This is a genomic window from Pseudomonas sp. WC2401 (genome assembly GCF_041200115.1).
Taxonomy (GTDB): domain Bacteria; phylum Pseudomonadota; class Gammaproteobacteria; order Pseudomonadales; family Pseudomonadaceae; genus Aquipseudomonas; species Aquipseudomonas fragi.
This window is the reverse complement of the sequence record NZ_CP165623.1, coordinates 2,202,617-2,433,302: the sequence shown is the minus strand read 5'-3', so window position 1 is coordinate 2,433,302 and position 230,686 is coordinate 2,202,617. Positions and strand designations below refer to the sequence as shown.

The 230,686-nt window shown below is 58.5% G+C and carries 196 protein-coding genes and 1 pseudogene (2 of these 197 cut by a window edge); 91 read left to right on the top strand and 106 right to left on the bottom strand.

Features of this window, described 5'->3' with window-relative positions; all coding sequences use genetic code 11:
- The 4 genes in view from xdhA to guaD are tightly spaced (at most 8 nt apart) and all read left to right on the top strand, a layout consistent with a single transcriptional unit that may run on beyond the window.
- Window positions 1–445 carry the end of a xanthine dehydrogenase small subunit gene (gene xdhA, locus AB3G35_RS11085; protein ID WP_106116312.1) on the top strand. Its footprint begins 1,013 nt before the window's first position, so only the last 445 of its 1,458 coding nucleotides appear in the window; the start codon falls outside the window, past its left edge; the stop codon is at window positions 443–445.
- Window positions 438–2,813 (top strand): xanthine dehydrogenase molybdopterin binding subunit, encoded by a 2,376-nt coding sequence (xdhB, locus tag AB3G35_RS11080; protein WP_369782665.1) that lies wholly within the window; start codon window positions 438–440, stop codon window positions 2,811–2,813. The genes xdhA and xdhB overlap by 8 nt, the downstream gene beginning before the upstream one ends.
- Entirely contained in the window at window positions 2,806–3,663 is an 858-nt protein-coding gene (xdhC, locus tag AB3G35_RS11075) for a xanthine dehydrogenase accessory protein XdhC (protein ID WP_369782664.1), read from the top strand. The genes xdhB and xdhC overlap by 8 nt, the downstream gene beginning before the upstream one ends.
- A gap of 8 nt (window positions 3,664–3,671) precedes the next feature.
- Complete coding sequence (gene guaD / locus AB3G35_RS11070; protein WP_166672960.1) at window positions 3,672–4,970, top strand: guanine deaminase; 1,299 nt, start codon at window positions 3,672–3,674, stop codon at window positions 4,968–4,970.
- Window positions 4,971–5,081: 111 nt separating this feature from the next.
- On the opposite strand, the gene AB3G35_RS11065 is transcribed toward guaD, so the two are convergent.
- Window positions 5,082–5,849, bottom strand: a complete 768-nt coding sequence (locus AB3G35_RS11065; RefSeq protein WP_016780271.1) for a GntR family transcriptional regulator — start codon at window positions 5,847–5,849, stop codon at window positions 5,082–5,084.
- Window positions 5,850–6,076: 227 nt separating this feature from the next.
- Between AB3G35_RS11065 and AB3G35_RS11060 the strand changes: the two genes are divergently transcribed.
- Window positions 6,077–7,267, top strand: coding sequence for a benzoate/H(+) symporter BenE family transporter (locus tag AB3G35_RS11060; RefSeq protein WP_169908860.1), 1,191 nt, complete (start codon window positions 6,077–6,079; stop codon window positions 7,265–7,267).
- A 4-nt stretch (window positions 7,268–7,271) separates the two neighbouring features.
- Here AB3G35_RS11060 and AB3G35_RS11055 read toward each other — a convergent pair whose 3' ends face one another.
- The gene (locus AB3G35_RS11055; protein ID WP_016780269.1) at window positions 7,272–8,033 is read right to left on the bottom strand and encodes an SDR family oxidoreductase; all 762 of its coding nucleotides are present in this window, start codon (window positions 8,031–8,033) and stop codon (window positions 7,272–7,274) included.
- A 195-nt stretch (window positions 8,034–8,228) separates the two neighbouring features.
- Between AB3G35_RS11055 and AB3G35_RS11050 the strand changes: the two genes are divergently transcribed.
- Window positions 8,229–9,233: an NADP-dependent oxidoreductase gene (locus tag AB3G35_RS11050; RefSeq protein WP_169908858.1), complete on the top strand. Its 1,005-nt coding sequence runs from the start codon at window positions 8,229–8,231 to the stop codon at window positions 9,231–9,233.
- Window positions 9,234–9,317: 84 nt separating this feature from the next.
- On the opposite strand, the gene pyrF is transcribed toward AB3G35_RS11050, so the two are convergent.
- Entirely contained in the window at window positions 9,318–10,016 is a 699-nt protein-coding gene (pyrF, locus tag AB3G35_RS11045) for an orotidine-5'-phosphate decarboxylase (RefSeq protein WP_029611337.1), read from the bottom strand.
- Window positions 10,017–10,243: 227 nt separating this feature from the next.
- Here pyrF and AB3G35_RS11040 point away from each other — a divergent pair, with 227 nt between their 5' ends.
- Together AB3G35_RS11040 and AB3G35_RS11035 are read left to right on the top strand one after the other, a co-directional pair.
- Window positions 10,244–10,411, top strand: coding sequence for a DUF2897 family protein (locus AB3G35_RS11040; protein WP_016780266.1), 168 nt, complete (start codon window positions 10,244–10,246; stop codon window positions 10,409–10,411).
- 136 nt (window positions 10,412–10,547) lie between these two features.
- Complete coding sequence (locus AB3G35_RS11035) at window positions 10,548–11,111, top strand: TetR/AcrR family transcriptional regulator (RefSeq protein ID WP_016780265.1); 564 nt, start codon at window positions 10,548–10,550, stop codon at window positions 11,109–11,111.
- 65 nt (window positions 11,112–11,176) lie between these two features.
- Here AB3G35_RS11035 and AB3G35_RS11030 read toward each other — a convergent pair whose 3' ends face one another.
- The 34 genes from AB3G35_RS11030 to mtnA form a co-directional block, all read right to left on the bottom strand.
- Window positions 11,177–11,506: a helix-hairpin-helix domain-containing protein gene (locus AB3G35_RS11030; protein WP_134050458.1), complete on the bottom strand. Its 330-nt coding sequence runs from the start codon at window positions 11,504–11,506 to the stop codon at window positions 11,177–11,179.
- Between the two features lie 110 nt (window positions 11,507–11,616).
- Window positions 11,617–13,614 (bottom strand): polysaccharide biosynthesis protein, encoded by a 1,998-nt coding sequence (locus AB3G35_RS11025; RefSeq protein WP_369782662.1) that lies wholly within the window; start codon window positions 13,612–13,614, stop codon window positions 11,617–11,619.
- 85 nt (window positions 13,615–13,699) lie between these two features.
- Entirely contained in the window at window positions 13,700–14,878 is a 1,179-nt protein-coding gene (locus tag AB3G35_RS11020; RefSeq protein WP_369782661.1) for a DegT/DnrJ/EryC1/StrS family aminotransferase, read from the bottom strand.
- Between the two features lie 47 nt (window positions 14,879–14,925).
- A complete protein-coding gene (locus AB3G35_RS11015; RefSeq protein WP_106116303.1) occupies window positions 14,926–15,942 on the bottom strand; it encodes a ketoacyl-ACP synthase III in 1,017 nt (338 codons plus the stop codon).
- 4 nt (window positions 15,943–15,946) lie between these two features.
- Entirely contained in the window at window positions 15,947–16,612 is a 666-nt protein-coding gene (locus AB3G35_RS11010; protein WP_106116302.1) for an acetyltransferase, read from the bottom strand.
- Window positions 16,609–17,370 (bottom strand): SDR family NAD(P)-dependent oxidoreductase, encoded by a 762-nt coding sequence (locus AB3G35_RS11005; protein ID WP_106116301.1) that lies wholly within the window; start codon window positions 17,368–17,370, stop codon window positions 16,609–16,611. Before AB3G35_RS11005 ends, AB3G35_RS11010 begins: the two co-directional genes overlap by 4 nt.
- Window positions 17,367–18,449: a 3-oxoacyl-ACP synthase III family protein gene (locus AB3G35_RS11000; protein ID WP_106116300.1), complete on the bottom strand. Its 1,083-nt coding sequence runs from the start codon at window positions 18,447–18,449 to the stop codon at window positions 17,367–17,369. Before AB3G35_RS11000 ends, AB3G35_RS11005 begins: the two co-directional genes overlap by 4 nt.
- 49 nt (window positions 18,450–18,498) lie before the next feature.
- Entirely contained in the window at window positions 18,499–19,530 is a 1,032-nt protein-coding gene (locus tag AB3G35_RS10995) for a Rieske 2Fe-2S domain-containing protein (protein ID WP_106116327.1), read from the bottom strand.
- 148 nt (window positions 19,531–19,678) lie between these two features.
- Window positions 19,679–19,885, bottom strand: a complete 207-nt coding sequence (locus tag AB3G35_RS10990; RefSeq protein WP_095002790.1) for a phosphopantetheine-binding protein — start codon at window positions 19,883–19,885, stop codon at window positions 19,679–19,681.
- Window positions 19,885–20,547, bottom strand: a complete 663-nt coding sequence (locus tag AB3G35_RS10985; protein ID WP_315247862.1) for a sugar transferase — start codon at window positions 20,545–20,547, stop codon at window positions 19,885–19,887. Before AB3G35_RS10985 ends, AB3G35_RS10990 begins: the two co-directional genes overlap by 1 nt.
- A 158-nt stretch (window positions 20,548–20,705) precedes the next feature.
- Window positions 20,706–21,926 carry a glycosyltransferase family 4 protein gene (locus AB3G35_RS10980; RefSeq protein ID WP_134050733.1) on the bottom strand — a complete coding sequence of 407 codons (1,221 nt, stop codon included), beginning with the start codon at window positions 21,924–21,926 and terminating at the stop codon, window positions 20,706–20,708.
- Window positions 21,927–21,931: 5 nt separating this feature from the next.
- Entirely contained in the window at window positions 21,932–23,062 is a 1,131-nt protein-coding gene (wecB, locus tag AB3G35_RS10975; protein ID WP_369782660.1) for a non-hydrolyzing UDP-N-acetylglucosamine 2-epimerase, read from the bottom strand.
- Between the two features lie 27 nt (window positions 23,063–23,089).
- Entirely contained in the window at window positions 23,090–24,202 is a 1,113-nt protein-coding gene (locus tag AB3G35_RS10970) for an NAD-dependent epimerase/dehydratase family protein (protein WP_169904257.1), read from the bottom strand.
- A gap of 2 nt (window positions 24,203–24,204) precedes the next feature.
- On the bottom strand, window positions 24,205–25,239 hold the full coding sequence (locus tag AB3G35_RS10965) for a polysaccharide biosynthesis protein (protein ID WP_106116295.1): 1,035 nt from the start codon (window positions 25,237–25,239) through the stop codon (window positions 24,205–24,207).
- A gap of 50 nt (window positions 25,240–25,289) precedes the next feature.
- Window positions 25,290–26,429: a glycosyltransferase gene (locus AB3G35_RS10960; protein WP_369782659.1), complete on the bottom strand. Its 1,140-nt coding sequence runs from the start codon at window positions 26,427–26,429 to the stop codon at window positions 25,290–25,292.
- Entirely contained in the window at window positions 26,426–27,103 is a 678-nt protein-coding gene (locus AB3G35_RS10955; protein WP_166672959.1) for an NAD(P)-dependent oxidoreductase, read from the bottom strand. Before AB3G35_RS10955 ends, AB3G35_RS10960 begins: the two co-directional genes overlap by 4 nt.
- A gap of 96 nt (window positions 27,104–27,199) precedes the next feature.
- The gene (locus AB3G35_RS10950) at window positions 27,200–28,129 is read right to left on the bottom strand and encodes a glycosyltransferase (RefSeq protein ID WP_369782658.1); all 930 of its coding nucleotides are present in this window, start codon (window positions 28,127–28,129) and stop codon (window positions 27,200–27,202) included.
- On the bottom strand, window positions 28,122–29,408 hold the full coding sequence (locus AB3G35_RS10945) for an O-antigen polymerase (RefSeq protein ID WP_134050448.1): 1,287 nt from the start codon (window positions 29,406–29,408) through the stop codon (window positions 28,122–28,124). Before AB3G35_RS10945 ends, AB3G35_RS10950 begins: the two co-directional genes overlap by 8 nt.
- Window positions 29,405–30,913: an oligosaccharide flippase family protein gene (locus tag AB3G35_RS10940; RefSeq protein ID WP_369782656.1), complete on the bottom strand. Its 1,509-nt coding sequence runs from the start codon at window positions 30,911–30,913 to the stop codon at window positions 29,405–29,407. Before AB3G35_RS10940 ends, AB3G35_RS10945 begins: the two co-directional genes overlap by 4 nt.
- A 4-nt stretch (window positions 30,914–30,917) precedes the next feature.
- Complete coding sequence (locus tag AB3G35_RS10935; RefSeq protein ID WP_169872710.1) at window positions 30,918–32,045, bottom strand: DegT/DnrJ/EryC1/StrS aminotransferase family protein; 1,128 nt, start codon at window positions 32,043–32,045, stop codon at window positions 30,918–30,920.
- A 161-nt stretch (window positions 32,046–32,206) separates the two neighbouring features.
- Entirely contained in the window at window positions 32,207–32,773 is a 567-nt protein-coding gene (gene rfbC / locus AB3G35_RS10930) for a dTDP-4-dehydrorhamnose 3,5-epimerase (RefSeq protein ID WP_315247851.1), read from the bottom strand.
- A complete protein-coding gene (gene rfbA / locus AB3G35_RS10925; protein ID WP_106116287.1) occupies window positions 32,770–33,663 on the bottom strand; it encodes a glucose-1-phosphate thymidylyltransferase RfbA in 894 nt (297 codons plus the stop codon). Before rfbA ends, rfbC begins: the two co-directional genes overlap by 4 nt.
- Window positions 33,664–33,823: 160 nt before the next feature.
- Complete coding sequence (gene rfaH / locus AB3G35_RS10920; RefSeq protein ID WP_177413512.1) at window positions 33,824–34,351, bottom strand: transcription/translation regulatory transformer protein RfaH; 528 nt, start codon at window positions 34,349–34,351, stop codon at window positions 33,824–33,826.
- A gap of 396 nt (window positions 34,352–34,747) precedes the next feature.
- Complete coding sequence (locus tag AB3G35_RS10915; RefSeq protein WP_134050446.1) at window positions 34,748–36,049, bottom strand: Wzz/FepE/Etk N-terminal domain-containing protein; 1,302 nt, start codon at window positions 36,047–36,049, stop codon at window positions 34,748–34,750.
- Between the two features lie 307 nt (window positions 36,050–36,356).
- The gene (locus AB3G35_RS10910; RefSeq protein WP_134050444.1) at window positions 36,357–36,608 is read right to left on the bottom strand and encodes a lipopolysaccharide assembly protein LapA domain-containing protein; all 252 of its coding nucleotides are present in this window, start codon (window positions 36,606–36,608) and stop codon (window positions 36,357–36,359) included.
- A 23-nt stretch (window positions 36,609–36,631) separates the two neighbouring features.
- Window positions 36,632–36,928, bottom strand: a complete 297-nt coding sequence (gene ihfB / locus AB3G35_RS10905) for an integration host factor subunit beta (RefSeq protein ID WP_003447108.1) — start codon at window positions 36,926–36,928, stop codon at window positions 36,632–36,634.
- Window positions 36,929–37,257: 329 nt separating this feature from the next.
- A complete protein-coding gene (rpsA, locus tag AB3G35_RS10900) occupies window positions 37,258–38,952 on the bottom strand; it encodes a 30S ribosomal protein S1 (RefSeq protein WP_016780248.1) in 1,695 nt (564 codons plus the stop codon).
- A gap of 123 nt (window positions 38,953–39,075) precedes the next feature.
- Entirely contained in the window at window positions 39,076–39,762 is a 687-nt protein-coding gene (gene cmk / locus AB3G35_RS10895) for a (d)CMP kinase (protein WP_083369851.1), read from the bottom strand.
- Window positions 39,762–41,993 carry a bifunctional prephenate dehydrogenase/3-phosphoshikimate 1-carboxyvinyltransferase gene (locus AB3G35_RS10890; protein ID WP_106116283.1) on the bottom strand — a complete coding sequence of 744 codons (2,232 nt, stop codon included), beginning with the start codon at window positions 41,991–41,993 and terminating at the stop codon, window positions 39,762–39,764. The genes cmk and AB3G35_RS10890 overlap by 1 nt, the downstream gene beginning before the upstream one ends.
- A gap of 4 nt (window positions 41,994–41,997) precedes the next feature.
- Window positions 41,998–43,110 carry a histidinol-phosphate transaminase gene (hisC, locus tag AB3G35_RS10885; RefSeq protein ID WP_369782653.1) on the bottom strand — a complete coding sequence of 371 codons (1,113 nt, stop codon included), beginning with the start codon at window positions 43,108–43,110 and terminating at the stop codon, window positions 41,998–42,000.
- An 11-nt stretch (window positions 43,111–43,121) separates the two neighbouring features.
- Window positions 43,122–44,216: a prephenate dehydratase gene (gene pheA, locus AB3G35_RS10880; RefSeq protein ID WP_016780245.1), complete on the bottom strand. Its 1,095-nt coding sequence runs from the start codon at window positions 44,214–44,216 to the stop codon at window positions 43,122–43,124.
- Window positions 44,216–45,301 carry a 3-phosphoserine/phosphohydroxythreonine transaminase gene (serC, locus tag AB3G35_RS10875; protein WP_106116325.1) on the bottom strand — a complete coding sequence of 362 codons (1,086 nt, stop codon included), beginning with the start codon at window positions 45,299–45,301 and terminating at the stop codon, window positions 44,216–44,218. The genes pheA and serC overlap by 1 nt, the downstream gene beginning before the upstream one ends.
- 151 nt (window positions 45,302–45,452) lie before the next feature.
- Window positions 45,453–48,113 (bottom strand): DNA gyrase subunit A, encoded by a 2,661-nt coding sequence (gene gyrA / locus AB3G35_RS10870; RefSeq protein ID WP_016780243.1) that lies wholly within the window; start codon window positions 48,111–48,113, stop codon window positions 45,453–45,455.
- Between the two features lie 338 nt (window positions 48,114–48,451).
- The gene (mtnA, locus tag AB3G35_RS10865) at window positions 48,452–49,528 is read right to left on the bottom strand and encodes an S-methyl-5-thioribose-1-phosphate isomerase (RefSeq protein WP_016780242.1); all 1,077 of its coding nucleotides are present in this window, start codon (window positions 49,526–49,528) and stop codon (window positions 48,452–48,454) included.
- Window positions 49,529–49,635: 107 nt separating this feature from the next.
- Here mtnA and AB3G35_RS10860 point away from each other — a divergent pair, with 107 nt between their 5' ends.
- The 4 genes from AB3G35_RS10860 to AB3G35_RS10845 all read left to right on the top strand — a co-directional run bounded on the left by AB3G35_RS10860 (window position 49,636) and on the right by AB3G35_RS10845 (window position 53,179).
- Window positions 49,636–50,967, top strand: coding sequence for a TRZ/ATZ family hydrolase (locus tag AB3G35_RS10860; RefSeq protein ID WP_086796196.1), 1,332 nt, complete (start codon window positions 49,636–49,638; stop codon window positions 50,965–50,967).
- A gap of 63 nt (window positions 50,968–51,030) precedes the next feature.
- Window positions 51,031–51,729, top strand: a complete 699-nt coding sequence (ubiG, locus tag AB3G35_RS10855) for a bifunctional 2-polyprenyl-6-hydroxyphenol methylase/3-demethylubiquinol 3-O-methyltransferase UbiG (RefSeq protein WP_016780240.1) — start codon at window positions 51,031–51,033, stop codon at window positions 51,727–51,729.
- 3 nt (window positions 51,730–51,732) lie between these two features.
- Window positions 51,733–52,404, top strand: a complete 672-nt coding sequence (gene mupP, locus AB3G35_RS10850) for an N-acetylmuramic acid 6-phosphate phosphatase MupP (protein ID WP_029611332.1) — start codon at window positions 51,733–51,735, stop codon at window positions 52,402–52,404.
- A 34-nt stretch (window positions 52,405–52,438) separates the two neighbouring features.
- Entirely contained in the window at window positions 52,439–53,179 is a 741-nt protein-coding gene (locus AB3G35_RS10845; protein ID WP_095004135.1) for a YciK family oxidoreductase, read from the top strand.
- Between the two features lie 73 nt (window positions 53,180–53,252).
- On the opposite strand, the gene AB3G35_RS10840 is transcribed toward AB3G35_RS10845, so the two are convergent.
- The 7 genes from AB3G35_RS10840 to AB3G35_RS10810 all read right to left on the bottom strand — a co-directional run bounded on the left by AB3G35_RS10840 (window position 53,253) and on the right by AB3G35_RS10810 (window position 61,006).
- The gene (locus AB3G35_RS10840) at window positions 53,253–54,038 is read right to left on the bottom strand and encodes a TenA family transcriptional regulator (RefSeq protein WP_029611331.1); all 786 of its coding nucleotides are present in this window, start codon (window positions 54,036–54,038) and stop codon (window positions 53,253–53,255) included.
- A gap of 45 nt (window positions 54,039–54,083) precedes the next feature.
- Complete coding sequence (locus AB3G35_RS10835) at window positions 54,084–56,543, bottom strand: EAL domain-containing protein (RefSeq protein WP_086796194.1); 2,460 nt, start codon at window positions 56,541–56,543, stop codon at window positions 54,084–54,086.
- A 139-nt stretch (window positions 56,544–56,682) separates the two neighbouring features.
- Window positions 56,683–58,464, bottom strand: coding sequence for an ABC transporter ATP-binding protein (locus AB3G35_RS10830; protein ID WP_369782737.1), 1,782 nt, complete (start codon window positions 58,462–58,464; stop codon window positions 56,683–56,685).
- 28 nt (window positions 58,465–58,492) lie between these two features.
- A complete protein-coding gene (locus AB3G35_RS10825) occupies window positions 58,493–59,128 on the bottom strand; it encodes a DsbA family protein (RefSeq protein WP_086796192.1) in 636 nt (211 codons plus the stop codon).
- A 1-nt stretch (window position 59,129) separates the two neighbouring features.
- The gene (locus tag AB3G35_RS10820; RefSeq protein WP_016780233.1) at window positions 59,130–60,068 is read right to left on the bottom strand and encodes a rhodanese-related sulfurtransferase; all 939 of its coding nucleotides are present in this window, start codon (window positions 60,066–60,068) and stop codon (window positions 59,130–59,132) included.
- Between the two features lie 114 nt (window positions 60,069–60,182).
- A complete protein-coding gene (locus AB3G35_RS10815) occupies window positions 60,183–60,479 on the bottom strand; it encodes a BolA family protein (protein WP_369782651.1) in 297 nt (98 codons plus the stop codon).
- A gap of 11 nt (window positions 60,480–60,490) precedes the next feature.
- A complete protein-coding gene (locus AB3G35_RS10810) occupies window positions 60,491–61,006 on the bottom strand; it encodes a DUF2059 domain-containing protein (protein ID WP_016780231.1) in 516 nt (171 codons plus the stop codon).
- A 192-nt stretch (window positions 61,007–61,198) separates the two neighbouring features.
- Between AB3G35_RS10810 and AB3G35_RS10805 the strand changes: the two genes are divergently transcribed.
- Window positions 61,199–62,593, top strand: a complete 1,395-nt coding sequence (locus AB3G35_RS10805; protein WP_016780230.1) for a class II fumarate hydratase — start codon at window positions 61,199–61,201, stop codon at window positions 62,591–62,593.
- Here the strand turns inward: AB3G35_RS10805 and AB3G35_RS10800 are convergent.
- Both AB3G35_RS10800 and pap read right to left on the bottom strand, forming a co-directional pair.
- Complete coding sequence (locus AB3G35_RS10800) at window positions 62,590–66,789, bottom strand: dermonecrotic toxin domain-containing protein (RefSeq protein WP_369782650.1); 4,200 nt, start codon at window positions 66,787–66,789, stop codon at window positions 62,590–62,592. The genes AB3G35_RS10805 and AB3G35_RS10800 overlap by 4 nt on opposite strands.
- A 90-nt stretch (window positions 66,790–66,879) precedes the next feature.
- Window positions 66,880–68,415 (bottom strand): polyphosphate:AMP phosphotransferase, encoded by a 1,536-nt coding sequence (gene pap, locus AB3G35_RS10795; protein ID WP_088379426.1) that lies wholly within the window; start codon window positions 68,413–68,415, stop codon window positions 66,880–66,882.
- A gap of 139 nt (window positions 68,416–68,554) precedes the next feature.
- Between pap and mnmC the strand changes: the two genes are divergently transcribed.
- Window positions 68,555–70,534 carry a bifunctional tRNA (5-methylaminomethyl-2-thiouridine)(34)-methyltransferase MnmD/FAD-dependent 5-carboxymethylaminomethyl-2-thiouridine(34) oxidoreductase MnmC gene (gene mnmC, locus AB3G35_RS10790; RefSeq protein WP_369782649.1) on the top strand — a complete coding sequence of 660 codons (1,980 nt, stop codon included), beginning with the start codon at window positions 68,555–68,557 and terminating at the stop codon, window positions 70,532–70,534.
- Here the strand turns inward: mnmC and AB3G35_RS10785 are convergent.
- The gene (locus tag AB3G35_RS10785) at window positions 70,521–75,335 is read right to left on the bottom strand and encodes an NEL-type E3 ubiquitin ligase domain-containing protein (protein WP_369782648.1); all 4,815 of its coding nucleotides are present in this window, start codon (window positions 75,333–75,335) and stop codon (window positions 70,521–70,523) included. The two genes, mnmC and AB3G35_RS10785, sit on opposite strands and share 14 nt — an antisense overlap.
- A gap of 334 nt (window positions 75,336–75,669) precedes the next feature.
- Here AB3G35_RS10785 and AB3G35_RS10780 point away from each other — a divergent pair, with 334 nt between their 5' ends.
- The 3 genes from AB3G35_RS10780 to AB3G35_RS10770 are packed head-to-tail and all read left to right on the top strand — an operon-like array spanning window position 75,670 to window position 80,402.
- A complete protein-coding gene (locus AB3G35_RS10780; RefSeq protein WP_086796186.1) occupies window positions 75,670–77,442 on the top strand; it encodes an N-acetylglutaminylglutamine amidotransferase in 1,773 nt (590 codons plus the stop codon).
- 3 nt (window positions 77,443–77,445) lie between these two features.
- A complete protein-coding gene (ngg, locus tag AB3G35_RS10775) occupies window positions 77,446–79,191 on the top strand; it encodes an N-acetylglutaminylglutamine synthetase (protein WP_016780224.1) in 1,746 nt (581 codons plus the stop codon).
- Between the two features lie 23 nt (window positions 79,192–79,214).
- Window positions 79,215–80,402 (top strand): osmoprotectant NAGGN system M42 family peptidase, encoded by a 1,188-nt coding sequence (locus AB3G35_RS10770; RefSeq protein WP_369782646.1) that lies wholly within the window; start codon window positions 79,215–79,217, stop codon window positions 80,400–80,402.
- 132 nt (window positions 80,403–80,534) lie between these two features.
- On the opposite strand, the gene cysG is transcribed toward AB3G35_RS10770, so the two are convergent.
- The 6 genes from cysG to ftsK are packed head-to-tail and all read right to left on the bottom strand — an operon-like array spanning window position 80,535 to window position 88,013.
- Complete coding sequence (gene cysG / locus AB3G35_RS10765) at window positions 80,535–81,929, bottom strand: siroheme synthase CysG (protein ID WP_016780222.1); 1,395 nt, start codon at window positions 81,927–81,929, stop codon at window positions 80,535–80,537.
- A complete protein-coding gene (gene serS / locus AB3G35_RS10760) occupies window positions 81,930–83,210 on the bottom strand; it encodes a serine--tRNA ligase (protein WP_134050428.1) in 1,281 nt (426 codons plus the stop codon).
- A gap of 16 nt (window positions 83,211–83,226) precedes the next feature.
- Entirely contained in the window at window positions 83,227–83,601 is a 375-nt protein-coding gene (crcB, locus tag AB3G35_RS10755) for a fluoride efflux transporter CrcB (RefSeq protein WP_016780221.1), read from the bottom strand.
- Complete coding sequence (locus AB3G35_RS10750; RefSeq protein WP_016780220.1) at window positions 83,598–84,923, bottom strand: replication-associated recombination protein A; 1,326 nt, start codon at window positions 84,921–84,923, stop codon at window positions 83,598–83,600. Before AB3G35_RS10750 ends, crcB begins: the two co-directional genes overlap by 4 nt.
- A 28-nt stretch (window positions 84,924–84,951) precedes the next feature.
- Window positions 84,952–85,572 (bottom strand): outer membrane lipoprotein chaperone LolA, encoded by a 621-nt coding sequence (lolA, locus tag AB3G35_RS10745; RefSeq protein WP_016780219.1) that lies wholly within the window; start codon window positions 85,570–85,572, stop codon window positions 84,952–84,954.
- 38 nt (window positions 85,573–85,610) lie between these two features.
- A complete protein-coding gene (gene ftsK, locus AB3G35_RS10740) occupies window positions 85,611–88,013 on the bottom strand; it encodes a DNA translocase FtsK (protein ID WP_029611327.1) in 2,403 nt (800 codons plus the stop codon).
- 368 nt (window positions 88,014–88,381) lie between these two features.
- Here ftsK and aat point away from each other — a divergent pair, with 368 nt between their 5' ends.
- From aat to AB3G35_RS10710, 6 genes are all read left to right on the top strand, one after another.
- Window positions 88,382–89,059, top strand: a complete 678-nt coding sequence (aat, locus tag AB3G35_RS10735; RefSeq protein WP_369782645.1) for a leucyl/phenylalanyl-tRNA--protein transferase — start codon at window positions 88,382–88,384, stop codon at window positions 89,057–89,059.
- A gap of 57 nt (window positions 89,060–89,116) precedes the next feature.
- The gene (locus AB3G35_RS10730; RefSeq protein WP_016780216.1) at window positions 89,117–89,824 is read left to right on the top strand and encodes an arginyltransferase; all 708 of its coding nucleotides are present in this window, start codon (window positions 89,117–89,119) and stop codon (window positions 89,822–89,824) included.
- 98 nt (window positions 89,825–89,922) lie between these two features.
- Window positions 89,923–90,141, top strand: coding sequence for a translation initiation factor IF-1 (infA, locus tag AB3G35_RS10725; RefSeq protein ID WP_002553999.1), 219 nt, complete (start codon window positions 89,923–89,925; stop codon window positions 90,139–90,141).
- Between the two features lie 572 nt (window positions 90,142–90,713).
- Window positions 90,714–90,953 (top strand): hypothetical protein, encoded by a 240-nt coding sequence (locus AB3G35_RS10720; RefSeq protein WP_369782644.1) that lies wholly within the window; start codon window positions 90,714–90,716, stop codon window positions 90,951–90,953.
- A 227-nt stretch (window positions 90,954–91,180) separates the two neighbouring features.
- Window positions 91,181–93,895: a magnesium-translocating P-type ATPase gene (gene mgtA / locus AB3G35_RS10715; RefSeq protein WP_369782643.1), complete on the top strand. Its 2,715-nt coding sequence runs from the start codon at window positions 91,181–91,183 to the stop codon at window positions 93,893–93,895.
- Between the two features lie 67 nt (window positions 93,896–93,962).
- A complete protein-coding gene (locus AB3G35_RS10710) occupies window positions 93,963–95,585 on the top strand; it encodes a Na/Pi cotransporter family protein (protein ID WP_369782642.1) in 1,623 nt (540 codons plus the stop codon).
- A gap of 205 nt (window positions 95,586–95,790) precedes the next feature.
- On the opposite strand, the gene clpA is transcribed toward AB3G35_RS10710, so the two are convergent.
- Together clpA and clpS are read right to left on the bottom strand one after the other, a co-directional pair.
- Entirely contained in the window at window positions 95,791–98,061 is a 2,271-nt protein-coding gene (gene clpA / locus AB3G35_RS10705) for an ATP-dependent Clp protease ATP-binding subunit ClpA (protein ID WP_016780212.1), read from the bottom strand.
- Between the two features lie 29 nt (window positions 98,062–98,090).
- Window positions 98,091–98,453, bottom strand: a complete 363-nt coding sequence (gene clpS, locus AB3G35_RS10700) for an ATP-dependent Clp protease adapter ClpS (protein WP_016780211.1) — start codon at window positions 98,451–98,453, stop codon at window positions 98,091–98,093.
- 229 nt (window positions 98,454–98,682) lie between these two features.
- Here clpS and AB3G35_RS10695 point away from each other — a divergent pair, with 229 nt between their 5' ends.
- The 24 genes from AB3G35_RS10695 to AB3G35_RS10580 all read left to right on the top strand — a co-directional run bounded on the left by AB3G35_RS10695 (window position 98,683) and on the right by AB3G35_RS10580 (window position 128,610).
- Window positions 98,683–98,961: a cold shock domain-containing protein gene (locus AB3G35_RS10695; RefSeq protein WP_086796180.1), complete on the top strand. Its 279-nt coding sequence runs from the start codon at window positions 98,683–98,685 to the stop codon at window positions 98,959–98,961.
- Between the two features lie 440 nt (window positions 98,962–99,401).
- Window positions 99,402–101,624: an NADP-dependent isocitrate dehydrogenase gene (locus tag AB3G35_RS10690; protein WP_095004150.1), complete on the top strand. Its 2,223-nt coding sequence runs from the start codon at window positions 99,402–99,404 to the stop codon at window positions 101,622–101,624.
- 193 nt (window positions 101,625–101,817) lie between these two features.
- Window positions 101,818–102,264, top strand: coding sequence for an NUDIX hydrolase (locus AB3G35_RS10685; protein ID WP_086796179.1), 447 nt, complete (start codon window positions 101,818–101,820; stop codon window positions 102,262–102,264).
- A gap of 59 nt (window positions 102,265–102,323) precedes the next feature.
- The gene (gene mnmA, locus AB3G35_RS10680; protein WP_016780207.1) at window positions 102,324–103,457 is read left to right on the top strand and encodes a tRNA 2-thiouridine(34) synthase MnmA; all 1,134 of its coding nucleotides are present in this window, start codon (window positions 102,324–102,326) and stop codon (window positions 103,455–103,457) included.
- Window positions 103,454–104,077, top strand: coding sequence for a high frequency lysogenization protein HflD (gene hflD, locus AB3G35_RS10675; RefSeq protein ID WP_016780206.1), 624 nt, complete (start codon window positions 103,454–103,456; stop codon window positions 104,075–104,077). Before mnmA ends, hflD begins: the two co-directional genes overlap by 4 nt.
- A 127-nt stretch (window positions 104,078–104,204) precedes the next feature.
- Window positions 104,205–105,575 (top strand): adenylosuccinate lyase, encoded by a 1,371-nt coding sequence (gene purB, locus AB3G35_RS10670; RefSeq protein ID WP_016780205.1) that lies wholly within the window; start codon window positions 104,205–104,207, stop codon window positions 105,573–105,575.
- 83 nt (window positions 105,576–105,658) lie between these two features.
- A complete protein-coding gene (locus AB3G35_RS10665; RefSeq protein WP_016780204.1) occupies window positions 105,659–106,825 on the top strand; it encodes a cupin domain-containing protein in 1,167 nt (388 codons plus the stop codon).
- Window positions 106,818–107,240: a GNAT family N-acetyltransferase gene (locus AB3G35_RS10660; protein ID WP_016780203.1), complete on the top strand. Its 423-nt coding sequence runs from the start codon at window positions 106,818–106,820 to the stop codon at window positions 107,238–107,240. Before AB3G35_RS10665 ends, AB3G35_RS10660 begins: the two co-directional genes overlap by 8 nt.
- Before the next feature lie 213 nt (window positions 107,241–107,453).
- Complete coding sequence (locus AB3G35_RS10655) at window positions 107,454–108,197, top strand: secretin N-terminal domain-containing protein (protein WP_340079347.1); 744 nt, start codon at window positions 107,454–107,456, stop codon at window positions 108,195–108,197.
- 242 nt (window positions 108,198–108,439) lie between these two features.
- Complete coding sequence (aceA, locus tag AB3G35_RS10650; RefSeq protein ID WP_016780201.1) at window positions 108,440–109,765, top strand: isocitrate lyase; 1,326 nt, start codon at window positions 108,440–108,442, stop codon at window positions 109,763–109,765.
- A gap of 711 nt (window positions 109,766–110,476) precedes the next feature.
- The gene (locus AB3G35_RS10645) at window positions 110,477–110,890 is read left to right on the top strand and encodes an NADH-quinone oxidoreductase subunit A (protein WP_003446990.1); all 414 of its coding nucleotides are present in this window, start codon (window positions 110,477–110,479) and stop codon (window positions 110,888–110,890) included.
- Window positions 110,891–110,900: 10 nt separating this feature from the next.
- Window positions 110,901–111,575: an NADH-quinone oxidoreductase subunit B family protein gene (locus AB3G35_RS10640; protein WP_016780200.1), complete on the top strand. Its 675-nt coding sequence runs from the start codon at window positions 110,901–110,903 to the stop codon at window positions 111,573–111,575.
- Between the two features lie 74 nt (window positions 111,576–111,649).
- Window positions 111,650–113,434 carry an NADH-quinone oxidoreductase subunit C/D gene (gene nuoC, locus AB3G35_RS10635; RefSeq protein WP_016780199.1) on the top strand — a complete coding sequence of 595 codons (1,785 nt, stop codon included), beginning with the start codon at window positions 111,650–111,652 and terminating at the stop codon, window positions 113,432–113,434.
- A gap of 2 nt (window positions 113,435–113,436) precedes the next feature.
- Window positions 113,437–113,934, top strand: a complete 498-nt coding sequence (gene nuoE / locus AB3G35_RS10630) for an NADH-quinone oxidoreductase subunit NuoE (RefSeq protein ID WP_088379405.1) — start codon at window positions 113,437–113,439, stop codon at window positions 113,932–113,934.
- Window positions 113,931–115,286, top strand: a complete 1,356-nt coding sequence (gene nuoF / locus AB3G35_RS10625) for an NADH-quinone oxidoreductase subunit NuoF (protein ID WP_086796175.1) — start codon at window positions 113,931–113,933, stop codon at window positions 115,284–115,286. The genes nuoE and nuoF overlap by 4 nt, the downstream gene beginning before the upstream one ends.
- A gap of 132 nt (window positions 115,287–115,418) precedes the next feature.
- A complete protein-coding gene (nuoG, locus tag AB3G35_RS10620) occupies window positions 115,419–118,133 on the top strand; it encodes an NADH-quinone oxidoreductase subunit NuoG (RefSeq protein ID WP_169869857.1) in 2,715 nt (904 codons plus the stop codon).
- Window positions 118,130–119,137: an NADH-quinone oxidoreductase subunit NuoH gene (nuoH, locus tag AB3G35_RS10615; protein WP_016780195.1), complete on the top strand. Its 1,008-nt coding sequence runs from the start codon at window positions 118,130–118,132 to the stop codon at window positions 119,135–119,137. The genes nuoG and nuoH overlap by 4 nt, the downstream gene beginning before the upstream one ends.
- A 12-nt stretch (window positions 119,138–119,149) precedes the next feature.
- Complete coding sequence (nuoI, locus tag AB3G35_RS10610) at window positions 119,150–119,698, top strand: NADH-quinone oxidoreductase subunit NuoI (RefSeq protein ID WP_016780194.1); 549 nt, start codon at window positions 119,150–119,152, stop codon at window positions 119,696–119,698.
- A gap of 9 nt (window positions 119,699–119,707) precedes the next feature.
- A complete protein-coding gene (gene nuoJ, locus AB3G35_RS10605; protein ID WP_016780193.1) occupies window positions 119,708–120,211 on the top strand; it encodes an NADH-quinone oxidoreductase subunit J in 504 nt (167 codons plus the stop codon).
- 1 nt (window position 120,212) lies between these two features.
- On the top strand, window positions 120,213–120,521 hold the full coding sequence (gene nuoK / locus AB3G35_RS10600) for an NADH-quinone oxidoreductase subunit NuoK (RefSeq protein ID WP_019412103.1): 309 nt from the start codon (window positions 120,213–120,215) through the stop codon (window positions 120,519–120,521).
- The gene (nuoL, locus tag AB3G35_RS10595; RefSeq protein ID WP_016780191.1) at window positions 120,518–122,371 is read left to right on the top strand and encodes an NADH-quinone oxidoreductase subunit L; all 1,854 of its coding nucleotides are present in this window, start codon (window positions 120,518–120,520) and stop codon (window positions 122,369–122,371) included. The genes nuoK and nuoL overlap by 4 nt, the downstream gene beginning before the upstream one ends.
- Before the next feature lie 38 nt (window positions 122,372–122,409).
- Window positions 122,410–123,942: an NADH-quinone oxidoreductase subunit M gene (gene nuoM, locus AB3G35_RS10590; protein ID WP_016780190.1), complete on the top strand. Its 1,533-nt coding sequence runs from the start codon at window positions 122,410–122,412 to the stop codon at window positions 123,940–123,942.
- A 7-nt stretch (window positions 123,943–123,949) separates the two neighbouring features.
- A complete protein-coding gene (nuoN, locus tag AB3G35_RS10585; protein ID WP_083369846.1) occupies window positions 123,950–125,419 on the top strand; it encodes an NADH-quinone oxidoreductase subunit NuoN in 1,470 nt (489 codons plus the stop codon).
- A 1,073-nt stretch (window positions 125,420–126,492) separates the two neighbouring features.
- Complete coding sequence (locus tag AB3G35_RS10580; protein WP_369782637.1) at window positions 126,493–128,610, top strand: TonB-dependent receptor family protein; 2,118 nt, start codon at window positions 126,493–126,495, stop codon at window positions 128,608–128,610.
- Here the strand turns inward: AB3G35_RS10580 and AB3G35_RS10575 are convergent.
- Window positions 128,607–129,689 (bottom strand): AI-2E family transporter, encoded by a 1,083-nt coding sequence (locus tag AB3G35_RS10575; protein WP_016780187.1) that lies wholly within the window; start codon window positions 129,687–129,689, stop codon window positions 128,607–128,609. The genes AB3G35_RS10580 and AB3G35_RS10575 overlap by 4 nt on opposite strands.
- 146 nt (window positions 129,690–129,835) lie before the next feature.
- On the opposite strand from AB3G35_RS10575, the gene AB3G35_RS10570 reads away from it, so the two are divergent.
- The 8 genes from AB3G35_RS10570 to yegQ all read left to right on the top strand — a co-directional run bounded on the left by AB3G35_RS10570 (window position 129,836) and on the right by yegQ (window position 138,542).
- The gene (locus AB3G35_RS10570) at window positions 129,836–131,131 is read left to right on the top strand and encodes an OprD family porin (protein WP_369782635.1); all 1,296 of its coding nucleotides are present in this window, start codon (window positions 129,836–129,838) and stop codon (window positions 131,129–131,131) included.
- Between the two features lie 263 nt (window positions 131,132–131,394).
- Window positions 131,395–132,222 carry an NAD(P)-dependent oxidoreductase gene (locus tag AB3G35_RS10565; RefSeq protein ID WP_095040135.1) on the top strand — a complete coding sequence of 276 codons (828 nt, stop codon included), beginning with the start codon at window positions 131,395–131,397 and terminating at the stop codon, window positions 132,220–132,222.
- Window positions 132,223–132,266: 44 nt separating this feature from the next.
- The gene (locus tag AB3G35_RS10560) at window positions 132,267–133,154 is read left to right on the top strand and encodes an SMP-30/gluconolactonase/LRE family protein (RefSeq protein WP_369782633.1); all 888 of its coding nucleotides are present in this window, start codon (window positions 132,267–132,269) and stop codon (window positions 133,152–133,154) included.
- A gap of 50 nt (window positions 133,155–133,204) precedes the next feature.
- Entirely contained in the window at window positions 133,205–134,188 is a 984-nt protein-coding gene (locus AB3G35_RS10555; protein WP_086796171.1) for a TRAP transporter substrate-binding protein, read from the top strand.
- Between the two features lie 61 nt (window positions 134,189–134,249).
- A complete protein-coding gene (locus AB3G35_RS10550) occupies window positions 134,250–134,777 on the top strand; it encodes a TRAP transporter small permease (protein ID WP_369782632.1) in 528 nt (175 codons plus the stop codon).
- The gene (locus tag AB3G35_RS10545) at window positions 134,778–136,058 is read left to right on the top strand and encodes a TRAP transporter large permease (protein WP_369782630.1); all 1,281 of its coding nucleotides are present in this window, start codon (window positions 134,778–134,780) and stop codon (window positions 136,056–136,058) included.
- A gap of 146 nt (window positions 136,059–136,204) precedes the next feature.
- Window positions 136,205–137,128, top strand: coding sequence for a DMT family transporter (locus AB3G35_RS10540; RefSeq protein ID WP_086796170.1), 924 nt, complete (start codon window positions 136,205–136,207; stop codon window positions 137,126–137,128).
- 73 nt (window positions 137,129–137,201) lie between these two features.
- Window positions 137,202–138,542, top strand: a complete 1,341-nt coding sequence (gene yegQ / locus AB3G35_RS10535; RefSeq protein ID WP_134051007.1) for a tRNA 5-hydroxyuridine modification protein YegQ — start codon at window positions 137,202–137,204, stop codon at window positions 138,540–138,542.
- 108 nt (window positions 138,543–138,650) lie between these two features.
- Here yegQ and AB3G35_RS10530 read toward each other — a convergent pair whose 3' ends face one another.
- A complete protein-coding gene (locus AB3G35_RS10530) occupies window positions 138,651–139,379 on the bottom strand; it encodes a dienelactone hydrolase family protein (RefSeq protein ID WP_016780178.1) in 729 nt (242 codons plus the stop codon).
- Window positions 139,380–139,437: 58 nt separating this feature from the next.
- Window positions 139,438–141,342, bottom strand: coding sequence for a molecular chaperone HtpG (gene htpG, locus AB3G35_RS10525; protein ID WP_016780177.1), 1,905 nt, complete (start codon window positions 141,340–141,342; stop codon window positions 139,438–139,440).
- 232 nt (window positions 141,343–141,574) lie between these two features.
- On the opposite strand from htpG, the gene AB3G35_RS10520 reads away from it, so the two are divergent.
- Window positions 141,575–141,844 carry a hypothetical protein gene (locus AB3G35_RS10520; protein ID WP_016780176.1) on the top strand — a complete coding sequence of 90 codons (270 nt, stop codon included), beginning with the start codon at window positions 141,575–141,577 and terminating at the stop codon, window positions 141,842–141,844.
- Between the two features lie 171 nt (window positions 141,845–142,015).
- On the opposite strand, the gene brnQ is transcribed toward AB3G35_RS10520, so the two are convergent.
- The 11 genes from brnQ to sdhC form a co-directional block, all read right to left on the bottom strand.
- Window positions 142,016–143,329, bottom strand: a complete 1,314-nt coding sequence (brnQ, locus tag AB3G35_RS10515) for a branched-chain amino acid transport system II carrier protein (RefSeq protein WP_016780175.1) — start codon at window positions 143,327–143,329, stop codon at window positions 142,016–142,018.
- A gap of 488 nt (window positions 143,330–143,817) precedes the next feature.
- Complete coding sequence (locus AB3G35_RS10510; protein WP_369782628.1) at window positions 143,818–144,717, bottom strand: zeta toxin family protein; 900 nt, start codon at window positions 144,715–144,717, stop codon at window positions 143,818–143,820.
- A gap of 278 nt (window positions 144,718–144,995) precedes the next feature.
- A complete protein-coding gene (sucD, locus tag AB3G35_RS10505; RefSeq protein ID WP_016780174.1) occupies window positions 144,996–145,877 on the bottom strand; it encodes a succinate--CoA ligase subunit alpha in 882 nt (293 codons plus the stop codon).
- The gene (gene sucC / locus AB3G35_RS10500) at window positions 145,877–147,043 is read right to left on the bottom strand and encodes an ADP-forming succinate--CoA ligase subunit beta (protein WP_016780173.1); all 1,167 of its coding nucleotides are present in this window, start codon (window positions 147,041–147,043) and stop codon (window positions 145,877–145,879) included. The genes sucD and sucC overlap by 1 nt, the downstream gene beginning before the upstream one ends.
- A gap of 226 nt (window positions 147,044–147,269) precedes the next feature.
- Window positions 147,270–148,706: a dihydrolipoyl dehydrogenase gene (gene lpdA / locus AB3G35_RS10495; protein WP_016780172.1), complete on the bottom strand. Its 1,437-nt coding sequence runs from the start codon at window positions 148,704–148,706 to the stop codon at window positions 147,270–147,272.
- Between the two features lie 103 nt (window positions 148,707–148,809).
- Window positions 148,810–150,030, bottom strand: a complete 1,221-nt coding sequence (odhB, locus tag AB3G35_RS10490; protein WP_083369842.1) for a 2-oxoglutarate dehydrogenase complex dihydrolipoyllysine-residue succinyltransferase — start codon at window positions 150,028–150,030, stop codon at window positions 148,810–148,812.
- A gap of 41 nt (window positions 150,031–150,071) precedes the next feature.
- Complete coding sequence (locus AB3G35_RS10485; RefSeq protein WP_020467780.1) at window positions 150,072–152,903, bottom strand: 2-oxoglutarate dehydrogenase E1 component; 2,832 nt, start codon at window positions 152,901–152,903, stop codon at window positions 150,072–150,074.
- 260 nt (window positions 152,904–153,163) lie between these two features.
- Window positions 153,164–153,868, bottom strand: a complete 705-nt coding sequence (locus AB3G35_RS10480) for a succinate dehydrogenase iron-sulfur subunit (RefSeq protein WP_088379389.1) — start codon at window positions 153,866–153,868, stop codon at window positions 153,164–153,166.
- An 11-nt stretch (window positions 153,869–153,879) separates the two neighbouring features.
- The gene (sdhA, locus tag AB3G35_RS10475; RefSeq protein ID WP_016780168.1) at window positions 153,880–155,655 is read right to left on the bottom strand and encodes a succinate dehydrogenase flavoprotein subunit; all 1,776 of its coding nucleotides are present in this window, start codon (window positions 155,653–155,655) and stop codon (window positions 153,880–153,882) included.
- Window positions 155,656–155,658: 3 nt separating this feature from the next.
- Window positions 155,659–156,027, bottom strand: coding sequence for a succinate dehydrogenase, hydrophobic membrane anchor protein (gene sdhD / locus AB3G35_RS10470; RefSeq protein ID WP_003446906.1), 369 nt, complete (start codon window positions 156,025–156,027; stop codon window positions 155,659–155,661).
- Window positions 156,021–156,407, bottom strand: a complete 387-nt coding sequence (gene sdhC / locus AB3G35_RS10465; protein WP_019828563.1) for a succinate dehydrogenase, cytochrome b556 subunit — start codon at window positions 156,405–156,407, stop codon at window positions 156,021–156,023. The genes sdhD and sdhC overlap by 7 nt, the downstream gene beginning before the upstream one ends.
- Before the next feature lie 351 nt (window positions 156,408–156,758).
- On the opposite strand from sdhC, the gene gltA reads away from it, so the two are divergent.
- On the top strand, window positions 156,759–158,048 hold the full coding sequence (gene gltA, locus AB3G35_RS10460; protein ID WP_016780166.1) for a citrate synthase: 1,290 nt from the start codon (window positions 156,759–156,761) through the stop codon (window positions 158,046–158,048).
- A gap of 515 nt (window positions 158,049–158,563) precedes the next feature.
- Here the strand turns inward: gltA and AB3G35_RS10455 are convergent.
- From AB3G35_RS10455 to AB3G35_RS10445, 3 genes are all read right to left on the bottom strand, one after another.
- Entirely contained in the window at window positions 158,564–160,222 is a 1,659-nt protein-coding gene (locus AB3G35_RS10455) for a cation acetate symporter (RefSeq protein ID WP_016780165.1), read from the bottom strand.
- Window positions 160,219–160,530 carry a DUF485 domain-containing protein gene (locus AB3G35_RS10450; protein WP_016780164.1) on the bottom strand — a complete coding sequence of 104 codons (312 nt, stop codon included), beginning with the start codon at window positions 160,528–160,530 and terminating at the stop codon, window positions 160,219–160,221. Before AB3G35_RS10450 ends, AB3G35_RS10455 begins: the two co-directional genes overlap by 4 nt.
- Before the next feature lie 223 nt (window positions 160,531–160,753).
- On the bottom strand, window positions 160,754–161,611 hold the full coding sequence (locus tag AB3G35_RS10445; RefSeq protein ID WP_106117114.1) for a glycine betaine ABC transporter substrate-binding protein: 858 nt from the start codon (window positions 161,609–161,611) through the stop codon (window positions 160,754–160,756).
- A 289-nt stretch (window positions 161,612–161,900) separates the two neighbouring features.
- Here AB3G35_RS10445 and AB3G35_RS10440 point away from each other — a divergent pair, with 289 nt between their 5' ends.
- Complete coding sequence (locus tag AB3G35_RS10440) at window positions 161,901–163,451, top strand: glycosyl hydrolase family 17 protein (RefSeq protein ID WP_369782627.1); 1,551 nt, start codon at window positions 161,901–161,903, stop codon at window positions 163,449–163,451.
- Between the two features lie 128 nt (window positions 163,452–163,579).
- Here AB3G35_RS10440 and AB3G35_RS10435 read toward each other — a convergent pair whose 3' ends face one another.
- Window positions 163,580–163,942 carry a hypothetical protein gene (locus tag AB3G35_RS10435; RefSeq protein WP_369782626.1) on the bottom strand — a complete coding sequence of 121 codons (363 nt, stop codon included), beginning with the start codon at window positions 163,940–163,942 and terminating at the stop codon, window positions 163,580–163,582.
- 230 nt (window positions 163,943–164,172) lie between these two features.
- On the opposite strand from AB3G35_RS10435, the gene AB3G35_RS10430 reads away from it, so the two are divergent.
- Both AB3G35_RS10430 and AB3G35_RS10425 read left to right on the top strand, forming a co-directional pair.
- Window positions 164,173–165,471: a serine/threonine protein kinase gene (locus AB3G35_RS10430; protein WP_369782625.1), complete on the top strand. Its 1,299-nt coding sequence runs from the start codon at window positions 164,173–164,175 to the stop codon at window positions 165,469–165,471.
- Window positions 165,464–166,252 carry a VacJ family lipoprotein gene (locus tag AB3G35_RS10425; protein ID WP_016780159.1) on the top strand — a complete coding sequence of 263 codons (789 nt, stop codon included), beginning with the start codon at window positions 165,464–165,466 and terminating at the stop codon, window positions 166,250–166,252. The genes AB3G35_RS10430 and AB3G35_RS10425 overlap by 8 nt, the downstream gene beginning before the upstream one ends.
- Window positions 166,253–166,411: 159 nt before the next feature.
- Here AB3G35_RS10425 and AB3G35_RS10420 read toward each other — a convergent pair whose 3' ends face one another.
- Window positions 166,412–167,566 (bottom strand): patatin-like phospholipase family protein, encoded by a 1,155-nt coding sequence (locus AB3G35_RS10420; protein ID WP_037001011.1) that lies wholly within the window; start codon window positions 167,564–167,566, stop codon window positions 166,412–166,414.
- A 15-nt stretch (window positions 167,567–167,581) separates the two neighbouring features.
- Window positions 167,582–168,514, bottom strand: coding sequence for a lipid A biosynthesis lauroyl acyltransferase (locus AB3G35_RS10415; RefSeq protein ID WP_016780157.1), 933 nt, complete (start codon window positions 168,512–168,514; stop codon window positions 167,582–167,584).
- Between the two features lie 119 nt (window positions 168,515–168,633).
- On the opposite strand from AB3G35_RS10415, the gene minC reads away from it, so the two are divergent.
- From minC to AB3G35_RS10380, 7 genes are all read left to right on the top strand, one after another.
- On the top strand, window positions 168,634–169,374 hold the full coding sequence (gene minC, locus AB3G35_RS10410) for a septum site-determining protein MinC (protein WP_016780156.1): 741 nt from the start codon (window positions 168,634–168,636) through the stop codon (window positions 169,372–169,374).
- 155 nt (window positions 169,375–169,529) lie between these two features.
- Complete coding sequence (gene minD, locus AB3G35_RS10405; protein WP_029611321.1) at window positions 169,530–170,342, top strand: septum site-determining protein MinD; 813 nt, start codon at window positions 169,530–169,532, stop codon at window positions 170,340–170,342.
- Between the two features lie 3 nt (window positions 170,343–170,345).
- Window positions 170,346–170,600 (top strand): cell division topological specificity factor MinE, encoded by a 255-nt coding sequence (minE, locus tag AB3G35_RS10400; RefSeq protein ID WP_016780154.1) that lies wholly within the window; start codon window positions 170,346–170,348, stop codon window positions 170,598–170,600.
- 90 nt (window positions 170,601–170,690) lie between these two features.
- On the top strand, window positions 170,691–171,326 hold the full coding sequence (locus AB3G35_RS10395; RefSeq protein ID WP_016780153.1) for an RluA family pseudouridine synthase: 636 nt from the start codon (window positions 170,691–170,693) through the stop codon (window positions 171,324–171,326).
- Between the two features lie 173 nt (window positions 171,327–171,499).
- Window positions 171,500–172,789, top strand: coding sequence for a M18 family aminopeptidase (locus AB3G35_RS10390; protein WP_369782623.1), 1,290 nt, complete (start codon window positions 171,500–171,502; stop codon window positions 172,787–172,789).
- 205 nt (window positions 172,790–172,994) lie between these two features.
- A complete protein-coding gene (locus AB3G35_RS10385) occupies window positions 172,995–173,177 on the top strand; it encodes a hypothetical protein (protein ID WP_016780151.1) in 183 nt (60 codons plus the stop codon).
- 115 nt (window positions 173,178–173,292) lie between these two features.
- A complete protein-coding gene (locus AB3G35_RS10380) occupies window positions 173,293–175,452 on the top strand; it encodes a mechanosensitive ion channel domain-containing protein (RefSeq protein ID WP_016780150.1) in 2,160 nt (719 codons plus the stop codon).
- A 142-nt stretch (window positions 175,453–175,594) separates the two neighbouring features.
- Here AB3G35_RS10380 and AB3G35_RS10375 read toward each other — a convergent pair whose 3' ends face one another.
- Entirely contained in the window at window positions 175,595–176,314 is a 720-nt protein-coding gene (locus AB3G35_RS10375) for a UTRA domain-containing protein (protein ID WP_086796161.1), read from the bottom strand.
- A 346-nt stretch (window positions 176,315–176,660) separates the two neighbouring features.
- Here AB3G35_RS10375 and AB3G35_RS10370 point away from each other — a divergent pair, with 346 nt between their 5' ends.
- From AB3G35_RS10370 to AB3G35_RS10345, 6 genes are all read left to right on the top strand, one after another.
- The gene (locus tag AB3G35_RS10370) at window positions 176,661–177,728 is read left to right on the top strand and encodes an ABC transporter substrate-binding protein (protein ID WP_106117117.1); all 1,068 of its coding nucleotides are present in this window, start codon (window positions 176,661–176,663) and stop codon (window positions 177,726–177,728) included.
- Window positions 177,729–177,864: 136 nt separating this feature from the next.
- Window positions 177,865–178,680: an alkaline phosphatase family protein gene (locus AB3G35_RS10365; protein ID WP_016780147.1), complete on the top strand. Its 816-nt coding sequence runs from the start codon at window positions 177,865–177,867 to the stop codon at window positions 178,678–178,680.
- Window positions 178,677–179,513, top strand: coding sequence for an ABC transporter permease subunit (locus AB3G35_RS10360; protein ID WP_016780146.1), 837 nt, complete (start codon window positions 178,677–178,679; stop codon window positions 179,511–179,513). The genes AB3G35_RS10365 and AB3G35_RS10360 overlap by 4 nt, the downstream gene beginning before the upstream one ends.
- On the top strand, window positions 179,500–180,300 hold the full coding sequence (locus AB3G35_RS10355; RefSeq protein ID WP_369782621.1) for an ABC transporter permease: 801 nt from the start codon (window positions 179,500–179,502) through the stop codon (window positions 180,298–180,300). The genes AB3G35_RS10360 and AB3G35_RS10355 overlap by 14 nt, the downstream gene beginning before the upstream one ends.
- Window positions 180,297–181,286: an ABC transporter ATP-binding protein gene (locus AB3G35_RS10350; protein WP_016780144.1), complete on the top strand. Its 990-nt coding sequence runs from the start codon at window positions 180,297–180,299 to the stop codon at window positions 181,284–181,286. The genes AB3G35_RS10355 and AB3G35_RS10350 overlap by 4 nt, the downstream gene beginning before the upstream one ends.
- 34 nt (window positions 181,287–181,320) lie before the next feature.
- A complete protein-coding gene (locus AB3G35_RS10345) occupies window positions 181,321–181,974 on the top strand; it encodes an HAD family phosphatase (RefSeq protein WP_016780143.1) in 654 nt (217 codons plus the stop codon).
- A 104-nt stretch (window positions 181,975–182,078) separates the two neighbouring features.
- Here the strand turns inward: AB3G35_RS10345 and AB3G35_RS10340 are convergent, their stop codons facing one another.
- Window positions 182,079–183,041, bottom strand: a complete 963-nt coding sequence (locus tag AB3G35_RS10340; protein ID WP_106117119.1) for an NAD(P)H-quinone oxidoreductase — start codon at window positions 183,039–183,041, stop codon at window positions 182,079–182,081.
- A 139-nt stretch (window positions 183,042–183,180) separates the two neighbouring features.
- Between AB3G35_RS10340 and AB3G35_RS10335 the strand changes: the two genes are divergently transcribed.
- Window positions 183,181–185,262 carry a carboxy terminal-processing peptidase gene (locus AB3G35_RS10335; protein ID WP_369782619.1) on the top strand — a complete coding sequence of 694 codons (2,082 nt, stop codon included), beginning with the start codon at window positions 183,181–183,183 and terminating at the stop codon, window positions 185,260–185,262.
- 55 nt (window positions 185,263–185,317) lie between these two features.
- On the opposite strand, the gene AB3G35_RS10330 is transcribed toward AB3G35_RS10335, so the two are convergent.
- The 4 genes from AB3G35_RS10330 to AB3G35_RS10315 all read right to left on the bottom strand — a co-directional run bounded on the left by AB3G35_RS10330 (window position 185,318) and on the right by AB3G35_RS10315 (window position 187,601).
- Window positions 185,318–185,761 (bottom strand): tetratricopeptide repeat protein, encoded by a 444-nt coding sequence (locus tag AB3G35_RS10330; protein ID WP_016780140.1) that lies wholly within the window; start codon window positions 185,759–185,761, stop codon window positions 185,318–185,320.
- The gene (locus tag AB3G35_RS10325) at window positions 185,762–186,130 is read right to left on the bottom strand and encodes a hypothetical protein (RefSeq protein ID WP_016780139.1); all 369 of its coding nucleotides are present in this window, start codon (window positions 186,128–186,130) and stop codon (window positions 185,762–185,764) included.
- Window positions 186,127–186,468 carry a helix-turn-helix transcriptional regulator gene (locus tag AB3G35_RS10320; protein WP_016780138.1) on the bottom strand — a complete coding sequence of 114 codons (342 nt, stop codon included), beginning with the start codon at window positions 186,466–186,468 and terminating at the stop codon, window positions 186,127–186,129. The genes AB3G35_RS10325 and AB3G35_RS10320 overlap by 4 nt, the downstream gene beginning before the upstream one ends.
- Before the next feature lie 413 nt (window positions 186,469–186,881).
- The gene (locus AB3G35_RS10315) at window positions 186,882–187,601 is read right to left on the bottom strand and encodes an FKBP-type peptidyl-prolyl cis-trans isomerase (protein ID WP_016780136.1); all 720 of its coding nucleotides are present in this window, start codon (window positions 187,599–187,601) and stop codon (window positions 186,882–186,884) included.
- A gap of 247 nt (window positions 187,602–187,848) precedes the next feature.
- On the opposite strand from AB3G35_RS10315, the gene AB3G35_RS10310 reads away from it, so the two are divergent.
- Window positions 187,849–189,663, top strand: a complete 1,815-nt coding sequence (locus tag AB3G35_RS10310; protein WP_095040140.1) for a di-heme-cytochrome C peroxidase — start codon at window positions 187,849–187,851, stop codon at window positions 189,661–189,663.
- 43 nt (window positions 189,664–189,706) lie between these two features.
- Window positions 189,707–190,846: a catalase family protein gene (locus tag AB3G35_RS10305; RefSeq protein WP_083369840.1), complete on the top strand. Its 1,140-nt coding sequence runs from the start codon at window positions 189,707–189,709 to the stop codon at window positions 190,844–190,846.
- Between the two features lie 5 nt (window positions 190,847–190,851).
- On the opposite strand, the gene AB3G35_RS10300 is transcribed toward AB3G35_RS10305, so the two are convergent.
- The 5 genes from AB3G35_RS10300 to AB3G35_RS10280 all read right to left on the bottom strand — a co-directional run bounded on the left by AB3G35_RS10300 (window position 190,852) and on the right by AB3G35_RS10280 (window position 195,374).
- Window positions 190,852–192,192, bottom strand: a complete 1,341-nt coding sequence (locus tag AB3G35_RS10300) for a hypothetical protein (protein ID WP_369782617.1) — start codon at window positions 192,190–192,192, stop codon at window positions 190,852–190,854.
- Window positions 192,193–192,409: 217 nt separating this feature from the next.
- A complete protein-coding gene (gene cysB / locus AB3G35_RS10295; RefSeq protein ID WP_016780131.1) occupies window positions 192,410–193,384 on the bottom strand; it encodes an HTH-type transcriptional regulator CysB in 975 nt (324 codons plus the stop codon).
- A 106-nt stretch (window positions 193,385–193,490) separates the two neighbouring features.
- Window positions 193,491–193,997, bottom strand: coding sequence for a universal stress protein (locus AB3G35_RS10290; protein ID WP_016780130.1), 507 nt, complete (start codon window positions 193,995–193,997; stop codon window positions 193,491–193,493).
- A 94-nt stretch (window positions 193,998–194,091) separates the two neighbouring features.
- On the bottom strand, window positions 194,092–195,009 hold the full coding sequence (locus tag AB3G35_RS10285; RefSeq protein WP_016780129.1) for a 5'-nucleotidase: 918 nt from the start codon (window positions 195,007–195,009) through the stop codon (window positions 194,092–194,094).
- Between the two features lie 38 nt (window positions 195,010–195,047).
- Window positions 195,048–195,374: a co-chaperone YbbN gene (locus AB3G35_RS10280; RefSeq protein WP_016780128.1), complete on the bottom strand. Its 327-nt coding sequence runs from the start codon at window positions 195,372–195,374 to the stop codon at window positions 195,048–195,050.
- 57 nt (window positions 195,375–195,431) lie between these two features.
- Between AB3G35_RS10280 and AB3G35_RS10275 the strand changes: the two genes are divergently transcribed.
- Window positions 195,432–195,878 carry a PilZ domain-containing protein gene (locus AB3G35_RS10275; RefSeq protein WP_106117123.1) on the top strand — a complete coding sequence of 149 codons (447 nt, stop codon included), beginning with the start codon at window positions 195,432–195,434 and terminating at the stop codon, window positions 195,876–195,878.
- A gap of 131 nt (window positions 195,879–196,009) precedes the next feature.
- On the top strand, window positions 196,010–197,086 hold the full coding sequence (locus AB3G35_RS10270; RefSeq protein ID WP_029611320.1) for a 3-deoxy-7-phosphoheptulonate synthase: 1,077 nt from the start codon (window positions 196,010–196,012) through the stop codon (window positions 197,084–197,086).
- Window positions 197,087–197,259: 173 nt separating this feature from the next.
- Here the strand turns inward: AB3G35_RS10270 and AB3G35_RS10265 are convergent, their stop codons facing one another.
- On the bottom strand, window positions 197,260–197,541 hold the full coding sequence (locus tag AB3G35_RS10265) for a GNAT family N-acetyltransferase (protein ID WP_016780125.1): 282 nt from the start codon (window positions 197,539–197,541) through the stop codon (window positions 197,260–197,262).
- Between the two features lie 494 nt (window positions 197,542–198,035).
- Between AB3G35_RS10265 and oprI the strand changes: the two genes are divergently transcribed.
- Window positions 198,036–198,287 (top strand): outer membrane lipoprotei OprI, encoded by a 252-nt coding sequence (gene oprI / locus AB3G35_RS10260; protein WP_003172710.1) that lies wholly within the window; start codon window positions 198,036–198,038, stop codon window positions 198,285–198,287.
- 138 nt (window positions 198,288–198,425) lie between these two features.
- Here oprI and AB3G35_RS10255 read toward each other — a convergent pair whose 3' ends face one another.
- From AB3G35_RS10255 to AB3G35_RS10245, 3 genes are all read right to left on the bottom strand, one after another.
- The gene (locus tag AB3G35_RS10255) at window positions 198,426–199,454 is read right to left on the bottom strand and encodes a L,D-transpeptidase family protein (protein ID WP_016780124.1); all 1,029 of its coding nucleotides are present in this window, start codon (window positions 199,452–199,454) and stop codon (window positions 198,426–198,428) included.
- Between the two features lie 97 nt (window positions 199,455–199,551).
- Entirely contained in the window at window positions 199,552–199,845 is a 294-nt protein-coding gene (locus AB3G35_RS10250) for a hypothetical protein (protein WP_003446817.1), read from the bottom strand.
- 58 nt (window positions 199,846–199,903) lie between these two features.
- Window positions 199,904–200,509, bottom strand: coding sequence for an arylesterase (locus AB3G35_RS10245; protein WP_016780123.1), 606 nt, complete (start codon window positions 200,507–200,509; stop codon window positions 199,904–199,906).
- A gap of 10 nt (window positions 200,510–200,519) precedes the next feature.
- Between AB3G35_RS10245 and AB3G35_RS10240 the strand changes: the two genes are divergently transcribed.
- Both AB3G35_RS10240 and AB3G35_RS10235 read left to right on the top strand, forming a co-directional pair.
- Window positions 200,520–201,203, top strand: coding sequence for an ABC transporter ATP-binding protein (locus AB3G35_RS10240; protein WP_016780122.1), 684 nt, complete (start codon window positions 200,520–200,522; stop codon window positions 201,201–201,203).
- Window positions 201,203–203,707, top strand: coding sequence for an ABC transporter permease (locus AB3G35_RS10235; RefSeq protein ID WP_369782612.1), 2,505 nt, complete (start codon window positions 201,203–201,205; stop codon window positions 203,705–203,707). Before AB3G35_RS10240 ends, AB3G35_RS10235 begins: the two co-directional genes overlap by 1 nt.
- A 521-nt stretch (window positions 203,708–204,228) precedes the next feature.
- Here the strand turns inward: AB3G35_RS10235 and greB are convergent.
- Complete coding sequence (gene greB / locus AB3G35_RS10230) at window positions 204,229–204,717, bottom strand: transcription elongation factor GreB (RefSeq protein WP_134051031.1); 489 nt, start codon at window positions 204,715–204,717, stop codon at window positions 204,229–204,231.
- A 211-nt stretch (window positions 204,718–204,928) separates the two neighbouring features.
- A pseudogene (locus tag AB3G35_RS10225) lies at window positions 204,929–205,107 on the bottom strand (LysR family transcriptional regulator); the annotation flags it as partial.
- Between the two features lie 176 nt (window positions 205,108–205,283).
- Between AB3G35_RS10225 and AB3G35_RS10220 the strand changes: the two are divergent.
- The gene (locus AB3G35_RS10220; protein WP_086796149.1) at window positions 205,284–205,625 is read left to right on the top strand and encodes a carboxymuconolactone decarboxylase family protein; all 342 of its coding nucleotides are present in this window, start codon (window positions 205,284–205,286) and stop codon (window positions 205,623–205,625) included.
- A 34-nt stretch (window positions 205,626–205,659) separates the two neighbouring features.
- On the opposite strand, the gene AB3G35_RS10215 is transcribed toward AB3G35_RS10220, so the two are convergent.
- Window positions 205,660–206,433: an AraC family transcriptional regulator gene (locus AB3G35_RS10215; RefSeq protein ID WP_159259433.1), complete on the bottom strand. Its 774-nt coding sequence runs from the start codon at window positions 206,431–206,433 to the stop codon at window positions 205,660–205,662.
- Window positions 206,434–206,635: 202 nt separating this feature from the next.
- Here AB3G35_RS10215 and AB3G35_RS10210 point away from each other — a divergent pair, with 202 nt between their 5' ends.
- From AB3G35_RS10210 to AB3G35_RS10190, 5 genes are all read left to right on the top strand, one after another.
- On the top strand, window positions 206,636–208,279 hold the full coding sequence (locus tag AB3G35_RS10210; protein WP_340056724.1) for an APC family permease: 1,644 nt from the start codon (window positions 206,636–206,638) through the stop codon (window positions 208,277–208,279).
- Between the two features lie 54 nt (window positions 208,280–208,333).
- Window positions 208,334–209,260: a 4-hydroxyproline epimerase gene (locus AB3G35_RS10205; protein WP_159259432.1), complete on the top strand. Its 927-nt coding sequence runs from the start codon at window positions 208,334–208,336 to the stop codon at window positions 209,258–209,260.
- Between the two features lie 49 nt (window positions 209,261–209,309).
- On the top strand, window positions 209,310–210,257 hold the full coding sequence (locus tag AB3G35_RS10200; RefSeq protein WP_016780117.1) for a dihydrodipicolinate synthase family protein: 948 nt from the start codon (window positions 209,310–209,312) through the stop codon (window positions 210,255–210,257).
- Between the two features lie 84 nt (window positions 210,258–210,341).
- Window positions 210,342–211,931, top strand: a complete 1,590-nt coding sequence (locus AB3G35_RS10195) for an aldehyde dehydrogenase (NADP(+)) (RefSeq protein WP_369782610.1) — start codon at window positions 210,342–210,344, stop codon at window positions 211,929–211,931.
- Window positions 211,924–213,174, top strand: coding sequence for an FAD-dependent oxidoreductase (locus AB3G35_RS10190; protein ID WP_369782608.1), 1,251 nt, complete (start codon window positions 211,924–211,926; stop codon window positions 213,172–213,174). The genes AB3G35_RS10195 and AB3G35_RS10190 overlap by 8 nt, the downstream gene beginning before the upstream one ends.
- 566 nt (window positions 213,175–213,740) lie before the next feature.
- On the opposite strand, the gene AB3G35_RS10185 is transcribed toward AB3G35_RS10190, so the two are convergent.
- From AB3G35_RS10185 to AB3G35_RS10175, 3 genes are all read right to left on the bottom strand, one after another.
- Entirely contained in the window at window positions 213,741–214,049 is a 309-nt protein-coding gene (locus tag AB3G35_RS10185) for a hypothetical protein (protein WP_083369837.1), read from the bottom strand.
- Window positions 214,050–214,291: 242 nt separating this feature from the next.
- Entirely contained in the window at window positions 214,292–214,726 is a 435-nt protein-coding gene (locus tag AB3G35_RS10180; protein WP_134051039.1) for a DoxX family protein, read from the bottom strand.
- Between the two features lie 103 nt (window positions 214,727–214,829).
- A complete protein-coding gene (locus tag AB3G35_RS10175; protein ID WP_086796143.1) occupies window positions 214,830–216,248 on the bottom strand; it encodes a transglycosylase SLT domain-containing protein in 1,419 nt (472 codons plus the stop codon).
- A 236-nt stretch (window positions 216,249–216,484) separates the two neighbouring features.
- Between AB3G35_RS10175 and AB3G35_RS10170 the strand changes: the two genes are divergently transcribed.
- The 3 genes from AB3G35_RS10170 to AB3G35_RS10160 all read left to right on the top strand — a co-directional run bounded on the left by AB3G35_RS10170 (window position 216,485) and on the right by AB3G35_RS10160 (window position 219,333).
- A complete protein-coding gene (locus AB3G35_RS10170; protein ID WP_016780110.1) occupies window positions 216,485–217,294 on the top strand; it encodes a TatD family hydrolase in 810 nt (269 codons plus the stop codon).
- Between the two features lie 200 nt (window positions 217,295–217,494).
- The gene (locus tag AB3G35_RS10165) at window positions 217,495–218,976 is read left to right on the top strand and encodes a methyl-accepting chemotaxis protein (RefSeq protein ID WP_095040149.1); all 1,482 of its coding nucleotides are present in this window, start codon (window positions 217,495–217,497) and stop codon (window positions 218,974–218,976) included.
- Between the two features lie 99 nt (window positions 218,977–219,075).
- Complete coding sequence (locus AB3G35_RS10160) at window positions 219,076–219,333, top strand: hypothetical protein (RefSeq protein ID WP_016780108.1); 258 nt, start codon at window positions 219,076–219,078, stop codon at window positions 219,331–219,333.
- Here the strand turns inward: AB3G35_RS10160 and AB3G35_RS10155 are convergent, their stop codons facing one another.
- From AB3G35_RS10155 to AB3G35_RS10145, 3 genes are all read right to left on the bottom strand, one after another.
- Window positions 219,334–220,131 (bottom strand): acyl-CoA thioesterase II, encoded by a 798-nt coding sequence (locus tag AB3G35_RS10155; protein WP_086796140.1) that lies wholly within the window; start codon window positions 220,129–220,131, stop codon window positions 219,334–219,336.
- Between the two features lie 77 nt (window positions 220,132–220,208).
- A complete protein-coding gene (locus tag AB3G35_RS10150) occupies window positions 220,209–220,976 on the bottom strand; it encodes a CHAD domain-containing protein (protein WP_088379354.1) in 768 nt (255 codons plus the stop codon).
- A 28-nt stretch (window positions 220,977–221,004) separates the two neighbouring features.
- Window positions 221,005–221,283 (bottom strand): hypothetical protein, encoded by a 279-nt coding sequence (locus tag AB3G35_RS10145; protein ID WP_016780105.1) that lies wholly within the window; start codon window positions 221,281–221,283, stop codon window positions 221,005–221,007.
- A 193-nt stretch (window positions 221,284–221,476) separates the two neighbouring features.
- Between AB3G35_RS10145 and AB3G35_RS10140 the strand changes: the two genes are divergently transcribed.
- Window positions 221,477–222,514, top strand: coding sequence for a patatin-like phospholipase family protein (locus AB3G35_RS10140; protein ID WP_106117362.1), 1,038 nt, complete (start codon window positions 221,477–221,479; stop codon window positions 222,512–222,514).
- On the opposite strand, the gene AB3G35_RS10135 is transcribed toward AB3G35_RS10140, so the two are convergent.
- The 7 genes from AB3G35_RS10135 to AB3G35_RS10105 form a co-directional block, all read right to left on the bottom strand.
- The gene (locus tag AB3G35_RS10135; protein ID WP_369782607.1) at window positions 222,481–223,182 is read right to left on the bottom strand and encodes a response regulator; all 702 of its coding nucleotides are present in this window, start codon (window positions 223,180–223,182) and stop codon (window positions 222,481–222,483) included. The genes AB3G35_RS10140 and AB3G35_RS10135 overlap by 34 nt on opposite strands.
- A gap of 36 nt (window positions 223,183–223,218) precedes the next feature.
- Window positions 223,219–225,885: a sensor histidine kinase KdpD gene (locus tag AB3G35_RS10130; RefSeq protein ID WP_134051045.1), complete on the bottom strand. Its 2,667-nt coding sequence runs from the start codon at window positions 225,883–225,885 to the stop codon at window positions 223,219–223,221.
- Between the two features lie 122 nt (window positions 225,886–226,007).
- Window positions 226,008–226,559: a potassium-transporting ATPase subunit KdpC gene (gene kdpC, locus AB3G35_RS10125; protein ID WP_203304159.1), complete on the bottom strand. Its 552-nt coding sequence runs from the start codon at window positions 226,557–226,559 to the stop codon at window positions 226,008–226,010.
- Window positions 226,560–226,577: 18 nt separating this feature from the next.
- A complete protein-coding gene (kdpB, locus tag AB3G35_RS10120) occupies window positions 226,578–228,641 on the bottom strand; it encodes a potassium-transporting ATPase subunit KdpB (protein WP_369782606.1) in 2,064 nt (687 codons plus the stop codon).
- A gap of 10 nt (window positions 228,642–228,651) precedes the next feature.
- Window positions 228,652–230,346 (bottom strand): potassium-transporting ATPase subunit KdpA, encoded by a 1,695-nt coding sequence (kdpA, locus tag AB3G35_RS10115; protein ID WP_369782604.1) that lies wholly within the window; start codon window positions 230,344–230,346, stop codon window positions 228,652–228,654.
- Window positions 230,347–230,354: 8 nt separating this feature from the next.
- On the bottom strand, window positions 230,355–230,444 hold the full coding sequence (gene kdpF, locus AB3G35_RS10110; RefSeq protein WP_016780098.1) for a K(+)-transporting ATPase subunit F: 90 nt from the start codon (window positions 230,442–230,444) through the stop codon (window positions 230,355–230,357).
- Window positions 230,445–230,666: 222 nt separating this feature from the next.
- Window positions 230,667–230,686, bottom strand: the 3' portion of a protein-coding gene (locus tag AB3G35_RS10105) for a hypothetical protein (RefSeq protein ID WP_369782603.1). 1,213 nt of this gene lie beyond the right edge of the window; 20 of the gene's 1,233 nt are visible here — the last part of the coding sequence; its start codon lies off the right edge, out of view; its stop codon occupies window positions 230,667–230,669.

Genomic DNA, 230,686 nt, shown 5'->3' with positions numbered 1-230,686 from the left:
TGAAGACTACTTCATTGATTACCGGGTTACCGCGCGCCAGGAGGGTGAATTTATCGAAAAGATCATCATCCCCCGTGCCGATCCCAGCCAGACATTTCGTGCCTACAAAATTTCCAAGCGCCTGGACGACGACATCAGCGCCGTTTGCGCAGCATTCAACCTGCACATCGACAATGGCGTGGTCACTGGGGCCCGCGTGGCATTCGGCGGCATGGCGGCCATCGCCAAACGCGCCGCCGCCTGCGAAGCAGCATTGCTCGGCGCCGACTGGAACAGCGCCAGCATCGAACGGGCCTGCGCTGCACTGGCAAACGACTTCACCCCGCTCTCGGACTTTCGCGCCAGCAAGGAATACCGCCTGCTGAGTGCACAAAACCTGCTGCGCAAATACTTTATCGAACAGCAAACGCCACATCTCGAGACGCGGGTAACAGCTTATGTCTAACCATCACAAGGTTGCCCCGACCCAGGCCGAGCTGACCGCCCTCTTCCAGCAGGATTTGAAAACCGGCGTAGGGCGCAGCGTCAAGCATGACAGCGCCGAAAAGCATGTCAGCGGCGAAGCGCAGTACATTGATGACCGGCTGGAATTCCCCAACCAGCTGCACCTTTTCGCACGCCTGTCCGACCGTGCCCACGCCAGAATCCTGCGTGTCGACACCACGCCCTGCTACGCCTTCGAAGGCGTGCGCCTGGTCATCACCCACGAAGATATCCCCGGCCTCAAGGACATCGGCCCGTTGCTGCCCGGCGACCCGCTGCTGGCCATCGACAAGGTGGAGTTTGTCGGCCAGCCGGTCCTGGCTGTGGCTGCCAGCAACCTGGACACAGCACGCAGGGCGGCAATGGCCGCCATTATCGAATACGAAGACCTGGAACCCGTGCTGGACGTGGTGCAGGCCCTGCGCCAAAAACACTTTGTGCTCGACACCCACACCCATCAACGCGGCGACTCAAGCACCGCACTGGCTGCGGCCGAACATCGCCTGCAAGGTAACCTGCATATCGGCGGGCAGGAGCATTTCTACCTCGAAACGCAGATTTCATCGGTCATGCCCACCGAAGATGGCGGGATGATCGTGTACTGCTCCACGCAAAACCCCACCGAAGTGCAGAAGCTGGTGGCAGAAGTCCTTGATGTTTCAATGAACAAGATCGTCGTCGACATGCGCCGTATGGGCGGTGGCTTCGGTGGCAAGGAGACCCAGGCCGCCAGCCCCGCCTGCCTGTGCGCCGTGGTGGCACGCCTCACCGGGCAACCGACCAAGATGCGCCTGCCACGGGTCGAAGACATGCTGATGACCGGCAAGCGCCACCCGTTTTATATCGAATATGACGTCGGTTTCGACGCCAGCGGCCGCTTGCAGGGCATCGTGCTGAACCTGGCGGGCAACTGCGGCTGCTCACCGGACTTGTCCAACTCCATCGTCGACCGCGCCATGTTCCATGCCGACAACGCCTACTACCTGGGCGATGCAACGATCAATGGCTATCGCTGTAAAACCAATACGGCTTCAAATACCGCCTACCGCGGTTTCGGCGGTCCGCAAGGGATGGTCGCCATCGAAGAAGTCATGGACCGCATCGCCCGCCACCTGGGCCTCGATCCGCTGGCCGTGCGCAAGGCCAACTACTACGGCAAGACCGAACGCAACGTGACCCACTACTACCAAACCGTGGAACACAACCTGCTGCAAGAAATGACCGCCGACCTGGAGGCCAGCAGCCAGTACGCCGAACGCCGCGAAGCGATCAAGGCGTTCAATGCCGCCAGCCCGATCCTGAAAAAAGGCCTGGCGCTGACCCCGGTCAAGTTCGGCATTTCCTTTACCGCCAGCTTTCTCAACCAGGCCGGTGCGCTGATCCACATCTACACCGATGGCAGCATCCACCTCAACCACGGTGGCACCGAGATGGGCCAGGGCTTGAATATCAAGGTCGCGCAGGTGGTGGCCGAGGTGTTCCAGGTGGATATCAGCCGTGTGCAGATCACCGCCACCAATACTGACAAAGTGCCCAACACCTCACCTACAGCAGCGTCCAGTGGCGCCGATCTCAATGGCAAGGCCGCGCAAAACGCAGCCGAAACCATCAAGCAGCGGCTGATCGAGTTTGCAGCCGGCAAGTATCAGGTCGACGAACAGGCGGTGATCTTTCACAACGGCCAGGTGCGCATTGGCGAGCAGATCATCAGTTTTGAAAGCCTGATCCAGCAGGCCTACTTCGGCCAGGTGTCGCTCTCAAGCACCGGGTACTACAAAACCCCGAAAATTTTCTATGACCGCAGCCAGGCACGCGGCCGACCGTTTTACTACTTTGCCTTTGGCGCCGCCTGCGCCGAGGTCATCGTCGACACCCTGACCGGCGAATACAAGATGTTGCGTACCGACATCCTCCACGATGTTGGTGCTTCGCTGAACCCGGCCATTGATATCGGCCAGATCGAAGGCGGCTATATCCAGGGCGCGGGCTGGCTGACCATGGAAGAACTGGTGTGGAACGCCAAGGGCAAGCTGATGACCAACGGCCCGGCCAGCTACAAGATCCCGGCGGTGGCAGACATGCCGCTGGATTTGCGCGTCACCCTGGTAGAAAACCGCAAGAACCCCGAAGACACCGTGTTCCACTCCAAGGCTGTCGGTGAGCCGCCATTTATGCTCGGCATCGCCGCCTGGTGCGCGCTCAAGGACGCCGTGGCAAGCCTGGCCGACTATCGCGTGCAACCTGCGATTGATGCCCCGGCCACCCCGGAGCGGGTGCTGTGGGGGTGTGAGCAAATGCGCAAAATCCTGTCGGGAGATCAGCATGAATAACTGGATCAGCGCCCTGGCCGAGCTGCAGCAGCAAGGCGAACCTTGCGTGCTGGTGACAATCATCGAAGAGCAAGGCTCTACCCCGCGCAATACCGGTTCAAAGATGGTGATTTGCGCTGATAAAATCTTCGATACCATCGGTGGCGGTCATCTGGAGTACAAGGCAATGGAAATTGCCCGCCAGATGCTCGACAGCGGCAAGCACGATACCCATCTACAACGTTTCAGCCTCGGCGCCAGCCTTGGCCAGTGTTGCGGAGGGGTGGCGGTGTTGCTGTTCGAGCCGATGGGCCAGGTCCAGGCGCAGATCGCCGTGTTTGGCGCAGGGCATGTGGCCCGCGCTCTGGTACCCCTGCTCGCCAGTCTGCCGTGCCGGGTGCGCTGGATCGACTCTCGGGAGCAGGAATTCCCGTCAGTCATGCCCCCGGGCGTGGAAAAAATCGTCACCGATGAGCCAGTTGACGAGGTCGATACACTGCCAGCGGGTTGCTACTGCATCGTCATGACGCATAATCACGCCCTGGACCTGGAACTCAGCGCTGCCCTGCTTAAACGCAACGACTTTACCTACTTCGGCTTGATTGGTTCCAAAACCAAGCGCGTGAAGTTTGAGCATCGCTTGCGTGAGCGCGGTATCGCTGCCTCACCTTTGCAGCGCATGCGCTGCCCGATGGGCCTGAGCGAAGTCAAAGGTAAACTGCCTGTTGAAATTGCCATTTCCATCGCCGGCGAAATCATCGCCACCTACAACACCCATTTCGGCCAGCACACTGTGAGCGCCGACAGCGCGTCATCTGAATCCATTAAACAATTGCTGCCATCTTCACGACGCAGCCATGCCACACACTGAGAATTGCCATGACCTGTAAAGCCTATCGCGCCGCCATTTTGCACAGCATCGCCGACCCTGCCGAAGTCGGGATCGAGGCCTCCTACGAATATTTTGAAGACGGCTTGCTGGTGGTCGACAACGGCCGGATCAAAGCCGTGGGGCCGGCCAGCGAACTGCTCGGCACACTGAGCGCCGACATTGCAGTCACCGAGTACAAGGATGCGCTGATCACCCCCGGCTTTATCGATACCCATATCCATTTCCCGCAAACCGGAATGATCGGCGCCTACGGCGAGCAACTGCTTGATTGGCTCAACACCTACACCTTCCCATGCGAAAACCAGTTCGCCGACAAGGCCCATGCTGACGAAGTGGCCGATGTTTTCCTCAAGGAACTGCTACGCAATGGCACCACCACGGCCTTGGTGTTCGGCAGCGTACACCCGCAATCGGTGGATGCTTTGTTCGAGGCTGCACAGCGTCTGGACCTGCGCCTGATCGCCGGTAAGGTAATGATGGACCGCAACGCCCCGGACTATCTGACCGACACCGCCGAAACCGGCTACAGCGAGAGCAAGGCGCTGATCGAACGCTGGCATGGCAAGGGCCGCCTGCACTATGCCGTCACCCCGCGCTTCGCGCCGACCAGCACCCCGGAGCAACTGACCCTGGCGGGCAAGCTGCTGGGCGAATACCCGGATGTGTATCTGCACACCCATATCAGCGAGAACCTGCAGGAAATCGAGTGGGTGAAGTCGCTGTTCCCGGAGCGCAAAGGTTATCTGGACGTGTACGACCACTACCAGTTGCTGGGTGAACGCTCGGTATTTGCCCACGGTGTGCATCTGTGTGACGAGGAATGTGCGCGACTGGCCGAGACCGGTTCGGCAGTGGCGTTCTGCCCTACTTCCAACCTGTTTTTGGGCAGCGGTTTGTTCAACCTGCCGATGGCCGAGAAACACAAACTCAATGTGGGCCTGGGCACGGATGTTGGCGCGGGGACCAGCTTCTCGCTGCTCAACACCCTGAACGAAGCCTACAAGGTCATGCAACTGCAGGGTGCACGCCTCAATCCGTTCAAGTCGTTGTATCTGGCTACGTTGGGCGGGGCGCGGGCACTGCGCCTGGAAGACAAGATCGGCAATCTGCAACCGGGCAGCGACGCTGACTTCCTGGTACTGGACTACAACGCTACGCCGCTGATGAGCTATCGCCTGAAGCAGTCAAAAAACATCGCCGAAACGCTGTTTGTATTGATGACCCTGGGCGACGACCGCACCGTGCAGCAAACCTACGCAGCAGGTAATCTGGTACATCAACGCTGATAATCTCCCTGGTGGGAGCGGGCTTGCTCGCGAGGGTATCGGCGCGGTTTAACTAAAGCACCGCGTCGCCTACATCGCGGGCAAGCCCGCTCCCACAAGAGCAGCCGAGGCTTAAAGCTTGGCAGCAGGCCGGGGGCTTTTGCCCTTGGTTTGCAGCAAGTGCGAAAACACTGCGTGCAAGTCATCCGAGGCGCTTTCCTCGTCAAGGTTGAGCTTGCTGTCGATATGATCCATATGGTGCATCATCAGGTGCACGGCCTGATCGGCATCCCGGGCTTCAATGGCATCAATCAGCTGCATGTGTTCGTCATACGAACAGTGCGAGCGGTTACCGCTCTCGTACTGGGCAATAATCAACGACGTTTGCGATACCAGGCTGCGCTGAAAGCTGATCAGCGGCGCATTCTTGGCCGCTTCGGCCAGCTTCAGGTGAAACTCGCCCGACAGGCGAATCCCGGCACCGCGATCGCCCCGCGAAAAACTGTCGCGCTCGTCCTGCACCATCTTGCGCAATTGCGCCAGGTCATCTGCCGTGGCATGCACCACCGCCAATTCGGTGATCGCCTTTTCAACCAGTCGCCGGGCCAGAAACACCTGGCGCGCTTCATCCACGCTCGGGCTCGCCACCACTGCACCGCGATTGGGCCGCAGCAAAACAACCCCTTCATGGGCCAGACGCGACAAGGCGCGACGGATAATGGTGCGGCTCACGCCAAAGATTTCGCCCAGAGCCTCTTCACTCAACTTGGTGCCAGGCGCCAGACGCTGTTCAAGGATCGCCTCGAAAATATGCGCGTAGACGATATCGTCCTGGGTTCCACTGCGGCCAGCCTTGCCAGCGCGGGGTTGTTTCTTGAGAGGCTGCAACTGTTCGTTCATGGGCACTCGTGTGGGAAGCGGCGGCGATGAAGGGGTTACGTTAGTACGTAAACGGGTGTCGCCGACCAGAAATTAATGCAAAAAACAGGACGCATTGTACACAAAGCACAGTGCCAGTACGACTGTACGGTCGTTTACGAACCCTGCTGTATTGCAACTGAATACAACCTTTACGTTTAGGCTTGTTGCCTGTCCGAACTCCTATAGCACACAAGGAAGACCGTTCCATGACTGACGCCACGCAGCCGCGCTTGCATCCACTGGCAGACACCTCGCCCTCGGCGGTGGTCGCAGGCTTTATCGCCATGATGACCGGCTACACCAGCTCCCTGGTCCTGATGTTTCAGGCGGGGCAGGCAGCGGGACTTACCAGCGGGCAGATTTCATCATGGATCTGGGCACTGTCGATCGGCATGGCTGTTTGCAGCATAGGCTTGTCTTTGCGTTATCGCACACCGATCACCATCGCCTGGTCCACCCCGGGGGCGGCGCTGTTGATCACCAGCCTGGGCGGTGTCAGTTACGGTGAAGCCATCGGGGCCTATATCACCTGCGCGGTACTGGTGATCATCTGTGGCATCACCGGCAGTTTTGAGCGCCTGGTCAAGCGCATCCCCTCATCCCTGGCCGCCGCGTTGCTGGCGGGCATCCTGTTCAAGATCGGCAGCGAAATCTTCGTCGCCGCGCAACACCGCACCGGCCTGGTAATCGGCATGTTTTTTACCTACCTGATCGTCAAGCGCCTGTCGCCGCGCTACGCCGTGCTGGCGGCGCTGCTGATCGGCACACTGCTCTCGGGCATGCTCGGGCTGCTGGACTTCAGCGGTTTTACCCTTGAAGTGGCCGTACCGGTGTGGACCACACCGTCATTCTCACTGGCGGCAACCATCAGCATCGGCATCCCCCTGTTTGTGGTGGCCATGACCTCGCAAAACATGCCGGGTATCGCCGTGCTGCGGGCTGATGGCTATGACGTACCTGCCTCGCCGCTGATCACCACCACCGGCGTGGCCTCGCTGCTGCTGGCACCTTTCGGCTCCCACGGCATCAACCTGGCGGCGATCAGTGCCGCCATCTGCACCGGCCCCCATGCCCACGAAGATCCGAAAAAACGCTATACCGCAGCCGTGTGGTGCGGGATTTTCTATGGCATTGCCGGCATATTCGGCGCCACCTTGGCCGCCCTGTTCGCCTCACTGCCCAAGGAACTGGTGCTGTCGATTGCCGCCCTGGCACTGTTCGGTTCGATCATGAACGGCCTGAGCATTGCCATGGGCGAAGCCAGGGAGCGTGAAGCGGCCTTGGTCACCTTTATGGTCACGGCATCGGGCATGACCCTGTTTTCAATCGGCTCGGCATTCTGGGGCATTGTCGCGGGTGTGCTGACCCTAATGATCCTGAACGTCAAGGCACGCTAAGCGATCAGATCGCCAGTGCCCCGCCATCCACCGCCAGCGCATGGCCGGTGGTAAACGCCGCGCCGTCCGAGCACAGATACAGCACGGCGCTGGCCACCTCTTCGACTTTACCGATACGGCCCACCGGGTGCATGGCGGCGGCGAACTCGGCCTTGCGCGGGTCGGCCTCATAAGCGCGGCGAAACATATCGGTATCGATTACCCCAGGGCAAACGGCGTTAACCCGAATATGTTTTTTCGCATACTCGATGGCCGCCGATTTGGTCAGCCCGATCACCGCATGCTTGGACGCCGAGTAGATGCTCATTTTCGGTGCAGCGCCCAGCCCGGCCACCGAGGCGGTATTGACGATCGCCCCGCCACCCTGGGCCAGCATCAATGGCAACTGATATTTCATGCACAGCCACACGCCCTTGACGTTCACTCCCATGATCGCGTCGAACTCGTCCAGGGTGCCGTCGGCCAGACGCCCTTGCTCGATCTCGATCCCGGCATTGTTAAAGGCATAGTCCAGACGACCGTAGGTGCTGATCACCTTTTCCATCAGATTTTTGACCTGAGCTTCGACAGTTACATCGCAGCTTGCGAAAACCGCACTGCCACCCGCCGCCTTTATCCGGGCCACCGTATCTTCGCCGCCAGCCACATCCCGATCAGCCACCACCACCTTCAGGCCTTCGGCGGCAAACGCCAGGGCCGTGGCCCGGCCAATGCCTGCTCCGGCGCCCGTTACCACAGCCACTTGCCCGGTAAACGTCATGCCCATTGGTGTAATCCTCAGCAGAGTGCATCGGTGCCCCGAAACATTCAGGCACGGTCATCCGCTTATTTATCCGAGTGATAAAAGCCTGCCTACCACCATCACCGCCACTGATAAAAACCTATTCGTAAACGCGCATTCACTTGCCCTGTGGCTTGAGAAGGTCTATCAACAGTGATCAATCTCCAATGAGTTATAGCAATGACTGACCAGACAAACCGCCAATTCCTGCTCTCCAAACGTCCAGTCGGTGCAGCAACCCGCGACACCTTCACCTTCCAGCGAGTGCCCGTGGTACAGCCCGAGGAGGGGCAGATCCTGGTCAAGAACGAATACCTGTCCCTTGACCCGGCCATGCGTGGCTGGATGAACGAGGGCAAGTCCTATATCCCGCCTGTTGCGCTGGGCGATGTGATGCGCGCCCTCGGTGTGGGCAAGGTCATCGCTTCGGCACACCCGGGCTTTGCTGTAGGGGACTACGTCAACGGTGCCCTGGGCGTGCAGGATTACTTCACAGGCGAACCACGGGGTTTCTACAAGGTCGACCCGAAACTGGTACCGCTGCCGGTGTATTTGTCCGCACTGGGCATGACCGGCATGACCGCCTACTTCGCATTGCTGGATGTCGGCGCACCCAAAGCAGGAGACACCGTGGTGATCTCCGGCGCAGCGGGGGCTGTTGGCAGCATTGCCGGGCAAATTGCCAAGTTGAAGGGCTGCCGCGTAGTGGGCATCGCCGGAGGCGAGGAAAAATGCGCGCGACTGGTCGATGAGTTTGGCTTCGACGGCACCATCGACTACAAGAGCGAAGATGTACTAGCAGGCCTCAAGCGCGAATGCCCTAAAGGCGTTGATGTGTTTTTCGACAATGTGGGCGGCGATATTCTCGACGCAGTCCTCAGCCGCCTGAATTTCAAGGCGCGGGTCATCATCTGCGGCGCCATCAGCCAGTACAACAACAAGGAAGCCGTGAAAGGCCCGGCCAACTACTTGTCACTGCTGGTCAATCGCGCGCGTATGGAAGGCTTTGTGGTGATGGACTACGCCGATCGCTATGCAGCGGCCGGGCAGGAGATGGCGGGCTGGCTGCTCAAGGGCCAGTTGAAAAGCAAGGAGCATATTGTTGAAGGCCTGGAAAGCTTCCCGGAGAGCCTGGCGAAGCTGTTCAGCGGGGAAAATCACGGCAAGCTGGTGTTGAAGGTCTGACACGCCACATAAGGGTGGGAGCGGGCTTGCTCGCGATACAGGCGCAAGCCCGCTCCCCCAGCATCAGACCGGTCGTAAACAGCCTTAAGCCAGTTCAGCAACCACAGCAGCGAGTGCCTTGGCCGGGTCGGCTGCCTGACTGATCGGGCGACCGATCACCAGATAGTCAGAACCGGCATCCAGTGCCTGGCGAGGGGTCAGGATACGGCGCTGATCATCCTGCGCACTGCCCGCAGGACGAATCCCCGGTGTCACCAACTGCAGGCTCGGGTGCGCAGCCTTCAGCGCTTGCGCTTCCAGAGCCGAACACACCAGGCCGTCCATTCCGGCCTTTTCGGCCAAGGCTGCCAGGCGCAGCACCTGCTCCTGAGGCTCGATATCCAGACCGATACCGGCCAGGTCTTCGCGCTCCATGCTGGTCAGCACGGTCACGCCAATCAACAACGGCTGCGGGCCGGTACGCTTGTCGAGCACTTCACGGCAAGCGGCCATCATGCGCAAGCCGCCGGAACAGTGAACGTTCACCATCCATACGCCCATTTCGGCAGCGGCCTTGACCGCCATTGCCGTGGTATTGGGGATATCGTGGAACTTCAGGTCCAGGAACACTTCAAAACCCTTGTCACGCAAAGTGCCGACAATTTCCGAAGCACAGCTGGTGAACAGCTCTTTGCCCACCTTGACGCGGCACAGCTTGGGGTCCAATTGATCAGCCAGTTTCAATGCGGCGTCACGCGTTGGGAAATCCAGGGCGACGATAATAGGAGTCTGGCAGTCGGACATTAGCGGGTTCTCAGGCTGGTCGAAATCGGCGCGCATTGTAGCGGAACCAGCCGCTAACCGGCACCCGATGATCGCAAATTCACGTTTTTAGTCATTCCCAAGGTTATCCCGCACACGCGCGAATAACCGGCCTACACTGAAAGCATCGAACACTTACTCACTTAACAGGATAAATCGTCGCACACTGCAACCCAGCCCTGTGCGGCATTAAACACGGAGAACACTCTATGCCTTGGTATGCCTGGTTAATTATCGTCGTCGCCATTGGTGCCATCCTCGGCGCCCTGATGACCCTGCGTGACACCGCCAACAAAGTTGAACTGACCGATGAGCAACGCAAACGCGTTGCCGAACGCAATGCCGAAATGGACGCCAAAGAATCAAAGGACGGGTAACCAGATAAACGGTCAGGGCCTGCATTTCAAGGAATCAGCATCAGTGGGAAAAACCTACAAGCAGTTGCACGATTTACCACTGCATCTGCTTGAAAGTCGACGCTATGATGGTCCATTGCATAAAGAGACACCTGCCATGCGCTACTCACACGATCATAAAGCCCAAACCCATCAGCGCATCGTTAGAGAAGCATCCGGACTCTTTCGACGAGACGGTATTGGTGCAACAGGCCTGCAGCCCCTGATGAAATCACTGGGCCTTACTCACGGGGGGTTCTATGCCCACTTTTCATCCAAAAACGATCTGGTAGAAAAAGCCCTGCAGCACGCCGCCAGCCAGGTTGACGGTATCTGCGCCGAACTGTTCAGCCAGCCCCAGCCGCTGCATGCCTTTATCGATGCTTACTTGTCTGAATGGCACCTGACCTCACCCCATGAAGGCTGCCCGTTGCCGACCATGTCCGTGGAGATGGCCCAGCAGGGCCAGGCCAGTGCTACCACCGACCATGTCATCGACGCCAGGCTCAAACAGATACAAGCCACCCTGCAAGGGGCTGACAGCGAAGACAAGAGCATCGTGATCTTCGCCACCCTGGTCGGCGCATTGGTTCTCGCCCGCGGCGCAGAGAGTGACGCGCTGAAACACAAGATTTTCGACGTCACACGCAGCGCCTTGAAGCAGTCAGTGCCACCTGCCTGAGCACTTACAGCCTGGCACAAAAAAGCCAGTCATTGACTGGCTTTTTCCGTTCAGTAGCCCGGCGTTCAGTTGACCGCAATCTTGTCGCGATTTCTGTCGAAAATAACCTTGCCTATGCCTTTGACCTCAAGCAACTCATCGATTGAAGCAAAGTCACCATTGGCCTCGCGGTAAGCCACGATCGCCCGGGCTTTAACAGGGCCTACGCCAGAGAGTTCACGCTGCAGGGTGGCCTCATCCGCGGTGTTGATGTTTATCGTTACCACTTTGGCATCCGACATTACTTGCATAGCAACCACCGGTTCAACAGCACCTGCCGCCGGCGTGGCATGGGCCACACCGGTAATACCCACCATCAAGGCAAAAAACATCGAAGAGAGAAAAGCGGTACGCATAATTGACACTCCATAACATCGTTAAGTTGAAAACAGCTTTCCTGAGCTGTATTTCAAACTTAGGCGATGGTTAAAGAGTGTCAAAAACCAGAGCATTGCAGGGTATGTAATCAGGATGGCTCGACACGGCGCTGCTGGTGAATCCAGTCAACAATCTCACCCTCGGGGGCATAACCGCTGACCGTCTCACGCAACAACTGGCGCACGCGCACATAGTCATCCTGATCAACCGCTTCAAGCAATTGCGACAATCGCTGCTTGAGTTCATCCCAAGGCAACATGTCCTCGTTGGCACACATGATCATGGGGTGTCGGGTCGCGACTACGTTGTCGCCAATCAGCAACTCTTCGTAAAGCTTTTCGCCAGGGCGCAAGCCGGTGAACTCGATCTCAATATCGCCATGCAGATTCTTGTCCGAGCGCACGCTAAAGCCAGACAGATGGATCATTTTCTCGGCCAGCTCGACAATGCGCACCGGCTCACCCATATCAAGAACAAATACATCGCCCCCCTGCCCCATTGAACCGGCCTGAATCACCAGTTGAGCGGCTTCCGGGATGGTCATGAAGTAGCGGGTAATCTTCGGGTGAGTCACGGTCAGCGGGCCGCCGGCCTTGATCTGCTTGTGAAACAGCGGGATCACCGACCCGGAAGAGCCCAGCACATTGCCAAAACGCACCATAGTAAAACGGGTTTTATTCACCCGTGACACATTGGCCGAATCACCGAACAGCACAGGCGCCACTTCACGACTGAGTGCTTGCAGGGTCATTTCGGCAAGGCGCTTGGTACTGCCCATCACATTAGTCGGGCGCACAGCCTTGTCAGTGGAGATCAAAACGAAGTTCGATACACCCGACTGCAGCGCCGCCTGAGCGGTGTTTAGCGTACCGATAACGTTGTTCAGTACACCTTCGGCAATATTGTGCTCAACCATTGGCACATGTTTATAGGCTGCAGCGTGATACACCGTATCGACATGCCAGGTCTTCATCACATCCAGCAACTTGTGCGGGTAACGCACAGAACCCAGGATCGGCAGTACTTTCACCGACAGCGATTCCAGGCTGACCCGCCGCTCCAGCTCGCCAAAGATGCTGTACAGGTTGAACTCGCTGTGCTCGAACAGCAGCAGGGTGGTTGGCTTCAACGCCAGGATCTGCCGGCACAACTCCGAACCGATCGAGCCGCCAGCCCCTGTGACCATGACACATTGACCCTTGATGCAACGCTCCTGCAGCTCACCTTGCGCAGGTACCGGGTCGCGGCCCAGCAAATCGGCGATATCCACTTCCTGGATATCGTCAACCTTGACCCGGCCACTGGCCAGATCCATAAAACCGGGAACACTGCGCACATGCAGAGGGAACCCCTCGAGCAAGCCCAGAATCTCGCGGCGACGGGCCCGGGACGAAGAAGGGACGGCCAGCAGCAGTTCCTGGGCGCCCGTGCTTTCGATCATTTGCTGAATATGTTCAGGCTTGTAAACCTGCAAGCCAGAGATGATGCGATCTGCAATACTTTCATCATCGTCGATAAATGCCACGGGCCGCATGGCGCGCCCCATGCGCAAGGCGGCTACCAGCTGGTTGCCTGCGGCACCGGCACCGTAGATGGCCACGCGCGGCAGGCCGTCATCGCGATTGGTAAACGGTACATGCTGGACAGCCGCAAACCAGTCGCCAAGGAAGTATTGACGCATGGCCAGGCGCAAGCCACCGAGCAGGATCAGGCTCAGCCACCAGTAGTTGAAGATTATCGAGCGCGGCACGGCATTTTCAGGGGTGCTGTACCAATACATCACCACGGCCAGGACCAGCGACGACAGACTGACCGCCTTGATGATGGCAATCAGCGCATCGTTGCCGAAATAGCGCATGACGGCGCGGTACATGCCGAAACGGATAAAAAAAGGAATGGCGACAACCGGGGCAGCGACAAACAGCCAAAAATGCAATTTGACGGGATTGACCATTTCGTCAATCCCCAGGCGCACAACGAAGGCAAGCCACAACGCTATCCAGACGAGCACTACATCGGTGCTGACCTGTATAACGCGTTTTTGTCGCCGCGAAAGGTTGAGTAAGTACGCTCGAATTTTATCCATAAACCCCTGAACACCTTTACTGCCCTAAAAAACCATCAACGCACTGCAACAGCCATGCCCCTTCCCTTTGCCGCAAGGTTACACCTCACGACAACGAAGCTTGCTGAACAACATCACTGATCACCCTGCAGGTCAAGCCGATCTCTTCCCCGGTCAAAGTTGGGTGAACCATAAACATCATACTCGTCTCACCCAGCTCCCTGGCATTGGCCAGGCGTTGCGCCGGGCGCCAGTCGGTGTTGTCGAACGCCTTCTCCAGATAAACCTCGGAACAAGAGCCAGAAAAAGCTGGCACGCCCCGGGCGATGATCTCATTGAGAATGCGGTCGCGGGACCAATCCGGTTTCAAGCATTGCGGGCGAACAAAAACATAGCACTTGTAGGCTGCATGTACTTCATCGTCTGGCAAGTCGGGAACACGTAGCGCAGGCAGTAGCCGGGCAGCAGTCCAGATGGCCAGGGCATTGTCGAGACGCGCACGATGCCAGTCCTGCATGCGACGCAGCTGAATCCGGCCGATCACCGCCTGCACTTCAAGCATCCGCCAGTTGGTCCCGAAGCTTTCATGCAGCCAGCGAAAACCAGGTGCGTGTTCACGCTCGTAAACCGCTTCCCAGCTTTTGCCATGATCCTTGTAAGCCCACATATCTGCCCATAGCTGGCGATCATTGGTGGTGACCATGCCGCCTTCACCGCCAGTGGTCATGATCTTGTCCTGGCAGAACGACCAGGCGCCGATATGACCAATGGAGCCAACCGGGCGACCTTTGTAATAAGCGCCGTGAGCCTGGGCGCAATCCTCGATCACTTTCAGGCCATGTTCATTGACCAGGGCCATGATCGGGTCCATGTCACAGGGCCAGCCTGCCAAATGAACACAGATCAAAGCTTTGGTGCGGGGCGTCAAAACCGACCGGATGGTGTCTGCCGTGAAATTCTGCGAATCAAGATCGACATCGGCGAAAACCGGGATCGCACCCGCATTGACAATACTGGAGACGGACGCCAGAAAGGTGCGTGACGTAACAATCACTTCATCCCCGGCACCAATGCCAAGTGCTTTCAATGCCAAATCCAGCGCCACCGTGCCATTGGCCAGAGCTACGGCATATTCGGTACCCGACCAAGCGGCGAACTCCTTTTCAAAAGAGCGCGTCTCCTGGCCTGTCCAGTAATTGACCTTGTTCGACAAAATGACATCGCGTGCAGCATTGGCTTCTTCTTCGGTGAAGGAGGGCCAGGGAGAAAACTTAGTGTTCAGCACAAAACCACCCCTACAGAAACGCTGATAAAAAGATTAGCGAAGCACTTTTACCACTTGATTACACAACCGGCCCAAGAATAACCAACGCCAAAGCCAACACCGACCACGGTTTTACCGGCCGATAAAACACCGTTGTTCAACGACTCTTTCAAGGCAACCGGAATGCTCGAAGAGACCGTATTGCCACAGTGCTCAAATTCACAGATAAACTTTTCAGCCGGTAATTTGATCCGGCGACGCAAAGAATCAAGCATAAATTTGTTGGCCTGATGAAATGCAAACAAATCGACATCGTCAACCGTAAACGCGTCGTCAAAAATTGAACCCAGAAGTTCTGGAATTCGCGTCATGGAAAACTCGAAGATGGCCGCCCCGTTCATGTACAGGTTGGCGTCGGTTCGAACGTTGCCGCTGTCATCCGTGTAAAGCTCAGGCGCCGGGTTGAGCGCTGAAGGGTTACGCGCCCCGCCAATCGGCACGATCAGATTTTTGGCACCGGCACCGTCAGTTCCGTAACGGAAGCGATCAATAAAAGGCCCCCCCGCCACAGCCTGGATCAAGGTAGCCGCCGCCGCATCGCCAAACAGGGTGCGCACACTCTTGTCTGCCGGATGAATATATTTACTGTAAGTGTCTGCAGTGACCAGCAATACATTTTTGGCTTGCCCGGTTTCGATCAAACCTTTAGCCAGGCCCAGGCCATAAATAAAGCCGGAGCACCCCTGATTGAAATCAAAAGCTCCACAGTGTGTAGACAGCCCCAGGCGATCCTGGAGAATACAGGCAGTGGCCGGCAAAAAATAATCCGGACTCTGCGTACACAAAATAATGAAGTCAATATCGGAACGTTCAATATTTACTGCATGGATGAGCTTTTCACACGCCTGAAAAGCCAGGTCGGAAGCACACTCATCAACACCGACAACCTGACGTTTGTTGATGCCGGTTTTACCGAAAATCTTGTCTACGTTCCATTCAGGAAAATCACGCGCCAAATCTTCGTTCGAGAGGGTTTGAGCAGGCAACACATATTCGATAGCCGTAATTTTGGCGGACTGATTCATATATTTATCCCGAAATACGTTTGGCAGGAACACCAAAGACTGTAACACCCGGTGCGACTTTTCTGATAACTACGCTACCCGCCCCCACGACCGCATACTCGCCGACCACAACTTTGGGCACAATAACCGCGTGCGAACCAAGGAATGCACCCTCCAGCAATGTCACGCCACCGGTTACATCGCAATGCCCACTGAGTGTGCAGTAGTCCGCGGTGCGAGTGTCATGCCCCATCGTACAGGCTGAGTTGATGGTCACAAAGTCGCCCACCACAAGGTCGGTAGACAATACGGTAAAGGGACAAATAACGGTGCCCTTGCCAATCACGACATTAGTGCCAATGACGACAGTCGGGTGAATCAACGTAAAAAATTCGGCCCCTTTGTCCAGCAACTTTGCAGTCAGCAGCTTCTTCGCTGCAGGGTTGGCAATAGCGCACACAACATAGGTGTCTGGCTCAGGAACATACTCATCAATTTTTGACAAGATCGGCGGCAAGCCTGCAAAAATATCGGGCGCATTGCTGACGTCGTCAATGAATCCGGCAATTTCCCAAACAGTATCACTGGTTGCCTTGCACTCACCCTTGCTGATCAAATCCAGGAGCCAGGCATGAACTTCACGGCCAAAGCCCCCTGCTCCCATGATCACAAGCTTTTTGGTTGTTCTCATGCCAGGTAGCCCCCATCAACTACCATAGTGGTACCCGTCACCCAGCCAGCAGCAGGAGACAAAAGATAGTTTGCCGCATAAGCGACATCCAGAGGCTTGCCAAAGCCCAGTGGATGACGTTGCTCGATAGCTTTCATTGAATCAGAACCCACCAGGGACTCCAGGGTTTCGACCAGCTCGGTCTGGACAACCCCGGGTGCAATTGCGTTGACTCGAATGCCTTCGCGCGCCAGTTCTACAGCTGCGGCCCGTACCATGGCCTCAACAGCGCCTTTGCTCGCACAGTAGCCGAGCAAGGCAGGCTCACCGGCTTGTGCCATTACTGAGGAAACGAGAACGATACTCGAGCCCGGGTTGCAAACACCCTTCTGGCGAAACGCCTTGATCAATGAAAACCCGGAAGTCACATTGGTGGACATTATCTTTTCCCAGTGATCAATGCTGGTTGCACGAATGGGCATTGGCATTTGCACACCAGCAGCATGCACCAGGCCATCAAAGGGTGATGATACCTTGGCAACAGACTTGAGCCATTGAGGCACATCAGCCCCCCCAAGAAAATCAATGACCTCAAGGTTATGGCCGGAACCCTGCATACGCTCAAGAGTGGACTCAAGGCGACTCGTATCCCGTGCCGCCAGGGTAATGATCGCGCCTTGCTGGCTAAGCCATATGGCAACTTCACGGCCAATGCCGGACGAAGCGCCGGTGACGAGGATATGCTTGCCTGACAAGGAGAAAGGGTTGAACTGCGTCATGACGCGCTCCCTGCGCTATTGCCCGAAGTGACAGTCAAAGGACTGATCCACACATTATCAAATTCGGCCACACAACCGGCCCATGAATAACCGACACCAAAGCCTGCAAGCATGAAACGCCCCGAAACATGCCCGCCCGTTTTACCTTGATGCAGGCTTATGGCCAATGGGATGGAGGCACAACTGGTGTTCCCCACGTCCTTGACGTCAAGCACAACTTTTTCGCGCTCCAGCTTCATCCTTTTTACCAGATGATCCAGCATGAAACGGTTCGCCTGATGGAATACATACTTGTCGATAGCCTGCTCTCCAGCTGCATTAGCCTCGTGCAAGGCACTGACCAAAGCGGGCACTCGCGCAAGCGTGAAGGCGAAAATCTCTGCCCCGTTCATGTACAGATCATATGGCCCACGGACGCCTTCTTCGCTCGTGTGCACAGAGTTTCCGCTACGATCTCTGTAACCTCCCGCCGGAACAACCAGATTCTGCGCACCGCGCCCGTCTGTGCCCATGACAAAAGACATATCAGGTGCTTGCGGATCATGCTCAAGCAAAGTCGCAGTCCCCGCATCCCCAAACAATGCGGCCACTGCCCGGTCAGCCGGGGAAACAATTTTGCTGATGGTGTCACCTACCAGCAGAAGCGCACGTTTACTGCCACCGCCAGACAACAGTGATGCGGCCGTCCACAGCCCGTATACATAACCAGAACATCCCATGGCCACGTCAAACGCCGCCGTATGCATCGGCAGACCCAAGCGCTCCTGCAGTACACAGGCGGTTGCCGGCAGCGTGTAATCGTGGGTTTGTGAAACGAAAATCAAGGTGTCAATAGAGCTTCTATCGATGCCCAAGTCTGCAATAAGTTGTTCAGCTGCAGCGAAACACAGATCAGAAGAGCATTCGTCCGTGACGACGTGGCGACGTTCAACCCCTGTGCTACCAATAATTTTAGCAACGCTGTCGGTGCCAAAAACTTCGCCCAGGCAAGCGACCTCCTCTACCTTTTCGGGTAAAGAGCAGGCCAGGCCTTTAATTCGAACATTCTTGACCCATCGAACATGATTATTGGACGTCATTGCACTCTCCTATCCCACATACTGCAGATTCAAAATAAATCAAAGATGACTATTTATTCCATTGTGCACAAGACGCACGGAAATGAAGCAGTTTTTGCTCAAGCGTGCTGGTAAATTTGGGCGGTGAAGTTGACCACGATTTGCTTGGAATGCGCCTGCAAATCTGATGATCTTCATCAAATATCTTCCGGTTGATATCAGCACTTGACTGCACGAAACCTGACGTCATGTCCTTATAGCGCGGCTCACTGTTTTTGGCGGGATAGAGGCGACTGGTAAAAAAAGTGCTCTGTGTCGAGGGAGACGGGAAGAAGTTTTGAACCGAGTAAGAGTAGCCGAACGTTGAAGAGATCATGGAGAACGGAAATAAAAATATGCTCATGTAGCCTTGAAAAGGATCCGTTGTCGCATAAAAACGGTTCAGGCTTTTGAGTCGCTTTGCAACCTTCTCATTTTCAACAGGCGAATACCAAATGGAATTCTCGGCGAAAAAATCATTCACACCAACCCCTAGCTGCAGGGTTGCCAGGGTTTCGGTATGAATCAATGGAATATGGTAAGGCTCCAGGGCATTTTCCAAAGCGATCGTCCAGTCACATTGGAAGGGGTATCGATTGAAATCAGCGCACGAATCAATATCCCCACTGACTCTTTGCAGTATAGAAAACACTTCCTGACCCAATTGCTCTTTCAAGCTGCTCCTGGGCTCTATTGCAAAAAACAAAAAATCGCCACACGCTTCGAGACGAAACTCGTTCAACGCAGCATGTTCAATGCCGCAGCCCTGAAAATTTTTGACCCCGGCGACATTCACCTTTCCGCGTGAATAACTCCAGCCGTGATAGAGACACTTAACAAACTGGTTGCCAAAATCTTCTGTAAAAAAACGTGCCCCCCGGTGTGGGCACAGATTGTCAAATGCAACGAAATTACCTTTATCGTTGATGACAACAACTTCAAAATCCTTGATCTCAAAGCGAATGAAATCCCTGTCACAGGCGAGTTCGGACTTGTGACCTATTGGATGCCAGTACGACCTGATCAAGTCATCCGCTATTTTTACAGAATCCAAAACCTTCATCTCCAACACGCCCTCCTAGCACAGCACGGTCATTGAAACCATCGCCGAGCACGCCGCACATGCTCACTCGTCAGCCAGAAATAAAAATACTCAACTGAAACCTCCAGTTGAGCACTCATACCTCAAATCACCCAAACGGGATCTATATTCAAGCCGCCAACAATTCTACGACCTGGTCCACCGTTTCACACTTGTTCAGGCGATCAGCAGACACAGTCTTGTTAAGACGCTCGTCAACCAACGCCATAAAGGTAACGACCGCAATGGAATCCCAATCCAGAGGCTGCCCCAGGGCAATCGTATTCTCGTCGGCTTCCATCGACTCTTCAATCAAACGCAAAATTGTATCGCTCATTACCGTTCCTTATCACTTGAGATTTTTCGTTGCGAAACCATGGTTCCGGTGAAAGCTTCCATCGTTACATTATTATCTTGCGATATGCCTTCTCTCACGAGCACTTTTTTAACCGTGAGAAAGAGTATCTTGATATCCAATAGCAGCGACTGATTGTCTACATACCAAGTGTCGAGTTTGAATTTTTCATCCCAGCTGAGCGCATTTCGGCCATTGATCTGAGCCCATCCCGTGATCCCCGGCCTGACCGCATGACGACGATTTTGCTCTGCTGAATACAAAGGCAGGTATTGCATCAACAAGGGCCGCGGGCCAACCAGGCTCATGTCGCCTTTCAGAACGTTCAAGAGTTCCGGGAGCTCATCCAGGCTGGTGGACCTCAAGACCCGGCCAAAATCAGTCATTCGGTCAGCATCGGGAAGCGTATTTCCATTCTGGTCGACAGCGTCTCTCATCGTCCGGAACTTGATCATTTTGAAGGGCTTACCATTCAAGCCGGGCCGTATCTGAGTAAAAAAAACGGGGCCTCCCAGCTTCACTCGAATCAAAACCGACACGACAATAAAAACAGGCATTAACACAATCAGACCAACAAGTGCAAGGACCATATCAAATACACGTTTCAATGCACCATTCCTCATTACCAGGTTCACGAACGACATGCTAAAACTATCATTCCCAGCGGCTTTTGGCTCTCCTGAAAATTCCAGACCTTGATCATGACCCTGTTTATTCCAAATTTGAATAAACAGTGATTTTATAATTAAATAAAATCACCTGCAAATTCTGCTAACAGCCGCTACAAAGCATGAACTTTAGGCTATTGGCGAGCAAGCGACTTGAAAATCAAACCAAATCGTTCAACTCCCCGAGACAAAGAGAGATTGGCCTTGTAAAACGCCTTGCCGTTCTCGGCCATTGCCTGACGCTCGCCTTCGGTTGCCTTGAGCAATTTGATCGCAGCATCCGCTATCGACTGTGCGTCGCCAGATCTGGCGACAACACCACAGTGACTGTTGCTCACCAGGTCAGCAGCATCACCATCCACGGCCATCAGTATCGGCCGGCCTGCAGCCATATAAGCCTGGGTTTTCGAAGGGATGGTGATCTTGAACAGCTCATCCTTTTTAAGATGAACCAGCAATGCATCAGCAGAATTCAAATAAGCACCGACCTCGGCCATTGACACAGGAGGCAGAAAAACAACGTTCTGAAGCTCTAGTTTCTGCGCTAACTGCTTGAGATTGTTGACCTCAAGTCCCCCACCGAGGAAAACAAACTCGATTTGCGGCGCGGCCGTCGACAACAAGACTGCAGCGTCCAGCACAACGTCCAGCGCCTGGGCAAGGCCCATATTGCCTGCGAACAAGATGCGAAATTTAGCGTCCGGCTTGAAAACAGAACCTTTCTCGCCCGGTGCCTGAGCGATGGCATCTTCAGCACACCAGTTATAAATGACTTCTATTTTTTCGGGGGGTACACCACGCTCGACCAAAAGCGTTCTGAACCCTGGGGACAACACCACTATTTTGGTGGAGCGCTTGTACACCCAATCACACACTTTACCGACGAGCGTAATGACACGCTTGTTAGAGATCATCCCCGTCGAACTCAGGGTGTCCGGCCACATGTCCTGAATGTCATTGACCACCGGCACGCGGCGGAAAAAACCAACGATCGACGCAGCAATACCGACCGTCAAAGGAGGATGATAAGCGTAAATCACATCCGCCTTTTTCGAGAACAGGCCATAGATCATCAGCGAGCAGGCAAAACTCACATAGTTGAGTATCCGGCCGATCTTGCTCTTGTCATGGCTGGGGTACAGAGGCACCCGGGTAACGTTGACGCCCTCTATCTGCTCTTTCTGCACAAGCCTGATTTTATAGCCAGGGTAAATCTTCCCCCCGGGATAATTGGGAAAGCCGGTAATGACTTCGACCTCAAAACCTTGCCGAACCAGTTCTCGAGCGAACACGATACCCTTGAAAGTGGGTTCGGGATCGAACCATTGAGTCATCAATAAAACCCGGACCGTCATATCACTCAATACCTTTTCCAAACGGTGCGCATCACATAGTCTCGGTAACTATGGATGATGCGCACAACTTTTTCAGATACGTTGGGCACACTGTAGTCTTCGACAAGACATAATGTTCGCGTGGCACCGCGGGCCTGGGTATCGAGAATATCCAGGGCCTGGAGGACACGCTCAACCTCCAGCCCAACCATCATGACCGCAGCCTCCTCCATGCCTTCTGGGCGTTCATGCGCTTCGCGAAGGTTAAGCGCCGGGAAGTTCAAGATAGACGATTCTTCATTGATAGTGCCACTGTCCGACAAAACAGCTTTCGCTTCAAGTTGAAGCTTGTTGTAATCCATAAAGCCCAACGGCTTGAGTAGTTGCACATTCGGGTGAAACTTGACCCCCATTGCATCAACCCTTTTTTGGGTTCGCGGATGGGTAGAGACAATCACCGGAAGGTTGAATTTCTCTGCCACCGTATTCAGCACTTCAACAAGCTTGATAAAATTGTTGTCCGAGTCGATATTCTCTTCGCGATGGGCACTCACCGTAAAAAACTGTCCGGACTTCAATTGCAGCCGATCCAAAATATCAGAGTCTTCTATCGCTGCGCGATAATGGTTCAAGACTTCAAACATTGGACTGCCGGTTTTAATCACCATGTCCGCAGAGAGCCCTTCTCTTAGCAAATAATTACGGGCAATGGTGCTGTACGTCAGATTGACATCCGCCGTGTGGTCTACAATGCGGCGGTTAATTTCCTCTGGCACGCGCATGTCAAAGCAACGATTACCCGCCTCCATATGGAAGATGGGGATTTTTCGCCGTTTTGCCGGAATGACTGCCATGCAGCTGTTCGTGTCCCCAAGCACTAAAAGTGCTTCGGGTTCGGTCTGCGCAAGCATACGATCAACAGCGATAATCACATTACCAATGGTCTCGGCACCGCTTTGACCAGCCGCGTTCAAGAAGTGATCGGGTTTGCGAATACCCAAATCATCAAAGAAAATCTGGTTCAGTTCGTAGTCATAGTTTTGACCTGTATGCACCAACAGGTGTTCACAGTGCTCATCAAGACGGGCAATGACACGTGACAGACGAATGATTTCGGGGCGCGTACCGACAACAGTAACGACTTTTAATTTTTTCATGAGTGCCTTATGACTACCCTAACGGACTTAGATAATGGTCTTTGATGCGAAAGTATCAGGCCGTGAGCGATCAAAAATCTCATTGGCCCAGAGCATGACCAGCATCTCTTCGGGGCCTATGTTGACGATATCGTGCGTCCACCCCGGCACCGTTTCAACAATCTGTGGAACCGCCCCGTCAGTGAACAGTTCATAATATTCATTGGTCACTATATGACGAAACCTGAAACAGGCCTGGCCCCTGACAACCAGAAACTTTTCGGTTTTGCTGTGATGATAATGACCGCCACGAACGATGCCAGGATGAGCCGTAAAATATGAAAACTGCCCCGAATCTTTGGTTTTGAGGACTTCAACAAAAGCACCCCGAGGATCCTCATGTTTTGGCACACCATAAGAAAATTTATCTGTCGGGATAAAGCTCAAATACGTTGAATACAGCGCGCGGCACAGGCCAGTACCTACTTTCTCTGTGATCAAGTTTTCACGCGAGTCCTTGAAGGCATGGATTTGCTCGGCAACGGCACCCACGGTGGTCTTGTAGCGGGTATCAATACTTAACTGATGAAGGCCCTTCACAGTGGACCTCATCACCCCTACAAACGCTTCAACCACATCATCGATATAAACAAGATCAAGCGTCGCGCCCGGGTCATTGACAGTGATTGGTAAATCCCGGGCTATATTATGGCAAAAAGTTGCTATCGCAGAGTTGTAATTTGGCCGTGACCATTTACCGAAGACATTGGGCAGACGGTAGATAAATACCGTTGATTGAGTCTCGCGCGCATGCGTCGCCAAAACTTCTTCTGCTTTATTCTTGCTGATGCCATAGGCATTATCCAAACAAGCTTGGGTAGAAGAGGTATAAAGAATAGGTATATCACGCTTTACCGTGGAGACAGCCTCGCACAACGAAGCCGTTAAATCGACATTCCCTGCGGTGAAGTCACTTTGGCACAAAGGGCGATTGACACCCGCCAGGTGAAAAATGAAATCCAGTTGCGGCAATTGTGTGTGCAGAGATGAAACATCATCTCCTCTGCCGAACTTGACAACTTCAATATCGGGCATTTCATTCAGATGAGCGACCAGGTTTCGACCTACAAAACCATCAGCGCCCGTGATCAGGACTTTCATGCTCATTCCTCTGGCGTCACATGCTCACCCTTTTGAATGGCCTGCATAAAGCTGAGTTTTAGCAGTAGCGCTTTCATGCCTTCGACATCCAGACGCATCGTATTATGAGAGTTGTAATCCTCCGTATGAGAAATCTTCTCTTCGCCCTCTTCAACAAACTTGCTGTAGTTCAGATCACGAAGATCGGGAGGGATACGGTAGTAATCGCCCATGTCTTGCGCACATGCCATTTCCTCACGACTTAGCAGGGCCTCATAGAGCTTTTCACCATGCCGCGTGCCGATAACCTGAATGGGATGATCGGGAACGCCCAGCAAATCGGTCAAGGCAAGCGCGAGTGTCTCAACTGTTGCGGCAGGTGCCTTCTGTACAAACAAATCTCCGTTATTACCGTGTTCAAAGGCATACAAGACAAGATCAACGGCATCCGCGAGGGTCATCATGAAGCGCGTCATGTTGGGATCGGTAATGGACAAAGGCTTGCCAGCACGAACCTGGTCGATAAACAGCGGGATCACAGACCCTCGTGAAGCCATCACATTACCGTAACGAGTGCCACAAATGACCGTCTTCGATTTATCAACCGTGCGCGCCTTGGCAACCATGACCTTTTCCATCATGGCCTTGGAAATACCCATGGCATTGATCGGATACACGGCCTTGTCAGTACTTAAACAAACCACTCGCGTTATATTATTCAGAATGGCCGCTTCGAGGACATTATCGGTTCCGATAACATTCGTTTTAACCGCCTCCATTGGATGAAATTCGCAAGAAGGTACCTGTTTAAGGGCGGCGGCATGAAACACATAATCAACCCCCCTCATGGCATTCGTTACACTTTGCAAGTCACGGACATCGCCAATGTAGAACTTCAACTTTTCGTTGTTGAACTTTTTGCGCATGTCGTCTTGCTTTTTTTCATCACGACTGAATATTCTGATCTCTGAAATATCAGTTTTCAGGAAGCGATTCAAAACGGCATTGCCAAACGAGCCTGTACCGCCTGTCAACATCAACACTTTATCTTGAAACATAAAACACCTTGGCTAAATTATTCAGGGACGGCATTATTACGCTGTCAACATCAGCCGTTTAATTCAAGTCTTATCAACGTGAGGTATGAGTCAGCCCTGTCTGCAGCTGAAGGATAAGAACTCACGTAACGCTGCGCATCGCTCACAAAACTTTCTTGCTCAGCCAGTGGCCTACTATAGTAATCTGCAATGACTGCGGCAGCAGAGTCCGCATCCTCTGGCGTAAAATAGTTAGCGTAGGTTTTACAACAATCTCTGATGAATGGAAGATCCGAAGCAAATAAAGGTTTGCCTATCAACATGCTTTCTATAGGGACCGCAGAAAAGCACTCCAGCAAACTCGGGAAAATCACGCCATCCAATGAAGCATAAAACGTTGGGCACTGCGCAAGCGTCAAGGGCCCCACATTATTTATATTTTCTTTGAAAAAATCAGAACAGGTGTCCCACTCTTCTGGCACGAAGGTCACGAAGAGGTCTGCCTCGATGGCATGCTTTTCTTTCAATGTTTGTTTGATATAAGGCAACAGATCAAGGTTTTTGTGCGCATAGTTCCTTGAGATCAGACCCAGTTTTATTCTGCGATCAGAGCCCATGGGGGTGTCTATGGCCAGCCATCGATCGGGCTCGGAAAAAACCGAGTCGACTGCGCTATTCACCACATAAATTTTTTTATTGCGGAAAGCTGGTATTTTTTGCAAACCTGTTTTGACATGCTCCAACTCAACCACCAGGGCATCCGCTTGTGCAAAAAAAAACTCTTGCAACTTGAATCTCAACCGCTCAACTTTTCGCTGACGCACAGGTATCTTTAAAAACGCCCGGCTGTCAGGGTAAATGATAGAGGGCTGTGCAAAACCAACGATATGTCTGGTTGGCTTTCGCAGCGTATAAGCGGGTCCAAATACAGTAAATACCAAATCGTAGCCGGACAGTTCTTTGCTTAAACCGCTCCACAGTGCCTTGATTCCAACATAGTCAATGGATTTCACAGACCTGAATACGGAAAAATCTGTATCAAGATCCTTCAGATTCTTCATGATTTTGGTTGATACAAGGAGGGATATATCAAATTCCAGATTTTTTTTCTGGCTCAGGGATTTAATATATGAAGTCGCGACCGCGACTCCGCCTCCCACATGAAGATTAGAACCATTTATCAAGACATGCTGTCTTTGTCTATTCGTCATACACTACCTTGGGTCGAAACATTTCTCAACAGCGGGATATATTTATCGAGAACAGTACGCCAATAATCTTCAGTAAAGATGAGATCTTCCGTACCTATAAAGCCTACCAATGGCTGTATATCAATCTCATATGACTCGCCTGCATCAACACAGTCATACCTGGGTTCTTTACCAAGTCCGTACGCAATGCGTTCAACTATTTGCACCACCGACGCAGAGTGACCAGGGGCTATATTTTGAACTGTGTTGACACCCTGGTTTGCATTCAGCAATCGCCCACACACACGCACAACATCGTCAATATCAATTAAACGCCGTTGCGCATTCAATTGAACCTTGAGCGTGATATTCTGCAGTATGGACCTGACGATGTAACTGATGAGCGTCGAATTATTGACAACACCCACCACTTGAGGGAGACGATAAATACACCACTCTGCCGCGAGTGAAGAGACTATTTTTTCCATCGCACATTTATGATCAATATACGGTGTGCGAACCGCTTGACTCACACTGCATGTAGAAAAATATACAATGCGTAGTTCACTGTGCTGTTGTATTGCAGTCGTGACCAGGTCTATTTCCCGTTGAAACTCGGCAAGCCGGGTTTCACTCGAGTTTGACACCCCCGCACCAATGATTAGGCAATCCCTCTCAGCCTTCAAATTGGCCATGTTTCTGGCGAGCAGTCCATTACCTATTATCTTAATCATTGAATAATACTTTTCGGAATGTATCAGCTAAAAATAAATAAACCGGCACTGCGCATTTCACCACCGGTGAACCAGCGTCTGCATCTGTCGCTTTACTACTGCTAATGCTTGAGCCGCGAAATACCTATCACAGCGCACATGTTGTGCTGCTGCTTTGAATTGTCGTTTTTTCAGAAAATAAATAAACAGGTTGTGAGCATAGGCGGACTTCAACTCATTTTTTTTGACAATACTGCCAAAATATTTATTGAAATACACAGCCACTTTATAGGCATTTTTTTCAAACCTGATTTTTCCGGTGTGCGAGGAAAAGTGCGAAGCACTTTGTAGCAATACTCTGTACGTGGCCATGCTTTCATTCAAGTAACCAATTTTATAGTTACTGGCAACGTGTAGCCATAAAATATAATCCAGCATTTTGACTTTCAAGAAATCGGCGTGCTGATGATAGCCCTTCAACGCATCGGCCTTGAGTAAGACGCTACATGATTTATACGGATTACCTCTCACCAAGTCTGCCTTGACATCGCCTGCCGGAGGCTGGAAACCTCTGGAAGCGTCATGATTCAAAGCGGTTGACTGAGTTGATTGGTCCAATACATTGGTGTCCGTAAACACCGCGCCATAATCAGCATGTTCTTTCAGGAACGCGAGCTGCTTTTCCAGCTTCAACGGTTCGCACCAAAAATCGTCTCCTTCGCAAGGCGCAATATATTCTCCCCTTGCATGACACACTGCCAAATCAAACACTCGCTGTCCGGTCGAATATTTATTTGATTGCTGCTGAATAACTTTGATTACGTCGGGATAGCGCTCCGCATACCCCTTTAATATCTCAGGCGTACTGTCCGTGGAGGCATCATCATGAATGATGATTTCATAGGGCACGGATAAGCGCTGGGCCAAAAAGGAATCCACAGCCTGGCCAATAAACGCCTCTTGGTTATACGTAGTACACACAACACTCACAACAATTGACTTACTCACTCAGGCGATCCACCTTACTCAGTATTACCTTGCTGCTACTACCCGAACATTTGAAAAGCGTCATCAGGGCGATGAGACTCAACAGATAAAAAAAGGCCGAGTACTGCCTGTAGTAGAACACCCCCCACGAAACAACCTGGAAAAGTAAAATAAACAAGAGCAAATCAGAGAACTTTATGAAGCCATGCTTATTTACATCTCGTGAGGCACAATACGCCAGGACGCTGAGTACGGTAAGCGCAATCAAGCCGCCCACCCTACCAAAGTCATACATGAAAGAACCAACCAGAGTGGTAAACACCCAGGGCATCACACCATTGTCTAAAAACACCTGATTCCAGGCTTCTTTGTCAAACATCGCGGGGAGGGAGCCAAGAACGTATGATTCGAAATTCACCACGGGGGCAAATGATATGGCGCCCAGGGCAAGTGGTGGATCAACCAGATAATGATCATTGAAGTTTAACGCTTGCTGACCGGCATAATCCATTAACGCCAGTACTAGATCACCCGCACCACCACCACCAAAACGTTTTACGGAAATCATCATGAACACGAAAATAGCGGGTACCGCCAATATCAACGCTGCTCGCTTCAGAAACTTTAACTTCTGCTCAGTCACAAAATCCTTGAACAAGAGATAGAAAAAAATCAGCGACATCCCCCAAAATACAACACCGTCTCTCCCCACGTAAGCCATGATGTAAAAAATATACACCGTGCTCAGGATCAAATGCATAAAGGCTTTGCTCGACCTGGCTCCAGGGTAGGCATCCGTCAGGTTCAAAAAGGCGTACAACATATTTAAAAGGAATAAATTGGCGACCAACGAAAATATAGAGTTGACTATACCCGCGCTGCCCAAATAGTTTGCCTCACCTGCAGCGACTGCATTTCGGTTGGCTTCAATATCTCCACTGAGCACTGTCAATGCGTGCCATAAGAAAAAAACTATGGCCCCGAAGGTGAAGGGCACTATGGCTTTTTCAACAAACTTTATGAACCTGATATTATTCAGCACTATATGTTGCAAGCGGTGATCTCGAAAACGGAAAAACCCGATAAAGACCACACACAAACCCAGTGAAAAATAAATCATGGGCTCTAACTGAATATTATATTTTTCATCATATGAGAAGAATAAATACAAAATCAGCGAGCATATCAAAGATGAGAAATAAATAAACACCAGGTAACTGACAACACCAAACCTGAAGCCATTGAGCACCTGATACATTAAAAACAAAAAACCCACTACCAGCACAGGAATAAAAATCATCTATGCCTCTTAAGCTCATCGAAAAGTGATAACTTCAATTGATAATAGGCGACCAGAATCATGGTCATAAAAATTGCCAACCCAGCGCCAATCACAAACAACAAATTATTGATTACACCTGCAGGCTGCACATCCAATGCACTTATCAACAAGGCAACAACAACCCCTGGAGCAAGCACCTTCAACACATCGCCAAGCAACCAGTCCAGGTGAATTCCGGGTATTAATTTTCGATGCACATAGGCGACCCAGAACATTACAAACAGCAAGTTAGTCAGCAGCCACACACACCCTGCACCCACCGCTCCATAATGACTCGCCGCAAAATAAGTGGCCGGCAGAATCGTTGCTATCATTATCACGTTACCCTTCAAATGATAATGCAAATTGCCCCTTGCATACTGCATATAGTAAGGAAAAGCACCAATCGCTAAAAATCCGTTCCCCAAGGCATAGAGCTTCAGTATCAACGCTGTGTTTTCTTGAAGTTGAGCACCGCCGGTCCAGGCATATAATAACTGACCGCCTGCACACATCAGCGTTAGGGTCACAACACCTGCCAGCAGACTCACCAATTGTGTTGATTTACGATAGACGTCAATTACTTGGTCCGTTTTACCTTGTGAATGCAGGTTGGCCATTCGCGGCATGATTGCGGAGCTTATAGGCCCGCTGATGACCATCACAACGCTTGCCACCAATACAGCCAGGGTAAAAAAACCATATTCATTCAATGGCAATAACTTAGACAATAACAACTTGTCCGTCTGAGTTGCGAACACCCAGACAGACGATGTAAATGCAATCGTCATGGAAAATTGCAACACGGCTTTTACAGGTTTTATTGACCAGCCAACAGGCTGACTATCATATTTATAATCACTTATTATCTGGCATGACTTGTACCACAAACCCAGGATTTCCAGGGTCGCCACGCCCAGCTGATAAAAGAAAAACGTCTGCGCCGTATACCCAAAATACCACATGACAGGGAACACAAGAACAAACCGAAAGGTTGTAATGATGACATTGAACACACCCAACCAGACTTGCTGCTCCACCCCGCTTATCACACCCCGGTACAGCCCTCCCATCCAGCGCAGAGCCACGCAGGCACCCATTATTTGAATGGCCAACGCTACTTGACCATGGGAAAGGACCTCAGCCTTCAGCCAGTGATTAGCGATATAAGGTGACAGTAAAAATATACTCCCGCCTCCCACAATGGCCAGTACCATAAAAATGACGCTCAGGCCTCTGAAGAGTTGCTTGAACTCCAGAGTGCTCAACACACCCGCCTTCAAGCGAGCAGCTTCGCGACTAATGGTTGGGGTCAACCCAAGGTCCAATAAATTGAACCAGGCCTGCAACATGGTGAAAAAGCCCAGAAGCCCGTAAGTCTCTGCCCCCATATAACGAAGATACAGAGGCAGCATGGCTATGCCAGCCAGGGTTATATATATCTGGCTTGCGTAATTCGCGACCACATTTTTCTTTATTGACACTTACTCACCTGCACATCGACGAGCAAGCTTTAATAACCGTCACAACTCTCAACAAATCTTCTCCAGTCAGCTCAGCATGTATCGGCAGGCACAGGACCTGTTCCGCCATATGCTTCGCAACTGGCAAATTGGCATCAGCTGAAGACCTCAAATGCTTGTACATTGGAAAGTCGCTGATCAGAGGATAAAAATAGCGGCGACTGAAAATATTGGCTTCTTTAAACTGCTCATATAACCCATCGCGAGAAACAGGGAACTCCTCCGTCACCAGAATCGGGAAATATGAATTATTGGAACGTTCGAAATCATCGCCTCCCGCCAATTTTATTCCGGGTATGGCTGCAAGCTCCGCCCGGTAGTACTCCGAAACCTGTTTCCTCCTGGCCAACACAGCGTCAATTGTTTTGAGCTGAAGCAGGCCGAAAGCCGCATTCACTTCACTCATTTTTCCATTAATACCCGGCGCCACGACTGTCACTTCATCGACAAAACCGAAGTTCTTCAACTGGTCTATTTTTTTCTTCATGGCGGCACTTTGACAAACAATCGCACCACCTTCGAACGTATTAAATACTTTTGTGGCATGAAAGCTCAGCACACTTAAATCGCCATAATTCAAGAGACTGCTACCCTCATGATCATTTACGGCAAACGCGTGCGCAGCATCATAAATTACTTTCAAGTCATGTTTTTTTGCAATTCTATCAATGCCTGCAACATCGCAGGCATTTCCATAACAATGCACAGGCATAATAGCCGTGGTTGCCGGTGTAATCGCAGCCTCGATGTTGGCCGGATTCATGTTCATGCTACTGGAATCTATATCTACAAAAACGGGTGTAATCCCATTCCAGAGCAAAGAATGTGCGGTGGCCACAAACGAGTAAGGTGTTGTAATCACCTCACCTTTGACATCGAGTGCCTGCAGAGCAGTTAAAAGCGCGATGGTACCGTTATTGAACAGCGAGATATACTCCACCCCCAAGTACTCACACAACTCTTTCTCTAACGCCTGGTGCATCTCACCGCAGTTGGTGAGAATTTTATTTCCCCAGATTTTTTCCAGGTATACATTGAACTCGGAGAGTTGAGGCAGCGAAGGCTGCGTTACGTATATTGGCTTACTGTTCACAACGCACCTTACTATAAATGTATTAAGATGGAGGTTGAAAAATCAAGACTTCAACTCGTCCAGAGAGCTATACAAATCAAGCAGAATGAGACGAATTAAATACCAACTCTTCCCTGCTCGACATCAAGCGCAACACATAAGCTATCGCCAACCGGTTCAAATTAAATGTGCAACAAATCAGCATCTCTTAAGAGCGGTGCACGCTGATCTTTTTCACTAATCAGATAACCCTCCATTGCAGGCCACTCAATCCCCAGCGCCGGATCATTCCAGAGCAGACTCCGCTCTGAGTCCTTGTTGTAATAATTGGTAGTCTTATAATTGAAACAAGTATCATCTTCCAACGCAAGAAAACCATGGGCAAACCCCTCAGGAATCCACAGCATTTTCTTGTTCATTGCAGACAATTCAACACCGTACCACTTACCAAACGTTGGCGAACCCACTCTGATGTCGACTGCAACATCGAATGCAGCCCCCTGAGTGACGCATACCAACTTGCCTTGCGTATGCGGTCCAAGTTGATAATGCAGCCCCCTCAGTACACCTTTCTTCGAGCTGGACTGATTGTCTTGAACAAACGCTTTTGGAACAGGCAGCCCCAATCCCGAAAGTCCTTCCTGAAAGCATCGTTCATTGAAGCTTTCCATAAACCAGCCACGTTCATCTACAAATACTTTTGGCTCAATGATAACTACGCCATCAAGTGCCGCCGAAGTGAATTTCACACACCACTCCATTCGTTCAACAATTTAGTCAAGTATTGGCCATACCCTGTTTTTTTAAAACGTTCCGCCTGCTCACTCAATTTTTCAGGTGTTATCCAGCCGCGACTGAAGGCGATTTCTTCCAGGCACGCTATTTTCAGGCCTTGCCTGTGCTCAATGGTATGAACAAAGTGACTCGCTTCAAGCAAAGACTCATGCGTACCGGTATCCAGCCAGGCAAACCCTCTTCCCAGCATCTGGACATTCAGGCTTTTCTGCTGCAGGTAAGATTGATTGACATCTGTAATTTCAAGCTCGCCTCGCGATGAGGGCTTGATTCTTTTTGCGATATCCACGACCTGATTATCGTAAAAATACAACCCCGTGACCGCATAGTTGGATTTTGGCCGAGCAGGCTTCTCCTCGATGCTGAGCGCACAACCGGCATCATCAAACTCGACGACTCCAAAGCGTTCCGGGTCAGAGACATGGTAACCAAAGACGGTAGCGCCAGACGTCTGTGACATGGCGGAACGCAAGTTCTCAGAAAAGTTCTGCCCATAAAAAATGTTATCGCCAAGGATCAAACAAACTGGATCCTGGCCAATAAACTCTTCACCAATGATAAAGGCCTGCGCCAATCCATCGGGGCTGGGTTGTTCGGCGTAGCTCAGTTCTATTCCGTACTGACTGCCGTCGCCCAGCAGTTTTTTAAAGCAGGGTAAATCCTCGGGGGTTGAGATGATCAGTATTTCGCGCATGCCGGCCAGCATCAATACTGACAACGGATAAAAAATCATGGGTTTGTCGTAGATAGGCAACATCTGCTTGGAAACACCCAATGTGAGTGGATGCAAGCGTGTTCCCGAACCACCGGCGAGGATGATGCCTTTACGTTTTAGGGGGGTCATGTCTCAAGCACTTCCTTAACTATTCGGTGCAGCACCTGCCGCACGGACAGACGGTGACTGAAATCTTTTTTGGATAAAACACGCTACCGCCCCAGGATTCATCGTCAATTCCCTGAGAACGCGTTATGTGATGATTGACTCGGCAGCGCCAGAGTTCCGGTTAGTGGTTGGTAATACTCGCCATCGGCAAACTGATCTGTTGCTGACGGTTCATTAAATTGATAAGCAGGATCACCCGTTCTTCGCCGTCCATCGCCATAAAAATGGACTCAATACCTGCAAAGCCTTGATCGAGGATGGTGACTTTGTCACCCGGGTTAAACGTCGTAATGATGTGAGTCTCTGCACGATTCTGCAGTTGGGAAACCAGTTCGCAGCTGACGGCAAGCGGACGCCCACCAAAGGCGACAACCCGTGCCACACCACGTGTGGAGCGCAATGGAGCCCAATTGGCGCCTTGCGGCATATGGATAAACAGATAACCCGGGAACAAGGACTCTTGTACGTATTGCCGCTGACCGCGCAGCAGCCGCTCGCGGCGGCATGCCGGGCGTGAGCATTCATAGCCCTGGCGCTGGAGGTTTTCCTCGGCGCGCTCGTCTTGTCTAGGCTTGCACTGCACCAGATACCAATCACCAGTTCTGGATTCAGCGGGTTCCTGAGTAACGGTGTTACTTGTTATGTGCATGAGGAATTCATAAATAGGTTCTTCCGTGTTTTACCATTGTGCAGTGCATGTGCCAATGGCAAGCAGTTGGTTCTTGCCCGGCCGTGATATTTAAACGCACCACAGCATTCGTTCATAGGAGCCAGTACATCGACAGTTTTATTATGTGACTGATGCAAGTCCTACCGCATTTTTTGATACTTGTTTGCCACTATTTAGCCATGCACCAAAGATAAAAGGCCATATCGGGAGGGTCTGCTCCAATTGAACCTGCATCTGCAGACAATTAATGGCACGAACTCGAGGCACCAGCAACAGAATCGCTGTGCGTGGCGTGGTGCGCGGACTGTACAACTCCATGAAGAGGCCATGCCCCCCCCTAGAGCTGGGCAGGAAACCACGCTCTCCAAGGAGGGATCAGTGACAATCCTTTTCCAAGCCTTTTGCGCTGCCGAGCGAGCCTGTCAATACTCCCGTCGGCACTGGATAATGTGTTTGTGCTCGACGCAGCAGCACAAAGTGCCTCAGCAGAGCAATGAGGATGCCTGCCAGACCACCGAGCACCACTCCCAACGCTACAATCAAAGTCTTCCTGGGCTTGACTCGGCCCAGAGGCTCCACAGCCTCACGATCAACAGAAACCAGCTTCAAATTGCTGAAATCCAGATTGGCCACGCCACCGAGACGCACAATTTCAGCGCGCAATGGCTCAACCCCACTCAAGAACAGATCTTCATTTTTGCGCTGTTTGAGCACCTCAACTTCACGGTTGCTCTGCAACAACTGCAGCTCACGCGCAATCTCGGCAATGCGTTCGGCGGTAAAATCATCCGTCTTGCGCTGCTGCAAGACCGCACGTTCGGCACCAAGTGCCTCTACACCCATGAAATACAGGGGTATCTGCTGGTTGTTGATTTCGGTGCGCATCACACTCGTTTCGCCAGGATGCGCCGTGTCTCCCAGGTTTGAAGGAGTTGTCGGCTTGCTAATGCCCAATGCCCTGGCGATGCCAATAGCTTCATCCAGCTGCGCCATTCGATCCTGGCGTCCGGTCTTGAGTTGCTGGCGAAGTGCCTTGACCTCGTCTTGCAACTGCGCGCGCTTGAGGTTATCAGCCTCCAGCAAGGTCGCGATCCGTACGTCTTTATCGGTTTCATAACTGGCACGCGCTGCGTCGAGCTTGCCCTTGAGCTCAGCCAGCCGATTAGTGACGATAACCTTCAGGTCTGCGGCAATTTGCTCGCGCTCGGCGGCAATGGCGTAATTTACAAAGCCATTGAGAATTTGTACGCCATCAACCCCTTGCGGATAGTTCAGTTCAAGCCCTATGAAGGCACCCAGGGAACCCGGTTTCTGGGAATCAGGCAGTTTGAGTTTCAGCGAACTGCGATCGAACTCCTCGAAGCTTTGCTCAAGTGTGCGCCCGGGTTGTTTGAATTGATTGAATAAGGCCTGGTGACTTTTGAAAAAGCCCAGTCGAGTGTCATAGGACTCAAGGGCTGAACCAACCTTCAACAAGGCTTCACTGGGAGGCAGGGTATAGACACCTGAGCGGTTGAGGGCATCCAGCTCATTGATCGCCGCCGGGCGCAGAGTGCTGCTGACTTGATATTCAGGCGTTGCCAGAAGTGCATAGCTCATGGCAATCAGAGTACAGAGCAACGTCGTAGCAATGACGATCGTTTTTTGCTGCCACACAGCCTGGAACAAGGCAAACAAGTCAGCCTCATTAGACAGCGGCCCAACGGGAACAGGGGTATTGCTACTCACAAACAAGGCCTGCCTTCATTATGAATCTGCGGGCTCGTCATGCAGAAATTTTTAAGTACGAGAGTTATCGTGGCTTTGACAATCAGGTTAACCATCACTGTAGACCTGACGAAGCATAAAAATTTCTGGCAATCGAGAACAGTGCGCATTCTGCCAACATTACCAAACAATACAACCCACCAGGCCTGTTGGGAATTGCCTAATCAAAGCACCTGATTGACCGGAAGGTGGCAGCCTTCCCACACTGCACACCGCCTTATACCTGAGCCTGCAATCGGCGCTTGAGCTTGCTCGCCTTGCGCTGGTAAGCAATAAAGCCCATTAACGGCCCAACCGCCATCCCCACCAGCAAGGCGCCAATAAAGAAAAACGATTGCGGCAGTTCAGGGGAGCGCCAACCCAAAAACATCAGTGCCGTGGGCTGCTGGTTTTCGAGGGTGAAAATCACGACCCCGAACATGATCAGCAGAGAAAACACCGCCAGCACTGCTCGTTTGACGTTACGCATCGGCAACTCCTGTTCCCTGAAGGTTAAATGTCGTCTTCCTCATCCTCGTTCACCCGGTCTCGCAGCTCTTTGCCCGGTTTGAAATGAGGCACAAATTTGCCATCCAGGCTGACCGACTGGCCAGTCTTTGGGTTACGGCCTACACGTGGGGCGCGGTAATGCAGGGAGAAGCTGCCAAAACCACGGATTTCGATACGATCCCCGGTCGCGAGGCATTGAGACATTTGTTCAAGCATGGTCTTGATGGCCAACTCCACATCCTTGGATGAGAGTAGCCCTTGATGGGTGACAATTCGTTCGATCAACTCCGACTTCGTCATATTTTTCCCTTCTTTTTCAAGCAGCTAGATCAGCGCTCCCAAGGTTTTAGCATGATCGAAAGAATTTGAACAGCCCAGGGATTGACTTATCTTCACAAGCCGCATAAGCACTGCAAATAACCGGCTCCACCACAAACAACCACAGCCATCAGGCCCATACCACCCCAGGCAGCGCACAGGCTACGCAGCGTCAGCGCCCGCCCTCACCCACAGCTAACTCCAGAACGAGCAACACGCACGCTTTTACAAGAGCTTGATAACCTCATACTCAAATCGCAGGCACAAAAAAGGGCGACCTAAGTCGCCCTTTTTCTATGGTCAATCAGAACTTAGTTCTGTTTTTCCATTTGTGCACGCAGCAGGTCGCCCAAAGTGGTCGGACCAGCAGCAATGTCAGAGGTAGCTGGCTTGTCGCGCAGGCTCTGGATTGCTTCTTTCTCTTCAGCATCATCTTTCGACTTGATGGAGAGTTGGATTACGCGGCTCTTGCGATCAACGCTGATGATCTTGGCTTCTACTTCTTCGCCTTCTTTCAGAACGTTGCGCGCGTCTTCAACGCGGTCACGGCTGATTTCGGAGGCTTTCAGAGTCGCTTCGATATCGTTGGCCAGAGTGATGATGGCGCCTTTAGCGTCAACTTCTTTCACGATGCCCTTAACGATTGCGCCTTTGTCGTTCTCTTGAACGTACTCGGAGAACGGATCGCTTTCCAGCTGCTTGATACCCAGGGAGATGCGCTCGCGCTCTGGATCAACAGACAGGATAACGGTGTCCAGCTCGTCGCCCTTCTTGAAACGACGTACGGCTTCTTCGCCCACTTCGTTCCAGGAGATGTCGGACAGGTGAACCAGGCCGTCGATGCCGCCGTCCAGACCAATGAAGATACCGAAATCGGTGATCGACTTGATGGTGCCGGAGATTTTATCGCCCTTGTTGAACTGGCCAGAGAAATCTTCCCATGGGTTAGATTTGCACTGCTTGATGCCCAGGGAGATACGACGACGCTCTTCGTCGATGTCCAGAACCATAACTTCCACTTCGTCGCCGACTTGTACGACTTTCGAAGGGTGGATGTTTTTGTTGGTCCAGTCCATTTCCGAAACGTGTACCAGACCTTCAACGCCTTCTTCCAGCTCTGCGAAGCAGCCGTAGTCAGTCAGGTTGGTTACACGCGCGGTAACGCGAGTGCTTTCTGGGTAACGAGCTTTGATAGCAACCCATGGATCTTCACCCAGTTGCTTCAGGCCCAGGGAAACACGGTTGCGTTCGCGATCGTATTTCAGAACCTTGACATCGATCTCGTCGCCAACGTTGACGATTTCGGAAGGATGCTTGATACGCTTCCAAGCCATGTCAGTGATGTGCAGCAGGCCGTCAACGCCACCCAGATCGACGAATGCGCCGTAATCCGTGAGGTTTTTAACGATACCTTTAACTTGCTGACCTTCTTGCAGCGATTCCAGCAGAGCTTCACGCTCGGCGGAGTTCTCTGCTTCAAGCACGCTGCGACGCGAAACAACAACGTTGTTGCGCTTCTGGTCCAGCTTGATGACCTTGAATTCCAGCTCTTTGCCTTCCAGGTGCGTAGTATCGCGCACTGGACGAACGTCAACCAGAGAACCTGGCAGGAACGCACGGATGCCGTTAACGTCGACAGTGAAGCCGCCTTTAACCTTACCGTTGATAACGCCCTTGACCACTTCTTCTGCTGCGAAGGCTGCTTCCAGAACGATCCAGCATTCAGCGCGCTTGGCTTTTTCACGGGACAGTTTGGTTTCGCCAAAGCCGTCTTCGACCGCGTCCAGCGCAACGTGAACTTCATCACCGATGTTGATGTTCAGTTCGCCAGCGTCGTTGTGGAACTGCTCCAGCGGGATGAGGCCTTCCGACTTCAAACCAGCGTGAACGGTAACCCAACCAGCTTGGTAATCGATATCAACGATGATAGCGGTGATGATCGAGCCAGCCTGAAGATTCAGGGTTTTTAGGCTTTCTTCAAAGAGTTCTGCAAAGCTTTCGCTCATTTTAATTCCTGTTGATCAAGGGCGAAGGAATACGCCCATCTGCCACATTCCAGACAATGTGGGTTACGTTCATATAAAAGAAGGCATGCAGGACTATTTCTGGTCTCCTGCACGCTTTCTTGGTCATCCAGCGATATCGCGAAGTGCGATTTCACTCATGATGCGTTCCAGCACCTGCTCGATTGACAACTCCGTGGAGTCCAGCTGTATGGCATCAGCCGCCGGTTTGAGCGGGGCTATTGCACGCTGCGTGTCACGCTCGTCGCGGGCACGAATCTCATCTAGCAGACCCGAGAGACTAACATCATCGCCCTTGGCCTTCAACTGCAAGTAACGGCGACGGGCCCGCTCCTCGGCGCTGGCGGTCAGAAAAACCTTCAATGGCGCATCAGGAAACACCACCGTACCCATATCCCGACCATCTGCAACCAGGCCCGGGAACTCCAGAAAGGCACGCTGACGCTGCAGCAATGCATCGCGAACAGCCGGCAAGGCCGCGACTTTCGAGGCTCCAGCCGCTACGGTCTCGCTGCGGATGGCGTGGGTCACGTCATCACCTTCCAGAATGATCCGTGCCGGCTTACCGTCCGTCGCGCCGATGAACTGAACATCAAGATGCGCCGCCAGTTTTTCCAGCAACGCCTCGTTATCCAGAGCAACGCCGTGATTACCTGCGGCAAATGCCAACAGGCGGTACAGAGCACCGGAGTCGAGCAAATTCCACCCCAGGCGCTTGGCCAGGATGCCAGCAACCGTGCCTTTGCCTGAACCGCTCGGGCCGTCGATGGTGATAACCGGTGCCGAAACCATCACGAGTTTGCCTCTTGAGCTACACGCATGCCCACTTGCTTGCACAGGGCAAGGAAGTTGGGGAACGAAGTCGCAACGTTGGCGCAATCATGGATACGGATTGGAGCGGTTGCGCGCAACGAAGCCACACTGAAGGCCATCGCGATACGGTGGTCGCCATGCCCATGAACCTCACCACCGCCGATGGAACCACCCTCAATAATGATGCCATCCGGGGTTGGCTCGCACTTCACACCCAGGCTCAGCAAGCCATCTGCCATTACCTGAATGCGGTCGGATTCCTTGACCCGCAACTCCTCTGCACCGCGCAGGATCGTGCGACCCTCGGCGACAGCGGCGGCCACGAACAGGACCGGGAATTCGTCGATTGCCAACGGCACCAGCTCTTCAGGAATCTCGATACCCTTGAGTTTAGCTGCGCGTACGCGCAAGTCAGCCACTGGCTCGCCGCCCACTTCGCGCTGGTTCTCAAGCGTGATGTCAGCCCCCATCAGGCGCAGGATATCGATAACGCCAGTACGGGTCGGATTGATACCGACATGCTCAAGCAGCAGGTCCGAACCTTCAGCAATGGAGGCGGCAACCAGGAAGAACGCCGAAGAGGAAATATCCCCCGGCACTTCAATATGGGTCGCTGTCAGCTTGTGGCCCGATTCAACCGAAGCCGTAGGACCATTAACCGTAACCGGGTAGCCGAAGCCTTGCAGCATGCGCTCGGTATGGTCGCGGGTTGGCGCTGGCTCGGTGACCGAAGTCTTGCCCTCAGCATACAGCCCTGCCAGCAACAGGCAGGATTTAACCTGGGCACTGGCCATCGGCAAGGTGTAGTCCATGCCCTTGAGCGCATGACCGCCGCGAATGGTCATCGGTGGACGACCTTCGGCAGCGGTTTCAATCACGGCACCCATTTCGCGCAACGGGTTGGCCACACGATTCATCGGGCGCTTGGTCAGGGATGCATCGCCGGTCAGGGTAGTATCGAAACTCTGCGCGGCCAGCAGGCCGGACAACAGGCGCATGGAGGTGCCCGAGTTACCCAGGTAGATCGGGCCCGGCGGCGCTTTCAAGCCGTGCAGGCCGACACCATGAATGGTCACGCGACCATGATGCGGCCCTTCAATCACGACGCCCATGTCACGGAACGCCTGCAGCGTGGCCAGGGCATCTTCACCCTCAAGGAAACCTTCCACCTCGGTCGTGCCTTCAGCCAATGAGCCGAGCATGATCGAGCGGTGGGAAATGGATTTGTCGCCTGGTACGCGGATCCGGCCAGTTACTTGACCACCAGGATTTGCCAAAAAAATCAGATCGTTGGAATTCATAGCGTCCACATATGCCCGGCGGGCCAGGATTTTACTGAAATGCTCGCGGGCAACCCGGGCGCGCGTAAAGACGCCCAGCAATTGATGCCCATCCCCTGCATCGACCGCGTCGCGCAAGGCGTCGAGATCACTGCGAAATGTATCCAATGTGCGCAGCACTGCCTCGCGGTTCGCGAGAAAAATGTCATGCCACATTACCGGGTCGCTGCCGGCGATTCTTGTGAAATCACGGAAGCCACCCGCTGCGTAACGGAAGATATCCAGATTCTCGTTGCGCTTGGCAAGAGAATCCACCAGCCCGAAGGCCAGCAAATGAGGCAAATGGCTGGTTGCCGCCAGCACCTCGTCATGTCGCTCGACCTGCATATGCTCGACGTCCGCACCCAGGGCGCGCCACATCGTATCGACCAGGGCCAGCGCAGCGGCATCGGTCTGAGCCACAGGTGTCAAGATCACCTTGTGGCGCTGGAACAGGCTGGCATTCGAGGCTTCGACGCCACTTTGCTCGGACCCGGCAATCGGATGGCCGGGCACGAAACGCGGCGGCATGCCACCAAAAGCCTGTGCCGCAGCGCGCACGACATTGCCCTTGGCGCTGCCTACATCCGTCAGCACCGCCCGGCCAAGGTCCATGCCCGCCAGAAGGCCGAGCATTTTTTCCATGGCCAGGATCGGTACAGCCAACTGGATCACATCAGCCCCCACACAGGCGGTCGCCAGGTCCGCTTCACAGCGGTCGACAACCCCCAGCTCTACAGCCAGGGCACAGGACTGAGGGTCGAGATCGACCCCGACCACCTCGGCACACAAACCGCTTTCACGCAGACCTTTGGCGAAGGAGCCGCCAATCAGGCCCAGCCCGACCACGACCAGACGCCCTATTACAGGCTTTACAGATTGCACAGACATTACATCAACCACGGGCAAGAACCTTGGACAGCGCCTCAAGCAGACGGATGTTTTCCGCCGGCAAACCAATTGTGATACGTAAATGGTTGGGCATGCCGTAGTTGGCCACCGGGCGCACGATCACACCTTCGCGCAGCAGCCCCTGATAGACGGGACCCGCCACCTGACCAAGATCCACCGCGATAAAGTTGCCCCGGGACGGAATCCAGCCCAGGCCCAACTGACGAAAACCATCCTGCAGCTGCTGCATGCCGGCTTCGTTCAGGCGACGGCTTTGCGCCAGGTAATCGATATCCTGCAGGGCCGCACAAGCCGCCGCCAGCGCCAGGCTGTTGACGTTGAATGGCTGGCGGACCCGGTTGAGCACATCGGCCACCACCGCCGTCGACAGCCCATAACCCACGCGCAACGCAGCCAGGCCATAGGCCTTGGAGAAGGTACGGGAAACCAGCAGGTTTGGATAAGCCGACAGGAACTCCAGGCCATCAGGCAGATCACCGCCCTCTGCGTACTCGATATAGGCTTCGTCCAGCACCACAAGCACATGCTCGGGCACGTCCTGCAAAAATTCGTTCAGCGCATCGACGCCAAACCAGGTGCCGGTCGGGTTGTTCGGGTTGGCAATAAAGACCACCCGGGTATCAGCATCGATGGCTGCCAGCATGGCAGGCAGGTCATGCCCCCAATCCCTGGCCGGCACGACGCGGGCCTGGGCACCTGCCGCCTGGGTCACGATCGGATACACGGCAAATGCATGCTCACTGAACACTGCATTCAGGCCAGGCGCCAGGTAGGCACGCGCCACCAGCTCCAGGATGTCGTTGGAGCCATTACCCAGGGTGACCTGGTCTAGCTCAACACCGCACTGCCCGGCCAACAGGCTTTTCAAGGCAAAACCATTGCCATCCGGGTAACGCGTCAATTCGGCCAGCTCGGCACGAATGGCTTCCAGCGCCTTGGGGCTGGCACCCAAAGGGTTTTCATTGCTGGCCAGCTTGACGATGGTCGCCGGATCCAGATCCAGCTCACGCGCCAGTTCGTCCACAGGCTTGCCCGGGACATAAGGCGAAAGTTGTTGCACGCCCGGCTGCGCCAGGGCGAGGAAATCACCGCTCATGTTTTATCGCCTCAGAGAACCGCTTTCGGGTAGGAACCCAATACTTTAAGCGCTACGGCTTCTTGACTGATCTGTTCAAGGACACTTTTGACCAACGGGTCGCGGTGATGGCCAGCAAAGTCGATGAAAAACACATAGGTCCATTTACCGCTACGCGAAGGACGCGTCTCAATGCGCGTCAGATCGATCCCGTTTTCATGGAACGGCACCAGCAGCTCATGCAGAGCGCCCGGACGGTTGCTCATCGATACAATGATCGAAGTCTTGTCATCGCCAGTTGGCGGCACTTCCTGACTGCCAATCATCAAGAACCGCGTGGAGTTGTCCGGGCGGTCTTCAATTTTTTCGGCCAGGCGCGTCAGACCATACAGGCCCGCAGCCATATCACCGGCAATGGCGGCAGAGTTCCACTCACCCTTGACCCGCTTGGCCGCTTCGGCATTACTCGACACCGCAATGCGCTCGACATTCGGGTAATGCGCATCCAGCCATTTGCGGCACTGGGCCAGCGACTGGGCGTGGGAGTAGATGCGGCTGATGCTGTCTGTCTTGGTGTTTTCGCCGACCAGCAGGTGATGGTGGATGCGCAGCTCAACTTCGCCGCAAATCACCATGTCATGCTCAAGGAAGCTGTCGAGGGTGTGGTTGACTGCGCCTTCGGTGGAGTTTTCCACCGGCACCACGCCAAAATTCACCGCACCGGCAGCCACTTCACGGAACACTTCGTCAATCGCAGCCATAGGCTTGCTGATGACCGCATGGCCAAAGTGCTTCATGGCCGCCGCCTGGGTAAAGGTGCCTTCCGGGCCCAGATAAGCCACTTTCAGCGGCTGCTCCAGCGCCAGGCAAGAAGACATGATTTCGCGGAACAACCGCGCCATTTCTTCATTACCCAACGGGCCCTTGTTGCGCTCCATGACGCGCTTGAGCACCTGAGCCTCACGCTCAGGCCGGTAAAAGACCGGCACTTCGCCCTCAGCCAGCGAGGCCATCTTGACCCGCGCCACTTCCTGGGCACAACGTGCCCGCTCGCTGATCAGCTCCAGGACTTTCTCGTCCAGGCTGTCGATACGCAGGCGCAGGGCCTTGAGTTCTTGCTCGGACATTAGCCGTGTTCCTTTTCGAACTCTGCCATGTAAGCCACCAGCGCATTGACTGCATTGATGTCCACGGCGTTATAGATCGAAGCGCGCATGCCACCCACGGAGCGATGCCCCTTGAGGTTGAGCAGCCCGCGTGCTTCAGCGCCTGCCAGGAATGGCTTATCGAGACGATCGTCCGCCAGACGGAACGGTACGTTCATCCACGAGCGATCAGAGAGGTTGATCGGGTTGCTGTACAGCCCGCTGGCATCGATGAAGTCGTACAAGGTACGTTTTTTCACTTCATTGAGCTTGCCGATCGCCTCGACACCGCCCTGCTCTTTCAGCCATTCGAACACCAGGCCGGACAGGTACCAGGCCAGGGTTGGCGGCGTGTTGTACATCGAGCCGTTGTCGGCCGCGACCTTGTAGTCGAGCATGGTCGGGCAGATCGAACGCGCACGGCCCAGCAGGTCTTCACGAATGATGTTGACCACGATGCCGCTTGGCCCGATGTTTTTCTGGGCGCCGGCGTAAATCATGCCGAAGCGGGATACATCGACCGGACGCGACAGGATGTCCGAAGACATGTCAGCAACCAACGGCACATCGCCGGTTTCCGGGATCCAGTTGAACTCCAGACCACCGATGGTTTCGTTTGGCGCGTAATGAACGTAGGCCGCGTCCTTGGACAGGTTCCACTCATTCTGACCAGGAATCGCGAAGTAATCGTAAGGCTTGGCCGTGGCTGCCACATTGACGTGACCGAAGCGCGAAGCCTCTTCAATAGCCTTCTGCGACCAGATACCGGTATCGATGTAATCCGCCGAGCCATTTTCAGGCAGCAGATTCAGTGGAATCTGGGCAAATTGCTGGCTGGCACCGCCTTGCAGAAACAGGACTTTGTAGTTCGAGGGAATAGACAGCAGGTCGCGCAGATCCTGCTCAGCCTTGGTCGCAATGGACACGAACTCATCGCTGCGATGGCTCATTTCCATGACCGAGAGGCCCTTGCCATGCCAGTCGAGCAACTCGGACTGGGCACGCAACAGGACAGCTTCAGGTAGCGCAGCAGGACCTGCGCAGAAGTTATAGGCTCGTTTGCTCACTTCCACTCTCACTCTGATTTGGTGATCACGCAATAAATCAACTCTCGACACTGTGTTCTTTACAGGAGCAGACATGCCCCTCAGTGTCGCAAACTTTCATACCGGACATACAACAAGGGGGCGAATTCTCATCCGCCCCCTGTGTGTCCGCTTATTCCTGCGGTTCTTCGTCAGCGCCAGCCTCTAGCGGCTGCTCGTCGTCGGCGCCATCGTGGATGGCCTCACCGTCGAACTCTGCACCGCCTTCGCCCTCACCTTCGAGCTCATCGCCTTCCACTTCCGAAGGCTCCTGAACCCGCTCAAGCCCTACCAGCGTTTCATCGCTGGCCAGCTTGATCAAGGTGACGCCCTGGGTGTTTCGACCCAGGCTCGACACTTCGTCGACCCGCGTACGCACCAGGGTGCCCTGATCCGAAATCAACATGATTTCTTCACCGTCCTGCACCTGAACCGCACCGACCAGACGACCGTTACGCTCGTTGCTGACCATGGCTATAACGCCCTGACCGCCACGCTTGTACTCAGGGAACTCGCTGATCGCCGTACGCTTGCCATAACCACGCGCCGAAGCGGTGAGGATCTGGCTGCCTTCTTCAGGGATCAACATCGAAATCAGCTTCTGTCCTTCAGGCAGACGCATGCCGCGCACACCGCGGGCAGTACGACCCATGGCACGGACATCGGACTCCTTGAAGCGAGTCACCTTGCCACCATCGGAGAACAGCATGACTTCACGCTCGCCATCGGTGATCGCGGCGCTGATCAGCACATCGCCTTCGTCCAGCTCCAGCGCGATCAAGCCTACGCTGCGCTGACGGCTGAAGGCTTCCAGCGGGGTCTTCTTCACGGTGCCGTTGGCGGTCGCCATAAAGATGAAGTGACCTTCGGTGTATTCCTCGACCGGCAGCATGGTGGTGATGTATTCACCCTCATCCAGCGGCAGCAGGTTCACCAGCGGACGACCACGGGCCGCACGCGACGCTTCAGGGATTTCATAGGTCTTGAGCCAGTACACCTTGCCCTTGCTGGAGAACAGCAGCAGCGTGGTGTGGCTGTTGGCAACCAGCAGGTGAGCGATGTAGTCCTCATCCTTGACGCCAGTAGCCGATTTACCTTTACCGCCACGACGCTGAGCCTGGTACGCAGCCAATGGCTGGGTCTTGGCATAGCCACCGTGGGAAATGGTCACGACGCGCTCTTCTTCCGGGATCATGTCGCCCAGAGTCAGGTCAAGACGGTGATCAAGGATTTCGGTGCGGCGCACATCGCCGTATTCGGCACGAATGACTTCCAGCTCCTCACGGATCACTTCCATCAGGCGCACAGCGCTGTTGAGGATGCGGATCAGCTCACCGATCTGGTTGAGGATTTCCTGGTACTCGGCCAGCAGCTTCTCATGCTCAAGACCGGTCAAACGGTGCAGACGCAACTCAAGGATGGCCTGGGCCTGTTCTGGCGACAGGAAGTACTTGCCGTCACGCAGACCGTATTGCGGATCGAGGTTTTCCGGGCGGCACGAATCGGCACCGGCGCGCTCAACCATTGCCACTACCGCAGTCGACTCCCAAGGGGTGCTGATCAGCGCTTCCTTGGCTTCGGACGGGGTTGGCGAGGCCTTGATCAACGCGATCACCGGATCGATGTTGGACAGGGCAACGGCCTGGCCTTCAAGGATGTGGCCACGCTCACGGGCTTTGCGCAGTTCAAAAACGGTACGACGGGTAACCACTTCGCGACGGTGACGCACGAAGGCTTCCAGCAGATCCTTGAGGTTCAGGATGCGTGGGCGACCATCGATCAACGCAACGATGTTGATACCGAAAACACTTTGCAGCTGGGTCTGGGCGTAAAGGTTATTGAGAATAACCTCCGGCACTTCACCGCGGCGCAGCTCGATCACTACGCGCATGCCGTCCTTGTCGGACTCGTCGCGCAGCTCGGTGATGCCTTCGAGCTTCTTCTCTTTAACCAGCTCGGCGATCTTTTCGATCAAACGCGCCTTGTTCAGCTGGTACGGCAGCTCGGTGATAACGATTTGCTGACGGCCACCAACCTTGTCGATGTCTTCGATCATCGAGCGGGCACGCATGTAAATGCGGCCACGACCGGTGCGATAGGCTTCGATAATGCCGGCACGACCGTTGATGATGGCTGCGGTCGGGAAGTCCGGGCCCGGGATGAACTGCATCAGCTCATCGATGCTCAGTTCCGGGTTGTCGATCAGCGCCAGGCAGCCGTCGATGACTTCGCCCAGGTTGTGCGGCGGAATATTGGTGGCCATGCCCACGGCGATGCCGCTGGAACCGTTGACCAGCAAGTTGGGAATGCGTGTCGGCATGACGGCCGGGATCATTTCCGTGCCGTCGTAGTTCGGCACCCAGTCCACGGTCTCTTTGTGCAAGTCGGCCAGCAGCTCGTGGGCCAACTTGGTCATGCGCACTTCGGTGTATCGCATGGCCGCAGCGTTGTCGCCGTCGACCGAACCGAAGTTGCCCTGACCGTCTACCAGCAGGTAGCGCAGGGAGAATGGCTGAGCCATTCGAACGATGGTGTCGTAAACAGCAGTGTCACCGTGCGGGTGATACTTACCGATAACGTCACCGACCACACGGGCAGATTTCTTGTACGGCTTGTTCCAGTCGTTGTTCAGTTCGCTCATCGCAAACAGCACACGCCTGTGCACGGGCTTCAAGCCATCGCGCGCATCAGGCAGTGCCCGCCCGACAATTACGCTCATTGCGTAGTCGAGGTAGGACTGTTTCAGCTCGTCTTCGATATTGACCGGGAGGATTTCTTTGGCCAGTTCGCCCATGAGAAGCCTGATTCCTTTTTCGGGTGAAACTTCGCCACATCCATTCGGGACGAACGAAGCTCGCCGCCGCTGGCCACGTGCCACGCAACGACTTACGACAAATCAACAAGTTATGTCACGGATTTGCGCAGTAAGGGCAACCCTTGCGGGCCACCCTGGAAACCGCCGAATGTTATCACAATCGCCGCCACGCACCTATCCCTCAGATGCGCATGGAGCGTAGTAATTGCGACGCTTGTCGGCGTGAAGGGGCTCAGAGGGACTCTGAAGGCAATTTGAAGGCTCGGCAACCAATCCTGCGGGGCGCTACGAGAGCAACACCTTGCGTAGCAGCTGTTTCAGTGCAACCGCTTGCGACACATCAATTGCGCCATTTTGGCCGCGTCGGGACGTTCGATCACACCCTTCTCGGTAACAATAACGTCAATCAGGTCGGCCGGGGTCACGTCAAACACCGGGTTGAACGCCTGCACATCAGCACCCACGCGCTTGCCACCCACTTCCAGCAGCTCACGGCCGTCACGTTCTTCAATCGGGATGTCATCGCCCGTGGCCAGCTCCATGTCGATAGTCGAGCTCGGAGCCACCACCATAAAGCGCACACCGTGATGCATGGCGTTGACCGCCAGCTGGTAGGTACCGATCTTGTTCGCCACATCGCCATTGGCAGTGATGCGGTCAGCCCCGACGATCACCCAGGTCACGCCCTTGGTTTTCATGATGTGCGCCGCTGCCGAATCAACATTGAGCACCACCGGGATGCCCTCGTTGGCCAGTTCCCACGCGGTCAGGCGCGAACCCTGCAGCCAGGGCCGGGTTTCGTCGGCATAGACCTGCTCGATCATGCCTTCAAGCCAGGCCGCACGAATCACCCCCAGCGCCGTGCCAAACCCGCCTGTCGCCAGCGCACCGGTGTTGCAGTGGGTCAGCACGGCCTGGGCATTACCCTGGTGACGGCGAATCACATCAACGCCCAGCTGGGCCATGGTCAAATTGGCTTCACGATCACTTTCATGGATGGCCACCGCTTCGGCCTCAAGCACCTGCAGCACATCGGCGCGGGTCCGGGAACGGGCCAGCCGGTCTCGCATGCGGTTCAACGCCCAGAACAGATTGACCGCCGTGGGGCGCGAGTCCGCCAGCAGGGTAAAATCCTCTTCCAGCGCAGCCAGCCAGTCACCGCCCGCCGCCTTGCGTGCACGCGCCGCCAGCACCACACCGTAGGCCGCCGCGATACCAATCGCAGGCGCGCCACGCACGACCATGTCGCGAATGGCCTGCGCAACACCGTCTACCCCGGTGTACGCCAGCCAGTTCTCTTCAAAGGGCAAAATGCGTTGATCCAGCAGATACAGGGCGTCGTCCCGCCAATCGATGGCCTTAACCTTTTCCGCAGCCAACAGTCGATCGCGCATGCCTTCCCCCATTACCCGGTAACAAAGCGGCCGATTATAGCGAGCCCACCCTCAAGACGCTCGGGTATACTTCGCCTCCTTTTATAACGCACTGGAATCAGTTTTCGATGCCGACCCCGACCACGACCCTGGACTTACTGCTGCTACCCACCTGGCTGGTGCCTGTCGAGCCGGCCGGTGTCGTACTCAAGGATCACGGCGTTGGCATCCGCGACGGGCGCATTGTGTTTATCGGCCCGCGGGCTCAAGCGCTCAAGCTGGTTGCCACGCAAACCCGCGAACTGCCCGACATGCTGCTCAGCCCCGGGCTGATCAATGCCCACGGCCACGCCGCCATGACCCTGTTTCGCGGCATGGCCGACGACCTGCCACTGATGACCTGGCTGGAGCAGCATATCTGGCCGGCCGAGGCCAAGTGGGTTGATGAAGACTTCGTGCGCGACGGCACCAACCTGGCGATCGCCGAGCAAATCAAGGGCGGCATCACCTGCTTCAGCGACATGTATTTCTACCCGAAAGTCGCCAGTGAGTGCGTACACAACAGCGGCATTCGCGCCCAGATCGCCATTCCGATTCTCGATTTTCCGATTCCCGGCGCCAGCAACGCGGACGAATCCTTGCGTCAGGCCGTCGAAATGTTCGCCGACCTCAAGTTTCACCCGCGGATCAAAATTGCTTTCGGCCCCCATGCGCCCTACACCGTAGGCGACGAAAACCTGGAAAAAATCCGGGTCATTGCCGACGAACTGGACGCCGCGATTCACATGCACGTTCATGAAACCGCTTTCGAGGTCCACCAGGCTGTCGAGCAGAACGCCGAACGCCCTGTGGCCCGCCTCGCCCGCCTGGGCTTGCTCGGCCCGCGCTTTCAGGCCGTGCATATGACCCAGATCAGCGATGACGACCTGGCAATGCTGGTAGAAAGCAACTCCAGCGTGATTCATTGCCCCGAATCCAACCTTAAACTGGCCAGCGGCTTCTGCCCGGTGGAGCGCCTGTGGCAGGCCGGGGTCAATGTGGCGGTGGGCACCGACGGCGCCGCCAGCAACAATGACCTCGACCTGCTTGGCGAAACCCGTACCGCCGCCTTGCTGGCCAAGGCCGTTGCAGGCTCGGCCACCGCGCTGGATGCCCACCGCGCACTGCGCATGGCCACCCTCAATGGCGCGCGCGCCCTGGGCATTGAAAGCGACACCGGCTCGATCGAAATCGGCAAGGCCGCCGACCTGGTAGCCTTTGACCTCAGCGGCTTGGCCCAGCAACCGGTCTACGATCCGGTTTCACAACTGATCTACGCCACAGGCCGCGATTGCGTGAAACACCTGTGGGTGGGCGGCAAGCAACTGCTTGATGATCGCCGCCTGACCCGCCTGGACGAGCAGCAACTGTGCGCCACAGCCAGGGCCTGGGGCGAACGCATAAGCAGCCATACTCATTGATTCAGTACCTTCGGGCCTGCGCCCGAAGCTTTACCAGATTATTCAGCTTTAGAGGACTTACCCATGAGCAACGTTGACCACGCCGAGATCGCCAAATTCGAAGCGCTAGCCCATCGCTGGTGGGACCGTGAAAGCGAGTTCAAGCCGCTGCACGACATCAACCCGCTGCGCGTCAACTGGATTGACGAGCGCGTACAACTGGCCGGCAAAAAAGTGCTCGATGTAGGGTGTGGCGGCGGCATTCTCAGCGAGTCGATGGCTCAGCGCGGTGCAACCGTCATGGGCATCGACATGGGCGAAGCCCCGCTGGCCGTGGCGCAACTGCACCAGCTTGAGTCTGGCGTCAGTGTTGAATACCGCCAGATCACCGCCGAAGAACTGGCAGAAGAAATGCCCGGTCAGTTCGATGTGGTCACCTGCCTGGAAATGCTCGAGCACGTGCCTGACCCGTCGTCGGTGATTCGCGCCTGCTACAAGATGGTCAAGCCAGGTGGCCAGGTGTTCTTCTCGACCATCAACCGCAACCCCAAGTCCTACCTGTTCGCGATCATCGGCGCGGAATACATCATGAAGCTGATCCCACGCGGGACCCACGACTTCAAGAAGTTCATCCGCCCTTCCGAACTGGGTGCCTGGAGCCGCCAGGCCGGCCTGAGCGTCAAGGACATCATCGGCCTGACCTACAACCCGCTGACCAAGCACTACAAGCTGGCTGCCGATGTTGACGTCAATTACATGATCCAGACCCTTCGCGAGGAGTAATACATGCGTTTAAGAGCAGTTCTTTTTGACATGGACGGCACCCTGCTCGACACCGCGCCGGACTTTATCGCCATCTGCCAGGCCATGCGCGCCGATCGTGGCCTGCCACCTGTCGCCGATAAACTGATCCGCGACGAAATTTCCGGCGGTGCACGCGCAATGGTCGCCGCGACCTTCAGCATGGACCCAGAGGCACCTGGCTTCGAAGAACTGCGCCAGGAGTTTCTGGAACGCTATCAGCGTGATTGCGCGGTACACACCAAGTTGTTTGACGGCATGGAAGAGCTGCTGGCCGATATCGAGAAAGCGCATCTGGTATGGGGCGTGGTCACCAACAAGCCGGTGCGTTTTGCCCAGCCGATCATGGAGCGCCTGGGCCTGGCCGAGCGTTCGGCGCTGCTGATCTGCCCCGACCACGTCAAAAACAGCAAACCGGACCCTGAGCCGCTGATCCTGGCCTGCAAAATGCTCGACCTGGACCCGGCCAGCGTGCTGTTTGTGGGCGACGACCTGCGCGATATCGAATCCGGGCGCGATGCCGGGACCAAAACCGCCGCCGTGCGCTTTGGCTATATCCACCCTGACGACAACCCTGATCATTGGGGGGCCGACGTAGTAGTCGACCACCCGGGCGAATTGCGCAAGGTGCTGGATAACGCGATGTGCAGTTGCTGAGTCGCGCACGATCACCGATTTTGTAGAGGTTTTTATGTTTGATTATTCCGCCCGCCCCAACCTGCTTGAGGGCCGGGTCATCCTGGTCACCGGTGCCGGTCGCGGCATCGGCGCCGCAGCCGCCAAAACCTACGCCGCACACGGTGCAACCGTGCTGCTGCTGGGCAAGACCGAAGCCAACCTGAGCCAGGTCTACGACGATATCGAGGCCGCGGGCCACCCGCAGCCTGTGGTCATTCCGTTCAACCTCGAAACCGCCCAGCCCCATCAGTACGACGAGCTGGCCGCGATGATCGAGACCGAATTCGGCCATCTGGACGGGCTGCTGCACAATGCCTCGATCATTGGCCCGCGCACGCCGCTGGAACAGCTGTCGGGCGAGAACTTCATGCGCGTAATGCACATCAACGTCAACGCCACGTTCATGCTCACCAGCACCCTGCTGCCGCTGCTCAAGCTGTCGCAGGACGCCTCGGTGATCTTCACGTCCAGCAGTGTCGGGCGCAAAGGCCGGGCCTACTGGGGTGCCTATGGGGTCTCCAAGTTCGCCACCGAAGGCTTGATGCAAACCCTGGCCGACGAGGTCGAAGGCGTGGCCCCGGTGCGCGCCAACAGCCTCAACCCCGGCGCTACCCGCACCAGCATGCGCGCCTTGGCGTATCCGGGCGAAAACCCCGAGAACAACCCACAGCCACACGAGATCATGCCGGTCTATCTGTACTTGATGGGCCCGGACAGCACCGGCATCAACGGCCAGGCGTTCAACGCGCAGTAACAGGGCCGCAAACAAAAAACCGCAGGCTGCCAGTGAGGCCGTCCGCGGTTTTTTTATGCCCTCAAAACGCTGTTCAGCTCTCAACCAGCTCCCGATGCTCACGCACCACGGCGGCCTTGTCGAACAACAGGCAACTCTGCAGAAACAGGTACATATAGTCATAGCTCTTGCAGATGGCCTTGCGCAGCTCAGTGATCTGCGCCTGGCTGGGGTTCATGCCGACCAGGGTGCATACAATCTCCAGCGCCTCCCAGGGATGCTCGTCATCATACTGGGCATGCATCTTCAACCATTTCATCGCACGCTTGCGCTCATCAACCGCAAACGATTCCTCATAGATATCGGTTGAGCAGACAATCGCCGCCCACTCACCCACGGCGCCCTCGATGGCGTAGTTGGTGGCCGCCATTGCCACGGCCAGCGAATCCTTGGAGCAACTGTGCCAGCACCAGTCATTCAGCGCCTGAAACTCGGCAGGCAGGTCCTGGGCATTGAGGTCTTCAAGGCTCACCCCGTGCGCCCGCGCCCAGTTGACCCAGTAATCGGCATGGTTGAGCTCGACCCGGATGTTACGAATCAACCAGCGGCGGGCCATGTCTTCGCCCGGGTGACGGCCGTAGCGGGTCTTGCCCAGGTTATGTCCCATATACAGCGAAAACTGCTCGACCACCGGCCAGCCGCCCACAAGAAACATGCGCATGGCCCGGGGACTCAAGGTGTTGTCACGCATGCGCTTGTAGATCTCGTGCTTGACTGCACGCCGCTTGCTTTCGCTACAGTCCCGAATCAACTGCTGGGCCCACTGGGGGTAACTGGTTTCCTCCATAAGAGGCCCTGTTCGGTCGAAGACTTCACTCACAATCCAAATCCTTTTTGATAATAGACTTTAGAAATGTAGAACAGATCAACGCAATGTGCCCGGGGACTTCAATGTCAACGCCCGGGCGCGCTGGGGGCGCTGCAGCAAACTGTCAAAGGTGAACAACTGTGGGCGTTGCACAATATAGCCCTGGGCATAATCAACGCCAATTTCAATCAAGGCCTGTTCAATTTGCGTGCTTTCAACAAATTCGGCAATGGTGCGTTTGCCCATGACATGGCCAATATGATTAATCACTTCAACCATCGCCCGGTTGATAGGGTCGTCCAGCATGTCCTTGACGAAACTGCCGTCGATCTTCAAAAAGTCGACGGGCAGATGTTTCAAATAGGCAAATGAGGACATCCCCGCGCAAAAATCATCCAGCGAAAAGTGACAACCCAAGGTTTTCAGTTCATTGATAAAGCGGATGGCATTGCCCAGGTTGGCAATGGCGCTGGTTTCGGTAATTTCAAAACAAATCAGTTTTGGCGACACACCGTAACAGTCAAATTGTTCATGCAAAAACGCCAGAAAGTCATCATCGCCAATGGTGGAACCAGACAGATTGATGGCACACATAGCCATTGGCCGCCCACCCGCCTGGGCTGAACACTCAGCAATGATCTTGAATACATTTTCCACCACCCAGCGGTCTATCGAACTCATCAGGCCATAGCGTTCTGCCGCAGGAATAAAACTGTCAGGGAACACGATACGGCCGTTTTCATCCTGCAGGCGCAACAGAATCTCGATATGCCCGCCCCCATCCTGCACCGGCCCCAGGGGAGTGATTTCCTGGGCATACAAGCTGAAGCGGTTTTCTTCCAGGGCGACATGCAAGCGCTGCACCCAAGCCATTTCACCAAAGCGCAGTGACAGCTCGGTGTCATCCACATGGTAAACCTGCACCCGGTTACGGCCCTTTTCCTTGGCCATATAGCAGGCCATGTCTGCCGCCCGCATCAGGGATTCAAGAGTGACCGGGGCTTGATGGATATGCACCAGGCCAATGCTGATGGTGCTCATGAACGGGCGCCCCTTCCAGGCAAAATGCAGGCTTTGCACCGCCTGGCGCAGGCCGCCGGCGATTTTTTCCGCCATCTCCACCGGGCAGTTTTCCAGCAGGATGCCGAACTCATCGCCCCCCAGCCGGGCCAGGGTATCGCCTTCACGCAAGCCGGTGCGCAGCAGTACGCAAATATGCCGTAACAGCTCATCACCTGCCGCATGTCCGCAGGTGTCATTGACCAGCTTGAACTGGTCCAGATCAAGAAACATCAGGGCATGCCGGCCCTGCTGGCGACCCAGGTTCTTGAGCACCAGTTCCAGGCGGTATTCGAACTCACGACGATTGGCCAGCCCGGTCAGCGCATCATGGGTCGCCTGCCAGGACAGATTGGCGATGTACTGGCGCTCCTGGGTCATGTCATGCAGCACCAGTACTGCGCCGCTCACTTCCCCGGCGTGAAGGATCGGTGCGCCCACCAGGGTAACCGCGACCGTACTGCCATCCATGCGCTGGATCTGCCTGGAGTGCTCGCGATTGTTGTTCAACTGGCCGTCGAGGATGCGCTCAACCAGCCCGGGGCCTTCGTCCTGATCATTGTCGTCGAGCAGTTTGAACAACGCCGCCAGGGTCACGCCCTGCGCCTGCTCGGCCTTCCACTGGGTCAATTGCTCGGCCGCGGGGTTCATGTAGGCAATCGCGCCTTTGACGTCGGTGGTGATAACGCCATCGCCAATCGACGCCAGGGTGACTTGCGCCCGCTCCTTCTCCAGTTGCAGCGCCTCGGCAAAGGCACGACTCTGCTTGAGCACTTTATGCGTACGCTTGAGCACCAGCAGGATCAGCGCCAGCGCCGTGGCCAGGTTGATGACCACCAGCAACCGCCAGATAAAGCGCGAGCCTTCACCCAGGGCATCGCTGAAGGCCTTGGCGGAAGGTGCAATGCCCTCATTGATGGCGAAAATTTTGTCTTCCCAGCGCTGGGAATCCGTCGCTGTGGCCTTTCCGGAAATAATGGCCCGATGCATCTCCTCGGCCAGATTGTCGAGCTTGACCAAGTAGGCATCACCTATTGCCCACTTCTCAATGGCAGTTTCCATATAACTGACATGACGGAAGTAGCGATAGAACCAGATAATGCTTGAGGCATCCTCGGCACTGTTGCCGCCCTGCAGGATGCCTTCGCGGGCTGCAACTTCATTGGGCGGTGATTCATCCATCGCCAGGCGCAACTTGTGGTCACCCCGGGGGACACTGATGGCCTGTTTATATTTTTCGTAATACACCGGGTCATGGGTATCGGAATACAGGTAGAGAAAGTAGATGGCGTCCTTCTGACCCTTGGACCATAAACTCTCGCCGCCCACATAACTGCGCACGGCTGAAAGCATATACAAACTCACACACCCCAATAACGCCTGGAACAGCACGACCGCAATAAAAGGCCAAACAATGCCCAATAAGCGTGGTGTACCAAGGGGGCGTTTAGATTTCATGAGTTCCCTTTGCTTCATGGAGTCAAATGAAAACCAGAGAGAAAATCTCACTACAGCTCAGCCTAGGCCAATTTTCAAAGATTTGAGCAATGCGTATTGCCCAAAATTTCCAAAAAGCCCGCAAAGACAACTCCCCACCTCAGGTTTGTTGCAAGTGCCCGTAGAGCCTTGCGTATAGCCCGCCCTCTGCAATCAACTGCTGGTGATCGCCGTCTTCGGCAATACGGCCACCATCAAACACCAGCACCCGGTCTGCCTGTTTTACCGCAGACAAGCGATGGGCAATGATTAAAGTTGTTCGCCCGCTCAAGAATTTACCCAAAGCGTGATGCAGGTTGTATTCGGTGGCGGCATCCAGGGCACTGGTGGCCTCGTCGAGGATCACGACCTTGGGTTCGGCCAGGACCATGCGCGCAATCGCCAGGCGCTGACGCTGACCACCGGACAAGCGCACCCCCGAGCGCCCCACGATGCTGTCCAGGCCCTGGGGCAGCGCCGCGATGGTGCCATCGAGCTGGGCGATTTGCAGGGCCTGCCAGCACGCGTCATCGGTTCGCTCACGGCCCATGGTCAGATTGGCACGCACGGTGTCGTTGAACAGCGCCGGGTGCTGCAACACCACTGCCACATGCTCGCGGATGGTTTGCAGGCCGATCTCGGGCTGGCTCGCGCCGGCAAAATGGATGCTGCCCGACTGCGGCGTGTACAAGCCCAGCAGCAATTGCACCAGGGTGCTTTTGCCGCCGCCGCTGGTGCCGACTATGGCCACCTTCTCGCCAGGAGCAATGGTCAGGTTGAGGTGATCGAGCACCTTTTCATCACCATAGCTGAAGCTCAGGTCGCGAACTTCGATACCGACCGTCTGTCGCCCCGTAAACGGGTTGGCACCACCGGGGTATTGCGGCTCGTCGCTGCGTGCCAGCAGTTGGTTGATGCGGGTAACCGCACCATCGGCGGCATAGTAGGCATATTGCAAATTGAGCAATTGCTCGACCGGGCCGATCATGAACCACAGGTAACTGAACACGGCGAGCATCTGCCCGATCGAAAGGTCCGAAAACAACACCGTCAACATCGCCGCAGCGCGAAAGATGTCGATACCGAACTGGAACAACAAGCCGCTGGCACGATTGGAAGCATCGCTCTTCCACTGCGACGCCACGGCAAAGTCCCGCACTTCCCGCGCCCGCAACCCCAGGCGCCCGAGGAAAAAGCCCTGGCGGTTGCCGGCACGCACTTCCTGGATCGAGTCCAGGGTCTCGGTCAGGGTCTGGGTAAAGCGCGCCGTGCTGTCATTTTCAAGTTTTTTCAGGTGTTTGACCCGCTTGCCCAACTGCACCGTGGCGTAGATCACCAGCGGGTTGAACAGCAAAATCAACAGTGCCAGTTGCCAGTGCATCCACAGCAAGATTGCCGAGGTGCCCACCAGCGTCAGCATCGCCACCAGGAACCGGCTCAGGGTTTCGCCAACAAACTTGTCGAGCGTATCGAGGTCGGTCACCAGATGGGTAGTCACCGTGCCACTCCCCAGGCTCTCGTACTCGGACAGTGAAATGCGCTTGAGGCGTTCGATCAGGCGCAGGCGGATACGAAACACGATGTCCTTGGCCAGACGCGAAAACAACCGCGCCTGCAGCACGTTGAACAGCAACGCGCCGCAGCGCAGCAACAAGGTCACCACCAGCATCAGGCCGATATAGCCAGCAGCACTGTGCCAGGCGGTCGGTAGCCAGTGGTTCATGACTTTCAGCGCCGCATCACCGTTGCCCAGCAGCACCTCATCCACCAGCAAGGGCAGCAGCAAGGGGATGGGCACGCTGCACAGGGTCGCCAGCACGGCCACGCCGTTGGCGATCCACAGGGCTTTTTTATGGCGCAGGGCCAGGCGACGGATCTCAGCCCAGGTCAGGCGATCGGGCACCGGGGATACAGGCGGCACAGCCGAAGGATCAAACACGCGCAGCGCGTTCAAGCCAGCGGGCGAGCAAGTCAGACAGGGGTGCAAGGGGCTGATAGCCGTTGGTCAGCAGCGCCAGCTGGCCATTGCGCTCGGCGAGCAAGGTCGGGAAGCCGGCAATGCCCAGATCCTGCACCCAGGTAATATCCGCCGCTGTCGCCGCATGCTGCTCGGCCGAGTCAAAAGCGGCAGCAAATTCGATACGCGGCACACCAGCAGTTTCGGCCAGCTCAACCAGCACACTGGCTTGGGTCACATCGCGGCCTTGCACATAAAACGCCTGCTGTATCAGCTTGACCAGTTTCCAGGCGCAATCCGGAGCAAGGCTACGGGCGGCGACAACGGCCCGGCAGGCAGGCTCGGTGTCATACACAAAACCTTCGGGCAAGGCCCCTTCGAAGGTGAAGGGTTGCCCGGTGGCCTCGGTGACCGCCTGCCAGTGCTCAAGAATATAGCGCCGCGTCGCCGGCTCAAGCGCCGAACCACTGCCGGTACGCAAACCGCCCACCACCAGGTGCAGCTCAACGCCTGCGGCCTGCGCCTGCTCAACCAGCGCCTCGGCGATGGGCGAAAAGCCCCAGCACCAGGAGCACATAGGGTCCATCACATAGAGCAGGCGCGCTGTCATATCAGGCCTCGGCAGCTTTACGGTAATTGTGGCCAATCGGGTGCGGCTGGTTACGCTCCTTGGCAAGATCGATCTGCTTTTGCCGGTCGATGGCGCTGCGACGGGTTTTTTCGCTCAGCGTGTCCCAGCAATGCGGGCAGCTAATGCCGGGCTGATAATGCTCGGACTCACGGTCAGCGATGCTGATTGGCGTGCGGCAGGCATGGCACTGGTCGTACTCGCCAGCAGTCAGGTCATGGCGCACGGTGACACGGTTATCGAACACAAAGCAGTCGCCCTGCCACTTTGTCTCTTCCTGTGGCACCTCTTCGAGGTACTTCAGGATCCCGCCTTTAAGGTGGTAAACCTCGTCGAAACCCTGGCTGAGCATATAGCTCGACGCTTTCTCGCAACGAATGCCGCCGGTGCAGAACATCGCGACTTTCTTGTGCTTGGCCGGGTCGAAATTGGCTTTGATGTAGTCAGGAAATTCGCGAAAGCTGGTGGTTTTCGGGTCAATGGCGCCTTCAAAGGTACCGATCGACACTTCGTAATCGTTGCGGGTATCGATCAACAACACCTCTGGATCGCTGATCAGCGCGTTCCAGTTCTCGGGGTCGACATAGGTCCCGACTTTCTTGTTCGGGTCTACGCCTTCAACGCCGAGGGTCACGATTTCTTTCTTGAGCTTGACCTTGGTCCGATAGAACGGCTGGTCATCGCAGTAGGATTCTTTATGGTCGATATCGACCATGCGCGGATCGGTCTTGAGCCAGGCCATCAGCCCGTCAATACCTTCGCGACTACCGGAAACCGTGCCATTGATGCCTTCTTCGGCAATCAGCAGGGTGCCCTTGATACCGTTGTCGACCATGGCCTTGAGCAGCGGCTCGCGCAGCTCGACGTAATCTTCAAGGGTGACGAATTTGTACAGTGCAGCAACAACAATTGGTGCGGTCATCGTGTTTCTCTCCAGGTGGCTACCCTCGTAAAGGGTGAACCGGGCACAAAAAAAAACGCGCTGACTGATCAGCGCGCTGCAGATTCTAACAAAAAGCCAGCTGACTGCGCTAACTCAGTGCCCACCGCCAGCACAGGTCGGCGATGCCGGGGCCGTGCCGATTTTCGCCCATTCCTCAGGCGTATAGGTATGCAACGCCAGCGCATGGAACTCGCCCATCAGGTCACCCAGGGTGGCGTAGACCTTCTGATGGCGCTTGACGCTGTTGAGCCCGGCGAACTGCTCGCTGACCACCACTGCCTTGAAGTGGGTCTGCGACCCGCGACTGTGCATGTGGCTTTCATCCAGCACACTCAGGTGCTCGGGTTGCAATGCGCCCAGGGCCGTTTCAATACGCTGCTGCATGCTCATTCAGGCTCCGCTTACTTCTTTTTGGCCGGGGCCGCTTTTGGCTCCAGCTCGGCAGTCATGTCAGCCAACAGCTTGTTGACGACCGGCACTGCGCTTTCCAGCTTGGCCTGGGTCATTTGCGCCGATTGCTGGGTCAGCTGGGGCATTTTTTCCAGCACTTTCTTGCCCAGTGGCGACTGGTAGAACGCTACCAGGTCCTTGAGTTCGGATTCGCTGAAGTTGGTGGTGTAGAGCTTGACCATGTCCGGCTTGAGCTTGTCCCAGCCGATAGCCTGGTCCAGAGCGGTGTTGGCCTTGGCCTGGTAGGTTTCCAGCAGCGCTTTCTTGGCAGCTGGTGCTTTGGTTTGCTCAAAACGCTGAGCGAACATTTGCTGCACTTGCATATACACCGGGGTACCCAGCTTATCGGCATGTGCCAGTTTCAGGAACGTTTCAGCACTGGCAGCGTGGCTGGCTGCATCGGCGAAAACCTGGCCGCTGGCGCAAACCAGAGCAACCGCTGTACAGATGGCGCGAAGACGGGTCATCGAGTTTCCTTTTCTAGCAAGCGAGGTTCAACCCCAAGGGCGGCCATTCTGCGCCTAATAAAGTCTGTCACTCAACCCCGAGACTGATAGACGTTCTCATCAGCCGACCAAAAGCGACCAAAACACAAGATTGAACCCCTGCCCCCAATCAGCGCCTAAGCTGTCTGGTCAGACCTTGAGGAGAAAGAGACGATGAGCCGTATCGAAACCGACAGCCTGGGTGAAGTGAGCGTGGCCGATGAGGCCTATTGGGGGGCGCAGACACAGCGTTCACTGATCAACTTTGCCATCGGCAACGAAAAAATGCCGCTGGCGGTCCTGCATGCCCTGGTCTTGATCAAAAAAGCCGCCGCGCGGGTCAATGACCGCAACGGTGACTTGCCTGCCGATATCGCCCGTTTGATCGAACAGGCCGCCGATGAAGTGCTCGACGGCGAACACGACGACCAGTTCCCCCTGGTGGTATGGCAAACCGGCAGCGGCACGCAGAGCAACATGAACGCCAACGAAGTGATCGCCGGCCGCGCCAACGAACTGGCGGGCAAGGGCCGCGGCGGCAAATCGCCGGTCCACCCCAATGACCATGTCAACCGTTCGCAAAGCTCCAACGACTGCTTCCCCACCGCCATGCATATCGCCGCCGCGAAGGCCGTGCACAATCATTTGCTGCCTGCCATCAGCGAGTTGGCCGGTGGCCTGGCCGAGCTGTCGGCCCGGCACATGAAACTGGTCAAGACCGGGCGCACCCATATGATGGATGCCACACCGATCACCTTCGGCCAGGAACTGTCGGCGTATATCGCGCAACTGGACTACGCCGAACGGGCCATTCGCTCGTCCTTGCCGGCAGTTTGCGAGCTGGCCCAGGGCGGCACTGCAGTGGGCACCGGGCTCAATGCACCCCACGGCTTTGCCGAAGCGATTGCCGCGGAGCTGGCGGCGCTGTCGGGTTTGCCATTTGTGACCGCGCCGAACAAGTTTGCCGCACTGGCCGGCCACGAACCCCTCACCACCTTGTCGGGCGCCCTCAAGACCCTGGCCGTGACCCTGATGAAACTGGCCAATGACTTTCGCCTGCTGGGCTCCGGCCCTCGCGCCGGGCTCGCGGAAATCAAACTGCCCGCCAATGAACCGGGCAGCTCGATCATGCCGGGCAAGGTCAACCCGACCCAGTGCGAAGCATTGTCCATGCTGGCATGCCAGGTCATGGGCAATGATGTCGCCATCGGTTTTGCCGCCAGCCAGGGGCATCTGCAACTGAACGTCTACAAACCGGTGATCATTCACAACCTGTTGCAGTCGATCCAGTTGCTGGGGGACGGCTGCAGCAACTTCCAGAAACACTGCGTGACCGGCCTTGAGGTGGACGCCGCCAAAATGGCCGAGCACCTGGAGCGCGGCCTGATGCTGGTGACCGCACTCAACCCGCATATCGGCTATGACAAGTCTGCCGAAATCGCCAAGAAGGCCTACGCAGAAGGTTTGACCCTGCGTGAGGCGGCCCTGGATCTGGGCTACCTGACCGATGCGGAGTTTGACCAGTGGGTACGGCCCGAAAACATGCTGGGCACCGGCAAACACGGCTAAAGGGCCTGCGCGACCGGGCTTGGAACGCCGGCAGGGCCTGCAATCTTGAATACCATCACGCCCCTGTCAGGCGTGATGGTACCAATCAGCTTGAACAACCGACCATCGGCCTTGGCTTGAAGAACCGCAACGGCGGCGGGGTTGAAAGGCACCTCCGTGATTGAGCGTTGGGCTACGATTTCCACCCAGTCATCAGACATCATTATCGAGCTGCCCGACGAGCTGCGCTCAAAGGTTATTTTGCCCCACGAACTGCCTGTGGGCTGCAAATGCCTGATTTCCATCAGGTACACATCGCCATTAGGGCCCCTGAAAACCATACCTAAACCGATGGTGCCGCGCCTGTACCTGCCACCCTCAAGGCGCGTATACCCACGATTTCTCATGACCAATTGCAAGATCTTTTTCGACAGCGTGGTTCGCATGGCATGGGTCGCGATAACACCACTGCGCAATGCTGCGTAACTGTCCAGCAGAGCCATGACCTCGACATCCATTGTACGAATCAACATATGTTTGTTCAGTTGCCGCGCCACCTCCATATTGTAAATTCTCCCCGATGGCGTCGGCAGTACCGTGCGCAAACCCTGGAGCTCATCATATACAGGCGCCCAGATCGGCAGGGGCTGCTTGTTTGCCATGCTCGTCAGAGCTTCATCCAGTCGTCCTATGGGAAACTGCTGCCTGTGCAAACTCTGCTCGCACAGTCGTTCCAGCTCGAGCACATCAGGTGCACGCATGACATGGGAATCCACTGACTTGACGATCTGGCGCGTGTAGTTGCGCAAGAAGGTATGTACTTCATACTCATGACCGCTTGCAGGCAAATCAAAGGCCTGGCGCACAAGCGTCTCCAGACGGGGGTGATCACCCAGTTGAGGGGTCAGGTGCCAGTTGCCGATGACCACCCGCTGAGTGACAGGGTCGAACACGCCGTCAGCTTCGATAAATAACGCGCTTCTTCCATCGCCTGCCTTGCCCACGACCTTCCAGGACAACTGATCGGTGTCGAGCCGGACCCGATAAAACTTGTTGTCCATCAGGACAAAGTCTTCAGCAACTTCTTCAAATATTCCGCCAACTGCAGAGCCGGGCTGGTCAACGAGCCGGTAGACGCCTTCTGCAGTCAGAGTGCCCTGGGCTTGCAATCTGGCCGGATCAGCAGGATCTATGCGGAAAATCCCATAGCCGCCCGCTTCGTCCAGTTCCCGTGAGATGAACAAATCGCGCTGGCCAATCACCACCCGGTCCATCGACTCAACGCCCTGCGGCCGCACGGCAGGAAGCGGTGCCGGGGCAATCTTCGGCGGCACATCGTAACCGGCCGGGACCTTGCGCGAGGGGGTGACCGGCGTCGAATCGACAATCACCTCGTCCAGCTCAGGGAAGGGTGAACCGCCCTTACCCCCCACGTCGAGATGATATTCCCACTCCCCCCGGGCATTTTGCCGAACGGGAGGCTCATAGTTTTTCGGCGGGCGGGCCTTCAGGCGCAAGGTCTGCTCACCCGCACGACGGTACACCTCATACACCTTGTCATTGACCTGGATATACATGCGCTGGTTGAGCAAGAAGACATTTTCGTTTTTGCCCGTAAGCCGTACAGCATCGTAAAGCCGGACATTGACCTCATAGCCCTCGAACGCCTTGCTCTGCCAGGGCTTGCCCGTACTGATCGAAGGCAACCAGTCGCCCAGGCGTTTTTTCTGCAAGGCCTTGCTGGCTCGCCGCCCCACGTCATACAGGGTGGATCCGGCCTGGCCAAGCACCTGCTCCACACGGCCAATTACTGTACCCACACCTCCCGGCTTGACCACCAGTGGTGCCAGCGTGAGGATCACTTCGCCCAGATTGAGCGTGGCAGAAAACAAAAGGCTGGCGCCAGCCTTGTAATCTCCCCGGGCAAAGGCGTTCACCGCCGCATTGGCGTCATGCCAGCCGTCATAGGCAGCGATGGCCGTTCCAATCCCCGGAAGTACCGACAAGCCGAGTTTCACATAGCCCAGCTCACGCTCCGCACTGCGCTCCAGCTGACGGCGCTGGATTTCCAGGGCGGTTCTGGACGCGATGTCGACCTGCTCCCTGAGCTTGCCCATGCGGGCCATGTACTGCATGTCCGTCAGGGTCAGGTGCGGCGCCCTGACCGGGTCAATAAGCAGGAACCCGTGGTCTGCGCTACGCAAGATGGCATTGATGTTCTGCACATTGCGCGCCGGGTCAGAACCTGCGCTGGCGCTACGCGCCAGATAGTCGAGCAGGCTTCGGTCAAGCAGCACAAGGTTGGCCAGCCGCGACCTGAGCCCTTGCAGGCTGATGTCCTCAACAAATTTCTGATTACCCGGTGCACCCGGTAAATACATCAGCGACAGTTCCGACGTTTTGTCATGCACCACCGACAAGCCTGTCAGCCCTTGCTCAGTGTAGGAACCATCACCGCGGATCGGTGAACGCAACAAGGTATAGCGATACTCAATGTCGAATTCGCCGCTGGTTGGTTGTTTGCCATTGCTGGCGCTGGTGGCGGCCTGCAGCAGCCTTAGCCCCGCTTCAGACAGGTGGCCCTGCTGTCGGGCAGCCCAGGCCTCAAGGTTGATGGCCTGCCGGAACACCGCCAGGCGCCTGGCAATATCGGGTGCTCCTGGCTGGCTGCCCGCCGGCGTGCGGCCTAAAAAAGCGTCGGTGATCCTGACGTTGTAGTGCGTTGCCACATCCAGCTCAGGAAGGGTCTTGAGCAGGTACTCAAGGTCGATGCCCAGTGCCTGGGTGTCAACGCCATCGAGCGTGAAATGGCTGTGCTTGAGGCGCAGCATCTGCTGCTCATCTTCGACATCGATATTGTGTCGGGCCAGGGCCGAGAGGCTGATGGTGTGGCGGCTGAGGCTGACGTCATCGCGCGTCGAAAAATCGGTGATCGCGATGCTTTCCGAGATATCCCCCGCCAGATGCGGGCGCTCGGGCCTGTCCCCGGTCTGCACCACCTCAACAGTCACGCTATCAGGCATGTCGACCTTGACTGCGTCAGGATTGATGGTGCGTTTGAGGTCGGCCTTGAGGCGGTCGGCCAGGGTATCGCGGGTAAACACTTCGAATGAAGGCAGGCTGTGGGCCAGGTCCTGTTCCAGCCAGGCGGCATTGCGCGCGTAGGTCATCAAGCCCCTGGCATATCCGTTACGGGCTTCGGCCGGCAGCTGCAGCAACCAGTCTGGCAATTGCCGGGTGGCCCGAGCCGTGCGCAATTGTTCTGCCACCTGATCAATGGCTTGCACACGAGCCTCATTGTCAGGCGCCATCAGGTTGTGCGCGGTTTCCAGGCGCAAGCGCTCAAGGGACTGCTCTGGCGTCGACAGGTCATACAACCATTGACCCCCTGCCATAAGTGCGGCGATTTCCTGATAGCTGGCGATCTGATCTTCAACTCCCAGATTGAACGCGTGGCCATCCAGAACACGCAGAATCACCGGGTTGTCGTCAGCCTCAGCGCTGATCGCGGCCCGCGCGCCGGCACGGCTTTTGAGCGACACATGGCCAAGCCAGAACCCGTCCGGGTCGGCCCGCACGCTGCGGGCCAACGCGACCTTGAGTTGGGCCACCGAACCAAAGGCGTGCAAACCGCCCGCCAGCCCCGGGACAAACAGGTACACCAGCTCATCAGCCTGATGATCGTCAAGCGCCAGCTGGCGGGTCATCACCATCGCCCCCAGCAGCAGGTAGGAACGCTGCGTATTGCCCAGCGATACATCGCACACGCGCACTGTGCTGTCACCGCGAAGCGCGGACCAGGGCTCACTGACCACTTCCTTGAGCAGCTCGTAACTCTGCACGGACAAACGGCCTTCATGGACTTGCAATTGCGCTTCGGCCAAAAGCGCTCCCGATCTGCTCGCCGACAAGCGCTGCAACAGGCTCAGGCCCTCGGCGTCCAGCCGTGTCCAGAAGTCGGCGGTCAAAACCCGTGGCCCGGCGACCAGGGCATCCGTTGCTTTCAGGCTGCCCGCCAGATGGCTTTGCAGCTGCTCATGGGCCTCCCGGTAAACGCTCAATCGGCCCGGCAGCTGCGTTTCATCGCCAAGGAAAGCCAAAAGGCTCGCCTCATAACGCGCGACTTTTCGTTCGCGCAGCGTGCCTGGCAAATGGGGGGACAGGCTGCCGAATGAGACATAGTCGTCAGCTTCAAGGGTATGCGAGGTTGCAGTCATAAGCGCGTTCATCCCAGGTGACCTTAAGTCACCTGATCTGAACAGAAACGCGGCAGGCATCTGCGGTAGATATATACCGCGCGCTGGGCGCTATTTTTTCTTGGGCTTTTTGTCGTTCTTGAGCTTCTTGTCGTGCTTGTCGCGCTTGGCAAAGGCCGCTTCCAGGGCCTCGTTGATGGTGCGCAGTACCTTGACCCGCGCCCAGCGCTTGTCGTTGGCTTCCACCAGGGTCCAGGGCGAGATTTCGGTGCTTGTGCGGTCAACCATGTCGCAAACCGCCGTGCGATAAAGGTCCCATTTTTCGCGATTGCGCCAATCTTCCTCGGTAATTTTAAAGCGTTTGAACGGGATTTCTTCACGCTCCTGGAAGCGTTCAAGCTGGGTGTCCTTGTCGATGGCCAACCAGAACTTGACCACAATTGCGCCAGCCGCCGTGAGCTGTTCTTCGAAATCATTGATCTCGCCGTAGGCGCGCATCCAGTCCGCCGGGGTGCAAAACCCCTCGACCCGCTCTACCAGCACCCGGCCGTACCAGGAACGGTCAAAAATGGTGAACTTGCCCCGTGCCGGCACCTGACGCCAGAAACGCCACAGATAGGGTTGCGCCCGCTCATCTTCCGAAGGCGCGGCAATCGGCACGATGCTGTACTGGCGCGGGTCGAGCGCAGCGGCCACGCGGCGGATCGAGCCGCCCTTGCCGGCCGCATCGTTGCCCTCAAACACGGCAATCAGCGAGTGGCGGCGCATGCGTTTGTCACGCATCAACCCCGACAAGCGCGCTTGCTCGGTTATCAACTGTTCCTGGTAGTCGTCCTTTTCAAGGTGCTGGGTCATGTCCAGGCAGTCGAGCAGGGTCAGCTCGCCCTGTTTGTCCGGCAAGGGCGGCACGCCGGCCGGCCGGGCAGCGACCTTGGCGGTTTGCAACGCGGCCTGCAGACCGTCGAGCAGAATCCTGCCGACGGTCAGGCTACGGTAATGCGGATCCATGCCCTCGACGATATTCCACGGCGCATAATCGCGACTGGTACGGCGGATGGCCCGCTCGCCGTAGCGCACGAATTTGTCGTAGGTTTTCGATTGCTGCCAGTCCAGCGGGCTGATGCGCCAGCTGTGCAGCGGATCGTCCTTGAGGGTTTGCAGGCGTTCCTTCATTTGTTTTTTGGACAGATGAAACCAGAACTTGAAGATCACCGCGCCTTCATTGCAGAGCATTTTTTCCAGGCGCTCCGCACCGGCGATTGCCTGGTCCAGGACGGCATTCTTGAACAGGCCGTGAACCCGGCCCTGGAGCATCTGGCTGTACCAATTGCCAAAAAACACGCCCATGCGCCCCTTGGCCGGCAGCTGGCGCCAGTAGCGCCAGGCAGGCGGGTGGGCCAGTTCCTCATCGGTCTGGCTGTCAAAAGTGCGTACCTCGATCAGCCGCGGGTCCATCCACTCACTGAGTAACTTGACCGTCTCGCCCTTGCCGGCACCTTCTATACCATTGATCAGCACAATGACCGCAGAGCGCTTTTGCTGCTGCAGTTCGTACTGGGCTTCAAGCAAGGCTTCACGCAGGGCGGGAGCTTCTCTGTCGTAGGTTTCTTTATCGATGACATGACCGATTTCTGCGGATTCGAACATGGAAAGCTCCCTGGCAAGATGTCACAAGCCTAGCGGATTGCTCTGTTTTATGTAGCAAGAAACCACGCAAACCTGTCATGGATCAGTCCCGGCCTGAGCGATCGGCTAGAATGGCGGCCTTGCCGTTGCCGAGCCGCACATGATTACTGAAACTGCCAATGCCCAGATTGACTGGGATGACCAGGGCCGCCCCCATTCGCGGGTGTTTGACGACGTATACTTTTCAGACAAGTCGGGCCTTGATGAAACCCGTTATGTTTTTATTCAACAGAACGCCCTCGCAGAGCGCTTCGCCGCGTTGGTGGCCAATACCCAACTGGTGATTGGCGAAACCGGCTTCGGCACCGGCTTGAATTTTTTATGCGCCTGGCAGTTGTTCGAACAACACGCACACCCCGAGGCCCGCCTGCACTTCATCAGTGTCGAGAAATACCCGCTCACCCGTGATGACCTGCAGCGCGCGTTGGCGCTGTGGCCAGAACTGGCGCCGCTCAGCGAGCAATTGCTGGCCGCCTATTTTGCAATCCACCCGGGTTTCCAGACCCTGACCCTGGCCGATGGCCGAGTCACGCTCACGTTGTTGATCGGGGATGCCCTGGAGCAATTGCCGCAGCTCGACGGCAAAATCGATGCCTGGTTTCTCGACGGTTTTGCCCCGGCGAAAAACCCCGACATGTGGACCCCCGAACTGTTCGCGCAGCTGGCGCGCCTTGCCGCGCCTGGGTCGACGATCAGCACCTTCACCAGTACCGGCTGGGTGCGCCGGGCGTTGAACGAGGCCGGGTTCAAGATGCGCCGCACGCCGGGCATCGGCCACAAGTGGGAGATCCTGCGCGGCACCTTTGTCGGCTTGCCGGCAAACCAGCCAGTACCCCCCACGGTCAAACCCTGGTTTGCCCGCCCGCCCCGGGTCGAAGGCAAGCGCAAGGCTCTGGTGATCGGCGGCGGCCTGTCGGGTTGCGCCAGCGCCAACAGCCTGGCCCGGCGCGGCTGGCAGGTAGTATTACTGGAGCGCCATGAGCGGCTGGCCAAAGAGGCTTCAGGCAACCCCCAGGGCATTCTCTATCTCAAACTCTCTGCCCACGGTACGACCTTGTCGCAGATGATTGTCAGTGGCTTCGGCTATACCCGTCGCCTGCTGGAACACCTGCAACGCGGGCGCGACTGGGATGATTGCGGCGTGCTGCAACTGGGTTTCGATGCCAAGGAAGCTCAGCGTCAGGCGCAACTGGCGGCGGCATTTCCCCCGGCACTGGTGCATCTGCTCGACCAGCACCAGGCACAAGCCCAGGCCGGGATCGAACTGGCCCATGGCGGGCTGTTCTACCCCGAAGGCGGTTGGGTACACCCTCCTGCGCTATGCCACTACCAGACCCTGCACCCCAATGTTCAGGTCCTGACCCACAGTGATGTGGTGCAACTGCACAAGGTCGACGACCAGTGGCAGGCATGCCACGAGGATCGGCTACTGGCCAGCGCGCCGGTGGTGATCCTGGCGGGTGCAGCCGAGGTCAAACGCTTCCCGGCCAGCAGCGGCTTGCCGCTCAAGCGCATTCGCGGGCAAATCACCCAGCTGGCGCAAACACCAAACAGCGCCGTGCTGAAAACAGTGGTCTGTGCCGAAGGCTATGTTGCCCCCGGTCGATTGGGGGAACATACCCTGGGCGCCAGCTTCGACTTCAATAACGAAGACCTGACCACCACCCCCGAAGGCCATCAGGGCAACCTTGATCTGCTGCAGGAAATATCCCCGGATCTGGCCCATCGCCTCGGTGACGAGCAGCTCGACCCGCACACCCTCCAGGGCTGGGCCGCGTTCCGTTGCACCAGCCCGGATTACTTGCCCATCGTCGGCCCGCTGGCGGACCCGGAACAATTCGCCAGCGCCTATAGCGTGTTGCGCAAGGATGCCCGGCAAGTCCCCGACACGGCCTGCCCGTGGCTCGACGGTTTGTACGTCAACAGCGGCCATGGCTCCCGCGGTTTGATTACCGCGCCACTGTCCGGCGAGCTGCTGGCCGCCTGGATCAACGATGAGCCCCTGCCCGTGCCCAGAGCTGTCGCCGAAGCCTGCCTGCCCAACCGGTTTGCCCTGCGCGCACTGATCAAAGGGCTGTAGTGGGGGAATCATGGGATGCCCTGGGTGCCAGCAGTGACTCGGTCATTTGCAGGCTCCAGACATCGACCGCAGCGTCCATGCGCTGACGGAGTTCACCGACCTCACGCAGGTAGCGCTCGCTGTTCATTTCCGGCGAGCGCTTCAACAACTCGCTGAGGGCCTCGAAGTACGGCTCGGTCAAGGCGCTGTATTGCGGCCTGTTAGTGCGAATCAGGTATTCGCGCCAAAACTGGCGGGTGCTGATAAAGATATTCAGGGCCGCGGTTTTCTCGGCCCGCTCGACCTCAAGCCGGGCGATATCCAGGTCCTCCCGGGTGACCCCGGCCAGGGATTTGAACACCATGCTTTCAGGTTGCCCCGGCAGCTCCAGGGCCCGCGCCAGGCCAATCCGGTAAGCCAGGTGTATTTCCAGCTCATCAGGCAGCGGGCCGGCCTGTGCCAGGCGCAACAGATAGTGTTCATGGGCAATCCTGGCGACCTTGTCGAGCCTGAACAGCCCCTTGCCCAGCCCCAGCAACTGGTGCTTTTGCGGCGAGCCCTCCTGGGAGAGGCCCGCCAGCTCCATTTGCACCTCCATCTCACTGAACGTGAAGGCCACACTGTCGGTACAGCTGCGCGGTGAAGCGGCTATGTCCAGCACATCACGGCGTAATACCGAGCTGTCATTGGCCGCCTCGATCATCTCCCAGACCCGCCGGCTCAGGTCCTGACGCACTTCGCGGGCATCTGCCGTGGCAGTGAGACGACTGAGCACGGTGAAAAAGTCTTCCGAGGCCGCATCCGCCCGTAAGCTGTTCCACAGTAGCTCCCTTCGACGCAGCTCCTGGGTGGTGATACCCGCTGTCCAGAACTCGAACGCTGCCGCTTCACTCATCAATTCTTCGCTGTTGATGCCCATGCTGCTGCCACCTTGCATGGCATTGCGTGCCAGGCGCAGGCGGCTGGCGGCCGACAACGGGTTGCCGGTCAGGGAGATATTGCGGGTCACGGCAAGGGGGGCCTGATAGACATGCTCCGGAATCTCGACGATGCGGTTTTCCCTGAGGTCCGCAGACTCCAGGAACGGTCTGGAGATCAAGTCCTGTGGCCAGTGGTCGATCCAGGTCCGGCGCAGATAGACCCGGCGCAGGAAACCCAGATTGCTTAATGCAAGGTTGGGGCCCAACAGATTGTCATTGAGGTTGAGCACCTGCAGCTTGCTCAGGGTATTGAGCACGGCAACATTGCCGGGGTTCAGGTACAGCAGGTTGCGCGCCAGGGACAAACGCCGCAGGTTGGGCATGCGCTCAAGCTGTGCAGGCAAATGAACCATGCGGTTATTGTCCATTTCCAGCAACACCAGCCCGCTGAAATGCTCCAGGAACCTGCTGGCCGTGTCCCGGCAGTTCATATTATTGAGTTTCAACTCCCGCACATGGCTGAAGTCGGCCACCGCGGGCAGCTCAGGAAAGTTGCCCAGGCGAAAACCATCCAGGCTCAGGCTGTGCATGTCCTCGTTGTGTGCCCAGGGGATATGGGTCGGGCTCTTGCGCCAGCAGCGCTCGATCAGCCCGGCTGCCTGGTAGCGGTTTTCGGCGTAATCGTGCATGGCGTCCGCCAACGGCACATCACTGGGCGTGGCATCGATCCACGCTTGCAGGCTTGTCAGCAGCGCCCTTCTCTCGCGCTTGCGTTCACGCAGGATATGCAGCGGCTCGACTCCCCGCTCCACCAGACCGTCAAGGTATTCAATGACCTGCTCATCATCGAAGTCGGAGTAGATCATGCGCACACGGCGCTGCAGCTCCCAGGAGTGGGTACCCGACGTCATCCCGCACAAGGGATAGCCCATTTGCCCGTCAGCCAGGACAACCGGGGCCTTGAAACCCGGTTTGATCGGCTGCATGCCCAGCACCTGAGCTGACTCCTGCCGGGCATTGCTGGCCAGTTTGGCCAGGGCCGCGTTGAAGGACGACGCATCCCGACTTGAACCAAAGCCCATTGCATTGCGCTCAAAGTCGCTCAAAGTCTCGAAAAGCGCCGTCGACAGCGGTACAGGCGCACCTGGCTCAAGAATGTATCCAGCGCCACGCGGCCTGTAGCGCATATAACCCCGGGGCGTCTTGACCAGCACTCGCGGCGGCGTCGTCAGCACGCCGTCCCACAGATGAATCAAGGTGCCGGACAGCGTGTCTTCGCGAATCTCCAGCGCTTTGTCGGCAGGCCAACCGGGCAGTTGCTCGAAGTAATGCAGGGCCAGTCGTTCGGCATCATCATTGGCCTGCGAGCCCAGATAAAACCCCTCGATAGCGCGATTCAACCGCGCTTCGCGCAGATGCACCCGCACCCGCTCGGCCAGGGCCAGGGGCACCTTGCCTGCACGCAAGCCTTCCAGTTGCGGGTTGCTGGCCGACTCGACCAAAGCCTGCGCCACCGTGCGCGGCAATCCCGGAAAATCCCGTTCGATGACCTTGGCTTCAGGTGCCAGGGACTGGTTGAAACGCGCATACAGTTGCTCGAATACCTGACGCTTGTGCTCCCGCGCATAGTTGCCCAGCTCTCGGGCCAAGGCGCGCGCCGATGCTGGCGCTCCCGCCAGCTCGTTGCCCAGCAACGCTTTGGCCTGGGCTTCGGGCAAGGCGGTCAGTACGGCATCCAGCAGTTGGCCTTGCTCAAGCACGGATGCCGTCAGGTTGATATGCGAGGAACTCGGCCACCCTGTACTGCCGTATTGCGCCAGGCTATTGCCCATCTCGTCGACCACGGCCAGCCCCTTGCCCTCAGGCCAGCCCGGCAACCCGGGCAACAGCTGCAACTGCAGATCGGTCCAACGCCGGGAGGCGTATTGACCACTGCTCATCTGCTCGACAAATGTATCGAGCTGGTGGTCGATCACAAAGCGCTTGAGGGTGACGTTCAACAAGGGTGGTGCTGGCAGATTGTCCAGATGGACACGGCGCATGATATCCGGGTGGGTGCCGGTCAGCTCACGCACCTGCTCCAGGGTTTGCTCGTCAAGGGCTGCGGCTTCAGGCCCCAGGCGCCCCAGTAAGGTGGCGCTGTCGGCCCACTCCAGCGGCCGCTCATGCGCATGTTGCCAGGCGCCTTCGTTGTTGTGCAGCAATGCCGGTTTGAACGCCTGGGGCCGGTGAGGATGAGGTATGCGCCACTGTCGGTGCACGGCATCTAACTCGACGGGATAGTGCTTGCCGTTCACTTCCACATGTTGCCTGCCGTTGATACGGAAAAACCCCTGACCGTCGACGGTAAAACGGTGCTCACCCACTGCACCGTGCTCATAGTGCTCAAGGTTTTTGTTCCATAACCGGGCCGTGCCGTCATCGCGGCTAATGGGTTCAAAACCTTCAAAGTGCGCCAGGGTGGCCGCACTCAGGCGCCTGGCTGCAGCCCGCACGGCAGCCACCCCGGCTACAACGGCAGTGTTCACGGCCAGATCCCTGGCGACATTGAGCAGGTGCTCGCGGGCATGGTCGATATCGCCCTGGGTCCAGTCCTCAACCCCCTCATAGACTTCCTTGAGCATGTCGCCGATTGCCACCGCCAGCATCAGGTCGCCCAGAACCGGTACAAACAGGGCCGCGACATTTATCAGCAGCAGCCCTGCCGTTTTGTACAGCTGCCAGCGCTGTTCGCGCTCGCGTTCGTCGAGTACATGGGTCGGTACAGCCAGCAGCTGCGCATCGGCAAACATGTTGCGCAACTGCACGGTACATAGGTAGTGCGCCGCACTCATGGCCTGGGTGCTTGCGGTCAGGCTCAAGTATTCGGGGCGGGCCTGGAGCTTCTGGATAAACAACGGGCGCACGCTCAAGGCCGTGAACTGTGCAAAGAACTTCGCATAGGCCGGGTCCAGCAGCCGGTGCTTCAATTCATCGGTGAACACCTGCAAGGAACTGAACTCGAAAAAAGGCGCCAGCGGATCATTGGGTATATAGGCGATCAGCCGATTGCCGGGATGCAGCAGCAAGGTATCCGCGGAAAAAATCACTACCCCGTCGATCGGCGTGTCCAGGATCGTCAGCGCGCTGAACACCAGCGGCTTGCCATCCAGCTGCACCCCGGGGGGATGGATGGTGCTTTCGGGCCGGGTCAGCGTGGCAAGGATTGTCGTGTAGGCGGTTTGGCTGATTTTTTTCTTCAGGAAGGCGATATGGGCGTCGACCGCCATGTCATGGGTTTTCAGGCAGCGCAGGTTGGCCTGGGTGGCCAGGTGCGCAGGCCCCGGCGTACCCGACGCGTTAACACCCAGAGAATGCTCCAGGTACTGCTGGTACTTGAGCCCCAGATCCAGCCGGCGGCACAGCGCAGCAAAGTGATGGGGCCTGAGCGGGCTGACATGATCCGCCTGCCCGCCCAGGCGAATCTGGCTCTGCGGGTTGAAGCCGTCTTCATGGGCCTCCCGGGCCGAAAAATTTTGCAGGGCAGCCCACAGCAGGGTCTTGGGTTCGTCACGCACCAGGTAGTGCCGAACGGTGCTCAGCAGGGTGTCGTCGGTAATCAGGTGAACATGCACCACTGCCAGGTAGTCGTTGTGGATATTGAGTGACGGCCCGAATTCGCCCATGACCGCTACCGCCAGCAACGCCCCGCAATAAGCCTCGACACTTTGCAGCTCGCCGAATTTCTTGCCGACCAAGCCGTGATAGAAGCGGCTATGGGCCATAGAGGCATCCAGCGCGGTGATGATCTGCGGATCGGCGCCCAGCAACCATTTGGGCATATGGCCATGCACCAGTTCCAGCGGCTCAAGGTCACTGAGTGTGGTATCGCGGGCATTCAGCGGAGGGGTGTGGCGGGCCATATCCGGTCTTCTGCAGGTCAGTGAGTGCCTAACCTAGCGCCGCATCATGGCTGCAGTGACATAGATAGTTATATGCCCCTCGATAAATGCCGGTGCCCTGCCCGCAACACAACCATCGGTAATTTTTATTGAACGATCCGGGCACAGGTCACTCGATAAAACACGGTCATTTATGGCGATGCGGGTGGGTACAACCCCGCACCGCGCGGGCCGGTGACACGGCCGAAGGCTGTTTCGCCCTTTAAAACCGGGCCCAAGCGCTACGAAGCGTCCCGCAAAGACGCTGACACATCCCTGTAGCACCACATGCAGAAATACCAAGGATTTACACACCATGTGCGGATTAGCTGGCGAGTTACGTTTTGATCAACACCCTGCCGACCTGGCAGCCATCGAACGCATCACCCACCACCTTGCACCTCGTGGCCCCGATGCCTGGGGGTTTCACAGCCAGGGGCCGGTTGCCCTTGGCCATCGTCGCCTGAAAATCATGGATTTGTCCGACGGCTCGGCCCAGCCGATGGTCGACAGCCAGCTGGGATTGTCCCTGGCCTTCAACGGCGCGATCTATAACTTCCCCGAGCTGCGGGCCGAGCTTGAAACCCTGGGTTACAGCTTTTATTCCGACGGCGATACCGAAGTGCTGCTCAAGGGCTATCACGCCTGGGGCGAGGCGCTGCTGCCCAAGCTCAATGGCATGTTTGCTTTCGCCATCTGGGAGCGCGACGCCCAGCGCCTGTTTATCGCCCGTGATCGCCTGGGGGTCAAACCGCTGTACCTGTCGCGCACCGGCGAGCGCCTGCGCTTTGCCTCGACCCTGCCCGCGCTGCTCAAGGGCGGTGATATCAGCCCGATGCTCGACCCGGTGGCCCTCAACCATTACCTGAATTTTCACGCCGTGGTGCCCGCCCCCCGCACCCTGATTGCCGGCATTGAGAAACTGCCGCCCGCCACCTGGCTGCGCATCGACGCCAATGGCCATACCGAGCAGAAAACCTGGTGGACCCTGCCCTACGGCCCCCATGCCGATGAAGCCAACCTGACCCTGGAAGACTGGCGCGACCGCGTGCTCGACAGCACCCGCGAAGCCGTGGCCATCCGCCAGCGTGCAGCGGTGGATGTCGGCGTGCTGCTATCAGGCGGTGTCGATTCCAGCTTGCTTGTGGGCTTGCTGCGGGATGTTGGCGTACAGGACCTGTCGACCTTTTCCATCGGTTTTGAGGACGCAGGCGGCGAGCGCGGTGATGAATTCCAGTATTCGGATTTGATCGCCAAGCATTACGGCACTCGCCATCACCAACTGCGCATTGGCGAACACGAGATCATCGAGCAACTGCCTGCGGCCTTTCGCGCCATGAGCGAGCCGATGGTCAGCCATGACTGCATCGCCTTTTACCTGCTGTCCCGCGAGGTCGCCAAGCATTGCAAGGTGGTGCAAAGCGGCCAGGGTGCTGACGAACTGTTTGCCGGCTATCACTGGTACCCACAAGTGGACGGCGCCAGCGATCCTTATGCCGCGTACCGCGAAGCCTTTTTCGACCGCAGTTACGACGAGTACAAGGCCACGGTCCAGCCACAATGGCTAACAGCCAATGACGCTGCTGGCGACTTTGTGCGTGAGCATTTCGCACAGCCGGGAGCCCAGGCCGGGGTGGACAAGGCCCTGCGCCTGGACAGCACCGTGATGCTGGTGGATGACCCGGTCAAACGAGTGGACAACATGACGATGGCCTGGGGCCTTGAAGCCCGCACGCCGTTTCTGGATTACCGCCTGGCCGAGCTGTCGGCGCGAATTCCGGCGCGCTTCAAATTGCCTGACGGCGGCAAGCAGGTACTCAAGGAAGCCGCACGGCTGGTGATCCCCAGCGAAGTCATCGACCGCAAAAAAGGCTATTTCCCGGTGCCGGGGCTCAAGCACTTGCAGGGCAACACCCTCAACTGGGTGCGCGACCTGCTGCTGGACCCGAGCCAGGATCGCGGCCTGTTCCAGCCAGCCATGCTTGACCAGTTGCTGACCAACCCGCAAAGCCAGCTGACGCCCCTCAACGGCTCCAAGCTGTGGCAACTGGCCGCCCTGAACCTGTGGCTGAGCGAACAAGGAATCTGATCGATGAAACCTCTCGCTACGGCTTATAGCCAGCGTTTACTGCGTGGCCAGACGCCTTCTTACGAGCGCCTGCAAGCCCGCTTTGCCGAAGACGGCAGCGAACTGAGTGCCTGCCCCGTGGCCGTACATTGCGGCTGGGGCCGACTGTTGATCGGGCATACCTTTCCCGACCCCGCCACCCTGGCCGAAGAGCTGCTTAACGAGCAGCCCGGCGAGCGCGATATTGCCCTGTATGTCGCCGCGCCCCAGCAGGTGCTGGCGCAGTCGCCGCAACAACTGTTCCTCGACCCCTCGGATACACTGCGCCTGTGGTTTACCGATTACCGCCAGGCCACCCGCGTGTTTCGCGGCTTCCGTATCCGCCGCGCACAAAGCGAGGCGGACTGGAGCGCGATCAACACCCTGTACCTGTCACGCTCCATGCTGCCCATCGACCCGACCCTGCTGACCTCGCGCCACGAGGGCGGCCCGGTGTACTGGATGGCCGAAGACGAGGACAGCGGCGCGGTGATCGGCAGTGTCATGGGCTTGAACCATCACACCGCGTTCAACGACCCTGAAAACGGCAGCAGCCTCTGGTGCCTGGCGGTCGACCCGCTCTGTTCACGCCCGGGAGTGGGTGAAGTGCTGGTACGGCATCTGGTCGAGCACTTTATGAGCCGCGGCCTGAGCTATCTCGACCTGTCGGTGCTGCATGACAATGCCCAGGCCAAGAACCTCTACGCCAAACTGGGCTTTCGCACCCTGTCGACCTTTGCCATCAAGCGCAAGAACGGCATCAACCAGCCGCTGTTTCTGGGGCCTGGCCCCGAGGTCGGGCTTAACCCCTATGCCAGCATCCTCGTTGAAGAAGCCTATAAACGTGGCATCGACGTGCAGATTGACGACGCGGCCGCCGGTCTGTTCACCCTTAGCCACGGCGGGCGACGGATTCGTTGCCGCGAGTCCCTCAGCGACCTGACCAGCGCCATCAGCATGAGCCTGTGCCAGGACAAGTGCCTGACCCACAAGGTGCTGAGCCAGGCAGGCCTGAACGTGCCGACCCAGCAACTGGCGGGCAATGCCGATGACAACCTGGCGTTTGTCGAGCAGCACGGCCGGGTGGTGGTCAAGCCGGTGGATGGCGAACAAGGCAATGGCGTCGCGGTGGACCTGCACAGCATCGAGCAGGTGCAACAGGCCATCGAGGCAGCGCGGGCGTTCGACAGCCGGGTGCTGCTCGAAAGTTTTCACGAAGGCCTCGACCTGCGCATCGTGGTGATCGGCTTTGAAGTGGTGGCTGCCGCCATTCGCCGTCCCGCGCAAGTCATAGGTGACGGTCAGCACCGCGTCCAGCGCTTGATCGAGGCGCAAAGCCGTCGGCGCCAGGCCGCCACCGGTGGCGAAAGCCGCATCCCGCTGGACGCCGAAACGCTGCGTACCGTACAGGCCGCAGGCTATGACTACGACAGCATCCTGCCCGCCGGGCAGGTGCTGACCGTGCGCCGCACCGCCAACCTGCATACCGGCGGCTGCCTGGAGGACGTCACCGCCGTGCTGCACCCGGTGCTGGCCGACGCCGCCATCCGCGCAGCCAGGGCCCTGGATATTCCGGTAGTGGGGCTCGACCTGATGGTGCCCGCCGCCGACCAACCCGACTATGTATTTATTGAAGCCAACGAGCGCGCCGGGCTGGCCAACCATGAGCCGCAGCCCACCGCCGAGCGCTTTATCGATTTGTTGTTTCCCCACAGTCAGCCTGCTCAATAGCTGACCGGCCCTCAGGAGTTTTTATGAACCGCAGCCTCCCTGAACCCGACCTCGACTACCTGCAACGGGTATTGCTGGAAATGCTCGCCATTCCCAGCCCCACCGGTTTTACCGACACCATCGTGCGTTATGTCGCCGAGCGCCTCGACGAATTGGGGATCCCTTTTGAACTGACCCGCCGCGGCACCTTGCGCGCCACCCTCAAAGGCCAGAAAAACAGCCCGGACCGCGCCGTGTCCGCGCACCTGGACACCATTGGCGCCAGCGTGCGGGCGATCAAGGACAACGGCCGGCTGGTGTTGGCACCTGTCGGTTGCTGGTCGAGCCGGTTTGCCGAAGGCAGCCGCGTCAGCCTGTTTACCGACAACGGCGTGATCCGCGGCAGTGCCCTGCCATTAATGGCTTCTGGCCACGCCTTCAATACCGGCGTGGATGAACTGCCGATCAGTTGGGACCATATCGAGTTGCGCCTGGATGCCTACTGCGCCACCCGCGCGGATTGTGATTCGCTGGGGGTCAATATCGGTGATTTCGTGGCCTTCGACCCACTGCCGGAATTTACCGAAAGTGGCCATATCAGCGCGCGGCACCTTGATGACAAGGCGGGTGTGGCGGCCCTGCTCGCGGCCCTGAAAGCCATTGTCGACAGTGGCGAACAGCCCCTTATCGACTGTCATCCACTGTTTACCATCACCGAAGAAACCGGCAGCGGCGCGGCTGCAGCATTGCCGTGGGATGTGAGCGAGTTTGTCGGGATCGATATTGCGCCGGTAGCACCAGGCCAGCATTCAAGCGAACATGCGGTGAGTGTGGCGATGCAGGATTCGGGCGGTCCCTATGACTATCACCTGTCGCGGCATTTACTGGGATTGGCCACTGAAAATGAGTTGCCGGTGCGCCGGGACATGTTCCGTTATTACTTCAGCGATGCCCATTCGGCCGTCACTGCCGGGCATGATATTCGGTGCGCCTTGCTGGCGTTTGGTTGCGATGCGACCCACGGGTATGAGCGCACCCATATCGACAGCCTGGCGGCGTTGAGCCGATTGCTGGGGGCTTACATCCTCAGCCCGCCGGTTTTTGCCAGCGATGCGCAGCCAGCGCAGGGTTCACTGGATCGCTTCAGCCATCAGATCGAGCACGATGCGCAGATGGAAAGCGACACGCGAGTGCCGTCGGTAGAGAGTCTAGTGGGGGAAAATCGGAGCTGAGACAAGGTCAAAAGCCCCTCACCCTAACCCTCTTCCAAGGGGAGAGGGCCAGGGGACTGACCGCACGCGGTTTCAAAAGCACCACAAATCAGCTCCCTCTCCCTCCGGGAGAGGGTTGGGGTGAGGGCAGCGTCAGACCTGCGCCTGAGCCCCTTCAAACCACGCCAGCTTCTCACGCAGCAAAACCACTTCGCCCACAATCACCAGCGTAGGCGCATGCACTTCATGCTCCGCCACCAGGGTAGGCAAATCGGCCAGAGTGCCGGTAAACACGCGCTGGTTGGACGTAGTACCCTGCTGAATCAAGGCCGCCGGGGTATCCGCCGAACGACCATGCTTGATCAACTGTTCGCAGATGATCGGCAAACCCACCAGGCCCATGTAGAACACCAGGGTTTGCGCTGGCGCAACCAGATCGTTCCAGGGCAGGTTGCTGGTACCGTCCTTCAGATGCCCGGTAACAAAGCGCACAGACTGCGCGTAGTCACGATGGGTCAGCGGAATCCCGGCATAGGCCGCGCAACCACTGGCTGCGGTAATGCCCGGCACTACCTGGAACGGAATCCCGTGGGCCGCCAGCTCTTCGATTTCTTCACCGCCACGGCCAAAGATAAACGGATCGCCACCCTTGAGCCGCACCACGCGCTTGCCCTGTTTGGCCAGATCCACCAGTTGCTGGTTGATCTGATCCTGCGGCACGGCATGGTCAGCGCGACGCTTGCCGACATAAATCCGCTCGGCATCGCGACGGCACAGTTCAAGAATCGCCGGCGCCACCAGGCGGTCGTACAGCACCACGTCCGCTTGCTGCATCAAGCGCAGCGCACGGAACGTGAGCAAGTCAGGATCGCCCGGCCCGGCACCCACCAGATACACCTCACCGGTGGTCAGCGCTGCCTTGCCCTCAATCTTGGCCACCAGCAAACGCTCGGCTTCAGCAGCCTGCCCGGCCAGCAGGCGATCGGCAATCGGGCCTTGAAACACATCTTCCCAAAACCCGCGACGCTGCTGCACATCAGGAAACAGACCCTTGACCCGGGCACGGAAACGCGCTGCGAGGCCCGCCAACTGACCATAGGTCGAAGGAATCCAGGTTTCGATCTTGGCGCGGATCAACCGCGCCAGCACTGGCGCATCGCCGCCACTGGAGATGGCGATCACCAAGGGCGAACGGTCGACAATCGCGGGGAAGATCACGCTGCACAAGGCAGGAGCATCCACCACATTGACCGGCACGCAGCGGCGGTGGGCATCGGCAGAGACCTGGGCGTTGAGTGGCTCATCGTCGGTGGCGGCGATGATCAGGACGCAACCTTCAAGGTCGGCCTCGACATAACCGCGCAGCACCTGTTCGCCACCGCTGCTGTTTATCAACTCGCACAACTGTGGCTCCATGGCGGGTGCGACCACCCGCAGCACCGCACCGGCATCGGCCAGCAGGCGAGACTTGCGCAAGGCAATCTCCCCGCCGCCAACCACCAGTACACGGCTGCCACGCAGGTTATGAAACAGCGGCAGAAACTCCATTTAGCCGATGACCTCAATGCCGCCCATGTAAGGCTTGAGTACGTCAGGCACACGGATCGAACCGTCAGCCTGCTGGTAGTTTTCCAGCACGGCGACCAGGGTACGGCCTACAGCCAGACCGGAACCGTTGAGGGTGTGCACCAGCTCAGGCTTGTTGGTTTCCGGGTTACGGAAACGCGCCTGCATGCGACGGGCCTGGAAATCACCGCAGTTGGAGCACGACGAAATCTCGCGGTATTTGTCCTGGCTTGGAACCCACACTTCCAGATCGTAGGTCTTGACCGCGCTGAAACCCATGTCGCCGGTGCACAGCGCCAAGGTGCGGTAAGGCAGCTCCAGCAGTTGCAGGACTTTTTCGGCATTGCCGACCAGGCCTTCCAGCGCGTCCATCGAGGTAGACGGTTCAACGATCTGGACCATTTCAACCTTGTCGAACTGGTGCTGGCGGATCATGCCGCGGGTATCGCGACCCGATGCACCTGCCTCGCTGCGGAAGCACGGGGTGTGCGCCACCAGCTTGATCGGCAGGGCTTTGTGCTCGACGATTTCGCCAGCCACGATGTTGGTCAAGGTCACTTCAGCCGTCGGGATCAGGTAGAAATCGGCTTCGCCTTCACGGCTGATCTTGAACAGTTCTTCTTCGAACTTCGGCAACTGGCCAGTGCCTTGCAGCGCCGGGGCCTGAACCAGATAAGGCGTGTAGGCCTCTTCGTAGCCGTGCTCGCCGGTATGCAGGTTGATCATGAACTGGGCCAAGGCGCGATGCAGGCGGGCAATCGGGCCGCGCAGCAGGGCAAAGCGGGCACCGGAGAGCTTGGCGGCGGTTTCAAAGTCCAGCCAGCCATGCTGCTCGCCGAGGGCGACGTGGTCCTTGATTTCAAAATCGAAGGCAGTCGGCGTGCCCCAGCGACGGATTTCGACGTTGCCGTCTTCGTCAGCGCCTACCGGCACGGAAGCGTCCGGCAGGTTGGGCAGGCCCAGCAGGATGGCGTCCAGCTCGGTCTGGATCACGTCCAGCTCGGCCTTGCCATTGGCCAGGTCGCTGCCCATGGTTTCAACACTGGCCATCAGTGGCGCGATGTCTTCACCGCGTGCCTTGGCCTGACCAATGCTTTTGGAGATGGCATTGCGCTCGGCCTGCAACTTCTCGGTCAGGGTCTGGACTTCTTTACGCTTGGCTTCCAGCGCGTCGATGCGCGCCACGTCCAGCGTGAAGCCACGGGATGCCAGGCGATCCGCTACGTCCTGCAGGTTGCTACGTAACAGTTTGGAATCGAGCATGTCGGTTTCTCGTTTATCAAAGTTTGGTCAGGGACAGGCCAGCCCAGGTTGCGAGCAGCCCGCCGAATACGCTGAGGGCCGCATAGCCCAGTGCCAGTGGCACTTGCCCGCTTTCCAGCAGGCGCACCGTATCCAGTGAAAAGGATGAAAAAGTGGTCAAGCCACCCAGGAAACCGACCATCAGCCCGGCGCGGACTTCAATCGGTACTTCCGGGCGAATCAGAAAAAGTCCGTAAAGGAGGCCTATCAACAGGCAGCCCACGATATTAACGGCCAATGTCGCGGTATAAAAGTGCCGCGGCCAATTGGCGTTGATCCAGTTACCTGTAGCGAAGCGCAACAATGTACCTGTAATGCCGCCAACCGAGACGGCTACTACCAATGGAATCACGGTTTTCTCCGTTGTTTGGGGCTGGCCCGGTCGAGTGCAGCGAGATGCTTGAGCTTCTCGCCGATTTTCAACTCCAGCCCGCGAGGAACAGGCTGGTACAGGTTCAAGGGCTCCAGTTCGTCCGGGTAGTAGTCTTCGCCTGCGGCGTAGGCATCCGGCTCATCATGGGCATAGCGATACTCATCGCCATAGCCCAGTTGCTTCATCAGCTTGGTCGGCGCGTTGCGCAAATGCAGCGGCACTTCCAGCGAGCCATATTCGGCGGCACTGCGCAGTGCAGCCTTGAACCCCATATACACGGCGTTGCTTTTCGGCGCGCAGGCCAGGTAGGTGATAGCCTGGGCCACCGCCAGCTCGCCTTCCGGGCTGCCGAGCCGCTCTTGCACGTCCCAGGCCGACAGGCACAGGCTCAGGGCTCGCGGGTCGGCGTTGCCGATGTCTTCACTGGCCATGCGCACCACGCGCCGGGCGATATAGAGCGGGTCGCAACCGCCGTCGATCATGCGCGCAAACCAGTACAGGGCACCGTCAGGGTTGGAGCCGCGTACTGACTTGTGCAACGCCGAAATCTGGTCATAAAAGGCTTCGCCGCCCTTGTCGAAACGGCGCTGGGTATCGCCCAGCAGGTTGTGCAGCAGGTCGGTGCCGATTTCGCTGTGGTCTTCGGCCAGGTCCGAGGCGTTTTCCAGCAGGTTGAGCATGCGCCGGCCATCGCCGTCAGTGGCCCGCAGCAAAATCTGGAAACCTTCATCGCTGAGGGTCAGGCCGCGCTTGCCCAGGCCCTTGTCCTCGGTTAGCGCCCGCTGCACCAGCTTGCGCAACGCCGCTTCATCGAGGCTTTTGAGCACATAGACCCGTGCACGCGACAGCAAGGCGTTGTTCAGTTCAAACGAGGGGTTTTCGGTAGTGGCACCGATAAAGATCAGGGTGCCATCTTCCACATAGGGCAGGAACGCATCCTGCTGCGACTTGTTGAAGCGATGCACTTCGTCGACAAACAGGATGGTGCGCCGGCCATACTGGCCCGCCTGCTGCTTGGCGATTTCGACGGCCTGGCGGATCTCCTTGACCCCGGCCAGGACTGCCGAGACGGTTTCGAAATGCGCATCCGAGACTTCCGCCAGCAACCGCGCCAGGGTGGTCTTGCCCACGCCCGGCGGGCCCCAGAAGATCATCGAATGCAGCGCGCCCTGCTCCAACGCCTCACGCAAGGGCTTGCCGCGGGCGAGCAAGTGTTGCTGGCCAACGTACTCGTCCAGGTTGGCCGCACGCAAACGCGCAGCCAGCGGTTGGGCTATCGGGGCACTTCGAAACAGATCCATGGGCAGCGTTTAAAACCTCTTCCAGGGCTTATTCCTGGATGACATCAGCCCCTTTCGGGATATCGAACTTGAACTTGGAAGCCGGGATCGGCTCGTTGACCTTGACCCCGGTGAACAGGATGTTGGTGCGCTGGCCCACGCTGTCGATCAACTGCATGTCGTTGATCTTGCCACCACGAAAGGACAGGCGCAGGGAATCGAACAACGTGTCCTTGGTCTTGGGCTTTAGGGTGAAGTCCATTACGTCACCGGCCTGTTTGGAGGTGATGTCGAAACTTTCGCTGATTTTCGACACATCACCCGACAACAGCAGGGCCGGGGTCTGGGTCAGGCGCTGATCCAGCTTCTTGATCGTGACCTGCTCCAGGTCCGGGTCCCACAGCGAGACTTTCTGGCCATCGGAGACCATCAGTTGCTCCTGGGGAGCGTCGGTGTGCCAGTAAAACAGCCCCGGCCGCTTGACCGACATGTCACCGGCAGTTTCCTGCAACTGGGTGCCGCTGCCATCGAGGGTCAGCTGGGAAAAACGGGCGGTGATGGTATCAGAGCCCAACAGTTGGCCAAGACGTTTCACACTCTCGGCGTCGGCATGGGCCGACAGCGAAGAAAAAGCCAGTACCGGTAGCAACAGCATGCTGACAAAACGCATGGACATCCTCATTGATTAGTTAGCAGCCCTGGGGCAGCTCAATCGCGCATCGGGGCCGGCGCCAATACTTCGCGCGAGCCGTTAGTGTTCATCGAGGTTACGACCCCGGCCATTTCCATGGATTCAATCATTCGCGCAGCGCGGTTGTAACCGATCTTCAATTTGCGTTGTACCGCAGAAATCGAGGCACGACGGCTTTCAAGCACAAACTGTACAGCTTCGTCATACAGGGCATCGGTTTCCGGGTCGTCGCCGCCTTCGCTGCCACCGCCTTCAAAGCCGCTACCCGCCTCTTCAACACCGTTGAGGATATCCTCGTTGTAGTCCGGAGCGCCGCGCAGTTTCCAGGCTTCAACCACGCGGTGAACTTCATCGTCGGACACAAACGCGCCGTGAACCCGGATCGGCAGGCTGGTGCCGGGCGGCATGTAGAGCATGTCACCGTGGCCCAACAGTTGCTCGGCGCCACCCTGGTCGATGATGGTGCGCGAGTCGATCTTGCTCGATACCTGGAACGCCATGCGGGTGGGGATGTTGGCCTTGATCAGGCCGGTGATCACGTCCACCGACGGGCGCTGGGTCGCGAGGATCAAGTGGATGCCCGCTGCCCGCGCCTTCTGGGCGATACGGGCGATCAGTTCTTCAACCTTCTTGCCGACGATCATCATCATGTCGGCAAATTCGTCGACCACCACCACGATGGTGGGCAACTTCACCAGCAGCGGCGCTTCGTCGTGAATGCTTTCGCGCTTGTACAACGGGTCGACCAGCGGTTCGCCGGCGTCCTGGGCGTCCTTGACCTTCTGGTTGAAACCGGCAAGGTTGCGCACGCCCATCTTGGCCATCAGCTTGTAGCGGCGCTCCATCTCGGCAACGCTCCAGCGCAGGGCGTTGGCGGCGTCCTTCATGTCGGTGACCACCGGGCACAGCAGGTGCGGAATGCCTTCGTAGATCGACAGTTCAAGCATTTTCGGGTCGATCATGATCAGTTTGGCGTCTTCCGGGCCAGACTTGAACAAAATCGACAGGATCATGGCGTTAACGCCCACAGATTTACCGGAACCGGTGGTACCGGCTACCAGCAAGTGCGGCATTTTTGCCAGGTCAGTGATCACCGGGCGACCGCCGATATCATGGCCCAGGGCCAGGGCTACCGGCGACTTGGCGTTGTCGTACTCAGGGGTCGACAACACTTCGGAGAAGCGCACGATCTGGCGGTCTTCGTTGGGAATCTCGATACCGACCGTGGTTTTACCCGGGATAACCTCAACCACCCGCACGCTGGTCACGGCCAGCGAACGCGCCAGGTCCTTGGCCAGGTTGGCAATGCGGCTGACCTTTACCCCGGCAGCAGGTTGAATTTCATAACGGGTAATGACCGGGCCCGGGTGGATCGAGTCCACCGTCACCTCAACGCCGAATTCCTTGAGCTTGATTTCCAGCAAATGGCCAACGGCTGCCAGGGATTCAGGGGAGTAATTGAGTTGTTTTTTCTCGGCCGGGTCCAGAATCGAGATTGGCGGCAAGGTGCCTTCAACGGCGCTGTCCACAAACAACGGCGCCTGTTTCTCTTTTTGCACACGCTTGCTTGGCTCGGGCGCCTTGGGCGGTGCCGGGGCAATCACTGCCGGCACGTGTTTTTCACGCTCGGACATGTGCTTGCTCAACGCCTGCTCGCGCTCGATCAGACGTTCCTTGGCCTTGGCCTGCTCACGCTTGTCGGGAACGCTTGGCGCGACCACTTCATTGACCCGGGCATCCACTTCGCGCAGCTTGGCCTGCAACTGCTTGCGCTCGTTGCGTTCGGCCCACCAGCGGTTGGCCGCGCCCTGGATCAGCTCGAACAGGTCGAGGGTGATCTTGCCCGTCACGTCCATGACCTTGAACCATGACAGGTCAGTGAACACCGTCAGGCCAAACAGGAACAGCGCGATCAGCAACAGGGTACTGCCCTGGATGTTCAGTGCATTCCTGGCCAGGTCGCCCAGGCTTTCGCCTAGCGCCCCTCCCGCCCCCGCCGGCAGGCCCGAGGCAGAATGGAAATGGATATGGGCCAGGGCGGCGCCCGAGATCACCAGGAAGATCAGGCCCACCAGCCGCCACGAAAACAGCCAGCCGCTCCACTGCCAGGGCTGATGCCGCTCGCGAAAGATCTGGTACGCCTTGACCGCCAGCAGCAGCGGGAAAATATAGGCAAAGTAACCCAGCACCATAAACAGGATGTCAGCACTGTAGGAGCCGGCTGGCCCGCCGAAGTTCTGCACATCCACCACACGGCTGTTATGGCTCCAGCCGGGGTCGTCCTTGCCGTAGGTCAGCAAGGCCATGATCAGGAACAGGCACAGGGCGCCGATAGCGATCAATGCACCTTCCTTGAGCCGGTAGTGCAATTGCTGACGCCAGAGAGGAACTGCTTTGGGTGCTGCTGTGGATTTCTTCAAAACGGGTCTTTTCCTGCGCCTGTGGCGCGCCCAACTATTAATTGACTAATGTGACTGCAAAATACTGCTCATGACGAGCAGGCGACAAGTTCGGACGTGAAATGAACCCTGCCCTGTATTATTGCGTGCTGCAACGTGGAGCAGTTTAGATCAGCTCATACAGGCAGGCCATTGTACGGGTTTGAGCCGTCGACGCCATGCTGGCCGTGACAGCCCAGAATGCGCCAATTTGAGCATGTATTACCTTTTGTGACAAAGACTTATACCAGCTGCAAAACCGGGCTTGTATTTAACTGGCAGATCGACTGAGACCGCACTTGCGTGACAGAGTTGCAGCCGCCTCCCCTTCTTCGGTAAGACTCAATGCCATGCTGACCTGGTTAAAACGCGACACCCTGACATTTCCGCCACTGGCCAAAGCCATGCGCGAGCCCAACGGCCTGTTGGCGGCCGGGGGTGACCTGTCTGCCGACCGGCTGATCCAGGCCTATCGCCATGGCTGTTTTCCGTGGTTCAGCGAAGGCCAGCCGATCCTCTGGTGGTCACCTGATCCGCGTACGGTACTGTTCCCTGAAGAGCTGCATGTGTCACGCAGCCTGGGCAAACTGCTGCGCAAGCAACGCTATCAGGTGAGTTTTGACCGCGATTTTGCCGCCGTAATCCAGGCCTGTGCCGCACCCCGAGACTATGCAGACGGCACCTGGATTACCGACGACATGCAAGACGCCTATATCGAACTGCATGCCCGCGGCCATGCCCATTCGGTAGAAGTGTGGGACAAAGGCGAGCTGGTGGGCGGCCTGTATGGCCTGGCGATGGGCCAGCTGTTTTTTGGCGAGTCCATGTTCAGTCGTGCCGACAATGCCTCCAAATTCGGCTTTGCCACCCTGGTCAGGCAGTTGCAAGCCTGGGGATTTGTGCTGATTGATTGCCAGATGCCCACCGACCACCTGCAAAGCCTGGGCGCGCGTTCAATCCCGCGTCAGCTGTTTGCCGACTATCTGCAAAAACATCTGGACCTGCCCACAACTGCACAGTGGGTTTAGTAGGCGACTTTTGCGCTCTGGCTTACACTTAATTTAAAGATTTCCCGAGGGCTCATCATGACCGAGTTGGCGCGTTTGAAGTTTTATGCCACTCAACCTCACGCTTGCAGCTACTTGCCTGACGAACAGGCCACCACGCTGTTCCTCGACCCCAGTCAGCCGATGGATGTGCAGGTTTATGCCGACTTGTCCGAGATGGGCTTCCGGCGCAGTGGCGACCATCTCTATCGCCCGCACTGCCTGAAGTGCGATGCCTGCACCCCGGCGCGCATCCCTGTAGCCCGCTTCCTGCCAAATCGTCAGCAAAAACGCATTTTCAAGCGCAATGCCGACTTGCAGGTACAGGCGGTAAAACCGGCGTTCAGCGAAGAGAACTTCGATCTTTACCAGCGTTATATCGAACAGCGCCATGCCGATGGCGACATGTACCCGCCCAGCCGGGATCAATTTTCGACCTTCCTGGTGCGCGACCTGGCGTTTTCCAGGTTCTACGAGTTCCGCCTCGATGGCCGTTTAATGGCAGTGGCGGTCACGGACGTGCTGCCCAACGGCCTGTCGGCGGTGTACACCTTCTACGATCCCGACGAGGAGCGGCGCAGCCTGGGCCGCTACGGGATCCTATGGCAAATTGCCGAAGCCCGGCGCCTGGGGCTGGATGCGCTGTACCTGGGGTACTGGATCAAGAACTGCAAAAAGATGAATTACAAGACCGAATATCGGCCCATTGAGCTATTAATCAACCAGAGATGGAGCTCTCTTGATTGAACCCTTGGCTTAACCCCCATTTTTCGGGCACAATGCACGCCGCTTTTGCCTGGCGCAGTTGCACCGGGCCATTCATTGGACACCGAGGGCTTTACTGCATGTCGAAAGAAGACAGCTTCGAAATGGAAGGCACTGTCGTCGACACCCTGCCCAACACCATGTTTCGTGTGGAGTTGGAAAATGGGCACGTCGTAACCGCGCATATCTCCGGCAAGATGCGCAAGAACTACATTCGTATTCTTACCGGTGACAAAGTGCGCGTCGAGCTGACGCCCTATGACTTGAGCAAAGGGCGCATCACTTACCGCGCTCGCTAAGCAAGTCAATACAAAACGCCCGGCTCTGCCGGGCGTTTTTGTTTGCCCGCGATTTGAGTCTATACCCAGGACCTGTGGGAGCGGGCTTGCTCGCGATGCAAGCGGCGCGATATTCCTGCTTAACCGCAGCGCTGCCATCGCGAGCAAGCCCGCTCCCACAAGGTGTGTGTAACCAGGCGAATATCCCGCACCAACAATGAGTGCTGCGCACTTCAAACTTCTATACCTGTAACTTTCCTGTCATATTAAGTACCTACCCAGCGAACCACACCAACAACTTCCAAACTTCCTGAACCCTTGCTGTACCAGACACACTTACCGGGCTTTAAAGTTGACGCACCACCGCCACCTGAGTAGATTGCACAGGTCGGTCATTCAGGCCGCCTATAAACTTCACAAAAGAAGCCAATGGACACAGTATCTAGTCGCTGTCCGGTCACCGTAAATACGGCGCTCCGGACACCAAACCCAAACATTGACGGGACTCGCCTGCACGGCGAGGTCAACTGCGCTAGAGCCTGACGCTCCAACGTAACGACCTCACCGGCAGCTGTCCGGTCACGAGGTGTGTTATGACCTTTAAATCCCATGCACTACCCGGCGTCCGCGCCTTTGCCTCGAGCATGCGCGTCAAACTTTCCCGCGAGCCCACTTACGTTCGCGCGCTAAAATCGCCCTTCCACACCCCCGCTTTCGACGTTAAACCAGCGCATCGCCAGGTGCATTGGCGCGTCAGCCCTGCCACCGGCCAACTGGAGCAGCGCTGGAGCATGGCCGACTCCCAGGACCCGCAGAGTCGGTTCTTGCACTGATTTTCAACTTTTAAATAAACCTGCCAATCAACTGGAGCTCCTTATGGAAGAAGCCAGTAGCTGCCCGCTGCGTGCCTGTTAATTAATTAGCAGCAGCGGGACTTTAAGCGCACTTAACACTTCAATTAAACCGATTGCGAAGTTTGCGACTCGGCATACATTGGCTCGCCTTTTAAAAGGCAATTCAATATATGCCCGGTCAAGAGTTGGCGACAGGAGTACTCATTATGAGCGCCGTAAAAAACACTAAAGTTCGGGACAAGAACAGCACCAGCGACAGCAACAAACTGTCCATGCGTGCCGCTCGGGAAGCACAGAACGGCCTTTCGGCCACTCTGGCCAATGTACGCGCCACCACTGCCGGCCTGACCGAAGAGCAAGCCGCCGAGCGCCTGCAGACCGAGGGCTACAACGAAGTGGCCCATGACAAGCCGCCTCATGCCTTCGTGCAATTCATGCTGGCCCTGCACAATCCGTTTATCTATGTGTTGCTGACCCTGGGCGTGATCAGTTTTTTCACTGACTACTGGCTGCCGGAACGGGACGGCGAAGAAGGCGATCTGACCAAAGTCATCATCATTGGCTTGATGGTCGGCCTCAGCAGCCTGCTGCGCTTCTGGCAGGAGCACCGCTCGGCCAAGTCCGCCGAAGCACTCAAGGCCATGGTCCGCACTACCGCGACCGTGGTGCGGCGCGACAACAGCGGCACCCGCACCTCGGTGCATGAAGTGCCGATGCGTGAACTGGTGGCGGGGGATATCGTGCAACTGTCGGCCGGCGACATGATCCCGGCGGATATTCGCCTGATCGAATCCCGCGACCTGTTTATCAGCCAGGCCGTGCTCACCGGCGAAGCCTTGCCCGTAGAGAAGTACGACACCCTGGGCGATGTCACGCAAAAATCCGCCTCCAGCACCGGCGCCGACCAGAGCAACCTGCTGGACCTGCCCAATATCTGCTTTATGGGCACCAACGTGGTCAGCGGCACAGCGCGCGCCGTGGTGGTGGCCACCGGGCCACGCACCTATTTCGGCTCGCTGGCCAAGGCTATCGTCGGTTCGCGCACGCAAACCGCATTCGACCGCGGAGTCAACAGCGTCAGCTGGCTACTGATCCGCTTTATGCTGGTCATGGTGCCGATCGTGTTCTTCCTCAACGGCTTTTCCAAGGGCGACTGGGGTGACGCCTTCCTGTTTGCCCTGGCGGTGGCGGTCGGCCTGACCCCGGAAATGCTGCCAATGATTGTCAGCGCCAACCTGGCCAAGGGCGCAACCGCCATGGCCAAGCGCAAAGTGGTGGTCAAGCGCCTCAATGCCATCCAGAACCTGGGCTCGATGGACGTGCTGTGCACGGACAAAACCGGCACCCTGACCCAGGATCACATCATCCTTGAGCACCATGTCGACGCCAGCGGCAAACGTGATGAATCGGTACTGGCCCTGGCCTGGCTCAACAGCCATCACCAAAGCGGCATTCGCAACCTGATGGACCAGGCCGTGGTGCAGTTCGCCCGGCAGGACGCAAAGTTCAGCGCACCGCTCAACTACAGCAAGGTCGATGAACTGCCCTTTGATTTCGTGCGTCGGCGCTTGTCGATCATCGTCAAGGACAGCCGTGGCGACCACTTGCTGGTGTGCAAGGGCGCCGTGGAAGAAATGCTCGGTATCGCCACCCACATAATGGAAGGCGACACTCCCGTGGCGCTGGACCCGGCGCGCCGCGAACAACTGCTGGCCCTGGCCACCGAATACAACGAAGACGGCTTCCGCGTGTTGCTGGTCGCCACCCGGGACATCCCCAAGGCCCAGGCACAAAAGCAATACAACACGGCTGACGAGCACGACCTGGTGATCCGCGGCCTGCTTACCTTCCTCGATCCGCCAAAGGAAACCGCTGGCCCGGCGATTGCCGCCCTTCAAGATATCGGGGTAGCAGTCAAGGTGCTGACCGGCGACAACGCCGTGGTCACCAGCAAGATTTGCCGCCAGGTCGGCCTGGAGCCGGGCACACCGCTGCTCGGCCCGCAGATCGAGAGCATGGACGACGCCACACTGCAATTGGAGGTTGAGCAACGCACGGTATTTGCCAAGCTCACCCCGCTGCAGAAGTCCCGGGTACTGAAAGCCCTGCAAGCCAATGGCCATACTGTCGGCTTTCTCGGCGACGGCATCAACGACGCCCCGGCCCTGCGTGACGCCGATGTCGGTATTTCGGTAGACAGCGGTACGGATATCGCCAAGGAATCAGCCGACATCATCCTCCTGGAGAAAAGCCTGATGGTGCTGGAGGAAGGCGTGCTCAAAGGCCGTGAGACCTTCGGTAATATCATGAAGTATCTGAACATGACCGCCAGCTCCAACTTCGGCAACGTGTTCTCGGTACTGGTGGCCAGTGCCTTTATTCCTTTTCTGCCGATGCTGTCGATTCACCTGCTGCTGCAAAACCTGATGTACGACATCTCCCAGCTGGCCTTGCCGTGGGACAAGATGGACCGGGAATACCTGCAAAAACCGCGCAAGTGGGACGCCAAAAATATAGGCCGTTTCATGATCTGGATCGGTCCGACTTCGTCGATCTTCGACATCACCACCTTCGCCCTGATGTGGTACGTGTTCTCGGCCAACAGCGTGGAAATGCAGACCCTGTTCCAGTCCGGCTGGTTTATCGAGGGGCTGCTGTCGCAAACCCTGGTGGTCCATATGCTGCGTACCCGCAAGATCCCGTTCTTCCAGAGCACGGCAGCATGGCCGGTGACCATGATGACCATCATCGTGATTGTGCTGGGGATCTACGTACCGTTCTCGCCACTGGGCACGATGGTGGGCCTGGAGCCGCTGCCGCTGTCGTACTTCCCTTGGCTGGTGGCCACCCTGTTCAGCTACTGCTGCGTAGCGCAACTGATGAAAACGATCTACATCCGCCGCTTCAAGCAGTGGTACTGATCTAAAGCTGTGGGGCCGGGCTACTGGCCCCACTGCACAATGAATACGTGTTTTGTGGAGATTCCTTATGTCGGGAACCACTCTGTTACTCAACCTCGCGGGCGCCATCGCACTTTTGCTGTGGGGCACCCATATGATTTCCACCGCCCTGCTGCGCGGCTTTGGCACCCAGCTGCGCAACTGGATGGGGCGCAACCTGAATAACCGCTGGATGGCGCTGATCAGCGGCATCGGCATTACCGGTGTGCTGCAGAGCAGCACGGCTGTCAGCCTGATGGCCACCTCCTTTACCGCAGCCGGCACCCTGAGCCTGGCCCCGGCCCTGGCCGTGATGCTGGGGGCCAATATCGGCTCGACTCTGGTGGTACAGCTGCTTAGTTTCGATACCTCACTGGCAATGCCGGTGATCTTGCTGACAGGCTTTATCGTTTTTCGCCTGCGCGATGACTCACGCTTTGAAAGCGTCGGCTGCGCACTGATAGGCCTGGGTTTGATGTTGCTGGCCCTGGGCTTGCTCAGTGCCACCCTGGGGCATATGGAAGCCACCTCGGTGTTTCGCGCCGTAATGCAAAGCCTGCAAGGCGATGTAATCATCGCGGTGGTCGCTGCCGTGCTGCTGACCTGGATCTGCCACTCCAGTGTCGCCGTGGTGCTGCTGATCGCCTCGCTGGCGGGCGCGGGGATGATGACAGCCGAAACCGCCATTGCCCTGATGCTCGGCGCCAATATCGGTGGCGCGTTGCCGTCCATGATGAGCGCCAGCTCGCCCGTGGCGCGACGCCTGCCGCTGGGCAACCTGCTGATTCGCCTGCTGGGCACCGTGGCCTTGCTGCCCTGCCTGCCGTGGCTGGCCAGCGTTGTGGCCCGCAGCGATATTGGCCTCGCACAGTGGGTGGTGTACCTGCATACCGCGTTCAACCTGCTGCTGGCCGTGGTGTTTATCGGCCTGATTGAGCCCTGCGCACGCCTGTTAACCCGCCTGCTGCCCCAGCCGGAGCCGCCAGCAGACCCGGGCATGCCGCAGTATCTGGACGAGGCCGGCCTGGAAGTGGCCAACGTTGGCCTGTCAAATTCGGTGCGTGAAGCCCTGCGCCTGGCAGACATGACCTCACTGATGCTCAATCAGGTCCTGCAACTGTTCGAGAAACCCGACCCGCACACGATGGACAAGGTGCGCCAGCTGGATCACTCCATAGACCTGCTCAGTGCTGCCATCCGCGCCTATCTTGCCGATATCGGCCAGGATGGCCTGAGCGATGATGACGCCGACCGCGCACAGGAAGTGCTGATGTTCGTGATCAACCTTGAGCATGCCGGTGACATCCTCGGCAACCTCGCGCAACTGGCTGTTCGCCGCACGCGCCGTGGCGAGCACTTTTCCTCGTTCGAACTGATCCAGATCCAGGCCATGCACCTGGCCCTGCTGGACAGCCTGAACCTGGCCATTACCGCATTTTTGCGTGAGGACGTGAGCGCTGCCCAGGCCCTGATCGGCCACAAGGAAACCGTGCGCAAGCTTGAAGCCAGCGCCAGCCGCGAGCACTTTCGCAAGCTGCAAAATGACAAGAGCGCCTGGGCCGAATCCGGGGATATCTTCCAGCGAGTGCTGCGCGACTACCGTCGCGTACATCACCATATTGCCGCGCTTGGCCATCCGGTGCTGGAGCGCACTGGCGCACTGACCCACTAGCGCCACACAGCAAAAAGGCGCCCAAGCACCAATGCAAACCAGTCATGGACATTGTGGGAGCGGGCTTGCTCGCGATACAAACAACGCGGTTCAACTATCAAACCGCGTTACCCAATCGCGAGCAAGCCCGCTCCCACAGGGATTTTGCATCCCGCCCAACTGCTCGGCATTAGCCCGAAGGCGCCTTTTTTACTGCGGTGTTACATCAAGCCATTTCGACGGCGGTTTCAAACTCGAAGGTCAGCTCGCCGTTTTCAAGGTCGATGTGTACCACACCGCCATGATCGGCCAATTCACCAAAGAGAATCTCTTCAGCCAGCGGACGCTTGATCTTGTCCTGGATCAAGCGGGCCATCGGCCGTGCGCCCATCAATGCGTCATAACCACCCGCCGCCAGCCAGCCGCGCGCCGCATCCGACACCTCAAGCTGCACGTGCTTGTCTTCCAGTTGCGCCTGCAGTTCGGTAAGGAACTTGTCCACCACATGCTTGATAACCTCATGGCTGAGGCGACCAAACTGGATGATGGTGTCCAGGCGGTTACGGAACTCGGGGGTGAAGCTCTTCTTGATCGCTTCCATTGCATCAGAAGCATGATCCTGATGGGTAAAGCCCATCGAAGCCCGAGACGCGGTTTCAGCACCTGCGTTAGTGGTCATGATGACGATCACGTTGCGGAAATCGGCCTTGCGCCCGTTGTTGTCGGTCAGCGTGCCGTGGTCCATGACCTGCAACAGCAGGTTGAAGACTTCAGGATGCGCCTTCTCGATTTCATCGAGCAGCAATACGCAGTGAGGCTGCTTGGTGATGGCTTCAGTGAGCAAACCGCCCTGATCGAACCCGACATAGCCCGGAGGCGCACCGATCAGACGCGATACAGTGTGGCGCTCCATGTACTCGGACATGTCAAAGCGGATCAGCTCGATACCCAAGGCCTTGGCCAACTGGCGCGCCGCCTCGGTTTTACCGACCCCGGTAGGCCCTGCGAACAGGAACGAACCCACCGGCTTGTCCGGCGACTTGAGCCCGGCACGGGACAGCTTGATCGCCGTGGACAGCGAATCAATGGCCGCATCCTGGCCGAATACGGTCAGGCGCAGGTCACGCTCAAGGTTGCGCAACAGCTCCTTGTCCGAAACAGAAACGTGTTTTGGCGGAATACGGGCGATTTTTGCCACGATATCTTCAACCTGCGCCACTTCAATGCGCTTGACCCGGCTTTCGACCGGCTGCAGGCGCTGGTAGGCACCGGCTTCGTCGATCACGTCAATGGCCTTGTCCGGCATGTGCCGGTCATTGATATAGCGTGAGGCCAGCTCAGCCGCTGCACGCAGGGCCTCGTCGCTGTATTCGATGCCATGATGCTGCTCGAAACGACCCTTGAGCCCGCGCAGAATGCCGATGGTGTCTTCGACCGAAGGCTCGGACACGTCAACTTTCTGGAAGCGGCGCGCCAGGGCACGGTCTTTTTCGAAGATCCCGCGAAATTCCTGGAACGTGGTGGAACCGATGCAGCGAATATCACCCGAAGACAGCAATGGCTTGAGCAGGTTGGAGGCGTCCATCACCCCGCCCGAGGCCGCACCGGCACCGATGATGGTGTGGATTTCGTCGATAAACAGGATCGCCTGCGGGCGCTTTTTCAGCTCGCCCAACAGCGCCTTGAAACGCTTCTCGAAATCGCCACGGTACTTGGTACCCGCCAGCAATGCGCCGAGGTCAAGGGAGTAGACGATGCTGTTAGCCAGCAGGTCAGGCACTTGATTGTCGACGATGCGTTTGGCCAGGCCCTCGGCAATCGCGGTTTTGCCCACGCCTGCTTCGCCGACCAGCAGCGGGTTGTTTTTGCGCCGACGCGCCAGAATCTGGGCAACGCGCTCAACTTCCATTTCGCGCCCCACCAGCGGATCGATCCGGCCCTGACGGGCCAGTTCATTCAGGTTGCTGGCATAAGCGTCCAGAGGATTGCTGGAGGACGACGACTCGCCACCCTCTTCATCCTGCATTTCATGGTCGCTGTCGCTGTGCTCGCCATGCCCGGGCACCTTGGAAATGCCGTGGGCAATAAAGTTGACCACGTCGATGCGCGCCACGCTCTGCTGCTTGAGCAGGAATACGGCCTGGCTTTCCTGCTCGCTGAAAATAGCCACCAGCACATTGGCGCCGGTCACTTCACGCTTGCCGGAGCTTTGCACATGGAACACCGCACGCTGCAAGACCCGCTGGAACCCCAGGGTTGGCTGGGTTTCACGGTCTTCGTCGTGGACGGGGATCAGGGGAGTCGTGGAATCAATAAACTCTTGCAGGTCATGCTTGAGTTTCTCGAGGTTTGCGCCACAGGCGCGTAGAACGGTTGCGGCCGCCTCATTATCCAGGAGCGCTAAAAGGAGGTGCTCAACCGTCATGAACTCATGACGTTTGGAGCGGGCTTCCTTGAAGGCAAGATTGAGGGTGACTTCGAGCTCGCGATTTAACATGGCTTCACCTCATACCCAAGTGGTCGGCGTTAACCGTCCTTCTCGATTTCACAGAGTAGCGGATGCTGGCTTTCGCGTGCGTACTGGTTTACCTGCGCCGCCTTGGTCTCGGCAATGTCGCGGGTATAGATGCCGCACACAGCCCGTCCTTCTGTATGGACGGCCAGCATGACCTTGGTCGCCAATTCGCGATTCAAGTTAAAAAACACTTCAAGGATCTCTACAACGAAATCCATTGGCGTGTAGTCATCATTAAATAAAACCACCTTGTACATCGGCGGCGCCTGAAGCGCAGGCTTAGCCTCTTGCACAGCCAAGCCAGCGGAGTCTTCGTCATCAAAATCGGGGTGATCCTGATTGAATGTTAGTCGAGTCTGGCTGATTGCATGCATGGAAAGAAAGGTTCGTCGTTGGTTGTACGAATACAGTGATGGAGGCGTGAGTATCATAATTCAACACCGCCGCCGCGTGACCTTGACTATCGGTAAAACGGTGTTACAACCATATAGTACCCACAGTGGGAAAAATGGTCCGCACAGTCAACCATATTTACGGGTTTCTGTGCGAGTTGACTGGATAATACTCCAGTGATGGAGTGGTTTGCAGCAGAGGGATATGAGTATGCAAGGCAAGGTCAAGTGGTTCAACAACGCCAAAGGCTTCGGCTTTATTAATACGCAGGCCAAGGAAGGCATCGATGAACACGGAAACCCGATCGACTTTTTTGCGCATTTTTCAGCAATCCAGATGGACGGTTACAAGACGCTCAAGGCAGGCCAGCCTGTGAGCTTCGAAATAATCCAGGGCCCCAAGGGCCTGCATGCGGTTGCCATCACCAACGCTCAAGTTCCAGCCAGTGCTCAAGCGCCTGCACAAGAGGTGACCAGCCTCTCGGTCTGACCCGCCGCAGAAGAAACCGGCCGATTCAATCACGCGAATCGGCCGGTTTTTTTATGCCCGCGCCCTGCGCGGGGAAAATGCGGATTGCCGAAATACCGCGTAAACACTGGGCGAATCGGCAAAAATCAGGGCATTTTGCCGCAGGGACTTAGACCAATGGATGATTCGTGTTAGGCCGCCCCCCTCGCAGCAACCTTGATGACCTATGTATACTGCGCCGGTGACCATGGAGTCACCTGCAAACACATGCTGGAATGAGTCTTTCAGGCCTAGAAAGGCTGAGCCGTTACCCCGGTTCGACCGCTTGACGCTCTACTGATGCATTCACATCACCGCGAAGAACCTCGACTTTCGGCTCATTGTTCACTGTGAACGAAAGCGCCTACCCTGCGCATCTCGAGTATCTGAGCACGCTCAGCAAAGAAGAGAGTTAATCCGAAATGCCCAACCGTTCGAAGATCATCTACACCTTCACCGACGAAGCTCCGGCGCTCGCCACCTATTCACTGCTGCCTATCATCGAGGCGTTTACCGCCAGCGCCGATATCGCCGTTGAAACGCGCGACATCTCTCTGGCTGGCCGCATCCTCTCAAGCTTCCCCGAGCAATTGGGTGACAAGGCTGTAGCGGACCACCTCGCCGAACTGGGCGCCCTGGCCGTTACCCCTGAAGCCAACATCATCAAGCTGCCCAACATCAGCGCCTCGGTCCCGCAACTGCAGGCCGCGATCAAGGAGCTGCAAGCCCAGGGCTACAACATTCCGGACTACCCGGAAACCGTGACCACCGACGCCGAAAAAGAAACCAAGGCCCGTTACAGCAAGGTAATGGGCAGTGCCGTGAACCCGGTACTGCGCGAAGGCAACTCCGACCGCCGCGCCCCGCTGTCGGTCAAGAACTACGCGCGCAAGCACCCGCACAAAATGGGCGCCTGGGCTGCAGACTCCAAGTCCCACGTTGCTCACATGAGCGAAGGCGACTTCTACGCCAGCGAAAAAGCCGCCCTGATCGAAGCACCGGGCAGCGTTAAAATCGAACTGATCGCTCAAGACGGCACCACCACCGTCCTGAAAGAAAAAACCGCCGTCCAGGCCGGTGAGATCATCGATTGCTCCGTGATGAGCAAAAAAGCCCTGCGCCAGTTCGTAGCGGCCGAAATCGAAGACGCCAAAAAACAAGGCGTTCTGTTCTCGGTTCACTTGAAAGCCACCATGATGAAGGTCTCCGACCCGATCATGTTTGGTCAGATCGTGGCTGAGTTCTACAAGGATGCGCTGGAAAAACACGCCGACGTCCTGAAAGAAATCGGTTTCAACCTGAACAACGGTATCGGCGACCTGTACGCCCGCATCAAGGCGCTGCCAGCCGAGAAGCAAGCTGAAATCGAAGCCGACATCGAAGCTGTCTATGCCAACCGCCCTGCGCTGGCCATGGTCAACTCCGACAAGGGCATCACCAACCTGCACGTGCCAAGCGACGTAATCGTCGATGCCTCGATGCCGGCCATGATTCGTGATTCCGGCAAGATGTGGAACACCGAAGGCCAGCTGCAGGACACCAAGGCCGTGATCCCGGATCGCTGCTACGCCACCATCTACCAGGCCACCATCGAAGACTGCAAGAAGCACGGCGCCTTCGATCCGACCACTATGGGCAGCGTGCCAAACGTTGGCCTGATGGCGCAAAAAGCCGAAGAGTACGGTTCCCACGATAAAACCTTCCAGATCAAGACCCCGGGCGTTGTTCGCGTCACCGACAGCAACGGCAACGTGCTGATGGAGCAAAAGGTCGAAGAAGGCGATATCTGGCGCATGTGCCAGGCTAAAGACGCGCCGATCCGCGACTGGGTCAAACTGGCCGTCAACCGCGCTCGCGCCAGCAACACCCCGGCCGTGTTCTGGCTCGATCCAAAGCGTAGCCACGACGCCGAAATGATCAAGAAGGTAGAAACCTACCTGAAGGATCACGACACCAGCGGCCTGGACATTCGCATCATGGCGCCGGTTGAAGCCATGAAGTTCACCCTGGAGCGTACCCGCAAGGGCCTGGACACCATCTCGGTGACCGGCAACGTACTGCGCGACTACCTGACCGACCTGTTCCCGATCATGGAACTGGGCACCAGCGCCAAGATGCTGTCGATCGTTCCGCTGATGAATGGCGGCGGTCTGTTCGAAACCGGCGCAGGCGGCTCGGCTCCGAAGCACGTTCAACAGTTGCTGGAAGAAAACTTCCTGCGCTGGGACTCGCTGGGTGAATTCCTGGCACTGGCGGCTTCCCTGGAGCACCTGGGCACGACCTACAACAACCCGAAAGCGTTGGTGTTGGCCAAGACCCTGGACCAGGCTACCGGCCAGTTCCTCGACAACAACAAATCGCCATCGCGCAAAGTCGGCAACATCGACAACCGCGGTAGCCACTTCTACCTGGCGCTGTACTGGGCTCAGGCCCTGGCTGCCCAGACTGAAGACAAAGAACTGCAAGCCCAGTTTGCCCCAGTGGCAAAAGCCATGGCCGAGAACGAGGCAAAAATCGTTGCCGAACTCAACGCCGTGCAGGGCAAGCCGGTCGATATCGGTGGTTACTACCACGCCGATGCCGACAAGGTGAGCAAAGTAATGCGCCCTAGCGCCACACTGAACGCGATCATCGCCTCGGTGTAAGGGCAACAGGCAACACCACAGACCCCGGCCCACGACGCCGGGGTTTGTGTTTTTACGGCCCACACAAACCCTGTGGGAGCGGGCTTGCCCGCGTTAGCATCACCGCGTAAAAATCACATCCCGAAGCGCCTGCTTCGCGAGCAAGCCCGCTCCCACAGGGGTATGCACCTACCCATAAACCGAGACCCACCCCATGGAATGGAAACCCCATATCACCGTCGCCACTGTCGTTGAAGACAATGGCCGCTTCCTGATGGTCGAAGAACTCAAGCGCGAGCGCGCCGTGCTCAATCAGCCCGCCGGGCATCTCGACCCCGACGAAAGCCTGATCGACGCCGCGATCCGCGAAACCCTCGAAGAAACCGGCTACGACGTCGAACTGACCGGCGTGATCGGCATTTACCTCTACACCGCACCCAGCAACGGCGTGACCTACCAGCGCATCTGCTTTGCCGGCAAGGCCATCAAGCACCACCCCGACTACAAGCTCGACACCGGCATTATCGGCCCGCTGTGGCTGACCCGCGACGAGCTGCTGGCGCAACGCGATCGTTGGCGCAGCGAGCTGACCCTGCAGTGCATCGACGATTATCTGGGCGGCAAACTGTTCGACCTGACGTTAATCCGCCCTTCGGTTTAGCCTTGAGCGCTCGGGCCTGCTAGAATCGCGTCCTTTTTCAAGACACTCATTGAATCCTTATGCGTGATCCAGCCCTAGTCGCCCCCGAAAAACAGCGCGTCATCGTCGGCATGTCCGGCGGTGTCGACTCTTCCGTTTCCGCCGTTCTGCTTATGGAGCAGGGCTACCAGGTGGAAGGCCTGTTCATGAAGAACTGGGAGGAAGACGACGGAACGGATTACTGCACCGCCATGGATGACCTGGCAGACGCCCAGGCCGTGTGCGACAAGATCGGCATCAAGCTGCACACCGCCAACTTTGCCGCCGAGTACTGGGACAACGTGTTCGAGCACTTCCTGGCCGAGTACAAGGCCGGCCGCACGCCCAACCCGGACATCCTGTGCAACCGCGAAATCAAGTTCAAGGCCTTCCTGGACTACGCCCTGATGCTCGGCGCCGACCTGATCGCTACCGGCCACTATGTGCGCCGTCGCGACATTGACGGCCGCACCGAGCTGCTCAAGGGCCTGGACCCGAACAAGGACCAGAGCTACTTCCTGCACGCCGTCGGTGGCGAACAGATCGCCCGCACCCTGTTCCCGGTCGGCGAGCTGGAAAAACCGGAAGTGCGCCGCATCGCTGAAAAGCACGATCTGGCCACGGCGAAGAAAAAAGACTCCACCGGGATCTGCTTTATCGGTGAACGCCGTTTCAGCGATTTCCTCAAGCAATACCTGCCGGCACAGCCGGGCGAGATCAAGACCACCGAAGGTGAAGTGATCGGCCGCCACCACGGCCTGATGTACCACACCATCGGCCAGCGCCAGGGCCTGGGCATTGGCGGCCTCAAGGACGCCAGCGACGAGCCGTGGTATGTGCTGGTCAAGGACCTGGAGCACAACGAGCTGATCGTCGGCCAGGGCAACGACCATCCGTGGCTGTTCTCCGGCGCCCTGCTCGCCTCCGAGATCTACTGGGTCAACCCGATCGACCTGAGCACCCCGTTGCGCTTGACGGCCAAGGTTCGCTATCGCCAGAGCGACCAGCCCTGCACCCTGGAAAAAACCGCAAGCGGCTACCGCGCCACCTTCGATGACCCGCAACGCGCAGTAACACCCGGCCAGTCCGTGGTGTTTTACGACGGCGAAGTCTGCCTGGGCGGCGGCGTGATCGAAGTGGCCGAGCCCTGGTCGAGCAAGGGCAAGCGCCCATGAACCCGACTCAGGAGCAACTGGTAGCCCTGGGCGGCGTATTTCTGGCCGCCGTGCTGGTGGACAAGATCGCCAAGACCGGCCAGGTCAGCGAGGCTGACCTGAGCTGCATGCTCGGCAGCCTGCTGGTGCGCGACCCCAAGGACACCCTGGAAGTGTTTGGCGGTGACGACATCAACCTGCGCGAAGGCTACCGCGCCCTGATCGGCGCCCTTGAGCGCGACCCCAACACCCTGCAGCGCGAGCCCTTGCGTTACGCGTTGTCGATGCTCGGCCTTGAGCGCCAACTGGCCAAGCGCGATGACATGCTGGAGCTGATCGGCAAACGCCTGCCGCAGATCCAGTCCCAGGTCGAGCACTTCGGCCCGGCCCACGAAAACGTGGTGGCTGCCTGCGGCGCGCTGTACCAGGACACCCTGAGCACCTTGCGCCAGCGCATTCAGGTCCACGGCGACATGCGCAACCTGCAACAACCGAACAACGCGTCGAAAATTCGCGCCCTGCTGCTGGCCGGCATCCGCTGCGCACGGCTGTGGCGCCAATTGGGCGGGCATCGCTGGCAGCTGGTCATCAGCCGGCGCAAGCTGCTCAAAGAGCTTTATCCGATGCTGCGCGGCAACTGAAGCCCGCTGGCAGGCACAGATTTCAACATCGATTCGCGTGTGACGCCGGTCACTTGGCAACGGACCGGCCGTTTTTTCATGTATGATACGCGCCCCATTTCGTTGCCCGACTGTCCGAGAACACCCCATGAAGCTTTCTTCGCTCACTGCGGTTTCCCCTGTTGACGGCCGCTACGCCGGCAAAACCCAGGCCCTGCGCCCAATTTTCAGCGAATACGGCTTGATCCGTGCTCGCGTCCTGGTTGAAGTTCGCTGGCTCCAGCGCCTGGCTGCTCACGCTGCCATCCCTGAAGTCCCGGCCTTCTCCGCCGAAGCCAACGCCGTTCTGAACGAACTGGCGGAAAACTTCTCTCTGGAGCACGCCGAGCGTGTCAAAGAGATCGAGCGCACCACCAACCACGACGTCAAAGCCATTGAGTACCTGCTCAAGGAACAGGCCGCCAAGCTGCCTGAACTGGCCAACGTCAGTGAGTTCATCCACTTTGCCTGCACCAGCGAGGACATCAACAACCTGTCCCACGCCCTGATGCTGCGCGAAGGCCGCGATGACGTGATGCTGCCGCTGATGCGTCAAACTGCAGAAGCCATCCGCGAGCTGGCGATCAAGTTCGCCGACGTACCAATGCTGTCGCGCACCCACGGTCAACCGGCCTCGCCGACCACCCTGGGCAAAGAGCTGGCCAACGTGGTTTACCGCCTTGAGCGTCAAATCGCTCAGGTTGCAGCCGTACCGCTGCTGGGCAAGATCAACGGCGCCGTGGGCAACTACAACGCCCACCTGTCGGCCTACCCGCAGATCGACTGGGAAGAAAACGCCCGCGCCTTTATCGAAGACGAGCTGGGCCTGGGCTTCAACCCGTACACCACCCAGATCGAGCCGCACGACTACATCGCCGAGCTGTTCGACGCCATCGCGCGCTTCAACACCATCCTGATCGACTTCGATCGCGATATCTGGGGCTACATCTCCCTGGGCTACTTCAAGCAGCGCACCATTGCCGGCGAAATCGGTTCCTCGACCATGCCGCACAAGGTCAACCCGATCGACTTCGAAAACTCCGAAGGCAACCTGGGTATCGCCAACGCCCTGTTCCAGCATCTGGCCAGCAAGTTGCCAATCTCCCGCTGGCAGCGCGACCTGACCGACTCCACAGTGCTGCGCAACCTCGGCGTGGGCTTTGCCCACAGCGTGATCGCGTACGAAGCCAGCCTCAAGGGCATCAGCAAGCTTGAACTGAATGCGCAGAAAATCGCTGCTGACCTGGACGCTTGCTGGGAAGTCCTGGCCGAGCCGATCCAGACCGTGATGCGCCGCTACAACATCGAAAACCCGTACGAGAAGCTCAAAGAGCTGACCCGCGGCAAGGGCATCAGCCCTGAAGCACTGCAAACTTTCATCGACGGCCTTGAAATGCCGGAAGCGGCCAAAGCCGAGCTGAAGCTGCTGACCCCTGCCAACTACATTGGCAACGCGGTCGAGCAAGCCAAGCGTATCTGATCGCTGCAACGACCTATTAACGCCCGGCCGTGCCGGGCGTTTTTATTCCCGATTACAAAGTGCATTTTTTCAATAGGTTACACATGAATCCTGATATTCCTCTTCAACTTCTGGGCGGCATCACGGCGCGCGAGTTCATGCGCGACTACTGGCAGAAGAAACCACTACTGGTGCGTCAGGCCATTCCTGACTTCGAAAGCCCGATCGACGCTGACGAGCTGGCCGGTCTGGCACTTGAAGAAGAAGTCGAATCGCGCCTGATCATCGAGCACGGCGAGCGTCCGTGGGAACTGCGCCGCGGCCCGTTCGCCGAAGACGAGTTCGGCAAACTGCCAGAGCGCGAGTGGACCCTGCTGGTACAGGCCGTTGATCAGTTCGTGCCGGAAGTCAACGAGCTACTGGAAAACTTCCGCTTCCTGCCGAGCTGGCGCATCGACGACGTGATGATCAGCTACGCCGCCCCGGGTGGCAGCGTTGGCCCGCACTTCGACAACTACGACGTGTTCCTGCTGCAGGGTCACGGCAAGCGTCACTGGCAGATCGGCCAGATGTGCGACTCCGACAGCAAGCTGCTGGAGCACGCCGACCTGCGCATCCTCGCTGACTTCCAGGCCACCGACGAGTGGACCCTTGAGCCCGGCGACATGCTCTACCTGCCACCGCGCCTGGCCCACTGCGGCGTGGCCGTGGACGACTGCCTGACCTACTCGGTGGGCTTCCGTGCGCCGAGCGCCGCTGAAGTGCTGACCCACTTCACCGACTTCCTCAGCCAGTACCTGCCAGACGAAGACCGCTACACCGACGCCGACGCACAGCCGGTCAGCGACCCGCACCAGATCCAGCACGACGCCCTGGGCCGCCTGAAAAGCCTGCTGACCGAGCACATGAGCGACGAGCGCATGCTGCTGACCTGGTTTGGCCAGTTCATGACCGAGCCACGTTATCCGGAACTCGTAGTCGGCCCTGAACTCGAAGAAGAAGACCTGCTGGGCAGCCTGGAACAGGGCGCGATCCTGATCCGCAACCCGAGCGCCCGCCTGGCCTGGTCCGAAGTCGATGACGACCTGCTGCTGTTCGCCAGTGGCCAGAGCCGCCTGCTGCCAGGCAAGCTGCGCGAACTGCTGAAAATGATCTGTGCCGCCGACGCGCTGCACAGCGACAACCTCGGCACATGGTTGGCCGATGAAGATGGACGCAACCTGCTCTGCGAGCTGGTTAAACAAGGAAGCCTGGGGTTCGCTGATGAATAGCATTCACGTACGTGTCGCCGACTGGCAAAAGGACAACGCCGAACTTCGACGCATTCGTGAGGCGGTGTTTATTGCCGAACAATCTGTACCTCCAGAACTGGAGTGGGATGCAGACGATGCAGATGCCGTGCATTTTCTGGCCTATGAAGGCGACTTTCCGATTGGTACCGCCCGGCTGCTGCCGGACGGTCATATCGGCCGCGTGTCGGTCCTCAAGGACTGGCGCGGGCTGAAAGTCGGCGACGCGCTGATGCAAGCCACCCTCCTTGAAGCCGAGAAACGCGGCCTCAAGCAGCAGATGCTCAGCGCCCAAGTGCATGCCACGCCGTTCTACGAGCGCCTGGGTTTCAAGATCGTCAGCGAAGAATTCCTCGAAGCAGGGATCCCTCACGTTGATATGGTGCGGGTGAGCTAACCCCTCACCCACCCATGTGGGAGCGGGCTTGCTCGCGATGCAGGCAGCGCGGTATGGCTGCAAAAACCGTGTCGCCATTATCGCGAGCAAGCCCGCTCCCACAACAAGCCCACATGCAATCCACATAACGCCCTGCCATCCCCGGATCGCAGGGCGTTTTGCTATCTGGCACACTCACACCAAGCCCCTTCAAGCAATGCGGAGATAATGGACATGTCCCTACGCCCCTTCATCGCCGGGCTGTTGCTGATCGCAAGTTTCAGTGCGATCGCCGACACCCGGGTCATCACCCTGCAAAACCGTACCAGCGCCGATCTGCTGCCCATTGCGCAGAACTTTATCGGCAAAAACGGCAAAGTCAGCGCCTACGGCAATCAACTGATCGTCGAGGCAGCCCCCTCGAAAATCCAGAATCTCGAAGATCTGCTGGCCCAACTCGACACACCCGCCCGACGCCTGCTGATCACGGTCGACACCCGTGACAACAACCTGGCCAATAATGCCCCGAACACCCGGGTTATCAGCACCGCCAGCCGCGATGGCGGCACCCAGCAAATCCAGACCAGCGAAGGCACCCCGGCCTTTATCCAGACCGGCCAGAGCGTGCCGCTGACCAGCACCCAGACCGACGCCTACGGCCGCCTGCTGACCCAGACCGATTACCGCAACGTCACCCGGGGTTTCTACGTCACCGCCAGCGTCACAGGTGAAACGGTACACCTGGCGATCAGCACCACACGCGACCGCATGAGCCAGGAACAACCAGATGTAGTGAATATCCAAAGTAGCGACACACAGGTCAGCGGGCCGCTGGGACAATGGATCACCCTGGCCGGTATCAACGGTCGTAACCAGGCCGACAACCCGGCGCAAACCCGCAGCTACTCTACGCAAAGCCGGGATGACGTGACGGTGCGGGTCAAAGTCGACGTACTCGACCAAAAGGGCCAAAACTGACTGACAAGTCGTTTTTCGCAAATTATGTAGTGTTATAAAAAAAGCACTACAAAACATTTGACGCCTCAAAAATGCAAGGGCATGATGGCCCCGCTCCCGCTGATCAGAGGCCCCGCAAAGGCCCTGGGGCCTTTACCGCCTGTAGCGAGCAGCCATTCACGCACTTACTTCAAACAACATTGTTGTGTGCCTGGTGGAGCAACCACTTTTCAACCCAGACCTATGCGACGAGGTTTATCACCATGGCACTGACACGCGAACAGCAAATTGCAGCCCTTGAGAAAGACTGGGCCGAAAACCCACGCTGGAAAGGCGTGACTCGCGATTACTCCGCTGCTGACGTGGTCCGCCTGCGCGGCTCGGTACAACCCGAGCACACCTTTGCAAAAATGGGTGCCGACAAGCTGTGGAAACTGGTGACACAGGGCGCACACCCGTCCTTCCGTCCTGAGAAAGATTTCGTCAACTGCATGGGCGCCCTGACCGGGGGCCAAGCGGTACAACAGGTTAAGGCCGGTATCCAGGCTATCTACCTGTCGGGTTGGCAAGTGGCGGCAGACAACAACTCTGCCGAATCCATGTACCCGGATCAGTCGCTGTACCCGGTGGACTCCGTTCCAACCGTGGTCAAGCGCATCAACAACTCATTCCGCCGCGCCGACCAGATCCAGTGGAAAGCCGGTAAAAACCCAGGTGACCAGGGTTACATCGACTACTTCGCACCAATCGTGGCAGACGCCGAAGCCGGTTTCGGCGGCGTACTCAACGCCTACGAGCTGATGAAAAGCATGATCGAGGCAGGCGCCGCGGGCGTTCACTTCGAAGACCAGCTGGCTTCGGTGAAAAAATGCGGTCACATGGGCGGCAAGGTATTGGTACCGACCCAGGAAGCCGTACAAAAGCTGACCGCTGCCCGTCTGGCGGCTGACGTTGCCGGTACGCCGACCATTATCCTGGCCCGCACCGACGCCAACGCGGCTGACCTGCTGACTTCTGACTGCGACCCGTACGACCAGCCGTTCGTGACCGGCGAGCGCACCAAGGAAGGCTTCTACAAAGTCCGTGCCGGCCTCGATCAAGCCATCGCCCGTGGCCTGGCCTACGCCCCTTATGCCGACCTGATCTGGTGCGAAACTGCCAAGCCGGACCTGGCAGAAGCGCGCCGCTTTGCCGAAGCGATCAAGAAGGAATACCCGGACCAACTGCTGTCCTACAACTGCTCGCCTTCCTTCAACTGGAAGAAGAACCTGGACGACGCGACCATCGCCAAGTTCCAGCGCGAACTGTCGGCAATGGGCTACAAGCACCAGTTCATCACCCTGGCCGGCATCCACAACATGTGGCACAGCATGTTCAACCTGGCGCACGACTACGCCCGCAACGACATGACCGCCTACGTGAAACTGCAAGAACAGGAATTTGCTGACGCCAGCAAGGGCTACACCTTTGTGGCGCACCAGCAGGAAGTGGGCACTGGCTACTTCGACGACATGACCACCGTAATCCAGGGTGGCTCGTCTTCGGTGACCGCGCTGACCGGTTCGACTGAAGAAGAACAGTTCCACTGATAATGGAACCCCGGCCATTGCCCAGCCCGTAAAGAACAAAGGCAATGCCTTGAACGTGACGCCCCGACTGGTTCGGGGCGTTTTTTTGCCCGGTGGCTGACCGATATCCCGTAGCAGCTGCCGAAGGAACGAGGCTGCGTTGGCGTGGTGCGGCACTCCGACATAGTCTTCGTAAATCCTGCGAACCGGATTTGATCAGTACACAGCAGCGCCTGGTTTCACGACGGCTTCGTCGGAGTGCCGCACCACGCCAACGCAGCCTTCGTTCCTCGGCAGCTGCTACGAGACCATCACACTCCATCGACAAAACACTGACCCAGATCCATGCTTCGATCGCCAGAACGGGTTAAAAAGCCAAGTTCCAAACTTGCTAACAGCGCTTATATAAGCCAAGTTCTGGAGGCCTGCGACATAGCGACACAACAAACAACCACTCAAACGATATTAATTATCATTACGAGTTGCTTTTGTTGAATACATGAGCCCCGAAAAACAAACACCGAAAAACGCTGTAACGCCCACAGGACAAGGCCTGCATAGACATTGATGGAGGTTCTACAACTAAAGGACTGAATTAATTCATCTTAGAAAATTTACTTGCTGGGTGTTTAGCCATAAAATCCCGGCAATCAATAGCACTGCGACATAACGTCACTGCTTTATTACCTTTTCTAGCTCAGAGACCTTTGCTCTCTGTTAAGGATTTCCAGCATGCCCGAAGCGACAGGACTCATAGCCCACAACTGGGGCTTTGCCATTTTCCTTCTCGGCGTTGTCGGCCTCTGTGCCTTCATGCTCGGTGTCTCCAGCCTTCTCGGGTCAAAAGCCTGGGGACGCAGCAAAAACGAACCGTTCGAGTCCGGCATGCTACCTACCGGTGGCGCCCGCTTGCGGCTCTCAGCCAAATTCTATCTGGTCGCGATGCTGTTCGTGATCTTCGATATCGAAGCCCTCTTTCTCTTTGCATGGTCTGTGTCTGTTCGCGAAAGCGGCTGGACCGGATTCGTCGAAGCTCTCGTTTTCATAGCAATTCTGTTGGCAGGCCTTGTCTACCTATTTCGGGTGGGTGCTCTTGATTGGGCACCGGAAGCTCGTCGTAAGCGGCAGGCCAAGCTGAAACAATGAGGCTTTGGCAATGCAATACGAACTCACCAGGATCGACCCGGATGCTCCTAACGAGCAATACCCGATCGGCACACGGGAAACCGTTGCCGATCCGTTAGAAGATCAAGTCCACAAAAACATCTTCATGGGCAAGCTCGAAGACGTGCTGAACGGCACGGTCAACTGGGGGCGTAAAAACTCCCTGTGGCCGTACAACTTCGGCCTGTCGTGCTGCTACGTGGAAATGACCACCGCCTTCACGGCGCCCCACGACATCGCGCGCTTCGGCGCCGAAGTGATCCGGGCATCGCCGCGCCAGGCGGATTTCATGGTTATTGCCGGTACCTGCTTCATCAAGATGGCGCCGATCATTCAGCGCCTCTATGAGCAAATGCTTGAACCGAAATGGGTCATCTCCATGGGTTCTTGCGCCAACTCCGGCGGCATGTACGACATCTACTCCGTGGTTCAAGGGGTCGACAAGTTCCTGCCCGTGGACGTTTACGTGCCAGGCTGCCCACCCCGCCCGGAGGCTTTCCTGCAAGGCTTGATGCTCTTGCAAGAGTCGATTGGCCAGGAGCGTCGCCCACTTTCCTGGGTCGTTGGCGAACAAGGCGTGTATCGCGCCGAGATGCCATCGCAAAAGGAACAGCGCCGCGAACAGCGTATTCAGGTAACCAACCTGCGCAGCCCCGACGAAGTCTGATCCAGCGCCGTTTCTAATCAATAGAACGAATCACTGGTTTCATTCTTTACGTTGACCGAAAGCGATAAAAAACCATGACTGCAGGCTCCGCTCTGTACATCCCGCCTTACAAGGCTGACGACCAAGATGTGGTTGTCGAACTCAACACCCGTTTTGGCCCCGAGGCGTTCACCGCCCAGGCCACGCGCACCGGCATGCCGGTGCTTTGGGTTACCCGCGCAAAACTGGTCGAAGTACTGACCTTCCTGCGCAACCTGCCAAAACCCTACGTCATGCTCTATGACCTGCACGGTGTGGACGAACGTCTGCGCACCAAGCGTCAGGGCCTGCCATCGGGTGCAGACTTCACCGTCTTCTATCACCTGATGTCGCTGGAACGTAACAGCGACGTGATGATCAAGGTGGCCCTGTCCGAAAAAGACCTGAGCGTCCCTACCGTGACCGGTATCTGGCCGAACGCCAACTGGTACGAGCGCGAAGTCTGGGACATGTTCGGCATCGACTTCAAAGGTCACCCGCACCTGTCGCGCATCATGATGCCGCCGACCTGGGAAGGTCACCCGCTGCGCAAGGACTTCCCGGCCCGCGCCACCGAGTTCGACCCGTACAGCCTGACCCTGGCCAAGGTGCAGCTGGAAGAGGAAGCCGCACGTTTCCGTCCAGAAGACTGGGGCATGAAGCGCTCCGGCGAAAACGAGGACTACATGTTCCTCAACCTGGGTCCGAACCACCCTTCGGCCCACGGTGCCTTCCGCATCATCCTGCAGCTGGACGGTGAAGAGATCGTCGACTGCGTACCAGACGTCGGCTACCACCACCGTGGCGCCGAGAAAATGGCCGAGCGCCAGTCCTGGCACAGCTTCATCCCGTACACCGACCGTATCGATTACCTCGGCGGCGTGATGAACAACCTGCCGTATGTGCTTTCGGTCGAGAAACTCGCCGGGATCAAGGTACCGGACCGCGTCGACACCATCCGCATCATGATGGCCGAGTTCTTCCGTATCACCAGTCACCTGCTGTTCCTGGGTACCTATATCCAGGACGTGGGCGCCATGACCCCGGTGTTCTTCACGTTCACCGACCGTCAGCGCGCCTACAAGGTGATCGAGGCCATCACCGGCTTCCGCCTGCACCCGGCCTGGTACCGCATCGGCGGCGTGGCCCACGACCTGCCGAACGGCTGGGATCGCCTGGTCAAGGAATTCATCGACTGGATGCCCAAGCGTCTGGACGAGTACCAGAAAGCCGCTTTGGACAACAGCATCCTGCGTGGTCGTACCATCGGCGTTGCCGCCTACAACACCAAAGAGGCCCTGGAATGGGGCGTCACCGGTGCCGGCCTGCGCTCCACCGGTTGTGATTTCGATATCCGCAAGGCGCGCCCGTACTCCGGCTACGAGAACTTCGAATTCGAAGTCCCGCTGGCGGCCAACGGCGACGCCTACGATCGTTGCATCGTGCGCGTCGAAGAAATGCGCCAGAGCCTGAAAATCATCGAGCAGTGCATGCGCAACATGCCGGCCGGCCCGTACAAGGCGGATCACCCGCTGACCACGCCGCCGCCAAAAGAGCGCACGTTGCAGCATATCGAGACCTTGATCACGCACTTCCTGCAAGTTTCGTGGGGCCCGGTGATGCCGGCCAACGAATCCTTCCAGATGATCGAAGCGACCAAGGGCATCAACAGTTATTACCTGACGAGCGATGGCGGCACCATGAGCTACCGCACCCGGATTCGTACCCCAAGCTTCCCGCACCTGCAGCAGATCCCTTCGGTGATCAAAGGCGAAATGGTCGCGGACTTGATTGCGTACCTGGGTAGTATCGATTTCGTTATGGCCGACGTGGACCGCTAAGCATGAACAGCACGCTTATCCAGACAGACCGTTTCGCCCTGAGCGAAACCGAGCGCTCGGCCATCGAGCACGAGATGCATCACTACGAAGATCCACGCGCAGCGTCGATCGAAGCCCTGAAGATCGTTCAGAAGGAACGCGGCTGGGTGCCGGACGGCGCGATTTACGCCATCGGCGAACTGCTCGGCATCCCTGCCAGCGACGTTGAAGGCGTGGCCACGTTCTACAGCCAGATCTTCCGCCAGCCCGTTGGCCGTCACATCATTCGCGTGTGCGACAGCATGGTCTGCTACATCGGTGGCCACGAATCCGTGGTCGGCGAAATCCAGAACAAGCTGGGCATCGGCCTCGGCCAGACCACCCCGGACGGCCGCTTCACGCTACTGCCGGTGTGCTGCCTGGGCAACTGCGACAAGGCGCCGGCGTTGATGATCGACGACGACACATTCGGTGACGTGCAGCCTGCTGGCGTCGCCACGTTGTTGGAGGCCTACCCATGAGCCTGACTTCTTTCGGCCCTGCCAACCTGATCAAGCGTTCGGCAGAAACCCACCCCCTGACCTGGCGTCTGCGTGACGACGGCGAGCCGGTATGGCTCGACGAGTACCAGGCCAAGGACGGCTACGCCGCCGCACGCAAGGCCTTCGCCGACATGGCCCAGGACGATATCGTCCAGACCGTGAAAGACGCCGGCCTCAAGGGTCGTGGCGGTGCCGGCTTCCCGACGGGCGTGAAGTGGGGGCTGATGCCTAAAGACGAATCCATGAACATCCGTTACCTGTTGTGTAACGCCGATGAAATGGAGCCCAACACCTGGAAAGACCGCATGCTGATGGAGCAACTGCCCCATCTGCTGATCGAAGGCATGCTGATCAGTGCCCGCGCGCTGAAAACCTACCGTGGCTATATCTTCCTGCGTGGCGAATACACCACCGCGGCCGTGCACCTGCGTCGTGCCGTAGAAGAAGCCAAGGCCGCCGGCCTGCTGGGCAAGAACATCCTCGGCTCGGGCTTTGACTTCGAACTGTTCGTGCACACCGGTGCCGGGCGTTATATCTGCGGTGAAGAAACCGCACTGATCAACTCCCTCGAAGGCCGTCGCGCCAACCCGCGCTCCAAGCCGCCGTTCCCGGCCGCTGTGGGCGTATGGGGCAAGCCGACCTGCGTGAACAACGTCGAAACCTTGTGCAACGTACCGGCCATCATCGGCAACGGCGTTGACTGGTACAAATCCCTCGCCCGCGAAGGCAGCGAAGACCACGGCACCAAGCTGATGGGCTTCTCCGGCAAAGTGAAGAACCCTGGCCTGTGGGAACTGCCATTCGGCGTGACCGCCCGCGAGCTGTTCGAAGACTACGCCGGCGGCATGCGCGATGGCTTCAAGCTCAAGTGCTGGCAGCCAGGCGGCGCCGGTACCGGCTTCCTGTTGCCCGAGCACCTGGACGCACAAATGTACGCCGGTGGCATCGCCAAGGTCGGCACCCGTATGGGTACTGGCCTGGCAATGGCCGTGGACGACAGCGTCAACATGGTCTCGTTGCTGCGCAACATGGAACAGTTCTTTGCCCGTGAGTCGTGCGGTTTCTGCACCCCTTGCCGTGATGGTCTGCCGTGGAGCGTCAAGCTCCTGATGGCGATCGAGCACGGCGAAGGTCAGCCCGGCGATATCGAGACCCTGCTGGGTCTGGTCGGTTTCCTCGGCCCTGGCAAGACGTTCTGTGCTCACGCACCGGGTGCCGTGGAGCCATTGGGCAGCGCGATCAAGTACTTCCGTCCAGAGTTCGAAGCCGGTATTGCCCAGGCAAAACCCGGTGTACCGCCTCTGGCACGCCCGATTGTAATCGGTGCGTAACGCTCTGAATGAAGGGGGTCCGTGCCCCCTTCTGATCGTTCGATAACGCCGTAAGGCTGGGTTGCTTCGAACGCATAACAAGATTCCATTAGCCACGCCCGCTGACACCGGGCCAACGAAGACCTTTGAACCATGGCCACTATCCACGTAGACGGCAAAGATCTCGAAGTCGATGGGGCAGACAACCTGTTACAGGCATGTCTGTCGCTGGGCCTCGATATCCCGTATTTCTGCTGGCACCCTGCCCTGGGCAGTGTTGGCGCTTGCCGCCAATGCGCCGTCAAGCAGTACACCGACGAGAACGACAAGCGTGGTCGTATCGTCATGTCATGCATGACCCCGGCCACCGACGGTAGCTGGATTTCCATCGACGACGAAGAAGCGAAAGTGTTTCGCGCCAGCGTCGTTGAATGGCTGATGACCAACCACCCGCACGACTGCCCTGTGTGCGAAGAAGGCGGTCACTGCCATCTGCAAGACATGACCGTGATGACCGGCCACAACGAGCGCCGTTATCGCTTCACCAAGCGTACCCACCAGAACCAGCAACTGGGCCCGTTCATTTCCCACGAAATGAACCGCTGCATCGCTTGCTATCGCTGCGTGCGCTTCTATAAAGACTACGCGGGCGGCACTGACCTGGGCGTATTCGGTGCCCACGACAACGTGTACTTCGGTCGCGTTGAAGACGGCGTGCTCGAAAGCGAGTTCTCGGGCAACCTCACCGAAGTCTGCCCGACCGGCGTGTTTACCGACAAAACCCACTCCGAGCGCTACAACCGCAAGTGGGACATGCAATTCGCGCCAAGCATCTGCCACGGTTGCTCCAGCGGCTGCAATATCAGCCCGGGCGAGCGTTATGGCGAGTTGCGTCGTATCGAAAACCGCTTCAACGGTTCGGTCAACCAGTACTTCCTGTGTGACCGTGGCCGTTTCGGCTATGGCTACGTCAACCGCACCGACCGTCCACGTCAGCCTTTGCTGGCCGACGGCACCAAGCTGAGCCTGGACAACGCGCTGGATAAAGCCGCTGACCTGCTGCGCGGCCGCAATATCGTCGGTATCGGTTCGCCCCGCGCCAGCCTCGAAAGCAACTACGCGTTGCGCGAACTGGTCGGCGCCGAGCACTTCTACTCGGGTATCGAAGCCGGTGAACTGGAACGCATCCGCCTGGTGCTGCAAGTTCTCAAGGACAGCCCGCTGCCAGTGCCGAACATGCGCGAGATCGAAGATCACGACGCCGTGTTTGTGCTCGGTGAAGACCTGACCCAGACCGCCGCCCGTATGGCGCTGTCCGTGCGTCAATCGGTCAAGGGCAAGGCCGAAGAAATGGCCGACGCCATGCGCGTTCAGCCGTGGCTCGACGCCGCGGTGAAAAACATCGGTCAGCACGCGCTGAACCCGCTGTTTATCGCGACCCTGGCTGAAACCAAGCTCGACGATGTGGCTGAAGAATGTGTACACGCAGCCCCGGATGACCTGGCCCGTATCGGTTTCGCCGTGGCTCACGCCATCGACGCCAGCGCTCCTGCCGTTGCCGGCCTGGACGCTGAAGCACTGGAGCTGGCCAAGCGCATCGCCGACGCCCTGCTCGCGGCCAAGCGCCCATTGATCATTGCCGGTACTTCCCTGGGCTCCAAGGCCCTGATCGAAGCCGCAGGCAACATCGCCAAAGCCCTGCACCTGCGTGAAAAAGCCGGTTCCATCAGCCTCGTCGTGCCGGAAGCCAACAGCCTCGGCCTGGCCATGCTCGGCGGCGAATCGGTAGACGCAGCCCTGCAAGCGGTGATCGACGGTAAAGCCGACGCCATCGTGGTATTGGAAAACGACCTGTTCACCCGGGTTGACGCGGTCAAGGTCAATGCTGCACTGGATGCTGCCAAAGTGGTCATCGTTGCCGACCACCAGAAGACTGCGACCACCGACCGTGCCGATCTGGTACTGCCGGCAGCCAGCTTCGCTGAAGGCGACGGTACCTTGGTCAGCCAAGAAGGCCGCGCCCAGCGCTTCTTCCAGGTGTTCGACCCGACTTATCTGGACGCCAGCATCTTGGTCCACGAAGGCTGGCGCTGGTTGCATGCCCTGCGCAGCACCCTGCTGAACAAGCCGGTTGACTGGACCCTGCTCGACCACGTCACGCAAGCCACTGCTGCCAGCACCCCGGCACTGGCCCGCATCGTTGATGCCGCGCCGTCTGCTGCGTTCCGCATCAAGGGCATGAAGCTGGCCCGCGAACCGCTGCGTTACAGCGGCCGTACTGCCATGCGCGCCAATATCAGCGTACACGAGCCACGTACCCCGCAAGACCCGGACACCGCGTTCGCCTTCTCCATGGAAGGTTACTCGGGCTCCGTTGAACCGCGCCAGCAAGTGCCGTTCGCCTGGTCGCCGGGCTGGAACTCGCCACAAGCGTGGAACAAGTTCCAGGACGAAGTGGGTGGTCATATCCGCGCTGGCGACCCGGGCACCCGCCTGATCGAAAGCACAGGTGATTCGCTGAGCTGGTTCGCCAACATCCCGGGTGCATTCAACCCGGCTCGCGGCACCTGGCAAGTGGTGCCGTTCTTCCACCTGCTGGGCAGCGAAGAGAATTCTTCGAAAGCCGCGCCGGTTCAAGAACGCATTCCAGCCGCCTACATCGCACTGGCCAAGTCCGAAGCCGACCGCCTGGGGGTCAACGATGGCGCCCTGCTCAGCCTCAATGTTGCCGGTGTGACCCTGCGTCTGCCACTGCGTATCAATGAAGAGCTGGGTGCAGGTCTGGTGGCACTGCCAGCCGGCCTGGCCGGTATCCCGCCAGCGATCTTTGGCCTTACCGTTGACGGTTTGCAGGAGGCAGCCCAATGACCTGGTTTACGCCTGAAGTGATCGACGTGATTATCTCGGTGGTCAAAGCCGTGGTAATCCTGCTCGCCGTAGTGGTTTGCGGCGCGCTGCTGAGCTGGGTTGAACGTCGCCTGCTGGCCCTGTGGCAGGACCGTTACGGTCCGAACCGCGTAGGCCCGTTCGGCGCGTTCCAGATCGCCGCCGACATGATCAAGATGTTCTTCAAGGAAGACTGGACCCCACCGTTTGCCGACAAGGCGATTTTCACCCTGGCGCCGGTTGTGGCCATGAGTGCCTTGCTGATCGCCTTTGCGATTATCCCGATCACCCCGACCTGGGGCGTGGCGGATCTGAACGTCGGTATCCTGTTCTTCTTCGCCATGGCCGGTCTGTCGGTCTATGCGGTGCTGTTCGCAGGCTGGTCGAGCAACAACAAGTTCGCCCTGCTGGGTGCCTTGCGTGCCTCGGCGCAGACCGTGTCCTACGAAGTGTTCATGGGCCTGGCGCTGATGGGCATCGTGGTGCAGGTTGGCTCGTTCAACATGCGCGACATCGTTGAATATCAAGCGCAGAACCTGTGGTTCATCATCCCGCAGATCTTCGGTTTCCTGACCTTCTTTATCGCTGGCGTGGCCGTGACTCACCGTCACCCCTTCGACCAGCCAGAAGCGGAACAGGAACTGGCCGATGGTTACCACATTGAATACGCCGGCATGAAATGGGGCATGTTCTTCGTCGGTGAGTACATCGGGATCGTGTTGATCTCGGCGTTGCTGGTGACTTTGTTCTTCGGTGGCTGGCACGGACCTTTCGGTCTGCTGCCACAGATTCCGTTTATCTGGTTCGCCCTGAAGACCGCGTTTTTCATCATGATCTTCATCCTGCTGCGCGCCTCCATTCCGCGCCCACGGTATGACCAAGTGATGGACTTCAGCTGGAAGTTCTGCCTGCCGCTGACCCTGATCAATCTGCTGGTGACCGCCGCAGTCGTGTTGTTGAACACGCCTGCCGGCGCGGTTCAGTGAGGATAGAGACCCATGTTCAAGTATCTGTTTGACATCGTGCATGGCACCTACACCCAGCTTCGCAGCTTGGTGATGGTGTTTGGCCATGCCTTCCGCAAGCGTGACACGCTGCAGTACCCGGAAGAACCGGTGTACCTGCCGCCGCGCTACCGTGGCCGGATTGTCCTGACCCGTGACCCGGACGGCGAAGAGCGTTGTGTAGCCTGTAACCTGTGCGCCGTGGCGTGCCCGGTAGGCTGCATCTCGCTGCAAAAAGCCGAAACCGAAGATGGCCGTTGGTACCCGGAGTTCTTCCGCATCAACTTCTCACGCTGCATTTTTTGCGGCCTGTGTGAGGAAGCCTGCCCGACCACCGCGATCCAGCTGACACCGGATTTCGAGATGGCCGAGTTCAAACGTCAGGATCTGGTGTACGAGAAAGAAGATCTGCTGATCTCCGGTCCCGGTAAGAACCCTGATTACAACTTCTATCGTGTTGCGGGTATGGCCGTTGAAGGCAAGCCGAAAGGTGCTGCCCAGAACGAAGCCGAGCCGATCAACGTGAAGAGCTTGCTGCCTTAAGGAAGAACGATGGAATTCGCTTTCTATTTCGCATCGGGTGTCGCTGTCGTGTCCACGCTACGCGTGATCACCAACACCAACCCTGTGCACGCCCTGCTCTACCTGATTATTTCGCTGATTGCCGTGGCGATGACGTTCTTTAGCCTGGGCGCACCCTTTGCCGGTGTGCTCGAAGTGATCGCCTACGCCGGTGCCATCATGGTGCTGTTTGTGTTCGTGGTGATGATGCTCAACCAGGGCCCCGCCTCGGTGACGCAAGAACGCCACTGGCTCAAGCCGGGCATCTGGATCGGGCCGAGCATTCTGTCCGCCATCCTGTTGGCCGAACTGTTGTACGTGCTGTTCGCTCACCCGAGCGGTGCGCCAATCGGTCAAACCACCATCGATGCAAAAGCCGTGGGCATCAGCCTGTTCGGCCCGTATCTGCTGGTGGTCGAACTCGCCTCGATGCTGCTGCTTGCTGCAGCTGTGACGGCGTTCCACTTGGGCCGTACTGAGGCGAAGGAGCAATAACATGCCAGGAATACCTCTCGAACATGGTTTGGCCGTTGCCGGCATCCTGTTCTGCCTCGGTCTGGTTGGCCTGATGGTACGTCGCAACATTCTCTTCGTATTGATGAGTCTGGAAATCATGATGAACGCCGCGGCACTGGCTTTCATCGTTGCCGGTGCACGCTGGGCGCAGCCGGATGGACAAGTGATGTTCATCCTGGTGATCACCCTGGCAGCCGCCGAGGCCAGCATTGGCCTGGCGATCCTGCTGCAGCTGTATCGCCGCTTCCATACGCTTGATATCGATGCTGCCAGTGAGATGCGCGGATGAACCTTCTCTTTCTGACTTTCGTATTCCCCCTGATCGGCTTTTTGCTGCTGTCGTTCTCCCGTGGACGCTTCAGCGAGAACCTCTCGGCGCTGATCGGCGTCGGCTCCATCGGCCTGTCGGCCATTGTGGCCGCGTTTGTGATCTGGCAATTCAATGTCGCACCGCCACCGGGTGGCGAGTACACGCAAGTACTGTGGCAGTGGATCTCGGTAGAAGGCTTCAAGCCCAACTTCGCCCTGCACCTGGACGGCCTGTCGGTCACCATGCTCGGTGTCGTGGTCGGCGTGGGCTTTCTGATCCACGTTTTCGCCTCGTGGTACATGCGCGGTGAAGACGGCTACTCGCGTTTCTTTGCCTACACCAACCTGTTTATCGCCAGCATGCTGTTCCTGATCCTGGCCGATAACCTGCTGTTCGTGTACTTCGGCTGGGAAGGCGTGGGCCTGTGCTCGTACCTGTTGATCGGTTTCTACTACAGCAACCGCAACAACGGCAACGCGGCACTCAAGGCCTTTATCGTGACCCGCGTCGGCGACGTGTTCCTGGCCATAGGCCTGTTTATCCTGTTCCAGCAACTGGGCACGCTGAACATCAAGGAGCTGCTGGTGCTGGCACCGCAGAAGTTCCAGGCCGGTGATTTCTGGATCGTGCTGGCAACCCTGATGCTGTTGGGTGGTGCTGTCGGTAAATCTGCGCAACTGCCGCTGCAAACCTGGTTGGCAGACGCGATGGCCGGCCCTACCCCGGTTTCGGCCCTGATCCACGCCGCAACGATGGTAACCGCCGGTGTGTACCTGATTGCGCGTACCCACGGCCTGTTCACCCTGGCCCCTGAAGTGCTGCACCTGGTGGGCATCGTCGGCGGTGTGACCCTGGTGCTGGCCGGTTTTGCTGCACTGGTACAAACCGACATCAAGCGTATCCTTGCCTACTCGACCATGAGCCAGATCGGCTACATGTTCCTGGCATTGGGCGTGGGTGCCTGGGACGGCGCGATTTTCCACCTGATGACCCACGCGTTCTTCAAGGCCCTGCTGTTCCTTGCATCCGGTGCAGTAATCGTTGCCTGCCATCACGAGCAGAACATCTTCAAGATGGGCGGCCTGTGGAAAAAACTGCCACTGGCCTACGCCAGCTTTATCGTCGGTGGCGCGGCGCTGTCTGCCTTGCCATTGCTGACGGCCGGTTTCTACTCCAAGGACGAAATCCTCTGGGAAGCCTTCGCCAGCGGTAACAACGAACTGTTGTACGCCGGCCTTGTGGGCGCGTTCATGACCTCGCTGTACACCTTCCGCCTGATCTTCGTCACGTTCCACGGTGAAGCCAAGACTGAAGCGCATGCGGGCCACGGCGTAACCTACTGGCTGCCATTGAGCGTGCTGATCGTACTGTCGACCTTTATCGGCGCCATGATCACCCCGCCACTGGCCGGTGTACTGCCACAAAGCGTTGGCCATGCTGGCGGTGAAGCCAAGCACAGCCTGGAAATCGCCTCGGGTGCCATCGCCCTGGCCGGTATCCTGCTCGCTGCCCTGCTGTACCTGGGCAAGCGTCGCTTTGTAACTGCAGTTGCCAACAGCGGCATCGGTCGCTTCCTGTCGGCCTGGTGGTTCGCTGCCTGGGGCTTCGACTGGCTGTACGACAAACTGTTCGTCAAACCGTACCTGTTGATCTGCCGCCTGCTGGCCAAAGATCCTCTGGACCAGACCATTGGTTTGATCCCGAAGATGGCCAAGGCCGGGCATAACGCCCTGAGCCGCAGCGAAACCGGTCAACTGCGTTGGTACGCTGCATCCATGGCCGCCGGTGCTGTACTGGTCATGGGCGCCATCGTGTTGGTAGCGGTCTGATATGAACCTTCGACTTTGCGAAAGGAATTGAGCCCGTCATGATTCTGCCTTGGCTAATCCTGATCCCCTTTATCGGCGGCCTCCTGTGCTGGCTGGGTGAGCGTTTCGGCTCCACCCTGCCCCGCTGGATTGCGTTGCTGACCATGTCCCTTGAGCTTGCCCTCGGCCTATGGCTGTGGTCCCAGGGGAACTACTCGTTTGCACCGGCGCCTGGCGCCGATCCGACCTGGGCCCTTGAGTTCCAGCACACCTGGATCGCCCGCTTCGGTATCAGCGTGCACCTGGCGCTGGACGGCCTGTCGCTGCTGATGATCCTGCTCACCGGTTTGCTCGGTGTGCTGTCGGTGCTGTGTTCCTGGAAAGAAATCCAGCGTCACGTGGGCTTCTTCCACCTGAACCTGATGTGGATCCTGGGCGGTGTGGTGGGCGTGTTCCTCGCCATCGACCTGTTCATGTTCTTCTTCTTCTGGGAAATGATGCTGGTGCCGATGTATTTCCTCATCGCGCTCTGGGGTCATAGCTCGTCGGACGGCAAGAAAACCCGTATCTACGCCGCGACCAAGTTCTTCATCTTCACTCAGGCTTCCGGCCTGATCATGCTGGTGGCGATCCTGGGTCTGGTGCTGGTCAACTTCAACAACACCGGCGTGATTACCTTCAGCTACGCCGAGTTGCTGAAAACCAAGATGTCGCTCACTACTGAGTACATCCTGATGCTGGGCTTCTTCATTGCCTTCGCCGTGAAGCTGCCGGTCGTACCGTTCCACTCCTGGCTGCCGGACGCTCACGCCCAGGCACCGACCGCAGGTTCTGTGGACCTGGCCGGTATCCTGTTGAAGACCGCTGCGTATGGTCTGCTGCGTTTTGCCTTGCCGCTGTTCCCGAATGCCTCGGCCGAGTTTGCGCCGATCGCCATGACCCTGGGTCTGATCGGGATTTTCTACGGTGCTTTCCTGGCTTTCGCACAAACCGATATCAAGCGTCTGATCGCGTTCTCCAGCGTTTCCCATATGGGCTTCGTGCTGATCGGTATCTATTCCGGCAGCCAGCTGGCCCTGCAAGGTGCCGTTATCCAGATGTTGGCCCACGGTGTTTCGGCTGCCGCGCTGTTTATCCTCAGCGGCCAACTGTACGAGCGCCTGCATACCCGTGACATGCGTGAGATGGGTGGCTTGTGGTCGAAGATCGCCTACCTGCCGGCCATCAGCCTGTTCTTCGCGGCCGCGTCGCTGGGCTTGCCGGGTACCGGCAACTTTGTCGGCGAATTCCTGATCCTGATTGGCTCGTTCGCCAGCTTCCCCTGGATCACGGCGATTGCCACAACCGGTCTGGTGTTTGGTTCGGTCTACTCGCTGATCATGATTCACCGTGCCTACTTCGGTCCGTCCAAGTCCGACGCGGTACTGGCCGGCATGGATGCACGTGAACTGATCATGGTGCTCGGTCTGGCGGTACTGCTGGTGTTTATCGGCGTGTACCCGCAACCGTTCCTCGATACCTCCGCTGCGACCATGCATGGCGTGCAGCAATGGCTCGGCACCGCCTTCACTCAACTCGCTTCGGCCCGGTAAGAGCGCTATGGAATTCACGATCCAACACTTTATCGCGCTTGCTCCACTGCTGATTACCAGCCTCACCGTTGTTGTGGTGATGCTGGCAATCGCGTGGCGCCGCAACCATTCACAGACCTTCCTGCTTTCGGTGGCAGGTCTTAACCTGGCCCTGTTGTCGATCTTCCCGGCGTTGAAAGTTGTTCCACTGGCTGTCACCCCGCTGTTGATGATGGACAACTTCGCCTATCTGTACATTGGCCTGATCCTGGTCGCGACCCTGGCGTGCGTCACCTTGGCTCACGCCTACCTGGGTGAAGGCGGCACGGGCTACCCGGGCAACCGTGAAGAGCTGTACCTGCTGATGCTGCTGGCTGCGACCGGCGGTATCGTACTGGTCAGCGCGCAACACCTGGCCGGTTTGTTTATCGGTCTGGAGCTGCTTTCGGTACCGGTTTACGGCCTGGTGGCCTATGCCTTCTTCAACAAGCGTTCGCTGGAAGCCGGCATCAAGTACATGGTGCTGTCGGCTGCCGGTTCTGCGTTCCTGTTGTTCGGTATGGCCTTGCTGTACGCCGAAGCAGGCAGCCTGAGCTTCAGCGGTATCGGTCACGCCCTGGCGGCTACTGGCGCACCTAGCGCCATTGCCCAGCTGGGCCTGGGCATGATGCTGGTGGGCCTGGCCTTTAAACTGTCACTGGTGCCTTTCCATCTCTGGACTCCGGACGTGTACGAAGGTGCCCCGGCGCCGGTGGCCGCGTTCCTGGCTACCGCGTCGAAAGTGGCCGTGTTTGCCGTGATGGTGCGTCTGTTCCAGATCACCCCGTCGGCAACTACCGGTGTGATGAGCGATGTACTGACCGTGATCGCGATTGCCTCGATCCTGTTCGGTAACTTGCTGGCACTGACCCAGAACAACCTCAAGCGTCTGCTGGGTTACTCGTCCATCGCCCACTTCGGCTACCTGCTGATCGCCCTGGTGGCGAGCAAGGGCATGGCCATGGAAGCCATCGGTGTGTACCTGATCACCTATGTGCTGACCAGCCTGGGTGCCTTCGGTGTGATCACGTTGATGTCCTCGCCGTATAAGGGCCGTGACGCTGACGCACTGTACGAGTACCGCGGCCTGTTCTGGCGTCGTCCGTACCTGACTGCGGTGATGACCGTGATGATGCTGTCGCTGGCGGGCATCCCGCTGACGGCCGGCTTTATCGGCAAGTTCTACATCATCGCCACGGGCGTTGAAGCTCACCAATGGTGGCTGGTGGGCTCCCTGATCCTGGGTAGCGCCATTGGCGTGTTCTACTACCTGCGTGTGATGGTGACCCTGTACCTGGTCGAGCCGAAGCTGCATCGCCACGATGCGCCGCTGAACTGGGAACAGAAAGCGGGTGGCGTGATGCTGCTGGCGGTCTCGGTACTGGTGTTCTTCCTGGGTGTATACCCGCAGCCGATGCTGCAACTGGTGCAACAGGCAACGCTGGGGCTGATTGGCTAAGCGTTAGCGGCTGTACCCGAAACCCCGTGGAGGCCTGGCCTTTGCGGGGTTTTTTGTTGCACCACAAATCATGTTAGAGCAGTAAATAGTCAGGATTTCTGTGCGACGCTAAACCTGTGGGAGCGGGCTTGCCCGCGATGCAGGCGACACGGTGTTACGGTAAGTAAACGTCGCAAAACAACTGACCCACAGCGTACATATCCAGCATTCGCGTCTAACCGAAATATTGGTTTCGCTCTTACAGCGAGTCCCTTTTTGAAGGACCAAAAAGGAACCAAAAAGTCCTCGCCCTACCATACGGCCGCCTCGCCAAGGCTCGCCGGTGCCCTCACTCCGGCACTGTTATGGGGGCACGCCGCGACGGGCCATCCATGGCCCATCGCGGCTGGCGCGGCGTCCTGCCGCGCCCCCCCCATAACAGCACCTGCGTTCGGCCTTCTGTGAGGGGCATTCGCGTCGCTTGATTAATCGCGTGGCAGCAGCAAAAGCAAAACTTTTAAACAACGCCAATCCCTTGTGGGAGCGGGCTTGCCCGCGATGGCAGCACTTTGTTCCTCCAGATAGAACGAGGTGCCTGCATCGCGGGCAAGCCCGGCTCCCACAGTGGAAATATGCCGGTTGCAGATCCCGCCGCCAAACAGGCCGGCCGGTCGGCCGCCTCGGGGTGCAGTGCTTTTGATCTACCAGCCCTCCCGGGAGGCCGAGAGGAGGTTCTGTGGAGTGGGTCGACCGGCATGGATGCCGGGAGAGCCGCGATGGGCCAAGGATGGCCCGTGGCGGCGTGCCCACGGAGCAGAGCCGGAGCGAGGGAACCTGAGCGCAGCGAAGGCCGTACGATGGGGCGAGGACTTTTTGGTTCCTTTTTGGTCCTTCAAAAAGGGACTCGCCGTAAGAGCGAAACCGATATTTCGGTTAGGCACGAATGCCGGATATGTACTCAGCGTATCGGTTAATCATGCGATATCAAGCAAACCCTCTCCCACACCTGGAATGCAGCCCGTAACAGTTGCGAGCGATTCTCGGCTTGTATAGGCTGGCGCGCCGCCCGCCTATCGATCTGGAACAGTTAACCAATGCGTCCCACCCTTTCTTCGCTTCTACCCTTGGCGCTGATCTGCGCCGCCCCGGCCCACGGCAATCCCCTGGAACTGGGCGAAGTACAGGTACGCAGCGAAGAAAGCAGCGAACTGCAAGCCGCCCAAAACGCGCTAAATGAAGTGCCCGGCGCCAGCAACCTGATCGACATGACCCGGGTCGAAAATGGCCGCACTGCCAGCAATGCCGATGTACTGGCCTACCAGCCGGGGGTCTACGCGCAATCGGCGGGCAATGACGGGGCCAAGGTCTCGGTGCGCGGCTCGGGCATCAACCGCGCCCCCAGCGCCCACGGTTCAGGCCTGTATGTAATGTTCGACGGCCTGCCCCTGACCGGCCCCGGCGGCACCCCCTACGAACTGTTCGAGCCGCTGTGGCTAAGCCGCGCCGAAGTGCTGCGCGGCGCCAATGGCTTCGACACCGGTTCGCTGGCCCTGGGCGGCTCGATCAACTACGTCACCCACACCGGCTACGACGCGGCGCCGCTGCAGGTGCGCTACGAAACGGGCAGCTATGGCTATCAAAAACGCCAGATCAGTTCCGGGCAAGTCCTGGGTGATCTGGACTACTACGTCGCCCTGACCGACTCCGATACCGATGGCTACCAGCATCACACTGCTGGCAGCAGCAAGGGCATCGCGGCCAATATCGGCTATCGCTTCAGCCCGCAACTGGAAACCCGCTTCTACCTGCGCTATCGCGAAACCGATAACGAGCTGGCAGGTCGCGTGACCAAGGCCAACATCCAGCATCACCCCCGCGCCGCCAACCCGGCCTATGTGGCAGGCGACTATACCCGTCCGCAACCCGGCAGTACCTGGCTGGGCAACAAGACCACGATGTATCTGGATGACGATTCGCAGCTTGAAGTGGGCCTGGTCTATCACGACTACCCGATGGATCTGCGTGAAGGCCCGAACCGTCTGAAAGTGGCCTACACCGACGTCAGCGGTACGCTCAACTACAAGCGCCGCGACACCCTGTTCGGCCTTGAAAGCAAGACCACCGTGGGCCTGCGCAACACCAAGCATTTGCCCAACAGTGGGGCTTCGGAATTTGTGCGCATACCCGTGGGCAATACCGCAGGTTATGCCCCCGGTACCAAAATTCGCGACTTCAGTTACCAAGGTTCCGATACCGTGCTGCACGCCAGCAATGACCTGGAGCTGATCCCCGACCTGTGGCTGACCACCGGCATGGCGCTGATCTACACCCGCCGCGAGAGCGACGTGAGTTACCCCGAGAGCGGCGGCAAGGTCAGCCAGCATGACTGGGACTACGCGCCACGCCTTGGCCTGCGTTACGAGTTCAACCCGCACTTGCAGGTATACGGCAACCTGAGCCGCTCGGTCGAGCCGCCGCACCCTTGGTCGATGATCTGGGGCTCGCCGTTCACTTTCCCGCTCAACAGTGGCCCGGCCACCGGTCGCCAGAGCACCCCGGTAGCGCTGGACAATCAAACCGCTACCACCCTTGAACTGGGCACCCGGGGTGATGCGTGGTTCGGGCAATGGGATCTGGCCTGGTATTACTCGGCCGTGCGCCATGAACTGCTGAGCGTCGAAACCCAGGCCGCCACCCTCACCCAAAGCCCGATTGTCGGTGAGTCCAACGCCAGCCCCACCGTGCACCAGGGCATCGAAGCCGGTCTCAACAGCCTGTTGTGGGAAAAACCAGCAGTGGGCAAGGTGTCCCTGCGCCAGGCCTACACCTTCAGCGATTTCCATTACCGTGACGACGAGCGCTTTGGCGACAACAAGCTGCCGGGCATCCCGCAGCACTACTACCAGGCCGAAGTGCGCTATGACCACCCGCAGGGCTTCTATGCCGGGGTGAACACGCAGGTTGCCTCACGCATGGCGGTGGACTACGCCAACTCGTATTACACGTCGTCCTACATGTTGTGGGGGGCAACCCTGGGCTACAACGCGCCCAAACAGGACTGGCAAGCCTGGCTCGACCTGCGCAACCTGAGCGGCGAGCGCTATGCCGCCACGGTCACGCCGGGGTATGACGACAAGGGCCTGGACGCCGCGCGCTCCACCCCGGGTGAAGGCCGGGGCGCCTATGTGGGGGTTTCCTACAGCTTCCGTTAATCAGCGGACGGGATATCGGCCGGCAACCGCACCTTGCGGCGGGTGCCGCTGAACAAGCCCCAGCTGGACAGGAACAGGGCGGCGATCAACGGCCCGATCACAAAGCCATTGAGGCCGAAGATGGCCATGCCGCCCAGGGTCGAGATCAGGATCAGGAAGTCCGGCATTTTCGTGTCCTTGCCCACCAGGATGGGGCGCAACACGTTGTCCACCATGCCGATCACAAACACCCCGTACAGCGCCAGCACCACCCCCTGCCAGACCGAGCCGGTCACCACGAAGTAAACCGCCACCGGCGCCCAGACGATACCGGCACCGACGGCGGGTAGCAGCGACAGGAACATCATCAGCACCGCCCAGAACAGCGCGCTATGGATGCCCAGCACCCAGAAAATCACCCCGCCCAATGCCCCCTGGGTAATGGCCACCGCCAGGTTGCCCTTGACCGAGGCCCGCACCACACGACGCAACTTGAGCTGCAACAGGCGTTTTTGCTGCTCGGCCAGCGGTACTGCGTTGCGGATGGTGCGCACCATCTGCTGGCCGTCACGGATAAAGAAGTACAGCAGATACAGCATGATGAAAAAGCTCACCACCAGATCAAAGGTGCTCTGACCGAAGCTGAAGACCTGGGTGGCAAAAAACTGGCTGCCTTCAAGGGCGCCCTTGGATACTTTCTCACTCAGCCCGTCGATATTGCCCATGCCAAAACGGTCAAGCCAGTCCTGCGCGGTGGCCGGCAGGATGTCCTTGAACTGCATGACATAGCTGGCGACGTTGATTCTGCCGCTTTCAACATCCTTGTAGAGCGTTGCCACTTCCTGCACCAGCAAGGTCGTGGTGATGATCACCGGAATGATCGCAATCACCGTACAGGCCCCCAGCGTGGCAAAGGTTGCCAGGTTGCGCCGCCCCTTGAGTTTGAGCAGCAGCTTGCGCTGCAGGGGTGCAAACAGGATTCCCAGGGCCACTGCCCAGAAAATCGCGCCATAAAACGGCAACAGGATCCAGATAAACGCGATGGTGACCAAGGCCAGCAACAGGAGCAGGGTTTTACGTTGCAGACTTGTTTCGTTCATGAGCAATCCATGTCAGTAAGGCGTGTAGGAATCTAGTGGTCGCAGTGTAGCCGCTGGCATTGACAACTCCCTAGACACTCTGTAAATAATCTGCGTAGTTGTACGACAACAGATAACAAAAATAATAATATTCAGGAGCTCTACGGATGATCGCACCTACCTGCGCCCCCGCCCTTTTCACACGCTCAAAAACCGCACAAGGCACCCGCTCGCTGATGTTGCTCGGACTTGGCAGCATGGGCCTGGCCTTGCCGTTGACGGGCCTGGCCGAAGGTTTCGTCGACGACACCAAAGCCACGCTGACCCTGCGCAACGCCTATATCAACCGCAACTACACCAACCCCGACTACCCGCAGAGCAAGGCCGAAGAGTGGACGCAAAACTTCATTCTCGACGTCAAGTCCGGTTTTACCCAGGGTACGGTGGGCTTCGGGGTGGATGTGCTGGGGCTTTACTCGCAAAAACTCGACGGTGGCAAAGGCACGGCAGGCACCCAACTGTTGCCGACCCACAGCGACGGCGAGCCCGCCGATAACTTTGGTCGTTTGGGGGTTGCGGCCAAGGCCAAAATCTCCAATACGGAACTTAAAATCGGCGAGTGGATGCCGGTACTGCCGATCCTGCGCTCGGACGATGGCCGCTCCCTGCCACAAACCTTCCGCGGCGGCCAGATCACTTCAAAAGAAATCGCCGGGCTGAACCTCTATGGCGGCCAGTTCCGCGCCAACAGCCCGCGCAACGATGCGAGCATGGAAGACATGTCGCTCAACGGCAAAGGCGCCTTCACCTCGGACCGCTTCAACTTTGCCGGCGGTGACTACAGCTTCAATGAAAAACGCACCCAGGTCGGCCTGTGGTACGCCCAGCTCGAAGACATCTATCAGCAGCAATTTTTAAACGTGTTGCACAGCCAGCCGGTTGGCGATGTGACACTGGGCGCCAACCTCGGTTATTTCTGGGGCAAGGAAGACGGCAGCAAACTGGCGGGTGACCTCGACAACAGAACCGCCTACGCCCTGCTGTCGGCCAAATACAAGGGCAACACCTTGTATGTGGGCCTGCAGAAAATCAGTGGCGACGATGGCTGGTTCAAGGTCAACGGCACCAGCGGCGGCACCCTGGCCAACGACAGCTACAACTCCAGCTACGACCTGGCCAAGGAACGTTCATGGCAAGTGCGTCACGACCTCGACTTCGCGGTACTCGGCGTACCCGGCCTGACCATGATGAACCGCTATATCAGCGGCGATAACATCCACACTGGGACCATCACCGACGGCAAGGAATGGGGGCGTGAATCGGAGCTGGCTTACACCGTGCAGGCGGGTACATTCAAGGACCTCAACGTGCGCTGGCGCAACGCGAGCATCCGCCGCGACTACAGCACCCACGAGTTCGACGAAAACCGCATTTTTATCAGCTATCCGTTGTCGTTGCTGTAAGACCAGCAAACTGTGGGAGCGGGCTTGCTCGCGATGGCATCGCAGCAATTGCCCTGGCAGACCGCAGCGTCTGTATCGCAGGCAAGCCAGCTCCCACAAGTCATGCCGCGTCGCCAAATCCGCAGCGTGGCAGCCCTTTGACAATCATTTTGCAGCCATTAGAAGTTCGGATTTGGCATTGACAACCACCACAATGACTGTGAATAATCCAGACCAAGTCATACGACAACAGATGACAATAACAAGAACGACAGGGATCTTTGATGACAACCACTCACACTGTCCAAACCCCCTTCAATCGCCTTCTTCTCACCGGTGCTGCCGGCGGTCTGGGGAAGGTGCTGCGCGAAACCCTCAAGCCCTACGCCAGGGTGCTGCGACTCTCTGATATCGCCGCAATGGCCCCGGCGGCTGACAGCCGCGAAGAAGTGTTCACCTGCGATCTTGCCGATAAACAGGCCGTCCACCAGTTGGTTGAAGGGGTAGACGCCATCCTGCACTTTGGCGGCGTCTCGGTGGAGCGCCCGTTCGAAGAGATCCTCGGCCCCAATATCAGCGGCATTTTCCACATTTACGAAGCGGCACGCCGGCATGGCGTCAAACGGGTGATTTTCGCCAGTTCCAATCATGTCATCGGGTTCTACAAACAGGATCAGACCCTGGATGCCCACTCCCCGCGCCGGCCTGACAGTTACTACGGGCTGTCCAAGTCCTATGGCGAAGACATGGCCACCTTCTACTTCGACCGCTATGGCATCGAAACCGTCAGCATCCGCATCGGCTCCTCGTTCCCCGAGCCGCAAAACCGCCGGATGATGAGTACCTGGCTGAGCTTTGCCGACCTCACGCAACTGCTGGAGCGCTCGCTGTACACGCCCAATGTCGGTCACACCGTGGTCTATGGCGCCTCCAATAACCTTAATGTGTGGTGGGACAACCGTTTTGCTGCCCACCTTGGGTTCGAGCCCAAGGACACGTCAGAAATTTTCCGCGACAAGATCGAAGCTCAGCCGATGCCCGCAGCCAATGACCCGAGCATGGTTTACCAGGGCGGCGCCTTTGTCGCTGCCGGCCCGTTTGGCGACGAGTAAACCCGCGCTGCCAGCAGAACAAGATCAACAGAGGCCAAGGCATCATGACAGCTGAACTGATTCTCGATGCACGCAACGCCACCGGCGAAAGCCCGGTCTGGAGCACCACTGAACAGGCACTCTACTGGGTGGATATCCCGGCAAAACGCTTGCATCGCTGGAGCCCTGCCGATGGTAAAGAGCAAAGTTGGCAAGCCTCGCAAATGCTCGCATGCATCGCTCAGACAGGTAATGGCAATTGGATCGCCGCGATGGAAAACGGGCTGTTCGCTATCACCCCCCACGCCGACGGCAGCCTCAACAGTCGCTTGCTGGCCAGCGTGACCCACGCCCTTCCAGGCATGCGCTTCAACGATGGCCGCTGCGACCGCCAGGGCCGCTTCTGGGCGGGCAGCATGCTGATGGACATGGCCGCCGGCGCACCGGTGGGCGCCATGTATCGCTACAACGCAGGCCAGACCGAGCCGCTCACGGCGCAACTGCAAGGCTTTATCGTGCCCAACGGACTGGCGTTCAGCCCCGATGGCAACACCCTGTACCTGTCGGACTCGCACCCGGATGTGCAAAAAATATGGGCTTTTGACTACGACACCGACACCGGCACCCCACACAACCGCCGCCTGTTCGTGGATATGACCCAACACCCCGGCCGCCCCGATGGCGCGGCGGTTGATGCCGATGGCTGCTACTGGATCTGCGGCAACGATGCCGGGCTGATCCACCGCTTCACCCCCGAAGGCAAGCTCGACCGCTCCCTGGCCGTGCCCGTGAAGAAACCGGCGATGTGTGCCTTTGGCGGAGCAGACCTGGACACCCTGTTCGTAACCTCGATCCGCCCCGCCGGGGACCTGGCCGACCAGCCCCTGGCCGGGGGCGTGTTCGCCCTCAGGCCCGGAGTCAAGGGCCTGCCGGAGCCCCGCTTGAATAACTGAACGACTGATCCAACACCTTGAAATAACAAAAACAATATTTGGAGTGACCCATGGATTTCAAACGCACCCTGCTCATCGCTGCATTACCCCTGGCCTTCTGCCTCTCAGGCGTGGCCCAGGCCGAAATCAAGATCAAGTTCGCCGAGGTTCACCCCACGGGCTACCCGCCGGTGGTGGCCGAACAGGAAATGGGCAAAAAACTCCAGGAACAAAGCAACGGCGATATTTCCTTCAAGATGTTTGCCGGTGGCGTACTGGGCTCAGAGAAAGAAGTGGTCGAGCAATTGCAGTCCGGCGCGGTGCAGATGACCCGGGTCAGCCTCGGCATCCTCGGCCCGGTAGTGCCGGAAACCAACGCCTTCAACCTGCCGTTTGTGTTCCGCGACCAGGCCCATATGCGCAAGATCATCGACGGTGAAATCGGCCAGGAGATGTTGGATAAAATCACCAATTCCGACTTCAACATGGTCGCGCTGGCCTGGATGGATGGTGGTACGCGCAACCTGTACACAAAAAAACCGGTACGTGAGATGGCCGACCTCAAAGGCATGAAAATCCGCGTACAAGGCAACCCGGTATTTATCGACACCATCAACGACATGGGCGGCAACGGCATCGCCATGGCCACCGGCGAGATTTTCAGCGCCCTGCAGACCGGCGTGATCGATGGCGCAGAGAACAACCCGCCGACCTTCCTTGAGCACAACCACTACCAGAACGCCAAGTACTTCACCTGGACCGACCACTTGATCCTCCCCGAGCCGATCGTGATCGCCAAGACCACCTGGGCCAAGCTCAGCCCGGAGCAACAAGCCCTGGTGCAAAAACTGGCGCGTGAAGCGCAGATGGAAGAGCGAGTGATCTGGGACAAAAAATCCGCCGAAAGCGAAACCAAGCTCAAAACCGCAGGCGTGGAGTTCATCACCCTCACCCCCGAGCAGAAAAAGGCCTTCTACGACGCCACCCAGCCGGTTCGCGACAAGTACGGTGCCAACTACAAGGACCTGATCTCGCGCATCGAAGCCGTCCAATAAGCCAGTCCGATAACGCCGCGGTGGCGGGCGCCAGCCCGTTTTCCGCGCAGTGGTGAGCCCCATGAAAAATACCGTACTGCGCTTTAATGACTTGCTGTACAGGGCCTGCATCGGGATCGCCGGTTTGTCGGTGCTGACCATGACCCTTATCATCCCCTGGGGCATTTTTGCCCGCTACGTGCTGGGCAGCGGCTCAAGCTGGCCCGAGCCCACGGCCATCCTGCTGATGGTGGTGTTTACCTTCTTTGGCGCTGCCGCCAGCTACCGTGCCGGTGCCCATATGGCAGTGGCGATGGCGGTCGAGCGCATGCCGGCCCATGTGCGCAAACAGGCCGCGGTGCTGGTGCAAATCCTGATGGTTATCGTCTGCCTGTTTATGACGGTCAAGGGCTTCAAACTGTGCGCGACCACCTGGAACCAGTTCCTTGGTGAAATGCCGAGTTTGCGCGTAGGCATCTCCTATCTGCCAATCCCCCTGGGCGGCATCGTGACCCTGATCTTCGTCCTGGAGAAACTCTTCCTGGGTGACCAAAGCCACCGCCGCGCCGTGCGGTTCGACATCGTAGAAGCCAGCGAAGAGGCCGTATAAATGGACGCTTTCGTACTGTTGGGCAGTTTTATCGCCCTGATCCTGCTCGGCATGCCGGTCGCCTACGCGCTGGGTCTGTCGGCACTGGTCGGCGCCTGGTGGATTGATATCCCGTTCGATGCCCTGATGATTCAAGTAGCGGGCGGCGTGAACAAATTTTCCCTGCTGGCGATCCCGTTCTTCGTACTGGCGGGGGCGATCATGGCCGAAGGCGGCATGTCGCGCCGGCTGGTGGCCTTTGCCGGGGTGCTGGTGGGGTTTGTGCGCGGCGGTCTGTCGCTGGTCAATATCGTCGCCTCGACCTTCTTTGGCGCGATCTCCGGCTCGTCGGTGGCGGACACCGCATCCGTAGGCTCGGTACTGATTCCGGAAATGGAACGCGCCGGTTACCCTCGCGAGTTCTCCACGGCCGTGACGGTCAGCGGTTCGGTGCAGGCCCTGCTCACCCCGCCCAGCCACAACTCGGTGCTGTACTCGCTGGCAGCGGGCGGCACGGTGTCAATCGCTTCGCTGTTTATGGCCGGGATCATGCCGGGGTTGCTGCTCAGCGCGGTAATGATGGGCCTGTGCATGATCTTTGCGCGCAAGCGCAACTACCCCAAGGGCGAAGTCATCCCGCTGCGCCAGGCGCTGAAAATCGCCGGTGAAGCGATGTGGGGCCTGATGGCCATGGTTATCATCCTGGGCGGCATCCTCACTGGCGTCTTCACTGCCACCGAGTCGGCGGCGGTCGCGGTGGTGTGGTCGTTCTTCGTTACCATGTTCATTTACCGCGACTACAAGTGGCGCGATCTGCCCAAGCTGATGCACCGGGCGGTGCGCACCATTTCCATCGTGATGATCCTGATCGGCTTTGCTGCCAGCTTCGGTTACATCCTGACGCTGATGGAAATCCCGATGAAGATCACCACCGCGTTTCTGACCCTGTCGGATAACCGCTATGTGATCCTGATGTGCATCAACGTCATGTTGCTGCTGTTGGGCACGGTGATGGACATGGCGCCGCTGATCCTGATCCTCACTCCGATCCTGCTGCCGGTGATTATCGGTATCGGTGTCGATCCGGTGCATTTTGGCATGATCATGCTGGTCAACCTGGGGATCGGCCTGATCACACCGCCGGTGGGCGCGGTGCTGTTTGTCGGCGCGGCGGTAGGCAAGGTGACGATTGAGAACACGGTTAAAGCGCTGCTGCCGTTCTACCTGGCGCTGTTTATGGTGCTGATGCTGGTGACCTATGTGCCGGCCATCTCGCTGTGGCTGCCAGGCCTGGTGCTGTAACCCGCCTTCCCCCTGTGGGAGCGGGCTTGCCCGCGATGCCGTCACCTCGGTGTATCTGAAATAACGAGGCGACCCCATCGCGAGCAAGCCCGCTCCCACAGGGGTATTTCAGCGGCTCTATTTCCAGCCAAGGAGGCTGGTTGCTTATGTCTGCTCCTGCATTGTTCCCCCGCCATATCGCGGTATTGATCCTGGTACTGCTGGCCTGCGCATTTGCGGGCAATCATATCGCCGCGCGCATTGCCTTCGACCACGACACCGGGCTGTTGCTGGCGATTCTGTGCCGCGCCGGCGTGACCCTGCTGGTGCTGACCAGCCTGGTACTGTGGCAACGCGAACGCCCCCGGTTAACCCCCGCCAATTGGCGCTGGCAGCTGCTGCTGGGGTTGTTGATCGCGGCGCAAAGCTTCTTTATCTATTCGGCCGTGGCCCGCATTCCCGTGGCCCTGGCGCTGCTGATCGGCAACATGGCGCCGATCCTGCTGGTGCTGCTGACCTGGGCCCTGGGCGGGTCGGCACCGACCCGGCGGGCCGCACTGTTGATGGGGTTGATCATGTTCGGCCTGATCTTCGCCCTCGACGTGCCCGAGCGCCTGTCCAGCCAGGGCGGCAGCGAAACGCAATGGCTCGAAGGGATTCTGTTCGGCTTCGGCGCCGCCTGCGTGTTTGCCTGCGCGCTGTGGATCACCGACCACAAGCTGTCGGGCCTGCGCGGCACCGTGCGCAGCATGCTGACCATGTTGATCGTATTCAGCGCCGCGACCGTGGCCGGGCTCAGCGGCGTGCTGCCAGGTGGTGTGTCCCTGCCCGGCTCCTCCACCGGCTGGGCCGCCCTCGCCTGCCTGGTGGTGCTCTATGGCCTGGGTTTTTGCCTGCTGTTTATCTGCATGACCCGCCTGAACATGGCCCGCAACGCACCTGTGATGAACGTCGAACCGGTGGCGAGTCTGCTGTTTGGCTGGCTGATCCTGGACCAGTTGCTCAGCAGCGGGCAAATCATCGGTAGCCTGATTGTGGTGGCGGGGATCGTCTTGCTGACGTGGCCACGCAAGATCGAAGCCTCAAGCTGATTGCATAGATCCAGATCAATAATCGCGCATTGAGGCTCGACTACCATCGCGCCTTTTTGCGAACGAACCGACTATGCGCCTTGCTCCGCCCGAACTCCTCGCCCCTGCCGGCACCCTGAAAAACATGCGTTACGCCTTTGCCTATGGCGCCGACGCGGTGTACGCAGGCCAACCGCGCTACAGCTTGCGGGTTCGCAACAACGAATTCGACCACGCCAACCTGGCTATTGGCATCAAAGAGGCCCAGGCCCAGGGCAAGCGTTTTTACGTGGTGGTCAATATAGCCCCGCACAACGCCAAGCTGCGCACCTTCCTCAAGGATTTGGAGCCGGTGGTAGCCATGAACCCGGATGCGCTGATCATGTCCGACCCGGGGCTGATCATGCTGGTGCGCAAAAACTTCCCCCATGTGCCGATTCATTTGTCGGTGCAGGCCAATACGGTCAACTGGGCCAGTGTCGAATTCTGGCGCCAGCAAGGTCTGAGCCGCATCATCCTGTCGCGCGAGCTGTCGCTGGAAGAAATCGAAGAGATTCGCCAGCATGTACCCGACATGGAACTGGAAATTTTCGTCCATGGCGCGCTGTGCATGGCCTACTCAGGGCGCTGTCTGTTGTCCGGCTACATGAACAAGCGCGATGCCAATCAGGGCAGCTGCACCAATGCCTGCCGCTGGAAATACGACGCCAAACCGGCCACGGAAAACGAACTGGGCAATATCGTCAATGTGGTCGAGCCAACCCTGGGCGTGGGCTCGCCGACTGACGAAGTGTTTGTACTGAACGAAGCCAACCGTGCCGATGAACCGATGACCGCGTTCGAGGACGAACACGGTACTTACATCATGAACTCCAAGGATCTGCGTGCTGTACAGCATGTAGCGCGGCTGGCGGAAATGGGCGTGCATTCGCTGAAGATCGAGGGCCGCACCAAGTCGCACTTTTACTGCGCACGGGCCACCCAGGTGTATCGCAAGGCCATCGATGATGCGGTGGCGGGTCGTGAGTTTGACCGCAGCCTGATGACCGATCTTGAGTCCCTGGCCCAGCGCGGCTATACCGAAGGGTTCTTGCGCCGCCATGTCCACGATGAATACCAGAACTACCTGCATGGCAGCTCGTTGTCCCATCGCCAGCAGTTTGTCGGGGAATTGACCGGCGAACGACGCAATGGCCTGGCCGAAGTCAAAGTGAAAAACCGATTTGCTTTGGGCGATCATCTGGAGCTGATGACACCCCACGGCAACTATCACTTTGATCTGGAACGTTTGCTTAACAGTGCAGGCTTGCCGACCCAAGTGGCGCCGGGTGATGGCCACACGGTGTACCTGCCAATCCCCGAACAGGTGGACTTGAACTACGGGTTATTGATGCGGGATTTGACGGTGAGCGAGGTGATGGAACGTTCGGCGTGACCACTGTGGGAGCGGGCTTGCTCGCGATAGCATCGCCCGGTTTTGTCTGACAGACCGAGCCGTCAGCATCGCGAGCAAGCCCGCTCCCACAGACTGTCGTGATTGCGATTAATCGCGAAACACTTCATCCAGCAAGTTATGCATGGCGGTAAACGCCCGACCCGCCGTTTTGGCGTCGTACATCATCTTGCCCGGCACGTTGGCGTGGGGGTCGGTGAACGAATGCACTGCGCCGCCGTAGCTGGTCAGTTGCCAGTCCACACCCGCCGCGTTCATCTCCGCCTCGAACGCGGGCAGCTGCTCGTTGGGTACCAACGGGTCAGACGCGCCGTGCAACACCAGTACCGCACCCTTGATGCTCTGGGCATCGATAGGGTTAGGTGTGTCCAGCGTGCCGTGGAAGGACACCGCAGCTTGCAACGGCGCACCGCTGCGTGCCAGTTCCAGTGAACAGCAACCGCCAAAACAGAAACCAAAGGTTGCCAGCTTGTTGCTGTCGACCTGGGCCAGGCCCTGATTTTTCAGCATGTCATAAGCAGCCCACATACGCTTGCGCAGCAAGGCACGGTCATTCTTGAGCGGCATCATTGCCGCCCCCGCCTCGTCGGCGTTGCCGGGCCGGGTGCCCTGCCCGTACAAATCCGCGATCAATACCACATAGCCCTGCTCTGCCACCGATTTGGCAATCTCTTCGGCGCCCGCGCTGATGCCCATCCAGTTGGGCGCCATCAGCAAACCCGGCAACGGGTCTTCACGGCTCGGATCAAAGGCCAGACGGCCTTCGTAAGGTTGGCCGTCGATTTGATAAGCCACAGAGCTGACCGAAATGGATTTCATCAAAAACTCCTGAATTTGAAACAAAAAAAACCCGCCGAAGCGGGTTTTTATAGCGCGGTTAGACCGACAACTCTACTAACAATTTGTTTAGCCGACGGACATAGGCCGCAGGGTCTTTCAAACTGTCACCGGCTGCCAGGGCTGCCTGGTCGAAGAGGATGTGCGACAGGTCGCCAAAACGCTCTTCGCTCTGCTCGGCATCGAGTTTCTCGATCAGCGGGTGAGCCGGGTTGAACTCGAAGATCGGCTTGGACTCAGGCACTTTCTGACCGCTGGCTTCGAGGATCTGACGCATTTGCATGCCCAGGTCCTGCTCACCGATGGCCAGGATCGCCGGCGAGTCGGTCAGACGATGCGATACGCGCACTTCGCTGACGCTTTCACCCAAGGCAGCCTTGATGCGCTCAACCAGACCTTCTTTGGCCTTGGCCACTTCTTCTGCGGCTTTCTTGTCCTCTTCCGAGTCCAGGTTGCCCAGATCGAGGTCACCACGGGCCACGTCGACAAAGCTCTTGCCGTCGAAGTCGCTGAGGTAGCTCATCAGCCACTCGTCGATGCGGTCGGTCAGCAGCAGCACTTCAATGCCTTTCTTGCGGAAGACTTCGAGGTGCGGACTGTTTTTAACCTGCGCGTAGGTTTCGCCAGTCAGGTAGTAAATCTTGTCCTGACCTTCCTTGGCACGGGCCAGGTAGTCGGTCAACGAAACATTTTGTTCGCCGTCGTCGCCGTGGGTCGAAGCAAAACGCAGCAGACCGGCGATTTTCTCTTTGTTGGCGAAATCTTCGGCCGGGCCTTCTTTCATCACCTGACCGAAGTTTTTCCAGAAGCCCTGGTATTTCTCCGGCTCGTTCTTCGCCAGTTTTTCCAGCATGTCGAGGACACGCTTGGTCAGCGCCGTCTTCATCGAGTCGATGATCGGGTCTTTCTGCAGGATTTCCCGCGACACGTTCAGCGACAGGTCGTTGGAGTCGATCACGCCCTTGATAAAGCGCAGGTACAGCGGCAGGAAGGACTCGGCCTGATCCATGACGAATACACGCTGTACATACAGCTTCAGGCCTTTAGGCGCTTCACGCTGGTACAGATCAAACGGTGCACGGGCCGGCACATACAGCAGCGAGCTGTATTCAAGCTTGCCTTCAACCTTGTTGTGGCTCCAGGCCAGCGGGTTCTCGTAGTCATGGGCGATGTGCTTGTAGAACTCCTGATATTCCTCGTCCTTAACTTCAGTGCGAGGACGGGTCCACAGGGCACTGGCACGGTTAACGGTTTCCCATTCCAGTGCAGGTGCCTCTTCGCCTTCGGCCACGGTCTGCTCTTTAGGCAGCTCTATCGGCAAGGCGATATGGTCGGAGTACTTCTTGATGATGTTGCGCAGGCGCCAGCCGTCAGCGAATTCGGATTCGCCGGGCTTGAGATGCAGCACGATCTTGGTGCCGCGGTCGGCCTTCTCGACGGTGGCCACTTCAAACTCGCCCTCGCCTTTCGAAGACCAGTGCACGCCTTCGCTTGCCGGGGTACCGGCACGGCGGCTGTACACATCAACCTTGTCGGCAACGATAAAGGCCGAGTAGAAGCCCACGCCGAACTGACCGATCAGGTGCGAATCTTTTTTCTGGTCGCCGGTGAGGTTTTTCATGAAGTCGGCAGTGCCGGACTTGGCGATCGTACCCAGGTGGGTGATCACGTCGTCACGGTTCATGCCGATACCGTTGTCTTCGAGGGTGACGGTGTTGGCGTCCTTGTCGAAGCTCACACGGATTTTAAGCTCGGCACCGCCCTCCAGCAGATCTGGCTTGGACAGTGCTTCAAAACGTAATTTGTCGACAGCATCAGAGGCGTTCGAGATCAGTTCGCGAAGGAAAATTTCCTTGTTGGAGTACAGCGAATGGATCATGAGGTGCAGCAGTTGCTTGACCTCGGTCTGGAAGCCCAGGGTTTCTTTTTGAGTTTCCACGCTCATTGTTATCAAACTCCGATTGGATGGCAGTGGCCACGCCCGTGAGGGTTAGCGGCGGGATGAGTTGAAAGTTGGGGCCAGCGCTGCAAATTTCAAGGCCTGATGGAGACGCTCAAGTTTTTACCAGTAGTTTCAGCCCATGCTGCTTTACTTATATATGTGTTCGAGCATGGAACTTAAGCGATCAGCCCATGCTCAAACGCCCCGTAGATCTACTCACAAGGAGAAACACCCCATGCGTAATACTTTTGCTGTTGCCTTGATGCTCGCTGCTTCGCTTGGCCTGGCGGCCTGCGATAAAAAATCCGAAGACAAAGCCCAGGATGCTGCTCAGCACTCTGAGCAAGCTCAAGAAAAAATGTCTGAAGCACAAGACAAAGTGAACGACGCGGCCAAAGAAAACGCCGAAGCTGCAAAAGCACAAGCCGAGTCCAATAAAGCCGCTGCTGAAGAAGCCGGCCAGACTGCCCCGGTTGCACCTGCGGCAACTCCAGAAAGCAAGTAACACCACTTTCTGCGTAATAAAACCAAGCCCGCCAAGTGCGGGCTTTGTTGTATCTGAACGTTAATGGCGACTGATGGCATGTATAAATACACGGCCATTAAAAAAGCCCTGCATCCATTAAGATGCAGGGCTTTTTTATTGACTCGGCAACGCTTTTGGCGGACCGGGCAATTACGCCATTGCTTCAACTCGTTTGCCCAGCAGGCGGTCACAAATCACTGCGCCCAGCAAGGTCACAAGACACGGCACCAACCAGGCCAGGCCCTGTTCGCTAAAGGGCATATTGGCCAATTGGGCTGGAATCCAGTCGCCCATGCCAGCGCCTTTAAGCGCATCGATCGAGCCAAAGAAGAACGACACCAGCATCACCGGACCCACGATCCGCGCCTGGGCATTCCACAAGCCTTTGCAGAAGCTCAAGGCCACCAGCACGATGCACGGCGGGTAGATCGCCGTCAGCACCGGGATGGAGAACGCGATCAACTGGGTCAAGCCAAGGTTCGACACAGCCAGCGAAAACAGCGCAAGGATGATCACCAGCGTCTTGTAGGACAGTGGCAATACGGTGCTGAAGTATTCAGCGCAGGCACAGGTCAGGCCAACGGCCGTTACCAGGCAGGCCAGAGCGATCAGCACGGCCAGGAAACCGCTGCCCAGCGAACCGAAAGTGTGCTGTACATAGGCATGCAGTACCGCCGCGCCATTGGTTGCGCCTGCTGCCACTTCATGGCTGCCGGCACCCAGGCGGAACAGGCTGATGTACACCAGCGCTAGGCCGACACCGGCGATCAAACCGGCGATGATGGCGTAACGGGTGATCAGCTTGGGCGACTCGACGCCACGGGAACGGATGGCGTTCACGATCACGATGCCGAACACCAGTGCGCCCAGGGTATCCATGGTCAGGTAACCATTGATAAAGCCCTGGGAGAACGGTGCGGCAACGTATTCCGGGGTTGCAACGCCGACATCACCCGCAGGCAAGGCAACGGCAGCAATGCCGAGAATGGCCAGGGCGATGATTTTCAGCGGGGCGAGAAAGCGCCCTACCGTGTCCAGCAAGCGACCCGGGTACAGCGACACAAAGAACACGATCAGGAAGTACACCGAGCTGTACAGAAACAGCGCCAGCGGGCTTTCACCGGTCAAGGGGGCCAGGCCCACTTCGAAAGACACGGTGGCGGTACGCGGGGTTGCGAACAGCGGGCCAACAGCCAGATAGGCCACAGCCGCCAGCAGGCCGCCGGCGATCTTGCCGATAGGGCTGCTCAGTGCATCCATGCCGCCGCCGACCTTGGCCAGGGCAATAACGGTGACTACCGGCAGGCCGACTGCGGTGATCAGGAAGCCCAATGCGGCCATCCAGACGTTAGGTCCGGCTTGCAGGCCAACGATTGGCGGGAAAATGATGTTGCCAGCCCCAACGAACAGGGCAAAGGTCATAAACCCAAGTGCCAGGATGTCCTGGCCTTTCAATACTTTCATTACGGAAATACCACACTACTGAATCGGGATTTAGAGGGGAATTTCCCGTGCGGATGTGGGAAATGCTGTCGATCCGTATAAGACCAACCCGTCTAGCGCGTGGCTTCCTTTTGGGATGCGCACGCAGAACAGCGGAATGCCGGCAAGATTACCGAGTTTTTTCCTACAACGCACTGTTAGAGGGCGGACTGTCCGATGAACGAACGCAGTTGTCGCCTGGATGACATCGAAAATTGATTTGATGTGGTTTTGCAGCGTTGGTGCTGCCGCGATGGGGTAGGCACGAAGGCCACCCTAAGGTGCAATATTGTTCACTTAAGTGATTTTTGCCTCTGTGGGAGCGGGCTTGCTCACGATGGTCTTTAACGATGCCCCATATTTACCGAATAAATACGGCGCTCTGAAGCCATCGCGAGCAAGCCCGCTCCCACACTTGAGCAGCGTCGCAGTCAAGCGGGTTTAGTATCTGACAGGCGATGGCCCATCAGTTATTTTTTATCTCTTAGCTCTGGATTGGCGAACTGCGAATTAAACGAAACAAGTGACGACAGCTTCTCGAACAATGGAACGGGTTCGAACTTTCCACTCTTCCTCCCCTGCTCAATAGCCGCGACGATTTTGTCAGGTGATATATCAGTCGTTCCATGATAATAAACCTCACCCGCCCTGCCACTAACTACAACTTCATCCAGTTCAGGCACAAGGCTTTCGTATCGTTCGGGGTTCGAGGTACTGACATACGCATCATCATGATAATCCATGGGTGTTCTTCTGGCACCATCCCGCGAGTCATTATGTTCATTGATGTCTTTCAGACCAGACTCATACCGTGAGAATACACCCATCGTACTGGTGGCCTTATCAACTGCCAGGATATTAAGGGATACACGGTAACCATGTTCTTTGGACGCTTTGGCTGCCGCCAGCACTTCATGATTTCTACTATTGATGGATTTCTGGATGACCATGTTGAGCCTGTTTTCGAGCCCATGCTTTTGCAGACCCTCCTCCAGATAGCGGGCTATCTCCTTGCTGCCGGGCACAGTGCCAGGATAACCCGCCCGCGCCGCCTCAGCGTAGCCAGGGACAAAACGTTTCAGATCATCGTAATCGACGATCACACAGTTACCTTTAAACTGTGCTGAAAGACAGTTTATCGCCGTTGATTTTCCAGCGCCCATCTGACCGGTGACAATATGGGCCGCAGGGTTTTTCTGAGAAGTTGCAGTGGCCGCTAATTCTTTTATAACAGTCTGTAATAGTTTGAGTTTATCCTCACTGCCCAATGACTCTATTTTTCTGGGATCTGAAGACACTTGGACTTGCCGAAGCTCATGAAAACTGGAGGACTTTTGCACGCCGACCATTCCTGAAAAAACGCCTTTCATGTTTTAACTTCCATTAGTTGAGAAGTTAAGATTTTCATTCTCCATAAATAACCAGTCAAGAAACTGAAAAAACCAATATACATGCGGATATTTCAGCAACACCCTCTCGCATTATGTTTTTCCCGCGCCAGTAAAGAGTACAGGATCAACTATAAAGTTAATTGTTTCGACCTGAAGCCATGCATAGGTGTTTGACAACGAAACTCCAACAGCCAAAACGCACAAAGGCCACCCTAAGGTGGCCTTTGCCTGGTGTAACAGTCAGCTAAGCCAATGGCTTATTTGATTGCCCAGCCAGTCAGCTCGGACAGAGCCTTGCCGATGTCTGCCAGCGAACGCACGGTTTTAACGCCTGCGTCTTCCAGGGCAGCAAACTTCTCGTCTGCAGTACCCTTGCCGCCAGAGATGATTGCGCCAGCATGGCCCATGCGCTTGCCTGCAGGGGCAGTCACACCAGCGATGTAGGAAACAACCGGCTTGGTCACGTTTGCCTTGATGTAGGCAGCCGCTTCTTCTTCAGCCGAACCGCCGATCTCACCGATCATGACGATCGCTTCGGTCTTCGGGTCTTCCTGGAACAACTTCAAGATGTCGATGAAGTTGGAACCCGGGATCGGGTCACCACCGATGCCTACGCAAGTCGACTGGCCGAAACCGGCGTCAGTGGTTTGCTTGACGGCTTCGTAAGTCAGGGTGCCGGAACGCGACACGATGCCTACTTTGCCTGGCAAGTGAATGTGACCTGGCATGATGCCGATCTTGCATTCGCCCGGGGTGATAACGCCTGGGCAGTTAGGGCCGATCAGGGTAACACCCAGTTCGTCGCACTTAACTTTAGCGTCCAGCATGTCCAGGGTAGGAATGCCTTCGGTGATGCAAACGATCAGCTTGATGCCGCCGAACGCTGCTTCAAGGATGGAATCCTTGCAGAAAGGAGCCGGTACGTAGATAACGCTGGCGGTTGCGCCAGTGGCAGCTACAGCTTCTTTCACGGTGTTGAAAACAGGCAGGTCCAGGTGAGTGGTGCCGCCTTTGCCCGGAGTAACGCCACCCACCATCTTGGTGCCGTATTCGATGGCTTGCTGGGTGTGGAAGCTACCCTGGGAACCTGTGATGCCCTGGCAGATAACTTTGGTGTCTTTATTGATCAGGACGCTCATTACTTGCCCTCCGCAGCTTTAACAACTTGTTGAGCAGCGTCGGTCAAGCTGGTAGCAGCGATGATGTTCAAGCCGCTTTCTGCCAGTACTTTAGCGCCCAGATCAGCGTTGTTGCCTTCAAGGCGCACAACTACCGGGATTTTCACGCCGACTTCTTTCACTGCACCGATGATGCCTTCGGCAATCATGTCGCAACGAACGATGCCGCCGAAGATGTTAACCAGCACTGCTGCGACATTGCTGTCGGACAGGATGATCTTGAACGCTTCGGTAACGCGTTCTTTGGTAGCACCGCCGCCAACGTCGAGGAAGTTGGCTGGCTTGCCGCCATGCAGGTTAACGATGTCCATGGTGCCCATGGCCAGACCAGCGCCGTTAACCATGCAGCCGATGTTGCCTTCCAGCGCTACGTAGTTCAGTTCGAACTTGGCAGCGTGCGCTTCGCGCGGATCGTCTTGCGACGGATCGTGGAAAGTTTTCAGCTTAGGCTGACGGTACATGGCGTTTGCGTCGATGTTGATTTTTGCATCGAGGCAGTGCAGATCGCCGTCAGTCTTGATAACCAGCGGGTTCACTTCCAGCAGGGCCAGATCGTGATCCTTGAACAGCTTGGCCAGACCTACGAAGATCTTGGCGAACTGAGCAACTTGCTTGCCTTCCAGGCCCAGCTGGAAAGCCAACTCGCGACCCTGGAATGGCTGTGCGCCAACCAGTGGATCGATAGTTGCTTTCAGAATTTTTTCTGGAGTGTCGTGAGCGATTTTCTCGATGTCCACGCCACCTTCGGTGGAAGCCATGAACACGATGCGGCGGCTCGAACGGTCAACGACAGCGCCCAGGTACAGCTCTTTAGCGATATCAGTGCACGACTCAACCAGGATCTTGGTGACCGGCTGACCATTGGCGTCAGTCTGGTAAGTCACCAGACGCTTGCCCAACCACTGTTGTGCGAATGCTTTAGCGTCTTCTTTGCTGCGAACCAGCTTAACGCCGCCCGCTTTACCGCGACCACCTGCGTGAACCTGGGCTTTTACAACCCATTCGGTCCCGCCGATCTTGTCGCAAGCTTCTGCGGCTGCTTCCGGGGTGTCTACTGCATAACCCTTGGATACTGGCAGGCCGTATTCAGCGAACAGCTGCTTACCCTGATACTCGTGAAGATTCATGCTTTTTACCGTCTTCGTTAGGTACTGCGCATTCGGCGCTGCACTATTATTAGTGCCGCACCACCTGTGACTGCTGCTTGTACTGTTTCAACAAACCCGACACCCGCGTGAGCGGAGCCGGGCCCGGTTAAAACAAAACAAGACTGCGTCCGGCGGAAGTTCCGCGGTGAGGCTTGCTAGCAAGGCTCACGACGGGCAAACCGCCGTGGTTTCTTATTGTCTGGTCTTAACGTTTCTTACGGTTGGCAATGTGGATGGCGCCGCCATTCACTGCCAGCGCTGCTTCATGCAACGCTTCGGACAGGGTTGGATGGGAGAAAACCATCATGCCCAGATCCTCGGCACTGGTGCCGAATTCCATACCGATTGCGCCCTGCTGTACCAGCTCTGCAGCGCTCGGGCCAATCACGTGGACGCCCAGTACGCGGTCAGTTTTGGCATCAGCAATGACTTTGACAAAGCCACCGGTGTCGTTTGCTGCCATGGCACGGCCACTGGCTGCGAACGGGAAGGTGCCGACGTTAACCTCAACGCCTTCAGCTTTCAAGGCCTGCTCGGTTTTACCGACCCACGCGATCTCCGGGTGAGTGTAAATAACCGATGGAATCAGGTCGTAGTTCATCTCGGTCTTGTGACCTTTGATGCGCTCGACAACCATGATGCCTTCTTCCGAAGCCTTGTGTGCCAGCATCATGCCGCGAACCACGTCACCAATGGCGAATACGCCCGGTACGCTGGTTGCGCAATGATCGTCAACAAACACGAAACCGCGCTCGTCGATGGTCACGCCGCTGTCAGCTGCCAGCAACTCGGTAGTCACCGGACGGCGACCTACGGCTACGATCAGCTTGTCGAAGGTGATGGTCTGTTCGCCGTTGGCGTCGGTGTAGGTCACAACGACTTCTTCGCCGTTAACCTTGGAACCGGTCACGCGAGCGCCCAGCTTGATGTCCAGACCTTGTTTGGTCAGGGTTTTGTAGGCTTCTTTCGAAACGGCAGCGTCAGCAGCCATCAAGAAGGTGTCCAGGGCTTCCAGGACAGTCACTTCAGCGCCCAGACGGGACCATACCGAACCCAGTTCCAGACCGATCACGCCAGCGCCGATAACGCCCAGACGTTTTGGCACGGACTGGAATTCCAGGGCGCCGGTCGAATCAACAATCACGTTGTTGTCGACAGGTGCAGGTGGAATGTCGATCGGACGCGAACCCGAAGCCAGAATCACGTTCTCGGCTTCGATGATTTCAACGCTGCCGTCAGGCTTGGTCAGTTCAACACGCTTGCCGGCCAGCAGCTTGCCGTGGCCTTGCAGGGAAGTCACGCCGTTGGCCTTGAACAGGGTCGCAACGCCGGAAGTCAGACCTTTAACGATGTTGGCTTTACGGCCAACCATCGCAGCAACGTCCATCTTCACTTCACCGGTGGTGATGCCGTGGATGGCGAACGCATCCTTGGCTTCGTGATACTTCCAGGAGCTGTCCAGCAGCGCCTTGGATGGAATGCAGCCAACGTTCAGGCAAGTACCGCCCAGCGCCAGTTTGCCTTCCTTGTCGGTGTATTTTTCGATGCAAGCAGTCGAAAGGCCCAGTTGCGCGGCCTTGATGGCTGCAACGTAGCCGCCAGGGCCCGCACCAATCACTACAACGTCAAATTTCTGAGACATGAAAATAGATCCTCTATTAGCTACAAGCTGTCAGCAGCAAGCTGCAAGCCAAAGCCAGACTGCTTTTCCCGCAGCCTGGCCCTGAAACTTGCAGCCGCTTCTATTAGATATCCAGCAGCAGACGAGCCGGGTCTTCCAGCAGGTTTTTGATTGCTACCAGGAAACTTACAGCTTCTTTGCCATCGATCAAGCGGTGATCGTAAGACAGAGCCAAATACATCATCGGACGGATAACTACCTGACCGTTGACTGCCATTGGACGCTGAAGGATGTTGTGCATGCCCAGGATCGCGGCTTGCGGCGGGTTAACGATCGGGGTCGACATCATCGAACCGAAAGTACCACCGTTGGTGATAGTGAAAGTACCACCGGTCATTTCGTCGATCGACAGTTTGCCGTCACGGGCTTTTTTACCGTAGGCAGCGATGCCGCCTTCGATTTCAGCCAGGCTCATCAGTTCGGCGTTACGCAGAACCGGAACCACCAGACCACGGTCGCTGGAAACAGCTACACCGATATCGGCGAAGCCGTGGTAAACAATGTCGGAACCGTCGATCGAGGCGTTAACGGCCGGGAAGCGTTTCAGTGCTTCGGTAGCTGCTTTCACGAAGAACGACATGAAGCCCAGGCGTACGCCGTTGTGGGACTTCTCGAACAGGTCCTTGTACTTCGAACGCAGTGCCATGATTTCAGTCATGTCCACTTCGTTAAAAGTGGTCAGCATCGCCATGTTCGACTGCGCTTCAACCAGACGCTTGGCCACGGTGGCACGAACGCGGGTCATCGGAACGCGTTTTTCTACGCGGTCGCCAGCAGCGAATACCGGAGCGGCAGCAGCAGGTGCAGCGGCCTTGGCCGGCGCAGCAGCAGGAGCGGCTTTTTTGGCAGCTACAGCGGCAACTACGTCTTCCTTGGTCACACGACCGCCTTTGCCAGTACCGGCAACGGAAGCGATGTTGATACCGTTTTCTTCAGCGATCTTGCGCGCAGCAGGTGCGGCAACAGGATCGTCTTCACCATCGGCAGCAGGAGCAGCAGCCTGGGCAGCCGGTGCAGCGGCAGCCGCAGGGGCGGCAGCAGCAGCGCCACCTTCAACGATGGAGCCCAGCACTTCGTCGGACAGAACGGTGTCGCCTTCGTTCTTGACGATAGCGCCCAGCACGCCGTCAGCAGTGGCCAGTACTTCCAGCACTACCTTGTCGGTTTCGATATCAACGATCAGGTCGTCGCGCTTTACAGCGTCGCCCGGTTGCTTGTGCCAGGTGGCAACGGTGCCATCGGCAACCGATTCCGGAAATGTTGGGGCTTTGATCTCGATAGCCATGTTCTTTGGTTCCTTAAATTCGGTTTCAGTGCGCGAAGGCGTTAAACAGTGAACGCGTCTTGCAACAGTTTTGCCTGTTGCTCAGCGTGCATCGATGCGTAACCACAAGCAGGTGCAGCAGAAGCGTCACGGCCCGCGTACTCGAGTACGAGAGACTTGTCGTGACCGCTGATGATGCGGCGCATGTGATGCTGGCTGCAGTACCAGGCACCCTGGTTCATCGGCTCTTCCTGACACCAGACAATATGCTTGGCGTTTTTGTACGGAGCCAGGACTTCAATCAAGTCGTCCTCAGGGAACGGGTACAGCTGCTCAAGACGCACGATGGCGATGTCATCACGACCTTCGGCACGGCGTTTTTCCAACAGGTCGTAGTAGACCTTGCCGCTACACAGAACGATGCGACCGACGTTGGCCGGATCCTGTGCATCGATTTCCGGAATAACGGTCTGGAACGAACCTTCGGCCAGATCTTCCAGGGTCGAGATTGCCAGTTTGTGACGCAGCAACGACTTCGGTGTCAGGACGATCAGCGGCTTGCGCAGCGGACGGATAACCTGACGGCGCAGCAGATGGTAGATCTGTGCCGGAGTAGTCGGTACGCACACCTGAATGTTGTGCTCGGCACACAATTGCAGGTAACGCTCAAGACGTGCAGAGGAGTGCTCCGGGCCCTGACCTTCATAACCGTGTGGCAGCAGCATGGTCAGACCGCACAGACGGCCCCACTTGTGCTCACCGCTGGTGATGAACTGGTCGATTACAACCTGGGCGCCGTTGGCGAAGTCGCCGAACTGGGCTTCCCAGATCACCAGCGCGTTTGGCGTGGTGGTCGAGTAGCCGTATTCGAACGCCAATACCGCTTCTTCGGACAGCAACGAGTCGTACAGGTCAAAGCGTGGCTGACCCTCGAACAGGTGCTTGAGAGGAATATAGGTGCCAGCATCTTTCTGGTTGTGCAACACGGCGTGACGGTGCGAGAACGTACCGCGGCCGATGTCCTGACCGGTCATGCGAATCGGGTGACCTTCGAACTGCAGGGTTGCGTATGCCATGGTTTCGGCATAACCCCAGTTGATCGGCAGGCCGCCGGCTTGCATTTTTTGACGATCTTCGTAGATCTTCGCAACCTGGCGCTGAACCACGAAGCCTTCCGGAATTTCCAGCAGCTTGGCGGACAGTTCTTGCAGGGTTTTCAGATCAAAACGGGTGTCGTGGCGGGCAGTCCAGGCGTGACCCAGGTATGGGCGCCAGTCTACGAACAGCTCTTTGTTCGGTTCCTTGACCAGACTTTTCACAACATGCAGGCCGTTGTCCAGCGCGTTGCGGTATTCGTCGATCTTGGCCTGAACGCGCTCTGCGTCAACCACTTTCTCTTGCGTCAGACGCTCGGCATACAGTTCACGGGTAGTGCGCTGCTTGGCGATTTGCTGATACATCAGCGGCTGGGTACCGTTTGGCTCGTCGGCCTCGTTGTGACCGCGACGGCGGTAGCAGAACAGGTCGATCACGACGTCACGCTTGAACTGCATGCGGTAGTCGATAGCCAGCTGGGTCACGAACAATACGGCTTCCGGATCATCACCATTTACATGGAGGATCGGCGCCTGGATCATTTTCGCAACGTCAGTGCAGTACTCGGTAGAACGGGAGTCTTCCGGGTTGCTGATGGTGAAGCCGACCTGGTTGTTAATCACCAGGTGAACCGTACCGCCAGTCTTGAAGCCGCGGGTCTGCGACATCTGGAAGGTTTCCATGACCACGCCCTGACCTGCGAATGCAGCATCACCGTGGATGGAAATTGGCAGTACCTTTTCGCCGGTGCTGTCGTTACGACGGTCCTGGCGAGCACGTACAGACCCCTCAACCACTGGAGAAACGATTTCCAGGTGGGACGGGTTAAACGCCATTGCCAGGTGAACTTCACCACCGGCAGTCATGACGTTGGAGGAGAAGCCCTGGTGGTATTTAACGTCACCGGAACCCAACTCGATTTTTTTCTTGCCTTCGAACTCGTCGAACAACTCGCGCGGGTTTTTGCCGAAGGTGTTCACCAATACGTTCAGGCGACCACGGTGGGCCATGCCGATAACGATTTCCTTGGTGCCGTAGTTGCCCGAACGCTGGATCAGCTCGTCCAGCAAAGGAATCAGGCTCTCGCCGCCTTCCAGGCCGAAACGCTTGGTGCCCGGGTATTTGGTACCCAGATACTTTTCCAGACCTTCAGCAGCAGTCACGCGCTCAAGCAGATGGCTTTTGACTTCAGCCGAGTACGTCGGGCGGCCGCGTACGCTTTCGAGGCGCTGTTCAAACCAGTGGCGCTGCTCGGAATCGACGATGTGCGTGAACTCTGCGCCAATGGTGCGGCAATATGTCTGCTGCAACGCTTCGAGAATTTCGCGTAGGCTCGCTTCCTCTTTGCCGATATACAGGTCGCCGGCACGGAAGGTCGTATCAAGATCGGCATTGGTCAAGCCGTAATGATTGATCGACAGGTCTGCAGGTGCAGGACGCTGCCACAGCCCCAGCGGATCAAGCTGGGCTGCCTGGTGGCCGCGCATCCGATAGGCCTGGATCAATCGCAGCACTTCAACCTGCTTCTTCTCGTGCTCACTGCTCACGCTCCCGGCAGAAACCGGTTGAGCGCGGCGCTGGTTCTTTGCCAGCAGCACGAAATGGTCGCGGATTGTGGAGTGCGAAACATCGTTGGCAGAGTTGCCTTCAACAGGCAACGTCTGAAATTTGGTGCGCCATTCTTCTGGCACAGCGTTAGGGTCGTGCAGGTAGAGCTCATAGAGCTCTTCCACATAGGCAGCGTTACCACCTGAAAGATAGCCGCTGTTCCACATGCGCTGCATCACGCTTTCTTGCATGCTTGGTCACCCTCGGTTAGGGGACACCATCGACGAGAACACCAGAGCATGCTTGAGAAAGTCCGAATACAGCGACTAAAACAAGCCACTTAGGATCACGCTGATAGTCCGGGTACCAGCCCGGATGCCCCTGCTGGTCTCATTTCTTCAAAATAAGAGCCGCAGCTTTATGAGCTGTTGCTCAGGTTATAACTACGGCGCCGGTTGAAGCCTGCGCCGTAGCATCTACGGTTACAGCGGTGCTGCGGTACTGCTTTGGATCACACGCCGCTTTGCAGCAGCATGCTACGCACGTGACCGATGGCCTTAGTCGGGTTCAGGCCCTTCGGACACACGTTTACGCAGTTCATGATCCCGCGGCAGCGGAATACGCTGAACGGGTCATCCAGTGAAGCCAGGCGCTCGCTGGTCCGGGTGTCACGGCTGTCAGCCAGGAAACGATAGGCTTGCAGCAGTGCAGCAGGGCCCAGGAACTTGTCCGGGTTCCACCAGAAGGACGGGCACGAGGTCGAGCAGCAAGCGCACAGGATGCACTCGTACAGACCGTCGAGCTTTTCACGCTCTTCTGGCGATTGCAGACGCTCGATGGCCGGAGCCGGCGTGTCGTTCTGCAGGAACGGCTTAACTTTCTCGTATTGCTTGTAGAAGATGCTCATATCGACGACCAGGTCACGGATAACCGGCAAACCTGGCAGAGGACGAACGATCAGCTTGTTGCCTTTAACGACAGCGGACAGCGGCGTTACACACGCCAGGCCGTTCTTGCCGTTGATGTTCATGCCGTCGGAGCCGCAAACGCCCTCACGGCAAGAGCGACGATAGGAGAAACCCTCGTCCTGCTCTTTGATCAGGGCCAGTACGTCCAGCACCATCAGGTCTTTACCGTTGGTATTGACCTCGAATTCCTGCATGAACGGAGCGGCGTCCTGATCAGGGTTGTAACGATAAACACTGACTTTCAACATATCGGCCACCCTTAGTAAGTCCGAACCATAGGTTCGAAGGTCGGAACGGTTTTCGGCGAGAAGTTCACCGCACGCTTGGCTACGCGCTTGTCACCCGGGAAGTACAGGGTGTGGCACAGCCAGTTAACGTCGTCACGATCTTCGAAGTCTTCACGGGCGTGAGCACCGCGCGATTCCTTACGAACTTCAGCAGCGATTGCAGTCGCTTCAGCCACTTCGAGCAGGTTTTGCAGCTCAAGGGCTTCGATACGGGCCGTGTTGAACGCCTGGCTCTTATCGTTGATTTTCACGTTGGCGATGCGCTTGCGCAGGTCAGCCAGCTGGGCAATACCCTTCTGCATGTATTCGCCGGTACGGAATACACCGAAGTAGTTCTGCATGCAGCTTTGCAGCTCTTTACGCAGGGTAGCCACGTCTTCGCCGTCGGTACGCGAGTTCAGGCCGTCCAGACGTGCCAGGGCAGCGTCGATGTCGGACTGGCGTGGACGGGCGTAATCAACGCCTTCTTTCAGGGTCTGCTCAAGGAACAGGCCGGCAGCACGACCGAATACCACCAGGTCGAGCAGCGAGTTGCCGCCCAGACGGTTGGCACCGTGTACGGATACACAAGCCACTTCACCCACTGCAAACAGGCCAGGGATGATCTGGTCGTTGCCGTCGGCGTCCTGGGTGATCGCCTGGCCATGAATGTTGGTGGCAACGCCGCCCATCATATAGTGGCAAGTCGGAACAACCGGAACCGGAGCCAGTACCGGGTCAACGTGTGCGAACGTTTTCGACAGTTCGCAGATACCTGGCAGGCGGCTGTGCAGAACTTCTTCACCGAGGTGATCGAGTTTCAGCATTACGTGGTCGCCGTCAGGACCGCAACCGTTGCCCGCGATGATTTCCTTAACCATCGAGCGAGCTACTACGTCACGACCGGCAAGGTCTTTGGCGTTCGGAGCATAACGCTCCATGAAACGCTCGCCGTGCTTGTTGATCAGGTATCCACCTTCACCACGGCAACCTTCGGTAACCAGTACACCGGCGCCGGCAATACCGGTCGGGTGGAACTGCCACATTTCGATGTCCTGTACCGGCACGCCAGCACGCAGCGCCATGCCAATACCGTCGCCGGTGTTGATCAATGCGTTGGTAGTGGACGAGTAGATACGGCCCGCACCGCCAGTCGCCAGTACGGTCGCGTTAGCGCGAACGTAGGAGGTCTCACCGGTTTCGATGCAGATAACGATCATGCCGACGAAATCGCCAGCCTCGTTTTTAACCAGATCGACACCGTAGTATTCGTTCAGGAATACAGTGCCGGCCTTGAGGTTGGCCTGGTACAGGGTGTGCAACAGTGCGTGACCGGTACGGTCGGCTGCAGCGCAAGTACGCGCAGCCTGGCCGCCCTTGCCGAAGTCCTTGGACTGACCGCCGAAAGGACGCTGGTAGATACGACCCTGTTCGGTACGGGAGAACGGCAGACCCATGTGCTCGAGTTCGAACACGGCTTCCGGGCCTACGGAACACATGTATTCGATAGCGTCCTGGTCACCGATATAGTCGGAACCCTTGACGGTATCGTACATGTGCCAGCGCCAGTCATCGTTTGGATCAGCAGACGCGATCGCGCAGGTAATGCCACCCTGGGCCGATACGGTGTGCGAACGAGTCGGGAAAACCTTGGTGATTACGGCAGTCTTGTGACCGCCTTGAGCCAGCTGCAGAGCAGCGCGCATGCCAGCACCGCCGCCGCCAATAATGATGGCGTCGAACGAAAGTGTATTAACTGTGTTAGCCATGAATCAGATACCCCAAAGAATCTGCACACCCCAGACGAAGTAAGCGAACATTGCAACGCCGCAGACTGCCTGGAAGAGGAAACGTACTGCTGTCGCGGACTTGCCCAGCGCCATTGGCGTCAGGTAGTCGGTCGCGATGGTCCACATGCCGACCCAGGCGTGAGCGCCGAGTGCAACAAGGGCCAGCAGGCTGAAGATACGCATCCAGTTGCTTGCGAACAGCTCATGCCATTGGGCGTAGCCAATGCCAGGGTTCGCAACGAGGTACCCGATCAGGAAAATGAAATAAGCCGCTAGAACAACCGCAGACACACGCTGTGCCATCCAGTCATAGAGGCCCGAACGCGACAGGTTCGTAACGCTGGTTACCATATCCAAACTCCCGCCAGAACAATCATCACCACGGAAATGACGATTACGATTTTCGAGCCCAGTCGGCCGCCTTCAAGCGTCTCACCGATGCCCATGTCCATGATCAAGTGGCGCACACCGGCAACCAGGTGATACAGCAAGGCAGAGAGCAGGCCCCACGCAACGAATTTGGCCAGCGGACTGGTCAAGCATGCCTTCACCTCGGCATAACCTTCTTCGGAACCCAGGGATTTGCTCAATGCATAAAGCATGATGCCCAGGCCGAGAAAAAGAATAATGCCCGATACACGGTGCAGAAATGACGTAACGCCGGTGATGGGGAGTTTGATGGTCCTTAGGTCTAGGTTTACAGGTCGTTGGCTATTCACGGCTTTTTTCACACTGAAGAGCCCCTAACAATCAGGGCAAGTTTGTTGGGATGCGCACTGGTCAGGTACCCACCACCCGGGAGTGACGACCCCCATCTAAACAGGCCCAAAAGCCTCTGGCGGTCGGCTGCCGAGTATAGACAGTTAGGTTACTAATGACAACGCAAACACCCACCCCCTAATAGCGCATTGCGCTCGGGCTATAAAAGGCGTAAACGGCTGGGATAATCGCGAAAAAATGCTTCTCAAAGCCTTGTACAGCAAGACTTTAGGCAAATTGACATTCGAATTTATCTCACTATAGTGGTGCGGGCCCTGCGTGGGGGGTCTGTCTGATGATTTCAAGCATAAATAGGAGGCCACATGGCTGACAAAAAAGCGCAGTTGATCATCGAGGGCGCAGCCCCCGTCGAGCTGCCCATTTTAACTGGCACCGTGGGTCCCGATGTAATCGATGTGCGAGGCCTGACGGCCACGGGCCGATTCACATTTGACCCTGGCTTCATGTCGACTGCATCTTGCGAGTCGAAGATCACCTATATTGATGGTGACAACGGTATCCTGCTGCACCGCGGCTACCCGATCGAACAGTTGGCCGAACATTCTGATTACCTTGAGACCGCTTACCTGCTGCTGAACGGCGAACTGCCGACCGCAGAGCAGAAGGCTCAATTTGTCAGCACCGTGAAGAACCACACCATGGTTCACGAGCAGTTGAAGACCTTCTTCAACGGCTTCCGTCGTGACGCCCACCCGATGGCGGTCATGTGCGGTGTAGTCGGCGCCCTCTCGGCCTTCTACCACGACTCCCTGGACATCAATAACCCGCAGCATCGCGAAATTTCCGCGATCCGCCTGGTTGCCAAGATGCCAACCCTGGCCGCGATGGTTTACAAGTACTCCATGGGTCAACCCATGATGTACCCGCGTAACGACCTGACCTACGCCGAAAACTTCCTGCACATGATGTTCAACACGCCGTGCGAGATCAAACCGATCAGCCCGGTACTGGCCAAGGCGATGGACAAGATCTTTATCCTGCACGCCGACCACGAACAGAATGCTTCGACCTCCACCGTGCGTCTGGCGGGCTCTTCGGGTGCCAACCCGTTCGCCTGTATTGCCGCCGGTATCGCTGCACTGTGGGGCCCTGCCCACGGCGGCGCCAACGAAGCCGTGCTGACCATGCTCGACGAAATTGGCGATGTGTCCAACATCGACAAGTTCATCGCCAAGGCCAAGGACAAGAACGATCCGTTCAAGCTGATGGGCTTCGGTCACCGGGTTTACAAAAACCGCGACCCACGCGCCACCGTGATGAAGAAGACCTGCGACGAAGTGCTCAAGGAACTGGGGATCCAGAACGATCCGCAACTCGAACTGGCCATGCGCCTGGAAGAGATCGCCCTGACCGACCCGTACTTCATCGAGCGCTCGCTGTACCCGAACGTCGACTTCTACTCGGGGATCATCCTCAAGGCGATCGGCATTCCGACCAGCATGTTCACCGTGATCTTCGCCCTGTCGCGTACAGTGGGCTGGATCTCGCACTGGAAAGAAATGCTCTCCAGCCCGTACAAGATTGGCCGTCCGCGCCAGCTGTACACCGGCTACGAGCAGCGTGACATCACCAAGCTGGAAGACCGCAAGTAAGGCCTGTCCCACGACAGCGTCCTGATTGCAGACAATACGGCCTCTACTTATAGAGGCCGTATTTTTTTGTGCCCATGATTTTTGATTGCTGTGGAGCCCTCAAAGCCTGATGCGGGCCTGACCCACTTTGGGAGCGGGCTTGCCCGCGATGGCATCACCGCGCTTTGCGTGCTAGACCCTATCGCCCGCATCGCAGGCAAGCCAGCTCCCACAAGTTTTGTGGTGCCATCACAGCCTGATGCCGGCCTGCCCCACTGTGTTGTGGTGCCCTAAAGCCTGAAGCTGGCCTGCCCCACTGTGTTGTGGTGCCCTAAAGCCTGAAGCTGGCCTGCCCCACTGTGGGAGCGGGCTTGCTCGCGATGGCATCACCGCGCTTTGCCTGCTAGACCCTATAGCCCGCATCGCAGGCGAGCCAACTCCCACAGGCAGCACAGCCCCAAGAATGCCCGACACAAAAAATCCCCCTGCCTCACGACAGGGGGATTCGATTAAACATACTGTCTATTTATTGCGGATTAATGATCCACCGCCCCGCTCGCCCCCAACCCCGTCTGCGAACGCACAAACTGCGGGAAGAACAGCGCACGCTCTTTCTCTGCCGACTTGGATTTGTCAGTAATGGAGAAGAACCAGATACCCGCGAACGCAATGATCATGGAGAACAATGCCGGGTACTCGTAAGGGAAGATCGCTTTTTCATGATGCAGGATCTGCACCCAGATGGTCGGACCCAGGATCATAAGACCAACCGCGCTCACCAGCCCCATCCAGCCGCCGATCATGGCGCCACGGGTGGTCAGGTTTTTCCAGTACATGGAAAGCAGCAAGACCGGGAAGTTGCAGCTCGCCGCAATGGAGAACGCCAGGCCCACCATAAACGCGATGTTCTGGCTTTCAAACAGAATGCCCAGGCCAATCGCCAGTACCGCCAATGCAATAGTGGTGATCTTCGAAACCCGGATCTCTTCCTTGTCGTTGGCCTTGCCCTTTTTGATCACGCTGGCATACAGGTCATGGGATACCGCAGAAGCGCCCGCCAGGGTCAGCCCGGCAACCACCGCCAGGATGGTGGCGAAAGCCACTGCCGAAATAAAGCCCAGGAACATGCTGCCGCCAACCGCGTCCGCAAGATGCACCGCCGCCATGTTGTTACCACCCAGCAAGGCGCCAGCAGCGTCCTTGAAGTCCGGGTTGGTACTCACCAGGATGATTGCGCCAAAGCCGATGATAAAGGTCAGGATATAGAAGTAGCCGATAAAGCCCGTTGCGTAGAACACGCTTTTACGTGCTTCCTTGGCATCGCTCACGGTGAAGAAGCGCATCAGGATATGTGGCAGGCCGGCAGTGCCGAACATCAGGGCCAGGCCGAGGGAGAATGCAGAGATCGGATCTTTCACCAGCCCGCCCGGGCTCATGATTGCTTCACCTTTAGGGTGAATCTTCACCGCTTCGGCAAACAGGGCGTTGAAGTCAAAGTTGACATGTTTCATGACCATCACAGCCATGAACGTGGCGCCCGACAGCAACATGACCGCCTTGATGATCTGCACCCAGGTCGTTGCCAGCATGCCGCCGAACAACACATACATGCACATCAGGATACCCACCAGGATCACCGCAACGTGGTAGTCCAGGCCAAACAGCAGCTGGATCAGCTTGCCGGCACCGACCATTTGCGCGATCAGGTAGAACGCTACCACCACCAGCGAACCACACGCCGACAACGAACGAATCTGGGTTTGACCCAATCGGTACGAGGCCACGTCGGCAAAGGTGTATTTGCCCAGGTTGCGCAGACGCTCGGCAATCAGGAACAGAATGATCGGCCAACCCACCAGAAAGCCGATTGAATAGATCAGGCCATCGTAGCCGGAGGTGTACACCAGCGCGGAAATACCCAGAAAAGATGCTGCCGACATATAGTCGCCCGCAATCGCCAGGCCGTTCTGGAAACCGGTGATCTTGCCGCCAGCAGCATAGTAGTCAGCGGCCGACTTGTTGCGCTTGGATGCCCAGTAAGTAATGCACAGGGTTGCGCCCACAAACACGACGAACATGATGATCGCCGAAATATTGAGCGGTTGTTTTTGCACTTCACCCGTCAGGGCCTCCCCCGCCCAGACTGCCGGTGCAAGGGCTGAAGCGCCCAGTGTTGCCAATAAGCGCCCGATCATTGCCCAGCCTCCTTGAGAATTGCATTGTTCAGCTCATCAAACTCGCCATTGGCCCGACGCACATAGATACCGGTCAGCACGAAGGCCGAAACAATCAGCCCCACACCAATCGGAATACCCCAGGTAATGGAAGAGCCGGGGCTCAACTTGGCGCCCATGATGTGCGACCCATATGCAATCAACAGGATAAAGGCGGCATATAACCCGAGCATGATTGCCGAAAGAATCCAGGCAAAACGCTCTCTCTTTTTGACCAGCTCCTTGAAACGCGGGCTGTTTTGAATCGAGATATAAATGCTGTCGTTCATTATTTTTGTCCTCGCAGCACAGATGAGATGGAACGATTTCACTATTAGGGCGGCGCAAATTCAATTCCAGACGACTTTAGTAGTAGAGCCTCTGATTTGCTGCAGCCCCCGGTTTCTCTAGGCTGTAAGGACGATGACAACTTTTGCGACCCGCCTGACAAGCAAAAACCGCCTGGCGAAAACACCCGGCGGTCTTGTGTACTGCGAGCTAGACGCTTCGCGATTATTTAACGGTCCATTGCGCTACCCGCTCCGGGTGTTTGGCAACCCACTCTTTGGCCGCGACTTCGGGTTTTGCCCCCTCTTGAATGGCCAGCATTACCTCACCAATTTCGTCTTTTGAATTCCAGGAAAACTTCTCCAGAAACGCCGCCACTTCCGGCGCCTTGGTGTTCAACTCTTTGCTGCCGATGCTGTTTACAGTTTCAGCCGCGCCAAACACGGACTTGGGATCTTCAAGAAAACGCAGTTTCCACTTGGCAAACATCCAGTGCGGCACCCAGCCGGTCACGGCAATCGGTTCATTTTTGGCATAGGCACGCCCCAGTTCCGAGGTCATTGCCGCTCCGGAACTTGCCTGCAACTTGTAACCCTTGAGGTCGTAATCCTTGATTGCCTCATCGGTTTTAAGCATCACGCCCGACCCGGCATCGATACCGACAATCTTGTTTTTGAACTCAGTACTGCCCTTCAAATCAGCAATGGACTGGGCTTTTACATATTCAGGGACGATCAGGCCAATTTTGGCGTCTTTAAAGTTGGGGCCGTAATCCACAACCTTGTCTTTATTCTTGGCCCAGTATTCGCCGTGGGTTACCGGCAACCAGGCGGACAGCATGGCGTCCAGCTTGCCCGTGGCCACACCCTGCCACATGATGCCCGTCGCCACGGGCATCAGCTTCACGTCATAACCCAGCTTTTGTTTAATCACCTCGGCCGCCACATGGGTGGTCGCCACGCTGTCGGACCAACCATCCACATAACCGATATTCAGGGTCGGCTTGCCCTGGGCACTGGCCAGGCCCGCACTCATCGCCAGCACCAAGGCTGCTCCCGCGCTCAAAATTCGTCGCATCTTCATCTTTGATTCCCCACAGTGCCGGGCCCGACGAGTGCCGGGCCGCTCAAGATTCCTACAGAGTTATTCCACCCCGTATCACTTGCACCGGATAATCAACCGCGCCTGCCAAGCGCCCTGCTCTGACGACGACTCCCATGCAACCCGCAGCGACATGGCGCCACCATCCAGATGGATACGCGTGACCTTGCATGGCCGGGCAGACCAACAATACATGTCAAAATTATACGCAGCCGCTGCGCCCGCCCAATTGCAGGTAAGATGCGCGGCTTTGCTCCCATACGGCCTGACCATGTCCGCGACTGCCCGCTTCCCCGTGCTGCCTTATCTACTTGCCTGCCTGCTGGGCGTATTTGCCATTGCCGGCTTCTGGTACGGCCTGGGCCAACCGGTGATATTGCCCGACGCGGCAACACCGACCCATAAACTGCAATGTGCGTCCTATACGCCGTTCGACAAGGACCAGTCACCGTTCGACCAGCCTTTCGTGCCTCGGGCTGAGCGGATGGACGCTGACCTGGCGTTGCTGGCCACGCGCTTTCAATGCATTCGCACCTATTCCCAGGCGGGCCTTGAAACCCTGCCAGAGCTGGCACGCAAGCACGGCCTCAAGCTGATGGCCGGCGCCTGGGTCAGCAGCGACCCCGTAGCCACCGAACAGGAAGTCGATGCCCTGATCGCTTCGGCCAATGCCAACCCGGACGTGGTCAGTGCGGTGATCGTCGGCAACGAAGCCTTGCTGCGCAAGGAAGTCACGGCGCCACAGCTGGTCAGGCTGATCGACAAGGTAAAAAGCCAGGTCAAGCAACCGGTCACCTATGCAGACGTCTGGGAGTTCTGGCTGCAGCACCCGGAAATCGCTCCGGCGGTGGACTTCCTGACCATTCACCTGCTGCCGTACTGGGAAGATGACCCTGCCGGTATTGACCAGGCCGTACAGCATGTCGCCCAGGTGCGTCAGGTATTTGGCAACAAGTTCGCCCCCAAGGACATCCTGATCGGCGAGACCGGCTGGCCCAGCGAAGGTCGCCAGCGCGAAACCGCCCAGCCAAGCCGGGTGAACGAAGCAAAATTCATTCGCGGTTTTGTCACCCTGGCCGAACAAAACGGCTGGAAGTACAACCTGATCGAAGCCTTCGACCAACCCTGGAAGCGTGGCAGCGAGGGGGCTGTAGGCGGCTACTGGGGATTGTTCGATGCTGATCGCCAGGACAAGGGCATCCTCGCCGGCCCGGTCTCCAACCTGCCGCACTGGCCGATCTGGCTGGGCTTTGGCGCCGCCCTGTTTCTGGGCACACTGCTGATGGGTGGCAAGGTTCGTACAAAACGTGCAGCTGTGTTACTGCCAGCACTGGGTGCGGTTGCAGGATGCAGCATCGTGGCATGGGCTGAACTGGCATCCGTGACCAGCCGCTTTGCTGGCGAGTGGCTATGGGCTGGCTTGCTGGTTGGCCTGAACCTGATCGTACTGACCCACGGCGCATTGGCCCTGGGCCAGAAAGACGGCTGGCGAGAACGCCTGTTCAACCTGCTGGAGCGTCGTGCCGGCTGGTGGCTGGCCGCCGCCGGGTTTGCCGGTGCAGTGATGATGCTGGGGCTGGTGTTCGAGCCACGCTATCGCAGCTTCCCCAGCGCCGCCCTGCTGCTGCCTGCGCTGGTTTACCTGGTGCGCCCGGTGGGCGGCCCCCGCCGTGAATTCGGCCTGTTGGCCTTGATCATTGGGGCAGGCATACCGGTACAGCTATACCGCGAAGGCCTGCATAACCAACAGGCCTGGATGTGGGCACTGGTCAGCGTATTGCTGGTGATGGCGCTGTGGCGCAGTGTGCGCAAGCACGCCTGACTCACTGCAGACTTTAAGCGGCTAGTTTTTGTGGGAGCTGGCTTGCCTGCGATGCAGGCCCCGCGGTCTGTCAGGTAAACCGCGGCGATGCCATCGCGAGCAAGCCCGCTCCCACAATGAACCAGGGTTTACTTTGACGCGCGCACCAGGCGCAACCCGGCGATCACCACGGCAAACACTGCCAGGCTGGCGTTGTACAACGCCAGTGCGGGCAGGCCGAACAGCAGGGCCAGCACCGCCAGTGCGCAGCCGACACGACCACGCACGCAAAAAGCAATAATCGACAGCGCCAGCGCGACCCAGCCCAACACCCGGAAATGAATCAACAAGCCCAGGTTAGCCCGCAACTGGCATTCCCAGCGCGCGGCCTCGGCAACACAGGTTCCCACCCACTGCGAGTCCTCCATCAAGCCGTATCGCAACCCATAACTGGCGAGCAACCAAACAGGCAGGGCGATAAGCAGCAAGATCCACGGTAAACGAGGTCGCATAAAAAACTCCGATAGGCAAAAGCGGCGCCCAGCTTAATCCCCATCTTCGGCTATGCAAGCCTTGCAATCAGATATCTGTTAACTAAAGTCATTCAGCGTGTATCTTGGGAGGCTTTTTGCCTGTTCGGGACTCTTTGGGGAAATATTTGGTGCCGCCAAATGGCACTTCAGTACTAGCCCTGTGGTCATAGCCTGCGAATCTTTTGCGCACCTTATTAGGGATAGTCTTCATGCTCCGTTCTCTGCCCTTCGCTGCCTTACTGGGCGGCCTTATCTTGAGTGCGTCCGCGCAGGCGGTCGATGTCGACCCCGCCACGTATGGCTATCCGATAACCAATCCGTTCGAAGCCACGATTGCCACCACCCCGCCACAAATGCGCCCGTTGCTGCCCGACGAAGATGATATCAACCAGTCGGACTACACCCTCAACCTGCGCCCTGAACGTGAGCACATACTGCCGGCCAATTTCTGGGCAGTGAAAAAACTCACTTACCGCATGGCCAAACAGGATTACCCGGCACCGCTGATGTTCCTGATTGCCGGCACCGGCGCCGCCTACGACAGCAGTCTCAACGAATACCTGAAAAAGCTCTTCTACCAGGAGGGCTATCACGTCGTGCAGCTGTCCTCACCGACCAGCTATGACTTCATGAGCTCGGCTTCGCGCCTGGCCACACCCGGCATCAGCCAGTACGACGCCGAGGATTTGTACCATGTGATGCAGGCAGTGCGCGCCCAACAGGCCAAGCTGCCCGTCACCGACTACTACCTGGCGGGCTATAGCCTGGGCGCACTGGATGCGGCCTTTGTCAGCCATCTGGATGAAACCCGCAAAAGCTTCAACTTCAAAAAAGTCTTGATGCTCAACCCGCCGGTCAACCTGTTTACCTCCATCAGCAACCTCGACAAGCTGGTGCAAACCGAGGTCAAGGGCATCAACAACTCCACCACGTTCTACGAGCTGGTGCTGGGCAAGTTGACCCGCTACTTCCAGGATAAAGGCCGGGTCGACCTCAATGCGGCCCTGGTCTATGACCTGCAAAACTCCAAGGAGCGCCTGACCAACGAGCAAATGGCCATGCTGATCGGCACGGTGTTTCGTTTCTCGTCGGCCGATATCGTGTTCACCTCGGACCTGATCAACCGCCGCGGCCTGATCACCCCGCCGAACTACCCGATCACCGAAGGCACCAGCCTCACGCCGTTTCTCAAGCGTTCGCTGCAGTGCGACTTTGACTGCTACCTGACCGAGCAGGTGATCCCCATGTGGCGCGCCAAGACCGATGGCGGCAGCCTGCTGCAACTGATCGACCAGGTCAGCCTGTACGCCCTGCAGGACTACCTGAAAAACAGCCCGAAGATTGCCGTCATGCATAACGCCGACGACATTATCCTTGGCCCTGGTGACTTGGGCTTTCTGCGTAAAACCTTCGGTAATCGCCTGACGGTTTATCCGTATGGTGGCCACTGCGGCAATCTCAACTACCGAGTCAACGCTGACGATATGCTGGAGTTCTTCCGTGGCTAAACAATTACTGCTTCTCGCCGCCCTGCTCGGCGCAGGCTTCGCCCATGCCGACAACAGCAAGGCTCACACGGAACTGACCCCGGATGTCGACGGGTTTACCCAGCCGTTGAAACTGTTGAAATTCAATCCGGGCCTGGACCAACGTGAGTTCGAGCGCGCCACCATGAACGCGCTGAGCATCTATGATCCGCTGGAGCCGCTCAACCGTCGGATCTACCATTTCAACTACCGCTTCGATCAGTGGGTGTTCCTGCCGGTGGTCAACGGCTATCGCTATGTCACGCCAAGCTTTCTGCGCACGGGCGTGAGCAACTTCTTCAACAACCTGGGCGACGTGCCCAACCTGTTCAACAGCCTGCTGCAGCTCAAGGGCCACCGCTCGCTGGAAACCACAGGGCGCTTGCTGTTGAACACGACCATAGGCGTCGGTGGCCTGTGGGATCCGGCCACGGCAATGGGCCTGCCCCGTCAAAGTGAAGACTTCGGCCAGACTCTGGGCTTTTACGGCGTACCGGGCGGTGCTTACCTGATGCTGCCGATCCTGGGCCCGTCGAACCTGCGCGACACCACGGGGCTGGTGGTCGACTTCGGCGTCAACCAGGAAATCAACTTCCTCAACGTACCGCACGAGAGCTCCCGCCATCCCGAGATCTGGGTGCTGGGCGCGGTCGACAAGCGCTACAACACCAGTTTCCGCTATGGCCAGTTCGACTCGCCGTTTGAGTACGACAAGCTGCGTTACATTTACACCGAAGCGCGTAAATTGCAGATTGCGGAGTAGCATCAGCATGGACGCATACCCTCGTAGCAGCTGACGAGCAACGCGAGGCTGCGTCCGACGATGCAATCGTCGTAAAGCCTTTAAACGCGGTGCATCTATAACACCCGGGGAAATGGTTTTACGACTGCTGCGCAGCCGAACGTAGCCTCGCGTTGCTCGTCAACTGCTACAAGGCACCCGCAAAAACTGGCACAGCGCTTCGCGCTTGGCCATCGCGTCACGACGCCCCAGCTCGATCAACTCCCGGCAATAACCCGCCTCGAACAGCAGGTAGCTGAGCACGCCTGCACCACTGGTCTTGGTCGCACCCGGGCCACGCAAGAACATGCGCAGCGCGGCCGGCAGTTCGTGCCGGTGCCGGGCCGCGATTTCGTCGATGGGCTGGCTCGGCGCAATCACCAGCACTTCCACGGGCGACAAGCCCAGGTTGTCGGAGTGCCTGGGCAGCAGGCGGCTAAAGTGATTGAGCCGCTCAAGCAGCTCGATATCGCTCTCCAGGCTGTCGATAAACGTACTGTTGAGCATATGCCCGCCAATTTGCGCCAGGGTTGGCTGCTGCGCGTTGTAGTAGCGCGGCTGGTCGTCCTGCAGGTCGGGCCCGCGCGGGTTGCCGCTCACGCCCACCACCAGCACCCGGCTGGCCCCCAGATGCAGCGCCGGGCTAATGGGCGCCGACTGACGCACGGCGCCATCACCGAAGTACTCCTCGCCAATCTTGACCGGGGCAAACAACAGCGGAATGGCCGAGCTGGCCAGCAAGTGCTCCACCGTCAACGCCGTGGGCATGCCGATACGCCGGTGGCGCAACCAGCCATTGATGGTGCCCTTGCCCTGGTAAAAGGTCACCGCCTGACTGGACGAGTAGCCAAATGCCGTGACGGCGACGGCCCGCAGATGCTGCTGGGCAATCGCCTGCTCGATACCGGGAAAATTGATTTTGGCCTGCAACAGATAGCGCAAGGGCGAGCTGTCGAGCAGCGCTACCGGCACATGGGCGCCCAGCCCGAGCAGGCTGTGGCCCAGAAAGCGTGTGGCCTGGTGCAGCACCCCCGGCCAGTCGCTGCGCAGCACGCGCCGGCTTTCGAAGCCCTGCCAGAACGCGGTCAGGTGCTCGACCGCGCGGGTGAAATCCATCGCCCCGCTGGCCAGGCTGACCGCGTTGATCGCCCCCGCCGAGGTGCCGACAATTACCGGGAACGGGTTGGCGGCACCGGCAGGCAGCAATTCGGCAATCGCCGCCAGCACGCCGACCTGATAAGCCGCCCGCGCACCACCGCCAGACAGGATCAGGCCCGTCACCGGCGCTGCCGTCACGACCAGGCGGCCGCCTCAGCGGCGTTTGTCGTAGAGCTTGGGCTCGCCGGGCGGACGGGTCTTGAAACGGCGATGGGCCCACAGATACTGCTCGGGGCATTCACGCACCGCCCGTTCGACCCATTGATTGATTCGCAGGCAATCAGCCTCATCGCTTTCTCCGGGGAAATCCCTCAGTGGCGGATGAATGACCAGCTTGTACCCACTGCCATCGGCCAGTCTTTGTTGAGTAAAGGGCACAACCTGCGCTTTGCCCAGTTTGGCAAACTTGCTGGTTGCCGTAACGGTAGCCGCAGGAATACCGAACAGCGGCACAAAGATACTTTGCTTGGCGCCGTAGTCCTGATCGGGTGCATACCAGATCGCCCGCCCGGAGCGCAGCAGCTTGAGCATGCCGCGCACGTCGTCACGCTCGACGGCCAGCGAATCGACGTTATGCCGCTCACGGCCGCGACGCTGGATAAAATCGAACAGCGGGTTCTTGTGCTCGCGGTACATGCCGTCAATGGTGTGCTGCTGGCCGAGCAAGGCGGCACCGATTTCCAGGGTGGTGAAGTGGAACGCCATCAGGATCACGCCCTTGCCTTCGAGCTGCGCCTGCTTGAGGTGCTCCAGCCCTTCGACATGGGCCAGTTTGGCCAGACGCGGTTTTGACCACCACCAGCTCATGGCCATCTCAAAAAAGGCAATGCCGGTGGAGGCGAAGTTTTCCTTGAGCAATTGCTTGCGCTCGGCGGCCGACTTTTCAGGGAAACACAACTCAAGGTTGCGCGTGGCAATCCGCCGACGATCACCGGCTACCCGATACATCAGGGCGCCAAGGCCACGACCGATACACAGTTGGACTTTATAAGGCAGTTGCACCACCAACCACAGCACGCCCAGACCCAGCCATAGCAGCCAGAAGCGCGGATGAAAAAAAGCGGCACGAAAACGCGGGCGATCCATTAATGATTCCGGACAGACACAAGGGTCGGCCATTCTACATCGTTAGACCCGGCTTGCGGCCTGCGGGCGTTCTCGTTATAAGTCTCAGCACTTTAAGTGACAAGTCGCGTTAAGCAACCATGAGCCAAACCGAATCGCTAGACCAAGCCCCCGTGTTCCAGCTTAAGGGCAGTATGCTCGCCATCACGGTGCTGGAACTTGCGCACAACAACCTTGAAGCCCTGGACCGCCAACTGGCCGCCAAAGTGGCCCAGGCGCCGAATTTTTTCAGTAATACCCCACTGGTACTGGCGCTGGACAAGCTACCTGCCAGTGAAGGCGCCATCGATTTGCCCGGGCTGATGCGTGTCTGCCGCCAGCATGGCCTGCGCACCCTGGCCATTCGCGCCAGCCGCATCGAAGACATCGCCGCCGCCATTGCCATCGACCTGCCCGTGCTGCCGCCTTCAGGCGCGCGTGAGCGACCGATCGACCCGGTTGAAGTGGTGGTCGAGCCAAAAAAACCGGAAAAACCACCGGAGCCGGCCATCAAGCCGACCAAAATCATCACCAGCCCGGTACGCGGTGGCCAGACCGTGTATGCCGAAGGCTGCGACCTGGTGGTCATCGCTTCCGTCAGCCCCGGCGCGGAACTTATGGCCGATGGCAACATCCATGTTTACGGGCCAATGCGGGGTCGCGCACTGGCCGGACACAAAGGCAACACCAAGGCACGGATTTTTTGCCAGCAGTTGAGCGCCGAGCTAGTGTCAATTGCGGGCAAGTACAAGGTCTCTGAAGACCTGCGTCGGGATCCGCTATGGGGAACAGGGGTTCAGATCAGTCTGTCAAGTGACATGTTGAACATCACCCGGCTTTAACGGATACTCTCGCCATTTTCCAACCATCTCAAAATCGTAGTGAAAACAGTCTTTTCCTTGTGGGGCCAATGCCCGCCAGGGCTGTTCACCTGCAGTCGTCAGTAGAGATGTTATTCAGGGGCTAAAAAGTCCTTTTTCCTTAGGGGTGAAACACCTTGGCCAAGATTCTAGTGGTTACATCCGGCAAGGGTGGTGTGGGTAAGACCACCACCAGCGCCGCTATCGGTACCGGCCTCGCTCTGCGCGGCCACAAAACAGTGATCGTCGACTTCGACGTTGGCTTGCGTAACCTCGACCTGATCATGGGCTGCGAGCGCCGCGTGGTGTATGACTTCGTCAACGTGGTCAACGGCGAAGCCAACCTGCAGCAGGCCCTGATCAAAGACAAGCGCCTGGAAAACCTCTACGTGCTGGCCGCCAGCCAGACCCGTGACAAGGATGCGCTGACCAAGGAAGGCGTCGAAAAAGTTCTGATGGAACTTAAGGAAACCTTCGAATACGTGGTCTGTGACTCCCCGGCCGGTATCGAAACCGGTGCTCACCTGGCCATGTACTTCGCTGACGAGGCGGTCGTGGTGACCAACCCGGAAGTGTCCTCGGTACGTGACTCGGACCGCATGCTGGGCCTGCTGGCCAGCAAGTCGCGCCGTGCCGAACTGGGCCAGGACCCGATCAAGGAACACCTGCTGCTGACCCGCTACAACCCGGACCGCGTGTCCAAGGGCGAAATGCTCGGGGTTGAAGACGTCAAGGAAATCCTGGCCGTGGCCCTGCTGGGTGTGATCCCGGAGTCCCAGGCCGTGCTGAAAGCATCCAACCAGGGCGTGCCGGTGATCCTTGACGATCAGAGCGACGCCGGTCAGGCCTACAGCGATGCCGTTGATCGCCTGCTGGGCAAAACCGTGGAGCATCGGTTCCTTGATGTACAGAAGAAGGGATTCTTCGAGCGCCTGTTTGGAGGCAACTAAACAATGAACATTTTTGACTTCTTTCGTACTCGCAAAACGCCAACAACCGCGTCGGTTGCGAAAGAGCGTCTACAGATCATCGTGGCGCACGAGCGTGGCCAACGCAGCACCCCGGACTACCTGCCTGCCCTGCAAAAGGAACTGGTTGAGGTGATCCGCAAATACGTGAACATCGGCGATGATTCGGTACAGATCGCCCTTGAAAACGAAGGTAGCTGCTCGATTCTGGAACTCAACATCACACTGCCAGATCGTTAATCGATCCGGCGGGCACCACGGCGACCTGGGCGCCTTCCCTGCGGGGGAGGCTCCCTCGTCGCCGTTGGCGTTTTTCAAGAGGCTGTTTTAATGCCGTTGTCCAATATTCACATCATCCATGAGGACGCTGGCGTTCTGGTGGTCAACAAGCCCACCCTGCTGCTCTCGGTGCCGGGCCGGGCCGATGACAACAAGGATTGCTTGATTACCCGCCTGCAAGAAAACGGCTACCCCGAGGCGCGTATTGTCCACCGCCTGGATTGGGAAACGTCCGGTATTATCCTGCTGGCGCGAGATGCCGACACTCATCGCGAATTGTCCCGTCAGTTTCACGACCGTGAAACCGAAAAAGCCTACACCGCACTGGCCTGGGGCCAACCCGAGCTGGACAGCGGCAGCATCGACCTGCCCCTGCGCTATGACCCGCCGACCAAACCCCGGCATGTGGTCGACCATGAGTTCGGCAAAAATGCGCTGACCTTCTGGAAAGTGCTGGAGCGTTGCGGCGATTACTGCCGGGTTGAGCTGACGCCGATTACCGGCCGTTCGCACCAGTTGCGCGTGCATATGCTGTCTATCGGCCACCCGTTGCTGGGTGACGGCCTGTATGCCCACCCGCAAGCCCTGGCGGCGTGGCCGCGCTTGTGCCTGCACGCGAGCATGCTCAGCTTCACCCACCCGCAAACCGGCGAACGCCTGCGCTTTGAGTGCCCGGCACCGTTTTGACTACATACCCCCCCTTGTGGGAGCGGGCTTGCTCGCGATACAGGCGACGCGGTTTTGCAGGCACACCGCACTGATGCCATCGCGAGCAAGCCCGCTCCCACAAGAGCTGCATTAGAGGGCCAAATCTTGCGATCAATGCGCTAAACTCGCGGCCTTGCTGTCTGGAGTAACTTATGCGCGAAGAGTTGAACCAAGGCCTGATCGACTTTCTCAAGGCCTCCCCTACCCCCTTTCATGCCACTGCCAGTCTTGTTCAGCGCCTTGAGGCCGCCGGTTACCAGCGCCTCGACGAACGCGAGACCTGGTTCACCGAAGCCAATGGCCGCTATTACGTCACCCGTAATGACTCTTCCATTGTCGCCTTCAAGCTGGGCCGTCACTCGCCCCTGCATGGCGGCATCCGCATGGTCGGTGCGCACACAGACAGCCCCTGCCTGCGGGTCAAGCCCCAGCCCGAGCTACAGCGCCAGGGCTTCTGGCAACTGGGCGTGGAAGTCTACGGCGGCGCCCTGCTGGCCCCGTGGTTCGACCGCGACCTGTCCCTGGCCGGGCGCGTCACCTTCCGCCGCGATGGCCAGGTCGAAAGCCAGCTGATCGATTTCAAGGCGCCGATTGCGACCATCCCCAACCTGGCGATCCACCTCAACCGTGCCGCCAACGAAGGCTGGGCGATCAACCCGCAGACCGAATTGCCACCGATCCTGGCCCAGGTGGCCGGCGATGAGCGCGTCGACTTCCGCGCCCTGCTCACCGACCAGCTGGCCCGCGAACACGGCCTCAATGCTGACGTGGTGCTGGACTACGAGCTGAGCTTCTACGACACCCAAAGCGCTGCGGTGATCGGCCTCAACGGCGATTTCATCGCCGGGGCGCGCCTGGACAACCTGCTGTCGTGCTACGCCGGCCTGCAAGCCCTGCTGACCACCGAGACCGAGGAAACCTGCCTGTTCGTGGCCAACGACCACGAAGAAGTCGGCTCGTGTTCGGCCTGCGGTGCCGATGGCCCGATGCTGGAGCAGATCCTGCAACGCCTGCTGCCTGAGGGCGACGAATACGTACGCACGATCCAGAAATCCCTGCTGGTGTCGGCAGACAACGCCCACGGCGTTCACCCCAACTACGCTGACAAGCACGACACCAACCACGGGCCCAAGCTCAATGCCGGGCCGGTGATCAAGGTCAACAGCAACCAGCGCTACGCCACCAACAGCGAAACCGCCGGGTTCTTCCGCCACCTGTGCATGGCCGTGGAAGTACCGGTGCAAAGCTTCGTAGTGCGCAGTGACATGGGCTGTGGCTCGACCATTGGCCCGATCACCGCCAGCCACCTGGGCGTGCGCACCGTGGATATCGGCCTGCCGACCTTCGCCATGCACTCGATCCGCGAACTGGCCGGTAGCCATGACCTGGCCCATCTGGTCAAGGTGTTGAGCGCGTTCTACGCCAGCCAGCAGTTGCCGTAACACCGTTCCTTCTAGCCGCTGCCGCAGGCTGCGATAAGGGGGCCGCAGGACCTTCGAAAAAGCAGGGTCGCTGCGCAACCCGTCGCAGCCTGCGGCAGCGGCTACAAGGTTCTGCGTCTGGCTGATTCATTTTTGATACACATCACCACACATCTGCGCAAACCGACCTAGACTTGGGGCATTCATTTGTTCAGGTCCCCTTACCATGTTCGAAACCACTGCATTCCACTCCATGATGATCCCCATCATCAGCGGCATGTTGCTGCTGACCATTGGCTTCAACTTTCGCGAACGCAGTAGCGGCATCGGCGTGCTGATGATCTGGGCCGGCATGCTGCTGATTTTCGGCACCATCGTGTTCAAGATCCTCGCCAAGCTCAACGAATAGACCCGACGCTGTTCCGCCCAGGGGCCGCGATCATTTATTTATGTGACAAGAAATGAATGATCACTGGCCCTAGCGTACACTCGGCCAATTCACCCCCCTCGAGGTTGGTCGCCCAGTGTTTTCCCGTCTTTTCGCCTTGCCCTGTTACCTGCTGGTTTGCCTGCTGACACTCTTGCCCATGACTTCGGCGCAGGCCGTCGGCTTGCCGGGCCTGCTCGGCAGTTCGGACAAAACCCAGGCGCAACCCACCGAGCCACTGGGCCAGTCGCTGGACGAGGTGATCAAGAACCTCGAAAACGACCAGCAGCGCAGCAAGCTGCTGGCCGATCTGAAAAAACTCCGCGACGCCACCAAAAAAGCCCAGCCCGAAGCCGAAATCGGCGTGCTGGGCCTGATCGGCAGCACCCTGGCCGACCTCGAAAAGCAGTTTTCCGGGGATGACAGTCCAACCTACCGCTGGACCAAGGAAATATCCCAGGCCAAGGAAGAGCTTTCGGCATTGATGCTGCCTGCCAATGAATGGCTGCCGATCATCTTTGGCTTTGCCCTGGTCATCATGATCTGGAGCCTGCTGGCCGCCCTGCTGATTTGGGTCAGCCATCGGGTGCGCTTGCGTTTTGGCCTGAGCGAGGAATTGCCCCAACACCCCAAGGCCGTCGACATGCTGCGTTTTGCCTTGCGCAAGCTGGGCCCGTGGATGGTCGCGCTGATGATTACGGTGTACATGAGTTATTCCCTGCCGTCTTCACTGGGTAAGGACCTGGCAATGGTGCTGGCGTACGCGCTGGTGATCGGCACCTGTTTCTCGGCCATCTGCGTCATCCTCTTCTCGCTGCTCGATGGCCCCCACCGCCACCGCGCGCTGCATATCCTGCGGCATCAGGCATTTCGCCCGCTGTGGTGGATCGGCAGCTTCGCCGCCTTTGGCGAAGCCCTGAGCGACCCGCGGCTGGTGGCCACCCTCGGCGTGCACCTGGCCCATACCGCAGCCACCTTCGCCAATGTTATGGCCGCACTCTCCACCGGCCTGTTTATCATCCGTTTCCGTCGTCCCATCGCCCACCTGATCCGCAACCAGCCATTGTCCCGGCGCCTGACCCGCCGCGCCCTGAGCGACAGCATCGAGATCCTCGGCACTTACTGGTATATCGCGGCGCTGATTCTGGTGGGCATCTCGCTGGCGGCCACGTTTATCTCGGCCGGCGACACCAGCACTGCCCTGCGCCAGTCGCTGATCTGTACCGTGCTGGTAGTACTGTGCATGGTCATCAACGGGCTGGTACGCCGCCATGCGCAAAAGCCGCAACGTGGCCACAAGCGCCACGCGCTGTATTCCGAGCGCCTGAAAAGTTTCGTCTACACCCTGGCCCACCTGATTGTGTGGCTGGTGTTTATCGAGCTGGGGCTGCGGGTGTGGGGCTTGTCGCTGATCGGTTTTACCGAGGGTGAAGGTCACGAGATCAGCGTCAAGCTGTTCGGCCTGGGTGGCACACTGCTGTTTGCCTGGCTGATCTGGATTCTTGCCGACACTGCCATCCATCATGCCCTGACCCGCTCGCGCAAAGGCCTGGCCAATGCGCGTGCGCAAACCATGATGCCGCTGATTCGCAACATTCTGTTTGCCGCGATCTTTATCATTGCGCTGATCGTTGCCCTGGCCAATATGGGCATGAACGTCACCCCCCTGCTGGCGGGTGCCGGTGTGATCGGTCTGGCCATCGGTTTTGGTGCGCAGTCACTGGTTGCCGACCTGATAACCGGCCTGTTCATCATTATCGAAGACTCCCTGGCCATCGACGACTACGTTGATGTCGGCGGCCACCTGGGCACGGTGGAAGGGCTGACCATTCGCACCGTGCGCCTGCGCGATATCGACGGCATCGTGCATACCATCCCGTTCAGCGAAATCAAAAGCATCAAGAACTACTCCCGGGAATTTGGCTACGCCATCTTCCGCGTCGCGATCCCCTACAACATGGAAATCGACGACGCCATCAAACTGATGCGTGAAGTGGGGCAAAAGATGCGCACTGACCCGCTGCAGCGGCGCAATATCTGGTCGCCTCTGGAGATTCAGGGTGTGGAGAGCTTCGAGTCTGGCAGCGCGATTTTGCGCGCCCGTTTCAAGACCGCGCCGATCAAGCAATGGGAAGTGTCGCGGGCGTTCAACCTGTCGCTCAAGCGCCATCTGGACGAAGCCGGGCTGGACCTGGCCACCCCGCGTTTGAGTGTGCAGGTGGTGACGGCGGGCAGCGGGATATTGCAGAAGGATTGAACGCTGCCACTCACCTGACGGGTGTGGGAGCGGGCTTGCTCGCGATAGCAGGCGCCAGGTTCTTTCAGTTGAACCGTGTCGATGCCATCGCGAGCAAGCCCGCTCCCACAGGGGTGATCTTTCGCCCAATAGCAGGCCGGAATCAGCGCTCCTGCACATCCACCCCGACATGAATCGCATCATGTCGCCAATACTCCAGGTCACAGTCGATCAGCCGCTCGTGCTGGTCGTAATTGACCCGGGCAATGCGCAACCCCGGGCTGCCGGTTGAAACCTTGAGCGTCGCCGCAGCCTCTACCGGCAGCGCTGTAGGCACAATCTCAAAACGCACCCGGCCGTAGTGCAAATCGTAATGCCGGGCATAGAGTTCGGTGATCGACTGCGTCAGATCAAGGTCAAGGATCTGCGGGAAATACTGCGGGTTCAGGTAGTGCTCCACATACAGCACCAGCCGCCCGTCAATCCGCCGGCCCCGGCAGATCTGAATCACACTGGACAACGCCGGCAACTGCAAGCGCTCGCACACCGCCGCCGTGGCCGGCAGCAGGCGCGCCGATATCACCTCGGTGGTAGGCACCCGCCCCTGGGCCGTGACCATGGCATGGAAGTGGCTGCGCTGCATCAGGTTGTACGCCAGGCGCGGCGGTGAAATAAACCAGCCGCGCCGCTCTTCGCGATACACCAGCCCCTGGGATTCGAGCTGCAACAACGCTTCGCGCACGGTAACGCGGGTGGTGGCGAACAATTCGCTGAGTTTGCGCTCGGCCGGCAACTGACTGCCGCCCGCCAGCAGGCCGTGCTCAATCTGCTCTTGCAGCGTGCGACTGATCGCTGTTACCGCCTTGGGTGCACCTTCTCGCATCAACGTTACCTGGCTGGACTAGTCCAGCACCAAATGTGGGCAGGCATGACCGTCAAACAGTCGCTCCTTGAGCCTGCCAGCCTAGGCAGAACATATGACTGTTCGATGACAAGGGCACTGCCACATATCCCCTGAAAACCGCCAGCCCCCTTGCCTGCCGGGGCCTGTGCGATGGTCTACGCTTAGCCGGAACACACACGCTGGCTGGCGAGATGCCTTGCATAACCAATGCCGACATTAAAGTGTCATCTGCCGGGCTTAAATTGGCTCAGGTATTGCTGACCTAGACCAACCCACCGCAAAAGAGCAATAAAACCCAGCGTTGAAAACGCCCAAGGAGCTTCGGATGAAACAGTTTTTCCTTGCATCACTGTTAGGTTCAAGCATTGCCCTGTGCACATCGGCCATGGCCGCCGATGTCGATTTAAAAGCCCTCGAAGCCGCAGCCAGGGCTGAAGGCACCGTCAACAGCGTCGGCATGCCTGATGACTGGGCCAACTGGAAAGGCACTTGGGCCGACCTCAACAAGCTATATGGCCTCAAACACATCGACACCGACATGAGTTCGGCCCAGGAAGTGGCCAAATTTGCCGCGGAAAAAGACAACGCCAGTGCCGACATCGGTGACGTGGGCGCAGCCTTCGGCCCGATCGCCGTGGCCAAGGGCGTGACCCAGCCGTACAAGCCGACCACCTGGGAGCAGATCCCGGACTGGGCCAAGGACAAGGACGGCAACTGGGCGCTGGCCTATACCGGCACCATCGCCTTTATCGTCAACAAAAAGCTGCTGCACGGCTCCGAAGTACCGACCAAGTGGGCTGACCTGAAGTCGGGTAAATACAAGGTCTCGATCGGTGATGTCAGCACCGCGGCACAGGCCACCAATGGCGTGCTGGCGGCTGCCATTGCCAATGGCGGCAGTGAAAAGAACATCCAGCCTGCCCTGCTGATGTTTGCCGACATTGCCAAGCAAGGTCGCCTGTCACTGGCCAACCCGACCATCGCCACGATGGAAAAAGGCGAAGTGGAAGTCGGCGTGGTCTGGGATTTCAACGGTCTGAGCTACAAGGCCAAAATGGCCAACCCCGATGACTATGTCGTGCTGATCCCGTCCGACGGTTCGGTGATCTCGGGCTACACCACCATCATCAACAAATACGCCAAACACCCCAACGCCGCCAAGCTGACCCGCGAGTTCATCTTCAGCGATGCCGGGCAAACCAACCTGGCGCGGGGCAATGCCCGGCCGATTCGTGCCGAACACCTGAAGCTGCCAGCTGATGTGCAGGCCAAGCTGCTGTCCAACGACCAGTACAAGAATGTAACCCCGATCAAGGATGCAGACGCCTGGGAAAAAACCTCCAAGGCCTTGCCGCAGCTGTGGCAGGAAGAAGTCATCATCAATATGCAGTAACCCTGCGCCTTGATCTGTGTGGGAGCGGGCTTGCTCGCGATGCCATCGACTCGATCCAGCTGATGTGCCGAGTTGTACCCATCGCGGGCAAGCCCGCTCCCACAACAGCTTTTGCGCTGTGCCAGCGGAGTCTTACATGAAACACAACGTCATTCTGGTAGTCCTCGACGGCTTGAACTACGAGGTCGCCCGCCAGGCAATGGGTCATCTGCAAGCCTATGTCAGTGCAGACCGCGCCGCGCTGTACAAACTCACCTGCGAGTTGCCTGCCCTGTCGCGCCCGCTCTACGAATGCATCCTGACCGGCGTGCCGCCGATTGAAAGCGGCATCGTGCACAACAATGTGGCGCGCCTGTCCAACCAGCGCAGCGTGTTCCATTACGCCCGCGATGCTGGCCTGAGCACGGCAGCCGCCGCTTATCACTGGGTCAGCGAACTGTATAACCGCTCGCCCTTCGTGATTGCCCGGGACCGCCACACCGTTGCCGCCGATCTGCCGATTCAGCACGGGCACTTCTACTGGAGCGATCACTACCCCGACTCCCACCTGTTCGCCGACGCCGAAAGCCTGCGGTTGACGCACAAGCCGGATTTTCTGCTGGTCCACCCCATGAATATCGACGACGCCGGGCACAAGCACGGCCTCGACACCCCGCAATACCGCAACAGCGCGCGCTCGGCCGATATTATCCTGGCCGACTACCTGCAAGGCTGGCTGCAGGCCGGCTACCAGGTTCTAGTCACCGCCGACCACGGCATGAACAACGACCGCTCCCACAACGGCCTGCTGCCCGAAGAACGTGAAGTGCCCCTGTTTGTGCTGGGCGATGCATTCAGCCTCAACCCGGATGTCATGCCAAAACAGCTCGAGCTGTGCGGCACCATCTGCGAGTTGCTCGGTGTGGCTCACGACAAACCGCTGTGCCGCGAGCTGCTGAGGCCCGCACCATGACCCGGGGCAAATGGCTTGCAGTTCTCTGCCTGGTGCCCTTCGCGGTATTTTTTATCGTGTTTCAAATCGCTCCGCTGGTGTGGGTGCTGATCCACAGCGTGCAATCAGAAGAAAGCGGCTGGGGCCTGGCCAACTTTATCAAGATCTTCAATTCCAAATTCTATTTGCAGGCCATCCAGCACAGCCTGGAGATCAGCTTCTGGTCCAGCCTGTTCGGCATCGTCATTGCGATCCTGGGCAGTTATTCGCTGCGCAAGGTGGATTCGCGGCTGCGCAATTTCGTCAATGCGTTCGCCAACATGACCAGCAACTTCTCCGGCGTGCCGCTGGCCTTTGCCTTCATCATCCTGCTGGGCTTTAACGGCAGTATCACGATCATGCTCAAACAGGCGGGGATCATCGAGGATTTCAACCTCTACTCCAAAACCGGCCTGATCATCCTCTACACCTATTTCCAGATCCCCCTCGGCGTGCTGCTGCTTTATCCGGCCTTCGACGCCCTGCGTGAAGACTGGCGTGAATCGGCCTCCCTGCTGGGCGCCAACAGCTGGCAATTCTGGCGCTTTATCGGTCTGCCGGTACTGACCCCGGCCCTGCTCGGCACCTTCGTCATCCTGCTGGCCAACGCCCTGGGCGCCTATGCCACGGTGTATGCCTTGACCACCGGAAACTTCAACGTGCTGCCCATCCGGATTGCCGCGATGGTGTCAGGGGATATCAGCCTGGACCCGAACATGGCCAGTGCCCTGGCGGTGATTCTGGTGGGGCTGATGACCCTGGTGACCCTGGTGCATCAGTGGCTGTTAAAGAGGAGCTACCATGTCGCGCGCTGAAACCCCTTCGACCAGTTTTTACCACCGCAGCGTGGTCTGGCTGCTGTTCCTGATTCTGTTGCTGCCACTGCTGGGCACGTTTATCTACTCCATCTCCAGCAGCTGGTCGGCCACGGTGCTGCCCAGCGGGTTTACCTTCAAGTGGTATGACCAGCTGTGGAGCGACCCGCGCTTCCTCAAGGCTTTCGGCCAGTCGCTGCTGGTCTGCGTTGCGGCACTGGTGCTGTCAGTGGTGCTGATCCTGCCGTTGTTGTTTGTGGTGCATTACCACTTCCCCAAACTTGATGCGCTGATGAACATCCTGATCCTGCTGCCTTTCGCCGTGCCGCCAGTGGTGTCGTCGGTGGGGCTGCTGCAACTCTACGGCTCCGGCCCGCTGCAAATGGTCGGAACGCCGTGGATCCTGATCGGCTGCTATTTCACCGTGGCGCTGCCCTTTATGTACCGGGCGATCACCAACAACCTGCAAGCGATCAACCTGCGCGACCTGATGGACGCTGCCCAGCTGCTGGGCGCCAGCACCTGGCAGGCGGCGTTTCTGGTGGTGCTGCCCAATTTGCGCAAAGGCTTGATGGTCGCCCTGCTGCTGTCGTTCTCGTTCCTGTTTGGCGAGTTTGTGTTCGCCAATATCCTGGTGGGCACCCGCTACGAAACCCTGCAGGTGTTCCTCAACAACATGCGCAACAGCAGCGGTCACTTCACCAGCGCGCTGGTCATTTCCTACTTTCTTTTTGTGCTGGTGCTGACCTGGGTTGCCACCTTCCTGAACAAGGACAAAAGCCAATGAGCTTCGTCAGCGTTGAACACCTGCAAAAATCCTATTCCGGCACCCCGGTTTTCAGCGATATCAATTGCAGCATCGCCAAGGGCGAATTCGTCACCCTGCTCGGCCCGTCCGGTTGCGGCAAGTCCACGCTGCTGCGCTGCATCGCCGGGCTGACGCCGGTAGATGGCGGCAAGATCCTCCTCGACGGCCAGGACATCGTGCCCCTGAGCCCGCAAAAGCGCGGCATCGGCATGGTGTTCCAGAGCTATGCGCTGTTCCCCAACATGACCGTCGAACAGAACGTGGCCTTCGGCCTGCGCATGCAAAAGGTCAGTGCCAACGACAGCCACAAGCGCGTGGCCGAGGCGCTGCAACTGGTGGAGTTGAATGACTTCGCCAAGCGCTACCCGCATCAGCTGTCGGGTGGCCAATGCCAGCGCGTGGCCCTGGCCCGTTCACTGGTGACACGCCCGCGCCTGTTGCTGCTGGACGAACCGCTGTCGGCGCTCGATGCACGGATCCGCAAACACCTGCGTGAACAGATCCGCACCATCCAGCGCGAGCTGGGCCTGACCACGATTTTCGTGACCCACGATCAGGAAGAAGCACTGGTGATGAGCGACCGTATCTTCCTGATGAACAAGGGCCATATTGTCCAGAGCGGCAATGCCCAGACACTCTATGCAGCCCCGGCGGATGCCTTTGCCGCAGGCTTTATCGGCAACTACAATCTGCTCGACGCCGACACCGCCAGCCGCCTGTTGCAGCGCCCGGTCAGCAGCCGCATCGCCATTCGCCCGGAAACCCTGGGCCTGAGCGTGCAGGGTGAACCTGACGGGGTGATTCTGAACCACAGCCTGCTGGGCAACGTGATCCGCTATCGCGTCGAGGTGCGTGGCGTGCAATTGATTGTCGACGTACTCAACCGCGCACCCGGCGACTTGTACCCGGACGGTCAGCGCGTGGCGCTGTCCATCGATCCGAGCACCCTTTGTGAGGTAGCCTGATGTTTCTGAATTCAATAAAGGGAGATTCGCGCTGATGGCCTTGGCAATTTTTGATCTGGACGAAACCCTGATTCATGGCGACTGCGCCACCCTCTGGAGCGAGCAGATGGGCCGCCTGGGCTGGGTCGACCCGAAGTCGTTCATGCAGCGCAACAATGAACTGATGGCGGCTTACAGCCGGGGCGAGCTGGCGATGGAAGACTACATGGCCTTCAGCCTGGAGCCCTTGATTGGCCGCACCCCTGAAGAAGTCGCCCACCTGGTCGAGCCGTGGGTTGAAGACTATATCGAACCGATCATCTTCAGTGACGCAACCAGAACCATTGCTGCACACCGCAAGGCCGGCGACCGGATCCTGGTGATTTCGGCATCGGGCACCCACCTGGTCAAACCCATTGCCGAGCGCTTGGGCATTGATGAGGTGCTGGGCATCGAGCTGGAAGTGGCCCACGGTTTTTACACCGGCAAGACCGTGGGGACATTGACCTACCGCGAAGGCAAGATCATCCGTTTGCTGGAATGGCTCGATGAGCAGGAAGAGAACCTTGAAGGCGCGAGTTTTTACTCCGATTCACGCAACGATCTGCCGCTGCTGCTCAAGGTCGATCACCCCCATGTGGTGAACCCCGACCCGGTGCTGCGCGAACAGGCTGAAAAGGCCGGGTGGCCGATTCATCACTGGAAATGACCCCCTGAAACTGTGGGAGCGGGCTTGCTCGCGATGGCATCACCGCGATTGGCTGCCAGACCCTATCGCCTGTATCGCAGGCAAGCCAGCTCCCACAGGAGGGGTCAGGTCAAGCTGCTGTCTATCACCAGCACCAGCTTGCCCGACACCTGATTGCTGGCCAGTTCGGCAAACGCCGCCTGCGCCTCTGCAATCGGGAAGGTCTTGGCCAACTGCGGGCTCAAGCGGCCCTCAGTAAACATCGGCCACACCTGCTGCCCCAGGTCACTGAGCAAATCCGCCTTGAACTGGTCGCTGCGGCTGCGCAGGGTCGAACCCAGCAACTGGATACGCTTGCCCAGCACCAATGCCAGATCCAGCTCGGCCTTGCGACCGCCCATCAGACCGATCAACACCCAGCGCCCGTCCTGGGCCAGCAACTTAAGGTTGGATTCGGCGTAGTTGGCCCCCACAGGGTCCAGCACCACATCGAATGGCCCCAACGCCTTGAGGCTGTCCAGCCCTTCGCTGCGGATCACGCCACCTTGTGCGCCCAGCGCCTGGCAATAGGCCAGACGCTCAGCCGACCCCACGCTCACCCAGCACGGGCTGCCAAAGGCCTTGCACAGCTGAATGGCCGCTGAACCAACTCCACTGGCGCCAGCATGCAACAACACCTTCTCACCCGGCTGCAGCGCCGCCAGCTGAAACAGATTCAGCCACGCCGTGCTGTACACCTCGGGCAGGGCTGCGGCCTCAACCAGCGACAAACCTTCAGGCACCGGCAGCGCGTGACGGGCATCCACCACCACCTCTTCTGCCATGCCGCCACCCGCCAACAGCGCGCACACCCTGTCGCCAACCTGCCACGACGAACCCGGGCCCACTTCACTGACCACCCCGGAACACTCCAGGCCCAATACCTGACTGGCTCCCGGCGGTGGCGGATACAAGCCGGCGCTTTGCAACAGGTCTGCCCGATTGAGCCCGGCAGCGGCCACACGAATACGGATTTGCCCTACATCGCAGGTAGGACTTGGCTCTTCAACCCATGACACTTGACCTTCAACGCCTTGCAATGCTTTCACAGTGCCTCCATAGTGAGTCTGGACTGAGCCCGGAGCTGTTGCACCGGGCTTTTTGCATTATGCGACCGGTCCTTGATGGAACCGGCGACTTCAAAGACGGCCTAATATGCGTTATCAATTGCCCCCGCGTCGAATCAGCATGAAGCATTTATTCCCTAGCACCGCACTTGCCCTATTCATTGGCCTAGGCGTTTTGCCGTTTTCGGCCAATACGTTCGCCGCTAACAGTTGGGATAACCTTCAGCCCGATCGTGATGAGGTGATTGCCAGTCTTAACGTCGTTGAGCTGCTCAAGCGCCATCATTACAGCAAGCCGCCACTGGACGACGCCCGCTCGGCGATCATCTATGACAGCTACCTCAAGCTGCTCGATCCTTCGCGCAGTTACTTCCTGGCCAGCGACATTGCCGAATTCGACAAATGGAAATTCCAGTTTGACGACTTCCTCAAGAGCGGTGATCTGAACCCCGGCTTCATCATCTACAAGCGCTACCTGGACCGGGTCAAATCGCGTCTGGACTTTGCCCTTGCCGAGTTGAACAAGGGCGTTGCCTCGCTGGACTTCAATGCCAAGGAAACCCTGGAGATCGACCGCAAGGACGCTCCGTGGCTCAAGACTGAAGCCGAACTCAATGACCTGTGGCGCAAACGCATCAAGGACGAAGTCCTGCGCCTGAAAATCGCTGGCAAAGAGCCTGCGAAGATTCAGGAACTGCTGACCAAGCGCTACAAGAATCAATTGTCGCGCCTTGACCAGACCCGCAGCGAAGACATCTTCCAGGCCTATATCAACACCTTCGCCATGTCTTACGATCCGCATACCAACTATCTGTCGCCAGATAACGCGGAAAACTTCGACATCAACATGAGCCTTTCCCTTGAGGGCATTGGCGCCGTGCTGCAGAGCGACAACGACCAGGTGAAAATTGTCCGCCTGGTGCCGGCAGGCCCGGCCGACAAGACCAAGCAGGTGGCACCGGCCGACAAGATCATTGGCGTGGCCCAGGGCGACAAGGAAATGGTCGATGTGATCGGCTGGCGCCTGGACGAAGTGGTCAAGCTGATTCGTGGTCCCAAAGGCTCCGTGGTGCGCCTGGAAGTGATTCCGGCGAGCAACGCGCCCAACGACCAGACCAGCAAGATCGTGTCCATCACCCGCGAAGCGGTGAAGCTGGAAGAGCAGGCGGCGAAAAAGTCGATCCTCAACCTCAAGCAGGATGGCAAGAACTACAAGCTGGGCGTCATTGAAATCCCGGCGTTTTACCTGAATTTCAAGGCATTCCGTGCGGGCGACCCGAACTACAAGAGCACCACCCGCGACGTCAAGAAACTGCTCACCGAGTTGCAGAAAGAAAAAGTCGATGGCGTGATTATCGACCTGCGCAACAACGGTGGCGGCTCGTTGCAGGAAGCCACCGAGCTGACCAGCCTGTTTATCGATAAAGGCCCGACGGTGCTGGTGCGTAACGCCGACGGCAAGGTCGACGTGCTGGAAGACGAAAACCCGGGGGCGTTCTACAAAGGCCCGATGGCATTGCTGGTCAACCGCCTGTCGGCTTCGGCCTCGGAGATTTTTGCCGGCGCCATGCAGGACTACCACCGTGCGCTGATTGTCGGCGGCCAGACGTTCGGCAAAGGGACGGTGCAAACCATCCAGCCACTGAACCACGGCGAGCTGAAACTGACCCTGGCCAAGTTCTACCGGGTTTCCGGCCAGAGCACCCAGCATCAGGGCGTGCTGCCTGACGTCGCCTTCCCGTCGATTATCGACACCAAGGAAATCGGCGAAAGCGCACTGCCAGAAGCCATGCCGTGGGACACCATCCGCCCGGCGATCAAGCCCGCTGTCGACCCGTTCAAGCCTTATATCGACAAGCTCAAGGCCGAGCACGAAGCACGGGTGGCCAAGGATGCCGAGTTCATCTTTATCCGCGACAAGCTGGCCCTGGCCGAGAAGCTGATGGCCGAGAAGACTGTCAGCCTCAACGAAGCCGAGCGCCGTGCCCAGCATGCCGATATCGATGCCAAGCAGTTGGTGATGGAAAACGCCCGTCGCCAGGCCAAGGGCGAAGCGCCGCTCAAGGAAATGAAGAAAGAAGATGAAGATGCGCTGCCGGTGGAACCTGAAAAGACCAAGCCGGAAGACGACGCCTACCTGAGTGAAACCGGGCGGGTGTTGCTGGACTACCTCAAGCTCAGCTCCCAGGTCGCCAAGAAGTAATTCAACGGCGATAAAAAAGGGCGGGCCGCGTAATGCGGCCCGCCCTTTTTATTGCTTAGCGATACAGCCTGGCCAGTTCAGGATCGGCCAGCAATCCCGGGCCACCTTGTTGGTACAGGGTCGCTAGCTTGTGTGCTGCCAGGGGGTGCCCGGCTTTTGCCGCCAACGTCCACCAGCGGGCCGCCTCAGAGGCATCCGGCGGTTTGCTGGGCGTACCCGCCAGGCTGAAAACACCCACCTGGTATGCCGCTTTGCCATCGCCGCTCAGCGCCGCCAGGCGCAACAAACGCACGCCCTCCTCCCTGGCACCCAACCCTTGGCCGCGAAAGGCCAGGATATGCCCATAGAAGCTTTGCGCGCGGGTATCGCCCAGGTTGGCCGCGCGCGCAAACTGCCCTTCCATCCAGTGCCAGAGACGCGGCTGACGAATACACCAGGGCCAGTGAAACAGCTTGCGCGCCAGCGCATAGCCCAGGCGCGCCTTGAACCGCCAGAACACTCAGGCTTCCTCATGCTCATAGGCGTGCTCAAAGACCCGCACCACCTCAGAAGCATGCCACGATGCAGCGGCAATACCATCCGGCGGGCCGGGGAAACGTCCGAGCCGTTCCACGCATTCAAAAAAACCGGTGCGCGGCAAGCGGCTCGCGCCCTGGCTGATCACCAGAGAACTGCGCAAGGGTTGATCGGCCTTGGCATCCATCGCCGCCAGATGTTCAAGAGCTGCGGTCAGGGTCAACATTGCCGGGCTCGGCAGTTGCAAACGCTCCAGCAATGCCCGGTATGTCAACAAGTGACGCTGTCGACGCGCCTGATCCAGCTCAGCCAACAACCCATCCCAGTGTTGACGACTGATGCGTACGCTCATGATGCTTCCCTCCAGCCTGCGATACCCAACTCCCAGGCCAAGCTGCGACGGATGGCGAGGTCGGGCAGACGCTCGCCGGTTTCGATCATTCCCAGATATGACGGACTAATACCTACCGTGCGTGCCAGCGCCTCAAGGGCCAGGCCCTTGTGCTCGCGCAGGCGGCGCAACTGATCGAGTCCGGGGTGCTCCTGCTCGGCTGCAGGGGGCTGCAGATCCTTGTCAGGTTCGGCAAGTGGCTCCTGGAATCCGGCAGCCTTGAGCAGTGCCTGATAACTCTCCCACGAAAGAACGGCGTATTCAGGCTCACCATTACGCTTGATGATTTGAAGATCCATCACTAAACCCCGTCAGACTTTTTCATAAATCGAGTCAGAACTTTCCCTTTGAGCTTAATCCTATCAGCCGCCAAGGTCTCTGGGATTTCAAACAAAAGTGAATATTTTGTGAAAACAGCCGAAAACGCCGTCATTTCCTGGAAATGTTATCCACACAAATTGTGGATAACCTTGTGAACAGAGCTGCTTTTCGCCCCTGAAAGGCCCGCCCCATAAGGGCTGCGCTCAGATCGGGCATTTTTTACACACATAAAAAAACCCATAAATTCATTGACTTGGCAGTCAGCAACTACTAGCCAAGGGAACTTATGGGCCTTTGAAGTTCTGTAGGGCAATGCCTACAAATACAGAATGCAGGCTACAAAAACGACAACGCCCCGTCGAGACGGGGCGTTATGCGTACAAAAGGCTGCTTACTGAGCAGCGTCTTGCTCTGGTTTTGCAGGGTCCTTGATACCCAGCAGCTCCAGGTCAAATACCAGCACCGAATTGGCCGGGATTGCCGGGCTCGGGCTTTGCGCGCCGTAAGCCAGTTCGCTAGGGATGTACAGCTTGTACTTCTCGCCAACGTGCATCAGTTGCAGGCCTTCAACCCAACCCGGGATCACGCCGCTCACCGGCAGATCAATCGGGCTGCCGCGCTCAACCGAGCTGTCGAACACCTTGCCATCGATCAGCTTGCCTTCGTAGTGAACAGTCACTACATCGGTAGCTTTTGGCTGAGGGCCATCGGCTTTCTTGATGACTTCGTATTGCAAGCCAGAAGCGGTAGTGACAACACCGGCCTTCTTGCCATTTTCTTCGAGGAATTTTTTGCCTGCAGCAGAGGCTTCTTCGCTCATTTTGGTCAGGCGTTCTTCAGCACGTTTCTGCAGGGCTGCGAACGCTTCGATCAGCTCGTCGTCCTTGAGCTTTTGCTCTTTCTTGCCAACGGCATCTTCGATGCCCTGGGCTACGGCCTTGGAGTCCAGATCGTCCATGCCTTCTTGAGCCAGGCTCTTGCCCATGTTCAGGCCAATGCCGTACGAGGCTTTTTGCGCCGGAGTTTTCAGCTCTACGCTGGTCTGCGAATCACAACCCGCCAGTACCAGGCTTACCAGGGCCACAGCTGCCGCCAACCGATGCTGTTTCATGCTATTTCCTTGTTCATGCGCCAAATGGGCAATCGAATAAAGCCGCGAGCTTATCAGGCGGCCGCGACCAATGGCTACCGGGATAAGATAGGCAATTAGTGGATAAGTTCATGCATTAATAACAATTCATTTTAGCCGCAACTTTTGTTAACACATCTGTAAACCCGGCACGGCACAACCCTGCTCACTTGATGCCTGACTCCAGCTAAGGCATAAGGCTGTACATATTTTTACAAGGAGCGTTACTGTGCGTCTGTTTTACCGTGTTCTGCTGGGGCTGCTGGTGGCAGTGGCCCTGGGCCTTGGCCTGGTGGTCTATTTCGTTGCCAATCCAAAACTGCCCGCCTACCAGCCCCCGCAGCAACTGCACTATCTGGATCAGTGGAGCCCTGCTGAACGCCAGACCTACTACTACACCCCCCAGGGCACCCAGGTTAAAGGCCTGCATTACGACTGGTTCGCCGCCCTGGAACTGCCGTTTTCCAAACAGCCCTTCGCGGCCCCCGAGTACCTGGCGCGCTTTGGCTTTCTGGTGGACCCCAAGCAGCAGGCCAGTGCTGCCAACCCGGGCAACTTGCCCGTCGGCTTCACCCGCCACCAGAACCCCGGCAGCAATGTGGAGTATCTGGATATCACCTGCGCAGCCTGCCATACCGGCGAATTGCGCTTCAAAGGCCAGGCGGTACGCGTTGACGGTGCCCCGGCACAACATGTACTGCCATCGAGTGTACCGACCCTGCGCGGCGGCAGCTTCGGCCAGGCGCTGGTCGCCAGCCTCGCTGCTACGTATTACAACCCGTGGAAATTCGAGCGCTTCGCCCGCACCGTACTGGGCGATCAATATGATGCGCAGCATCAGCAACTGCGCAAAGATTTCAAGGCCTCCCTGGACACCTTCCTGGGCGTGGCCTGGAACGACACCCATCGTGGCCTTTATCCAACCCTGGAAGGCCCGGGCCGTACCGATGCCTTCGGCCGGATCGCCAACGCCAGCTTCGGCGATGCGATTTCCCCCGACAACTATCGCGTGGCCAATGCCCCGGTGGACTACCCGCACCTGTGGGACATGTGGACCTTCGACTGGGTACAGTGGAACGGCTCGGCCAAGCAACCCATGGCGCGCAATATCGGCGAAGCCCTGGGCGTGGGCGCCACCCTGAACTTTTTCGACCCCCACGGCCAGCCCCTGCAGGGCGATGCCCGCTACCCCTCCAGTGTGCGTGTCACCGACCTGCACCTGATTGAAGAGACGCTGCAAAAGCTCAAGCCCCCGGTCTGGCCTGAAGAACTGTTCGGCAAGATTGACCGGCCACTGGCGGCCAAGGGTCGCGCGCTGTTCAGCGAAAACTGCGCCGGCTGCCATGTGCCACCTGAAGTGGAAGAAAACGGGCGAATGGTCAAGCAGCTCAAATTGCTGCCCGTCGATGTGATCGGTACCGACCCCAATACCGCCAGCAATATTGCCGACAACCGCTACGACCTCAGTGCGCTGCAATGGGACGCCGCCGAACTGGCCAAGATGAACGTCGACCTGTACCCCCGCACCGACGCCCCTCTGGACATGAGCAAGCTGTCGGTGGCCAAGGGCCTGGCCTATGTCACCGCCTTTGTTGAAAAGCGTGCTTATCACGATGCCAATATCGGCCCCGAAGAGCAGGCGCGGCTCAACGGTTTTGGCTTGCCGATCGGCGTACTTGAAGTGCGTGCCTACAAGGCGCGGCCGCTGGACGGGATCTGGGCCACGGCGCCCTTCCTGCACAACGGCTCGGTGCCTACGGTGTATCAATTGCTTTCGCCCCAGGCCGAGCGCGACCAGACCTTCTATCGCGGCAGCTTCGAATACGACCCGCGTCATCTGGGCTATCGCACCGAAGCTTTCGACGGCGGTTTTGTGCTCGACACCCGCATCAGCGGCAACCACAACAGCGGTCACGAGTTCCGCGCCGGCCCTCGCGGCAACGGCGTCATCGGGCGCCTGCTGCAACCTGAAGAACGCTGGGCGTTACTGGAGTACCTCAAAGTGCTCGGCGGGCCTCTTGAACAAACGTTGCCCACCCCATGAAACGCCTCCGCTATCCAAAAGAATTCGTTAAAAGGATGTTTGCATGCTGACCACTTTCTGGCTTCGACTCGGCAAATGGCTGGGCAAGCTGCTCTTGCTGCTGATTGCCCTGGGCTTGCTCGGCTGGGCGCTGGCCACCGGCTGGTATGCCTGGCAACATCGCGGACCGGTTTCGGCTCGCGAACAGATCCCGGACGGGGAAGCCGCCATGACCCGGGACACGATTCAGACCGCGATCAAAATCGTCGACCAGCACCGCGAAAATACCCGCTACCTGCGTGACGCCCATGCCAAGGCCCACGGCTGCGTCAAGGCCGAAGTCGAGGTGCTCGCCGACCTCGACCCGGCCTTGCGCCAGGGGGTGTTCGCCACGCCGGGTAAAACCTGGCAAGCGGTGATGCGCCTGTCCAATGGCAACGCCTACCCGCAGTTCGACAGCATCCGCGACGCCCGCGGCATGGCTATCAAGTTGCAGGACGTGCCCGGCACGCAATTGATGCCGAGCCAGCAGGGTCGTACCGAACAGGACTTTGTGATGTTCAACCATCCCAATTTCTTTGTCAGTGATGTAGCTGAATATCGTCAGAACATCGGCGCGCAAGCCGATGGCAAAAAGGTCCTGGCGTTTTTCCCGTCCTGGGACCCGCGCAGCTGGCAAGTTCGCCATTTGTTTATCGCCCTGGCCACCCTGGCGCCCGCCCCGGCCAGCCCGACGCAAACCACCTATTTTTCGGTATCGCCCTACAAGTTCGGCACGGCCAATGCCAAATACCGCGTAGCACCGGACCCGGACAGTTGCCCAGCCTACAACTTGCCCCAGCAAAACGAGGCACTGCCCAACTTTTTGCGTAACGCCTTGAACCAGCAACTGTCAACGGATCGGGTGCCGGCCTGCTTTGTGCTGCAGATCCAGCGCCAGGATGCCAACCGCTTTATGCCGATCGAGGACACCAGCATCGAGTGGCAGGAATCGGACGCGCCCTTCGAAACCGTCGCGCGGGTCAAGGTACCCGCCCAGGATTTCGATACCCCGGCCCAGAACCTGGCCTGCGACAACCTGTCGTTCAGCCCCTGGCATGGCATTGAAGAGCACCGGCCGATTGGCGGGATCAACCGCCTGCGCAAGGCGGTGTATGACGCGGTCAGCGAGTACCGTCACGCGCGCAACGCCGAACAGCAATAACCTGGTTACTCGACAGCGGGTGCAAAAGGCACCCAGCTGTCATCGACCCGGCCCCTGTGTGTCCACACGGGGTCTGTGTTCACCACCCGCAGCACAAACGCAGCCGCGACATTGCGAACGTATTGCATTGCGCTCAACTGGTCGCGGCTCAACTGGCGCTGCAACGGGCTGGTGAACTCATCAGGGTGGGCCACCTGTGCCATTAACCCGGTTTCTGCGTCATCCGAAAACCGGCGCAAACACAGCAACGCCCCCTCCGGCGCGGAAAAATAGGCACGCACGCCCGGGGTTGCTTGCATCAACAAGAAATCGACCCACAGGTTGTCCGGGGACATAAAGTCGTTCAGCACCCTGGCTTGCGCCTCAGGCACAACAGCCCGCAGCACGTCGGCCGAGTGAAACACCGCGACAATCCGGTACCCTTCGGGCAACTGCGGCAACCCGTTGCTGCCTCTGGGGAAAACCTCCGGGCGATCAAAGGCACGATAGACCGTAGCCTTTGGCCGTGTACAAATAAATGACGATGTTTGCAGATGCTGGAGGATAAAACCGGCTTGCTGCACATGGCGGCGCTTGCCCATCTGTTCATGGGCGTACTGCGCAGCGGCATCGGCGCTGGCCAGCACCGGGCCATGGATCGGTGCTACATCGGCCTCCCAGAGGATCTGCGCCTGCCATTCTCGCCAGCCTGCCGCAATCCTGCCGCGACGGCGCCAGAACGAACCGCCCTGCACCACCCTCAACTCCCCGGCTACATACACCATCGACAGCAGATGGCTGGGCAGGAAAATACTCGGGGGATGCGCCTGCTCAAGATGATCCGGGGTGTCGGGATGAACCAGCATCAACAAGGGTTCCAGCGCCTGCTCCTGGGGCGAGCCGCTGGCCACATAGCAAATCAGGCTGTGGTCGATATTGGACAGGTAAAAGCGCGAGTAATTGTGACGGAAGGCAATGGCGGTGCGCAGGTCCATAAGCGAGAAGAAATTGTCCTGCAAGTCGCTCTCAGGATTGCCCGCCAGGATTATGCGCTGGAATGCGGCGTGGGAATGATACAGGCCTTCGATCGCAAAGCCGGCTGGGGCCAGCATGTCGCCGTTTGACGATCGCGTCAGTACATCGGAGGGGTTGAACAGGCTGGCGCCGCCCGAAACAGGGAGTGTTGCGTAGTAGTGATTGGCCTTGCTCAGGATAAACCCGCCGTACTCTTTATCCCGGCGATTGCCGATCAGGTCATGGGCAAATACGGCAGCATCATCGGCGCTGATAAATCTGGGGCTGAGTGCCGGGCTCGCCTTGAGCAATGCCGGGGCTTCGGGGCCGTTGCCTTGGGTCGGGTGATTCATGTCAGGGCTCCGTGAAATCAATGGAGCCCTTAGCTTCAAACAACCGCGCGGCTGGCGGGCACTATATAGATATCGATAAAAAGCCCAGCCTGGCCCGCCCACTGAAATAACGGTGGGAGCAGGCTTGCTCGCGATGCAAACGGCGCGGTCTCTGATTCAGATCGCGTCGCGGCCATCGCGGGCAAGCCCGCTCCCACAGGGGTGTGCTGCCCGGGTATCAGTGAACCGGCAACTCCACGCCTTCAAACAGCTCTTCGAGTTCTTGCTTGTTGTGGCAGGCAATCGCCTTGGCCATCACTTCGCGGGTGAGGTGCGGGGCGAACTTCTCGATAAAGTCGCACATAAAGCCGCGCAGGAAGGTGCCACGACGAAAGCCGATCTTGGTGATGCTGGATTCGAACAACTCGCTGGCATCCAGTACCACCAGATCTTTATCCAGATTGGTGTCGACAGCCATTTTGGCCACGATGCCAACACCCAGCCCCAGGCGCACATAGGTTTTGATCACGTCGGCGTCGGCAGCGGTAAACACCACTTTTGGCGTCAGGCCGCGATGGCTGAAGGCTTCGTCGAGCTTGGAGCGACCGGTAAAGCCGAACACGTAGGTCACGATCGGGTATTCGGCCAGCGCTTCGAGGGTCAGCTTCGGCAATTTGGTCAGCGGGTGGCCCTGGGGCACCACCACGCAGCGATTCCAGCGGTAGCACGGCATCATCACCAGGTCGCCGAACAGCTCCAGGGCTTCGGTGGCAATGGCAAAATCGACGGTGCCATCGGCGGCCATCTCGGCGATCTGCATGGGCGAGCCCTGATGCATGTGCAGGGCCACGTCCGGGTACTGCTTGATAAAGTTGCTGATGACCGGTGGCAGGGCGTAACGCGCCTGGGTGTGAGTGGTGGCAATCGACAGCGTGCCCTTTTTCTCGTTGGAGAATTCCTGGGCGATCTGCTTGATGCTTTCGACCTTGCGCAGGATCTCGCCGGCAGTGGTGATAATGCGCTCGCCCGCCGGAGTGACGCGGGTCAGGTGCTTGCCGCTGCGGGCAAAGACCTCGACGCCCAATTCGTCTTCAAGCAGGCGGATCTGTTTGCTGATACCCGGCTGTGAGGTGTACAGGCTCTGCGCGGTGGCCGAAACGTTGAGGTCGTGGTGCGCCACTTCCCAGATGTAGCGCAATTGTTGAAGCTTCATATGCATCCCTCAAAGCTGATAGGCGCCTAGGTATCGGCGGCGGTATATAACTATATGGAAGGTTGGAATAATAAATCTAGAACTTTTTATCGTTTTTTTTGATTCATCAGCCTTGCACATCAGCGCTGCGCCGACGCTGTAACAGCGGTACCAAATACACCGGGATCTGAGCCAGTTCGATAACCCGGGCGGCCGTGCGCCCCAAATGCGATTCGCCCCCCGCGGGCTGGGCATGGCTGCCCAGGATCAACAGGTCAACCGAAAGCTTTTGCGACTGCTCCAGAATGACTTGCGAAGGCTCCCCCTGAATCACCTTGACCGAGCGAATCAGGGCCAGCTCCTGCTCCCACCCTGCCAGCTCTTCGCGCAGGCTCTCAAATACGCGCAACTCGATATTGGACAGCATGGTGCTCATGCCCTGCTGGTGTAGCTCGCTCAACGCCTGCTCATCGAGGTAACTCTGCAGGACCGACTCGGCAAACAACCCCATGGGCTCGACCACATGCACCACAAACAGGTCTGCGCTGAAGCTGCGGGCCATTCCCAGCGCGTGCTGCATCACAACGGGCGCGTAAATGCCCAGGTCAGTGGCGTACAGGATTGAGCGGATCATGCGACCTTCCCGACAGCTTCGATGGACGAGGTAAATTGAGCTTAGCAGCGCCGCAACAAGTACGAGGCTCCGCTCGGCAACTTGCCCGCAGGGCTTATTCGCAGGTTAAATCCCGAGCTTCATTGCTGATGCCGTGAGGCACATGCCCGGTCGCCACAACCTGGCGCGCCCGCTCGCAATGCCCGGCCTGGTCATCAAAAAACACATCGGCAGCAAAGGCTTCCAGGAATGCCGATTTGTCCAGCCCGCCAAGAAACAGCGACTCGTCCAGACGAATATCCCAGTCGCGCAATGTGCGGATCACCCGTTCATGTGCCGGCGCCGAACGCGCAGTCACCAGCGCGGTACGAATCGGGCAAGCGTTATCAGGAAATTCACGCTGCAGCAGATTCAACGCCTCCAGAAACCCCTTGAACGGTCCGCCGCGCAGCGGATTACGCGCAGATTCGCGCTCAAGAGACTGAAACGCCTCCAGGCCACCTGACTGGAAGACCCGCTCCGACTCATCGGAAAACAGGACCGCATCGCCGTCAAAGGCAATGCGCAGTTCATTGCTTTCGGCACGCAGCGAGCCGCCCGAGAGAATAGTCGCTGCGGCAAAACCTGCATCCAGGGCACTGCGTACATCTTCGGCATGGGTCGACAAGAACAGATCACAACCAAAAGCATTGAGGTAGGGGTGAGGGTTGCGCCCGCCCGAGAACGCGGCCCGGGAAATACCCAGGCCGTAATGCTGGATTGAATTGAACACTCGCAGCCCGGTGTCGGCGCTATTGCGCGAGACCAGCACCACCTCGACCCGCTCGCGGCCAAGGCTGGCATTGAAACTCAGGAGTTTTTTCACCAGCGCGAAGGCATCCCCCGGCGCCAGCACTTCATCTTCATGTTCAATCTGGTATTGCCGGTATGCCTCGATCCCCTGGGTCAGGTACACCTGATGGCTGTCGCTCAAATCGAACAGGGCCCGAGAAGAAATGGCCAGCACCAGCTTGCCCTTTAAGCCTTTGCTCATATCGCCTCCACGGCACTCAAGCGGGTTCAAACGTTGCTTCACGGTAGCTCGTCAGGCTCAAGCATCAAGGCCAGGCGAATATGGTGGGCCAGTTCGCCTTCACTCAGGCGCGATTTCAACTCACCGTAAAAGGCCCCGTCGCGTACGACAAACAGGGTGGGCAGATGGAAAATTTCGTAACGTTCGACCAGGCCACCGTTGTTGCCGGCATCAATCCAGCACAACCGCTCAACGGGCAACTGCATGTCTGGCACCATGCGCCGGGCCACCCGGCACGCCGAGCAGCCAGCGCTGGTGAAGATCACCAGCGAGGTGCCGGGCAGCGCCAGCAGTTGCTGGTCGGCATCAAAATCGGTCAGTTCCATTGCAGTCACTATACTCATAAGACAATACTAATTTTATGGAACTTGGAGTCTGTATTCATGGGTCGTTTTTTACCTCACCCAGATGATGTTCCCGTCGAGATTACGCTACGCAACCAACCTTCACTGCCGCGCCGCAAGCTGCACTCTATCAGCCTCGGCGGCGTGGCATGCAACAGCGACAGAAGCTGGCGCTGCGGCACCGCCGTTGACATGTCCATGCCTACCCTGGGGCAAAACGCACGTTATCCGGGCTATATAGCCTGGTGCGAAAAGCATCCGGCGGGCTACCGCATCGGCGTGGCCCTGATCGACGAACAAACCCTGTTTGGCGCACGCATGGGTGAACAGGTTTGCCAGATCGAACACTTTTCCCGCCTGCAGCAGCAACAAAACCAATATCCGCTGGACCTGCAAGCCCTGGCCCTGGAATGGGTCACTCATCACGCCGTGGAGTTCTCCCAAGCCACAATGGAGCACGCAATGGTGCAGGCGGTGCTGGATTAAAGCTGCGCCTGCCCATTGTCGAATAACCGGTTAACGCGTTAAGGTTCGGCTCCCCGATGCGCTCAATCAAGCTGTGCTCCGCCGCACGGGGATCGCTGGCGGCCGGCACCCGTGACCTGACGAGTAACACGATGGCTGATTTACCGATCGACGACCTAAACGTTGCCTCCAACGAAACCCTGATCACCCCTGAACAGCTCAAGCGCGAAATGCCTTTGCGTGAAACGGCTCTGCAGACCGTGACCAAAGGGCGCGAGGTGATTCGCAATATCCTGGATGGCACTGACCATCGACTGTTCGTTGTCATCGGGCCTTGCTCGATCCACGATATCAAGGCGGCCCACGAATATGCCGAGCGCCTCAAAGTGCTCGCCGCAGAGGTCAGCGATACGCTGTATCTGGTCATGCGCGTGTATTTTGAAAAGCCACGCACCACCGTGGGCTGGAAAGGCCTGATCAACGATCCGTACCTGGACGACTCGTTCAAGATCGAAGACGGCCTGCATATCGGCCGCAAGCTGCTGCTGGACCTGGCCGAAATGGGCCTGCCAACGGCTACCGAAGCTCTTGATCCGATTTCCCCGCAGTACCTGCAGGACCTGATCAGCTGGTCGGCCATTGGTGCGCGCACCACCGAATCGCAGACCCACCGCGAGATGGCCTCGGGCCTGTCTTCGTCGGTAGGTTTCAAAAACGGCACCGATGGCGGCCTGACCGTGGCGATCAACGCCCTGCAGTCGGTTTCCAGCCCCCATCGTTTCCTGGGCATCAACCAGGAAGGCGGCGTGTCGATCGTCACCACCAAGGGCAATGCCTACGGCCATGTGGTACTGCGCGGCGGCAACGGCAAGCCCAACTATGATTCGGTCAGCGTCGCCCTGTGCGAACAGGCCCTGAACAAGGCTAAAATCCGCCCGAACATCATGGTCGACTGCAGCCACGCCAACTCCAACAAGGACCCGGCCCTGCAACCGCTGGTCATGGAGAACGTGGCCAACCAGATCGTCGAAGGCAACCAGTCGATTATCGGCCTGATGGTCGAAAGCCACTTGAACTGGGGCTGCCAGGCCATTCCGAAAAACCTCGAAGACCTGCAGTACGGCGTTTCGATTACCGATGCGTGCATCGACTGGGCCGCTACCGAGAGCACGTTGCGCAGCATGCGCGCCAAGCTCAAGGATGTACTGCCCAAGCGCGAGCGCGGCTGATACGCAATGTGGGAGCGGGCTTGCCCGCGATGGCATCGACATGGTTTATCTGAATTACCGTGTCGCCTGCATCGCGAGCAAGCCCGCTCCCACAATAGTTTTGCGCCAGTCCCACACCGTTGCCGCCACACACAAAAGCGCCGGGGCATGCCCGGCGTTTTTGTGTGCGGCTTTCAGGTATTGGCCTGGGGCCGCTTGTGGCGTTCCATATAGCGCTCCACATATGAGCACGAGGGAATCACTTCATAGCCCATCTTGTCGGCGTAATCGAGCGCCTGCTCCGTCAAGGCCGCCGCAATGCCGCGGCCACGCAACGCATTGGGCACGAACGTGCGATAGATATCCAGGGTCTGCTTGCCCAGATCCATATAGGTCAGGTAAGCACGATGACCGTCGACAGTGGTCTCAAACTGGTGACCTGCCTGGTCATGGTGGATGGTCAACGCCTCGCTCATCATTGCTCCTCGCGGGTCTTGTACTGTGACCCCTACCTTACTGATGTTTTTCCGCCGAGGGAACCACTACGCCATCACGCACGCGCTGCCCGCACAGGTGTGCGCAGGCCATGATTAAAGCGTAGCCACTCTCAGTGCAAATGTTCACGTCATGGGCCTGCCAGTTGTCCGCCGATCAAGGCTGCTCAAACGTTTCGTCGACCCCATCACCTGCACGCCACCTGAACATTTTGCGGAAGGTTGAGGCTATGACGTACAACCGAACTTAAAGTCACGCGACGCCATCACGCCGAAGCGGCTGCTTGCACTCCAAACTGACTGTTTTACAAGCACAATCTGTTAACGCTAGCCCATCAAGATTGATTGCCAATTATTTTTTTTGGTTCTTGCGCTAGGTCATTTTACTTACTACAAGTAATGGGTACTATGTACGCCGGCTGTTTCCTCACTTTGAAGGAACAGCTTTAATTAGAAAGTCCTTGAAGGGGAACACGATGAACAACGTTCTGAAATTCTCTGCTCTGGCATTGGCCGCAGTTCTGGCTACCGGTTGCAGCAGCGTATCTAAAGAAACTGAAGCCCGTCTGACTGCAACTGAAGATGCAGCAGCTCGCTCCCAGGCTCGTGCTGACGAAGCCTACCGTAAAGCTGATGAAGCTCTGGCTGCTGCTCAAAAAGCACAACAGACTGCTGACGAAGCTAACGAGCGCGCTCTGCGCATGCTTGAAAAAGCAAGCCGCAAGTAATAGTCCTTCGGGACTGTTATCAAGCCGACCTATTTATAGGTCGGCTTTTTTATTGCCTGCCAGCCACTCAACAGGCAATAAAAAAGCCGCCAAGGCTATTAACCAAGGCGGCCTTTAAGTGCGTTCTTGCAGTACGGCTTACTGCACATAGTCCAGCGACTGGCCAGTAGCCATTCCCGCATTGGATGTACCGATGACTGCAGGTATACCAGTTTCGGCCCCCACTACCGGGAAGGCCAGGTCCTTGTCTATCAGGATGTTGTTTTCCAGATTCGGGTGCTTGAGCAGGAAGTTCATGAAGCCTGCGTACTTGTTCTGCAAGTCTTCCGGGGTCAAGTGGGACTTGTCGCTCACTGCCAGCAGCGAGCCATCCTTCACGTTCAACGGCTCGTGAACTTCAAGGAATACCTTGCCGCCACTCACGCCCAGTTTGTACGGCTCGTTGATGATCCGCACCGGCGTGCCCACTGGCACCATCTCTGCCATTTGCAGCACGTTCTGGTTGAGCATGCGGAAGCAACCGTGGCTGGTGCCCGTACCGATGCCAAACTTGGCGTTGGAGCCGTGGATCAGGTAGCCCGGCATGCCCAGGGTGAACTTGAACGGACCCAGCGGGTTGTCCGGCCCCGCGGGTACCACGTTAGGCAGCGGGTCGCCGTTTTTGGCGTGCTCGGCCTTGATCGAAGCCGGCGGCGTCCAGGTCGGGTTGGGGGTCTTGGCGGTAATTTTGGTCTGGCCCAGGGGCGAACCCCAACCCTCGCGACCAATCCCCAGCGGGAAGGTGTACACCTTGTTCTGGTCCTTGGGGAAATAGTACAGCCGGTATTCCGCCAGGTTGATCACGATCCCCTCGCGCTTGCCCGGCGGCAGGATGAACTGGGTCGGCAACACGATATCGGTATCAACGATAGTGCCGTCCGGGTTCTTCTTGACCGGCAACCAGGCATCGACCCCCGGGTTGGCAGCGATCATTTCCGAATAGCCCAGCTCGTACTTGTTGCCCAGGTCTGCGAAGGAGTCTTCGTACTTGCCCTTGATCACCTGCACTTCACCCACGACATCTTCGCCGGGAGGTGGCAGCGGGAATTCAAGCGCAACAGCGGGCCCCGCAACACAGAGTGCGGCAACGGACAGGTAGCGGGTAACTGCAGGTAGGCGCGACAACATCCGGAACATCCTTCGCATAGACAACGGGGGACAAAAAAGGGAGTGTACACCGCGCCCACGGGGAGCGTGAGCCGGTCAGGGCATCAAACAGGTAACATCATAGTTCAAAGCGCAGCTCTGGCCAGATGGGCTCCGTGCCGCGGCGCTGCGACTCGATGATGGCCCGGCACAGCGGGCATAACCGGTGGTCCTGGAACACCTTGCGGGTGACATCAGACCAGCGCGGTTGTGCAGGCAGCAATGAGCCACACAAGGTGCGGTCAATGGTGCCGCCCAGCTCCAGTTGACGCGTCACCAGATGCACCCGTACCTCCTGGCAGGCGAACAGATCGAGCTGCTCATCGGGCTCGATCAGTTGATAGGCATATAAAGACCAGGCAGGACGCGACATCGGGGGCTCCAAATCGGGGGGGCGCCACCTTAGCCGAAACACTGGCCGTAGAAAAGCATCAAAGCAGGGGTTTTAGCGCCGGCCACACATTATCCAGCAAAAGCCCCTGCGCCCCGACCGCCGGGTGGATGCGATCAGCCTGCATCAGCTCGGTCTTGCCGCCCACGCCCTCAAGAAAAAACGGCACCAGCGCGACGTTTTTTTCCTTGCCCAACTCGGCATACACCGCGGCAAAGGCCTGGGTGTAACGCGCACCATAATTGGGCGGCAACTGCATGCCCAGCAACAGCACCTTGGCACCCGCCTGTTGCGAGGCGTCGATCATCCCTGCAAGATTTTGTTTCAATTGCGCAGGTAACTGGCCACGCAGGCCATCATTGCCGCCCAGTTCGACAATCACCACATCCGGTTTATGCTCTACAAGCAGCGCCGGCAGCCGCGCAAGCCCGCCAGCGCTGGTGTCGCCGCTGATCGAAGCATTGACCACCTTGTCGTCGTAGCCTTGCTCCCTGAGCCGCTGTTCGAGCAAGGACACCCATCCCAGACGGGTATCCAGGCCGAAAGCCGCGCTGATACTATCGCCGACGATCAATATTGTTCCCGCCGTTGCCGTCTGCGCCATGCACATCAGGGCCAGGGCAGCACTTAAAAACCACACACGCATTGGATTCTCCATGGGCGAAAGTATTCTCACCGCGCAGAACCTTAGCAAAGTGGTTCCCAGCGCGGAAGGTGAGCTGACCATCCTGCACCCTTTGAGCCTTGAACTGAACAAGGGCGACAGCCTGGCGATTGTCGGGGCTTCGGGCTCCGGCAAGTCGACCTTGCTGGGCTTGCTCGCAGGCCTGGACTTGCCCAGCCAGGGCGAAGTGATCCTGGCCGGGCGAGCCTTGAGCACCCTGGACGAAGACCAGCGCGCCCGGGTCAGGGCCGAACATGTGGGCTTTGTGTTCCAGTCGTTCCAGTTGCTCGACAGCCTCAACGCCCTGGAAAACGTCATGCTGCCGCTGGAGCTGGATGGCCGCAAGGATGCCCGCGAGCATGCCCGCCACCTGCTTGAGCGCGTCGGTCTGGGCCAGCGCCTGAGCCACTCGCCACGCCAGCTTTCGGGTGGCGAGCAACAGCGGGTTGCCATCGCCCGGGCGTTCGCCGCCAACCCCGACGTGCTGTTTGCCGATGAACCCACCGGCAACCTCGACAGCCACACCGGCGAGCGCATCACCGACCTGCTCTTTGAACTGAACAAGGAGAACGGCACCACCCTGGTGCTGGTGACCCATGACGAACGCCTGGCCCATCGCTGCCGGCGCCTGATCCGTCTTGAAGCTGGCCATCTGGTCGGCCCTCTGGAGCCCTGATGGCACGCCTGCCGCTGTTGCGCATGCTGAGTCTGGCTGTACGCCAATTGCTGCGCGATGCCCGCGCCGGCGAGCTGCGCGTGCTGTTTTTCGCCCTGCTGGTCGCCGTGGCGGCCAGCACCGCCATCGGCTACTTCGGGGCCCGCCTCAATGGCGCGATGCTGTTGCGCGCCACTGAATTTCTTGGTGCCGACCTGGTGCTCGATGGCAGCGCCCCGGCGCGCGAGGAGCAAATCAAGATCGGCACCGACCTGGGCCTCGAGCACGCGCGGGTGGTCGAATTTGCCAGCGTGATCGCCACCGACAACGGTATTCAGCTCTCCAGCGTCAAGGCGGCTGACGATGCCTACCCGTTGCGCGGCGAACTGAAAAGCGCCCCGCAGCCCTATGCCGAAGAACAACCTGGAGGCGGCCCCAAACCCGGTGAGGCCTGGGCCGAAGCCCGGCTGCTGACCGCGCTGGACCTCAAGGTCGGTGATGAAATCGATGTCGGTTCAAAAACCGTGCGCATCACCCGAGTGCTGACCTATGAACCCGACCGCGCCGGCAACCTTTACAGCCTGACCCCACGGATACTGATCAATCTGGACGACCTGGCTGCCACCGGTATCGTACAACCGGGTAGCCGGGTGACCTACCGCGAGCTATGGCGCGGGGAGGCGCCAGCCCTTGAATCCTACCGTCAGGTAGTCAAACCCGGGCTGGAAGCCAACCAGCGCCTGCTCGACGGCCGGGATGGCAACCAGCAGATCGGCGGTGCCCTGGGCAAGGCCGAGCGTTACCTGAACATGGCCAGCCTGGTGGCGGTGCTGCTGGCAGGCGTGGCCGTAGCCTTGTCTGCTACCCGTTTTGCCAATCGCCGCTTTGATGCCAGCGCCCTGCTGCGCTGCCTGGGCCTGTCACGCCGCGAAGCCCTGTGGCTGTTTACCCTGCAGTTGGCGGTGCTCGGCCTGCTGGCCAGCCTTGCCGGCGCCCTGCTGGGCTGGCTGGCACAGCTTGGCTTGTTCGCCTTGTTGCACGACCTGCTGCCTGCAGACGTACCGCCCGGTGGCCTGATGCCGGCGATTGCCGGGATGGGTACCGGGCTGGTGGCGCTGGCAGGTTTCGCTTTGCCGCCACTCGCCGCACTGGGCCGCGTACCGCCACTGCGGGTATTGCGCCGCGACATGCTGCCGATTCCGGCCAGTACCTGGACCGTCTACGGTGCAGCTCTGCTGGCACTGGGGCTGATCATGTGGCGCATGAGTCTCGATCTGGTATTGACCTTCGCCCTGCTCGGCGGTGGCGTGATTGCCGCCGTGGTGCTGGGCGGGCTCCTGCTGCTGGGCCTGCAAAGCCTGCGCCGCCTGCTGGCACGCGCTTCGCTGCCCTGGCGCCTGGGGCTGGGGCAGTTGCTGCGCCACCCGCTGGCCGCCGCTGGCCAGGCCCTGGCCTTTGGCCTGATCCTGCTGTCGATGGCGCTGATCGCCCTGCTGCGCGGCGAGTTGCTCGATACCTGGCAAAACCAGCTGCCCAAGGACGCGCCCAACTACTTTGCACTGAATATCCTGCCGGCCGACAAGGAGGCTTTCGGTGCCCACCTGATGACCCTGCAGGCCCGCGCCGCGCCGCTGTACCCGGTCATTCCGGGGCGCCTGATCAGCATCAACGGCGAGCCGGTGCAAGATATCGTCAGCAAGGACTCCAGTGGCGACAAGGCCATCCAGCGCGACCTGAGCCTGACCTGGGCCGCCGACCTGCCTGCCGAAAACCAGCTGACGGCAGGTAGCTGGTGGGGGCCGAAGCCCGAAGGCGATGTGCCGGGTGTTTCAGTGGAAGCCAAAGTCGCCGAAAGCCTCAAGCTGAAGCTGGGCGACCTGATGACCTTCACCATTGCCGGGGTCAATCGCGAAGCGCGGGTCACCAGTTTGCGCAGCATCAACTGGGACAACTTCCAGCCCAACTTTTTCATGATTTTCCAGCCCGGCACCTTGCAGGACTTGCCGGCCACCTACCTCACCAGCTTTTACCTGGCTCCGGGACATGACAAGGAAATCATCGAACTGTCGCGCACCTTCCCGGCCGTGACCATCCTGCCCATTGATGCATTGCTGGAGCAACTGCGCAGCATCCTGGCGCAAGTGACCATTGCCGTGGAATACGTGCTGCTGTTTGTGTTGGCGGCGGGCATGGCGGTGCTGTTTTCCGGCTTGCAATCCACCCTGGACGAGCGCATTCGCCAAGGCGCCCTGCTTCGTGCGCTGGGGGCCGAGCGGCAACTGCTGGTGAAGGCCCGGCGCATCGAGTTCGGCCTGCTGGGCGCCACCAGCGGCCTGCTCGCGGCACTGGGTGCCGAACTGGTCAGCCTGGTGCTGTACCGCTTTGCCTTTGACCTGCCGTGGCACCCGCATCCGTGGTTGCTGCTGTTGCCGGTGCTGGGCGCGCTGATGGTGGGCGGTGCGGGAGTGTTTGGCACACGCAGGGCGCTGAATGCCAGCCCGTTGACGGTGTTGCGCGAGGGTTGATATGGCCCCTGTTGATACTCTGTTGCCGGTCAACCCTCCCTGCTAGCGAACGACCTTCGCAAGCAGGCTCGCTCAGGTGAATCCCGGGCCCAGGTTTTACGGTCGCTACGCAACCGGACGCAGCCTCGCTCCGCTCGTCAACTGCTACAAAGATTGCGTCGCACACACTTGCGCCATCAGGTCGGCCGCCTCGGCGGCTTTTGATCTGCTTTTGATCTTGATCTACCCGCCCCATCGGGAGGCCGAGAGGAGGTTCTGCGCAGTGGGCCTCCCGGCATGGATGCCGGGAGAGCCGCGATGGGCCATGGATGGCCCGTGGCGGCGTGCCCACGGAGCTAAACCTGCGCGAGGGAACCTGAGCGCAGCGAAGGCCGGACGCCAGGGGCAAGCCTTTTTGGTTACTTTTTCGGCGTCTGGAAAAAGTGACTCGCCGTAAGGGCGAAACCAATGTTCCAGTTAAACGCAGATGCCGGATATGCACGCGGCACACCAGTTAAATCCTGCAGCAGCTACAAATCCGTTCAGGTTTTAACCTGGCTCTTCTCGTAATAAATCTCGTTGATCCACCACAGCACTTCCCCGCTCGGGGTCTGCACCACGGCCTCGTCCCCCACTTCTTTCTTCAACAGTGCACGGGCCATTGGCGAATCAATGGAGATGTAATCGTTGCGCCCGTAAATTTCGTCGTAACCCACAATCCTGAACTTCTTGACGTCCCCGGCCTCGTTTTCGATTTCGACCCAGGCGCCAAAAAACACCCGGCCTTCCTGTTCGGGCGAGTAATCAACTACCCGCACATCCTCCAGGCGCTTGCGCAGGTAGCGCACCCGCCGGTCAATCTCGCGCAGCAACTTCTTGTTGTACTGGTAGTCAGCGTTTTCGCTGCGATCACCCAGTGATGCCGCCCAGGTCACCTTGCGTGTGGTATCCGGGCGCTTTTCCCGCCACAGGTAGTCAAGCTCCTGCTTCAGAGCCTCATGACCTTCCTTTGTGATGATATTGGTACTCACTGACGGCTTTTCTCCAGCACGGTTGCATTTGCTCAAGGGGACTTAGGTCACCCCCCCCGACGCGACAAAAAAATAGGGTCGTTTATACAGATCACAAGCCCTCACATACCGGGCTTTGACCTGATCGTTACAGCGTATTATCGCCGGAGTTGTTTCAAAACGCCGATGGATCAAGGCCAGCCAGGATAAGCCGGCATTGCCCTTGAACTGCCGCTTCGATCAGGCTGATCTCAGGTTGCTGACGGACAAACAGGCGAGTAACCAGTGCCTGTTCCATATCCTGGATCTGACGGTTCAAGGTTGGCGACGCAATGCCCAACTGCCCGGTGGCACGTGTGAAGCTGCGCTGCTGGGCGACTTCCAGAAAGTAGCAAAATAACGAATATCCATAGGTGTGCTTGTTCAAAAGTAATGAAGCCAGGTTCGCAAGGCTGATAAGTCTGCCCTTTGAATTCATTTGAGCCCATCACACAAAAAACTGAGCGGGCCAGGCAAATCCGGACCAGATTTAAAGAGGTAACCGAACGAGTCGAAACACTACACCCAACCTGCTCAGGAGTTAACCCATGTTCAATAACTGGTCTGAATTGCTGCCCACCATCCAGAAGGCGTTCGGCGCACTGGGCAAGAGCAACCCGAAAATGGTCAAGGCCTATATGGCACTGGGCGAGGCCTCTGCCGAAAACGATGTGCTGGATGCCAAGACCCGCGAGCTGATCTCCATAGCCGTGGCCGTCACCACCCGCTGCGACGGCTGTATCACGGTGCACGCCGATGCGGCCATCAAGGCCGGCGCCAGCCGTGAAGAGATTGCGGCAACCCTGGCAACCGCCATCTCGCTCAATGCAGGTGCCGCTTATATCTACTCGCTACGCGCCCTTGAAGCCTACGACACGCTGAAAAAGTAAGCCTTGCAGGGCAGTGCCCCAGGCCCCGGGTACATCACTGTGCCGTGGCCTGCCGGTACTGGCGCGGGGTAAAACCGGTCAACGCCTTGAACTGGCGGGTGAACGCACTGTGGTCGGTGTAACCGCACTGCAGGGCTACTTCGGTGATCGGAATATCGGTCAGCAGCAGACGATGGGCGTGTTCCAGCCGCACCTTCTGGATCATCTGCCGCGGCGTCAGGTGAAATACCCGCTTGCAGTAACGCTCCAGTTGCGCCACGGAAATCCCGGCAATACGGGTCAACTCACCCAGGGTCACGCGGCGGTTGAAATGCGTGCGGATGTGTTCGTCCACCGCCGCCAGCCGCTGGTACGCCGGGTGGGTATCGCTGGCTGATTGCAGGTCAACGGAGATCCCCGCCAGGCCGATGATCGCGCCCTGGCGATTGTACAGCGGGCGCTTGTGGGTCAGGCACCAGCCCGGCTCCCGAGTCCCGTACAGATGCAGCTCCAGCTGGTCTTCCAGCACCCGCCCCTGTTCCAGCACCTGGCGATCCTGCTCGGTATAACCCGGCCCCAACTGTGCCGGGAAAACCTCGGCGCTGGTTTTGCCCAGCAGGGGTTGCAGCTGCTTTAGGCCGCAGCGCTGCACCAGGGTGCGGTTGGCCAGCACATAGCGCGCGGCAGTGTCCTTGATAAAGATCGCGGCATTGGGGATGGCATCGAGCATCGGCAGCAAAAGCGCCACGCCAGAGAGCAACTGTTCAAGGCTCTCGGGGCGGCTCAACTCGCTGCCCTGGCCCAGGATTGCAAAAGCAGTCTGCGTCATCAATCTCACTCTCCCACAACTGAGCAGGCATCAATCGCCTGTGTGCATTGTGCTGATTTCGTCATCGGCTTCAATGGAAAAGATCAATCGCAAACTTTCCCCGACGTTCAATCTAGCGCCATTGCACACCCGCCAACCGTGTTGGCGCACTGGCAAATGACATCACACCTGCCTAACCAATAACTCACAAAAAGGCGACGCCATGTCAGGTAAAGGCAAATTCAAGAAACAGCTCTCACTGATGGACCTGACCTTTATCGGTCTGGGTGCCATCTTCGGTTCCGGCTGGTTGTTTGCAGCCAGTCATGTGTCGGCAATCGCAGGCCCGGCGGGGATTTTTTCCTGGCTGCTGGGCGGTTTTTCCGTGCTGTTGCTGGGCATCGTTTACTGCGAACTGGGTGCTGCCCTGCCCCGCGCCGGTGGCGTCATTCGTTACCCGGTTTACTCCCATGGCCCGTTGCTCGGGTATTTGATGGGCTTTATCACCCTGATCGCGTTCTCCAGCCTGGTGGCAATTGAAGTGGTCGCCGCTCGCCAATACGCCGCGGCATGGTTCCCCGAGCTGACCAAGGCCGGTTCCAGTGACCCTTCGATCCTGGGCTGGCTCCTGCAGTTCGGCCTGTTATGCCTGTTCTTTATGCTCAACTATCGCAGCGTGAAGACGTTCGCCCTGGCCAACAACCTGGTCAGCGTATTCAAGTTCATCGTGCCGCTGCTGGTGATCGGCGTGCTGTTCACCTTCTTCAAACCACAAAACCTCTACGCCCAGGGCTTCGCTCCCTTTGGCCTGTCGGGCGTGCAGATGGCCGTTTCCGCAGGCGGCATCATTTTCGCCTACCTGGGCCTGACCCCGATCATTTCGGTGGCCAGTGAAGTCAAGAACCCGCAACGCACCATCCCGATTGCCCTGATCCTGTCGGTCCTGCTGTCGACGGTTATTTATGTGCTGTTACAAGTCGCCTTCCTCGGCGGCGTGCCCACCGAGATGCTGGCCAACGGCTGGGCCGGTGTGACCAAGGAACTGGCCCTGCCCTATCGCGATATCGCCCTGGCCCTGGGTGTGGGCTGGCTGGCTTATCTGGTGGTGGCCGATGCAGTGATCTCGCCCAGCGGCTGCGGCAACATCTACATGAACGCCACGCCACGGGTGATCTATGGCTGGGCACAAACCGGCACCTTCTTCAAAGTGTTCACCCGCATCGATGAAAAGTCCGGCATCCCGCGCCCGGCGCTGTGGCTGACCTTTGGTCTGTCGGTGTTCTGGACCCTGCCGTTCCCGTCCTGGGAAGCCCTGATCAACGTGGTTTCCGCCGCGCTGGTATTGAGCTACGCCGTAGCCCCGGTATCCGTGGCCGCCCTGCGCCGCAATGCCCCCGACATGCCGCGCCCGTTCCGGGTCAAGTGGATGGCGGTACTGGGCCCGCTGTCATTTATCGTGGCGGCGCTGATTGTTTACTGGTCGGGCTGGAACACCGTGTCCTGGCTGCTCGGCCTGCAAATCGTGATGTTCGTGGTGTACCTGCTGTGCTCGCGCTTTGTCCCGACCAATCACTTGAGTCTGGGTCAGCAAGTACGTTCATCTTTGTGGCTGATCGGCTTCTACGCCGTAACCATCGTGCTGTCCAAGCTCGGCACCTTTGGTGGCCTGGGCGTGCTGGCTCACCCGTTCGACACCTTGGTCGTCGCCGCCTGCGCCACCGCGATCTATTACTGGGGCGCCGCCACCGGCGTGCCGGCGCACCTGGTCCGCCTGGAAGACGACGAGGACAGCGAAGACGCCCCGCAACCTGCCAGCCAGATGTCACCGCGCCATGCCAGCGGAGGCTTTGTGCCGACTTCGTCCTGACACACCGTTTGCCACCGTCCTCCCAGCCGTTGTTCTCTTCCAAGGGATACGTTCATGAAGCAAGTCCATATCATTGATTCACATACCGGCGGCGAACCCACCCGCCTGGTGCTCAAAGGCTTTCCGCACCTGGCCGGCCGCACCATTGCCGAGCAGCGCGACGCCTTGCGTGACCAGCATGACCAATGGCGCCGGGCCTGCCTGCTGGAGCCCCGTGGCAACGATGTACTGGTCGGCGCGCTGTACTGCGAGCCGGTGTCGGCAGATGCCACCTGCGGCGTGATCTTCTTCAACAATGCCGGTTATCTGGGCATGTGCGGGCACGGCACCATCGGTTTGATCGCCTCCCTGCATCACCTGGGCCTGATCGAGACCGGCGAACACAAGATCGACACCCCGGTCGGCCCGGTCACCGCCACCCTGCATCCAGATGGCAAGGTCACCGTGGGCAATGTGCCTTCCTACCGTTACCGCCAGCAGGTCGCCGTTGACGTACCCGGGCATGGCCGCGTGCAGGGCGATATCGCCTGGGGCGGCAACTGGTTCTTCCTGGTCAGCGACCACGGCAAGGCACTGCAACTGGACAATGTCGAAGCCCTCACCGAATACACCTGGACCATGCTCAAGGCCCTTGAGGCGCAAGGAATACACGGTGCAGACGGCGCCCTGATCGACCATATCGAACTGTTTGCCGACGACGACCAGGCCGACAGCCGCAACTTCGTCATGTGCCCGGGCAAGGCCTATGACCGCTCGCCCTGTGGCACCGGCACCAGCGCCAAACTGGCGTGCCTGGCCGCCGACGGCAAGCTGGCCCCCGGCCAGCCCTGGGTGCAGGCCAGCATCACCGCCAGCCAGTTTGTCGGCAGTTATCAATGGGACGGCGAGCGCATTCGCCCGTTCATTACCGGCCAAGCCTTTATGACCGCCGACAGCATGCTGCTGATCGACGAAAAAGATCCTTTCGCGTGGGGCATTTAAGCCCTTCGCCGTAAACACATCCGAATAAACGACTCGAGGAGTTAGAACAATGAGCGATAACATTTTCACCGGTTGCATGCCTGCCCTGATGACCCCGTGCACCGCCGAGCGCAAGCCGGACTTCGACGCACTGGTGGCCAAGGGCCGCGAGCTGATCGATATCGGCATGAGTGCCGTGGTGTACTGCGGGTCAATGGGTGACTGGCCATTGTTGAGCGAAGCCGAGCGTCAGGAAGGTGTGGCACGCCTGGTGGCTGCCGGTATTCCAACCATCGTCGGCACCGGCGCAGTAAACAGCCGCGAGGCCGTATCCCACGCAGCACACGCCGCCAGGGTCGGCGCCCAGGGCCTGATGGTGATTCCACGCCTGTTGTCCCGTGCGGCTTCGCCTGCGGCGCAAAAAGCCCACTTCGCGGCCATCCTGGAAGCCGCTCCGCAACTGCCGGCCGTGATCTACAACAGCCCGTACTACGGTTTCGCCACCCGCGCCGACCTGTTCTTCGAACTGCGCAGCCAATACCCGAACCTGATCGGCTTCAAAGAGTTCGGCGGTGCTGTCGACATGCGTTACGCCGCCGAACACATCACCTCCAAGGACGATGATGTGACCCTGATGGTGGGTGTCGATACCCAGGTGGTGCACGGTTTCGTCAACTGCAACGCCACCGGCGCCATTACCGGTATCGGCAACGCCCTGCCGCGCGAAGTGCTGCAACTGGTGGCCCTGAGCAAGCAAGCTGCCAAAGGCGACCCCAAGGCACGCCGCCTGGCCCGTGAGCTGGAAGCCGCGCTGGCGGTACTGTCATCGTTCGATGAAGGGACTGACCTGGTGCTCTACTACAAGCACCTGATGGTGCTCAATGGCGACACCGAGTACAGCCTGCACTTCAACGACAGCGATGTGCTGAGCGATGCCCAGCGCCACTACGCCGAGAACCAGTACAGCCTGTTCCGCCAGTGGTACAAAAACTGGTCCGCCGAACAGAACGTCGCCTGACCCCCAGCGCAACATCCCTGAACAGCGGCGCACACCATGTGCACCGCCTTGTTCCAGCCCAGCCCCTTTTTTCAGGAACACGCCATGACTCTGACAGGCAACATGCTGATCGGTCAGCAAGCCATCACCGGTAACCGCGAAGCGATCCGGGCGATCAATCCCGCCACCGGCACTGCGCTCGAACCGGCCTACCTTGGCGGCGGCAGCGAACATGTCGAGCAGGCGTGCGCTTTGGCATGGGAGGCTTTTGACGGTTTTCGCGAGGCTTCATTGCAAACTCGCGCCATATTCCTTGAAACCATCGCCGATGAGATCGAAGCCATTGGCGATGAACTGATTGATCGCGCTGTCAGCGAGTCCGGCCTGCCACGTCCGCGCATTCTCGGCGAGCGCGGACGCACCTGCCAGCAACTGCGCACCTTTGCCCGCACCGTGCGCGCCGGTGAATGGCTGGATGTGCGGGTCGACAACGCCCTGCCCGAACGCCAGCCGCTGCCGCGCGCCGACCTGCGCCAACGTCATGTGCCGCTGGGGCCGGTGGCCGTGTTCGGTGCCAGCAACTTCCCGCTGGCGTTCTCGGTGGCGGGCGGCGACACCGCGTCGGCACTGGCGGCTGGCTGCCCGGTGGTGGTCAAGGCCCACAGCGCTCACCCCGGTACCAGCGAACTGGTGGGCCATGCAATTGCCCGCGCGGTGAAAAAATCGGGCCTGCATGAAGGGGTGTTTTCCCTGCTGTTTGGTTCCGGCCGCGAAGTGGGTGTAGCCCTGGTCAGCGACCCTCGCATCAAGGCGGTCGGCTTTACCGGCTCGCGCAGTGGCGGCATGGCTTTGTGCAACGTGGCGGCAGCACGCCCCGAACCCATCCCGGTGTATGCGGAGATGAGCTCGATCAACCCGGTCCTGCTCTTCCCCGCTGCCCTGCAGGCTCGCGGCGAATCACTGGCGCAGGGCTTCGTTGCTTCTTTGACCCAGGGTGCAGGGCAGTTCTGCACCAACCCGGGGCTGGTTATCGGCCACCAGGGCCCGGCGCTGGAGAGCTTTATCAGTGCAGGTGCGCGGCTGATCCAGCAAAGTCCGGCCCAGACCATGCTCACTCCGGGGATCTTTCAGGCCTATGAGGCCGGAGTGGGTGCGCTGCAAGAACTCGACAGCGCAAAACAGGCGGCAGCCGGTTTACAGGGCGAAACACCCAACCAGTGCCAGGCCCACCTGTTCGTGACCCGGGCCAGGGACTTGCTCGCCGAACCGGCATTACAGGCCGAAATATTCGGTGCTGCGGCGCTGGTGGTGCAATGCGCCGACGACCAGGAGATCCGCCAGGTACTTGAGCACCTGGAAGGCCAATTGACCATCACCCTGCAACTGGATGATGCCGACCTCGACAGTGCCAGGGCCGTACTGCCCACCCTGGAGCGCAAGGCCGGGCGTCTGCTGGTCAATGGCTGGCCAACCGGGGTTGAGGTGTGTGACGCAATGGTCCACGGCGGGCCTTTCCCGGCGACTTCAGACACCCGCACGACGTCGGTCGGCACGGCTGCGATCCTGCGCTTCCTGCGCCCGGTGTGCTATCAGGACTTCCCTGACAGCCTGTTGCCGACGGCACTCAAGCAGGCCAACCCGCTGCATCTGCGCCGCCTGGTCGATGGCCACAGAGAAGTACTGGAAAATGCCTGATCACTTCGACTCGAATACAACAGACATTGCCGTGATCGGCGCCGGGGTTATCGGCGTCGCCTGTGCCCTGCAACTGGCGCGTCAGGGCCAGCGGGTGGTGGTCATCGACATGCAGGAGCCCGGCCACGGCGCCTCGTTCGGCAACGCCGGGCATCTGGCCACCGAACAGGTATTTCCCATTGCTAACCTGTCCATTCTCAAGCGCCTGCCGGCCATGCTGATGGACCCCATGGGCCCTTTGCGCCTGGACTGGAAATACCTGCCCCGCGCCCTGCCGTGGTTCACCCGCCTGCTGCTGAACCTGCGCCCGGCGCCATTCCAGCGCAGCGTGGCAGGCATTCGTGCCCTTAACGAAAGCAGCGTGGGTGCCTGGCACCGCCTGCTCAAAGGCATTGATTGCCCGGGCCTGATGCGCGAAGACGGTTCGTTGCTGGTGTACGAGCGCCCCGAGTCCCGGCAAGCACTCCTGGCACTGCTGGCCCGCATGCGCCAACAGCAGGTACCGGTGGAGCTTTGGGAAGCGAAGGCTTTGCGCGAGACTGCGCCACAACTGAACGAACAGATTCAGGGCGGGTTGTTTTTCCCGGCCACAGGGCACTTTATCGACCCCTACCGCGTGGTCTGCGAACTGGTCGAAGCCGCCAAACAGTGCGGCGTGCAGTTTCTCAAACGACAGGTAACGGGCGGGCAACTGAGTGAGACCGGGGTTTGCCTGCAAACCCGTCAGGGCAAAATAAGCGCCCGCCGGGTCGTGATTGCCTGCGGCGCCCACTCGGCCAAGCTGACCGCAGCCCTGACCGGCAAGCATGTGCCGCTGGATACCGAACGCGGCTACCACCTGATGTTGCCCCACGAGCATGATCGGCTGCCGTTTGCCGTCACCTCACTGGAACGCAAATTCATCATGACCCCGATGAGCGATGGCTTGAGGCTGGCGGGTACGGTTGAATTTGCCGGCCTGGATGCGCCGCCGAGCATGGAGCGCGCCTGGCAGTTGCATCGCCTGAGCAAGGGGTTGCTGCGCGAGGAGTTGAGCGCTGAGGGGGCAACGCCGTGGATGGGCTTTCGGCCATCGTTGCCTGACTCGCTGCCGATCATCGATCGGGTAGCCGACGACAAGGTGCTGCTTGCCTTCGGCCATCAGCATTTGGGCTTGACCCAGGCGGCAGTGACGGCCGAAATGATTGCGCAACTGGCAACCGGAGCACCGGTACAGCCGGCTTACCGGCTAGACAGGTTTTAGATCATCTGTGGGAGCGGGCTTGCTCGCGATGGCATCGACGCGGGGCAACTGAAGTACCGCAGCGCCTGCATCGCGGGCAAGCCCGCTCCCACAAAGCTCGCTCCCACAAAAGCAGCTCCCGAAAGGCAGCTCAACGCAGGGTTATCAACCTTGCCGGCAGTGACGGTCGAAATGATTGCGCAACTGGCATCCGGAGCACCGTACAGCCGGCTTACCGGCTAGACAGGTTTCAGACCACCTGTGGGAGCGGGCTTGCTCGCGATGGCATCGACGCGGTTCAACTGAAGTACCGCAGCGCCTGCATCGCGGGCAAGCCCGCTCCCACAAAGCCCGCTCCCACAGAAGCAGCTCCCAAAGGCAGCTCAACGCAGGGCTATCAACCTTGCCGGCAGTGACGGTCGAAATGATTGCGCAACTGGCATCCGGAGCACCGTACAGCCGGCTTACCGGCTAGACAGGTTTCAGACCACCTGTGGGAGCGGGCTTGCTCGCGATGGCATCGACGCGGTTCAACTGAAGTACCGCAGCGCCTGCATCGCGGGCAAGCCCGCTCCCACAAAGGCAGCTCAACGCAGGGTTATCAACCCCTGCCGGCTGACTCGGGTGAGGTTGTGAATCACCCGCTCGGCATTTTCAGCGTCGGGAGACTGGATCACCGCCAGGTCAAAACTGTCAGCGGCAAAGCGCGCCAGCTGGTCGCCCTCTTCCACAAACTGGATCAGAAACGCCGTAGGCCGGCCTTTGCGCCGTGGCCAGCCATCCAGATAGCGCAGCAGCGTAGGCTGATGCTTACCGCCCAGAAGGATTTTTGGATTGCGCAAGGCAGGACTGGCCGAGATCGGCGCAAGACGTACAAGGGGACGTGGGTGACTCATGAATCGGTTCTCCGCCTCAAGATTCTGCGTGGCAGGTGAGAGGCAACACCGAACCAGCGCTTTAGCGGTATTTCAAGGCCTGTTACAAGCCTCTTAGACGGTCTGTGACCCTCTGGCGCCCCGCAAGTAGCTGTTTAAATCGGCGCAAGAAAACATCCTAGATAAACCTGCTTGCAGCTGTCAACACCCATCTGAAACGAAAAAGGCCCGCTCTGGGCGGGCCTTTTCACTGACATCGGATTTCAGTCAGCGATTGCACGATCGATCGACAATTTGCCCGCACCTTCGATCAATACCGCGACGGTGCCACCCAGCAGGGCCAGGGCAAACTCATAGCCGTTGTTGGCCATAAACAGGCCGTTGCTGATATGCACCGAGAAAATCGCCACCAGCAGGGTAAACGACAAACCCAATGCCGCCGGGCGCGCCAGCAGACCGACAATCAGCGCCAGGCCACCGAAGAACTCGGTACCGCCGGCCAGAGCGGCCATCAGCGTACCCGGCGCCAGGCCAATGCTTTCCATCCATTGCGCGGTCCCCGCCAGACCACCGCCACCAAACCAGCCAAACAGTTTCTGCGAGCCGTGGGCGGCGAAAATGATACCTACGAAAATACGCAAAACCGTCAAGCCATAACCTGCGCGGCTGCCCAGTACGGTATGGATCAATTTGCTCATGGTGGAATCCTTTAGGAAATCAGTGGGGGAATGCTCGCCATATTAATCAGTTTTTATAATGTTAAAAGTCGAATAAACCGGGTATAACAATCGATTTATTCGATCACTTACGTGTGACTAGTTCAGCCTTTTTGGGTTCCAGCGAATCCCGCTCCCGATCAAACGCCAAATAGTACTTGTTCACACTATTAACATAGCTGACAGCACCCATTCCCACCTGCTCCATGGCAATACGCTCCACTTGAAAGAACCACTGGTTGGGGTTCAGGCCACGTCGCCTGGCCTCGGCGCGCATCCCTTGCACCCGCTCCGGCCCCATGTTGTACGCCGCCAGCACGAAGGCCATGCGCTCGCGCTCATTGAGTTTGGGGCTGGCGAAGAACTTGCGACGGATCATCGCCAGGTACTTGGCCCCGGCCTGGACATTGTTATCGACGCTCTGAATATTATTGACCCCCACCCGCTGCGCGGCAGAAGGCGTGATTTGCAGCAGCCCGGTCGCGCCACCGGTGCCTTTGGCATTGGGGTCAAGGGTGGACTCCTTGAATGCCAGCGCCGCCAGGTTCAGCCAGTCCATACCTTGCTGCTGTGCATGTTTCTGCAACACCGGGCGCAATTTCTCCAGCTGCTGGCGGTCGGCCCGAGCCAGGGGATAATGCACCCGGTACAAGCGACGATAGACCCGTTCAAAGGCGACATCCTGATCGGCCGGGGCCTTGTAGCCATCCAGAAAACGGTCGATGCTGGCCCGCAACATCGAAGCATCGCGGCGCACATACCAGTGCATGGCTTCGGGTTCGCTGACCAGCACCTTGCGGTCAAAACGCAATTTCGGCATCAATGTGGCCCAACGCTCGGCAATCGGGCGCTCCACGATGGTCAGATGAAAAATACCCGCCTGCACCATCTCCAGCACGTCTTCGACTGCCAGGGTCGGGTCTACCCATTCGATCTTCACCGGAGGCAATTTGCGCAGGGCCAGTTTTTGATTGATCAGGTTGACCGATGCCCCCGCCGCACTGCCGGTGGTCAGCGCCACGGTACGACCCGACAGCTGCTCCATACGGGTAAAACGGCGCTCGCCCTTGACCCCCACCAACAGCAGCGGCACTTCGTCGACGATCGGGTCACTGGCACTGATGGCGCGGCTGGGTTTGAAATCGATCAATTCGCCCGGGGCAACCACATCGCCTTCACCGCGGGACAAGGCGCCAAGCAGTTGATCCTTGGCTTTGGGAATGATCTTGAGGGTTATTTCCTGGCCATCACGGGCATGGCTGTTGAGGTAGTGTTCAAACGCGCGCAGTCGATGGTACTCAACGCCAATCGCCTGCCCCTGAACCTCACCCGAGCTGTTGCGGCTTTGGTTGACCAGCACCCGCAACACCTGACTGCTGCGAATTTGCGCCAGATCGCGGACCTGACTCGGCTGCCCGACCTGTAATGGTCCGGCCAGGCGTGCCAGTGCCGGTAGCGGCAACAGCAGCAGGCACAGCGCAATCAATAGCGTCGGTCTTGTCATCCGTTCTCCGGAAAGAATACAGCCCAGCACTTTGTCGGTTTCCCGACAACCGGTTGCCCCAATTGAGGCTTTCAAGCGCTGGAAACAGCGCGCAAAACAGTCAATGCGTCCTTTGGTAAACCGGGCATTGCGTTGTTGCGGCATTCAAAGACAACCATAACTGTCTGTAGTTCTTGGTTTTTCTTGTAAATCTACAGCTCTGATATGCTTCTTGGCCTGTGGCCTGAGGTAAAACCATGCAACTCATTGATATCGGCGTCAACCTGACCAACCCAAGCTTCGACGGCAAACACCAGGCCGTGCTGGATCGCGCTTACGCAGCTGGGGTGTGCCAACTGGTACTGACCGGCACCAGCGTCGAAGGCAGCGAACAGGCCTTGCAACTGTGCCGGGAGCTGGACGAAAGCGGCCAGCGCCTGTTCTCTACGGCCGGTATTCACCCGCACTCGGCCAGTGACTGGAACGGCGACAGCGCCCGCCAATTGCTGGCCCTGCTCAAAGAGCCGGGCGTCTGTGCCGTGGGCGAGTGCGGGCTGGATTTCAACCGCGACTTCTCGCCCCGCGCCCAGCAGGAGAAAGTACTGGAAGAGCACCTGGCGCTGGCTGTTGACCTGCAATTGCCGGTGTTTTTGCATGAACGTGATGCCAACCAGCGCTTGCTGGAGATTCTGCGCGACTTCCGTGACCGCTTGCCGGCGGCTGTTGTGCATTGCTTTACCGGGGAGAAAAAGGCGCTGTTCAGCTACCTGGACCTGGACCTGCATATCGGCATTACCGGCTGGATTTGCGACGAACGCCGCGGCACTCACCTGCACCCACTGGTGCGCGATATCCCGCGTGGTCGCCTGATGCTCGAAAGCGATGCGCCGTACCTATTGCCGCGGACCCTGCGACCAAAACCGAAAAATGGTCGCAACGAACCGGCGTACCTGACCGACGTATTGCGTGAAGTGGCCGTGCACCGTGGCGAAAGCGAGCAGGACCTGGCCGAACACACCACCGCGTGTGCGCGGGCGTTTTATGGGTTGCCGGTACTGACAGACTGACGCCCCATCCCTTGTGGGAGCGGGCTTGCCCGCGATGGCACCGACGCGATTTACCAGAAAGACCGCGTCGCCTGCATCGCGGGCAAGCCCGCTCCCACACAGTGTCTCTTTTGACCCACATCAACAAGATCGTCACTGAATAGCGGCACAATGATGGCACCTTGCCAATATTGTTTGCGCCAACTCAGAGAAGACCTCCCATGGGCACCTGGCTTAGCAACATCTCGCTGAAATACAAATTCTGGGCTGTCAACGCGGTGGCGTTTGTCACCACGCTGCTGCTGGTGCTCTACGCCGTGCAGCTTGAGCAGCAATCGCGCAGCCGTGCTGCGCAGGCCAACGCCCAGGCCCAGGCGCAATTGCTCAGTGCCTGGCCCTCCGGGCAGCCCTTGCCCGAGGCCAGCCAACTGCTGCGCCTCGAACCCGGGCAAGTCCCCACGATCAGCGGCCAGCCCCTGCCCCAGTTGAGCAACGCCAACGGCTGGGTATCGATCAACCCCATGCCCTTGTTTGGTCGCGACCTGCTGCTGGGCGCAGATGTGCTGACCCGCGACGACGGGCAAACAATCGCCGTGCTGGCCCAAACACCCAGCCTGGCCCAGGTGTTTGTCGAGCGGCTGCCCAACTATGCCGCCGCCGTGCTGATACTGATGCTGGCCATGCTCTGCGCCTCGCAGTTGCTGATCCGCTTTTTGCTCAGCCAGCTCAACACCCTCAAAGACGTCATGCTGCATGTGGAGAAAACCGGCGACTTGTCCGCCCGGGTGCCGCTGGCCTGTACCGATGAAGTCGGGCAGATGGCCAGCGCCTTCAATGCCATGCAGGCCGGTTACCAGCGGGTCGTGAACACCGTGGCCCAAACGGCCGCGCAACTGGACGCCGGTGCCGCCCGCCTGGCCAGCAGCATGGACGAGGTACGCCACGGCATGCTCGGTCAGCAAAGCGAAACCGACCAGGCTGCCACCGCGATCAATGAAATGTCGGCCACGGTTTACCATATCGCGCAACACGCCGGCGCTACCCGCGACCTGTCGCAAACCGCAGACAACCTGGCTGGCAGTGGTCAGCAGGTGGTCAGCCGCGTGCAACAGTCAATCGCCAGCCTGTCCACCGGGGTGCAAACCACCGCCGAGATGATTCAGCAACTGGCCCAGGACAGCCAGAAAATCAACGGCGTAGTCAGCGTGATCCACAGCATTGCCGAGCAGACCAACCTGCTGGCCCTTAACGCCGCCATTGAAGCCGCCCGCGCAGGGGAAATGGGTCGCGGCTTTGCCGTGGTCGCCGATGAAGTGCGGCACCTGGCCAAGCGCGTGCAGACCTCCACGGATGAAATCACCGCCATGGTCTCGGCCCTGCAGGCCGGTACCCGTGATGCCGTGGACTTTATGCAGGAAAGCTCGTTCAAGGCCGACGACTGCGTGCAGCAGGCCCAGGAAGCCGGCGCGGCACTGGCCGAGATCACCCACGCGGTGGCGCAAATGCGCGAAAGCAACACCCAGATTGCCGTGGCAGCCGAGCAGCAAAGCCAGGTGGCCGAAGAGATGAACCGGGCGGTGGTGAGCATTCGTGACGTGACCGAAAACACCGTGCAACAGACCGTCGATTCGGCCACCACCAGCAATGAGCTGGCCACCCTGGCCGGCGAGTTGAACCGGGCAATCGGTCAACTAAAGCTATAAGGCCAATAGCCATTGTTGATTCGCCGCAAGGCGGCCCTGAATCTATGATTTGTTTATCCGGTTCAGCCCAGGCTGAACCCTCGAACAAGGAGAGCAATCATGGGCAAACGTCATCCAAACTTACCCGCCTGGCAATGGCGCTCCAACCCGCAGAGCCAGCAAAACACTGGGCATCAGGCAATCAACCTGATTGCCGTGCCGATGATGGTGGTGGCATTTCTGCTGCTGGTGTCGGGCGTCTTCAGTGAAAACGCTACCAGCGCGGTAATCGGTCTGGTTGCCCTGTTTGCGGCCCTGATCCTGCAACGCCAGGGCCACAAACACAGCAGCAAGACCGACAACAGCCAGACCTTCTGATCAGCCGAACACGGCTACGGTCTGGCGGCTGAGCGCAATCAACTCGCCGCCAGGGCCCCACAGGTTGGCGGCCACATGGCCGTAGCCATCCCGCGCATGCTCGATGACTGCCAGGTACTTGCACCACTCAAGGGTGCTGACCGTTGGCAGGGGCTGCACAAACTCGATGGTCCAGGTCAGCGTGCTGCCTGCTGTGGGTTTGTTCAGCAACGGCAGCAATGCAGGTGGCCAGGTATCGACCAGCGCCAGCAAATGGGTCTCGGTCAGGGGCTCGTCCTGCACGTCACCGGCAAAACGCACCCAGCCGCCCATTTCCCGCGTACCTCGCCCAGTAAACGGCAGCGCCCCCACAGCCCAGGCCATGGACATGTGCCGCATGAATTCAGGGGTGACGCCCTTGATATAGGGTAACAGCGGGCACTCCTCGACGGCCTTCATCTCAGGGGCCGGCAGGCCTTCCACGTTCGCCGCCGACTGCCGGGATGCACCAAAACTGCCTTGCACCAGTGTCACCACCTGACCGTCCTGCAGGGCACGGCCCAGCACCTGGCTAACTGCCTTGCCCTCGCGCAACACCTCGACCTCAAAACGGATGGGCACATCCGCTGCCACCGGCCCGACAAAACTCACCGCCAGCGAACGCAACGCCCGCTCGGGGGCGATGCGGGCGCGCATGGCTTCGTACTGCAGGGCCACCACCAGGCCACCAAAGCTGGCACGGCCCTGGCCCCAATCGGCCGGGATGGTCACGTCCAGCGGGGTTTGGCGCACTGCCGCCACCAACTCGCGAAACTGCATAAGCACCTCGAAACAGATAAACAGGCCGGGATACTACCCATCCATGGGCCGCCGCACAGTGCCGTATCGGCCAAAGATCAGGAGTGAAAGCACGCCGCACTCAGTTTGATCAGTGCCTTGTCAGCCCGTTTTTCGCCGTGTTCCAGGGTGGCCTGCCACTGCGCGACACACGGCTGCAGATCGGCCTGTTGCCCAGCCTGCAGCAACCACTGCCAGGCATCGTGCCATTCGCCCAGGGCCTGTTGCGCAGCCTTGAGGCGTGCCAGCACCAGCGGCGGCAACTGGTTCAGCTCGGGATAAGCCTCGGCCGCATAGCGCACGCGCTTGATCAACAAACGCACGCGATGGCGGTCATGGCCCGGGTCATTAAGGGCTTTTTCCAGGGTTTGCCACTGTTTATCCAGCACCTTTTCGATCCGTTGACGCAAACCGCGCAGCAGCCCTTCACGCTCGGCCGCGCGCAAAAAACGTGGAAACACATCGAGGATCATCAGCAACTGGGCCAGTTGTTCGCTGTCCGCCACCCGGGCATAACTGCCGGCCAACTGCTGCAAGCGCCGTTGGGCCAGCCCGGTGTAGCCCGCCTTGTGCAGATGGGCAGCCAGTACCTCAAGATCGCGCAACGGCGTGGTCAGAACGCCCACCTGGGACGCTGACATTTCCAGTTGCACCACCCCCGGCAGCCCGCGCAAGGGCCGCAGCAGGCTGCGCAAGCGGCGCACCGTGGTGCGCAGGTCGTGCAGGGCCTCGGGGTCCGTATCGGCTTCCAGGCGCGCCTGGCAAGCCCACAGCTTGACCTCCAGACGCGCAATATTGGCCACTATCCGGTCAACCAGCTCAGACATCCTCACCCTCCCCTCTCACCACGACGGCTCAACGCCCGGCGCGGGATTCACGAATATAGAAACGCGCCTTTTCGGCTTTTTTGGTGCAGCCCTCAAAGGCTTCGAATTGCTGCTGGGTCTTGGCTGCGGTCAGCAGGGACAGGGCCTTGGAGTAGCTGACCGTACCGGCGAAACCTTCTGCCTTGGCCAGGTCCAGCTCGTGCCAAGCCGCGTCGAGGTTGGTGGCACAGGTGTCACGGTAGGCTTTGGTCCCCGCACAACCGGCCAATGCCAGGGCAATCAACGGCACACAAATCCATGCTTTCATGGTGTTTCCTCAAGAATTGAATGTTCAGTGCAGTCTCAGACGAACAACCCGCATAAAAGTGCCACAACATCCCCATCTAAAAAACCTCACTTGCCAGCCCTAGCCTAGCTCGTGGATCCGGGTTCATCCTCAAAGCTGTCACTACACTTAACAAAAAGGCATTGTGAGTGTCTGTCAGGGGGAAGGGCCGCTCATGAAAAAAACAATTGCATTGGTATTGGGCTCCGGTGGCGCCCGGGGCTATGCCCATATTGGCGTCATTGAAGAACTCGAAAGCCGGGGTTATGAAATTGGCTGTATCGCCGGCTGCTCAATGGGCGCGGTGGTCGGCGGCATTTACGCCGCCGGCAAGCTTGACCAGTATCGCGACTGGATTCAAAGCCTGGACTACCTCGATGTGTTGCGGCTTGTGGATGTCAGCTTTCGCCTGGGGGCAATTCGCGGTGAAAAGGTCTTCGGCCAGATCCGCAATATCGTCGGCGAGATCAATATCGAAGATCTGCGCATCCCCTACACCGCCGTGGCCACCGACCTTACCCACCAGCAGGAAATCTGGTTCCAGGAAGGCTGCCTGCACCAGGCCATGCGCGCCTCGGCAGCGATTCCCAGCCTGTTTACCCCAGTGATGCAGGGCAATCGCATGCTGGTGGACGGCAGCCTGCTCAACCCGCTGCCGATCGTGCCGGTGGTGTCCAGCCACTGCGACCTGATCGTCGCCGTCAACCTCAGCTCGACCCTTCAGAGCCACTACCAGTTGCCGGTTATCCAGCGGCCTGCGGCTTTTAAAGGGCGTTTTGACAACCTGATGAGTTCGCTGGGCTCACGCATTCCGTTTCGCAACAAACACGCCGAGCAACTGCTCAATCTGGAGCAGGAAATGCTTAGCCCCCTGGAGGAACCACAGAGAAACCCCTGGCTGGACTCCACCCAACCTGCGCGGCCCGGGGCGCAAGAAGGCTCGCCCAAGTCAGCCACCGGCTCGGTGATTATCGACAACGTGGGCCCGGCTTCACTGCTGGACTTGATCAACCAGAGTTTCGAGGTGATGCAAACCTCGTTGGCGCAATACAAGATTGCCGGTTACCCGCCCGATATCCTGATCAACGTGCCCAAGCGGGTGTGCCGGTTTTTCGAGTTTTACAAAGCAGCCGAGCTGATCGAGCTGGGGCGGATCATTACCCGGGATACCCTGGACCGCTACGAAAAGGACGCGGCGTCCAACAACCGGTAACCCACCCCGGCCTCGGTCACGATAAACCGCGGCCGGGTCGGGTCATCCGCCAGTTTCTGGCGCAGATGGCCAACCACGATGCGCAGGTAATGGCTGTTCTCGATATGGGTCGGGCCCCAGATATCCTTGAGCAGTTGCTGCTGGGTGATGACCCGCCCGGGATGGCGCGCCAGTTGCGCCAACACGGCGTACTCCTTGCGGGTCAGTGCGACCTCGATGCCATCGAGCAGCACACGGCGAAACGCCAGATCCACGGTCAACGGCCCAAGTACAAGAGCCGACTCCCGGGTTTCACCGGCCGGGGCCTGGCGCAGCAAGGCCCTGATTCGCGCCAAAAACTCCTGGATACCAAAGGGCTTGGTCACATAATCGTTGGCCCCACCGTCCAGCGCCTGGACTTTTTGCGCTTCGCTGGCGCGTACCGAGAGCACCAGTACCGGTGCCCCGGACCACTCGCGAAACTCGCGCAGCACGTGTTGGCCGTCCATGTCCGGTAACCCCAGGTCCAGCACCAGTAAATCGGGCTGCCTGAGCGCCGCCTGGCTCAGGCCGTCGGCACCGGTGGCGGCCTCCAGCACGGTATAGCCCTGGGACACCAGGCTGATACGCAGGAATTTGCGGATCTGCGGTTCGTCGTCAATAACCAAAATGGTCGCGCTCTGGCTCATGGCTGCGTGTCGCAATAAGGGGGTGGCCAAAGAATATCAGTGTTCATGCTCCGGCCCCTCATTGTCCATGCCCGGCTGGGCGCTCAACGGCAGATACAGGGTGATGCAAGTGCCCTGCCCGCCGATGCCCTCGCCCACCGTGATGCGGCCGCCGTGGGCGCCGACCATGCCCATGCAGATCGCCAGCCCCAGGCCCGTGCCCTGGCCGCCGCGATCACCCCGGGCGGCGGTGTAGAACATGTCGAAAATCTTCGCCCGATCCTCCTCGGGAATCCCCGGCCCCTGGTCACTGACGGCAAACCACAACTCGCTGTCATCGGCCCCGGCCGTCAACTGCAAGTGGCCGTGGGCCGGGGAAAAGCGCGCGGCGTTTTCCAGCACATTGACCAGCGCCTGCTCGATCAACGCACCATGCACATGCAGCAGCGGCAATTGCGCCGGTACATCCACCTGCACCTGCAAGGGCGCCAGCACCGCACGCAGGCGGTTGAGGGCACTGCCGGCAATATCGGCGGGTGACACCCAGTCACGGGCCAGTTTCAGTGCGCCGTGGCCCAGGCGGGTCATGTCGAGCAGGTTCTGGATATAGCGGTCCAGGCGCTCGGCCTCATCGCGGGTGCCTTCGAGCAACTCGCGGCGATCGCTCAGCGGGATGGCCTCACCCAGCGCCAGCAAGGTGTCGATGCTGCCGCGCATGCTGGTCAGCGGCGTGCGCAAGTCATGGGATACCGAGGCCAGCAGCGCGCTGCGCAGTTGCTCGGTTTCACCGTGCAGGCGCGCCGCTTCCAGGTCCTGGGCCAGACGCGCACGGGCCAGGGCCTGGGCCAGGGGTTGGCTCAGGGCCATCAGCAAGCGCCGACGCTGACCGCTCAACGGCTGCCCGGCTTTGGGGCATACGCCGAGCAAGGCCAGCGGCCCTTCTTCGGCGCTGATCGGCCACCACCACCAGCGCCCCATCGGCAAGGTACCCGTGCCCTTGCCGGCGGGCTGATCATGGCTCCAGGCCCAGTCCGCAGCGGCGCGCTCGGCTTCGGATAACTGCAACGGCCCGCCAGCCTCCACGTTCCATGCGCCATTGCCATCGCGGTTGAGCAGGCACACATCCAGCTCTTTCCAGCCGCTCAAATGCTGCCCGGCAGCACTGACCACGGCCTTGCGGTCGGTGGCGGCGGTGAGCTTGCGCGACAGGTCGAGCAGTTCGGTGGTCTCTTGCTGGGTGTCGCGCAACACCTGCAATTGTCGACGCTGGCGAGCCGCCAGTTTGCCGGTGAGCGCTGCCATCAGCAGAAAGAACAGCAGGGTCAGCACATCTTCTTCGCGCTGGATGCTGAACGAGAAATTAGGCGGGATAAACAGAAAGTCATAGGCCAGAAACGACAGCGCCGCACAGGCCAGCGCCGGCCCCAGGCTGCTGCGCACCGCCACCAGCAAGACGGCGGCGAGAAACACCAGGGAGATATTAGGCAGCGCCAGCACGCTGGACACTCCCCAGGCCAGGGCACTGGCCAGTACCGTGGCAATCAGCGCCAGGCCGTAGTCGAACCACACCAGCGAGTGCGGGTTGCGGCTGACAGTGGGGGGCGGCGATTGCTCATTGTCGAGCACGTTGATTTCCAGGCCGTGGGCATCGCGCAGCAAGCGCGTCGCCAGCCCGCCACCAAACAGGCGACGGCGCCAGGTCAGCCGCGATTGCCCCACCAGCAGCAGGCTGGCACGGCGTTCGCCGGCATGCTGGATCAGGGTTTTCGCCACTTCCCCGGCGCGCAGTACGACCACCTCCCCGCCCAGGCGCTCGGCCAGTTGCTGGGCGCTTTGCAGGCGCAGGCGCGATTGCTCGTCGCGTACCGTGCCGTTGTCCACATGCACCAGGCTCCACGGCAGATGCCTGCGCTCGGCCACCCGGCTGGCGTGGCGTACCAGGCGCTCGGCATGCAAGTCACCGTCCACCCCTACCAGCAAACGCCCGCGCAGTGCCGGAGCAGCCTGGCCTTGCTGGCGGTAGCCTTTGTCCAGTTCATCGTCGACATACACCGCAGCCGTCTGCATCGCCAGTTCGCGCAGGGCATTGAGGTTGGTCTGGCTGAAAAACGCATCGATGGCCGCCCGCGCCTGCTCCGGCACATAGACCTTGCCCTCGCGCAGACGCTCCAGCAGTTCCCGCGGCGGCAGGTCGATCAACAGCAGTTCGTAGGCCTCCTGCACCACCCAGTCGGGCACGGTTTCGCGCACCTGCACCCCGGTGATCCCGCGTACCTGATCGTTGAGGCTTTCCAGATGCTGGACGTTGACCGTGGTGTAGACATCGACACCGGCGGCCAGCAGTTCCTGCACATCCTGCCAGCGCTTGGCATGCCGGCTGCCGGGGGCGTTGCTGTGGGCCAGTTCATCGACCAGCACCAGCTTGGGCCTGGCTGCAAGCAAGCCGTCCAGGTCCATCTCTTCGAGCTGCACGCCACGGTATTCCGAGCGAAGCATGGGTTGCTGGGACAGGCCGTTGAGCAAGGCTTCAGTTTCGGCCCTGCCGTGGGTTTCGACCACCCCCGCCAATACTTCGACACCTTGGCGCAGTTGAGTGTGGGCGGCCTGCAGCATCGCGTAGGTTTTGCCCACGCCGGGTGCCGCACCGAGAAACACCTTGAGCCGGCCACGGCCTGCGCGGGGTAGATCGGCTAGCAGCGCATCGGCGCGGGCGGAATGATTCATGTGATGTTCCTGTGTCAGTACGACCTGTGGGAGCGGGCTTGCTCGCGATGCAAGCGATGCGGTCCGCCAGATACACCGCAGTGCTGCCATCGCGAGCAAGCCCGCTCCCACTCATGGAGGTGTCAGTTATTGAGCTGCGCCAATGCCCGGTTCAACAGCAACACGTTAACCACCGGCGGCCCCACCAGCGGCTGCTCGATATGCTCCGCCACCAGTTGTTCAACAGCCTGTACCGGCAGGCTGCGAGCGGCAGCTACCCGTACCAGTTGATAGCGTATTGCCTCTGGTGGCAAGTGCGGGTCGAGCCCGCTGCCCGAGGTGGTCAGCAGCGCCAGGGGTACCGGCCCCTGGCCCGGCACGGCAAGCTGGGCGGCACTGTCCTTGACCCGTGTGGCCAGTGCCGGGTTGCTCGGTGCCAGGTTGCTGGCCGAACTGGCCACGGTGGCAAACGCCCCCGCCGAAGGCCGCGGGTGGAACCAGCCGTCGCCAGTGAACTCCTGCGCAATCAGCGCCGACCCCAGCACCTTGCCGGCACTGTCACGCACTAGGCTGCCATTGGCCTGTTCCGGGAACGCCAGTTGGGCAATGCCGGTCACGGTCAGCGGGTAGATCACGCCGGTAACGGCGGTCATCAACAGCATCAGGCTCAGGGCCGGACGTAAAAAAGTAGTCATGGTGTAACCCTCCAATGCTTAAACCAGATGCAATGCCGTCAGCAGCATGTCGATCAGCTTGATGCCCACAAACGGCACCACCAGCCCGCCCACGCCATAGATCAGCAGGTTGCGCCGCAGCAGGTGCGCGGCGCTGGCCGCCTGCACCCGTACGCCACGCAGCGCCAGCGGGATCAGCACCACGATGATCAGCGCGTTGAACACGATGGCCGACAAAATGGCGCTTTGCGGGCTGCTCAGGCCCATGACGTTGAGCACGCCCAACTGTGGGTAGATCGAGGCAAACAGCGCCGGCAGGATCGCGAAGTACTTGGCCACGTCATTGGCAATCGAGAACGTGGTCAATGCACCACGCGTCACCAGCAACTCCTTGCCGATCTGCACCACGTCCAGCAATTTGGTAGGGTCGCTGTCCAGATCGACCATGTTCGCGGCTTCCCGTGCAGCCTGGGTGCCGTCGTTCATGGCCATGCCCACATCGGCCTGGGCCAGGGCCGGGGCGTCGTTGGCGCCGTCACCGCACATGGCTACCAGACGGCCGTCATTCTGCTCATGGCGGATGCGCGCCAATTTTTTCTCCGGCGTGGCCTCGGCCAGCACGTCGTCCACCCCGGCTTCAGCGGCAATCGCGGCGGCGGTCAACGGGTTATCACCCGTCACCATCACGGTGCGGATGCCGAGCTTGCGCAGCTCGGCAAAACGCTCGCGAATACCGGGCTTGACCACGTCCTTGAGATGGATCGCCCCCAGCAACTTGCCCTGGGCACACACCAGCAACGGCGTGCCGCCACTCTGGGCGATCTTGTCGATTTCCCGGGACAGGGCCGGCAACAGCTCGCCGCGTTTGAGGCCGACAAACGCCAGTACTGAATCCACCGCCCCCTTGCGGTACACCTGACCGTTGCAGTCGATCCCCGACAGGCGGGTTTCAGCGGTAAACGGCACTGCAGTGAAATCGGACGCAGACAGTTCGGGCAGGCTGTACTGGCCCCGAATAAACTCGACGATGGACTTGCCCTCCGCCGTCTCGTCCGCCAGCGAGGCGCGCAATGCGCCCTCGGCCAGCTCTTTGGCGGTCACGCCGGGAGCGGCATACAACGCCGTGCAACGACGGTTGCCGAAAGTGATGGTGCCGGTCTTGTCGAGCATCAGCACGTGCACATCCCCCGCCGCTTCCACTGCACGGCCGGATTTGGCGATGACGTTGAGGCGCACCAGACGGTCCATGCCGGCAATGCCGATGGCCGACAGCAAGCCGCCGATGGTGGTGGGGATTAACGTCACCAGCAGCGCCACCAGAAACACCAGCGGCAGGCTGCCACCGGCAAAGTATGCGAACGGCTGCAAGGTCACGACCACAATCAGAAAGATCAGGGTCAGGCCGATCAGCAGGATATCCAGGGCGATTTCGTTGGGGGTTTTCTGCCGCTTGGCGCCTTCGACCAGGGCGATCATACGGTCCAGGGTGGACTCGCCGGGGTTGGCGCTGATCTGCACCAGCAACCAGTCACTGACCAGCCGCGTGTTGCCGGTGACCGCCGAGCGATCACCGCCCGACTCACGGATCACCGGGGCCGATTCACCGGTAATCGCCGCTTCGTTGACTGCGGCAATCCCTTCAATCACCTCGCCGTCGCCGGGGATCATCTCCCCCGCTTCGACGCGCACCACATCACCCTTGCGCAGGCGGGTCGCAGGGACGATCTCAAAGCCCCCGGTGGCAGTGCGCCGACGGGCACTCAAGCCCACGCTGCCGGCCTTGAGGCTATCGGCGCGGGCCTTGCCGCGGCCTTCGGCCAGGGCTTCGGCAAAGTTGGCGAACAGCACGGTAAACCACAACCACAGGGCGATTTGCACCGCCACCCCGGTGGACACCGCAGGCTCGGGCATAAAGCACAGCACGGTGGTGAAAATCGCGGTCAGTTCGACCACCAGCATTACCGGCGAACGCTTGAGCTGGCGCGGGTCCAGCTTGACGAACGCTTGCAGCAGCGCCGGGCGCCAGATGGCAGTGAACGAGGTGTTCGCGGCTTTGGCTTGCGGGGTGGGCGTCAATTTTGAAACAGGAGCAGGCATGTTCATCATCGTCTCCTCAGAAGCCCTGGGTCAGTTGTTCGGCGATTGGGCCGAGGGCCAATGTCGGCAAAAAGGTCAGGCCGCCCACCAGCAAGATGGTCACCGTCAGCAGCGCGACAAACAGCGGGCCGTGGGTGGGGAAACTGTCCTGGCCAATGGGCGCACTTTTCTTGATTGCCAGGCTGCCCGCCAATGCCAGCACCGGCAGGATGTAACCGAAGCGCCCGATCAACATGCCCAGGCCCAGCATCAGGTTGTAGAACGGTGTGTTGGCGTTAAGCCCGGCAAACGCCGACCCGTTGTTGGCACTGGCCGAAGTAAAGGCGTACAGCACCTGACTGAAACCGTGGGGCCCGGGGTTGCTCACCGAGGCCACGGCACCGGGCAGCACGGCGGCAATCGAACCCAACACCAGCACGCCCACCGGCATCACCAGCAAGGTCACCACCAGCAGCTGGACTTCCCTGGCCTGGAGTTTTTTACCCAGGTATTCAGGGGTGCGGCCGATCATCAGGCCGGCGAGAAACACCGCGATCAACACGTTAAGCAACATGCCGTAGAGCCCGGCACCGACACCGCCGAAGATCACTTCGCCGACCATCATGTTGACCAGCGCCACCATCCCGGTCAGCGGGTTGAGGCTGTCGTGCATGGCGTTGACCGAGCCATTGGAGGCCGAGGTCGTGGTTTCGGTCCACAACACGCTGCCGGTGGTGCCGAAGCGGGCTTCCTTGCCTTCCAGCGGTGCGCTCTGTTCAACCAGCGGGCTGTTGAGTGCCGGGTTCGGCTGGTACTCGGCATACAGCGCCGTACCGCCGCCGATCAGGAACAAGGCCAGCATACAGGCGATGATTGCGCGGCTCTGGCGCAGGTCCTTGACGTAATGACCGAAGGTGAACACCAGTGCCACCGGGATCAGGATGATCGAGGCCAGCTCGAACAGGTTGCTCCAGGCACTCGGGTTCTCGAACGGATGCGCCGAGTTCACACCGAAAAAGCCGCCGCCGTTGGTGCCCAGTTGCTTGATCGCAATCTGGCTGGCAGCCGGGCCCAGCGGGATCACTTGATCCGTGCCCTGCATCGTCAAGGCATTGACGTAATGGGCGAAGGTTTGCGGCACGCCCTGCCACACCAGCAGCAACGCCAGCACCAGACACAGCGGCAGCAGGCCGTAGAGGGTGGCGCGGGTCATGTCGACCCAGAAGTTACCCAGCGTGTGCGCCGAGCGACGGCTGATACCACGGCACAAGGCAACCAGCACGGCCAGGCCGGTGGCGGCGCTGACAAAATTCTGCACGGTCAGCCCGGCCATCTGGCTGAAGTAACTAAGGGTCGCTTCACCGCTGTAGCTCTGCCAGTTGGTGTTGGTGACAAAACTCACCGCGGTGTTGAACGCTTGCGTCCACTCCTGCCCCGGCAACTGCTGGGGGTTGAGTGGCAGGTACTGCTGGAACAGCAAAATGGCGAACAACAGCACAAAGCCCATCAGGTTGAACACCAGCAGGGCCAGGGTGTACTTCTGCCAGCTTTGCTCGGTGGCCGGGTCGACCCCGGCGATGCGATAACAGATTTTTTCGACCGGCCCCAGAGCCGGGCTCAGCCAGGTGCGCTGACCTTCCATCACTTTGTAGTAAAAACGCCCCAGCCAGGGTGCAGGCAACAGCACCAGGGCAAAAAAGGCGAGGATCAGCCCATAGTCATAACTGTGCATACCCGCTCCTAGTTCCGGTCTGCGCGCAACAGCGCAACCAGCAGATAAACGAACAGCGCCACTGCCAGCAGCAGCGACACCCCATCCAGAATGCCCATGACAACTCTCCCCAGGCGGCACCTGCCGCGTATGGAGAGAGTGTGAGTAAACAGGCCGTAAAGGATCGAGATCGAGAGGGATGCGGGGGCGTAAAGAAGGTGTAAAAAAGCAGGCAAACACTGTGGGAGCGGGCTTGCTCGCGATGGCGGCGACGAGGTGTGCCGGTCAAACCGCAGCGATCCGATCGCGAGCAAGCCCGCTCCCACAAACGGAAGGGGCTGTCAGCGCAACAGCGGGCTGT

Excerpts from the sequence above, each read along its gene's own strand:
- kdpF (WP_016780098.1), bottom strand. The coding sequence starts at position 230,444 with ATGGGCATTCTGGATGGGGTGTCGCTGCTGCTGGCAGTGGCGCTGTTC.
- nuoG (WP_169869857.1), top strand. The coding sequence starts at position 115,419 with ATGGCCACTATCCACGTAGACGGCAAAGATCTCGAAGTCGATGGGGCA.
- AB3G35_RS10845 (WP_095004135.1), top strand. The coding sequence starts at position 52,439 with ATGTTTGATTATTCCGCCCGCCCCAACCTGCTTGAGGGCCGGGTCATC.
- AB3G35_RS10955 (WP_166672959.1), bottom strand. The coding sequence starts at position 27,103 with ATGGCCAATTTGAAGGCTGAGAGGGATTGCCTAATCATTGGTGCGGGG.
- AB3G35_RS10550 (WP_369782632.1), top strand. The coding sequence starts at position 134,250 with ATGAAAAATACCGTACTGCGCTTTAATGACTTGCTGTACAGGGCCTGC.
- AB3G35_RS10300 (WP_369782617.1), bottom strand. The coding sequence starts at position 192,192 with ATGAATCACCCGACCCAAGGCAACGGCCCCGAAGCCCCGGCATTGCTC.
- AB3G35_RS11010 (WP_106116302.1), bottom strand. The coding sequence starts at position 16,612 with ATGAGAACAACCAAAAAGCTTGTGATCATGGGAGCAGGGGGCTTTGGC.
- xdhB (WP_369782665.1), top strand. The coding sequence starts at position 438 with ATGTCTAACCATCACAAGGTTGCCCCGACCCAGGCCGAGCTGACCGCC.
- AB3G35_RS10135 (WP_369782607.1), bottom strand. The coding sequence starts at position 223,182 with ATGAGCCAGAGCGCGACCATTTTGGTTATTGACGACGAACCGCAGATC.
- AB3G35_RS10480 (WP_088379389.1), bottom strand. The coding sequence starts at position 153,868 with ATGTTGAAAGTCAGTGTTTATCGTTACAACCCTGATCAGGACGCCGCT.
- AB3G35_RS10655 (WP_340079347.1), top strand. The coding sequence starts at position 107,454 with ATGTCCCTACGCCCCTTCATCGCCGGGCTGTTGCTGATCGCAAGTTTC.
- kdpA (WP_369782604.1), bottom strand. The coding sequence starts at position 230,346 with ATGCACAGTTATGACTATGGGCTGATCCTCGCCTTTTTTGCCCTGGTG.
- AB3G35_RS10990 (WP_095002790.1), bottom strand. The coding sequence starts at position 19,885 with ATGAGCGATACAATTTTGCGTTTGATTGAAGAGTCGATGGAAGCCGAC.
- ihfB (WP_003447108.1), bottom strand. The coding sequence starts at position 36,928 with ATGACGAAGTCGGAGTTGATCGAACGAATTGTCACCCATCAAGGGCTA.
- purB (WP_016780205.1), top strand. The coding sequence starts at position 104,205 with ATGAAGCTTTCTTCGCTCACTGCGGTTTCCCCTGTTGACGGCCGCTAC.
- guaD (WP_166672960.1), top strand. The coding sequence starts at position 3,672 with ATGACCTGTAAAGCCTATCGCGCCGCCATTTTGCACAGCATCGCCGAC.
- AB3G35_RS10395 (WP_016780153.1), top strand. The coding sequence starts at position 170,691 with ATGCCGTTGTCCAATATTCACATCATCCATGAGGACGCTGGCGTTCTG.
- AB3G35_RS10710 (WP_369782642.1), top strand. The coding sequence starts at position 93,963 with ATGTCGGGAACCACTCTGTTACTCAACCTCGCGGGCGCCATCGCACTT.
- AB3G35_RS11060 (WP_169908860.1), top strand. The coding sequence starts at position 6,077 with ATGACTGACGCCACGCAGCCGCGCTTGCATCCACTGGCAGACACCTCG.
- lolA (WP_016780219.1), bottom strand. The coding sequence starts at position 85,572 with ATGCGTTTTGTCAGCATGCTGTTGCTACCGGTACTGGCTTTTTCTTCG.
- AB3G35_RS11040 (WP_016780266.1), top strand. The coding sequence starts at position 10,244 with ATGCCTTGGTATGCCTGGTTAATTATCGTCGTCGCCATTGGTGCCATC.
- nuoM (WP_016780190.1), top strand. The coding sequence starts at position 122,410 with ATGATTCTGCCTTGGCTAATCCTGATCCCCTTTATCGGCGGCCTCCTG.
- AB3G35_RS10890 (WP_106116283.1), bottom strand. The coding sequence starts at position 41,993 with ATGTCTGTGCAATCTGTAAAGCCTGTAATAGGGCGTCTGGTCGTGGTC.
- nuoF (WP_086796175.1), top strand. The coding sequence starts at position 113,931 with ATGAGCCTGACTTCTTTCGGCCCTGCCAACCTGATCAAGCGTTCGGCA.
- minE (WP_016780154.1), top strand. The coding sequence starts at position 170,346 with ATGAACATTTTTGACTTCTTTCGTACTCGCAAAACGCCAACAACCGCG.
- AB3G35_RS10350 (WP_016780144.1), top strand. The coding sequence starts at position 180,297 with ATGAGCTTCGTCAGCGTTGAACACCTGCAAAAATCCTATTCCGGCACC.
- yegQ (WP_134051007.1), top strand. The coding sequence starts at position 137,202 with ATGCGCCTTGCTCCGCCCGAACTCCTCGCCCCTGCCGGCACCCTGAAA.
- AB3G35_RS10430 (WP_369782625.1), top strand. The coding sequence starts at position 164,173 with ATGCTCCGTTCTCTGCCCTTCGCTGCCTTACTGGGCGGCCTTATCTTG.
- AB3G35_RS10640 (WP_016780200.1), top strand. The coding sequence starts at position 110,901 with ATGCAATACGAACTCACCAGGATCGACCCGGATGCTCCTAACGAGCAA.
- AB3G35_RS10660 (WP_016780203.1), top strand. The coding sequence starts at position 106,818 with ATGAATAGCATTCACGTACGTGTCGCCGACTGGCAAAAGGACAACGCC.
- AB3G35_RS10440 (WP_369782627.1), top strand. The coding sequence starts at position 161,901 with ATGTCCGCGACTGCCCGCTTCCCCGTGCTGCCTTATCTACTTGCCTGC.
- AB3G35_RS10805 (WP_016780230.1), top strand. The coding sequence starts at position 61,199 with ATGAGCCGTATCGAAACCGACAGCCTGGGTGAAGTGAGCGTGGCCGAT.
- AB3G35_RS11055 (WP_016780269.1), bottom strand. The coding sequence starts at position 8,033 with ATGGGCATGACGTTTACCGGGCAAGTGGCTGTGGTAACGGGCGCCGGA.
- AB3G35_RS10450 (WP_016780164.1), bottom strand. The coding sequence starts at position 160,530 with ATGAACGACAGCATTTATATCTCGATTCAAAACAGCCCGCGTTTCAAG.
- hflD (WP_016780206.1), top strand. The coding sequence starts at position 103,454 with ATGAACCCGACTCAGGAGCAACTGGTAGCCCTGGGCGGCGTATTTCTG.
- AB3G35_RS10265 (WP_016780125.1), bottom strand. The coding sequence starts at position 197,541 with ATGAGCGAGGCGTTGACCATCCACCATGACCAGGCAGGTCACCAGTTT.
- AB3G35_RS10185 (WP_083369837.1), bottom strand. The coding sequence starts at position 214,049 with ATGAGTCACCCACGTCCCCTTGTACGTCTTGCGCCGATCTCGGCCAGT.
- AB3G35_RS10345 (WP_016780143.1), top strand. The coding sequence starts at position 181,321 with ATGGCCTTGGCAATTTTTGATCTGGACGAAACCCTGATTCATGGCGAC.
- AB3G35_RS10365 (WP_016780147.1), top strand. The coding sequence starts at position 177,865 with ATGAAACACAACGTCATTCTGGTAGTCCTCGACGGCTTGAACTACGAG.
- AB3G35_RS10150 (WP_088379354.1), bottom strand. The coding sequence starts at position 220,976 with ATGTCTGAGCTGGTTGACCGGATAGTGGCCAATATTGCGCGTCTGGAG.
- AB3G35_RS10645 (WP_003446990.1), top strand. The coding sequence starts at position 110,477 with ATGCCCGAAGCGACAGGACTCATAGCCCACAACTGGGGCTTTGCCATT.
- wecB (WP_369782660.1), bottom strand. The coding sequence starts at position 23,062 with ATGAAAAAATTAAAAGTCGTTACTGTTGTCGGTACGCGCCCCGAAATC.
- aat (WP_369782645.1), top strand. The coding sequence starts at position 88,382 with ATGCTGACCTGGTTAAAACGCGACACCCTGACATTTCCGCCACTGGCC.
- AB3G35_RS10985 (WP_315247862.1), bottom strand. The coding sequence starts at position 20,547 with ATGTCGTTCGTGAACCTGGTAATGAGGAATGGTGCATTGAAACGTGTA.
- AB3G35_RS10860 (WP_086796196.1), top strand. The coding sequence starts at position 49,636 with ATGCCGACCCCGACCACGACCCTGGACTTACTGCTGCTACCCACCTGG.
- AB3G35_RS10570 (WP_369782635.1), top strand. The coding sequence starts at position 129,836 with ATGATCGCACCTACCTGCGCCCCCGCCCTTTTCACACGCTCAAAAACC.
- odhB (WP_083369842.1), bottom strand. The coding sequence starts at position 150,030 with ATGGCTATCGAGATCAAAGCCCCAACATTTCCGGAATCGGTTGCCGAT.
- AB3G35_RS10980 (WP_134050733.1), bottom strand. The coding sequence starts at position 21,926 with ATGACGGTCCGGGTTTTATTGATGACTCAATGGTTCGATCCCGAACCC.
- nuoN (WP_083369846.1), top strand. The coding sequence starts at position 123,950 with ATGGAATTCACGATCCAACACTTTATCGCGCTTGCTCCACTGCTGATT.
- AB3G35_RS10250 (WP_003446817.1), bottom strand. The coding sequence starts at position 199,845 with ATGTCGCGTCCTGCCTGGTCTTTATATGCCTATCAACTGATCGAGCCC.
- mupP (WP_029611332.1), top strand. The coding sequence starts at position 51,733 with ATGCGTTTAAGAGCAGTTCTTTTTGACATGGACGGCACCCTGCTCGAC.
- gltA (WP_016780166.1), top strand. The coding sequence starts at position 156,759 with ATGGCTGACAAAAAAGCGCAGTTGATCATCGAGGGCGCAGCCCCCGTC.
- nuoI (WP_016780194.1), top strand. The coding sequence starts at position 119,150 with ATGTTCAAGTATCTGTTTGACATCGTGCATGGCACCTACACCCAGCTT.
- xdhC (WP_369782664.1), top strand. The coding sequence starts at position 2,806 with ATGAATAACTGGATCAGCGCCCTGGCCGAGCTGCAGCAGCAAGGCGAA.
- pap (WP_088379426.1), bottom strand. The coding sequence starts at position 68,415 with ATGTTCGAATCCGCAGAAATCGGTCATGTCATCGATAAAGAAACCTAC.
- pheA (WP_016780245.1), bottom strand. The coding sequence starts at position 44,216 with ATGTCCGAGCAAGAACTCAAGGCCCTGCGCCTGCGTATCGACAGCCTG.
- mnmA (WP_016780207.1), top strand. The coding sequence starts at position 102,324 with ATGCGTGATCCAGCCCTAGTCGCCCCCGAAAAACAGCGCGTCATCGTC.
- AB3G35_RS10200 (WP_016780117.1), top strand. The coding sequence starts at position 209,310 with ATGAGCGATAACATTTTCACCGGTTGCATGCCTGCCCTGATGACCCCG.
- AB3G35_RS10820 (WP_016780233.1), bottom strand. The coding sequence starts at position 60,068 with ATGACCGCACCAATTGTTGTTGCTGCACTGTACAAATTCGTCACCCTT.
- AB3G35_RS10455 (WP_016780165.1), bottom strand. The coding sequence starts at position 160,222 with ATGATCGGGCGCTTATTGGCAACACTGGGCGCTTCAGCCCTTGCACCG.
- clpS (WP_016780211.1), bottom strand. The coding sequence starts at position 98,453 with ATGCATGCAATCAGCCAGACTCGACTAACATTCAATCAGGATCACCCC.
- AB3G35_RS10360 (WP_016780146.1), top strand. The coding sequence starts at position 178,677 with ATGACCCGGGGCAAATGGCTTGCAGTTCTCTGCCTGGTGCCCTTCGCG.
- AB3G35_RS10210 (WP_340056724.1), top strand. The coding sequence starts at position 206,636 with ATGTCAGGTAAAGGCAAATTCAAGAAACAGCTCTCACTGATGGACCTG.
- AB3G35_RS10270 (WP_029611320.1), top strand. The coding sequence starts at position 196,010 with ATGGCTGATTTACCGATCGACGACCTAAACGTTGCCTCCAACGAAACC.
- mtnA (WP_016780242.1), bottom strand. The coding sequence starts at position 49,528 with ATGCGCGATCGACTGTTGGCTGCGGAAAAGGTTAAGGCCATCGATTGG.
- brnQ (WP_016780175.1), bottom strand. The coding sequence starts at position 143,329 with ATGAAAGTATTGAAAGGCCAGGACATCCTGGCACTTGGGTTTATGACC.
- nuoH (WP_016780195.1), top strand. The coding sequence starts at position 118,130 with ATGACCTGGTTTACGCCTGAAGTGATCGACGTGATTATCTCGGTGGTC.
- AB3G35_RS10435 (WP_369782626.1), bottom strand. The coding sequence starts at position 163,942 with ATGCGACCTCGTTTACCGTGGATCTTGCTGCTTATCGCCCTGCCTGTT.
- cysG (WP_016780222.1), bottom strand. The coding sequence starts at position 81,929 with ATGGAGTTTCTGCCGCTGTTTCATAACCTGCGTGGCAGCCGTGTACTG.
- infA (WP_002553999.1), top strand. The coding sequence starts at position 89,923 with ATGTCGAAAGAAGACAGCTTCGAAATGGAAGGCACTGTCGTCGACACC.
- AB3G35_RS10560 (WP_369782633.1), top strand. The coding sequence starts at position 132,267 with ATGACAGCTGAACTGATTCTCGATGCACGCAACGCCACCGGCGAAAGC.
- AB3G35_RS10800 (WP_369782650.1), bottom strand. The coding sequence starts at position 66,789 with ATGACTGCAACCTCGCATACCCTTGAAGCTGACGACTATGTCTCATTC.
- AB3G35_RS10510 (WP_369782628.1), bottom strand. The coding sequence starts at position 144,717 with ATGAAAGGCGTTTTTTCAGGAATGGTCGGCGTGCAAAAGTCCTCCAGT.
- AB3G35_RS10195 (WP_369782610.1), top strand. The coding sequence starts at position 210,342 with ATGACTCTGACAGGCAACATGCTGATCGGTCAGCAAGCCATCACCGGT.
- AB3G35_RS10255 (WP_016780124.1), bottom strand. The coding sequence starts at position 199,454 with ATGTTGTCGCGCCTACCTGCAGTTACCCGCTACCTGTCCGTTGCCGCA.
- AB3G35_RS10770 (WP_369782646.1), top strand. The coding sequence starts at position 79,215 with ATGAACCGCAGCCTCCCTGAACCCGACCTCGACTACCTGCAACGGGTA.
- AB3G35_RS10205 (WP_159259432.1), top strand. The coding sequence starts at position 208,334 with ATGAAGCAAGTCCATATCATTGATTCACATACCGGCGGCGAACCCACC.
- nuoK (WP_019412103.1), top strand. The coding sequence starts at position 120,213 with ATGCCAGGAATACCTCTCGAACATGGTTTGGCCGTTGCCGGCATCCTG.
- nuoC (WP_016780199.1), top strand. The coding sequence starts at position 111,650 with ATGACTGCAGGCTCCGCTCTGTACATCCCGCCTTACAAGGCTGACGAC.
- AB3G35_RS10215 (WP_159259433.1), bottom strand. The coding sequence starts at position 206,433 with ATGACGCAGACTGCTTTTGCAATCCTGGGCCAGGGCAGCGAGTTGAGC.
- sdhA (WP_016780168.1), bottom strand. The coding sequence starts at position 155,655 with ATGGCTAACACAGTTAATACACTTTCGTTCGACGCCATCATTATTGGC.
- AB3G35_RS10305 (WP_083369840.1), top strand. The coding sequence starts at position 189,707 with ATGCTGACCACTTTCTGGCTTCGACTCGGCAAATGGCTGGGCAAGCTG.
- AB3G35_RS10245 (WP_016780123.1), bottom strand. The coding sequence starts at position 200,509 with ATGCGTGTGTGGTTTTTAAGTGCTGCCCTGGCCCTGATGTGCATGGCG.
- sucC (WP_016780173.1), bottom strand. The coding sequence starts at position 147,043 with ATGAATCTTCACGAGTATCAGGGTAAGCAGCTGTTCGCTGAATACGGC.
- ubiG (WP_016780240.1), top strand. The coding sequence starts at position 51,031 with ATGAGCAACGTTGACCACGCCGAGATCGCCAAATTCGAAGCGCTAGCC.
- AB3G35_RS10155 (WP_086796140.1), bottom strand. The coding sequence starts at position 220,131 with ATGCAGTTTCGCGAGTTGGTGGCGGCAGTGCGCCAAACCCCGCTGGAC.
- AB3G35_RS10190 (WP_369782608.1), top strand. The coding sequence starts at position 211,924 with ATGCCTGATCACTTCGACTCGAATACAACAGACATTGCCGTGATCGGC.
- gyrA (WP_016780243.1), bottom strand. The coding sequence starts at position 48,113 with ATGGGCGAACTGGCCAAAGAAATCCTCCCGGTCAATATCGAAGACGAG.
- AB3G35_RS10825 (WP_086796192.1), bottom strand. The coding sequence starts at position 59,128 with ATGACAGCGCGCCTGCTCTATGTGATGGACCCTATGTGCTCCTGGTGC.
- AB3G35_RS10165 (WP_095040149.1), top strand. The coding sequence starts at position 217,495 with ATGGGCACCTGGCTTAGCAACATCTCGCTGAAATACAAATTCTGGGCT.
- mnmC (WP_369782649.1), top strand. The coding sequence starts at position 68,555 with ATGATTACTGAAACTGCCAATGCCCAGATTGACTGGGATGACCAGGGC.
- rfaH (WP_177413512.1), bottom strand. The coding sequence starts at position 34,351 with ATGCACATAACAAGTAACACCGTTACTCAGGAACCCGCTGAATCCAGA.
- AB3G35_RS10835 (WP_086796194.1), bottom strand. The coding sequence starts at position 56,543 with ATGAAATCTAAACGCCCCCTTGGTACACCACGCTTATTGGGCATTGTT.
- AB3G35_RS10140 (WP_106117362.1), top strand. The coding sequence starts at position 221,477 with ATGAAAAAAACAATTGCATTGGTATTGGGCTCCGGTGGCGCCCGGGGC.
- kdpC (WP_203304159.1), bottom strand. The coding sequence starts at position 226,559 with ATGACTACTTTTTTACGTCCGGCCCTGAGCCTGATGCTGTTGATGACC.
- kdpB (WP_369782606.1), bottom strand. The coding sequence starts at position 228,641 with ATGAACATGCCTGCTCCTGTTTCAAAATTGACGCCCACCCCGCAAGCC.
- AB3G35_RS10960 (WP_369782659.1), bottom strand. The coding sequence starts at position 26,429 with ATGACGAATAGACAAAGACAGCATGTCTTGATAAATGGTTCTAATCTT.
- AB3G35_RS10370 (WP_106117117.1), top strand. The coding sequence starts at position 176,661 with ATGAAACAGTTTTTCCTTGCATCACTGTTAGGTTCAAGCATTGCCCTG.
- AB3G35_RS10290 (WP_016780130.1), bottom strand. The coding sequence starts at position 193,997 with ATGATCCGCTCAATCCTGTACGCCACTGACCTGGGCATTTACGCGCCC.
- AB3G35_RS10375 (WP_086796161.1), bottom strand. The coding sequence starts at position 176,314 with ATGCGAGAAGGTGCACCCAAGGCGGTAACAGCGATCAGTCGCACGCTG.
- AB3G35_RS10540 (WP_086796170.1), top strand. The coding sequence starts at position 136,205 with ATGTCTGCTCCTGCATTGTTCCCCCGCCATATCGCGGTATTGATCCTG.
- AB3G35_RS10945 (WP_134050448.1), bottom strand. The coding sequence starts at position 29,408 with ATGATTTTTATTCCTGTGCTGGTAGTGGGTTTTTTGTTTTTAATGTAT.
- AB3G35_RS10175 (WP_086796143.1), bottom strand. The coding sequence starts at position 216,248 with ATGACAAGACCGACGCTATTGATTGCGCTGTGCCTGCTGCTGTTGCCG.
- AB3G35_RS10275 (WP_106117123.1), top strand. The coding sequence starts at position 195,432 with ATGGGTCGTTTTTTACCTCACCCAGATGATGTTCCCGTCGAGATTACG.
- AB3G35_RS10685 (WP_086796179.1), top strand. The coding sequence starts at position 101,818 with ATGGAATGGAAACCCCATATCACCGTCGCCACTGTCGTTGAAGACAAT.
- AB3G35_RS10520 (WP_016780176.1), top strand. The coding sequence starts at position 141,575 with ATGCGTAATACTTTTGCTGTTGCCTTGATGCTCGCTGCTTCGCTTGGC.
- AB3G35_RS11005 (WP_106116301.1), bottom strand. The coding sequence starts at position 17,370 with ATGACGCAGTTCAACCCTTTCTCCTTGTCAGGCAAGCATATCCTCGTC.
- AB3G35_RS11000 (WP_106116300.1), bottom strand. The coding sequence starts at position 18,449 with ATGACGTCCAATAATCATGTTCGATGGGTCAAGAATGTTCGAATTAAA.
- AB3G35_RS10555 (WP_086796171.1), top strand. The coding sequence starts at position 133,205 with ATGGATTTCAAACGCACCCTGCTCATCGCTGCATTACCCCTGGCCTTC.
- AB3G35_RS10750 (WP_016780220.1), bottom strand. The coding sequence starts at position 84,923 with ATGGATCTGTTTCGAAGTGCCCCGATAGCCCAACCGCTGGCTGCGCGT.
- AB3G35_RS10910 (WP_134050444.1), bottom strand. The coding sequence starts at position 36,608 with ATGCGTAACGTCAAACGAGCAGTGCTGGCGGTGTTTTCTCTGCTGATC.
- AB3G35_RS10815 (WP_369782651.1), bottom strand. The coding sequence starts at position 60,479 with ATGAGCATGCAGCAGCGTATTGAAACGGCCCTGGGCGCATTGCAACCC.
- AB3G35_RS10580 (WP_369782637.1), top strand. The coding sequence starts at position 126,493 with ATGCGTCCCACCCTTTCTTCGCTTCTACCCTTGGCGCTGATCTGCGCC.
- AB3G35_RS10220 (WP_086796149.1), top strand. The coding sequence starts at position 205,284 with ATGTTCAATAACTGGTCTGAATTGCTGCCCACCATCCAGAAGGCGTTC.
- AB3G35_RS10285 (WP_016780129.1), bottom strand. The coding sequence starts at position 195,009 with ATGAGCAAAGGCTTAAAGGGCAAGCTGGTGCTGGCCATTTCTTCTCGG.
- AB3G35_RS10145 (WP_016780105.1), bottom strand. The coding sequence starts at position 221,283 with ATGAAAGCATGGATTTGTGTGCCGTTGATTGCCCTGGCATTGGCCGGT.
- AB3G35_RS11035 (WP_016780265.1), top strand. The coding sequence starts at position 10,548 with ATGCGCTACTCACACGATCATAAAGCCCAAACCCATCAGCGCATCGTT.
- AB3G35_RS10695 (WP_086796180.1), top strand. The coding sequence starts at position 98,683 with ATGCAAGGCAAGGTCAAGTGGTTCAACAACGCCAAAGGCTTCGGCTTT.
- AB3G35_RS10965 (WP_106116295.1), bottom strand. The coding sequence starts at position 25,239 with ATGTTTCAAGATAAAGTGTTGATGTTGACAGGCGGTACAGGCTCGTTT.
- htpG (WP_016780177.1), bottom strand. The coding sequence starts at position 141,342 with ATGAGCGTGGAAACTCAAAAAGAAACCCTGGGCTTCCAGACCGAGGTC.
- AB3G35_RS10415 (WP_016780157.1), bottom strand. The coding sequence starts at position 168,514 with ATGGATCGCCCGCGTTTTCGTGCCGCTTTTTTTCATCCGCGCTTCTGG.
- AB3G35_RS10780 (WP_086796186.1), top strand. The coding sequence starts at position 75,670 with ATGTGCGGATTAGCTGGCGAGTTACGTTTTGATCAACACCCTGCCGAC.
- nuoE (WP_088379405.1), top strand. The coding sequence starts at position 113,437 with ATGAACAGCACGCTTATCCAGACAGACCGTTTCGCCCTGAGCGAAACC.
- AB3G35_RS10180 (WP_134051039.1), bottom strand. The coding sequence starts at position 214,726 with ATGAGCAAATTGATCCATACCGTACTGGGCAGCCGCGCAGGTTATGGC.
- nuoJ (WP_016780193.1), top strand. The coding sequence starts at position 119,708 with ATGGAATTCGCTTTCTATTTCGCATCGGGTGTCGCTGTCGTGTCCACG.
- AB3G35_RS10565 (WP_095040135.1), top strand. The coding sequence starts at position 131,395 with ATGACAACCACTCACACTGTCCAAACCCCCTTCAATCGCCTTCTTCTC.
- cysB (WP_016780131.1), bottom strand. The coding sequence starts at position 193,384 with ATGAAGCTTCAACAATTGCGCTACATCTGGGAAGTGGCGCACCACGAC.
- AB3G35_RS11030 (WP_134050458.1), bottom strand. The coding sequence starts at position 11,506 with ATGCGTACCGCTTTTCTCTCTTCGATGTTTTTTGCCTTGATGGTGGGT.
- AB3G35_RS10720 (WP_369782644.1), top strand. The coding sequence starts at position 90,714 with ATGACCTTTAAATCCCATGCACTACCCGGCGTCCGCGCCTTTGCCTCG.
- AB3G35_RS10240 (WP_016780122.1), top strand. The coding sequence starts at position 200,520 with ATGGGCGAAAGTATTCTCACCGCGCAGAACCTTAGCAAAGTGGTTCCC.
- AB3G35_RS10355 (WP_369782621.1), top strand. The coding sequence starts at position 179,500 with ATGTCGCGCGCTGAAACCCCTTCGACCAGTTTTTACCACCGCAGCGTG.
- AB3G35_RS10485 (WP_020467780.1), bottom strand. The coding sequence starts at position 152,903 with ATGCAAGAAAGCGTGATGCAGCGCATGTGGAACAGCGGCTATCTTTCA.
- AB3G35_RS10530 (WP_016780178.1), bottom strand. The coding sequence starts at position 139,379 with ATGAAATCCATTTCGGTCAGCTCTGTGGCTTATCAAATCGACGGCCAA.
- AB3G35_RS10235 (WP_369782612.1), top strand. The coding sequence starts at position 201,203 with ATGGCACGCCTGCCGCTGTTGCGCATGCTGAGTCTGGCTGTACGCCAA.
- AB3G35_RS10170 (WP_016780110.1), top strand. The coding sequence starts at position 216,485 with ATGCAACTCATTGATATCGGCGTCAACCTGACCAACCCAAGCTTCGAC.
- AB3G35_RS10730 (WP_016780216.1), top strand. The coding sequence starts at position 89,117 with ATGACCGAGTTGGCGCGTTTGAAGTTTTATGCCACTCAACCTCACGCT.
- hisC (WP_369782653.1), bottom strand. The coding sequence starts at position 43,110 with ATGAGCGGTGATTTCCTCGCCCTGGCGCAGCCGGGCGTGCAACAACTT.
- AB3G35_RS10325 (WP_016780139.1), bottom strand. The coding sequence starts at position 186,130 with ATGAGCGTACGCATCAGTCGTCAACACTGGGATGGGTTGTTGGCTGAG.
- aceA (WP_016780201.1), top strand. The coding sequence starts at position 108,440 with ATGGCACTGACACGCGAACAGCAAATTGCAGCCCTTGAGAAAGACTGG.
- pyrF (WP_029611337.1), bottom strand. The coding sequence starts at position 10,016 with ATGTCCGACTGCCAGACTCCTATTATCGTCGCCCTGGATTTCCCAACG.
- AB3G35_RS10995 (WP_106116327.1), bottom strand. The coding sequence starts at position 19,530 with ATGAAGGTTTTGGATTCTGTAAAAATAGCGGATGACTTGATCAGGTCG.
- AB3G35_RS10390 (WP_369782623.1), top strand. The coding sequence starts at position 171,500 with ATGCGCGAAGAGTTGAACCAAGGCCTGATCGACTTTCTCAAGGCCTCC.
- AB3G35_RS10315 (WP_016780136.1), bottom strand. The coding sequence starts at position 187,601 with ATGAAACAGCATCGGTTGGCGGCAGCTGTGGCCCTGGTAAGCCTGGTA.
- AB3G35_RS10785 (WP_369782648.1), bottom strand. The coding sequence starts at position 75,335 with ATGGCCCGCCACACCCCTCCGCTGAATGCCCGCGATACCACACTCAGT.
- AB3G35_RS10545 (WP_369782630.1), top strand. The coding sequence starts at position 134,778 with ATGGACGCTTTCGTACTGTTGGGCAGTTTTATCGCCCTGATCCTGCTC.
- sucD (WP_016780174.1), bottom strand. The coding sequence starts at position 145,877 with ATGAGCGTCCTGATCAATAAAGACACCAAAGTTATCTGCCAGGGCATC.
- oprI (WP_003172710.1), top strand. The coding sequence starts at position 198,036 with ATGAACAACGTTCTGAAATTCTCTGCTCTGGCATTGGCCGCAGTTCTG.
- AB3G35_RS10335 (WP_369782619.1), top strand. The coding sequence starts at position 183,181 with ATGAAGCATTTATTCCCTAGCACCGCACTTGCCCTATTCATTGGCCTA.
- AB3G35_RS11050 (WP_169908858.1), top strand. The coding sequence starts at position 8,229 with ATGACTGACCAGACAAACCGCCAATTCCTGCTCTCCAAACGTCCAGTC.
- AB3G35_RS10385 (WP_016780151.1), top strand. The coding sequence starts at position 172,995 with ATGTTCGAAACCACTGCATTCCACTCCATGATGATCCCCATCATCAGC.
- AB3G35_RS10160 (WP_016780108.1), top strand. The coding sequence starts at position 219,076 with ATGGGCAAACGTCATCCAAACTTACCCGCCTGGCAATGGCGCTCCAAC.
- cmk (WP_083369851.1), bottom strand. The coding sequence starts at position 39,762 with ATGGTTTCGGCACCGGTTATCACCATCGACGGCCCGAGCGGTTCAGGC.
- AB3G35_RS10970 (WP_169904257.1), bottom strand. The coding sequence starts at position 24,202 with ATGAAAGTCCTGATCACGGGCGCTGATGGTTTTGTAGGTCGAAACCTG.
- nuoL (WP_016780191.1), top strand. The coding sequence starts at position 120,518 with ATGAACCTTCTCTTTCTGACTTTCGTATTCCCCCTGATCGGCTTTTTG.
- rfbA (WP_106116287.1), bottom strand. The coding sequence starts at position 33,663 with ATGACCCCCCTAAAACGTAAAGGCATCATCCTCGCCGGTGGTTCGGGA.
- AB3G35_RS10810 (WP_016780231.1), bottom strand. The coding sequence starts at position 61,006 with ATGACCCGTCTTCGCGCCATCTGTACAGCGGTTGCTCTGGTTTGCGCC.
- AB3G35_RS10445 (WP_106117114.1), bottom strand. The coding sequence starts at position 161,611 with ATGAAGATGCGACGAATTTTGAGCGCGGGAGCAGCCTTGGTGCTGGCG.
- AB3G35_RS10280 (WP_016780128.1), bottom strand. The coding sequence starts at position 195,374 with ATGGAACTGACCGATTTTGATGCCGACCAGCAACTGCTGGCGCTGCCC.
- AB3G35_RS11025 (WP_369782662.1), bottom strand. The coding sequence starts at position 13,614 with ATGGATAAAATTCGAGCGTACTTACTCAACCTTTCGCGGCGACAAAAA.
- AB3G35_RS10130 (WP_134051045.1), bottom strand. The coding sequence starts at position 225,885 with ATGAATCATTCCGCCCGCGCCGATGCGCTGCTAGCCGATCTACCCCGC.
- ngg (WP_016780224.1), top strand. The coding sequence starts at position 77,446 with ATGAAACCTCTCGCTACGGCTTATAGCCAGCGTTTACTGCGTGGCCAG.
- clpA (WP_016780212.1), bottom strand. The coding sequence starts at position 98,061 with ATGTTAAATCGCGAGCTCGAAGTCACCCTCAATCTTGCCTTCAAGGAA.
- lpdA (WP_016780172.1), bottom strand. The coding sequence starts at position 148,706 with ATGTCTCAGAAATTTGACGTTGTAGTGATTGGTGCGGGCCCTGGCGGC.
- AB3G35_RS11065 (WP_016780271.1), bottom strand. The coding sequence starts at position 5,849 with ATGAACGAACAGTTGCAGCCTCTCAAGAAACAACCCCGCGCTGGCAAG.
- mgtA (WP_369782643.1), top strand. The coding sequence starts at position 91,181 with ATGAGCGCCGTAAAAAACACTAAAGTTCGGGACAAGAACAGCACCAGC.
- AB3G35_RS10575 (WP_016780187.1), bottom strand. The coding sequence starts at position 129,689 with ATGAACGAAACAAGTCTGCAACGTAAAACCCTGCTCCTGTTGCTGGCC.
- rpsA (WP_016780248.1), bottom strand. The coding sequence starts at position 38,952 with ATGAGCGAAAGCTTTGCAGAACTCTTTGAAGAAAGCCTAAAAACCCTG.
- AB3G35_RS10320 (WP_016780138.1), bottom strand. The coding sequence starts at position 186,468 with ATGGATCTTCAAATCATCAAGCGTAATGGTGAGCCTGAATACGCCGTT.
- AB3G35_RS10665 (WP_016780204.1), top strand. The coding sequence starts at position 105,659 with ATGAATCCTGATATTCCTCTTCAACTTCTGGGCGGCATCACGGCGCGC.
- minC (WP_016780156.1), top strand. The coding sequence starts at position 168,634 with ATGAGCCAAACCGAATCGCTAGACCAAGCCCCCGTGTTCCAGCTTAAG.
- serS (WP_134050428.1), bottom strand. The coding sequence starts at position 83,210 with ATGCTCGATTCCAAACTGTTACGTAGCAACCTGCAGGACGTAGCGGAT.
- AB3G35_RS10690 (WP_095004150.1), top strand. The coding sequence starts at position 99,402 with ATGCCCAACCGTTCGAAGATCATCTACACCTTCACCGACGAAGCTCCG.
- sdhD (WP_003446906.1), bottom strand. The coding sequence starts at position 156,027 with ATGGTAACCAGCGTTACGAACCTGTCGCGTTCGGGCCTCTATGACTGG.
- AB3G35_RS11015 (WP_106116303.1), bottom strand. The coding sequence starts at position 15,942 with ATGAATCAGTCCGCCAAAATTACGGCTATCGAATATGTGTTGCCTGCT.